At 71.6% G+C, this 206,389-nt stretch carries 205 protein-coding genes, 3 tRNA genes, 3 pseudogenes and 1 riboswitch (1 of these 212 only partly in view); of the genes and pseudogenes, 104 read left to right on the plus strand and 107 right to left on the minus strand.

Annotated elements, in window-relative coordinates; genetic code table 11:
- Positions 1-1,110 carry the 5' portion of a CynX/NimT family MFS transporter gene (locus tag ACZ6S0_RS18520; protein WP_465918771.1) on the minus strand. It extends 63 nt beyond the left edge of the window, so only the first 1,110 of its 1,173 coding nucleotides appear in the window; the start codon lies at positions 1,108-1,110; the stop codon falls past the left edge of the window.
- A gap of 69 nt (positions 1,111-1,179) precedes the next feature.
- Here ACZ6S0_RS18520 and ACZ6S0_RS18525 point away from each other — a divergent pair, with 69 nt between their 5' ends.
- Positions 1,180-2,172, plus strand: coding sequence for a LacI family DNA-binding transcriptional regulator (locus ACZ6S0_RS18525; protein WP_465918774.1), 993 nt, complete (start codon positions 1,180-1,182; stop codon positions 2,170-2,172).
- Positions 2,173-2,301: 129 nt separating this feature from the next.
- Here the strand turns inward: ACZ6S0_RS18525 and ACZ6S0_RS18530 are convergent, their stop codons facing one another.
- Both ACZ6S0_RS18530 and ACZ6S0_RS18535 read right to left on the minus strand, forming a co-directional pair.
- Positions 2,302-2,634: a hypothetical protein gene (locus ACZ6S0_RS18530; protein ID WP_465918775.1), complete on the minus strand. Its 333-nt coding sequence runs from the start codon at positions 2,632-2,634 to the stop codon at positions 2,302-2,304.
- A 107-nt stretch (positions 2,635-2,741) separates the two neighbouring features.
- Complete coding sequence (locus ACZ6S0_RS18535) at positions 2,742-3,608, minus strand: DUF4429 domain-containing protein (protein WP_465918776.1); 867 nt, start codon at positions 3,606-3,608, stop codon at positions 2,742-2,744.
- Between the two features lie 50 nt (positions 3,609-3,658).
- Here ACZ6S0_RS18535 and ACZ6S0_RS18540 point away from each other — a divergent pair, with 50 nt between their 5' ends.
- Complete coding sequence (locus ACZ6S0_RS18540) at positions 3,659-4,240, plus strand: HD domain-containing protein (protein WP_465918777.1); 582 nt, start codon at positions 3,659-3,661, stop codon at positions 4,238-4,240.
- A gap of 39 nt (positions 4,241-4,279) precedes the next feature.
- Here the strand turns inward: ACZ6S0_RS18540 and ACZ6S0_RS18545 are convergent, their stop codons facing one another.
- On the minus strand, positions 4,280-5,035 hold the full coding sequence (locus ACZ6S0_RS18545; RefSeq protein WP_465918778.1) for a FadR/GntR family transcriptional regulator: 756 nt from the start codon (positions 5,033-5,035) through the stop codon (positions 4,280-4,282).
- A 138-nt stretch (positions 5,036-5,173) separates the two neighbouring features.
- On the opposite strand from ACZ6S0_RS18545, the gene ACZ6S0_RS18550 reads away from it, so the two are divergent.
- Genes ACZ6S0_RS18550 through ACZ6S0_RS18570 form a run of 5 tightly spaced genes read left to right on the plus strand, consistent with a single transcriptional unit; the run spans position 5,174 to position 11,591 of the window.
- Entirely contained in the window at positions 5,174-6,781 is a 1,608-nt protein-coding gene (locus tag ACZ6S0_RS18550; RefSeq protein WP_465918779.1) for an ABC transporter substrate-binding protein, read from the plus strand.
- The gene (locus ACZ6S0_RS18555; protein WP_465918781.1) at positions 6,778-7,737 is read left to right on the plus strand and encodes an ABC transporter permease; all 960 of its coding nucleotides are present in this window, start codon (positions 6,778-6,780) and stop codon (positions 7,735-7,737) included. The genes ACZ6S0_RS18550 and ACZ6S0_RS18555 overlap by 4 nt, the downstream gene beginning before the upstream one ends.
- Positions 7,734-9,680, plus strand: a complete 1,947-nt coding sequence (locus ACZ6S0_RS18560) for a dipeptide/oligopeptide/nickel ABC transporter permease/ATP-binding protein (protein WP_465918782.1) — start codon at positions 7,734-7,736, stop codon at positions 9,678-9,680. The genes ACZ6S0_RS18555 and ACZ6S0_RS18560 overlap by 4 nt, the downstream gene beginning before the upstream one ends.
- Positions 9,673-10,662, plus strand: coding sequence for an oligopeptide/dipeptide ABC transporter ATP-binding protein (locus ACZ6S0_RS18565; RefSeq protein WP_465918786.1), 990 nt, complete (start codon positions 9,673-9,675; stop codon positions 10,660-10,662). The genes ACZ6S0_RS18560 and ACZ6S0_RS18565 overlap by 8 nt, the downstream gene beginning before the upstream one ends.
- Positions 10,659-11,591: a dihydrodipicolinate synthase family protein gene (locus tag ACZ6S0_RS18570; protein WP_465918789.1), complete on the plus strand. Its 933-nt coding sequence runs from the start codon at positions 10,659-10,661 to the stop codon at positions 11,589-11,591. The genes ACZ6S0_RS18565 and ACZ6S0_RS18570 overlap by 4 nt, the downstream gene beginning before the upstream one ends.
- Here ACZ6S0_RS18570 and ACZ6S0_RS18575 read toward each other — a convergent pair.
- The 3 genes from ACZ6S0_RS18575 to ACZ6S0_RS18585 form a co-directional block, all read right to left on the minus strand.
- A complete protein-coding gene (locus ACZ6S0_RS18575) occupies positions 11,583-11,849 on the minus strand; it encodes a DUF1876 domain-containing protein (RefSeq protein ID WP_465918791.1) in 267 nt (88 codons plus the stop codon). The genes ACZ6S0_RS18570 and ACZ6S0_RS18575 overlap by 9 nt on opposite strands.
- 97 nt (positions 11,850-11,946) lie before the next feature.
- Positions 11,947-12,891, minus strand: coding sequence for a sugar kinase (locus tag ACZ6S0_RS18580; protein ID WP_465918794.1), 945 nt, complete (start codon positions 12,889-12,891; stop codon positions 11,947-11,949).
- Positions 12,888-13,679 (minus strand): IclR family transcriptional regulator, encoded by a 792-nt coding sequence (locus tag ACZ6S0_RS18585; protein ID WP_465918796.1) that lies wholly within the window; start codon positions 13,677-13,679, stop codon positions 12,888-12,890. Before ACZ6S0_RS18585 ends, ACZ6S0_RS18580 begins: the two co-directional genes overlap by 4 nt.
- 82 nt (positions 13,680-13,761) lie before the next feature.
- Here ACZ6S0_RS18585 and ACZ6S0_RS18590 point away from each other — a divergent pair, with 82 nt between their 5' ends.
- The 3 genes from ACZ6S0_RS18590 to ACZ6S0_RS18600 are packed head-to-tail and all read left to right on the plus strand — an operon-like array spanning position 13,762 to position 16,762.
- Positions 13,762-15,012: an extracellular solute-binding protein gene (locus tag ACZ6S0_RS18590; RefSeq protein ID WP_465918797.1), complete on the plus strand. Its 1,251-nt coding sequence runs from the start codon at positions 13,762-13,764 to the stop codon at positions 15,010-15,012.
- Entirely contained in the window at positions 15,009-15,935 is a 927-nt protein-coding gene (locus tag ACZ6S0_RS18595; RefSeq protein WP_465918800.1) for a carbohydrate ABC transporter permease, read from the plus strand. The genes ACZ6S0_RS18590 and ACZ6S0_RS18595 overlap by 4 nt, the downstream gene beginning before the upstream one ends.
- Complete coding sequence (locus tag ACZ6S0_RS18600) at positions 15,932-16,762, plus strand: carbohydrate ABC transporter permease (protein ID WP_344881427.1); 831 nt, start codon at positions 15,932-15,934, stop codon at positions 16,760-16,762. Before ACZ6S0_RS18595 ends, ACZ6S0_RS18600 begins: the two co-directional genes overlap by 4 nt.
- Here the strand turns inward: ACZ6S0_RS18600 and ACZ6S0_RS18605 are convergent.
- Complete coding sequence (locus ACZ6S0_RS18605) at positions 16,733-17,836, minus strand: winged helix DNA-binding domain-containing protein (RefSeq protein WP_465918804.1); 1,104 nt, start codon at positions 17,834-17,836, stop codon at positions 16,733-16,735. The two genes, ACZ6S0_RS18600 and ACZ6S0_RS18605, sit on opposite strands and share 30 nt — an antisense overlap.
- A 251-nt stretch (positions 17,837-18,087) precedes the next feature.
- Between ACZ6S0_RS18605 and ACZ6S0_RS18610 the strand changes: the two genes are divergently transcribed.
- Together ACZ6S0_RS18610 and ACZ6S0_RS18615 are read left to right on the plus strand one after the other, a co-directional pair.
- Positions 18,088-19,089 carry a hydroxyacid dehydrogenase gene (locus ACZ6S0_RS18610; protein WP_465918807.1) on the plus strand — a complete coding sequence of 334 codons (1,002 nt, stop codon included), beginning with the start codon at positions 18,088-18,090 and terminating at the stop codon, positions 19,087-19,089.
- Between the two features lie 36 nt (positions 19,090-19,125).
- Positions 19,126-20,946, plus strand: a complete 1,821-nt coding sequence (locus ACZ6S0_RS18615) for a serine/threonine-protein kinase (RefSeq protein ID WP_465918810.1) — start codon at positions 19,126-19,128, stop codon at positions 20,944-20,946.
- 43 nt (positions 20,947-20,989) lie between these two features.
- Here ACZ6S0_RS18615 and ACZ6S0_RS18620 read toward each other — a convergent pair whose 3' ends face one another.
- The 3 genes from ACZ6S0_RS18620 to ACZ6S0_RS18630 all read right to left on the minus strand — a co-directional run bounded on the left by ACZ6S0_RS18620 (position 20,990) and on the right by ACZ6S0_RS18630 (position 25,825).
- The gene (locus ACZ6S0_RS18620; protein WP_465918812.1) at positions 20,990-24,655 is read right to left on the minus strand and encodes a protein kinase family protein; all 3,666 of its coding nucleotides are present in this window, start codon (positions 24,653-24,655) and stop codon (positions 20,990-20,992) included.
- Between the two features lie 96 nt (positions 24,656-24,751).
- Positions 24,752-25,303 carry a GNAT family N-acetyltransferase gene (locus ACZ6S0_RS18625; protein WP_465918815.1) on the minus strand — a complete coding sequence of 184 codons (552 nt, stop codon included), beginning with the start codon at positions 25,301-25,303 and terminating at the stop codon, positions 24,752-24,754.
- Positions 25,304-25,315: 12 nt separating this feature from the next.
- The gene (locus ACZ6S0_RS18630) at positions 25,316-25,825 is read right to left on the minus strand and encodes a shikimate kinase (protein WP_465918817.1); all 510 of its coding nucleotides are present in this window, start codon (positions 25,823-25,825) and stop codon (positions 25,316-25,318) included.
- A gap of 38 nt (positions 25,826-25,863) precedes the next feature.
- Here ACZ6S0_RS18630 and ACZ6S0_RS18635 point away from each other — a divergent pair, with 38 nt between their 5' ends.
- Together ACZ6S0_RS18635 and ACZ6S0_RS18640 are read left to right on the plus strand one after the other, a co-directional pair.
- Entirely contained in the window at positions 25,864-26,136 is a 273-nt protein-coding gene (locus ACZ6S0_RS18635) for a hypothetical protein (protein ID WP_465918820.1), read from the plus strand.
- Positions 26,137-26,149: 13 nt separating this feature from the next.
- Positions 26,150-26,821, plus strand: coding sequence for a ChaB family protein (locus ACZ6S0_RS18640; protein WP_465918822.1), 672 nt, complete (start codon positions 26,150-26,152; stop codon positions 26,819-26,821).
- An 84-nt stretch (positions 26,822-26,905) separates the two neighbouring features.
- Here the strand turns inward: ACZ6S0_RS18640 and ACZ6S0_RS18645 are convergent, their stop codons facing one another.
- Together ACZ6S0_RS18645 and ACZ6S0_RS18650 are read right to left on the minus strand one after the other, a co-directional pair.
- The gene (locus ACZ6S0_RS18645) at positions 26,906-28,732 is read right to left on the minus strand and encodes a transketolase (protein WP_465918825.1); all 1,827 of its coding nucleotides are present in this window, start codon (positions 28,730-28,732) and stop codon (positions 26,906-26,908) included.
- Positions 28,733-28,816: 84 nt separating this feature from the next.
- Complete coding sequence (locus tag ACZ6S0_RS18650) at positions 28,817-29,023, minus strand: hypothetical protein (protein ID WP_465918829.1); 207 nt, start codon at positions 29,021-29,023, stop codon at positions 28,817-28,819.
- Between the two features lie 197 nt (positions 29,024-29,220).
- Here ACZ6S0_RS18650 and ACZ6S0_RS18655 point away from each other — a divergent pair, with 197 nt between their 5' ends.
- The 3 genes from ACZ6S0_RS18655 (at position 29,221) to ACZ6S0_RS18665 (ending at position 30,932) form a co-directional block, all read left to right on the plus strand.
- On the plus strand, positions 29,221-29,469 hold the full coding sequence (locus ACZ6S0_RS18655) for a BON domain-containing protein (protein WP_465918832.1): 249 nt from the start codon (positions 29,221-29,223) through the stop codon (positions 29,467-29,469).
- Positions 29,453-30,205, plus strand: a complete 753-nt coding sequence (locus tag ACZ6S0_RS18660) for a metallophosphoesterase family protein (RefSeq protein WP_465918836.1) — start codon at positions 29,453-29,455, stop codon at positions 30,203-30,205. Before ACZ6S0_RS18655 ends, ACZ6S0_RS18660 begins: the two co-directional genes overlap by 17 nt.
- A 130-nt stretch (positions 30,206-30,335) precedes the next feature.
- Positions 30,336-30,932 (plus strand): nucleotidyltransferase, encoded by a 597-nt coding sequence (locus ACZ6S0_RS18665; RefSeq protein ID WP_465918837.1) that lies wholly within the window; start codon positions 30,336-30,338, stop codon positions 30,930-30,932.
- A gap of 33 nt (positions 30,933-30,965) precedes the next feature.
- Here ACZ6S0_RS18665 and secA2 read toward each other — a convergent pair whose 3' ends face one another.
- Both secA2 and ACZ6S0_RS18675 read right to left on the minus strand, forming a co-directional pair.
- Positions 30,966-33,167: an accessory Sec system translocase SecA2 gene (gene secA2, locus ACZ6S0_RS18670; protein ID WP_465918840.1), complete on the minus strand. Its 2,202-nt coding sequence runs from the start codon at positions 33,165-33,167 to the stop codon at positions 30,966-30,968.
- Between the two features lie 120 nt (positions 33,168-33,287).
- Positions 33,288-34,172 carry a DMT family transporter gene (locus tag ACZ6S0_RS18675; protein ID WP_465918842.1) on the minus strand — a complete coding sequence of 295 codons (885 nt, stop codon included), beginning with the start codon at positions 34,170-34,172 and terminating at the stop codon, positions 33,288-33,290.
- A gap of 255 nt (positions 34,173-34,427) precedes the next feature.
- Between ACZ6S0_RS18675 and ACZ6S0_RS18680 the strand changes: the two genes are divergently transcribed.
- Together ACZ6S0_RS18680 and ACZ6S0_RS18685 are read left to right on the plus strand one after the other, a co-directional pair.
- Positions 34,428-34,802 carry a VOC family protein gene (locus tag ACZ6S0_RS18680; protein ID WP_465918844.1) on the plus strand — a complete coding sequence of 125 codons (375 nt, stop codon included), beginning with the start codon at positions 34,428-34,430 and terminating at the stop codon, positions 34,800-34,802.
- 182 nt (positions 34,803-34,984) lie between these two features.
- Positions 34,985-35,938, plus strand: a complete 954-nt coding sequence (locus ACZ6S0_RS18685) for a DMT family protein (RefSeq protein ID WP_465918846.1) — start codon at positions 34,985-34,987, stop codon at positions 35,936-35,938.
- A 3-nt stretch (positions 35,939-35,941) separates the two neighbouring features.
- On the opposite strand, the gene ACZ6S0_RS18690 is transcribed toward ACZ6S0_RS18685, so the two are convergent.
- Together ACZ6S0_RS18690 and ACZ6S0_RS18695 are read right to left on the minus strand one after the other, a co-directional pair.
- Complete coding sequence (locus tag ACZ6S0_RS18690; protein ID WP_465918848.1) at positions 35,942-38,395, minus strand: nSTAND1 domain-containing NTPase; 2,454 nt, start codon at positions 38,393-38,395, stop codon at positions 35,942-35,944.
- A 53-nt stretch (positions 38,396-38,448) separates the two neighbouring features.
- Positions 38,449-39,039 (minus strand): GNAT family N-acetyltransferase, encoded by a 591-nt coding sequence (locus tag ACZ6S0_RS18695; RefSeq protein WP_465918850.1) that lies wholly within the window; start codon positions 39,037-39,039, stop codon positions 38,449-38,451.
- Positions 39,040-39,145: 106 nt separating this feature from the next.
- Between ACZ6S0_RS18695 and ACZ6S0_RS18700 the strand changes: the two genes are divergently transcribed.
- The 3 genes from ACZ6S0_RS18700 to ACZ6S0_RS18710 are packed head-to-tail and all read left to right on the plus strand — an operon-like array spanning position 39,146 to position 42,596.
- The gene (locus ACZ6S0_RS18700; RefSeq protein WP_465918851.1) at positions 39,146-40,348 is read left to right on the plus strand and encodes an acyl-CoA dehydrogenase family protein; all 1,203 of its coding nucleotides are present in this window, start codon (positions 39,146-39,148) and stop codon (positions 40,346-40,348) included.
- Positions 40,345-41,508, plus strand: a complete 1,164-nt coding sequence (locus ACZ6S0_RS18705; RefSeq protein WP_465918854.1) for an acyl-CoA dehydrogenase family protein — start codon at positions 40,345-40,347, stop codon at positions 41,506-41,508. The genes ACZ6S0_RS18700 and ACZ6S0_RS18705 overlap by 4 nt, the downstream gene beginning before the upstream one ends.
- Positions 41,505-42,596, plus strand: coding sequence for an acyl-CoA dehydrogenase family protein (locus ACZ6S0_RS18710; RefSeq protein ID WP_465918857.1), 1,092 nt, complete (start codon positions 41,505-41,507; stop codon positions 42,594-42,596). Before ACZ6S0_RS18705 ends, ACZ6S0_RS18710 begins: the two co-directional genes overlap by 4 nt.
- Here the strand turns inward: ACZ6S0_RS18710 and ACZ6S0_RS18715 are convergent.
- Positions 42,567-43,157 carry a TetR/AcrR family transcriptional regulator gene (locus tag ACZ6S0_RS18715; RefSeq protein ID WP_465918859.1) on the minus strand — a complete coding sequence of 197 codons (591 nt, stop codon included), beginning with the start codon at positions 43,155-43,157 and terminating at the stop codon, positions 42,567-42,569. The two genes, ACZ6S0_RS18710 and ACZ6S0_RS18715, sit on opposite strands and share 30 nt — an antisense overlap.
- A 170-nt stretch (positions 43,158-43,327) precedes the next feature.
- Here ACZ6S0_RS18715 and ACZ6S0_RS18720 point away from each other — a divergent pair, with 170 nt between their 5' ends.
- Entirely contained in the window at positions 43,328-44,095 is a 768-nt protein-coding gene (locus ACZ6S0_RS18720) for a nuclease-related domain-containing protein (protein WP_465918861.1), read from the plus strand.
- Between the two features lie 10 nt (positions 44,096-44,105).
- Here ACZ6S0_RS18720 and ACZ6S0_RS18725 read toward each other — a convergent pair whose 3' ends face one another.
- Both ACZ6S0_RS18725 and ACZ6S0_RS18730 read right to left on the minus strand, forming a co-directional pair.
- Positions 44,106-45,482 (minus strand): vWA domain-containing protein, encoded by a 1,377-nt coding sequence (locus ACZ6S0_RS18725; RefSeq protein WP_465918864.1) that lies wholly within the window; start codon positions 45,480-45,482, stop codon positions 44,106-44,108.
- Positions 45,475-46,314 (minus strand): AAA family ATPase, encoded by an 840-nt coding sequence (locus ACZ6S0_RS18730; protein WP_465918866.1) that lies wholly within the window; start codon positions 46,312-46,314, stop codon positions 45,475-45,477. The genes ACZ6S0_RS18725 and ACZ6S0_RS18730 overlap by 8 nt, the downstream gene beginning before the upstream one ends.
- Before the next feature lie 108 nt (positions 46,315-46,422).
- Between ACZ6S0_RS18730 and ACZ6S0_RS18735 the strand changes: the two genes are divergently transcribed.
- Both ACZ6S0_RS18735 and ACZ6S0_RS18740 read left to right on the plus strand, forming a co-directional pair.
- Positions 46,423-46,496: transfer RNA gene (locus ACZ6S0_RS18735), tRNA-Lys, on the plus strand.
- 232 nt (positions 46,497-46,728) lie between these two features.
- Positions 46,729-47,136 (plus strand): nuclear transport factor 2 family protein, encoded by a 408-nt coding sequence (locus ACZ6S0_RS18740; protein WP_465918870.1) that lies wholly within the window; start codon positions 46,729-46,731, stop codon positions 47,134-47,136.
- A 1,028-nt stretch (positions 47,137-48,164) separates the two neighbouring features.
- Here ACZ6S0_RS18740 and ACZ6S0_RS18745 read toward each other — a convergent pair.
- A pseudogene (locus tag ACZ6S0_RS18745) lies at positions 48,165-49,388 on the minus strand (RNA polymerase sigma factor); the annotation flags it as partial.
- Between the two features lie 56 nt (positions 49,389-49,444).
- Positions 49,445-49,768, minus strand: a complete 324-nt coding sequence (locus ACZ6S0_RS18750) for a YciI family protein (RefSeq protein ID WP_465918873.1) — start codon at positions 49,766-49,768, stop codon at positions 49,445-49,447.
- A gap of 171 nt (positions 49,769-49,939) precedes the next feature.
- Between ACZ6S0_RS18750 and ACZ6S0_RS18755 the strand changes: the two genes are divergently transcribed.
- From ACZ6S0_RS18755 to lepB, 8 genes are all read left to right on the plus strand, one after another.
- Entirely contained in the window at positions 49,940-50,608 is a 669-nt protein-coding gene (locus tag ACZ6S0_RS18755) for a DUF998 domain-containing protein (RefSeq protein ID WP_465918877.1), read from the plus strand.
- 39 nt (positions 50,609-50,647) lie between these two features.
- On the plus strand, positions 50,648-51,010 hold the full coding sequence (locus ACZ6S0_RS18760; RefSeq protein WP_465918880.1) for a DUF1801 domain-containing protein: 363 nt from the start codon (positions 50,648-50,650) through the stop codon (positions 51,008-51,010).
- Positions 51,011-51,116: 106 nt separating this feature from the next.
- Positions 51,117-51,377: a helix-turn-helix transcriptional regulator gene (locus ACZ6S0_RS18765; protein WP_465918882.1), complete on the plus strand. Its 261-nt coding sequence runs from the start codon at positions 51,117-51,119 to the stop codon at positions 51,375-51,377.
- A gap of 3 nt (positions 51,378-51,380) precedes the next feature.
- Positions 51,381-51,839, plus strand: a complete 459-nt coding sequence (locus ACZ6S0_RS18770; RefSeq protein ID WP_465918885.1) for a hypothetical protein — start codon at positions 51,381-51,383, stop codon at positions 51,837-51,839.
- A 511-nt stretch (positions 51,840-52,350) separates the two neighbouring features.
- Complete coding sequence (locus ACZ6S0_RS18775; RefSeq protein WP_465918887.1) at positions 52,351-52,515, plus strand: hypothetical protein; 165 nt, start codon at positions 52,351-52,353, stop codon at positions 52,513-52,515.
- A 101-nt stretch (positions 52,516-52,616) separates the two neighbouring features.
- Positions 52,617-53,156 carry a thioredoxin domain-containing protein gene (locus tag ACZ6S0_RS18780; RefSeq protein WP_465918889.1) on the plus strand — a complete coding sequence of 180 codons (540 nt, stop codon included), beginning with the start codon at positions 52,617-52,619 and terminating at the stop codon, positions 53,154-53,156.
- 3 nt (positions 53,157-53,159) lie between these two features.
- Positions 53,160-54,992: an ABC transporter ATP-binding protein gene (locus ACZ6S0_RS18785; protein WP_465918890.1), complete on the plus strand. Its 1,833-nt coding sequence runs from the start codon at positions 53,160-53,162 to the stop codon at positions 54,990-54,992.
- A complete protein-coding gene (gene lepB, locus ACZ6S0_RS18790) occupies positions 54,989-55,516 on the plus strand; it encodes a signal peptidase I (RefSeq protein WP_465918891.1) in 528 nt (175 codons plus the stop codon). Before ACZ6S0_RS18785 ends, lepB begins: the two co-directional genes overlap by 4 nt.
- A gap of 125 nt (positions 55,517-55,641) precedes the next feature.
- Here lepB and ACZ6S0_RS18795 read toward each other — a convergent pair whose 3' ends face one another.
- The 5 genes and pseudogenes from ACZ6S0_RS18795 to ACZ6S0_RS18815 form a co-directional block, all read right to left on the minus strand.
- Positions 55,642-57,156, minus strand: coding sequence for a GMC oxidoreductase (locus ACZ6S0_RS18795; protein ID WP_465918895.1), 1,515 nt, complete (start codon positions 57,154-57,156; stop codon positions 55,642-55,644).
- Positions 57,157-57,233: 77 nt separating this feature from the next.
- On the minus strand, positions 57,234-57,755 hold the full coding sequence (locus ACZ6S0_RS18800) for a hypothetical protein (protein WP_465919317.1): 522 nt from the start codon (positions 57,753-57,755) through the stop codon (positions 57,234-57,236).
- 58 nt (positions 57,756-57,813) lie between these two features.
- A pseudogene (locus tag ACZ6S0_RS18805) lies at positions 57,814-58,044 on the minus strand (Gfo/Idh/MocA family oxidoreductase); the annotation flags it as partial.
- A 1-nt stretch (position 58,045) separates the two neighbouring features.
- Positions 58,046-58,996 carry a sugar phosphate isomerase/epimerase family protein gene (locus tag ACZ6S0_RS18810; protein WP_465918897.1) on the minus strand — a complete coding sequence of 317 codons (951 nt, stop codon included), beginning with the start codon at positions 58,994-58,996 and terminating at the stop codon, positions 58,046-58,048.
- A 62-nt stretch (positions 58,997-59,058) separates the two neighbouring features.
- Positions 59,059-60,381: an MFS transporter gene (locus ACZ6S0_RS18815; RefSeq protein WP_465918900.1), complete on the minus strand. Its 1,323-nt coding sequence runs from the start codon at positions 60,379-60,381 to the stop codon at positions 59,059-59,061.
- A gap of 111 nt (positions 60,382-60,492) precedes the next feature.
- Between ACZ6S0_RS18815 and ACZ6S0_RS18820 the strand changes: the two genes are divergently transcribed.
- The 3 genes from ACZ6S0_RS18820 (at position 60,493) to ACZ6S0_RS18830 (ending at position 63,048) form a co-directional block, all read left to right on the plus strand.
- Complete coding sequence (locus ACZ6S0_RS18820) at positions 60,493-61,101, plus strand: TetR/AcrR family transcriptional regulator (protein ID WP_465918902.1); 609 nt, start codon at positions 60,493-60,495, stop codon at positions 61,099-61,101.
- Between the two features lie 97 nt (positions 61,102-61,198).
- On the plus strand, positions 61,199-62,212 hold the full coding sequence (locus tag ACZ6S0_RS18825; protein ID WP_465918905.1) for an ATP-binding cassette domain-containing protein: 1,014 nt from the start codon (positions 61,199-61,201) through the stop codon (positions 62,210-62,212).
- Entirely contained in the window at positions 62,209-63,048 is an 840-nt protein-coding gene (locus ACZ6S0_RS18830; RefSeq protein WP_465918908.1) for an ABC transporter permease, read from the plus strand. The genes ACZ6S0_RS18825 and ACZ6S0_RS18830 overlap by 4 nt, the downstream gene beginning before the upstream one ends.
- Here the strand turns inward: ACZ6S0_RS18830 and ACZ6S0_RS18835 are convergent.
- Positions 62,977-66,195: an ATP-binding protein gene (locus tag ACZ6S0_RS18835; RefSeq protein ID WP_465918911.1), complete on the minus strand. Its 3,219-nt coding sequence runs from the start codon at positions 66,193-66,195 to the stop codon at positions 62,977-62,979. The genes ACZ6S0_RS18830 and ACZ6S0_RS18835 overlap by 72 nt on opposite strands.
- 171 nt (positions 66,196-66,366) lie before the next feature.
- Between ACZ6S0_RS18835 and ACZ6S0_RS18840 the strand changes: the two genes are divergently transcribed.
- On the plus strand, positions 66,367-66,825 hold the full coding sequence (locus ACZ6S0_RS18840; protein WP_465918914.1) for an iron chaperone: 459 nt from the start codon (positions 66,367-66,369) through the stop codon (positions 66,823-66,825).
- Between the two features lie 103 nt (positions 66,826-66,928).
- Positions 66,929-67,834 (plus strand): hypothetical protein, encoded by a 906-nt coding sequence (locus tag ACZ6S0_RS18845; protein WP_465918918.1) that lies wholly within the window; start codon positions 66,929-66,931, stop codon positions 67,832-67,834.
- Between the two features lie 21 nt (positions 67,835-67,855).
- Here the strand turns inward: ACZ6S0_RS18845 and ACZ6S0_RS18850 are convergent, their stop codons facing one another.
- Entirely contained in the window at positions 67,856-68,212 is a 357-nt protein-coding gene (locus ACZ6S0_RS18850) for a YbaB/EbfC family nucleoid-associated protein (protein ID WP_465918920.1), read from the minus strand.
- Complete coding sequence (locus ACZ6S0_RS18855) at positions 68,212-68,592, minus strand: hypothetical protein (RefSeq protein ID WP_465918922.1); 381 nt, start codon at positions 68,590-68,592, stop codon at positions 68,212-68,214. Before ACZ6S0_RS18855 ends, ACZ6S0_RS18850 begins: the two co-directional genes overlap by 1 nt.
- Positions 68,593-68,794: 202 nt before the next feature.
- Here ACZ6S0_RS18855 and ACZ6S0_RS18860 point away from each other — a divergent pair, with 202 nt between their 5' ends.
- From ACZ6S0_RS18860 to ACZ6S0_RS18870, 3 genes are all read left to right on the plus strand, one after another.
- On the plus strand, positions 68,795-69,238 hold the full coding sequence (locus ACZ6S0_RS18860; protein ID WP_465918927.1) for a DUF6194 family protein: 444 nt from the start codon (positions 68,795-68,797) through the stop codon (positions 69,236-69,238).
- 66 nt (positions 69,239-69,304) lie between these two features.
- Positions 69,305-69,586: a hypothetical protein gene (locus tag ACZ6S0_RS18865; RefSeq protein WP_465919319.1), complete on the plus strand. Its 282-nt coding sequence runs from the start codon at positions 69,305-69,307 to the stop codon at positions 69,584-69,586.
- Positions 69,574-70,473, plus strand: a complete 900-nt coding sequence (locus tag ACZ6S0_RS18870; protein ID WP_465919306.1) for a nitrilase-related carbon-nitrogen hydrolase — start codon at positions 69,574-69,576, stop codon at positions 70,471-70,473. Before ACZ6S0_RS18865 ends, ACZ6S0_RS18870 begins: the two co-directional genes overlap by 13 nt.
- Here the strand turns inward: ACZ6S0_RS18870 and ACZ6S0_RS18875 are convergent.
- On the minus strand, positions 70,470-71,276 hold the full coding sequence (locus ACZ6S0_RS18875; RefSeq protein ID WP_465918929.1) for a hypothetical protein: 807 nt from the start codon (positions 71,274-71,276) through the stop codon (positions 70,470-70,472). The two genes, ACZ6S0_RS18870 and ACZ6S0_RS18875, sit on opposite strands and share 4 nt — an antisense overlap.
- Positions 71,277-71,414: 138 nt before the next feature.
- Here ACZ6S0_RS18875 and ACZ6S0_RS18880 point away from each other — a divergent pair, with 138 nt between their 5' ends.
- Both ACZ6S0_RS18880 and ACZ6S0_RS18885 read left to right on the plus strand, forming a co-directional pair.
- On the plus strand, positions 71,415-72,260 hold the full coding sequence (locus tag ACZ6S0_RS18880) for an SDR family oxidoreductase (protein WP_465918932.1): 846 nt from the start codon (positions 71,415-71,417) through the stop codon (positions 72,258-72,260).
- Between the two features lie 214 nt (positions 72,261-72,474).
- A complete protein-coding gene (locus ACZ6S0_RS18885) occupies positions 72,475-73,788 on the plus strand; it encodes an MFS transporter (RefSeq protein WP_465918934.1) in 1,314 nt (437 codons plus the stop codon).
- 22 nt (positions 73,789-73,810) lie between these two features.
- Here the strand turns inward: ACZ6S0_RS18885 and ACZ6S0_RS18890 are convergent, their stop codons facing one another.
- Entirely contained in the window at positions 73,811-75,031 is a 1,221-nt protein-coding gene (locus ACZ6S0_RS18890) for a sensor histidine kinase (RefSeq protein ID WP_465918938.1), read from the minus strand.
- Complete coding sequence (locus ACZ6S0_RS18895) at positions 75,028-75,684, minus strand: response regulator transcription factor (protein ID WP_465918940.1); 657 nt, start codon at positions 75,682-75,684, stop codon at positions 75,028-75,030. Before ACZ6S0_RS18895 ends, ACZ6S0_RS18890 begins: the two co-directional genes overlap by 4 nt.
- Before the next feature lie 170 nt (positions 75,685-75,854).
- Here ACZ6S0_RS18895 and ACZ6S0_RS18900 point away from each other — a divergent pair, with 170 nt between their 5' ends.
- Genes ACZ6S0_RS18900 through ACZ6S0_RS18915 form a run of 4 tightly spaced genes read left to right on the plus strand, consistent with a single transcriptional unit; the run spans position 75,855 to position 79,454 of the window.
- Complete coding sequence (locus ACZ6S0_RS18900; protein WP_465918944.1) at positions 75,855-76,382, plus strand: hypothetical protein; 528 nt, start codon at positions 75,855-75,857, stop codon at positions 76,380-76,382.
- Positions 76,382-77,515 carry an efflux RND transporter periplasmic adaptor subunit gene (locus ACZ6S0_RS18905; RefSeq protein ID WP_465918945.1) on the plus strand — a complete coding sequence of 378 codons (1,134 nt, stop codon included), beginning with the start codon at positions 76,382-76,384 and terminating at the stop codon, positions 77,513-77,515. The genes ACZ6S0_RS18900 and ACZ6S0_RS18905 overlap by 1 nt, the downstream gene beginning before the upstream one ends.
- A gap of 8 nt (positions 77,516-77,523) precedes the next feature.
- On the plus strand, positions 77,524-78,234 hold the full coding sequence (locus tag ACZ6S0_RS18910) for an ABC transporter ATP-binding protein (protein ID WP_465919309.1): 711 nt from the start codon (positions 77,524-77,526) through the stop codon (positions 78,232-78,234).
- Complete coding sequence (locus ACZ6S0_RS18915; protein WP_465918948.1) at positions 78,234-79,454, plus strand: ABC transporter permease; 1,221 nt, start codon at positions 78,234-78,236, stop codon at positions 79,452-79,454. The genes ACZ6S0_RS18910 and ACZ6S0_RS18915 overlap by 1 nt, the downstream gene beginning before the upstream one ends.
- A gap of 45 nt (positions 79,455-79,499) precedes the next feature.
- Here ACZ6S0_RS18915 and ACZ6S0_RS18920 read toward each other — a convergent pair whose 3' ends face one another.
- On the minus strand, positions 79,500-80,168 hold the full coding sequence (locus tag ACZ6S0_RS18920; protein ID WP_465918949.1) for a TetR/AcrR family transcriptional regulator: 669 nt from the start codon (positions 80,166-80,168) through the stop codon (positions 79,500-79,502).
- Between the two features lie 60 nt (positions 80,169-80,228).
- Between ACZ6S0_RS18920 and ACZ6S0_RS18925 the strand changes: the two genes are divergently transcribed.
- Positions 80,229-80,519 carry a hypothetical protein gene (locus ACZ6S0_RS18925; RefSeq protein WP_465918954.1) on the plus strand — a complete coding sequence of 97 codons (291 nt, stop codon included), beginning with the start codon at positions 80,229-80,231 and terminating at the stop codon, positions 80,517-80,519.
- 69 nt (positions 80,520-80,588) lie between these two features.
- On the opposite strand, the gene ACZ6S0_RS18930 is transcribed toward ACZ6S0_RS18925, so the two are convergent.
- From ACZ6S0_RS18930 to ACZ6S0_RS18945, 4 genes are all read right to left on the minus strand, one after another.
- A complete protein-coding gene (locus ACZ6S0_RS18930) occupies positions 80,589-81,230 on the minus strand; it encodes a VOC family protein (protein ID WP_465918957.1) in 642 nt (213 codons plus the stop codon).
- A 171-nt stretch (positions 81,231-81,401) separates the two neighbouring features.
- Positions 81,402-82,385 (minus strand): rod shape-determining protein, encoded by a 984-nt coding sequence (locus ACZ6S0_RS18935; RefSeq protein WP_465918960.1) that lies wholly within the window; start codon positions 82,383-82,385, stop codon positions 81,402-81,404.
- Between the two features lie 58 nt (positions 82,386-82,443).
- Positions 82,444-83,031 carry a GNAT family N-acetyltransferase gene (locus ACZ6S0_RS18940; RefSeq protein ID WP_465918964.1) on the minus strand — a complete coding sequence of 196 codons (588 nt, stop codon included), beginning with the start codon at positions 83,029-83,031 and terminating at the stop codon, positions 82,444-82,446.
- On the minus strand, positions 83,028-83,906 hold the full coding sequence (locus ACZ6S0_RS18945; RefSeq protein WP_465918967.1) for an SCO6745 family protein: 879 nt from the start codon (positions 83,904-83,906) through the stop codon (positions 83,028-83,030). Before ACZ6S0_RS18945 ends, ACZ6S0_RS18940 begins: the two co-directional genes overlap by 4 nt.
- Before the next feature lie 115 nt (positions 83,907-84,021).
- Between ACZ6S0_RS18945 and ACZ6S0_RS18950 the strand changes: the two genes are divergently transcribed.
- Positions 84,022-84,552, plus strand: coding sequence for a CGNR zinc finger domain-containing protein (locus tag ACZ6S0_RS18950; RefSeq protein WP_465918969.1), 531 nt, complete (start codon positions 84,022-84,024; stop codon positions 84,550-84,552).
- A gap of 74 nt (positions 84,553-84,626) precedes the next feature.
- On the opposite strand, the gene ACZ6S0_RS18955 is transcribed toward ACZ6S0_RS18950, so the two are convergent.
- Positions 84,627-85,124 carry a PadR family transcriptional regulator gene (locus ACZ6S0_RS18955; RefSeq protein WP_465918972.1) on the minus strand — a complete coding sequence of 166 codons (498 nt, stop codon included), beginning with the start codon at positions 85,122-85,124 and terminating at the stop codon, positions 84,627-84,629.
- Between the two features lie 219 nt (positions 85,125-85,343).
- Between ACZ6S0_RS18955 and ACZ6S0_RS18960 the strand changes: the two genes are divergently transcribed.
- From ACZ6S0_RS18960 to ACZ6S0_RS18975, 4 genes are all read left to right on the plus strand, one after another.
- Positions 85,344-85,472: a hypothetical protein gene (locus ACZ6S0_RS18960; protein WP_465918974.1), complete on the plus strand. Its 129-nt coding sequence runs from the start codon at positions 85,344-85,346 to the stop codon at positions 85,470-85,472.
- Positions 85,473-85,521: 49 nt separating this feature from the next.
- Positions 85,522-85,722: a DUF5302 domain-containing protein gene (locus ACZ6S0_RS18965; RefSeq protein ID WP_465918976.1), complete on the plus strand. Its 201-nt coding sequence runs from the start codon at positions 85,522-85,524 to the stop codon at positions 85,720-85,722.
- 161 nt (positions 85,723-85,883) lie between these two features.
- Positions 85,884-86,018: riboswitch (cyclic di-AMP (ydaO/yuaA leader) on the plus strand.
- 177 nt (positions 86,019-86,195) lie between these two features.
- The gene (locus ACZ6S0_RS18970; protein WP_465918979.1) at positions 86,196-86,900 is read left to right on the plus strand and encodes a hypothetical protein; all 705 of its coding nucleotides are present in this window, start codon (positions 86,196-86,198) and stop codon (positions 86,898-86,900) included.
- A gap of 67 nt (positions 86,901-86,967) precedes the next feature.
- Positions 86,968-87,813 (plus strand): alpha/beta fold hydrolase, encoded by an 846-nt coding sequence (locus tag ACZ6S0_RS18975; RefSeq protein ID WP_465918981.1) that lies wholly within the window; start codon positions 86,968-86,970, stop codon positions 87,811-87,813.
- A 22-nt stretch (positions 87,814-87,835) separates the two neighbouring features.
- On the opposite strand, the gene ACZ6S0_RS18980 is transcribed toward ACZ6S0_RS18975, so the two are convergent.
- Entirely contained in the window at positions 87,836-89,044 is a 1,209-nt protein-coding gene (locus ACZ6S0_RS18980) for a DUF4032 domain-containing protein (protein WP_465918984.1), read from the minus strand.
- A gap of 22 nt (positions 89,045-89,066) precedes the next feature.
- On the opposite strand from ACZ6S0_RS18980, the gene ACZ6S0_RS18985 reads away from it, so the two are divergent.
- Complete coding sequence (locus ACZ6S0_RS18985; protein ID WP_465918987.1) at positions 89,067-90,635, plus strand: DUF885 domain-containing protein; 1,569 nt, start codon at positions 89,067-89,069, stop codon at positions 90,633-90,635.
- Between the two features lie 6 nt (positions 90,636-90,641).
- Here ACZ6S0_RS18985 and ACZ6S0_RS18990 read toward each other — a convergent pair whose 3' ends face one another.
- Complete coding sequence (locus tag ACZ6S0_RS18990) at positions 90,642-91,274, minus strand: class II aldolase/adducin family protein (protein ID WP_465918989.1); 633 nt, start codon at positions 91,272-91,274, stop codon at positions 90,642-90,644.
- Between the two features lie 92 nt (positions 91,275-91,366).
- Positions 91,367-92,008 (minus strand): TetR/AcrR family transcriptional regulator, encoded by a 642-nt coding sequence (locus ACZ6S0_RS18995; protein WP_465918991.1) that lies wholly within the window; start codon positions 92,006-92,008, stop codon positions 91,367-91,369.
- A 55-nt stretch (positions 92,009-92,063) separates the two neighbouring features.
- Between ACZ6S0_RS18995 and ACZ6S0_RS19000 the strand changes: the two genes are divergently transcribed.
- From ACZ6S0_RS19000 to ACZ6S0_RS19015, 4 genes are all read left to right on the plus strand, one after another.
- Positions 92,064-92,978, plus strand: coding sequence for a carbohydrate kinase family protein (locus ACZ6S0_RS19000; protein WP_465918995.1), 915 nt, complete (start codon positions 92,064-92,066; stop codon positions 92,976-92,978).
- A 9-nt stretch (positions 92,979-92,987) separates the two neighbouring features.
- Positions 92,988-94,202 (plus strand): aminotransferase class III-fold pyridoxal phosphate-dependent enzyme, encoded by a 1,215-nt coding sequence (locus tag ACZ6S0_RS19005; RefSeq protein WP_465918997.1) that lies wholly within the window; start codon positions 92,988-92,990, stop codon positions 94,200-94,202.
- Between the two features lie 82 nt (positions 94,203-94,284).
- Positions 94,285-94,827, plus strand: coding sequence for an RNA polymerase sigma factor (locus tag ACZ6S0_RS19010; RefSeq protein ID WP_465919001.1), 543 nt, complete (start codon positions 94,285-94,287; stop codon positions 94,825-94,827).
- On the plus strand, positions 94,824-95,723 hold the full coding sequence (locus tag ACZ6S0_RS19015; protein WP_465919004.1) for a hypothetical protein: 900 nt from the start codon (positions 94,824-94,826) through the stop codon (positions 95,721-95,723). Before ACZ6S0_RS19010 ends, ACZ6S0_RS19015 begins: the two co-directional genes overlap by 4 nt.
- On the opposite strand, the gene ACZ6S0_RS19020 is transcribed toward ACZ6S0_RS19015, so the two are convergent.
- The gene (locus ACZ6S0_RS19020) at positions 95,644-95,898 is read right to left on the minus strand and encodes a hypothetical protein (protein WP_465919006.1); all 255 of its coding nucleotides are present in this window, start codon (positions 95,896-95,898) and stop codon (positions 95,644-95,646) included. The genes ACZ6S0_RS19015 and ACZ6S0_RS19020 overlap by 80 nt on opposite strands.
- Between ACZ6S0_RS19020 and ACZ6S0_RS19025 the strand changes: the two genes are divergently transcribed.
- The 6 genes from ACZ6S0_RS19025 (at position 95,849) to ACZ6S0_RS19050 (ending at position 100,514) form a co-directional block, all read left to right on the plus strand.
- Positions 95,849-96,154 (plus strand): hypothetical protein, encoded by a 306-nt coding sequence (locus tag ACZ6S0_RS19025; RefSeq protein WP_465919320.1) that lies wholly within the window; start codon positions 95,849-95,851, stop codon positions 96,152-96,154. The genes ACZ6S0_RS19020 and ACZ6S0_RS19025 overlap by 50 nt on opposite strands.
- Before the next feature lie 185 nt (positions 96,155-96,339).
- Positions 96,340-97,785, plus strand: a complete 1,446-nt coding sequence (gene ngcE / locus ACZ6S0_RS19030) for an N-acetylglucosamine/diacetylchitobiose ABC transporter substrate-binding protein (protein ID WP_465919008.1) — start codon at positions 96,340-96,342, stop codon at positions 97,783-97,785.
- Positions 97,786-97,788: 3 nt separating this feature from the next.
- Positions 97,789-98,703, plus strand: coding sequence for a carbohydrate ABC transporter permease (locus tag ACZ6S0_RS19035; RefSeq protein WP_465919009.1), 915 nt, complete (start codon positions 97,789-97,791; stop codon positions 98,701-98,703).
- A gap of 2 nt (positions 98,704-98,705) precedes the next feature.
- On the plus strand, positions 98,706-99,560 hold the full coding sequence (locus ACZ6S0_RS19040) for a carbohydrate ABC transporter permease (protein ID WP_465919013.1): 855 nt from the start codon (positions 98,706-98,708) through the stop codon (positions 99,558-99,560).
- Positions 99,561-99,593: 33 nt separating this feature from the next.
- On the plus strand, positions 99,594-99,878 hold the full coding sequence (locus ACZ6S0_RS19045; RefSeq protein ID WP_465919016.1) for a 4a-hydroxytetrahydrobiopterin dehydratase: 285 nt from the start codon (positions 99,594-99,596) through the stop codon (positions 99,876-99,878).
- 84 nt (positions 99,879-99,962) lie between these two features.
- A complete protein-coding gene (locus tag ACZ6S0_RS19050) occupies positions 99,963-100,514 on the plus strand; it encodes a superoxide dismutase family protein (protein WP_465919018.1) in 552 nt (183 codons plus the stop codon).
- A 58-nt stretch (positions 100,515-100,572) separates the two neighbouring features.
- Here the strand turns inward: ACZ6S0_RS19050 and ACZ6S0_RS19055 are convergent, their stop codons facing one another.
- Together ACZ6S0_RS19055 and ACZ6S0_RS19060 are read right to left on the minus strand one after the other, a co-directional pair.
- Entirely contained in the window at positions 100,573-101,247 is a 675-nt protein-coding gene (locus ACZ6S0_RS19055; RefSeq protein WP_465919022.1) for an RICIN domain-containing protein, read from the minus strand.
- Positions 101,248-101,444: 197 nt separating this feature from the next.
- Positions 101,445-101,762: an ArsR/SmtB family transcription factor gene (locus tag ACZ6S0_RS19060; protein WP_465919026.1), complete on the minus strand. Its 318-nt coding sequence runs from the start codon at positions 101,760-101,762 to the stop codon at positions 101,445-101,447.
- Positions 101,763-101,857: 95 nt separating this feature from the next.
- Here ACZ6S0_RS19060 and ACZ6S0_RS19065 point away from each other — a divergent pair, with 95 nt between their 5' ends.
- Positions 101,858-102,856 carry a zinc-dependent alcohol dehydrogenase family protein gene (locus ACZ6S0_RS19065; protein ID WP_465919028.1) on the plus strand — a complete coding sequence of 333 codons (999 nt, stop codon included), beginning with the start codon at positions 101,858-101,860 and terminating at the stop codon, positions 102,854-102,856.
- Positions 102,857-102,919: 63 nt separating this feature from the next.
- On the opposite strand, the gene ACZ6S0_RS19070 is transcribed toward ACZ6S0_RS19065, so the two are convergent.
- The 5 genes from ACZ6S0_RS19070 to ACZ6S0_RS19090 all read right to left on the minus strand — a co-directional run bounded on the left by ACZ6S0_RS19070 (position 102,920) and on the right by ACZ6S0_RS19090 (position 107,083).
- Positions 102,920-104,107 (minus strand): DUF418 domain-containing protein, encoded by a 1,188-nt coding sequence (locus ACZ6S0_RS19070; RefSeq protein ID WP_465919031.1) that lies wholly within the window; start codon positions 104,105-104,107, stop codon positions 102,920-102,922.
- Positions 104,108-104,134: 27 nt separating this feature from the next.
- Positions 104,135-104,794, minus strand: coding sequence for a GPP34 family phosphoprotein (locus ACZ6S0_RS19075; RefSeq protein ID WP_465919034.1), 660 nt, complete (start codon positions 104,792-104,794; stop codon positions 104,135-104,137).
- A gap of 8 nt (positions 104,795-104,802) precedes the next feature.
- A complete protein-coding gene (locus tag ACZ6S0_RS19080; protein WP_465919037.1) occupies positions 104,803-105,111 on the minus strand; it encodes a type II toxin-antitoxin system antitoxin in 309 nt (102 codons plus the stop codon).
- A gap of 5 nt (positions 105,112-105,116) precedes the next feature.
- A complete protein-coding gene (locus tag ACZ6S0_RS19085) occupies positions 105,117-106,067 on the minus strand; it encodes an SPFH domain-containing protein (RefSeq protein WP_465919039.1) in 951 nt (316 codons plus the stop codon).
- Between the two features lie 194 nt (positions 106,068-106,261).
- Positions 106,262-107,083 carry a spermidine synthase gene (locus ACZ6S0_RS19090; protein WP_465919310.1) on the minus strand — a complete coding sequence of 274 codons (822 nt, stop codon included), beginning with the start codon at positions 107,081-107,083 and terminating at the stop codon, positions 106,262-106,264.
- Positions 107,084-107,148: 65 nt separating this feature from the next.
- Here ACZ6S0_RS19090 and ACZ6S0_RS19095 point away from each other — a divergent pair, with 65 nt between their 5' ends.
- From ACZ6S0_RS19095 to lat, 5 genes are all read left to right on the plus strand, one after another.
- Positions 107,149-108,669 carry a penicillin-binding transpeptidase domain-containing protein gene (locus ACZ6S0_RS19095; RefSeq protein WP_465919040.1) on the plus strand — a complete coding sequence of 507 codons (1,521 nt, stop codon included), beginning with the start codon at positions 107,149-107,151 and terminating at the stop codon, positions 108,667-108,669.
- A gap of 118 nt (positions 108,670-108,787) precedes the next feature.
- Entirely contained in the window at positions 108,788-109,435 is a 648-nt protein-coding gene (gene trhA / locus ACZ6S0_RS19100) for a PAQR family membrane homeostasis protein TrhA (RefSeq protein WP_465919042.1), read from the plus strand.
- A complete protein-coding gene (locus ACZ6S0_RS19105; protein ID WP_465919045.1) occupies positions 109,432-109,797 on the plus strand; it encodes a PPOX class F420-dependent oxidoreductase in 366 nt (121 codons plus the stop codon). Before trhA ends, ACZ6S0_RS19105 begins: the two co-directional genes overlap by 4 nt.
- Positions 109,798-109,901: 104 nt before the next feature.
- On the plus strand, positions 109,902-110,444 hold the full coding sequence (locus ACZ6S0_RS19110) for an HdeD family acid-resistance protein (protein WP_465919047.1): 543 nt from the start codon (positions 109,902-109,904) through the stop codon (positions 110,442-110,444).
- A 58-nt stretch (positions 110,445-110,502) separates the two neighbouring features.
- Positions 110,503-111,771: an L-lysine 6-transaminase gene (gene lat / locus ACZ6S0_RS19115; protein ID WP_465919049.1), complete on the plus strand. Its 1,269-nt coding sequence runs from the start codon at positions 110,503-110,505 to the stop codon at positions 111,769-111,771.
- Between the two features lie 38 nt (positions 111,772-111,809).
- Here the strand turns inward: lat and ACZ6S0_RS19120 are convergent, their stop codons facing one another.
- The 9 genes from ACZ6S0_RS19120 to ACZ6S0_RS19160 form a co-directional block, all read right to left on the minus strand.
- Entirely contained in the window at positions 111,810-113,030 is a 1,221-nt protein-coding gene (locus tag ACZ6S0_RS19120; protein WP_465919051.1) for an NAD(P)/FAD-dependent oxidoreductase, read from the minus strand.
- A 179-nt stretch (positions 113,031-113,209) separates the two neighbouring features.
- Positions 113,210-113,434: a helix-turn-helix domain-containing protein gene (locus ACZ6S0_RS19125; protein WP_344877956.1), complete on the minus strand. Its 225-nt coding sequence runs from the start codon at positions 113,432-113,434 to the stop codon at positions 113,210-113,212.
- A gap of 156 nt (positions 113,435-113,590) precedes the next feature.
- Positions 113,591-113,666: transfer RNA gene (locus ACZ6S0_RS19130), tRNA-His, on the minus strand.
- 69 nt (positions 113,667-113,735) lie between these two features.
- Positions 113,736-114,329, minus strand: coding sequence for an oligoribonuclease (orn, locus tag ACZ6S0_RS19135; protein ID WP_465919057.1), 594 nt, complete (start codon positions 114,327-114,329; stop codon positions 113,736-113,738).
- 67 nt (positions 114,330-114,396) lie between these two features.
- A complete protein-coding gene (locus ACZ6S0_RS19140; RefSeq protein WP_465919060.1) occupies positions 114,397-115,623 on the minus strand; it encodes a DUF2510 domain-containing protein in 1,227 nt (408 codons plus the stop codon).
- Between the two features lie 49 nt (positions 115,624-115,672).
- Positions 115,673-117,079 (minus strand): hypothetical protein, encoded by a 1,407-nt coding sequence (locus tag ACZ6S0_RS19145; RefSeq protein ID WP_465919062.1) that lies wholly within the window; start codon positions 117,077-117,079, stop codon positions 115,673-115,675.
- 21 nt (positions 117,080-117,100) lie between these two features.
- A complete protein-coding gene (locus ACZ6S0_RS19150) occupies positions 117,101-118,756 on the minus strand; it encodes a serine/threonine-protein kinase (protein WP_465919063.1) in 1,656 nt (551 codons plus the stop codon).
- A 106-nt stretch (positions 118,757-118,862) separates the two neighbouring features.
- Complete coding sequence (locus tag ACZ6S0_RS19155) at positions 118,863-121,154, minus strand: serine/threonine-protein kinase (RefSeq protein ID WP_465919065.1); 2,292 nt, start codon at positions 121,152-121,154, stop codon at positions 118,863-118,865.
- An 85-nt stretch (positions 121,155-121,239) separates the two neighbouring features.
- Positions 121,240-121,878, minus strand: a complete 639-nt coding sequence (locus ACZ6S0_RS19160) for a pyridoxamine 5'-phosphate oxidase family protein (protein WP_465919068.1) — start codon at positions 121,876-121,878, stop codon at positions 121,240-121,242.
- A gap of 71 nt (positions 121,879-121,949) precedes the next feature.
- On the opposite strand from ACZ6S0_RS19160, the gene pdxR reads away from it, so the two are divergent.
- A complete protein-coding gene (pdxR, locus tag ACZ6S0_RS19165) occupies positions 121,950-123,338 on the plus strand; it encodes a MocR-like pyridoxine biosynthesis transcription factor PdxR (RefSeq protein WP_465919070.1) in 1,389 nt (462 codons plus the stop codon).
- Here the strand turns inward: pdxR and ACZ6S0_RS19170 are convergent.
- Complete coding sequence (locus ACZ6S0_RS19170) at positions 123,316-124,440, minus strand: DegT/DnrJ/EryC1/StrS family aminotransferase (RefSeq protein ID WP_465919073.1); 1,125 nt, start codon at positions 124,438-124,440, stop codon at positions 123,316-123,318. The two genes, pdxR and ACZ6S0_RS19170, sit on opposite strands and share 23 nt — an antisense overlap.
- Entirely contained in the window at positions 124,437-125,420 is a 984-nt protein-coding gene (locus ACZ6S0_RS19175; RefSeq protein ID WP_465919076.1) for a GNAT family N-acetyltransferase, read from the minus strand. Before ACZ6S0_RS19175 ends, ACZ6S0_RS19170 begins: the two co-directional genes overlap by 4 nt.
- Positions 125,421-125,673: 253 nt before the next feature.
- Here ACZ6S0_RS19175 and ACZ6S0_RS19180 point away from each other — a divergent pair, with 253 nt between their 5' ends.
- The 3 genes from ACZ6S0_RS19180 (at position 125,674) to ACZ6S0_RS19190 (ending at position 129,008) form a co-directional block, all read left to right on the plus strand.
- Positions 125,674-126,699: a phosphotransferase family protein gene (locus ACZ6S0_RS19180; protein WP_465919079.1), complete on the plus strand. Its 1,026-nt coding sequence runs from the start codon at positions 125,674-125,676 to the stop codon at positions 126,697-126,699.
- Positions 126,700-126,736: 37 nt separating this feature from the next.
- Positions 126,737-127,489 carry an SDR family oxidoreductase gene (locus ACZ6S0_RS19185; RefSeq protein WP_465919083.1) on the plus strand — a complete coding sequence of 251 codons (753 nt, stop codon included), beginning with the start codon at positions 126,737-126,739 and terminating at the stop codon, positions 127,487-127,489.
- A 130-nt stretch (positions 127,490-127,619) separates the two neighbouring features.
- A complete protein-coding gene (locus ACZ6S0_RS19190) occupies positions 127,620-129,008 on the plus strand; it encodes a GH39 family glycosyl hydrolase (protein ID WP_465919087.1) in 1,389 nt (462 codons plus the stop codon).
- On the opposite strand, the gene ACZ6S0_RS19195 is transcribed toward ACZ6S0_RS19190, so the two are convergent.
- The 12 genes from ACZ6S0_RS19195 to ACZ6S0_RS19250 form a co-directional block, all read right to left on the minus strand.
- Positions 128,980-130,203: an acyltransferase family protein gene (locus ACZ6S0_RS19195; RefSeq protein WP_465919091.1), complete on the minus strand. Its 1,224-nt coding sequence runs from the start codon at positions 130,201-130,203 to the stop codon at positions 128,980-128,982. The two genes, ACZ6S0_RS19190 and ACZ6S0_RS19195, sit on opposite strands and share 29 nt — an antisense overlap.
- The gene (locus tag ACZ6S0_RS19200; protein ID WP_465919095.1) at positions 130,196-131,104 is read right to left on the minus strand and encodes an alpha/beta hydrolase; all 909 of its coding nucleotides are present in this window, start codon (positions 131,102-131,104) and stop codon (positions 130,196-130,198) included. The genes ACZ6S0_RS19195 and ACZ6S0_RS19200 overlap by 8 nt, the downstream gene beginning before the upstream one ends.
- Positions 131,105-131,267: 163 nt before the next feature.
- Complete coding sequence (locus ACZ6S0_RS19205; RefSeq protein WP_465919097.1) at positions 131,268-133,838, minus strand: hypothetical protein; 2,571 nt, start codon at positions 133,836-133,838, stop codon at positions 131,268-131,270.
- Positions 133,839-133,900: 62 nt separating this feature from the next.
- Positions 133,901-135,217 carry a lipopolysaccharide biosynthesis protein gene (locus ACZ6S0_RS19210; protein ID WP_465919102.1) on the minus strand — a complete coding sequence of 439 codons (1,317 nt, stop codon included), beginning with the start codon at positions 135,215-135,217 and terminating at the stop codon, positions 133,901-133,903.
- On the minus strand, positions 135,210-136,013 hold the full coding sequence (locus ACZ6S0_RS19215; RefSeq protein WP_465919106.1) for a polysaccharide deacetylase family protein: 804 nt from the start codon (positions 136,011-136,013) through the stop codon (positions 135,210-135,212). The genes ACZ6S0_RS19210 and ACZ6S0_RS19215 overlap by 8 nt, the downstream gene beginning before the upstream one ends.
- Positions 136,010-136,951 carry a glycosyltransferase family 2 protein gene (locus tag ACZ6S0_RS19220; RefSeq protein WP_465919110.1) on the minus strand — a complete coding sequence of 314 codons (942 nt, stop codon included), beginning with the start codon at positions 136,949-136,951 and terminating at the stop codon, positions 136,010-136,012. Before ACZ6S0_RS19220 ends, ACZ6S0_RS19215 begins: the two co-directional genes overlap by 4 nt.
- Before the next feature lie 20 nt (positions 136,952-136,971).
- Positions 136,972-137,805, minus strand: a complete 834-nt coding sequence (locus tag ACZ6S0_RS19225; RefSeq protein ID WP_465919114.1) for a glycosyltransferase family 2 protein — start codon at positions 137,803-137,805, stop codon at positions 136,972-136,974.
- 151 nt (positions 137,806-137,956) lie between these two features.
- Positions 137,957-139,087: a GNAT family N-acetyltransferase gene (locus ACZ6S0_RS19230; protein ID WP_465919118.1), complete on the minus strand. Its 1,131-nt coding sequence runs from the start codon at positions 139,085-139,087 to the stop codon at positions 137,957-137,959.
- Positions 139,084-139,455: a hypothetical protein gene (locus ACZ6S0_RS19235; protein WP_465919120.1), complete on the minus strand. Its 372-nt coding sequence runs from the start codon at positions 139,453-139,455 to the stop codon at positions 139,084-139,086. The genes ACZ6S0_RS19230 and ACZ6S0_RS19235 overlap by 4 nt, the downstream gene beginning before the upstream one ends.
- A 286-nt stretch (positions 139,456-139,741) precedes the next feature.
- Positions 139,742-141,367, minus strand: a complete 1,626-nt coding sequence (locus ACZ6S0_RS19240) for an RNA polymerase sigma factor (RefSeq protein ID WP_465919123.1) — start codon at positions 141,365-141,367, stop codon at positions 139,742-139,744.
- 118 nt (positions 141,368-141,485) lie between these two features.
- Positions 141,486-143,258 carry a substrate-binding domain-containing protein gene (locus tag ACZ6S0_RS19245; RefSeq protein WP_465919126.1) on the minus strand — a complete coding sequence of 591 codons (1,773 nt, stop codon included), beginning with the start codon at positions 143,256-143,258 and terminating at the stop codon, positions 141,486-141,488.
- 263 nt (positions 143,259-143,521) lie between these two features.
- Entirely contained in the window at positions 143,522-144,160 is a 639-nt protein-coding gene (locus tag ACZ6S0_RS19250; RefSeq protein ID WP_465919129.1) for a cation diffusion facilitator family transporter, read from the minus strand.
- Between the two features lie 137 nt (positions 144,161-144,297).
- On the opposite strand from ACZ6S0_RS19250, the gene ACZ6S0_RS19255 reads away from it, so the two are divergent.
- Entirely contained in the window at positions 144,298-145,080 is a 783-nt protein-coding gene (locus tag ACZ6S0_RS19255) for a DUF4184 family protein (protein WP_465919132.1), read from the plus strand.
- Positions 145,073-145,885, plus strand: a complete 813-nt coding sequence (locus ACZ6S0_RS19260) for a TrmH family RNA methyltransferase (protein ID WP_465919133.1) — start codon at positions 145,073-145,075, stop codon at positions 145,883-145,885. The genes ACZ6S0_RS19255 and ACZ6S0_RS19260 overlap by 8 nt, the downstream gene beginning before the upstream one ends.
- Before the next feature lie 42 nt (positions 145,886-145,927).
- On the opposite strand, the gene ACZ6S0_RS19265 is transcribed toward ACZ6S0_RS19260, so the two are convergent.
- Together ACZ6S0_RS19265 and ACZ6S0_RS19270 are read right to left on the minus strand one after the other, a co-directional pair.
- The gene (locus ACZ6S0_RS19265) at positions 145,928-146,224 is read right to left on the minus strand and encodes a hypothetical protein (protein ID WP_465919135.1); all 297 of its coding nucleotides are present in this window, start codon (positions 146,222-146,224) and stop codon (positions 145,928-145,930) included.
- 118 nt (positions 146,225-146,342) lie between these two features.
- Positions 146,343-147,392 (minus strand): LacI family DNA-binding transcriptional regulator, encoded by a 1,050-nt coding sequence (locus ACZ6S0_RS19270; RefSeq protein ID WP_465919136.1) that lies wholly within the window; start codon positions 147,390-147,392, stop codon positions 146,343-146,345.
- An 89-nt stretch (positions 147,393-147,481) separates the two neighbouring features.
- On the opposite strand from ACZ6S0_RS19270, the gene ACZ6S0_RS19275 reads away from it, so the two are divergent.
- Positions 147,482-147,682: a hypothetical protein gene (locus tag ACZ6S0_RS19275; protein WP_465919137.1), complete on the plus strand. Its 201-nt coding sequence runs from the start codon at positions 147,482-147,484 to the stop codon at positions 147,680-147,682.
- A gap of 8 nt (positions 147,683-147,690) precedes the next feature.
- Positions 147,691-148,410 (plus strand): hypothetical protein, encoded by a 720-nt coding sequence (locus tag ACZ6S0_RS19280; RefSeq protein ID WP_465919139.1) that lies wholly within the window; start codon positions 147,691-147,693, stop codon positions 148,408-148,410.
- Between the two features lie 447 nt (positions 148,411-148,857).
- On the opposite strand, the gene ACZ6S0_RS19285 is transcribed toward ACZ6S0_RS19280, so the two are convergent.
- Complete coding sequence (locus ACZ6S0_RS19285; protein ID WP_465919143.1) at positions 148,858-149,628, minus strand: D-alanyl-D-alanine carboxypeptidase family protein; 771 nt, start codon at positions 149,626-149,628, stop codon at positions 148,858-148,860.
- Between the two features lie 176 nt (positions 149,629-149,804).
- On the opposite strand from ACZ6S0_RS19285, the gene ACZ6S0_RS19290 reads away from it, so the two are divergent.
- Positions 149,805-149,996 (plus strand): YegP family protein, encoded by a 192-nt coding sequence (locus ACZ6S0_RS19290; RefSeq protein WP_465919147.1) that lies wholly within the window; start codon positions 149,805-149,807, stop codon positions 149,994-149,996.
- Here ACZ6S0_RS19290 and ACZ6S0_RS19295 read toward each other — a convergent pair.
- Positions 149,993-150,520, minus strand: a complete 528-nt coding sequence (locus ACZ6S0_RS19295; protein WP_465919148.1) for a DedA family protein — start codon at positions 150,518-150,520, stop codon at positions 149,993-149,995. The genes ACZ6S0_RS19290 and ACZ6S0_RS19295 overlap by 4 nt on opposite strands.
- Positions 150,521-150,685: 165 nt before the next feature.
- On the opposite strand from ACZ6S0_RS19295, the gene ACZ6S0_RS19300 reads away from it, so the two are divergent.
- Positions 150,686-151,189, plus strand: a complete 504-nt coding sequence (locus tag ACZ6S0_RS19300) for a hypothetical protein (RefSeq protein ID WP_465919150.1) — start codon at positions 150,686-150,688, stop codon at positions 151,187-151,189.
- Here ACZ6S0_RS19300 and ACZ6S0_RS19305 read toward each other — a convergent pair.
- The 3 genes from ACZ6S0_RS19305 to ACZ6S0_RS19315 form a co-directional block, all read right to left on the minus strand.
- On the minus strand, positions 151,158-154,556 hold the full coding sequence (locus tag ACZ6S0_RS19305) for a BTAD domain-containing putative transcriptional regulator (RefSeq protein ID WP_465919152.1): 3,399 nt from the start codon (positions 154,554-154,556) through the stop codon (positions 151,158-151,160). The two genes, ACZ6S0_RS19300 and ACZ6S0_RS19305, sit on opposite strands and share 32 nt — an antisense overlap.
- Before the next feature lie 63 nt (positions 154,557-154,619).
- Positions 154,620-155,678, minus strand: a complete 1,059-nt coding sequence (locus tag ACZ6S0_RS19310) for a lysylphosphatidylglycerol synthase transmembrane domain-containing protein (protein WP_465919153.1) — start codon at positions 155,676-155,678, stop codon at positions 154,620-154,622.
- 49 nt (positions 155,679-155,727) lie between these two features.
- Positions 155,728-156,546, minus strand: coding sequence for a PIG-L deacetylase family protein (locus ACZ6S0_RS19315; RefSeq protein ID WP_465919156.1), 819 nt, complete (start codon positions 156,544-156,546; stop codon positions 155,728-155,730).
- Between the two features lie 38 nt (positions 156,547-156,584).
- Here ACZ6S0_RS19315 and ACZ6S0_RS19320 point away from each other — a divergent pair, with 38 nt between their 5' ends.
- Entirely contained in the window at positions 156,585-157,712 is a 1,128-nt protein-coding gene (locus ACZ6S0_RS19320; RefSeq protein WP_465919158.1) for a glycosyltransferase, read from the plus strand.
- A 213-nt stretch (positions 157,713-157,925) separates the two neighbouring features.
- On the opposite strand, the gene ACZ6S0_RS19325 is transcribed toward ACZ6S0_RS19320, so the two are convergent.
- Complete coding sequence (locus ACZ6S0_RS19325) at positions 157,926-158,288, minus strand: hypothetical protein (protein WP_465919161.1); 363 nt, start codon at positions 158,286-158,288, stop codon at positions 157,926-157,928.
- Between the two features lie 89 nt (positions 158,289-158,377).
- Positions 158,378-158,941 (minus strand): TetR-like C-terminal domain-containing protein, encoded by a 564-nt coding sequence (locus tag ACZ6S0_RS19330; protein WP_465919163.1) that lies wholly within the window; start codon positions 158,939-158,941, stop codon positions 158,378-158,380.
- A gap of 50 nt (positions 158,942-158,991) precedes the next feature.
- Here ACZ6S0_RS19330 and ACZ6S0_RS19335 point away from each other — a divergent pair, with 50 nt between their 5' ends.
- Both ACZ6S0_RS19335 and ACZ6S0_RS19340 read left to right on the plus strand, forming a co-directional pair.
- Positions 158,992-160,083, plus strand: a complete 1,092-nt coding sequence (locus ACZ6S0_RS19335) for an FAD-dependent oxidoreductase (protein ID WP_465919164.1) — start codon at positions 158,992-158,994, stop codon at positions 160,081-160,083.
- 62 nt (positions 160,084-160,145) lie between these two features.
- A complete protein-coding gene (locus ACZ6S0_RS19340) occupies positions 160,146-161,258 on the plus strand; it encodes an aromatic ring-hydroxylating oxygenase subunit alpha (protein WP_465919167.1) in 1,113 nt (370 codons plus the stop codon).
- Here the strand turns inward: ACZ6S0_RS19340 and ACZ6S0_RS19345 are convergent.
- On the minus strand, positions 161,228-161,782 hold the full coding sequence (locus tag ACZ6S0_RS19345) for a DUF1707 SHOCT-like domain-containing protein (protein ID WP_465919170.1): 555 nt from the start codon (positions 161,780-161,782) through the stop codon (positions 161,228-161,230). The genes ACZ6S0_RS19340 and ACZ6S0_RS19345 overlap by 31 nt on opposite strands.
- Positions 161,783-161,963: 181 nt before the next feature.
- On the opposite strand from ACZ6S0_RS19345, the gene ACZ6S0_RS19350 reads away from it, so the two are divergent.
- The gene (locus tag ACZ6S0_RS19350; protein ID WP_465919172.1) at positions 161,964-162,932 is read left to right on the plus strand and encodes an anti-sigma factor RsbA family regulatory protein; all 969 of its coding nucleotides are present in this window, start codon (positions 161,964-161,966) and stop codon (positions 162,930-162,932) included.
- Positions 162,933-162,936: 4 nt separating this feature from the next.
- On the opposite strand, the gene ACZ6S0_RS19355 is transcribed toward ACZ6S0_RS19350, so the two are convergent.
- Together ACZ6S0_RS19355 and ACZ6S0_RS19360 are read right to left on the minus strand one after the other, a co-directional pair.
- The gene (locus ACZ6S0_RS19355) at positions 162,937-163,914 is read right to left on the minus strand and encodes an aldo/keto reductase (protein WP_465919173.1); all 978 of its coding nucleotides are present in this window, start codon (positions 163,912-163,914) and stop codon (positions 162,937-162,939) included.
- Positions 163,911-164,261, minus strand: a complete 351-nt coding sequence (locus ACZ6S0_RS19360; RefSeq protein WP_465919176.1) for a MerR family transcriptional regulator — start codon at positions 164,259-164,261, stop codon at positions 163,911-163,913. The genes ACZ6S0_RS19355 and ACZ6S0_RS19360 overlap by 4 nt, the downstream gene beginning before the upstream one ends.
- 225 nt (positions 164,262-164,486) lie before the next feature.
- On the opposite strand from ACZ6S0_RS19360, the gene ACZ6S0_RS19365 reads away from it, so the two are divergent.
- The 5 genes from ACZ6S0_RS19365 to ACZ6S0_RS19385 all read left to right on the plus strand — a co-directional run bounded on the left by ACZ6S0_RS19365 (position 164,487) and on the right by ACZ6S0_RS19385 (position 168,483).
- Positions 164,487-165,107: a DUF998 domain-containing protein gene (locus tag ACZ6S0_RS19365; protein ID WP_465919178.1), complete on the plus strand. Its 621-nt coding sequence runs from the start codon at positions 164,487-164,489 to the stop codon at positions 165,105-165,107.
- Between the two features lie 69 nt (positions 165,108-165,176).
- Entirely contained in the window at positions 165,177-165,635 is a 459-nt protein-coding gene (locus ACZ6S0_RS19370; RefSeq protein ID WP_465919181.1) for a universal stress protein, read from the plus strand.
- Between the two features lie 49 nt (positions 165,636-165,684).
- Positions 165,685-166,974, plus strand: a complete 1,290-nt coding sequence (locus tag ACZ6S0_RS19375; protein ID WP_465919186.1) for an APC family permease — start codon at positions 165,685-165,687, stop codon at positions 166,972-166,974.
- Between the two features lie 105 nt (positions 166,975-167,079).
- Entirely contained in the window at positions 167,080-168,057 is a 978-nt protein-coding gene (locus ACZ6S0_RS19380; RefSeq protein WP_465919190.1) for a phosphotriesterase family protein, read from the plus strand.
- Positions 168,058-168,096: 39 nt separating this feature from the next.
- A complete protein-coding gene (locus tag ACZ6S0_RS19385; RefSeq protein ID WP_465919194.1) occupies positions 168,097-168,483 on the plus strand; it encodes an STAS domain-containing protein in 387 nt (128 codons plus the stop codon).
- 328 nt (positions 168,484-168,811) lie between these two features.
- Here the strand turns inward: ACZ6S0_RS19385 and ilvD are convergent, their stop codons facing one another.
- Positions 168,812-170,461 (minus strand): dihydroxy-acid dehydratase, encoded by a 1,650-nt coding sequence (gene ilvD, locus ACZ6S0_RS19390; protein ID WP_465919198.1) that lies wholly within the window; start codon positions 170,459-170,461, stop codon positions 168,812-168,814.
- A gap of 67 nt (positions 170,462-170,528) precedes the next feature.
- Positions 170,529-171,749, minus strand: a complete 1,221-nt coding sequence (locus ACZ6S0_RS19395) for a saccharopine dehydrogenase family protein (RefSeq protein ID WP_465919200.1) — start codon at positions 171,747-171,749, stop codon at positions 170,529-170,531.
- 97 nt (positions 171,750-171,846) lie between these two features.
- Here ACZ6S0_RS19395 and ACZ6S0_RS19400 point away from each other — a divergent pair, with 97 nt between their 5' ends.
- Entirely contained in the window at positions 171,847-172,545 is a 699-nt protein-coding gene (locus ACZ6S0_RS19400; protein WP_465919205.1) for a TetR/AcrR family transcriptional regulator, read from the plus strand.
- 200 nt (positions 172,546-172,745) lie between these two features.
- Here ACZ6S0_RS19400 and ACZ6S0_RS19405 read toward each other — a convergent pair whose 3' ends face one another.
- The 3 genes from ACZ6S0_RS19405 to ACZ6S0_RS19415 all read right to left on the minus strand — a co-directional run bounded on the left by ACZ6S0_RS19405 (position 172,746) and on the right by ACZ6S0_RS19415 (position 177,003).
- Positions 172,746-173,726, minus strand: coding sequence for a hypothetical protein (locus ACZ6S0_RS19405; RefSeq protein WP_465919208.1), 981 nt, complete (start codon positions 173,724-173,726; stop codon positions 172,746-172,748).
- 103 nt (positions 173,727-173,829) lie between these two features.
- Positions 173,830-176,328 (minus strand): Tex family protein, encoded by a 2,499-nt coding sequence (locus tag ACZ6S0_RS19410; RefSeq protein ID WP_465919211.1) that lies wholly within the window; start codon positions 176,326-176,328, stop codon positions 173,830-173,832.
- Positions 176,329-176,568: 240 nt separating this feature from the next.
- Entirely contained in the window at positions 176,569-177,003 is a 435-nt protein-coding gene (locus ACZ6S0_RS19415; protein WP_344878066.1) for an RpiB/LacA/LacB family sugar-phosphate isomerase, read from the minus strand.
- Positions 177,004-177,113: 110 nt separating this feature from the next.
- Here ACZ6S0_RS19415 and ACZ6S0_RS19420 point away from each other — a divergent pair, with 110 nt between their 5' ends.
- From ACZ6S0_RS19420 to ACZ6S0_RS19450, 7 genes are read left to right on the plus strand one after another with little or no spacing between them, the layout of a single operon-like run.
- Positions 177,114-178,193, plus strand: a complete 1,080-nt coding sequence (locus ACZ6S0_RS19420) for a DUF917 domain-containing protein (RefSeq protein WP_465919216.1) — start codon at positions 177,114-177,116, stop codon at positions 178,191-178,193.
- Positions 178,186-179,817, plus strand: coding sequence for a hydantoinase/oxoprolinase N-terminal domain-containing protein (locus ACZ6S0_RS19425; protein ID WP_465919219.1), 1,632 nt, complete (start codon positions 178,186-178,188; stop codon positions 179,815-179,817). Before ACZ6S0_RS19420 ends, ACZ6S0_RS19425 begins: the two co-directional genes overlap by 8 nt.
- A 22-nt stretch (positions 179,818-179,839) precedes the next feature.
- Entirely contained in the window at positions 179,840-181,444 is a 1,605-nt protein-coding gene (locus ACZ6S0_RS19430) for an ABC transporter substrate-binding protein (RefSeq protein ID WP_465919222.1), read from the plus strand.
- Positions 181,445-181,446: 2 nt separating this feature from the next.
- Positions 181,447-182,463 (plus strand): ABC transporter permease, encoded by a 1,017-nt coding sequence (locus ACZ6S0_RS19435; protein ID WP_465919224.1) that lies wholly within the window; start codon positions 181,447-181,449, stop codon positions 182,461-182,463.
- Complete coding sequence (locus tag ACZ6S0_RS19440) at positions 182,460-183,308, plus strand: ABC transporter permease (RefSeq protein WP_465919226.1); 849 nt, start codon at positions 182,460-182,462, stop codon at positions 183,306-183,308. Before ACZ6S0_RS19435 ends, ACZ6S0_RS19440 begins: the two co-directional genes overlap by 4 nt.
- A complete protein-coding gene (locus ACZ6S0_RS19445; protein ID WP_465919227.1) occupies positions 183,305-184,042 on the plus strand; it encodes an ATP-binding cassette domain-containing protein in 738 nt (245 codons plus the stop codon). The genes ACZ6S0_RS19440 and ACZ6S0_RS19445 overlap by 4 nt, the downstream gene beginning before the upstream one ends.
- Positions 184,039-184,941, plus strand: a complete 903-nt coding sequence (locus ACZ6S0_RS19450; RefSeq protein ID WP_465919229.1) for an ABC transporter ATP-binding protein — start codon at positions 184,039-184,041, stop codon at positions 184,939-184,941. Before ACZ6S0_RS19445 ends, ACZ6S0_RS19450 begins: the two co-directional genes overlap by 4 nt.
- Here ACZ6S0_RS19450 and ACZ6S0_RS19455 read toward each other — a convergent pair.
- Positions 184,934-185,401 carry a MarR family winged helix-turn-helix transcriptional regulator gene (locus ACZ6S0_RS19455; protein WP_465919231.1) on the minus strand — a complete coding sequence of 156 codons (468 nt, stop codon included), beginning with the start codon at positions 185,399-185,401 and terminating at the stop codon, positions 184,934-184,936. The genes ACZ6S0_RS19450 and ACZ6S0_RS19455 overlap by 8 nt on opposite strands.
- 72 nt (positions 185,402-185,473) lie before the next feature.
- On the opposite strand from ACZ6S0_RS19455, the gene ACZ6S0_RS19460 reads away from it, so the two are divergent.
- Entirely contained in the window at positions 185,474-186,877 is a 1,404-nt protein-coding gene (locus ACZ6S0_RS19460; RefSeq protein ID WP_465919233.1) for an MFS transporter, read from the plus strand.
- On the opposite strand, the gene ACZ6S0_RS19465 is transcribed toward ACZ6S0_RS19460, so the two are convergent.
- Entirely contained in the window at positions 186,855-187,211 is a 357-nt protein-coding gene (locus tag ACZ6S0_RS19465) for a DUF742 domain-containing protein (RefSeq protein ID WP_043630385.1), read from the minus strand. The two genes, ACZ6S0_RS19460 and ACZ6S0_RS19465, sit on opposite strands and share 23 nt — an antisense overlap.
- Positions 187,204-189,102: a sensor histidine kinase gene (locus tag ACZ6S0_RS19470; RefSeq protein WP_465919239.1), complete on the minus strand. Its 1,899-nt coding sequence runs from the start codon at positions 189,100-189,102 to the stop codon at positions 187,204-187,206. The genes ACZ6S0_RS19465 and ACZ6S0_RS19470 overlap by 8 nt, the downstream gene beginning before the upstream one ends.
- A gap of 173 nt (positions 189,103-189,275) precedes the next feature.
- Between ACZ6S0_RS19470 and ACZ6S0_RS19475 the strand changes: the two genes are divergently transcribed.
- Complete coding sequence (locus ACZ6S0_RS19475) at positions 189,276-190,835, plus strand: ABC transporter substrate-binding protein (protein WP_465919242.1); 1,560 nt, start codon at positions 189,276-189,278, stop codon at positions 190,833-190,835.
- 83 nt (positions 190,836-190,918) lie between these two features.
- On the opposite strand, the gene ACZ6S0_RS19480 is transcribed toward ACZ6S0_RS19475, so the two are convergent.
- Positions 190,919-191,098 (minus strand): hypothetical protein, encoded by a 180-nt coding sequence (locus ACZ6S0_RS19480; RefSeq protein ID WP_465919323.1) that lies wholly within the window; start codon positions 191,096-191,098, stop codon positions 190,919-190,921.
- A gap of 21 nt (positions 191,099-191,119) precedes the next feature.
- Between ACZ6S0_RS19480 and ACZ6S0_RS19485 the strand changes: the two genes are divergently transcribed.
- The 3 genes from ACZ6S0_RS19485 (at position 191,120) to ACZ6S0_RS19495 (ending at position 192,953) form a co-directional block, all read left to right on the plus strand.
- Positions 191,120-191,746 carry a hypothetical protein gene (locus ACZ6S0_RS19485; RefSeq protein WP_465919314.1) on the plus strand — a complete coding sequence of 209 codons (627 nt, stop codon included), beginning with the start codon at positions 191,120-191,122 and terminating at the stop codon, positions 191,744-191,746.
- Between the two features lie 82 nt (positions 191,747-191,828).
- Complete coding sequence (locus ACZ6S0_RS19490) at positions 191,829-192,626, plus strand: exodeoxyribonuclease III (RefSeq protein WP_465919244.1); 798 nt, start codon at positions 191,829-191,831, stop codon at positions 192,624-192,626.
- 93 nt (positions 192,627-192,719) lie between these two features.
- A complete protein-coding gene (locus ACZ6S0_RS19495) occupies positions 192,720-192,953 on the plus strand; it encodes a hypothetical protein (RefSeq protein WP_465919247.1) in 234 nt (77 codons plus the stop codon).
- A 134-nt stretch (positions 192,954-193,087) separates the two neighbouring features.
- Here the strand turns inward: ACZ6S0_RS19495 and ACZ6S0_RS19500 are convergent, their stop codons facing one another.
- Both ACZ6S0_RS19500 and ACZ6S0_RS19505 read right to left on the minus strand, forming a co-directional pair.
- Positions 193,088-194,026 (minus strand): cobalamin biosynthesis protein, encoded by a 939-nt coding sequence (locus ACZ6S0_RS19500; RefSeq protein ID WP_465919250.1) that lies wholly within the window; start codon positions 194,024-194,026, stop codon positions 193,088-193,090.
- On the minus strand, positions 194,010-194,756 hold the full coding sequence (locus tag ACZ6S0_RS19505) for an aminoglycoside phosphotransferase family protein (RefSeq protein ID WP_465919252.1): 747 nt from the start codon (positions 194,754-194,756) through the stop codon (positions 194,010-194,012). Before ACZ6S0_RS19505 ends, ACZ6S0_RS19500 begins: the two co-directional genes overlap by 17 nt.
- A gap of 477 nt (positions 194,757-195,233) precedes the next feature.
- On the opposite strand from ACZ6S0_RS19505, the gene ACZ6S0_RS19510 reads away from it, so the two are divergent.
- A complete protein-coding gene (locus ACZ6S0_RS19510; protein ID WP_465919253.1) occupies positions 195,234-195,422 on the plus strand; it encodes a hypothetical protein in 189 nt (62 codons plus the stop codon).
- Between the two features lie 54 nt (positions 195,423-195,476).
- Positions 195,477-195,550: transfer RNA gene (locus tag ACZ6S0_RS19515), tRNA-Arg, on the plus strand.
- Between the two features lie 6 nt (positions 195,551-195,556).
- On the opposite strand, the gene ACZ6S0_RS19520 is transcribed toward ACZ6S0_RS19515, so the two are convergent.
- The 11 genes and pseudogenes from ACZ6S0_RS19520 to ACZ6S0_RS19570 all read right to left on the minus strand — a co-directional run.
- A complete protein-coding gene (locus tag ACZ6S0_RS19520; RefSeq protein ID WP_465919255.1) occupies positions 195,557-196,087 on the minus strand; it encodes a tyrosine-type recombinase/integrase in 531 nt (176 codons plus the stop codon).
- Between the two features lie 245 nt (positions 196,088-196,332).
- Positions 196,333-196,485, minus strand: a complete 153-nt coding sequence (locus ACZ6S0_RS19525) for a hypothetical protein (protein ID WP_465919257.1) — start codon at positions 196,483-196,485, stop codon at positions 196,333-196,335.
- An 887-nt stretch (positions 196,486-197,372) separates the two neighbouring features.
- On the minus strand, positions 197,373-198,695 hold the full coding sequence (locus tag ACZ6S0_RS19530) for an MFS transporter (RefSeq protein ID WP_465919259.1): 1,323 nt from the start codon (positions 198,693-198,695) through the stop codon (positions 197,373-197,375).
- A 63-nt stretch (positions 198,696-198,758) separates the two neighbouring features.
- Complete coding sequence (locus ACZ6S0_RS19535) at positions 198,759-199,049, minus strand: ArsR/SmtB family transcription factor (RefSeq protein WP_465919315.1); 291 nt, start codon at positions 199,047-199,049, stop codon at positions 198,759-198,761.
- Positions 199,050-199,309: 260 nt separating this feature from the next.
- Positions 199,310-200,749 carry a SulP family inorganic anion transporter gene (locus ACZ6S0_RS19540; RefSeq protein WP_465919262.1) on the minus strand — a complete coding sequence of 480 codons (1,440 nt, stop codon included), beginning with the start codon at positions 200,747-200,749 and terminating at the stop codon, positions 199,310-199,312.
- Positions 200,750-200,790: 41 nt separating this feature from the next.
- Complete coding sequence (locus ACZ6S0_RS19545) at positions 200,791-201,381, minus strand: carbonic anhydrase (protein WP_465919263.1); 591 nt, start codon at positions 201,379-201,381, stop codon at positions 200,791-200,793.
- A gap of 192 nt (positions 201,382-201,573) precedes the next feature.
- Positions 201,574-201,936 carry a hypothetical protein gene (locus ACZ6S0_RS19550; protein WP_465919266.1) on the minus strand — a complete coding sequence of 121 codons (363 nt, stop codon included), beginning with the start codon at positions 201,934-201,936 and terminating at the stop codon, positions 201,574-201,576.
- Between the two features lie 202 nt (positions 201,937-202,138).
- The gene (locus ACZ6S0_RS19555; protein ID WP_465919269.1) at positions 202,139-202,369 is read right to left on the minus strand and encodes a hypothetical protein; all 231 of its coding nucleotides are present in this window, start codon (positions 202,367-202,369) and stop codon (positions 202,139-202,141) included.
- Between the two features lie 174 nt (positions 202,370-202,543).
- Positions 202,544-204,115 (minus strand): SMI1/KNR4 family protein, encoded by a 1,572-nt coding sequence (locus ACZ6S0_RS19560; RefSeq protein WP_465919271.1) that lies wholly within the window; start codon positions 204,113-204,115, stop codon positions 202,544-202,546.
- A 395-nt stretch (positions 204,116-204,510) separates the two neighbouring features.
- Complete coding sequence (locus ACZ6S0_RS19565; protein WP_465919274.1) at positions 204,511-205,068, minus strand: RICIN domain-containing protein; 558 nt, start codon at positions 205,066-205,068, stop codon at positions 204,511-204,513.
- 1,180 nt (positions 205,069-206,248) lie between these two features.
- A pseudogene (locus tag ACZ6S0_RS19570) lies at positions 206,249-206,389 on the minus strand (IS982 family transposase); the annotation flags it as partial.

A 206,389-nucleotide genomic window follows, 5' to 3' on the forward strand; every position in this document is an offset into this window, starting at 1 on the left:
GGCGAGCACGCCCAGACCGGTCACCAGCGGCGTCGTCCAGCCGCCCGACACCTGCCTGAGGAACCCGAACAGCAGCGGCCCGAGCGCCGCGACCACGTAACCGACGGACTGGGCGACGGCCGACAGCGCCGTCACGGCGGCGGGGTCGGCCGGGCGCAGGGCGATGATCAGCAGCGCCAGCGCGAACGAGGCCCCCTGCCCGACGCCGAGCACGATCATCCACAGCCAGGGCGCTGTCATGGGGGCCAGCAGCACGCCCAGGTACCCGAGCACGGTCAGCACGCCGGCCCCGACCACGTACGGGACCTGGGAGGCGCGGCGGCCGGCCAGGACGGGCACCGCCAGCGAGGTGCCGACCTGGACCAGGTTCGTCAGGCTGAGCAGGTAGCCCGCCTGGTCGGCGGGCAGCCCGGCCTCCTGGTAGATCGTGGGCAGCCAGGCCAGCACGACGTAGAAGGTGAGCGACTGCAGGCCCATGAGCGCGGTGACGTACCAGGTGACGCGGCTGCGGACCACGGCGCGGAACGGCCTGGGCGCGTTCTGGCCGTCGCCCCGCCCGCGCAGGGCCTGCGGCAGCCAGAGCAGCGCCGCCAGCAGCGCGGGGACGGCCAGCAGCGCGGACACGCCACGCCAGGTGAACCCGGTGGCGTGCTCGACCGGGACCACCAGCGCGGACGAGAGCGCCGCCCCGGCCACCACGCAGGAGACGTAGACGCCGGTCATGAGGTTGACCCGGGTGGGGAAGTGCTGCTTGACGACGGCCGGCATGGAGACGTTCATGACGGCGATGGCGGTGGCGGCCAGCGCGGAGCCGAGGTAGAGAATGGCGGCGCCGTCCGCGCCGCGCAGCGCGACGCCCGCCGCGATGACCAGCAGCCCCGCCAGCAGCGTGCGGTCGAGCCCGATCCGCCGCGCGAGCAGGGGGGTGAGCGGCCCGAAGACGCCCAGGCAGACCACCATGACCGTGGTGATCGCGCCGCCGCCCGCGGGCGAGAGGCCCACGTCGGTCATGATCTCGCCGAGGAGGGGGGAGACGCCCGCGATGGCCGGACGCAGGTTGAGCGCGGCCAAGGCGAACCCTGCCACGAGCAAGGCGGATCTGAACGACATGGATGACCACTCTCGCACAACCTCCTGACAACGTTGTCTACCTGGTCGGAAGTAGGAAATGATCCTGGCGTGAGACCGACGATGAAGGACGTCGCCTCGGCGGCGGGCGTGGCGCTCAAGACCGTCTCCCGCGTCGTGAACGGTGAGCCGGGCGTGCACCCGGCCACCGCCGAGCGCGTGCGCGCGGCCATCGACCAGTTGGGCTACAGCCGCAACGAGAGCGCGCGGGTGCTGCGCAGGGGCACGACCGCCACGATCGGGCTGGTCATCGAGGACGTGGCGGACCCGTTCTACTCGGGTCTGAGCCGGGCCGTGGAGGCCGTGGTGATCGACCACGGCTGCCTGCTGCTGAGCGGCTCGTCCGGGGAGGAGCCGGGGCGGGAGCGCGAGCTGGTCGAGACGTTCTGCGCGCGGCGGGTGGACGGGCTGATCGTGGTGCCCGCGGGCGACGACCACACGTACCTGAGGCCGGAGCTGGAGGCGGGCACGCCCGTGGTGTTCGCGGACCGGCCGCCGGGGGCGGGGCTCGACGTGGACACCGTGCTCGCCGACAACGCGGGCGGGGCCCGGCACGCCGTCCGGCATCTTCTCGGCCACGGGCACCGCAGGATCGCCTTCCTCGGGGACGACGCGGCGATCTTCACCGCCTCCGAGCGGCTGCGCGGCTACCGGGAGGAGCTGGGCGGGCTCTTCGACGCGCGGCTCGTGTCGATGCGGCCGCCGTCGGAGGAGGCGGTCCGCGGGGACCTGGGCCGCATGTTCGCCCTGGACGACCCGCCGACGGCGCTGTTCACCGGCAACGGGCGTTACACCGTGACCACCCTGCGGGCGCTGGCGGGGCGGCGGGTGGCGCTGGTCGGGTTCGACGACTTCGAGCTGGCCGACCTGCTGGAGCCGGGGGTGAGCGTGGTGGCGCAGGATCCGGCGTGGATGGGGCGGGTGGCGGCCGAGCTGCTGTTCCGCCGGTTGCGGGGGGACGGGGGGCCGCCGGAGCACATCGAGCTCCCGGTGCGGCTGATGGTGCGCGGCTCGGGCGAACTCCCACCAAGTCTCCCGACCTGAGCGTCCCCGGCCTGAGCGTCCCCGGCCTGAGCGTCCCCGGCCTGAGCGTCCCCGATCTGGGCGCTTTCCGATCTGGGTGCTTTCCGATCTGGGGGCCGGGGTCTGGGCCCCAGATCGGAGCGGCCGTGGTCAGGCCGGGCGCTCGTCCACGCCGACCGCGCCGACGCCGCTGGTGAAGATGCCGCCGCAGTAGCCCTGCGACTCGCCCGACCCGCCCGGCGGCAGCGTCACCCACTCGCCCACCACGTCGGGGGCCCGGCCGCAGACCACCACGGCACGGAAGATCCAGGTGCGGCCGGTCGGGTTGTGGCAGGCGGCGATGCCCAGGTCACGGTCTTGGGCGTGGACGAACGTGTCGCAGCGCAGGACCGTGGCCCGCGCCGAGGCGGACGACGGCAGCCCCGCGGACAGGAGCGCGAAGGCTCCGGCGGTCGCCGCCGCGATGCGCATTCCGGTGAACATTACCCCTCCTTGCGAAAAGATCGACCATCACTTTCCGCAGTCGATCGTACGCAAAGAGTGGCGGCATTCCCATCGATTAAACCGGCGCCCGGCCCGGGACGGGTGGGTCACGACTCCTGGAGGCGGCGGATCATGGCCTGCTTGGCCGTCGCGAACTCCTCGTCGGTCAGCACCCCCGACCTGTGCAACTGCCCCAGCTCCGTCAGGCGGCGCAGGACCGCGTCGTGCACGTCGTCGGAGACCGCGGACGGCTGGAGAGCCGCCGGCGACTCGGGCAGCTCGCGCGGCAGCCGGGCCAGGACGGCCGCGGCGACCAGGGCCGTCGTGCCGCCGAAGCGCTGAATGCCCCAGCACACGCAGCGCAGGTCCTTCTGCGGCGACTTGGTGGGGACCTCGCCCTTGATCCGGAGGCGCAGCGTGCCGTAGCTCATGCCGGACTGTGGCTTCCACTCCACGCCCGACACGTCGGACAGCGGGTATTCCTGCGGCCCCGCCTCCCCCTTCACCGTGCTGGCGAACCCGGTCCACTCCAGCCGCACGCGCTCGCCGTCGAAGATCGCCGTGCCGTCGCCGGCCGTGGCCGAGATCGGCACGTCGGGGACGGGCAGGAGGTAGTCGTCGCAGGGGCCGCTCGGCGGCTGGTAGACGAGCAGGGTGTCGCGGACCTCGTCGGCGAAGTATTCGGCGGCGCCCGCCCGCGTCTTCGGCACGGCCAGCCGGTACGGGTCGGCCGGCGGCTCCAGCGACCCGGCGACCACGTCGGACAGCGCGTCGGCGCCCTTGCGCAGCCGCAGCCGCAGGTGGCCGCCCTTGCGCGCGGGCTCGAACGTCACCCCGGCCACGGCCTCCAGCGGCACCGTCACCTCGCCGAGAGTCCGGCGCAACTCGTGGACGTCCTTCCCGCTGCCGGGGATGATCCGCAGCATTTCCCCATTGAACGTCCACGACCCGTCTGGGACGGCGATCTCGGCCATATTCTCAGCCTAGGACACGCTCGCGGCACGATCACAGACGAAGGAGCGGGATGGAGATCTTCACGAGCTGGCCGTCCTGGGCGCACGCGCAGGGTCCGCTCGGCGCGGCGCTGCCGGCCACCACCGTGGACGCTCTGCGCGACGCGGTCGCCTTCGCCCGGCGCAAGCACGGGGTGCAGCAGCGGCCGACCGGGCGGCCGTACCAGGAGCATCTGCTGGAGGCTCTGGAGGTGGCCGTTTCCGGGGCGAAGCTGAGCGACCGTGACGTGCTGGTCGCGATCGTGCTGCACGACGTCCTCGAGGACACCTCGTGCACCGAGGGGGACCTCGCGCGGCGGTTCGGTCCCGAGGTGGCGGCGCTCGTGCGGTGGGTCACCAAGCCCGCCGGCGGCGCGAAGGCCGACTACCTGGCCTCGCTGGTGAAGGCGCCGCCGCGGGCCGTGCTGGTGAAGCTCGCCGACCGGGTGAGCAACGTCCAGGAGCTGCAGCGGATGCCGTGGCGGTTCCAGCGGCGCTACTACCTGGAGACGGTCGCGTACATCATGCCGCTGGCCGGGACGCACCCGTGGTTCGCGCGGTGGTTCGGGGAGTGGCGGGCGCGGTGGCGGCGGGTGGAGCGCTGGCCCGCCTAGCCGGGCCCATCCCGGACGGGCCCGCCGAGCCCGGCCCGCTCAGCCGGGCTCGCCGGACGGGTGCGCCAGTGGGTCGGCGGGTTCGTGTCGTCCGATCCTGGCCGCCCGGTTGCGTACGCCCTCGAAGTGCGCGTGCACGGCGGCCACGGCGGCGGCGCGGTCGCCCTTGACCACGGCCGAGTGGATGTCGCGGTGCCGTTTGGCGACGTCGGCGGGCGGCTCGTCCGGCGCCCCCAGCGCGTCGCGGAGCTGGTAGTACACCTCCCAGAACGCGCCCAGGAGCCGGCTCACCACGGGGTTGCCGAGCGGGCGGTAGAGCAGGTCGTGGAAGAGGCGGTCGGTCTCGGGGGAGACCAGGCCGGCCTCCGCCTCGGCCTCCATCCTGGCCATGACGTCGGCGACCGCGGTCAGGTCGGCCTGGGGGCCCAGCTCGATGAGGCGTTCCATGAGGCCGCTCTCCAGGATCTCGCGGACCTCGACCAGGTGGGCGAGGTGGTTCGCGCCGTTCTGGAGGGTGATGCGGCTGTGGAAGGTCAGCTCGTTCACCAGGCCGGCCAGGGACATGCTGCCCACGAACATGCCGAAGCCGTGGCGGATGTCGACGATGCCGACCGCCTGCAGGGCCTTCAGCGCCTCCCGGATGGAGTTGCGGCTGACCTGAAGCTCCTCCATCAGCTCGGATTCGGTGGGAAGGGGGTCGCCCGCCATCAGCCCGCGTCTGAGGATGAGGTCTTTGACGCCCTCCTGGGCCTCGACGGCGCGACTGGGACGCGCCGGACGCGGGGCGGTGGCCATGAAGAATCCTTTCGTCCTAGGTAACAATCCGGAAATCTTCCGTTGACCTCAAGCAGGGGCTGCGTTTAGCGTCCACCTTACGCACAAGATAGGACATGGGATGTCCCACGTTCTATGTCTTACCTCCAGGAGGCATCCGTGAGCTCTGAGTTCAGTCGCCGCGACTTCCTGCGTTACAGCGGGGCGACGGGAGCGGCGGCGTTCATCGCGGCCACGATCTCCGCCTGTTCCGGTGGCCCCGCCTCGACCGGATCGGTCGGCGCGGGAACCAACAAGGACCTCATCACCGCCGTCATCGGGTACGGCAACGACCAGAGCTGGGACCCCACGCAGACCGCCTCGGCGTTCGCCGTGGCCGGGATCGGCCACGTCTACGAGGGCCTGCTCGACACCGACCCGATCACGCGCGAGCCGTACCCGGCGCTGGCCACCGCGGTGCCCGCCGACCTGAACGCGACCACGTGGAAGTTCACCCTCAGAGACGGCGCCAAGTGGCACGACGGGCAGCCGGTCACCGTCGACGACGTGCTGTTCACCTTCGAGCGGATCCTCGACCCCGAGGCGAACGTGCTGATCGGCAACTTCTTCAAGTCCTGGCTGCAGGAGGTGCGGAAGGTCGACGACAAGAGCGTGGAGCTGGTGTTCAAGTTCGCCTTCCCCGACGCGGCGCCCCGGCTGACGATCGCGAAGATCATGCCCAAGCACGTGTTCAGCCAGCCGGGCGCGTGGGACCAGGCCAAGAGCGGCAAGGCGGTGGGCTCGGGGCCGTACAAGCTGACGGCGCACAACCCCAAGTCCAACACCGCGTTCGAGGCGTTCGACGGCTACAACGGGCCGCGGCCGGCCACGGTCAAGAAGATGAACTGGCTGACGATCGTGGACGCCGCCGCCCGCGTGGCCAAGATCTCCGGCGGGTCCGCCGAGGCGCAGATCTCCGACAACATCCCGTACGCGAACGTCGACCAGCTCAAGCAGCAGGGCCTGACGGTCGAGGGCGGCAAGGGCATGAACCACATGTTCCTGATGTTCAACACGGGCGCGAAGCCGTTCGACGACATACGGGTGCGCCAGGCCCTGCACTACGCCATCGACAAGCAGAAGATGATCGACGTGGCGCTCAAGGGCCACGGCACGGCCTCCAGCTCCTTCCTCAACGAGGGCCACCCCGACCACAAGCGCGCCTCGGTCGTCTACGACTACGACCCGGAGAAGGCCAAGGCGCTGCTGAAGGAGGCTGGCGTCAGCGACCTGACGATCAACCTCATGGCCGTGAACGTGAGCTGGATCGTCGACTGCCTGCCGACCATCGCCGCCTCCTGGGAGGCCATCGGCGTCAAGACCACGCTGGAGCCGCAGGACACCGCCGCGCTGTTCACCAAGATGGACCAGTTCCAGGACTACCAGGTGGTCGCCGCCGCCTCGAACCCCAACCAGTTCGGCATGGACGCCGACCTGATCCTGCACTATAACTACGTGCCCGGCGGCCTGTGGATGAAGTACAGCCACTGGGACGGCAGCAAGGACGCCGACAAGCTCTTCGCCATGATGGACGAGGCCGGCAAGGAGACCGACAAGGCCAAGCGCACCACGCTGATCCACGCCTACCTCGACTTCGTCGCCGAGCAGGCCATCCTCTACCCGGTCGTGCACAATGAGCTGATGACGGCCTGGGACCCGAAGAAGCTCTCCGGCATCCGCGCCCAGCCGTACCCGGGCATCAACCTGCTGCAGGCCAAGAGGACATGACGCTCGTCGCCCGGATGCTGCTGCGGCGGCTCCTCATCCTGATCCCGCTGGTGCTCGGCGTGATCGCGTTCGTGTTCATCGTCATGCGCTTCTCCAACAGCAAGCCGGAGTACGCCTACTTCCAGGGCGCGAACCCGACCCCCGAGCAGATCCACCAGTTCCAGGTCGAGAACGGCCTGCTGGACCCGCTCCCCGTCCGGTACGTGCGCTTCGTCGCCGAGCTGGCACAGGGCGACATGGGCACCAGCGTGCTGACGAAGAAGCCGGTCATCGAGTCGGTCACGACCGCGCTGCCGCTGACGTTGCAGCTCACGTTCCTCGGCCTGGCCGTGGCGGTGGTGCTGTCGGTGGCGTTCGGGATCACCGCGGCGCTCTTCCGCGACCGCTGGCCCGACCAGGTGATCCGGGTGGTGTCGCTGGTGGGGGTGGCCGCGCCGCCGTTCTGGCTGGCGCTGCTGATGATCCAGTACCTGGCCGTCGGCGAGGGGCTCTTCCCGACCAGCGGCTACATCAACCCGGCCGACTCGACCGTGGGGTGGCTGCAGTCGATGACGCTGCCCGCACTGTCGTTGTCGCTGCCGATCGCCGCCCAGCTCACCCGCATCATCCGCACGTCGATGGTGGAGGAGCTGGACAAGGACTACGTACGCACCGCGATCGGCAGCGGCCTGCCGATGATCGTGGTCGTCGGCCGCAACGTGCTGCGCAACGCCCTCATCACCCCGCTGACCGTGCTGGGCCTGCGCATCGGCTACCTGATCGGCGGCACCGTGGTCATCGAGACGATCTACGGGCTGCCCGGCATGGGCCAGCTCATGATCAATGCGGTCCGCGACGGAGACCCGGCCGTCGTCCAGGGCGTGGTGCTGACCATCGCGGTCGGCTTCATGGTCGTCAACCTGGCCGTCGACATCCTCTACCTGCTGCTCAACCCCCGCCTCAGGAGCGCCGCATGAGACAGTTCCAGTGGCGGGGCGGGCTGGCGGAGCGCCTGTCGCGGCCCGGCGTCGGGTTCCGCCGGCTGACGCCGCTGTCGTGGGTGGCGGTGGGCGTCGTCGCCCTGGTCGTGCTGGCCGCGGTGCTGGCGCCGTGGATCGCGCCGCACTCGCCGTACTTCCAGCAGGCCACGGGCGGCGGCCCGTCGGCCGAGCACTGGATGGGGCTCGACAGCGCCAACCGCGACATCCTGTCCAGGCTCCTGTACGGCGCCCGCTGGTCGCTCATCATCGGCCTCGGCGCCACCGGGCTCGCCCTCGTGGCCGGCGCGGTCGTCGGCGCGATCGCGGCCACCTCGCGCCGGGCCGTGGACGAGGCCATCATGCGCCTGCTCGACGTCGTCATGGCCTTCCCCGGCATCGCGCTGGCCGCGGTGCTCGTGGCGGTGTTCGGCGGTAGCATCTCCGTGCTGGTCATGGCCATCGCCTTCCTCTACATGCCGTCCGTGGCCCGGGTGGTGCGGGCCAACGTCCTGGCCCAGTACGGCGAGGACTACGTCGCGGCCGAGCGCATCATCGGCGCCCGTACGACGCACATCATCGTCAAGCACGTCGCGATCAACTGCGCGGCGCCGGTTCTGGTGTTCTGCACGGTGATGGTGGCCGACGCGATCGTGTTCGAGGCGTCGCTGTCGTTCATCGGGGCCGGGGTGCGTCCGCCGAACCCGTCGTGGGGCAGCGTCATCGCCGACGGCAAGAACATGGTGCTGCTCGGCGGCTGGTGGGCCACGGTCTTCCCCGGCCTGCTGATCCTCCTCACGGTGCTCGCGCTCAACATCCTGTCCGAGAGCATCGCCGACGCCTGGGCCGCGCCCGCCGCCCGCAAGGCCGCCGTGCGCAAGGACGACGAGTTCGAGCAGGCCCGGCCCGGCTCCGGCGAGGTCGTCGAGCTGCCCGGCCTGGCCGAGGCCGCGCGCAGGCTGGCCGAGCGGGCCCGCCCGCTGCCGCAGGGCCCGCCGATCCTCGAGGTCGAGCGGCTGCGGATCGGGTTCGCCGAGGGCGTGGACATCGTGGACGGCATCGGCTTCGAGGTACGCCCCGGCGAGGTGCTCGGCCTGGTCGGCGAATCCGGCTGCGGCAAGTCGCTGACCGCGCTGACCATCATGGGCCTGCAACCCCGCAACGCCCGCGTCAGCGGCCACATCCGCTTCGACCGGCGCGAACTGCTCGCCGAGTCGCGCCGCGCCCGCCGCCGCCTGCTCGGGCACGAGATGGCGATGATCTACCAGGACGCCCTCTCCTCGCTGAACCCGGCCATGACCATCAGGGCCCAGCTCAAGCAGGTCACCCGGCGCGGCGGCCGGCGCAGCCCCACCGAGCTGCTCGAACTCGTCGGCCTCGACGCCCGCCGCACGCTGTCGTCCTACCCGCACGAGCTGTCGGGCGGGCAGCGGCAGCGCGTGCTGATCGCGATGGCGCTCTCGCGCGACCCCAAGCTGATCGTCGCCGACGAGCCCACCACCGCCCTCGACGTGACCGTGCAGGCCCAGGTCATCGAGCTGCTGCTGCGGCTGCGGGAGGAGCTGGGGTTCGCGCTGATCCTCGTCTCCCACGACCTGGCGCTGGTGGCCGACGTGACCGACCGCGTGGTCGTCATGTACGGCGGCCAGATCGTCGAGACCGGCGTCACGGCGACCCTGGTCGGCCAGCCCGCCCACCACTACGCCCGGGGCCTGCTGGGCTCGGTGCTGTCGCTGGAGTCGGGGGCCGAGCGGCTCACCCAGATCCCGGGCGTGGTGCCGGCGCCCGCCGACTTCCCGCCCGGCTGCCGGTTCGCCGACCGGTGCCCGATGGCCTCGGACGTGTGCCGTACCGACAGGCCCGCCCTGGAGGGGGACGACACCCACGCGGTGGCCTGCCACCATCCGGCGCAGGCGCTGGTGAGGAGTGAGCAGCGTGCTTGAGCTGAAAGACGTGCACGTCGTGCACAAGGCCCGCTCCGGGGGCGTGTTCTCGCGCGACCGCGTCCACGCGCTGACCGCCGCCGACCTCATGGTCGCGCCGGGCGAGACGGTCGGCGTCGTGGGGGAGTCGGGGTGCGGCAAGTCCACGCTGGCCAAGGTGCTGGTGGGGCTGCAGCGGCCGACCTCGGGCACGGTGAGCTTCCGCGGGCGCGACCTGTGGACGCTGAAGGAGCGCGAGCGGCGGGAGCTGATCGGGTCGAGCGTCGGGATGATCTTCCAGGACCCGTCCACGGCGCTCAACCGGCGCCTGCCCGTCCGGCAGGTGCTGCGCGACCCGCTCAACGTGCACAACCGCGGCACCGCAGCCCAGCGCGACGCCCGTGTACGTGAGCTGCTCGAACTGGTGGGCCTGCCCGCGAGCGCCGCGGACGCGCTGCCGAGCCAGCTCTCCGGCGGCCAGCGCCAGCGCGTCGCCGTGGCCAGGGCCCTCGCCCTGGAGCCCGAGCTGGTCGTGGCCGACGAGCCGACCAGCGCCCTCGACGTGTCGGTACGCGCCCAGATCCTCAACCTGCTGCTCGACCTGAAGTCCAGGCTCGGGCTGGCAGTGGTGTTCATCTCGCACGACATCCAGACCGTGCGCAGGATGAGCGACCGCGTGGTCACCATGTACCTCGGGCGGATCGTCGAGCAGACCCCGGCGCAGTCGGTGCCGCTGGGGGCGCGGCACCCGTACACGCGGGCGCTGTTCTCGGCCACTCCCGGGCTGATCTCGCCGATCAACCCGATCCCGCTGGTGGGCGTCGTGCCCTCGGCCACCAAACCGCCCAGCGGGTGCCCGTTCCGCACGCGGTGCTGGCGGGCAGATGACACCTGTGCCGCCGAATGGCCGCTCGCGCGGGCGGAGGCGGGGCACCTCTTCCACTGCCACCACCCGGTGGCGGCGGGAGCGACCGATCTCGAGCTGATCCAGGAGCGTGTATGACGAAATCCCACACCGCCGAGTCCGCGACGCTGACCGGTGTCATCCCCCCGGTGTGCACGCCCCTGAACCCTGACTTCTCGGTGGACGCGGCGTCTCTGGTGCGGCTGGTCGATCATCTGGTCGACGGCGGTGTGGACGGGCTGTTCGTGCTGGGCTCCACGTCGGAGGTGGCGTACCTGACCGACGGGCAGCGGCGGACGGTGCTGGACACCGTGGTCGGGCACGTGGCCGGGCAGGTGCCGGTGCTGGCCGGGGTGATCGACATGACCACGCCGCGGGTGCTGGAGCACGCGCGGGTCGCGATCGAGGCCGGGGCGACAGGGCTGGTGGCGACGGCGCCCTTCTACACGCGTACGCATCCGGAGGAGATCCGCACCCACTTCAGGACCCTCGCGGCGCGGACCGGGCTGCCCGTCTACGCCTACGACCTGCCGGTCTCCGTGCACGTCAAGCTGGACGCGGGCCTGGTGCTCGAGTTGGCCGCCGAGGGTGCGCTGGCCGGGGTGAAGGACTCCAGCGGCGACGAAAGCGGCCTGCGGCGGGTCATCATGGGGCGGCAGGCGCCGTTCAGCGTGCTCACCGGGTCGGAGGTGACCGTGGACTCGGCGCTCTGGATGGGCGCCGACGGCGTGGTGCCCGGGCTGGGCAACGTGGACCCGCAGGGCTACGCCGAGCTGTACCGCTGCGCCGCCAGGGGCGACTGGGAGGCGGCCAGGGCCGAGCAGGAGCGCCTGGCCAGGCTGTTCGAGATCGTCCGCGTCGGCGGCGCGCGCATGGGCGGCAGCTCGGCCGGTCTCGGGGCGTTCAAGGCCGCGCTGCACCTGCGCGGCGTCATCGACTGCCCGATCACCGCGCTCCCGCAGATCCCGCTGAACGACGACGAGGTCGGCCGGATCGGCAAGCTCCTGGCTGGTGCCGGCCTACTGTGAGCGGGCCGGACTGGCCAGTTGGGCCACGTCTTCCGCGCCGTCCTCGATCAGCTTCGACGCCAGGTCCGCCAGGACCCGTCCGACGGCCAGTTCGTCCCCGATGCCGGGTACGGGCCGGTCGTCCGGGTTGCGGCGGGCGTGCGCCACGCTCTCGTGGCGTTTGCCGTCCGGGGTGTACAGGACGGCCGTGGCCGTGGTCACGGCGTCGGTGTCGTCCTCGCTGATCCAGATCTGGACGTTCCACTGTTTGTACTCCACGACGACCACCTCCTCACCTCCAGGGTCTCTCCAGAAGGGCCAGAGGTAAAGCTGACCTGCGCAAACCCCGCAACGGCCGGGGTTCGCGGCAGTGCGGTCAGCGGTTGACGCCGTCGGCCGGGCGGCGCAGGAGATCGAGATCGGCGCGGCGCGGCAGGCTCTCCCAGTCGCCCTGGGAGGTGACCGCGAATGCCCCCGCCGCGCACGCCGTGGCCAGCCGCTCGGCCGGATCGGCCCCCGCCAGCCAGTCGGCCAGCCAACCGGCCGCGAAGGCGTCACCGGCCCCGACGGAGTCGACCTCGGTCACCCGGTACGGCTCCGCCCGCCGGATCTCACCGTCCGACAGCTCCATCGCCCCCTTGGCGCCGAACTTGATCAGCACGTGCCGCGGCCCCAGCGCCGCCAGCGACTTGGCCAGCTCTTCCGCCCCTCCGACGTCGGCGATCAGCCGGCCCTCGGCCTCGGTCGCGAACAGCACGTCGACCTCGCCGACGACCTGCCGCAGCCACGCCCCGGCCTCCTCTGGCGTCCACAGCGCCCGGCGGTAGTTGACGTCGAGCGAGACCGGCACCCCGGCGGCCCGCGCCTCGGCCATCGCGTGCCGCACGGCCTCGCGCGCCGACGCGGACAGCGCGGGCGTGATCGCGGAGACGTGCAGCACCCGGGCCGACCGGATGAGCCCGGGGTCGAGGTCGGCGGCGCACAGCCGGGAGCCCGCGCTGTCCTTGCGGTAGTAGCGCACGTCGATGAGGTCGGCCGTGCGCCTGCCCTTGATCATCAGCCCGGTGGGCGCGGCGGGGTCGGGGATCGCGCGCACGTCGACGCCCTCGCCCGCGAGCGTGGCCCTGATCAGGTCGCCGAACTCGTCGGCCCCCACCCGGCCCACCCAGGCCGCCTCTCGGCCGAGCCGGGTCACGCCGATCGCGACGTTGGACTCGGCCCCGCCCAGGCCCAGGTCGAAGTCTCGGGCGAAGCGCATCGGCCCCGTGCGGCGGGCGGCGAACAGCGCCATGGTCTCACCGAAGGTCACCAGCTCGGTCATCGGCTCGTGCTACCCAGCTTTCTTGAGATCCGCGCCGCCGCCCCGGCCACCAGCGGCCCCAGCTCGCGTACTCGCGCGGCGGTGATGCGCGAGGTGAGGCCGGAGACGGAGATGGCCGCGGCGACGGCGTCGTGGTGGTTGAAGATGGGCGCGGCGACGCAGCGCACCTCGGGTTCGTTCTCGCGGTCGTCGACCGCGTAGCCGCGGCGTCTGATGTGCGCCAGCTCCACGCGCAGCCGCTCGACGTCGGTGATCGTGTGCTTCGTCCGCGGCTCCAGGGCCAGGTCGGCCAGGGCCTCCTCGGGCTGCCAGGCCAGGATGGCCTTGCCCACGGCGGTGGAGTGGACGGGGCCGCGGCTGCCGATGCGCGAGGCCATGCGGACGTTGGCCTCGTTTTCCACCTTGTCGATGTAGACGACGTGCGGGGGGTCGTAGACGACCAGGTGGACGGTCTCGCGCACCTCGCTCATCAGCCGGTGCGACTCCTCGGCGGCGACGGCGCGCAGGTCGAGCGTGGCCAGGTATGCCTGCCCGAGCCGCAGCGTGCCGTGCCCCAGCCGGTAGACGCCGGTGCGGCGGTCGCGGTCGAGCAGCTTGGCCTCGACGAGCGGCACGGTCAGCCGCAGCACCGTGCTCTTGGACAGGCCCACTTCCTCGGAGAGCTGGGTGAGGGACAGGCCGGAGTGCTCGCGTACGTGGTCCAGCACGGCCAGGGCGCGTCTGAGCGAGGCGGACCTGTTGCGTTCTGGCACAGGGTCAAAGATACCCGCGAAATCGCGATGCAACATGTCGTTGTGCATTGCACAACAACCCGCCCGAAGGCTTCCCGGCTCGCCCGGTGGTTCCTAGTGTCGCGCTCGGGAGGTAATAGTGAAGTTTCTTAACTATGCTGCCGCCGGCGTCGCCCTGCTCGCGCTGGCCGCCTGCGCCCCCTCGACCGCCCCTGCCTCGGGCGGCGGTGACGAGAAGACCGGCACGCTGCGCGTCTGGCTCTACGACGAGCCCAACCGCGCACCCAAGGAGAAGGTCGTCAACGAGGCGATCAAGGAGTTCACCGCCGCGCACGCGGACGTCCAGGTCGAGATCACCTACATCCCGACCACCCCGGCCCGGCACGAGCGGTTCAAGGGCGCCTTCAACGACCCGGCCAGCTCCCCCGACGTCGCCGAGTACGGCAACACCGACCTCGCCGAGTACGCCGCCGCCGGCGGTTTCGCCGACCTGACGGCCGACCTGCGGGGCCAGGACATGACGCCTGACCTGCTCAAGTCGGCCGCCGTGGACGGCAAACAGTACGGCCTGCCCTGGTTCATCGGCATCCGCGCCCTGTACTACCGCACCGACGTCTTCGACGAGCTGAAGCTGGAGCCCCCGACGTCGATCGCCGAGCTGACCGAGAGCGCCCGCACGATCCGCGGCAAGAAGCCCGACCTGTACGGCATCGCCGTCGGCGGCGAGTACACCTTCGGCGCCCTGCCCTTCGTCTGGGACGCCGGCGGCGACATCACCGCGCTCGACTCGCCCGAGTCGCGCAAGGGCGTCAAGGCGTACACGGACCTGCTGTCGGACGACGTCTGCCCGCCGCAGGCGTGCGTGTCGCTCACCGGCGGCAAGACCGTCGAACTGTTCGCCGGCGGCAAGGCGGCCATGGGCATCCTGGGCAACTTCAGCCGCTCGGCCGTGGACGCGGGGGCGGCGGCCGGCAAGTACGCGGTCGTCCCGCTGCCAGGCTCGGCCAACGGCTCGATCGCGCCGGCCTTCGCCGGGGGCAACAACCTGGGCGTCATGAAGAACGCCAAGCACCGGACGCTGGCCGTGGAGTTCGTCAAGCTGCTGGGCGGCAAGGCGTACCAGACCAAGATGTACGAGGCCATGGGCAACCTGCCGACGCTGACCGGCGCGCGTGACGAGCTGGCCGCCAAGGACCCGTTCCTCAAGCCGTTCCTGGACACCGTCGCCAAGGGGACCAGGTTCGTGCCGATCGACCCCGCCTGGGTGAAGATCGACAACGGCAAGGTCATCCCCACGATGCTGCAGAAGATCGCCACCGGCCAGGCCACGGTGGACGTCGCCACCACCGAGGCGGCCGGCGCCGTCAAGTCGGCCTTCGGCCGCTCGTGACGGCTGAGGCGGTGGCCGTGGCCGGCCGCGGGGCGCGCGGGGGCTCCCGGCGCGGGCGGGCGCGGCCGTGGCTCTACCTGTTGCCGGCGGCGGCCGTGCTCGTGCCGATGTTCGGCTACCCCGTGTACATGCTGGGCCTGCTGTCGGTCTTCGACTACCGCCAGGCCCAGGTCAGCGGGGGACAGCCGAGCACGTTCGTGGGGTTCGCGAACTACGCCGCGCTGCTGGAGGACGGCAGGTTCTGGGAGGTGCTGGCCCAGACGGTCGGGTTCGCGGCGGCGCTCGTGCTGGCCACGCTGGCGGTCGGCGCGTCGCTGGCGGTGCTGCTGACCCGGGTCGGGCCCCTGCCCAGGACCGCGCTGTCGCTGGCCGCGATGGGGGCGTGGGCGGCGCCCGCGATGACCGGCTCGACCGTGTGGATGTTCCTGTTCGACGCCGATCTCGGGCTGGTGAACCAGGTGCTCGGGCTCGACGGGTTCAACTGGTTCTACGACCGGTGGGTCACCTTCGGCGTGGTCGGGGCGACCATCGTGTGGCACTCGTTCCCGCTGGTCATGCTGACGCTCTACGCGGGCATCCAGGCCGTCCCCGGCTCGGTGCTGGAGGCGGCGGCGCTCGACGGGGCCTCGGCCTGGCAGGCGTTCTGGAAGGTCGTCGTGCCGATGCTGCGGCCGCTGATCACGATCGTGGTCATCCAGTCGGTCATCTGGGACTTCAAGGTGTTCACGCAGATCTACGTGATGACCAACGGCGGCGGCGTGGCCGGGCAGAACACCGTGCTGAACGTGTACGCCTACCAGACCGCCTTCGGCTCCTCCGAGTACGGGCTCGGCTCGGCCATCGCCGTGGTCATGACGCTCGTGCTGCTGGTGTTCACCCTGTTCTACATCCGGGCGCTGCACCGGGGCGGGGAGCGGCTGTGAGACCTGTCACCCGACGTCGCCTGGTGCCCAACACCGTGGCCTGCGTGGTCGCGTTCCTGACCGCGTTCCCGCTCTACTGGATGGTGCTCTCGGCGCTCAAGCCGGACGGCGAGATCCAGTCGCTCGACGTCCGGCCGTGGACGGCGCACCCGACCCTGGACAACTTCGTCAGGGTGCTCACCGGAGAGGGGTTCGGGCGCTACCTGCTCAACAGCGCCGGTGTGGCGCTGGCGGTGGTCGTGCTGTCGGCGGCGGTGGCCTTCCTCGCCGCGGTGGCCGTGACCAGGTTCAGGTTCCGCTACCGGACGACCGTGCTGATCATGTTCCTGATCGCGCAGATGGTGCCGGTGGAGGCGCTGACGATCCCGCTGTTCTTCGTGGTCAGGGATCTGGGGCTGCTGAACACGCTGGCCTCGCTGGTGGTGGTGCAACTGGCGTTCACGCTGCCGTTCGCGATCTGGATGATGCGCGGGTTCGTGGCCGCCGTGCCGGAGGCGCTGGAGGAGGCGGCGATGATCGACGGGGCCGGGCGGGCGACCGTGCTGTGGCGGATCCTGTTCCCCCTGGTCGCCCCGGGACTGGTGGCGACCAGCGTGTTCTCCTTCATCACCGCGTGGAACGACTTCATCTTCGCCAGGACCTTCATCATCTCGGCCAAGGACAACCAGACCCTGCCCGCCGCGCTGCTCGTCTTCTTCAAGCCGGACGAGAACGACTGGGGCGGGATCATGGCGGCCTCGACGCTGATGACGATCCCCGTACTGATCTTCTTCGTGGCCGTGCAGCGGCGGCTGGTGTCAGGACTTGGAGGGGCCGTCAAGGACTGACACACGGTGCTCGTCGCCCGGGGCCAGGAACTCCAGCAGGCGCCCGGCCTCCGCCTCGACCTCGTCCAGGCACCCGATCGGCTCCCACTGGTGGAGGGTGAGGGTGGAGACCCCCTTGGTCCTGGCGACGGTCCAGTCGCCGGCCGTGACGCCGTCCACCAGGATGGCGCGCGGCACCACATTCGTGCCCGCGAAGCCCTTGAGCGCCGCCGCGCCGGTCTCCGAGATGACCCTGGAGCGGTCGGCGTGGGAGAGGAAGAGGTTGTCGAAGTCGTACATGAGGCGGGGCGGGGCTGGGGCGTCCTCACCGGGACGTACGGCCTGCGGCAGGTCGTACAGGGTCCTGCCGGTCTCGTCCCTGAACCTGACCAGGTCGAGCGACTCCACCACCTCGCCCAGCCGGGTCAGCCCCGACCACGTCTGCGCGTCCATGACCGACGCGGGGCCGAACGCCGCCAGGTACCGCCGTACCAGGTCGGCCGGGGTCATCGGCGTCGCGTCGAAGTCGTCCAGCCAGGACTCCGCGCTGGTGTGCGCGACCGGCCCGCTCCTGCCCCACACGCCGCGCGGCGGCACCTGCACCAGCGGCACCAGGCAGCGCACACCCTGGCCCAGCGCGTGCGGGTCGTTGCCCGGCCAGCGCTCGGCCAGTGCCCGGCCCAGCTCGGCGAACGTCATCGGCCGCGCCTCCAGCAGCGCCCTGCCGGTCGCCGCCAGCTCGTCCAGGTCGACCCCGGCCAGTCTCTTGCCGAACGTCGTACGCGTCATGCGCTCGGTGACCGGCTGCAGCAGCGGCCGCATGGCCAGGCAGTCGCGGGCCGAGACGAGGTGGATGGTCGAGCGTTGCAGCGCGACGCGGACGAGGTCGCGCGAGAGCAGCAGCTCGGCGGCGTCGGCGGCCTCGAAGCCCTCGATGCGGTTCCACAGGCCGGTGTACCAGGTGTGCGGGGTCTGCGCCTGCAACCCGCCCAGGTGCTCCACGACCTCGGCCACCGAGCGGTCGGTGCGGCACAGCAGGTGCTGCCTGTCCAGCGTGGCCCGGTTGAGCGCCCGGCGGCTGATGAGGGGGTCCATGGCAACAGAGGGTAGGGGCTATTGCGGCCGGTCCCGGGCCGCAATAGCCCCTGCGGCACCGGCTGATCGCCGGTATTTGGCCTCTAACGCCCGATGGTACGCGCGATTGCGCGATCTGTGAGGAATTCATGCCACTCGGTGTGCGGGCGGGCCGAAGAACTCGGGTACGTGCCACGCGGCGGGCACGGTTCGGGGCTACGGGCCCTTCGTTATGATCGAAATTGACCGGAATTGCCGTTCGGGGGAGTGAGATGTCCGAAGCCCGGCCGAAGACCCTGCTCGCGATGGGCCCTCAGGTCGCCCCCCGGCTCATCACCGGCCCGGTACGCGACCGCCTGCTCGCCGTCGCCGACGTGGACCCCGACCTGGTGGTGTCCGACTTCGCCGACCCCGCCGTGGCCGGGGCGCTGGCCGAGGCCGAGGTGCTCTACACGGGCTGGGGGTGCCCGCCCGTCACCGGCCAGGTGCTGGCCGCGGCCCCCCGGCTGCGCGCGATCGTGCACGCGGCCGGGTCCGTCAAGCACCACGTCACCGAGGCGTGCTGGGAACGCGGGCTGCTCGTCTCGTCCGCGGCGGCGGCCAACGCCGAGCCCGTCGCCGAGTACACGCTGGCCGCGATCCTGTTCGCGAACAAGCGGGTGCTCGACAGCGCCCGGCTCTACCGGCAGGAACGGACGCGGGTCGACCTCGACGCGCGCTTCCCCGGCTTCGGCAACTACCGGCGCACGGTCGGGATCATCGGCGCGTCCAAGATCGGGCGGCGGGTGGTCGAGCTGCTGCGGCCGTTCGAGCTGGACGTGCTCGTCGCGGACCCGTACCTGACGGACGACCTGGGCGTGCCGCACGTCGAGCTGGACGAGCTGTTCGAGCGCTGCGACGTGATCAGCGTGCACGCGCCCGCGCTGCCGGAGACCCGGCACCTCGTCGACGCCGCCCGCCTGGCGCGCATGCCCGACGGTGCCACCCTGATCAACACCGCCCGCGGCGCGCTCGTCGACCAGGAGGCGCTCATCGCCGAACTGGCCTCCGGGCGCCTGTACGCGGTGATCGACGTCACCGAGCCCGACCCGCTGCCGCCCGGCTCGCCCCTTTTCGACCTGCCCAACGTGCTGCTCACCCCGCACGTCGCCGGATCACTCGGCGGCGAGCTGGCCAGGCTCGCCGACCTGGCCGTGGACGAGCTGGCCAGATACGCCAGGGGCCTGCCGTTCGCGCACGGCGTGGCGGCCGGGGAGCTGGCCACGCTCGCCTGATGACGTGCGTGGCGCGCTGGCCCTACGCTGCTCTGCATGCACAGACGGGTGATCGACGGCCGCTTCGAGCTCGTGGAGCGGCTCGGCGGCGGGGGCATGGGCCTCGTGTGGCGGGCCTGGGACGTGGCCCTGCACCGCGAGGTCGCGCTCAAGGAAGTACGCCCGCCCGACCCCTCGATCGACGAGCACGACCCCACCCACGCCCGTGAGCTGCGGTCGCGGGTGCTGCGCGAGGCCCGCGCGCTGGCCAGGCTCAACCACCCCCACGTGGCCACGATCCACCACATCGTGGACCCGGGCGAGCAGGGCTACCCGTGGATCGTCATGGAGTTGGTCACCGGCGGCTCGCTGCAGGACCGCATCCAGCGCGGCCCCATGCCGTCCCTGGAGGTGGCCCGGCTCGGCCGCGAGGTCCTGTCGGCCCTGCGCGCGGCCCACGCGGTCGGCATCCAGCACCGCGACGTCAAACCCGCCAACGTGCTGCTGCGGGATGACGGCCGGTCGGTGCTGACCGACTTCGGCATCGCGGCCATGCGCGAGTCGACGAGCCTGACGGCCACCGGGTCGTTCATCGGCTCGCCTGAATACATGGCGCCCGAGCGCATCAACGGCGTCGAGGGCGACCCGGCCTCCGACCTGTGGTCGCTCGGCATGATGCTGTACGTCGCGGTGGAAGGACGGCACCCGCTGCGCCGCAGCACCACGCTGGCCACCCTGGCGGCGGTGCTCAATCAGGACGTGCCGCCGCCGGAGCGGGCGGGGACGCTCACGCCCGTGCTGGTCGCCCTGCTCACGCGCGACCCGGCGGGCAGGCCCGACGCGGAGACCCTCGACCGGATGCTGGCCGCCGCCGCCGACCCGCACGCCCCACCCCCGCCCCCCTGGCACTTCGCCCCCGGCCGCGCCCCTGCCCCCGGCCCCGGCCCTGGCCCCACCTCCGGCTCCGGTCCTGTGCCCGGCCCCGGCTCTGGTCCTGTGCCCGTCCCGGGTCCTGGCTTCGCCTCCGGGCCCGTTCCTGGTACGGGTCCTGGGGTCGGCCCTGTGCCCGGTCCTGGCCCCGGCCCGATGTCGCCGGGCGGAGGGCACACCGTGCCACCCGTCGCCGGTCACACGGTGCCGCCCGGGTACGGCGGACCGGCTGCGCAGCAGCCCCCGTGGGGCGCGGGGCCGGTCCCGCACTCGGGCACCCAGAACACCCGCCGCCCCCGGCGCGGCGGACGGGGAGCGGCGGTGGCGGTGTCGCTGTCGGCGGTCGTGGTGGTGGGCGTACTGGTGTGGCGGTTACTGCCCGGCACCTCCGCCGAGGACGCGGGGGAGGGCGGCACCCCGATCCCCAACGGCTTCACGCTGACGCGCCCCTCCATCGAGACGGGCACACCCCGCACCTCCGACACCACGCCGACCACCCCGGCCGCCAAGGAGAACCTGCTGACCCCGGCCGGGATGCGCGGGCTGATCAGCAAGCTGAAGCCGACCATCGGCGGCACCAAGGTCGTCAAGATGACGGTGTACCCGGAGTACGCCACCGTCGACGCGCCGCTGAAGCGGGACCCCGAGCTGTACGACACCTACTTCTACCGCGACGGCGCGGTGGGCGACCCGCGGACCGGCGGCGAGGTGGACACGCCGCTGGTGGACCTGTCCACGTTCGACTGGGACAAGCTGCCCGCCCTGCTCAGGAGGGCCGACAAGGACCTCGGCGTGCCCAAGCCCACCAGCCGCTACGTCATCGTGGACCCCGACTACGCCTTCGCCTCGACGCGGCAGGTGCTGCTGGTCTACGTCAGCGACGACTACCGCGGCGGGTACCTGGTGGCCAGCCCGCAGGGCAAGGTGCTCAAGCTCTACCCCAGCTAGCAGCCCCACAGGCCGCCCGCCGTCCGAGCGCGGGGCCGGTCGGTCAGCAGACGTCCTGGTAGGCGCTCTCCGGGATCAGGCGGGCCCACTCCGCCTTGCTCAGCGAGCCGCCCGCCCGCGCGCACACCGCGCGTGCCGTCAGCGCGGGATCGACCGCGACCTCGCGTACGGAGCCGTCGAACGCCACCCCGCGCAGCCGCGTGCCGTCCTCGCTGAAGGCCGGTCCCGCGGCCCACGAGCCGACGTTGCCGACCTCGCGCAGGGTCGCGGTGTCCCAGATCGACGTACGGGTCGCGTCGATGGCCAGCAGGTCGCCCTTGGGGGAGAAGCGCAGCTCGTCGACCGGGGCCGTGCCGGTCTCGACGGTGCCGAGGGGCTCGCGCTCAGGAACGTCCCAGACGAGCACCCGCCCGCCCTCCAGCCCGAACGCCAGCCGCCCCCCGTCGGGCGAGAACGCCAGCGCGGTCACCGCGGCCCCGTCACCGGCCTTGGCGGCCCGTTCGAGCGGGGTGATCCGGCCGGTGCGCAGGTCGAGCAGCCCGGTGCCGGCGGCCAGCGCCGAGCCGTCGGGGCTGAAGGCCAGCGCCAGGTCGCCCGCGCCCTCGTACGCCTTGATGCGGCGGCCCTCGCGTACGTCCCACGTCTCCAGGGTCCGGCCGCGCGCGGTGGCCAGCGTACGGCCGTCGGGGGAGAGCGCCACCGCCGGCACGTCGCCGCCCGCCTCGATCGCGGCGACCTGCCGCCCGGAGGCCACCTCCCACACGGTCACCGGGTCGCCCGCCACGGCCAGCAGCCGGCCGGCCGCGTCGAAGGCCAGGTCGCCGGCGGCGGCGATGCGGCCGAGCTTCCTGCGCTGCTCGGTGTCGGTCAGCTCGATCGTGTCGCCGACCTCCTTGGCGGCCACCCGCCCGTTGCCGGAGAAGGCGGCGACGTGGCCGTCGTCGGCCGGGGCGGGCAGGCCGGACACGTCGAGCGTGACGACGGAGCCGATGCCGCTGAGGTAGCGCAGCGCCCGGCCGTCGGCGGAGAAGGACAGGCCGTGACCGGGGTCGGAGAGGTGGTAGGAGCCGAGGAAGCGGCGCTCGGCCACGTTCCAGACCCGTACCTCGCCGTCGCCGGGCAGGGCCAGCAGCCGGCCGTCGGGGCTGAACGCGGGCGGGCCGGTCGACGAGGTCAGGGTGGTCTCCAGGCCGTTCATGACCTCGACCCCCCACCCCGGGTTCCGCCCGACCAGGGGGGTGCCGCCGTCGGCGCGCGCCGCCTTGTCGTCGCCGGTGCCCGGCCGCGCCTGCGCGGTCGTGTCCCGCTTCGTGTCCGCCGCGACGCCGGGGCTGCTGGAGGCGGCCGGGTCGCTGAACGTGCCGGGGGTGGCGCCCGCGCCGGGGGAGGCCACGGTACCGGGGACGCCGGACGCGGTCGGCGTCGGCAGGGCGGCCACGCCGGAGCCGGGGGAGGCGACGGGAGCCGGTGGCGGGGGCGTGTCGCGCGGGGCGGCGGGCGCCGCCTGAGCGCTGGACGTCTCCCCGTTCCGAGGGGTGGCAGGGGCGGCCAGCGTGCCGAGGTCCTCCGTGTTGTTGGGGACGGCGTCGTTGGGGACGGTGTCGTCGGGGACGGCTCTGGTGCCCAGCGGCTGCGCGGGCCCCGCCGGGGGGTTCACCGCGCCCTTCGGCCCGACGAGCGTGATCCCGTCGCGGCCCGCCACCGCCAGCGTGGCCCCGTCGGGGCTGAAGGACAGGGCAGGGGCCGCCGCGTCCGCGCCCGTGAGCGGCGCGACCTCCACGACCCCCGTACGGACCCGGCGCGGCGTCAGCTCCCACAGCTCCACCCGCCCGTTGAGCCCGGAGACGGCCGCCCGCGTCCCGTCGGGGGACAGCGCCACCTTCCTGTCGGTCACCTCGAACAACACCCGGGACCCACGGTAGACCCGCGTCTGGTTGCCCCGGCTGATGGCGTAGACCCCAGAGGCGGGCGCCCGCCCGGTGGTCACGTCGAACGGCAGCCCCGACGCCCCCTCCGCAAAACGCCCGTCGTCGCTCATCGCCATGCTCCCCGGCGGCAGCGCGTACGAGGCCACCCGCCGCCCCTCGGCCACGTCCCAGACGGTGACGGCGCCGGTGTCCCATCTGACCAGTTCGTCGCCGCGCAGCAGGTAGCGGGCCCGCGCGTCGGCGTCAGGATCGGTGAACACCCCCAGCTCCGGCTGCACCAGCGACGCCTGCAGCGCGGCCCGCGCCTCGAAGACCGGCGACAGCCGCCACGCGGCCACGCTCAGCCGCATCGCCGTGCGCGGATCGGACGTACGCAGCGCCTCGGCCCGCGCCGCCACCGCCCGCGCGTCGGCCTCGATGAGGCGCTCGCGCAGGTCGTTCTGCCCGTGCACGGAGACCACGGTCATCGTCACCGCGACCGCCAGCACCGCCGCCACCGTCGTCAGCACGGGCGTCAGGAGTTTCCTGCGCTGCTTCGACAGGGTCACGCTGTCGTTGATGAAGTCGCGTTCGAGCTGGTTGAGTCGTACGTGGCGGCGCTTGGTCGCGGCCCAGCCGAGCGCGGAGTCCAGCTCGTGGCCGCGCAGGAGGTGGCTCCTGCCGCGCCGGTGCTCCGACCAGTGCCTGGCCGCCTCGCGGATGCGCCGGTGCACCACCATGCCGTCGCGTTCGTCGGCCATCCAGCGGCGCAGCCGGGGCCAGGCCCGGTAGAGCGCCGCGCTCGCCGGTACCACCCGATCGTCGCTGACGGCCACCAGCTTGCCCACGGCGGTCTCGGCGGGCGGAACGCGTACGCTGCGGCGTACCAGCAGGCCGGCCTCCATGAGCGGGCCGAGCACGCCGCCCTCGTCGTGCGGGCTGTCGCCGTCGAGCAGGCGCAGCAGCAGCCCGGGCACCTCCTCCTGCTGACCGGGCGTGAGCGCCTGGTAGGCCCGCTCGGCCACCTCGCCGAGCGACGGCGTCCGTACGTACGCCTCCGGCGGGCGCAGCTCGACCTCGCCCGTGACAGGCAGCTCGGCCGCCGACGGCCGGTCGCCGGGCTCCTTGGCCAGCGCCCGCCCCACCGGCTCGCGCAGCGGCTCGGGCAGGCAGCTCAGGTCGGGGTCGAAGGTGAGCAGCCGGTGCATGACCGCGCCAGGACTCTCACCGTGGAACGGGTCGCGCCCCGTGGCCGCGAACAGCACGACCGCGCCCCACGCGAACACGTCGGCCGTGGGATCGGCCGCCTGCCCGGTCGTCAGGACCTCGGGCGCCTGGTACGTGCACGTGCCGCCCACCGGGCTCCTCGACGGCAGCCCGACCTCGATCACCTTGGGCCCGTCGTCGGCCAGCAGCACGCTCTCGGGGTTGAGCCCCGAATGCGTCAGCCCGGCCTCGTGCAGCGCGCCGAGCGCCACCGCCAGCGCCCCGGCCAGCGCGACCAGCTCGCCACCCGCGTAGGGGCCGTGCAGCTCGACGCACTGCCGCAGGTCGGGCCCGCCGACGAACTGGCTCACCACATAGGGGACGCCCTCGTCGGAGCCGACGGCCACCACCTCGGCCAGATGGCGACAGGTCACCCGCTCGAATCGGTGTGCGACCTCACCCCGTGGCACGGTGACCGCGAACCTGCGACCCTCGTCGTCGTAGGCGTCGTAGACGACGCCGCGTCCGCCCGCGCCGAGCCTGGCCGCCAGCCAATGGCCGCCAAGCCTCTCGGGGTCACCGGGCACCAAGCGCATCGTCACTGATGCTTAGATGCACGACACCGCCCAATGGTTGTCCGGAAGACGCCACAGGCCCCCCGCGCGCCTCGGGGGACCCATGCGTCATGATCATTATGCCAGGCTTCCGGCTCGCGCCTGCCACTCCGGCCGGAGTATCGCCATGAGCACCGCGTCGTGCCATTTTCCCTCCCACAGCAGGGCGTCGCGCTCGACGCCCTCCTCGATGAAGCCGACCTTCTCGTACACGTGTCGCGCCCGCCCGTTGAAGTCGAAGACGCCGAGCCTGATCCGGTGCAGCGGCGTCGTACGGAACGCGTGGCCGAGCACCAGCTCGATCGCCTCGGTGCCGTAGCCTCTGCCGACGGCGCGCGGGCCGAGCATGATGCGCAGATTGCAGGACAGGTTGGCGGCGTCCAGCTCGTTGAGCACGACCTCGCCGACGAACCCGCCGTCCGCCGTGATGGCCAGGTCGAGTCGGTCGGTCTGGGCGGCGCGGGTGGCGTACCACAGGCGCAGGCGCTCCTCGTCGAACTCGCCGTGCGAGCCCGTCAGCCGGCGCACCTCCGGGTCGGAGATTACCGGCAGCAGGTCTTCGACGTGCTCGAGGCCGACCGGGCACAGCGTCACCCGCTCGCCCTTCAGCGTGGGTTTCTCGGCGAACATCCCTTTTGGCTATCAGTCTCGACCGGTTTCGGGCAATCCCATTCCGCGCAAAACCTCGTCGCGCACCTGCTCAGGGCTCAGCGTACCGACGTCGCAGACCAGATCCGCGACCTCGCGGAAGAACCGCTCGCGACGGGCCCGCATGGCCGCCGGGTCGTAGTCGGGGCGGTGGTCGCTGGTGCGCATGCGCTCGGCCAGCACCTCGTCGGGGGCGTCCACCCAGACCACGAACGCCGCGCGCAGCGCCGCGCGCACCTCGGGGTGCTCCAGCGTGCTGGCCGCCGCCGCGACCACCTGGGGCGGTCCCGCGAGCGACTCCAGCACGTGCTCGGCCTCGTAGCGGTGCAGCGCCTCCTTTCCCTCGCGGGCCGCGATCGGCGCGGAGGTGGCGCCGTGCCGGTCACGGAGGTACTGGTCGCTGTCGGTGAAGGGCAGCCCGAGCGCCTCGGCGACCAAGCGGCCCGAGGTCGTCTTGCCCGAGCCCATGAGCCCGATCATCACGACGGGTTTGATTCTCGACATGGGGATAGAAGTTCTTTCGTGTCAAGGAGGTAAATCTGATGACCGTCGCCGGAAGCATCATCCTCATCATGCTCGGTGCGATCCTCACCTGGGCCGTCGAGGTCGACCTCGCCGGCCTCGACCTCAATGTGGTGGGCGTCATCCTCATGCTCGGCGGTCTGGCCGGACTCCTGTTCGGCATCTACAGGATCCGGGTCACCCGCAGGGCGGTCGGTCCCATCGGCGAACCGGTGCACGGCAGCGAGGAGCCCGTGGCCCGCCGGACCACCGTCCACGAGGAACGACGCCACTACGACGAACCACCGCTGTAGGAGGTGAATCGACATGCCAGCCGTTCAAGAGCTGCCGTCGACCATCAAACGTTCGCCGAAGAGGGCCCAGAACATGTGGATCAAGGCCCACGACTCGGCCGTCAAGGAGTACGGCGAGGGGCGGCGTGCGCACATGACCGCGTTCGCCGCGCTCAAGGGCTCCTTCGAGAAGGTCGGCGACCACTGGGAGCCGAAGACCCAGAAGGGCCCCACCGGCAGGGGCGCCACCGCCCGCACCGCCACCGCCCGCACCGCCACCGCCCGCACCGGCACTAGCCGGATGACCGCGGCCGTGGACGCCAGCGCCAGCAAGGAGCACCTGCAGAAGGTGGCCGCCAAGCTGGGCGTGGTCGGCCGCTCGAAGATGAGCAAGCAGGAGCTCCTGAGTGCCATCAAGAAGGCCGGCAAGAAGGTCATGCCGAAGGCCGGCATGGGCACCAAGGCCGGTATGGGCACCAAGGCCACCATGGGGACCACGAAGTCCCGCATGGGGACGAAGTCCGCTGTAGGGACCACGAAAACCCGCACGGGGACGAAGGCCGGCATGGGGACCACCAAGTCCCGAATGGCGTCCAAGACCGGCATGGGCACCAAAGCCGGTATGGGCACCAAGGCCGGTATGGGGACCACCAAGTCTCGCATGGGGACCACGAAGTCCCGCATGGGGACGAAGAAGTCCCGGTGACCCACGTGACCCACTCATGAACGCCAGGACCCGCTCATCGGGCCCTCGTTCATGAGTGGGTCACTTCATGCGTGCCCCGGGTGCTCACAGCAGGCTCTTGACGGCCCCGGCGATGGCGTGTCGGTCGATGCCGGCGTCGGCGAGCTGCTCCCGCGGCGTCGCCGACCCGGGCAGCCCCGTCACGGCCAGCTTCACCACCCGCGGCCCCAGTTCGCTCACCGCGTCCATCACCGCGTCGCCCAGGCCGCCCTCCAGCCGGTGGTCCTCGACCGTGATCAGGTTGCCGGTGGTGGTGGCCGCCTCGGTCAGCGCCGCCGCGTCGACCGGTTTGACCGAGTACAGGTCGATCACTCCCACGGGGATGCCCGACTCGCGCAGGTCGTCGGCCGCCGCCAGGGCCTCGTGCACGGTCACGCCCGCCGCCACGATCGTGGCCCGGTCGCCGGGCGTGTGCCGCAGCACCCGTGAGCCGCCCACCGGGAAGCGTTCGCCCGGCTCGTAGATCACCGGCGTGTCGCCCCGCGTGGTCCGCAGGTAGGACACGCCCTCCAGCCCGGCCATCTCGGCGACCAGGGCCGCCGCCTGGTTCGCGTCGCACGGGTAGAGCACGGTGCTGCCGTACACGGTGCGCAGCATGGCCAGGTCCTCCAGGCCCATCTGGGACGGGCCGTCCTCGCCGATCGCCACGCCCGCGTGCGAGCCCACCAGCCGGATCGAGGCCCGGCTCACCCCCGCCATCCTGATGAAGTCGTACGCCCTGGTCAGGAAGGCCGCGAACGTGGCCGCGTACGGCTTCCAGCCCCGCACCTGCAACCCCACCGCCGCCGCCACGAGCTGCTGCTCGGCGATGTACATCTCGAAGAACCGCTCGGGGAACTCCTTGGCGAACGCCTCGGTCCTGGTCGAGTCGGCCACCTCGCCGTCCAGCGCCACGACGTCCCCGTGGGCGGCGCCGAGCGCGGCCAGCGCCTGCCCGTACGCGGTCCGCGTCGCGACCCGCTCGCCCACCGCGTACGCGGGCAGCTCCAGCCCGTCGGACTCGAACCGGAACGGCGCCGCCTTCACCGCTGGCTCGTGCACCGCGACGCGTACGTTCCTGAGCCCGCCCAGCTCCTTCACGGCCTTGTCCGGGTCCTTGAGCGGCTTGCCGTGGGCCCCCTCGCGGTTCTCGACCTCGTGCGCGCCTTCGCCCTTGCGGGTCTTGGCCAGGATCGCGGTCGGGCGGCGGCGGGTGTTGCAGGCGTCGCCGAGCGCGTAGTCGATCTGTCCGGGGTCGTGGCCGTCGATCTCGATCGTGTGCCAGCCGAACGCCCCGAACCTGCGCGCGTACGCCCCGGTGTCCCACCCGTGCCTGGTCGGGCCGCGCTGTCCGAGCCGGTTGACGTCCACGATCGCGGTCAGGTTGGCCAGCCCCTCGCAGCCGGCGTGCTCGGCGGCCTCCCAGATGGAGCCCTCGGCCAGTTCGCTGTCGCCGCACAACACCCAGACCCGGTACGGCACCCGCTCCAGCCGTCCGGCCATCGCCACGCCCACCCCGACGGGCAGCCCTTGGCCGAGTGAGCCGGTGGCGACGTCCACCCAGGGCAGGCGGGGGGTCGGATGCCCCTCCATGCGGCTGCCCCGCCGCCGGAACGACAGCAGCTCCTCGTCGGTGATCGCGCCCGCCGCCTTGTAGAGGGAGTAGAGCAGCGGTGAGGCGTGGCCCTTGGAGAAGATCAAGTGGTCGTTGGCCGGGTTGTCCGGGTCGTCGAAGTCGTAGCGGAGGTAGCAGGCGAACAACACGGCCATCAGGTCGGCGGCGGACATGGACGAGGTCGGATGGCCGGAACCGGCTTCGGCCGCGGCGCGTACGGAGTCGACGCGGAGCTGCGCCGCCAGCTCGGCCAGGTACTGAAGATCGCGTTCAGGCATGAAGACCTCCTGGAGTACGGTTCCTGTGACGCGAGCCCCGACGTCACCACGTCCACCCGTCCGCGCGGTGGCGTCGTGCCGCGCTCAGCCCGCCTCTCCGTTGTGCCGCCGCTTCTGCTTCTTCACGGCCAGGATCATGTCGACCACCGTGGCGACGGCCACCAGGACCGCGATGCCCGCCAGGACCCACGCCCTGGTGAGGATCCCCAGCACCGTGAACGCGAACAGGAAGACCAGCAGGTACGAGCCCACCCTGATGTGCACCACGTCGCGGGGCGTGGCCGGGACCATGGCATGACCTCGTTGGTCCCGCTCTTCATGCCACTTTCCGTTGTCCGACATGCCGCTCACCTGCCCGCCCCGTTTGCGGCCTAACGTCCGGGGGTAGCCCCGCCCGGCGTACCAGTGGAAAGGGAGCTTTTTACCTGATTAATACAGTTTGAGGTGTTGATGCCTGGGCATGCGGCGACAGAAGAGGGAGGCGAGCGATGGAAGCTCCGCAGTACGTCGCGGCCCGTGTCCAGCAGGCGCTGGCCGAGGACGGACGCACGCACGAGCTCGGAATCCGCGTCGACATCAGAGGCGACCAGCTCTTCCTGCGCGGCCAGGTGAGCGGGGCCGCACAGCGCGAGAGGCTCGGCCAGGTGGCGCACGAGGCCGCGCCCGAGTTCCATCTGCACAACGAGATCAACGTCGTTGAGGCCACCGAGCCAGGGGAGGATGAGCGTCTTGACTGACCTGCGCATAGCCGCCGTGGGTGACATCCACCTGGGCGAGGACGGCAGAGGCCAGTACCGCAAGAGACTGGAGGGCATCGAGGACCGCGCCGACGTGTTCATGCTGGCGGGCGACCTGACCAGGCACGGCACGATGGAGGAGGGCCACGTGGTCGCCGACGAGCTGCGCGGGCTGCCCATCCCGGCCGTCGCGGTGCTCGGCAACCACGACTACCACTCCGACCTCCAGTACGAGATCGCCAACGAGCTGCGCGAGGCCGGGGTGATGGTGCTGGACGACGACGGCGCGGTGATCCAGTGCGGTGACAAGAAGGTGGGCGTGGTCGGCGGCAAGGGGTTCGGCGGCGGGTTCGCGGGAAAGTGCGCGAGCGAGTTCGGCGAGCGCGAGATCAAGAACTTCGTCTCCCACACCCGCAACATCGCCGAGGCGTGGAAGGTGGCGCTCAAGGAGATCGTGGCCGACCACCGCGTCGTGCTGTCGCACTACTCCCCGATCAAGGAGACGCTGGAGGGCGAACCGCACGAGATCTACCCCTTCCTCGGCAGCTACCTGCTGGCCGAGGCGGTCGACACGGCGGGCGCCGACCTCATCCTGCACGGTCACGCGCACAAGGGCAGCGAGAAGGGCATGACGCCGGGCGGGATCAGGGTGCGTAACGTGGCCCTGCCGGTGCTCAACCGGGCGTACGCCGTCTACTGCCTGAGCTGCGACGAGGGCCTGCAGCCCGTGGCCTGACCCCTCAACGGCCCGCCCCTGACGTCGAAGCCGCCGGCCCCGCCGGGAGCCCGCCGACGACGAGAACGATCCCCGGAGCAGGTCATGGCGCCCCACGCCTACTTGACGATCGTTTGGGTAGCCCGCTCACATGAGCAGCCACGGGCACGCGGTCACCGACGCCATCCTCGACACGCTCAAACGGGCCAGCTCGGGGTTGAAGGACGCCGGGGTGAAGTTCGCGCTGGCCGGTGGCTGTGCGGCGTACGCCCGTGGCGCGGCCCCCTCCCTGCACGACGTGGACTTCGTGCTCACCGAGCACGACGTGCCCGCCGCGCTGGAGGCGCTGCGCGGCCTGGGCTTCCAGACGGCCAAGCCGCCGGAGGACTGGCTGGTCAAGGCGTACGACGAGGGGCGGCTGGTGGACCTGATCTACCGGGTGTCCGACCTGCCGATCACCGACGAGCTGCTCGACCGAGCCGAGCCGTTGAAGGCGTCCGCGGTGATCGTGCCCGTGCTGGAGGCCACCGACCTGGTGATCACGTGGCTGCTGCCGCTGTCGGAGCACGCCTGCGACTACGGCGCGCTGCTGGCCCAGGTGCGCGCGCTGCGCGAGCAGGTGGACTGGCCGCGCGTGGCGGCGGTCGTGTCGGACTCGCCGTACGCGATCACGTTCGTCACCCTGCTGGAGCGGCTGGCCGTGCTCGACGGCCCGGTGGTGCCGTCGGGCGACTCGAAGTGGCCCTGACCGGCCGCTGACCAGCCGCTGACCAGCCGCTGATCAGCCGCGCCGCGTCGCGGCGGTGACCCGCTTGAGAATCCGGTCCCACTCGGTGCCGAACGGGTTGTCCTGCACGAGGTACGTCCACGTGGCCGTGGGCCGCTTCAGATCGGGCTCCGGCGCCTCGAACGACTCCAGCGACCGCTTCTCCACCTCCGCCAGCAGCGACTTGTACTCGGCCACCGCCTCCCGGTGGAACTCGTCGACCGGGCTCATCCGGCCCAGTGCCCGCAGGTGGATGCCCTCGCGCAGGTCGGTCAGGAACGCCAGGTGCTCGGTCCAGCAGCGGTCGATCGCGTGCAGCACGATCTGCCGGGCCTTCTCGTCGCGGGTTTCTTCCGGCAGGTCCTCCCACCGCCCGGAGTCGGCCTCGGCCAGCGCCTTGGCGGCGGCGTCGCCGTGCAGCACCTTGTCGCGCCATTCGAGGATCAGCTCGCGCTGGCGCTCGAGCAGCCGGGTGTAGCGCCACGTGTTGCGGTGGATCTCCAGGTTGACGCCCTCGGCGACGCGCTGCGCGTGCCCCACGAGGTACGCGCCGCGCCGGTGGCGCACCACCCCGTCGGCGTCGGCGGCGGGCGGACGCTCGTCGGGCACGAACTGGGTGATCAGATCATCCTTCATGCTGACGAAGAACACCGAGCCGCCCGGGTCGCCCTGCCGCCCGGCCCGCCCGCGAAGCTGGTCGTCGAGGCGGCTGCTGGCGTGCCGGCCCGAGCCGATCACGTAGAGGCCGCCCAGCTCGGCCACGCCCTCCCCGAGGCGGATGTCGGTGCCGCGCCCGGCCATCTGGGTGGAGACGGTGATGGCGTCGCGCTCGCCCGCCCTGGCGATGATCGCGGCCTCTTCCGCGTCGTTCTTGGCGTTGAGCACGACCGGCTCCAGGTCGCGCCGCTGCAGCAGCTTGGCGAGGTTTTCCGACTCGGCCACGTCGAGCGTGCCGATGAGGATGGGCCTGCCGGTCTCATGGACCGCCTGGATCTCCTCGACCAGCGCCGCGTCCTTGTCGGGAACGGTCGGGTAGATGCGGTCGAGCTCGTCGACCCGCACGCACGGCCGGTTGGGCGGGATCACCGCGACCTTGAGCCCGTAGAACTCGCCGAGCTGCTCGCTGACGGCCACGGCCGTGCCGGTCATGCCGCAGATCTGCGGATAGCGGCGGATCAGGCCCTGGACGGTGATCGAGTCGAGGATCTCGCCCTTCTCGCTCGGCGGCAGCGCCTCCTTGGCCTCCACGGCCGCCTGCAGGCCGTCGGGCCAGCGCTGCAACAGCGCCACCCGGCCGCGCGAGGGGTTGATGAGCTGCACCTTGCCGTCGCGCACGATGTAGTCGACGTCGCGCGCGAGCAGCGAGTGGGCGTGCAGGGCCAGGTTGAGCTCGATGAGCGTGCCTGGCTCGTGCTCGTCGTAGAGCTCGACGCCGAGGAGGTTCTCCACGCTGTCGGCGCCCTTGGGGGTGAGGTAGACGTTGCGGGCCTGCTCGTCGATCTCGTAGTGGTAGCCGCGTACGAGCTGCCTGACCAGCGCGGCCATCTCCGGTACCGCGCTGCCCGGGTCGGCCGCCCCGGCCATGACCAGCGGCACGCGGGCCTCGTCGACCAGCACGGAGTCGGCCTCGTCGATCAGGGCCACCTCGGGAGCGGGCACGATGATCTCGCCCGCGTCGGTACGCAGCCGGTCGCGCAGCACGTCGAACCCGATCTCGCTGACGGGCCCGTAGGTGACGCTCTTCGCGTACGCCTCGCGCCGCTCGGCGGGCGAGGAGTTTTGCCCGATCCAGCCCACCGTGACGCCGAGCGCCTCGTAGAAGGGGCCCATCCACTCGGCGTCGCGCCTGGCCAGGTAGTCGTTGACCGAGATGACGTGCACCCGCTTGCCCTGCAGGGCGTAGCCGGCCGCCGCCATGGCCCCCGAGAGGGTCTTGCCCTCACCGGTGGCCATCTCGGCGACCTTGCCGTCGAGCAGGGCCAGCGTCCCCAGGAGCTGCACGTCGTACGGGCGCAGCCCGAGCGTCCGGTCGGCGGCCTCGCGCGCGACCGCGCAGAACTCGGCCAGGTCCTTCATGTCGGGCACGGGAAGCTCGTCGAGCCCGCGCACCCGCTCGGCGCGCGCGTCGGCCGCCTTGACGGTCTTCTGGTAAGGCGTCAGGGGGACGCCTCCTGGACGATCCAGGAGGTTCCTCAGTATTCCCTTGATCGAGGCCACAGTTCCTCCAACGCGCGCTGCGCCGACACCGTTCCCCCGGCCGGGGCGGAGAGCGGAGCGACGATTCGGCAAGCGCCGCCGTACCGGACCTTAACTCATCCGAGGGCTGAGACCGTCACATCACGCCGTATCGGCCCGTGCGGTCAGCACCACGACGGCGGCCAGCAGCAACGCGCAGCCGCACCACGCCGCCGGCGTGAGCCGTTCGCCGAACACCACGACGCCCAGCAGCGCCGCGCCCACCGCCTCGCCGAGCGAGATGATCGACACGGTGGTGGCCCGCAGGGCGGTCAGCGCACGGAAGAACAGCCCGTACGCCAGCGCCGTCGGCACCGCCCCCAAGTAGACGAGCAGGGCGACCGTCTCCCAGGTCAGCACCGGCACCACCCCTTCGGCCAGCGCGAACGGCGCCAGGCACACCGCCCCGACCACGAACCCGCCGACCGCCACGGTCGCGGGGTCGTCGCCGTTGTGGCGCCTGGACAGGAGCGTGACCCCGGCGTACCCGGCGGCCGAGGTGAGGGCGAAGGCGACGCCGAGCGCCGAGGAGGCCCCGGCCTGCACCGCCGCCTCGCCCGTGAGCAGGACGAGCCCGGCCAGCGCGGCGGCCAGGGCGACGAGCCCGACCCGGCCGAGCCGCTCGCGCAGCAGGAAGCGGCTGCCCAGGGCGGTGAAGACGGGAGTGGCGCCCATCGTCACCACGGTCGCCACGGCGACGCCTGAGTGGGCGATCGCGGCGAAGTACGCGGTCTGGTAGACGGCCATCCCGGCGCCGACGACCAGGAGACGCCCGTTGAGAGGCCCGTTGAGCAGCCCGCCGACGCGGGCCCGGCGGGCCAGGACGAGGAGGAAGGCGGCGCCGAGCAGGTAGCGCCACAGGGAGACGCCGACGGGGCCGAGGCCGCCGGTCTCGAAGAGCAGGGATCCGGCGGCGCCGCCGGTGCCCCAGGCGGTCGCGGCCACGGACACGTAAAAGGTGCCCCGCCGGGCGGAGACATGGGTCATGACAGGGGTTCTCCGGGTGGAGTGGTCGGTATGGGCCCGGTGTGCGGGCAGCAACCACCCCCGGATCGGTCAGACCCGGAATGTCAGGAAACGCCGCCGCCCGCTAGCGGGCCGGCGGCGGGGAGCAGATGAGGCGCCGATGCATGGGCCCACCTTAGCCGGGCCACCCCGTGTCCTGCCGACCTGGGGCGAGCGGCGGGTGGGGATCGTCATACCTGACAGAAGATGGCAGGTACGGCTGGCAGGCTCCCCGGCATGACGACGAAAGCAAACCTCCTCGCCTTCTCCATCGACTGCGCCGATCCCCGGGCACTGGCCGCCTTCTACCACGAGGTCACCGGAATGGAGATCACGTACGCCGAGGACGAGTACGCCGCCCTCACCGACGGCACCGTCAGCATCTACTTCGGCCGCGTCGCCGACCGTGAGCCGGTCGTGTGGCCGAGCCCCGACAAGCAGTTCCACCTCGACTTCCGGGTGCCCGACATGGAGCGGGCGGCCGAGGAGTACGTCGCCCTGGGGGCCACCAGGCCCGAGTTCCAGCCGGGGATCACCGAGGAGGGCACCCGCTGGATCGTCCTGCAGGACCCGCAGGGCCACCTCTTCTGCCTCTGCCCCCTCCAGTCGTAGCCCGACGTTCGACAAGGACGACAAGGACGGCACAGGTGTGGGTTCGAGGATGGCCATATGTTCGTGCAGGTCGCGACTGATTTAGTCTGATGTTTCCGACCAAAGGATGACCCTCGGGCCTGCCCGGACTCTTAAGCTGGAGCAATGCTGCTGAACGTACCCCTGCTCCTGCGCGGGCCGCGATGACCTGGGTCGGCATGCTGATCGCGCTGGCAGGGGCGCTGGGCTACGCCCTCGGCGCCGCCCTGCAACAGTACGAGGTCGTCGCCGAGGGCGCCTCGCTGAGCCTGGTGAGACGCCCCCGCTGGTGGGTCGGCGGCATCATCTCCTTCACCGGCGCCTGCCTGCACGCCGTGGCGCTGAGCTTCGCGCCGCTGGTCGCCGTCCAGCCGATCAGCGTCGCCACGCTGGTGTTCGCCGTGCCGCTGGCCGCGTTCATGTACGGGCGCAGGCCGTACCGGGCCGAGATCCTGGGCTCGATCGCCGTGGCCGTGGGCCTGCTCTGGCTCATGCTGCTGGTGCCCACGCACAACGTGACGCCCAGGCTGGGCAATGCGGCGGCGCTCGGGTTCATCGCCGTGATCGGGGTGATCGCGCTGGTCACCCAGGTGGCCGCGGGCAGGGTGCACGGGGCGTCCAGGGCGTTGCTGCTGTCGGTGGGGGCCGGGGCCGTCACCGCGAGCGTGTCCACGTTCGTGCGGGTGGTGGGCGGCGGGATGCAGGGCGACTGGGGGCGGCTGGTCCACTGGTTCAGCCTGGCCGTGCCCGTGCTGCTGGTGTGCGCCGTGGTGCTGCTCCAGCGTTCGTACGCGGTGGGCTACTTCGGCATCGCCTACGCCGGGGTCCAGGTGGTCGATCCCATCACCTCGGTGCTGGCCGGGGCGATCCTCCTCGGTGAGCCGCTGCCCACCTCGCCCTCGACGGCCGTCCCCGCCCTGATGGCCGCCGCGCTGACCGTCGGCGGCACGATCACGCTGGGCCGGCTCACCCCTGACCATCACGGCAAACCCAGCACGTCGCCGCCCGTCGCCGTCCCAGGGCCCGTCGCGCCGCGACTCGAGCGCGCGGTCCCCGTCCACTCCGCGCCGGTGGACGCGACCTCCCGTCCCTCGCCCGCGACCTCCGAACTGGGCTGAGCGTCAGCACACCTCCCGGTACGCCACCTCCGGCAGGTGCCGCGCCCATTCCGCGGGCGTGAGCGGGCCGTACCGCCCGCACACCCACGCGCCCCGATCAGCCGGGACGCCCGGTGGCGCCAGGTCGATGGTGAGCACCGTGCCGCGTCCCGCCAGCACCCGCAGCCACCTGCCGTCGCCGGACAGCGCCGCCCGCGCGGGCCGGTCGGCCGAGGCCGGTAGTTGCCGCTCGGCCAGCAGGGTCCCGTCGGCGAGCCGCCACACCCGTACCCGGTCGCTGTCGGTGCTGACCAGGAGCCGCCCGTCCGGGCTGAAACGCAGGAGGCCGGGGGAGGGGCGCAGGCGGGTGTGCCGCGCGGGGACGCCGTCGAGCCCGTAGACCTGGATGCCGCTCTCCTCGGCGATGGCCACCCGCTCCCCGTCGGGCGCGAACGTCGTGTACTCCCACGGCATCCGCTCCAGCCACGGCGCGGGCGACGCCCGGCCCGCGCGCCTGACCTGCGACTCCCGCCCGTCGAACACCAGCGCCACCCCGTCCTGGGGGCCGACCACGGCGTACCGGCCCACGTACGCGGCCCGCTCCGCCCGCAGGTCCCACGCCCACCGCTCACCCGACTGCCGGGCCGCCGCGAACAGCAGCCCGCCTCCCGGGCTGAACCACGCCATCTGCTCACCGGGCGCGCCGAGCCCGCGGCCGAAGGGCGGGCCCACGGTCCCGGTACGCAGGTCGTACAGGTAGGAGCGGTCGACGCCGACGAGCGCCAGGGTGCGGCCGTCCGGGGCCCAGGCCATCGCGCGGACGCTCTGCGCCGGCCCCGCCGTCGTGGCGACCGTACGGCCCGAGGCCAGGTCGTACAGGCGCAGCAGGCCCTCCTCCAAGGCGGCCAGCGTGGCCCCGTCGTCGCTGATGGCGTGCAGCGTGCGCGGCCCCGCGTACGGGTCGGCGAACACCCCCACCGCCACGTCCCCGGCCTCCAGCGCCCGCCGCGCCTCCGGGATCGGGGCCAGCCGCCAGGCGGCCAGGCTCAGCTTGCGCGCGGTCACCGGATCGGCCACCCGCAGCGCCTCCGCCCGCGAGGCCGCCACCCTGGCCATGGCCTCGTCCAGCCGCTCGTCGGCGACGCCGCGCTGCCAGAGGGCGAGCAGCGCGGCCACCAGCGCCACCGTCACCAGCCCCGCCGTGGCCGCCCGCCGCCCGCGTCCGCGCCGCCGCAGCCGGGCGAGCCCCGCGTCGAGGAACGTCTGCTCGCCCGCGCTCAACGTCATCCGCCGCCGTCCACCGGCCGCCCAGGCCACCGCCCGGTCCAGCGGTTCCCCCCGGAAGAGCAGCGCCGCCCGCCGCCCGCCCGCCTCCCACTGCCGTGCGGCCTCCGCCAGCTCGCGGTGCACGGCCAGCCCCGCCCGTTCGCCGTCCAGCCATTCGCGCAGCCGCGGCCAGGCCCGCAGCAGCGCCGCGTGCGCGATCGCCACCGTCGCTGGGGGCGGCGAGGTCTCCAGGGGCTCCGGGGTCGCCGTCCGCGCCTCCCCGTACGCCCCGGCCTCGCGCTCGACCAGGCCCGCCGCCCCGTACGCCGCCAGCACTCCCTCGATCGCCGCGACCTCGTCCGCGTCGCGCCCGGCCACCAGCTCGTCCCTGGCGGCGGTGACGACGGTGTCGGCGCCGTCGGCGTCGAGCCCCACCAGCCGCAGGAGCACGTCGGGCACCAGCTCCTGCTCGGCCGGGCTGAGCTTGAGATAGACGGTCTCGGCGCGGGCCCCGAGCGGCGGGTCGTCGACGGGCTCGGGCGGCAGCAGGCGGCCCTGCTGGGACTGGGGCGCGTCGAGGAGGGACATCAGGAGCTGGCGGGCGCCGGGGCGGCGTTCCGGGTCGCGGTCGAGGGCGGCGGCCACGAGCCCGCGAAGGGGCCGGTCGAGGCGTTCGCCGCCGCGTAATCGTTCGCCGGGGCCGTAGGCGGCGTAGACCAGCAGCCGTCCCCAGGCCAGCACGTCGGCGGGCGGCCCGCCGCCGTCGGCCGCCAGGCCGAGCCCGACCAGCCGGGGACCGTCCGCGCCCAGGACGACCTTGGCGGGGGTGAGGGCCCCGTGGCACGCGCCCGCCTCGTGCACGGCGGCCAGCGCGGTGGCGGTGGCCGTGGCCAGCCGGTAGAGGTCGTCGCCCGCGTAGGGGCCGTGGCGGTCGACGACCTGGCGCAGGGTGGGGCCCGCGACGTACTCGCTGACCAGGTAGGGGTGCTCGCCGTCGAGCCGCGCCTCGGTCAGCTCGGCGACCGACAGCGAGCGCACCTGCCGGGCGGCCGCGGCCGAGGCGGCGAGCCCGGCCCTGGCCTCGTCGTCCGGCGGGCGGGGCAGGCCGAGGGCGTGGCGGGCGCCCGACTCGTCGTACGCCTCGTGCACGGCGACGTGCCCGCCGCCGTCGAGCCGGGCACCGAGCCAGTAGCCCCCAAACCGATCACTCATGCGGGATCAGAGCCGCCCTTCCGCGAAAGGTCCGAGCGGGCCCTGACGCGGTGCTACGAGAGGTGCAGGCGGGCCCTCAAGCGGTCGCGGTGCTGCGGCCACTCCTCTTCGAGGATGCCGAAACAGGCGGTGTCGCGCCAGGTGCCGTCCGGCCTCTTGCGGTGGCGGCGCAGGGTGCCCTCGTGCACGCCGCCGATGCGCCTGATGGCCTCCTGCGACCTGAGGTTGAGGTGGTCGGTCTTGAGCAGCACGCGGTTGTGGCCGAGCGCGAACGCGTGGTCGATGAGCAGCAGCTTGCAGCTCGTGTTCACGGCCGTGCGCCAGACCTCGCGGCCGTACCAGGTCCAGCCGATCTCCACGCTGGCGTCGAAGCCGGGCACGTCGCCGTACGTGGTCCAGCCCACGGCCCGCCCGTCCTCCTTGCGTACGACGGCGAGCGGGACGTGCCCGCCGTCCTCGATCAGCCCCAGGGCCGCCTTGCCCAGCTCCTCCTCCGAGCGCGGGGTGTCGATCGGCAGCCAGCGCCAGACGTCGTCGTCCCCGCCTCCGGCGGCGAACAGGTCGGGGATATGCCCCATGGTGAGGGGTTCGAGCCGGACGACGTCGTTCTCGAGCACCACCGGCGCGGGTAGCTTCGCGGTCATGGCGGCAACCTTACGAGTCCCGTCCCGTCACGCTCATGGCCACCTGGCGGCTTTTGCCGGGAACCACCTGTCGACACTCATACCGGCCGGTCGGTAGGCTCGCAGCATGGACTTCGCCTTCGACACCGTCACCGAGGACCTGCGCGAGCGACTGCTCCGCTTCATGGACGAGTGCGTCCATCCCGCCGAGCCCGCCTACGAGGAGCAGGCGCGGACCAGCGGCTGGGCCCCGCCGCCGCTGATCGAGGACCTGAAGGACGAGGCCAGGAAGCGCGGCCTGTGGAACCTGTTCCTGCCCGGCGAGCACGGCGCCGGCCTGACGAACCTCCAGTACGCGCCCCTGGCGGAGATCATGGGCCGCAGCCCCGTCCTCGCCCCCACGGCCACCAACTGCGCCGCGCCCGACACGGGCAACATGGAGGTGCTGTCGATGTTCGGCAGCGCCTGGCAGCGCGAGGAGTGGCTGCGCCCGCTGCTCGACGGTGAGATCCGCTCGGCGTTCGCGATGACCGAGCCCGACGTGGCCTCCTCCGACGCCACGAACATCGCCACGTCCATCGCCCGCGACGGCGACGAGTACGTCATCAACGGCCGCAAGTGGTTCATCTCCGGCGCGATGAACCCCAACTGCAGGATCTTCATTGTCATGGGCAAGACGAACCCCGACGCGCCCAAGCACCGGCAGCAGAGCATGATCCTGGTGCCCCGCGACACGCCCGGCGTGCGGATCGAACGCGGCATGCACGTCTTCGGCTACACCGACGCCGACCACGGCGGGCACGCCGAGATCGTGTTCGAGGACGTACGCGTCCCGGCCGCCAACCTCGTCGGCGAGGAGGGCGGCGGCTTCGCCATCGCCCAGGCCAGGCTGGGGCCCGGCCGCATCCACCACTGCATGCGCCTGATCGGCATGGCCGAGCGCGCGGTCGAGTTGATGTGCCGGCGGGCGCTGGCCAGGACCACGTTCGGCAAGCCGATCGCCCAGCAGGGCGTGGTCCAGGACTGGATCGCCGAGTCCCGCATCAGGATCGAGCAGGCCCGCCTGCTCGTGCTCAAGACGGCCTGGCTGATGGACACGGTGGGCAACCAGGGCGCCCACACCGAGATCCAGGCCATCAAGATCTCCACCCCCGTCACCGTGGAGTGGATCCTCGACAAGGCCGTCCAGGTGCACGGGGCGGGCGGCGTCTCCCAGGACTTCCCGCTGGCCGGGCTCTGGGCGGGGGCCCGCTCGCTGCGCCTGGCCGACGGCCCCGACGAGGTGCACAAGCGGTCGCTGGCCTATCGCGAGCTGAAGAGGTGGATGTGAACGAGGCGGAGATCAGGGAGCGCGTGGCGGCGTTCCTCGGCGAGCACGACCCGGGCGGCGACCGGCCGGCGTTCCTGCGGGCCAGGTTCGACGCCGGGCTGGCCTGGGTGTGGTTCCCTGAAGGGCTCGGCGGGCTGGGCGCCTCCCGGGAGCTGCAGCAGGTCGTGGAGGGTGAGCTGGCCGGCACGCCGCAGCTCAACAGCGGGCTCCAGGGCATCGGCCTGGGCATGGCGGCGCCGACGATCCTGGCGTTCGGGAACGAGGAGCAGCGGCGCCGCTTCCTGCGTCCGCTGTGGACGGGGGAGGAGATCTGGTGCCAGCTCTTCAGCGAGCCGGGCGCAGGCTCCGACCTGGCCACCCTGGCCACCAGGGCGGTCATGGACGGCGGCGAGTGGGTGGTGGACGGCCAGAAGGTCTGGACGTCCGGCGCCCACCACGCCCGGTGGGCCATCCTCGTCGCGCGTACCGACCCCGGCGTGCCCAAGCACCGCGGCCTGACGTACTTCGTCTGCGACATGCGCGCCCCCGGCGTCGAGGTCCGGCCGCTGCGGCAGATCACCGGGGAGGCCGAGTTCAACGAGGTGTTCCTGACCGGGGTGCGGCTCTCCGACGACCTGCGGCTGGGTGAGGTCGGCGACGGCTGGCGGGTCGCGCAGACCACGCTGATGAACGAGCGGGTGGCCATCGGCGGCGCCCCCACCCGGCGGGGTGGAGGGGCGATGGCCGCCGTGCTGGACGCCTGGCGCGAGCGGCCCGAGCTGCGTACCCACGAGCTGCACCAGCGGTTGCTGGCGCTGTGGGTGGAGGCCGAGGTCACCCGCCTGTCCGGGGCGCGGCTGCGCGAACAGCTCGCCGCCGGGCAGCCAGGGCCGGAGGGGTCGGGCATGAAGCTCTCGTTCGCCCGGCTCAACCAGGCGCTGACCGGGCTCGACCTGGAGTTCCGGCGCGACCTGGGCTACGACGACTGGACGTTCCGCCGCTCGGAGGACGTCGACTTCTACGGCCGCGGCCCCGGCTACCGCTATCTGCGGGCCAAGGGCAACTCCATCGAGGGCGGCACCTCCGAGATCCTGCGCAACATCATCTCCGAACGGGTGCTCGGCCTGCCCTCAGAACCCCGTGTCGACAAGGACGTGCCCTGGAAGGACCTGCCGCGATGACGCTGCTCTACTCCGAGGTCGAGGAGGAGCTGAGAGCCTCCGTACGCGGTCTGCTGGCCGACCGCTGCCCGCACTCGGCCGTGCTCGGGCGCGTCGAGTCCGAGCCGTACGACCTGGGCCTGTGGAAGACGCTGGCCGGCGAGATCGGGGTGGCCGGGCTGCTGGTGCCCGAGGAGCTGGGCGGGGCCGGGGCGTCGGCCAGGGAGGCGGCCGTGGTGCTGGAGGAGCTGGGCCGGGCCGTGGCGCCGGTGCCGTTCCTCACCAGCGCGGTGCTGGCCACGCGGGCGCTGCTGCCGACCCGTGACGCGCTGCTCGCGGAGCTGGCGGAGGGGCGTGCCACCGCCGCGCTCGCCGTGTCGTTCGTCGCGTCGCCGTACCGGCCCGAGCGGGGCTCGTCCGTGAGCGTGGACGGTGACGGGCGGCTGTCAGGGACGGTCACCGGCGTGGCCGGGGCCGACGTGGCGGACGTGCTGCTGGTGCCGGTGGACGGCGACCTGTACGCGGCCGAGGGCGTCCCGGTGGCGGCCGGGCCCTCGCTCGACCTGACCAGGCCGGTGGCCACCGTCACGTTCGACCGTGCCGAGGCCAGGCGCGTGGGCACGTGCGACCTCGCCGCGGTGCTGCGCTTCGGGGCCGGGCTGCTGGCCTCCGAGCAGCTCGGCGTGGCGGAGTGGTGCCTGGAGACGACGCTGGCCCACGTCAAGGAGCGTCACCAGTTCGCCCGGCCGGTCGGCTCCTTCCAGGCGATCAAGCACCGGCTGGCCGACCTGTGGCTCGACGTGGTCAGGGCCAGGGCCGCCGCCAGAGCCGCCGCCGTAGACGCTGCTGGAGCCGCCGCTGGAGACGCAGCCGGGGCGGCCGACGCGGAACTGCCGGTCTCCGCGGCCGTGGCGCAGGCGTGGAACGCGGTCGTGGCCGTGCGCGCGGCCGAGGAGGCACTCCAGCTCCACGGCGGCATCGGGATGACGTGGGAGCACCCCGTCCATCTCTATCTCAAGCGCGCCAAGGCCACGGAGATCGCGCTGGGCACGCCCGGCGACCACCGCGCGGCGCTGGCCTCACTCGTCGGGGTGCCCGGCCCCGAGTGAGGCGAGCAGCAGGTCGGCGAAGTGCCTGCCCACCTGGGCGCCGGTCAGCGGGCCTTCGGCATGGAACCACGTGCCCAGGTGGTGCACCGAGCCGAAGAAGTAGTCGACGACCAGCTCCGCCGGGACGCGGTCGCTGAAGAGGCCGGCGCGCTGGCCTTCGGCCACGAGCGCGCGGAAGCGTTCGTGGTAGCGGCGGCGCTCGGCGCGCACGGTCTTCTGCGTCTCGGGCGCGAGCAGGTGGTTGGACCGGAAGAAGATCTTCGAGTCGTCGAGGTTGGCGGCGGTGGTCTCCACGACGTCGGCGGCCGCCCTGTGCAGGCGCTCCCGCGCCGTGCCCGGTCCGTCGGCGATCTGCGTCAGCCGGTCCGTCTGCATGCGCAGCACCCGGGCGTAGATCTCGTGCAGCAGGTCGTCCTTGGAGTCGAAGTAGTGGTACATGGCGCCCTTGGTCACCCCCGCCGCCACCACGATCTCCTGCACCGAGGTGCTCTCGAACCCGCGCGCGGCGAACAGCCTGGTCGCCTCGGCGAGCAGGCGCTGTCTGACCGGTTCCTCTTTCACATGGCCCCCCTTGGTCACCGCCCCAGCATACCGACTGGTCGGTTGTTGGTCTTGCGGGTACTAATTACGTCACCTTAGGCTCGCCTTGGTCGCGAATTGGGTATCCCTTGACCGGCGAGGGATCTTCGGCGTGGCAGATCCTGCACAACTACTCATTCGGGGAGTTTGCCGTGCCCGGTGGCTCTATCTACGTGCAGCCCAACGAGAAGTACACAGGCTCTTCCCCGCAGTGGTGGTACGAGAAGTTCTGGCGTGAGGACGCCGCGAACCGGCGCAAGTACCGGTATGCCAAGGCCGCTGTGGGATTCGTCATCGGCGTGGCCCTGGGGCTGAGGTTCGGGCTCGAAGGCGCCTCCGCGCTGACCGGCCTGCTGCTGGCCGGGGCCGTGGCCGGCGGCGACTGGCTCGTCTACTGGTACTCATTCCACAAGACGGCGGTGTGGCGCGGGGCGCGACGCGGCGAGACGATCACGGGGCGCGCCCTGCGCCGATCGCTCGGCCGCTCCGGCTACCGCGTCCTCGACGGACGGGCGATCCGCGGCCAGGCGTCCATCGACCACCTCGTGATCGGGCCCGGCGGCGTGTGGATCGTCGACAACGAGTCCTGGAGCCCCGACACCGAGATCGCCTGCTACGCGGGGCGGCTCTTCTTCGGCGAGAAGTACGGCAGCAAGGTCGCCAAGGCCCTGGTCGAGCGGGCCGAGGCGTTCGCCGAGCTGCTGACGCGCGAGACCGGCGTCCCGGTGACCATCACGCCCGTGATGGCGGTGCACTGCGGCCTGATGCCCAAGGGCGGCGTGGTGATGGCCGAGGGTCTCACGCTGCTCCGGCCGAAGCTGGCGGCCAGGCTGATCAGGGCGGCCGACGGCGACGTGCTCGACGACGCCCAGATCGAGCTGCTGACCCGCACCGCGGCCCGCGAGCTGCAACGCGTCTGAGCCCAGGGGCTCAGGCCAGCGTCTCGATGAACGCGGTGAGCTGGGCGACGTTGCGGCACTCGTACATGGGGACGACGGCGCCGTAATCACCGGCCACCGAGTCGCCGGTGTCCCACTGGGGCCGCGGCTCGGGGTTGAGCCAGTACGCGTGGCGGGCCCTGGAGACGAGCGACGCGAGCACGTCCAGCGCGGGCGGCTGGTAGTTGGAGCGGGCGTCGCCCAGGATCAGCAGCGACGTCTTCGGGCCGATCGCGTCGCCGTACCGCTCGGCGAAGCGCTCCAGGGAGTGCCCGTAGTTCGTCCGCCCGAACCGGACCAGGTCGGCCTCGTTCGCCAGCCTGGCCATGGCCTCGACCACGTCGGAGCCCGGCAGGAAGAACCGGGTGATCTCGTCCACGGTGTCCACGAACCCGAACGCCCGCACCTTCGTGAACTGCTCGCGCAGCGCGTACGTGAGCAGCAGCGTGAAGTGGGCGAACGACGAGACCGAGTCGCTGGTGTCGCAGAGCACGACCAGCTCCGGCCGGTGCGGGCGCGGCGGCCTGAAGTGGGTGTCCAGCGGCACCCCGCCGCTCTGCAGCGAGGCTCGCATGGTCCGGCGGAAGTCGAGGCGGCCCCGCCTGCCCTTCCTGTGCCTGATGGTCAGGCGCGCGGCCAGCCGCCGGGCCAGCGGGTGCACCTCCCTGCGCAGCCTGGCCAGGTCGGCCCTGGTGGCGCGCAGGAAGTCGACCTGGTCGAGCGGGGGACGGACGGCCGAGCGGGCGATGCGTTCGATCCCGGAGTCCTCGGCGATGCGGCGGCGTACGTCGGTGGCCACGGCGTCCTCGAAGCGCCGCAGGTTGGCGTGGACGCGGCGGCGTACGTTCTGCTCCGCCAGCCCGCCGCGCTCACCGCCCCGCAGCACCTCGCGCAGGATGCCGGCCATCAGCGTCTCGGGCGAGAGGGCGCGCAGCACGCTGTAGGAGAACCAGTTCTGGCGGCCGGGCCCGGCCTCCTGCCTGCCGAACCGCGCCACCACGGCCTGGACGAACTCGCGCAGTTCCTGGTCGGTCGAGCCGATCAGCAGCCCCGCGAGGTGCTCGCGCAGCTCCTCGACCTCGGCCGTCGCCAGGTCCGTACGGGGTGACGCGGGCCGGAGGCCGCTCATGGCGGCCGGGAACCACAGGTCGAACAGCACGTCGAACCCCGGCCGGTAGGCCGGCTTCTTGACCAGCGTGGCCGCGTAGGCGGCGCGCAGCGACTCGCGGTCGGCCAGCTCGATCACCCGCAGCGCGTTGGCCGCGTCGAGCCCCTCGGCGACCGACACCGGCAGCCCGGCCGCGCGCAGCGCGTGCACGAAGCCGACGTGCCGGTCGACCAGCGACCCGCCCGTGGCCGTCTCAGGCATCGGGCAGCCCCAGTTCCTTGACCGCCCGGGTGTGGTCGGAGGCGTGCTTGAGCACCACGCCCAGCGTGCCGGCGACGGTCGCCTCGTCCAGCTCGTCCCGTCCGAGTGCCAGCAGGGTGTTGGCCCAGTCCACGGTCTCGGCCACGGAGGGGGCCTTCTTCAGCTCCAGCGCCCGCAGCGTCGCCACGGTCCTGACGAGCTGCTCGGCCAGGTCGGCACGGAAGCCCGGCACCTGGGCCAGCACGATGTCCCGTTCGCGCTCGGGGGTGGGGTATCCGAGGTGCAGGTAGAGGCAGCGCCGCTTGAGCGCCTCCGACAGCTCGCGGGTCGCGTTCGAGGTCAGCACCACGTACGGCCTGCGCGTGGCGACGATCGTGCCCAGCTCGGGGATGGTCACCTGGAAGTCGGACAGCAGCTCCAGCAGCAGCCCCTCGACCTCGACATCGGCCTTGTCGGTCTCGTCGATGAGCAGCACGGTCGGCCCCTCGGCCCTGATGGCCTTGAGCAGGGGCCGCTCCAGCAGGAACTCCTCGCCGAAGATGTCGTCGTCGGCGCTGGTGGCCTGGATCCGCAGGAGCTGCTTCTTGTAGTTCCACTCGTACAGGGCCCTGGCCTCGTCGAGGCCCTCGTAGCACTGGAGGCGGACGAGGCCGGCCCCGGTCGCCTGGGCCACGGCCTTGGCGAGCTGGGTCTTGCCCACCCCGGCCGGCCCTTCGACCAGCAGCGGCTTGCCCAGCGCGGCGGCCAGGAACACCGAGGTGGAGATGGCGTCGTCGGAGAGGTAGCCCACAGCGGCGAGCCGTTCCGTCACGTCGGCGGGCGAGTCGAACATCGCTGATCCTGTCTGCCGGTGGCGTGCCGAGCTTTATTCTAGCGGTTGGATGTCCGCCTGATTCCGATTCGACCAGGATCCTGATCGCCGGTATATTCCTTTGTGCCAGCGCCGCTAGCTCAGTTGGTTAGAGCAGCTGACTCTTAATCAGCGGGTCCGGGGTTCGAGTCCCTGGCGGCGCACCGCACAGAAACCCCAGGTCAGTTCGCTGATCTGGGGTTTTGTCGCTTCGCTGGTCCTAACCAGTGACGATCGCCCGATCGGTGTCGGCCAGGGACTGGTTCGGCGCGGTGATGACGGCTTGCCGGGCGAACGGCGGGAGTCCGTCCAGGCGCTCCCAAGCTGTACGAGACCCCCCGGGTAACATCTGTCGTGGCAGCCGCCGACATTCCTGCTGGTCATGGAGGGCTAACGGTGCACAGCGCAAGTGATCCCGAAGCCGACATCCGGGCTCGGCTCCAACAGCACTGGGAGGCCTCCGAACGCGGGGACGTCGACGCTGAGCACGCGATCTACGCTGCCGACGCGATCCTGGACTACCCGCAGTCGGGCGAGCGCTTCAGGGGCCGGTCAAGGATCCAGGCGCAACGCGGCAGGCACCCGGCCGAACGCCACTTCGCCATCCGCCGGATCCTGGGCGGCGGCGACCTTTGGGTGAGCGAGTGCGTGATCACCTATGACGGCGTGCCCACGTACTCGCTCAGCGTCATGGAGATCACCGACGGTCTCGTGACGCACGAGACCCAGTACTTCGCCGACCCCTTCCCCGCGCCTCCCGAGCGCGCTGCGCTGGCTGAGCCCATTCCAGCCCGCGACAGATAAGCCGATTGGGCTGTCCAGCCAGTGGACGCCATCGACCAGACCTTGCCCGAGACCGACGCAGCGAGTGGGGTGGACCTGTCCCGGATGGCCGGACAGCCCGTGGGCCGTGAGCGCGGCGGCGGGACGAGAACCGACCGGGGGAAGGCCGGCTGCTGCCTGCCGATCTCGCGGCGAGGGCTCTCCCGTACGTGGTCAAGAGAGCGTTGGGGGTCGGCGTAGGGGCCTCGAGCGACCGGAACTCCTACCCTCGCTCAATGCCGGTGGCGCCGTGGGTGAGGCGGTAGGCCGGGTTTCAGTTGGCGGAGGGTGTAGCCGTCGCCCGCCGGGTCCAGGGATCTGGTGGCCTGCTTGAAGAGGTACTGGGCCCGTTCGTAGGACAGGCGGCGACGGCCGGTCTCCGGGCACAGGTCGGCGGGAGCCGGCGTGCGGGCCGGGCCGGGACGGCGGTCGGCGAGGAACACCGGGCCCCGGGTACGGCCGGCCACGAGCCGGGGGAGGAGCCGGGCGGTCTCGGAACGCCAGCTCACCCAGGTGCCGCCGACGCGGGCCCGCCGGTCGTCCAGGTCCAGGTCCTCCACGTTCATTGACAGGACGGTGCTCACCCCGGCGGCGGACTCGTGCAGGAGCCGCCACAGGGTGCGTTCGCGCAGGGGCAGGCCGGGACGGTTCCACAGCGCGTCGAGCCGATCCGCACCGATCGTCTCCGTCCTGGGCCGGGTCTCGCCCCGCCGGTCGAGGCCCGCCGCGAGGTCGTCCAGGGCCGCCCACGCGCCGAAGGAGCGGACGGCGGCCCGATGCCGGTTCCACGTCGCGGGCGCCGCCCCGCCCCAGGTCGTCGCGAACACCTGCGTCACCTGGTCGGCGGTCAGAGAGGCCAGCGGCAGGTGACCGCCCAGGGACCGGCACAGGCGTCCCAGGGTCTGCCCGTACGAACGGACCGTTCCGGCGTCGAGGTCGTCGCGAGCGAGGAAGTCGCTGGCGGCCTGGGCGAGGGTGACCTCCGGCTGACCGGGGACGGCGATCTCGTCGGCGCGGCGGCGCAGGAAGTCGCGTTCCGCCGCATTCCTGGTCAGGGCCGCGGCCCGTGCGAACTCCAGCCGGGCCTCGTCGTGCCGTCCCAGCCGGGCGAGGAGATCGCCCCGGACACCGGGCAACAGGTGGTAGTCGCGCAGCGCGGGCTCGTCGGTCAACGTGTCGACCAGGGTGAGCCCCGCCTGCGGCCCCTGCGCCATCCCGACCGCCACCGCCCGGTTGAGCTGCACGATCGGCGTCGGCAGTAGCCGGACCAGCGCGGCGTACAGGGCCGCGATCCGCGCCCAGTCGGTGTCCTCGGGGGTCCGGGCCTGCGCGTGGCACACGGCGATCGCGGCCTGCAGCGCGTACGGGCCGGGCGAGCCGCCGCTCTCCCGCACCCGCAGCATGGCGGTGAAGCCGCGCCGGATGAGCAGTTGGTCCCAGCGCCCCCGGTTCTGCTCGTGCAGCGGGACGGGCTCGCCCGCCGACCCGATACGCGCGGCCGTACGGGACGCCTGAATCTCCATCAGCGCGACCAGCCCGTGCACCTCCGACTCGTGCGGTGCCAGCCCGGCCAGCAACCGGCCCAGCCGCAGCGCCTCCAGGCAGAGGCCCGGCCGCATCAGATCGTCCCCGGACGTGGCCGCGTACCCTTCGTTGAAGATCAGGTAGATGACCTCCAGCACCGACGACAGGCGCTCGGCCAGGGCGGACCCCTCCGGCAGTTCGAACGGGACCCGTTCCTCGGCCAGCCTCCGTTTCGCCGCGGCGATGCGCCGGGCGACGGTCGGCTCGTCGACCAGGAACGCCCGCGCGATCTCCGCGGCCGTCAGGCCGCCGAGCAGTCGGAGCGTCAGCGCGACCCGCGCCTCGGTGGGCAGCACCGGGTGGCAGGAGATGAACATCAGCCGCAGGACGTCGTCCTGCTCCGAGGAGTCCTGCTCCGAGGCGTCCTGGCGTTCGTCGAGTTCGCGGGCGAGCTGCTCGTGTCTGCGTTCCCTGCGCTGGGAGCGCCGGAGGTGGTCGATCGCCCGCCGTTTGGCGGTCGTCATGAGCCAAGCGCCGGGGTTGTCCGGGATGCCCGACTCGGGCCACTGTTCGAGTGCGGCGACGAGCGCGTCCTGGGCGAGTTCCTCGGCGAGGCCGACGTCGTGCACCATGCGGGTGAGCGCTGCGATGATCTTGGCAGACTCGAATTTCCAGACCGCGTCGACGGTGCGATGGGCGGCGGTCACGATGTCGATGACAGCACCAACCCCGGCCCGATCGCAAGCCGGGGCGGCGCCATCCGGGGTCAGGGGCCGAAGACCTGCTGGATGACGCTCTCCCCGTCGCCGACTATCTTGCGGAAGCGCCGGCCCAGCTCGATCGCCTCCTCCCTGGACCGGACCTCGACCAGCGCGAAGCCGACCACGGCCTCCTTGGCCTCGGCGAACGGGCCGTCCGTCACCGTGATCTCGTCGCCGGAGGACGTCATCCGGATCCCGCCCGGCTCAAGGCCGCCGGTGGCCAGCAGCACGCCCGCCGCGGTCATCTCCTCGACGAACTTGGCCATCTCCGCGTACAGGGTCTCGTCGGGGGCGGTGTCCGCGGACTTGGACATCATCAGGTAGCGCATGAGGGGTTCTCCTCGTCTTCCATGCCGTTGTCGTAGCTCTGCCAAGCGTCGAGCAACTGTATGTGACAGGGAATGTCGGCGTTCCCTGTCACATCGGTGGGTCGACGTGTGGGTGAGAACCACGTCGACGTGTGGGAGAGAACCACACAGACCAACCGAAAGGCACCGGCAATGACCGCCACCCAGACCCGCGCCGCCGACACCACCGCCTCCTCCGCCTCGGCCGCCACCCGGTCCCTGCTCACCTGCGCGGCCGTCGCGGCACCCCTGTGGGCCGTCGTCTCCCTGGCCCAGGCGGCCACCCGGGAGGGCTTCGACCTCACCCGCCACCCGCTGAGCCTGCTGAGCAACGGCTCTCTCGGCTGGCTGCAGATCGCCAACTTCGTGATCGCCGGCATCCTCACCATCGCCGGAGCGGCCGGGCTGCGCCGAGCGCTGCGAGGCACCCCCGGAGGCACGTGGGCGCCGCGACTGGTCCTCGTCAACGGCATCGGAATGATCGTCGCCGGAGTCCTCGTCATGGACCCGGGCAACGGCTTCCCCGCGGGCTTCGACGCGGTGCCCACGTCTCTGTCCTGGCACGGCTACGGCCACTTGGCCGCCGGGTCGATCTCGTTCGCCGCCCTGATCGCCGCCTGCTACGTGCTGGGCCGCCACTTCGGCCGGTCAGGCAACCGCGGCCACGCCGTCGCCTCCCGCGTCGCCGGCACCGCGCTGCTGATCGGCAACGGCTGGTCGATGGGCGGCGGTGCGGCCGGATCCCTGGTGCTGGCCGTGGGCACCCTCACCGCCATGCTCTGGGTCGCCCTCGTCGCCGCCCGTTACCGCCACAGCCTCTGAACCTCCGCCGCCGGCTCACCCACCAGGAAGGACACTGACATGACCAAGTTCGCGACGGTGCAGGACTACCTTGCCGTCCTGCCCGAGTCCCAGCGCCGGATCGCCGGCGAACTCCTGCCGATCATCGAGGCGGCGCTGCCCGGAGCCGGGGCCGTCTGGCACGGGCACCCGGTGTGGAGCCTCGGCGACAAGCCCGGCGTGTCCCCGGTCTGCTACCTCAAGGCGTACGCCGCGTACGTGAGCTTCGGATTCTGGCGAGGGCAGGAGCTGTCCGACCCGTCCGGCCGTCTCGAACCCGGCGCCAGGGCCATGGCCGGGGTGAAACTTCGCGAACCTGCCGACCTCGACCCCGACCTGTTCGCCGCCTGGCTCCACGAAGCCCGCGGTCTGGAAGGTGCCTGACCAGAGGCTGCCGGGCCAGGACGAATGCCTGGATGGGGCAGCAGATCAACCGGATGAAACAGTGTGAAGACTTGACATTATGTTGGGTTTTTACAATATTTTGTTCATGAGTCCGGTGAGGCGTGACAACGCGCTCCCCATCTACAACCGGCTGCAGGTGCTCCGCGCCGAGCGGAACATGAGCCGCGCGGCGTTGGCGGAGGCCGTCGAGGTCAACCCGCAGACGATCGGCGCGCTGGAGCGGGGCGACCACTACCCGAGCCTTGACCTGGCGTTCCGGATCTGCGCCGTGTTCGATCTGCCGGTGGAGACCGTCTTCAGCCGCAAGCCGTTCACCCCACTGTCCACACAGCTCTACCGGGAGTAAGAGATGCTCAGCAACGCACTGCCGCGAACCAGGGCCCGCCGCCGCCAGGTGGCGATGTCGGTGCTCGCCGGTTTCGCACTGCTGATCGCCGGGGCGGCGCTGTTCCGGGAGCCGACCCTGGAGGTGTCCGCCGTGCTGATGGTGGCGGGCCTGCTGCTGGGCGTCGGCGGGCTGTACGTTCTCCGGTCCCTCACGGGACGGCTGACGGGGGACGGCCGGGATCTGGACGAGCGCGAGACCGAACTTCGCAACAACGCGCACTACCGGAGCTACCAGATGTTCGCCTTGCTGATGCTGGTCGACCTCGCCTACGGCCTGGCGGTCGCCGGGCGGCCGGACGGAGGATCGCTGACCTCCAGCATGACCGCGGCATTGCTCCTTCTCGGCCTGGCCATGCCCACGCTGAAACTGGCGTGGTCGCTGCCCGACGACGATCCCGAGGACTTCGTCACGACCGCTTGAGCGCGATGACGCCGACGGGCGCATTTCGATCGCGCTGCTTTTGTGGATGCCTGTTCGCGCCGGATTTATCGGCCGTTCATTGCCGCATGGCGGGATTCGGAACTCGTGGTGAACGCATTGGCGATTGCCGCCGTCATTAGGAGCGGGGATCGCCCAACAACCGGTCACCGTTCAACTCCGGAGAGTATGACGGGCAGCCTGACGCGCGGAAGCCGTCGAGGTAAATGCGGTTCGGCGTACGACGCCCTGTGGTCGGGCGGAGCGGTTCGATCAAGGTCAACGGCCGTGTCCGTCGCCGAAACACAAAGAGCAAGTGATCTTCGTCACAGATCAACATCTTTTCGGATTTACGGTCACCCTATACAGTGCTGGATTGTTGCCCCATTTTCTGGGGGCGGGACGCGGTATGCGAAAGGTTGTGAGGCCGCGGGTCATTGAAGAAGGCTTGGTAATGGCAGTCGATCCTATCCGGCATATTTTCTGGCAGTGAATATTCGAAAAGGAGAAAGTCATGAGCCGTCTCATTGATCGAATGATCGAGCGGATCGCCCCCAAGGCGACCGCGTCCGCCTGCAGCGGCAGCTACTTCTGCAACGCCGCCGGCCACCCGGGCTACTGGTACCGCTTCTGCTGCCCGCAGACCGGCTGCCAGTGGACCAAGGTCGGCAACTGCTGACCTGACCGTCAGGCGCCGGGCGGTGGCGCACGCCGCCGTCCGGCGCTGACCCCGATCGCCTCCTTCGACGACATCATCGACCTGTTCGCGAGGACTTCCTGATGCCCTATCTTGTCGCCGCCGTGGTGCTGCTCGGTGTGCTGTGCCTGCTGAACCTGCTGCTCACGTTCGGAATCCTGCGCCGGATGAGGGCGCAGGCCGACCAGGCGGGATGGCATCCCGGGCCCGTGTTTGCGCTCGGTCCCGGCTCCGCCGTCGGGGAGTTCGCCGTCGTGACGACCACCGGCGAGCCGGTGTCCCACGACAGCCTGACCGGCCTGGTCGGATTCTTCTCCGCAGGCTGCGTGGCCTGCCACGAGCTGCTTCCGCGTTTCGTCGAGCACGCGCGGGAGTCGGGTCGTGAGGACGTGCTGGCGGTGGTCGGCGGCGATGACGCCGAGCTGGTCCAGGCGCTCACTCCGGTCGCCCGGGTCGTCGTGGCCGACCTCGACGGCGGACCGGTGGCTCGGGCGTTGCGGAACACCTGGACCCCGGCGCTGTACCTGGTCGGGGATGATCACAGGATCGTCGCCACGGGATCCAAGATCGAGGAACTGCCGCCTCCGAAGCTCGGGCACGACCGCGTCGCCGGCAAGGGGTGAGCGGTGAGCGCTGCCCCGAAGGGGGACCTGCGGATCCGCGCGCGGGATCTGCGCGCCTCCGCAGCCGAGGCGGTCTCACTCATCTGGCGGGCGGCCTCAGCGAACGTGACGGTGTTCCTGCTGGCGACTCTGGCCGGGGCCGCGGCGCCGATCGCGACCGCGTGGGCGACCAAACTGGTGATCGATCGGTTGACGACTCCGCACGGCGCGGTCGGCGGGCTGGCGCTCGCACTGGTCGCCACCGGACTGGGCGCCGCCGTCCTGCCCGTCCTGGTCCACTACCTGAGGGCCCAGATCGGGCGGTCGGCGGGCCTGACCGCGACCGAACGGCTGTTCGCCGCGGCCGAGCGCCAGGTGGGCCTGCGTAACTTCGAGGATCCGACCTTCCAGGACCGGCTTCGACTCGCGCAGGAGGGCATCGGCCGCATCTCCGAGATCGTGGACGGCATCGGCAGCGCTCTCGGTGGCGCGCTTGCCCTCACCGGCTTCATCGCGTCCCTGCTGATCCTCAGCCCGGCCATGACGGTCATGGTGCTCGTGGCCGCCATCCCGGCGCTCGTCGCCGAGATCCTCCTCTCCCGGCGCCGGTCGGCCATGGAGTGGAGCATCGAACAGTTCCACCGGCGCGAGTTCTTCTACAGCCAGTTGCTCACCGGAGTCGCCGCGGCCACGGAGATCCGCCTGTTCGGCATCGGGGCGTTCCTGCGTGCCCGGATGATGGACGAACGGCGAAGCTCCGATGCGGCCGGTCGGCGGATGGACCTCCGTGAACTCCGCGTGCAGGGCGGACTGACGGTGTTGAGCGCGACGGTGGCAGGCGTCGGCCTGTGGTGGGCGATCACGGCGGCGCGGGGCGGCGCGCTCAGCGTCGGAGACGTCGCCATGTTCCTCGCGGCCGTCATCGGCGTGCAGTCCGCCCTTGCGACCCTGACCGCGGCGATCTCCGGCGGGCAGGCGCGGCTGCTGGCCTTCACCCACTATGTCGCCGTGGTCCGGGCCGAACCCGATCTCCCACGGGCGCAGCACGGGAACGCCCCGCGGTTGCGGCGGAGCATCGAACTGCGGGACGTGTGGTTCCGCTACAGCGACGACCATCCCTGGGTCCTGCGCGGGGTGAACCTGACGATCCCGTACGGATGCGCCGTCGCGCTCGTCGGCCTGAACGGCGCGGGAAAGAGCACGCTCGTCAAGCTGCTGTGCCGGATGTACGACCCGACCCGAGGACAGATCCTCTGGGACGGAGTGGATCTACGTGACATCCCTCCGGCGAGGCTGCGTGAGCGGATCAGCGCCGTTTTCCAGGACCATATGAACTACGACATGACGGCCGGGGAGAACATCGCCCTCGGTGACCTGAGCACACTGGCTGAGCCAGGGCGGATCCGGGAGGCGGCCGGCCGCGCGGGCATCCACGACAAGCTCGCCGCGCTGCCGCGAGGTTACGACACACCACTGACCCGCATCTTCGTGGTCGGAACGGACAAGGACGACCCGGTGACCGGCGTCGTCCTGTCCGGCGGGCAGTGGCAACGCCTCGCGCTGGCCCGAGCCTTCGTGCGCGACGACAGCGACCTGATGATCCTCGACGAGCCCAGCTCCGGCCTGGACCCCGAGGCGGAGCACGAGATCCACACCGTGATGCGGGAGCACCGCGAGGGCCGGACGAGCCTGCTGATCTCCCATCGGCTCAGCGCCGTCCGCGACGCCGACCACATCGCGGTCCTGGACGACGGCCGGATCACCGAGCACGGGTCGCACGACACGCTGCTGGCCGCCGACGGCAGCTATGCCAGACTCTTTCGGCTCCAGGCCGCCGGATACCAGGAGGCTCTGTGACACTCGCTCTTCCGGCCGCCGTGGTGCTGCTGGCCGCCGGTCTGCTGGTGCTGTCGGTCCGCCGTGGTTTCCTGGTCACCGTCGTCGACGGCACGAGCATGGAACCGGCGCTGCGATCCGGCGACCGCCTGCTGGTACGCAGGACCAGACGGATCCGCGTGGGGCAGATCGTCGTCGTGGAGTTCCCCGACCTCCCGGGCGTCCCGGGCGTCCCGGGCGGGAGGGCGTCGGCGACCAAGCGCGGCCGGCAACTGCTCGTCAAGCGGGCCGTGGCCGTGCAGGGCGATCGGCTGCCCACCGAGTGGGAGTACCCGGACGTCGACGGGATAGCCGGCACGGTCGTGCCGCCCGGGTCCGTCGTGGTGCTCGGCGACAACCGCGCGACGAGCTGGGACTCCCGCCACTACGGCTTCGTGCGCCGCGAGCGGTTGGTGGGCGTAATGCTCCGGCACCTGCCCGGATCGGGCGAGCCCGAGGCCGAGGACGCCCGACAAGCCCGCTCCCATGATCGCGAACCGACCTGACCTCGGGGCGACCCTCGAATGTTGGCGAAGAGCAACCACATGAGGCCAAGAAGTCGAGCCGTTGTGGGCGCTGGGGCTTCTTCGATCTCGGGTGACTTCGGCGCCGCGGGCGTGGGGAGCAGGCCCTAGGAACGGTCGAGCAGGCGGGCCGCGATCCTGTTCGCCGCCCGCCACGCGAGCGCGACGGTGGTGAGCGTCGGGTTGGCGGCGGTCGAGGTGGGGATGACGCCGTTGCCGCCGACGTACAGGTTGTCGACGCCCCAGACCTTCAGGTACTGGTCGCAGACCGAGGTCCCGTCGTCGGCGGCGCCCATGCGGACCGTGCCCTGGTAGTGGAGCGACGACCCGCCCGCGGCCAGCTCGGGCTCCTCGGCCAGGGCGCCGATGCGGTCGGCGCCGCGGCGGGCGTTCTCCTTCAACCGCTGGATGGTGAGCAGGTCCTGGTCCGTGTGGGAGTAGTGGACGGTCATCTTCGGCATGCCGTAGAAGTCGGTCTCGGTCTCGCTGAACTCCACCCGGTCGCGGAACTGGATGTCCTTGGCGCCGTACCACGCGAACGCCACGAGCCGGGACGCGAGGGCCTCGTCGTCGATGCCCAGGCTGTAGGGGGAGTTCAGCAACGCGATGATCCCGCCCTGCATCGGGCGGGCGTCGGAGAAGGGGACGAGCACGTAGCCGAGGCGCTCGGGGTCGCTGTCGTGGCGGGCCGGGTCGAAGGCGTCGTTCAGGTGGCCGAAGGCGCCGACCTGGAAGTGCTCGTTCAGGTGGTGCCCGAGCGCGGCGGGGCGGACGCCGGACGCGAACAGCACCTGGGGCGTACGCAGCCCGTCGGCGCACACCACGACGTGCCGGGCGCGTACCTCGCGGAGATCGCCCGTCCCGCGATCCTCCAGAAGGGCGCCGACGGCGACGCCGTTCTCGACGACGACCCGCTTGGCGAGGGTCCCGGCGCGCAGCTCGAATCCGGGGACGGTGGCCTCCAGGTCGCCCAGGATGACGCCGGTGCCGGAGAAGTGCGCCTGACCGTCCTTCCACTGGATGGCGCTGGGCATGAAACCGACCGGGGTCAGGCCGGGGCCGTCGAACTCGTCCGCCATCTCCCGCCGGATGGCCTCCGCCAGCCCCGTCCCCGGCACGTCCCACTTGGTGACGCCGAGGAGCTGTTCGGCGTGGTCGAGGGCGGCGTCCAGCTCGTCGGCGGGGATGAACGGGATCCGCTCCGACTGGTGCGGCCGTGGCGAGGAGGTGCCCCAGTGGATGCCCATTCCGCCGACCCCGCTGGCCATGCTGGCCGCCGAGAGCCCGACCTCGCCCTCGGCGAGCTTCGGACGGGGGTCGAGGAAGAACAGTCCGGGCAGGATCGTCTGCCGGAACTCGAGGCTCGGGTCGAGCCCGTCCGCGATGTCGGCGAGGGCCTTGGCGCGCTCGACGCCGGTCTCGGGCCCCTGGGTGAGCAACTGCGCGGCGACGCGGGCCTCTTCGCCCATGTTCTGGGTGTGCGCGCCGCGGACGCCGGGGATGTGCGGCCCGACCTCGACCATGAGGATGCGCGCCGTGGGCACGGCGTCGCCGATGGTACGGGCGTAGGTCGAACCGGCGGGGCCTGAGCCGATGATGAGAACGTCGACCTGCTCGGTCATGTTTCGTCTCCCTGAGGGTGGGGTGGTCGGGGATCAGCGGTTCCGGAGATCCGGGGCGATGGGCGGGCGGGCGGCGGTCATTCGGTCGGCCCGTCGACGGCGGTCCAGGCTCCCGACGCCGCCGAGTCGAGGACGGCCTCGACGATCCCGACGGAACGCACTCCGTCCGCCAGGGTCGGCAGCCCGTCCGGCGGGTCACCGGCGATCGCGGCGTAGGTGCCGGCGACGAAGGCGTGGAAGCAGTCCTGGTAGCCCTGGGCGTGGCCGCCGGGCAGGTAGGACAGGCGGCGCTGGCCGCCGGAGGCCCGGCCCGCGCCGCGGGCGATCACGGTCGCGCCGTCCGGCGTGCCGATCCAGGCGGTCTCCGGGCTCTCCTGGTCGAACACGGCCGAGGCGACCGCGCCGTCCAGCTCGAACCAGAGCCGGTTGCGCCGCCCGGCGGCGACCTGGGACACGACGACGTTCGCCGGGACGCCGGAGGCGGTGGTGAGGGTGACGATCGCGAGGTCGTCGGTCGTCACCGTCCCGGCCGGGGCGCCCCCGGCGGCCAGCCCCTCGGCCTCGGAGACGGAGGTCGCGACCGGCTTCTCGCAGACCATGCCTGCCCGCCCTGAGCACGGCGGTCGCGTAGGAGGCGTGGGTCGAGTTGGGCGTGCACACGTGGACGACGTCGATCTCGGCGGCGAGGAGGGCGTCGAGATCGGGGAACGCGGCGACGTCCCAGTCGGCGGCGATCTGGGCGGAGCGTTCCCGCCTCGATCCGAGCACGCCGACGACCACGCCACCGGCCGCGTGGACGGCGCGGCGGTGGATGGCCGCGACCATGCCCCCGCCCACGATCGCCGCGCGCACGGGGCCGCCGCGGGTGGATCCGGTCATGTCGGTCATGTCAGGGCGCTTCCGTGGCCGGGGCGCCGGACCGGTCGAGAACGGATCGGGTGAGGTCGAGGACGCGGGCGCTCTTGGCCCAGGGGTCGCCGCCGTTGCCCTCGTACTCGACCGAGAGGGGGCCGGTGTAGCCGTGGGCGGTGAGGATCCGGAGCGCGCGTTCGAGGTCGACCGGGCCGACGACGCCGTCCTCGGAGACGTGGTGGGCCTTGAGGCTGACCAGTTCGGCGTGGCCGGCCAGGGCCTCGACGCCGTCGTAGAGCGGGGTCAGGTCGAGGCCCGCGAACACCTCGTCCGGGTCGCTCTCGCCGCCGAAGAGGACGGCCATCGCGGGGGCCATCAGCACGTCGAAGTTGCCCAGGTCGAGCAGCAGGCCGCAGGCGTCGCGCCCGACGGCGTCCAGCAGGTGCCGCATCCACGCCGGGTCGCTGCTCGGCCCGCCGTGGTTCTCCACGAGCAGCCGGGCGCCCCGCTCCTCCGCGTACGAGCCGAGCCCGCCCAGGGCGTCGACCAGGTGGGCGGGCGGCGTGGCACCGTGGTGCGGGCTGAACGGCGAGCCGGGGTTGACCCGGACGAACCGCGTCCCCATCGCGGTGAACCGGTCGATCCACTGCTTGATGAGCGCGACGTCGGCGGCGCGCCTGTCGTCGTCGGCCTCCAGCAGGTCGCCGACGTCGATCGCGACGTTGAGCAGCCGCACGCCGGACGAGCCGAGCGCGGCGGCGAACAGGTCGAGCTCCGGGTCCGCCAGCCCGTCGAACTGGAAGGCCACCGTCTCGACGGCGTCGACGCCGAAGGCGTCCCTGGCGCGCGCGGGGAACTCCGACAGGCGCAGCAGCTTCGGGTAGGGCAGGTCGATGTGCACGTCGTTGCCCTGGGGGTCGACGAAGTCGAAGACGACCGGGCCGAGCTGCTCGCGGACGCTGTAGGAGGACACGGACAGGGCGTTCATGGGATCTCTCTTCCGGTCGGACGGGTCGGGCAAGTCGGAGGGGTTCGAGGGGGTTCGAGGGGTCAACTGACGGTGGCGGGGGCCTGCGCGGCGTCCGGGCGGGTGATGGGGGCCCAGCGCGGGTCGCCCTCGCGGCCGATCTCCGGCAGCCGGAGCACGGCGAGGGCTCCGAGTACGCCGCAGACGGCGAGCGTGAGGTAGAGCGCGGGGAAGCCGCCGAGGCCGAGCAGGAACGGGGCGGCGAACGGCACGATCGACTGCGGGAGCGTGTTGGCCAGGTTGATGATCGCGAAGTCCTTGCCGGCGTTCTCGCTGCTGGGCAGCACCCGGACGCACAGCGCGCCGTCGATCGAGAGGAACAGGCCGACGCCGAGGCCGAGCAGGGTCACGGCGACGTACACGACCCCGAGGGTCGGGGCGGTCGCCTGGAGCACCAGCGCGGCGGCGGCTATGACGCCTCCGGCGATGACGAAGGGCTTCTGCCGCCGCATCCGGTCGGAGACCAGGCCGGAGACCGCGCTGGTGATCGCGAGCACCGCGACGTTCAGCAGCGACATCACCAGGACGACGCCGCTGACCGACTCCGGGGTGATGTCGAAGCGTTCCATGACGAAGATGGCGTTGTAGGTGCCGCTCGCGAAGCCACAGGTGATCAGGAAGCGCACCAGCCACGCCCAGCCGAAGGCGGGGTGCCGCCACGGATTCAGCCAGTACGACTTCAGCAGCTCCACCAGGCCCAGGCCCGGCTGCCCGGCGGCCCGCGGGTGCTGCGGGTCGCGCAGCAGGACGACGGCGAGGACGCCGAGGAGCGCCGCGACGACGGCGACGACGCCCCACTGCACGACCAGTTGGGAACTGGCGCTGACGGCCGCGATGCCGATGAGCGGCCCGACCGCGGCGGCGAGCCCGATGAATCCGGAGACCGTTCCGCGCCGGCCCGCCGGAACCTGGTCGGCGAGCAGCGCGCTGGTGGCGGCGAGCTGGAAGTTGAAGATCGTCTGCGTGGCGCACCAGACGACCGCGACCTGCCACACCTCGGTCGTGAACGCGTGCGCGAACACGACCAGCGCCCCGGCGAGAGCGCCGCTGAGCATCCAGGTGCGACGGCGGCCGAACCGGGCCGCGGTGCGGTCGCTGATGCGGCCCGCGAGCGGGTTGGCCACGAGCGCGAACAGCGCGCCGAAGCCGGTGATCACGCCGAACGCGCCGGCGGTCCCGTCGCCGGCGATCCGGGTGACCTGGAGGGTCAGCAGGAGTTGGAGGGGAGTGAGGAGCGCGACGAGTGCTCCGACGTTCGAGCTGGTCATGGCCAGGATCAGCCGGGGAAGTGGGGTGGCGGGGGCGGCGGGTTCGTTCGCCGCGGCGGCGTCGGAGCGACTGGACATCTGACACGTTCCTTCTTGCGTAACGCCCCCGAAACGGTAGTGACACCCATTATGTACATTCACCCGAACGGGTTTCAATACCAATCCGGAGTGACCGATATGATCCAGACCATGGGATTGCGCGAGCTCAAGGCCACCCGGACCCGGCGGCAGATCGTCGACGTGGCGCTCGACCTGTTCATCGAGCAGGGATACGACGCGACGACCATGGAGCAGATCGCCGAGCGGGCCGAGGTCGGCAGCACGACGCTGTACCGCTACTTTCCGAGCAAGGATCTGCTGATCCTCGACGGGTTCACCCGGTCGATGGACCTAGGGGCGCGGCTGCGCGAGCGTCCGGCAGAGGAGCCGCTGAACGTCGCGCTCGGAGCCGCGATCCATGAGTCGTTCGCGGCCTTCGACATCGGCGACGGACGCCTCGCGGCGGTGCGCCGCATCGTCGACAACGCGCCGGTGCCCAGGGCTCGGCTCTGGGACCTGGTCGCCCGGTCGCAGAGCGACCTGGAGTCCGCGATCGCCGACCGCGCCCGCCGCCCCGCCGGCGACCTGCTGGTCGCGATGACCGCGCACCTCACGTTCGCCGTCTACCAGATCGCCGCGGAGACCTGGTGGGCAGGCGACCACCAGGTCTCACCCACCGGGGTCGTCGACGACCTCCTCCACACCCTCAGCACGCTCGACCTGGTGATCCCCACCCCGCCCCCCAGCCAACGATCCTGAGGGTCGGTGGCCGTCGGCGCCTGCGTCACGTGACGGCCTTCTTGGGTGAAACCGGGGCGAGGGTGCCGTGAAACCCGGGGCGGCGACAGTGAAGGCCATGAGCATCACTGAACTCGACAACGCGGGGGTCACGCCGGCCGCCCCACGTGATACGGACCTGGCCGTCCAGGCGGAAGGGCTGGTCAAGGTCTTCGGCGAGCACCGGGCCGTCGACGAGATCGACCTGGCGGTACGCCCCGGCGAGATCTTCGGCGTCCTCGGGCCCAACGGCGCGGGCAAGACCACCACCTTGCGGATGCTGGCCACCCTGCTGCGGATCGACGTAGGACGCGCCTCGATCTTCGGCGTCGACGTCGCCGGCAACCCGCACGTGATCAGGCAACTGGTCGGCGTCACCGGGCAGTACGCGTCCGTCGACGAGAACCTGACCGCCAGGGAGAACCTCTGGCTGTTCGGCCGGTTGCAGGGGGTCGCCTCGTCGCGCGCGCGGCGGATCGCCGTCGACCTGCTCGACCGGTTCGGCCTGGAGGAGGCCGCCGACAGGCCGATCGCACAGTTCTCCGGCGGGATGCGGCGGCGGCTCGACCTGGCCGCCAGCCTGATCACCAGACCCCCGCTGATCTTCCTCGACGAGCCGACCACCGGCCTGGACCCGCGTACCAGGGGCCAGATGTGGGACACCATCCGCGGCCTGGTCGCCGGGGGCTGCACCGTGTTGCTGACCACGCAGTACCTGGACGAGGCCGACCAGCTCGCCGACCGGATCGCGGTGATCGACCACGGTCGCAAGGTGGCCGAGGGCACCCCCGACGAGCTGAAGACCATGGTCGGCAACTCGACCCTGCAACTGCTGCTGGACGAGCCGGGCGAGGTGCCCGTCGCCGCGGAGGTCGTACGGCGGGTGCTCGGGGCCGAGCCGGTGCTCAGCCCGGAGCGCGGGCGGCTCAACGTCGCGCTGGAGCAGGCCGACCAGGCCGCCGACGTGCTGATCGCGCTGCGTACCGCGGGGGTGTCGATCTCCTCGGTGAGCGTCGCCAAACCCAGCCTCGACGAGGTGTTCCTCGCCCTGACCGGCCACGGGACGGACGAGAAGGAAACGGAGGACCGATGAGCGCCACCATGGTCGAACCCGTCCACGAGACCGTCAGGGCCGCCGAACGGGTGGCCGCCGCCCGGCGGCACGTCACCGTGGGCGAGACCCTGGCCCAGACGCTGACGATGGCCTGGCGGGCGCTCAAGAAGATGCGCCGCAACCCCGAGCAGTTCTTCGACGTGGCGCTGCAGCCGATCCTGTTCACCGCGATGTTCGCGTACATCTTCGGCGGCGCCATCGCCGGCGACGTGAACAGCTACCTGCCGCTGATGATCCCCGGCATCCTCGCCCAGACCGTGCTGACCACGTGCATGGCCACGGGGACGCAACTGCGGGAGGACATGGAGAAGGGGGTGTTCGACAGGTTCAAGTCGCTGCCGATCGCCAGGATCGCGCCGCTCGCCGGGCCGATGGTGGCCGACCTGCTGCGTTACACGATCGCGGCGACGCTGACCTTCGGGAGCGGCCTGCTGATGGGTTACCGGCCGGGCGGCGGGGTGTTCGGGGTGCTGGCCGCGATCCTGCTGGCGATCTTCACCGGCTGGTCGCTGGCGTGGGTCTTCACCTGGGTCGGCACGATCGCCCGGAGCGCCCAGGCCGTGCAGGGCATCTCGATGATGATCCTCTTCCCGCTGACCTTCCTGTCGAACGCGTTCGTCCCGGTTGAGACGCTGCCCGGGTGGCTCGCCGCGTTCGTCCGGTTCAACCCGGTGTCGCACCTGGTCACGGCCGCCCGCGACCTGGCCAACAGCGCCGTGCTCAGCGGCGCGGTGGCCTGGACGCTAGTGGCCGGCGTGGTGGTCATCGCGGTCTTCGCCCCGTTGTCGGTACGCAGTTACCGCCGGCACATGTGACCGCGGGCCGAAGACCCTCTCGACGAGGTTCCTGGCCTCGTCGAGAAGCTCCGGGCCGTGCTGCCCGCCGTAGTCCGCGCGCAGCTCGGCGATGGCCCCGGGCACGGCGGCCTCGGCGTGCGGCTCGATGCGCGCGAAGGCCGTACTGGGCATGGTGCGGTTGTAGGAGAACCGCTCGGCCAGCACCAGGAAGCCGACCGCGTCCCGCGGCGCCATGGCCGCGCGGAGCAGCCCCCACGTGCCGAGCGCGAAGAGCGTCAATCCGTACGCCGGGTAGTCGAGGTGCGGAGCACTCTCGGACAGCGCCCGGTGCAGTCGGGTGACGGACCAGTCGTGGAACAGCCCTTCGCCGTAACCCAGGTCTTCTGGCCCGGCGTGGTGGGCGTGCGCGATCAGGGCGATCGACTCGGTCGTGACCACCCAGGGCTCAAGGCCGCTCTGCGACAGGCCGGGGAAGCGCAGGTCGCGGGCCAGGCGTACGCTCTGCCGGTAGTGGGCCAGGGCGGCGGCCACCTCGCCGCGGGCCATGGACAGCTCGGCGGCGGACAGGGGGAGCACCATGTGCCCGCCGATGGTCGCCCCGAGGTCGCCGAACCTGGCGATCTCCGCGAACTCCGCCTCCGCGGCCGCCAGGTCGCCCTCGCCGAGCGCGGCGCACAGCAGCAGCGAGCGAATCTGCGCCGCGTCGCCGATGGCGCCGAGCCGGACCAGGATCGGCAGGGCCGCCCGCGCGTGACCGATCGCCTTCCCCCGCTGGCCCAACTGCATGCGCAGTTGAGCCATCACGGTGTGCAGGACCGCCGTGAGCCACGGCCCGTCGTCCTCGGTGACCAGCTTCAGGGCGCGTTCGCCCGCCGTGATGGCCCCCGCGAGGTCGCCGGCGTTCTCCAGGACGTGGCTGCACATTTGCGAGGCCATCAGCGCCACGTCGCGATCGTCGCTCCGGCTCAGCTCCGTGAGGCGGCCCGCGGCGCGTTCCGGCGGATCGGACGCGAGCAGGACCGTGGTCATCGCCACCAGCCGGGGATCGCTCGTTTCCCGGACGGGCAGCCGGCCGAGCAGGTCGGCCAGGCCCGCGCTGCTGCTGTCGGTGGTGATCACGATGTTCATCAGCGTGATCAACGCGGCGGACCGGGTGGTGTCCTCGAGCTCGCGCGGCGGGTCCCAGCCGGTGAGTGCCTGCGCGATCGCGTCGCCGAGCACGATGAGCCGTGGATGGTCGCCTCGTACGGACCACAGCCCGCCGATCCCGACCAGCAACCGCACCACCGCCGCGCGGTCGGGCTCGGCCACGGCCTGACGGAGCAGCTCGGACAGGTTGCCCTCCTCGGCGCTCAGCGCGTCGACCGCCGCGAACTGGGTGCGGCCGAGCAGCACGGAAGAGTGCGCCATGGTGTAGTCGGTCGCCCACGCCCGCTGCGCCGCCCGAGCCTCGGGCTCCTCACCGGCCTCCGCCAGCCGCATCAGGCCGAACTCGCGTACGGTCTCCAGCATCCGGTAGCGAAGCCCGTGATCGGTCTCCCGTACGCTCAGCAGCGACTGCTCGGCCAGCGCCTGCACGGCGGGCAGCGCATCGGGCCCGAGCACGTGCTCGGCCGCGGCCAGCGTGAAGCCGTCACCGAAGAGCGCCAACCGGCGCAGGGCCCGGCGCTGCGGCTCGTCCAGCAGGTTCCACGACCAGTCGATGACCGAGAGCAGCGTCTGGTGCCGGTCGGGGGCGCTGCGGTCGCCGCCGCGCAGCAACGCGAACCGGTCCGCCAGGCGACGCCCGATCTCCTCCACCGACATCACCCGGACCTTGGCCGCCGCCAGCTCGATCGCGAGAGGCAGCCCGTCGAGCCGGGTGACGATCTCGGCGACCGGACGTTCGGCGGCCCTGACCCCGGGGCGGGCGGCCCTGGCCCGTTGCAGGAACAGCGCCACCGCGTCGGTCGTGTCCAGCTCGGCGAGCGGGTAGACCTGCTCGGCGGCGATCGCCAGCGGGGCGCGGGAGGTGGTGAGCACCCGCAGGTCCCTGGTGGTCGCGGTGAGGAACGCGACCAGATCGGCGACGGCGCCGATCACGTGCTCGCAGTTGTCCAGGATCAGCAGGGACGGGGCCTGGCCGAGGTGCTGGGCGATCCGGGCGCGGATGTCGGTGCGCTGCTCGGGGGCGAGCGCCCGGCGCCCGCTGACGGAGTCGCGGACCCCGAGCGCCGACCCCACCTCGCCGACGACGCCGTCGGGTGAGGAGACGCCCACGAGTTCGACGAAGTGCGCGACGGGCTGCGTGGCGTCGCGGCCGACGACGTGCGCCAGCCGGGTCTTGCCCAGCCCGCCGGGACCGATGATCGAGACCACCCGGCTCGTCTCCAGCAGCGCGCGGACCGCGCGGATGTCGTCGTCGCGGCCGAGCAGCGAGGAACCGTCGAAGAGGAGGCCCTCGCGCACCGGCCGGTCGGCCGCCAGCAGCCCGGCGTGCACCCGGGCCAGCTCTGGGCCGGGGTCGGCGCCGAGGTGATCGGCCAGGTCGGCGCGGTAGCGCTCGTATCGTTCGAGCGCTGCGCCGACCCCGCGTACGGCGGCCTCGCTGCGCAGCAGGCACGCGAGCAGCTCCTCGTCGTGCGCCCGCGCGGCGGCGGCCTCCTCCAGCAGCGGCAGCGCGCTCTCGTGATCGCCGCCCAGGCTGCGCGCCATGGCCAGCACGCGACGCGCCACGGCCAGTCGCCCGGCCGCCTCGGCGCGCAGCGCGGCCAGCGGGCCGACGGCCGTGGCCAGGCCGTTCGCCGCGAGGCCGAGCGCGTCGTCCGCGTGCCGCCGGGCCTCGGCGATCTCTCCCTCGCCCAGCGCCGCCCGCGCCCGCTCCACCAGGGTGGCGAGCCGGAGCGCGTCGACCTCCTCGGCGGGCAGGCCCAGGCGGTAGCCGCGCGGCGTGCGTACGAGCGCGTCGGGGTAGGTCGCCGCGCGGGTCCTGGAGACGACCACCTGCAGCGCCTTCGTGGGGTTGGCCGGTGGCCGCGCCTCCCACAGCCCTTCGACGAGCTGCTCGTCGGTCGCGCCTGACCGGCCGTGCATCGCGAGCAGCGCCAGCAGGGACTGCGCGCGTTCACCGATCACGCGCGCGCCCCGCCAGCGTACGTCGTCGAGCAGAGTCAACACGAGAGGCACACCGCCAGCCTACGGTGACCGGCCAAGCCCGCAGCCGCCGTCTTTCACCGGGACCGGGCCGGCCGCGGCGGGCGCGATGCGGTTCGCATCGCCGGCGCATAGCGAATGTATCGATCCGGACCCGCATTCTGGTTCTCGTCAGCACGACAACGCCTCAAAGGGAGCGGAACGATGGCCACGAAGACCACCAGGAGCAGCGCCGCGAAGACGTTCGAGGGCTTCTCCGACGAGGAGCGCGCCGCGATGAAGGAGCACGCGAAGGAGCTGAAGACGGCCGCGCGGCGCGGGCCCAAGGCGGACGGGGAGAGTGACGTGCTCGCGAAGATCGCCGAGCTGGAGGAGGCGGACCGCGTCCTCGCCGAACGGGTCCACGCCGTCGTCAGGGCGGCCGCGCCGAGCCTGAAGCCGAAGCTCTGGTACGGCATGCCCGCCTACGCCAACGCCGACGGCAAGATCGTCTGCTTCTTCCAGCCCGCGCCGAAGTTCAAGGCCAGGTACGCCACGCTCGGCTTCAACGACGTCGCCAACCTCGATGAGGGCACCATGTGGCCGACCGCGTACGCGCTGACCACCCTGACCGCCGCCGACGAGGCGCGGATCGCCGCCCTGCTGAAGCAGGCGGTGAGCTGACCGCCACCGATCCGGGGCTGGCGTGGCGTGGGCGAGAGATGGGATGATCGGGTGACTTGACCTTTATGGTGGAAATTGTCCGACGGTGGAGAGGGTCTGCTACGTGAGTCCATCCCCCAAGTACCTGCCGACGATGGGGTTCTCGCTCGCCGCGCTCGGCGTCGCCGGCGTGGTCATGCGGATGCTGTCCGTCGTGTACCCCGACGGCGACCCGGCCAAGGCGCGTGAGGCCGCCCGGTTGCTGCGCCAACTGGCCGACCGGGTGGACGTCAGCCTGGCCGACGTGGAGGAGATCGCGGGCGGGGTGTGGCGACCGCCCAACTCCGGCGCGGGCGTCGACGCCTTCAGGACGTACTTCACCGAGGACCTCGCGCCCTATCCGCCGCTGGTGTCGGCGTACGTCCGGGGGCTGGCCGACGCGGTGGAGGACTACGCCGAGTTGCTGGAGCAGGTGCAGCACTCCCTCAAGACGATGGCCATCATCCAGTGGCTCGAGCTGATGGCGTTCTTCTGCTGGCCGGCGATCGACAAGAAGGTCCAGACGCTGATCAACTGGCAGATGCGCCGGCAGCAGGCGGGGCTGCTGCTCAGGATGTTCAACCACGCCGTGGGCAAGCGGTTCATCTACGCCGTCGGGGGCAGCCTCGCCTACACCCTCGCCGATCAGGCGATCATCGACGGGGTCAAGCTCGCGAGGGGCGAGGACATGGGGTCGTGGGGCGACCGGGCCGAGTACGCGGCGAAGAACTTCGCGGCGGCCCTGGTCTTCTACCACGTCGATCCCGCCAACTTCGGAAAGGCCGCGAACGTGCTGCCGAAGAACGAGGCGGCCTCGAACGCCATCGTGTTCCTGACCGGGTCCACCGTCTTCACCACGACGGCGAACGTGCTCAACCGGCCGGGCGACGTGGTCGACGATCCGGTCAGCCTGCTGCCCACCTGGGACCAGATGCTCGCCAAGCTGGGTGTCGCCGCGGGCCAGGACCAGTTCCGGCGCATGACCCGATAGCGGCTGCCGGTGGGCATGCGGTCAGCGGTCTCGGGTGAAGCGCCCGGTCACGTCGGTGACCGGGGGCAGGCCGTCCGCGAGCATCCCGGCCATCCGCGCGGCCACGTCCGCGGCGGCCTCGCCGGCGGCGGCGAGCACCGCCTCGGCCAGCGCCTCCACGCCGAGCCGCTGGGCCCGCGGGTCGATGCGCAGGCCGCTGAGCGCGCCGTTCGGCAACGTCTCGGCCCGCACCAGGCCGCCGGCCGCCTCGCCGTGGCCGCGGAGGGCGTTCAGGCTCTCCTGCAGCTCCTCCAGCGGCTCGGTCTCGGCCTGGAACTCGGTGAAGAGGCGGCGCATCTCCGCGTCGAGAAAGGAGGCGTCGTCGTCGGGTGCGGGCATCAGGTCTCCTGGGATTCGGGGATGAACTTTCGGTCCGACTTCGAGTACTCGGGCGGGTCGGAGACTCTCGGCAGGGATGCGATGCTCGCCCAGTTCGCGACGTCGAAGCTGGTCCTCATGCCGGCCAGCCGGTCGGCGATCGCGGGGTAGGCGTCGCACTGCGCGGTGACGTACGTCTCGGTCTTCGCCAGCGCGCCGGTGTAGCCCTGGCGGAACGTGTTCCCGGTCTCGTCCGTGCCGGCGAAGTCGCCCAGGGCGGCGATGGCGTCGAGGATCCGGCGGGTGCCCCCGGCCAGGTCCTCGTGCTCGACGATGAGCTCGTCGGCCGCCCTTGTGAAGATGCTCCCGTGGACCTCGGTGATCGGATTCATCGCGGGCATGACGCCTCCTCACTAATTCATGCAATACCTACTCTACCTATAGGATTAATTTACTTTATGGTCGGGGGAAGGGCGTACGGCGGCTCGGGTGCGATGGCCTGCGGTTGAGGCTTTTCGTCCGTTCGATCAGGTGAACGCGGTGAAACCTTCACTGGGCACGTCAATGACACCATTGACATGACCAAGTGAGGGGAGCAGCCGCGTGGACGCCACCGCCATGACCCGCTACATCAGCGAGACCTTCGACCAGGCCCGCAGCACCGAGAGCGCCGGGGACACGTTCTTCACCTATGGCCCGCAGGGCGACCAGTGGCTGCTGTTCGCCACGGTCGTGACCGGCGACACCTACGACTCGGTCTCGGACCTGAGCCGGGAGGGCGCGTACCGGCTCAACCTCGGCCTGACCAAGGCCACCTACACCGCCAGGTTCGGCCGTCCCCCGACGGGGCGGGACGAGCACGGTGTGCTGGAGACGGGCCACGACCACGCCCGCCGCGACACGGTGATGCCGCATCCGCACTACGCCTCCCAGCACTGGGTGTGCGTGGTCGAGCCCTCCGGCACCCTCGACGACGTGCGGGAGCTGCTGGGGGAGGCGTACCGGTTCGCCGAGCGCAAGCACGCCAACCGGGCCTTGCGGGGGTGACCACCCTCGGCGGTTCGGGAGCGTACGGGATGGGGCCGGGAGAACGGCTCTTCCTACCGTGACCGTATGACTCCACGGACTCGCCTGCTCCTGCTCGCCTCCGGCGCCCTCCTCTCCCCCATGGCCGTGCACGGCCGGTGGGAGGTGGCCGGGGCCGCCTGGATCAACCTCATCCTGCTGTTACGGTTCGCCCGGGTCAGCCGGGCCCTGCCCGGCCTGGCCGGAGTGACGCTCGTCACCATGGCGGCCACCACGTACTGGCTCCACGAGAGCGGGCCGGCAACATCGTCAGCTCGCTGGCCGCCACCCAGCACGACAACCTCCCGCTGCTCCAGATCGCCTCCGTGACCGGCGGGTACGGCGTCAGCTTCCTCATCGCCTGGTTCGCCGCCGTCTGCAACCACCTCTGGCAGGACGGGCTCGCCTGGCGGCGGGTGGCGCCCTTCGGGACCGCGCTGGCACTGGTGCTCGTCTTCGGCAGCGTGCGGCTGGCGGTCGCGCCCGTCAACGACTCCCTGCCGGCGGCCACGGAACGGGAGGCGGCCGCCGGGGCCGAGCTGGTGGTGTGGCCGGAGGCGGGCGGCGCGGCGCGGGAGGCGGACAGGCAGCGGCTGATCGACGGGGTCGCCGCCGTCGTGAACGCCGGGATGGTGGTGATCACGAGCGCGCCGCCGTACCTGCGCAACGAGACCGTGCTCGTGGATCCCCGGGGAAAGGCGCTCTGGACGTACGAGAAGGCGCGGCCGGTGCCGGGCATGGACCAGCTCGATCCGGGGGACGGGCGGGTGCCGACCGCCGACACGCCGCTCGGCCGCCTGGCCAACGTCATCTGCTTCGACGCCGACTTCCCCGTCCTCATGCGTCAGGCCGCCGACGTGGACGTGATGACGGACTGGTACGGCTTCGGCGCCGCCCACACCGAGAAGGCCGCCCTGCGCGCCGTGGAGAACGGCTACTCGCTGGTCCGCCAGGCCACCAACGGCCTGTCCGCCGTCTTCGACCCGCAGGGCCGCTCGCTCGCCTCGGCCGGCTACTTCACCACCGGGCAGCAGACCGTGACCGCGTACGTGCCGGTCGCCGGTTCCCCGACCCCGTACGCGCGGGCCGGCGACGTCTTCGCCTGGCTCTGCCTCGGCGGGCCGGCCGCCCTCGCGGCCCTGGCCGGGCGCTCCGGGCGGCGGACGGGCGACCCCTCGACCACCCCGGCCAGGCCCGCCCACCGGGTCGCGATCTAGGCCCTGGGCCGGGGGCGGCGGAGTCCGCGCAGGCGCAGGCGCAGGCCGGTGACCGCGGCGAGCGCGATGACCAGGCCGGTCGCCATCACCGCCCGGCCGTCGGGGCCGGCCAGCCCGCCGGCCCCCGTGTCGACCCCGCCGGACGGCGTCTCCGTGGTGGTGGTCGTGACCGTGGAAGCGGGGTCGTCCGTGGTGCCGGCGTCCTGCGTGCTGTCGTCCGCGTCCTCGGTGGTGTCGTCCGAGGAGTCGTCGGGGGAGGGGCTGGACGAGCCGCCGTCGCCGACGGTGAGGGGGTAGCGGGTCAGGCCGCTCTCGTCCTTGATCTCGCACTCGATCAGCGGTTCCTGGGGACGCAGGCCGAAGTTGACGGCGGCGGCGCGCACCGTGCCGGTGCCGTCCTTCGTGGGCGTGGTCTTCAGGTCGACGGTCGTCTCGGGGATGGGGATGGGCTCGCCGGGGATGACCGTGCCGATGGGGGCGACCCCCGTGGCGGAGGTCAGGCCGGTGATGCCGCTGATGCCCGCGTAGGCGTACATGGTGATGTCGCCCTCCATGCCCGTGGCCGGGGCGATCAGCTCGGCTCCCGTCGAGTACGAGCCGCGCCACCCGATCGTCATCTGCGTCCCCACCGCCGCCTGGCTCGGCACGGTGAGTTCGACGTCGATGCTGACGTCCTGCCTCTCGTTCGTCTCCTTGACCGTGCACTCGTACGCGACGACGGCGGCGGAGACGGCGTGCGCCACGGGGATGGGCACGCACGACAGGACGACAGCGGAGGCTAAGACTGCCAGCGGGACACGCACGACGGCTCTCCTTGGGACGGACGGGGCACAAGAGGAGACGGGGGAGAGGGGTCGCCGGTTGACACCTTCGTCCGGACGATTCGATCAACCCCCGCGGTTCTCGGGGACATGGGCGGCGGTCGAAAATAAGGTATCGGTATGTCCTTCATCGTCACCACGGGCGCGACCGGGCGGCTCGGCGGCCGGATCGCCGCGTTGCTCGACGCCGCAGGAGTGGAGCAGCGGCTCGTCTCACGGCGTGCCGCCGAGCACGCTCCACGGCTCGCCCACGCGGTCGCGGTCAGCGCCGACTACGGAGACCACGCGGCGATGTGCGGGGCACTTCACGGGGCCTCGACCGTGTTGTTCGTGTCGGCCGCCGAGAGCCCCGACCGCCTCGACCGGCACCGCGCCTTCGTCGACGCGGCCCGCGAGGCAGGCGTCACGCACCTCGTGTACGTCTCCTTCCACGGCGCCGCCCCCATGGCCACGTTCACGCTGGCCCGCGACCACTGGGCGACCGAGCAGCACATCCGCGACAGCGGCCTGCCCTTCACGTTCCTGCGCGACAACCTGTACGCCGACTTCCTGCCCGCGCTGGCCGGCGACGACGGCGTGATCCGCGGCCCGGCCGGTCAGGGGAGGGTGGCGGCCGTCGCCCAGGACGACATCGCCGAGGCGGCGGTGGCCGTGCTGCTGCGGCCGGAGGAGCACGTGGGGGCGACGTACGACCTGACCGGGCCGCAGGCGCTGACGCTCGACCAGGTCGCCGCCACGCTGAGCGCGGCGACGGGACGCACGATCACCTACCACCCCGAGACCCTCCAGGAGGCGTACGCGTCCCGCGAACGGTACGGCGCGCCGGAGTGGCAGGTGGAGGCGTGGGTGTCGACCTATCTCGCGATCGCGGCGGGGGAGCTGGAAAAGGTCAGCGACGACATCCCCCGTCTCACCGGGCACCCGGCCACCAGCCTGGCGGAGCTGATCGCGAAAGAGCGGGGATGACGGGCCGGGTGGCCCGGCGGGGTTGAGTCCACGGCGGCGTCACCGGCCCGCGCCGGAGCCGCCGCTCGTCCGGCTCTCGCCGGGGCGGTTCTGTCGGTGAGGTCTGGCAGGGTGGTCGACCTGACCTCTCCGGCTCGCCCACAGCCTCTTGAGCCCGAGCGGCACAGGGTCCACCGAGACCGGGGCAGCGGGCAGGAAAGGGGGTCGGGCCGCCGTGTTCGCGCCGCTCGCCATCCGCGACTTCCGTCGCTACTACCTGGGCCAGACGGCCTCGGCGTTCGGTGACGCGATGACGCCGGTGGCGATGGCGTTCGCGGTCCTGCAGCTCACCGGGTCGGCGGTGGATCTCGGCATCGTCGTGCTCAGCACCCGCCTGCCCATCATCGTGCTCACGCTGGTGGGCGGCGCGGTGGGCGACCTCTTCTCGCGACGCACGGTCATGATCGTGGCCGACCTGGCCCGCTTCTGCGCCCACGGCGCCACGGCGGTGCTGCTGCTCACGGGCACCGCGCAGATCTGGACGCTGGTCGTGCTGCAACTGGTGGCCGGCGCCGGGTCGGCGTTCTTCAACCCGGCGGCCACCGGGCTGGTCCAGTCGCTGGCGGGCAGGCGGCACCTGCAGGAGGCCAACTCGCTGATCTCGCTCTCCAGGAGCGCCGCCTCGATCGTGGCGCTGGGCGCGGCCGGTGCGCTGGTGGCGCTGGTCGGCTCCGGCTGGGCCGTGCTGATCGACGCGCTGACGTTCCTGGTGAGCGCGGCCTGCCTCCGCCTCCTGCCCCGGGGCGTCGCCGACGAGCGGTCACGGGCGAGCGGCGGCCTGCTGGCGAGCATCGGCGGCGGCATCGCCGAGGTGCGCAGACGTTCGTGGCTGTGGGTGTGGATCATCCAGGTGGCCCTCACCAACCTGATCGTGATCTCCCCGATGCTGGTCCTCGGGCCCTACGTGGCCGAACGCCGGCTCGGCGGGGCGCCGGCCTGGGCGGCGATCGGCATCGCGTACGCGGTCGGCGGCCTGGCCGGAGGTCTGCTCGGGGCCCGGTGGCGGCCGAGGCGGCCGATGGTCGCGGCCCTGCTGTTCTTCCTCCTGATGGCGCCGCTGCCCGCGCTGCTCGCCGTGCCCGCCGCGCTGTGGCTGCTGGTGCTCGCGGGGGCGGCGGCGGGCATGCAGCTCGTCGTCCACAACGTCCTCCAGACCACCGTCATCCAGCAGCACGTGCCCGAGCGGTTCGTGGCACGGGTGACGTCGGTGATGATGCTGGGCTCGCTGGTGGCCGCGCCGCTCGGAATGGGGCTTGCCGGTCCGGCGGCGGCGGTGTTCGGGCCGGGGCCCGTCCTGGTCGGGTGTGCCGCCTTCACGGTGCTGTCAACCCTGGTGACGCTGCTGGCGCCGCCGGTGTGGCGCGTCCGCGCCCCCCTCGCCGGGCACGACGCGAGCCCCGCGCAGGACGACACCACCCCGCCGGATCCCGGGCCCACGTCGACCGCCCCGGGTGAGCCGCCCCGCGTGAGTCGGCCCGACCACCACTGAGCACCCCTCTATATACGTGCCCTCACTGGAGGGGAGCGCGCGGTAGCGCCACGGCCACGATGAGGCCGCCGCCCTCACGGGGCCGCGCCCTGACGTCCCCGCCGTGCGCCACCGCCACCGACCGTACGATCGACAGCCCCAGCCCGGCGCTCGTCCCCGTGACCGTCCGCGCGCTCGCCTGCCGGTGGAACGGCTTGAACAGCAGCGGCACGTCGTACGGCGGCACGGGCGGCCCGGTGTTGCTGACCTCCACCTCGACCGTCTCCCCTGACACGATCCGGCTGACGATCCGCACCCATCCGCCGCCGTCGTCGACGTTGTAGCGGATGCCGTTCTCCACCAGGTTGTGCACGAGCCGTTCGAGCAGCAGTGCGTCCCCGGTGGTCGGGGCGGGGCCGGCGACCTCGTACACGGTGACCTTGGCGGCCTCGGCGGGGTCGGCGGACTGCGCGGCCACGTGCGTCACCACGTCGGCCAGGTCGACCGGCGAGCGGTCCGCGATCTCCTGCTCGGACCTGGCCAGCAGCAGCAGGCCGCCGATGAGGCGTTCGTGGCGGGTGTTGATCTCCAGCAGGCTCTCGCCCAGCTCTTTGACGTCGGACGAGGCCGTACGGCGGTGCATGGCCAGCTCGACCAGCGCCCGGTTGAGCGTCAGCGGCGTACGCAGCTCGTGGGAGGCGTTGGCCACGAACCGGCGCTGGCCGTCGAAGGAGTGGTCGAGCCGTTCGACCATGGTGTCGAAGGTGTCGGCCAGGACCTTGACCTCGTCGGCCGGCCCGTTCAGCGCGATGCGTTCGTGCAGCCCGCGCTCGGCCATGGGGGCGGCGGCGATCCTGCGCGCGGTCTCGGTGACCCGGTGCAGCGGCGTCAGCACCCGTCCGGCCACCACCCAGCCCAGCGCCACGGCCCCGCCGCCGACCATGACCAGCGCGATCGCGCCCTGCGTGAGCAGCGAGGTGGTGGCGGCGCCGCGCAGCTCCATCTCCTGCTGCCGCACCCACTCGACGGCCTCTTTCCCGTAGACCGTGACGCCGTCCCGCTGCAGGAAGATCTGCTTGGTCATGCCGGGCTCCGAGCCGAACCGGTCCTCGAAGGTCCGGTTGAGCTGCTGGTTGAACAGCACGTACGTGACCCCGAGCAGCGTCAGGCCCGCGACGAAGAACAGCGCGCCGTACACGAGGGTGAGCCGTAGCCGCAGCGTGGGCCGCGGCCGTCGGAGGAGCGACGGCGACGGGAGTCTCATGTGATCCGGTATCCCACGCCCGCCACGGTCTCCACAACCGGCGGGTCGGCGAGCTTGCGGCGCAGCTTGAGGATGGTGAGCCGGACCACGCCCGTGAACGGGTCCGCGTGCTCGTCCCACGCCTTCTCCAGGAGCTGCTCGGCCGAGACGACGTTGCCGTCCGCCCGCATCAGCTCCGTCAGCACCGCGAACTCCTTCTTCGACAGCGGTACGAACCGCCCGTTCCTGAACACCTCCCTGCGCGCCGGGTCGAGCGTGATCCCGGCCCGCCGCAGCACGGGCGGCACAGCCGGACGTGAGCGCCGGCCCAGCGCCAGCACCCGGGCGGCCAGCTCGGGGAAGTGGAACGGCTTCGGCAGGTAGTCGTCGGCCCCCAGCGACAGGCCGGTCACCCGGTCGTCGGGCTGGGCGGCGGCCGTGAGCATCAGCACCCGCGCGTCGCACGCCGAGGCGACCAGCTCGCGGCACACCTCGTCGCCGTGTACGCGCGGCAGGTCCCGGTCCAGGACGACCACGTCGTAGTCGTTCACCGCGATCCGTTCCAGCGCGGCCGCCCCGTCGTGCGCCAGGTCGACCGCGTGGGTCTCCTCGCGCAGCCACTCGGCGATCGCGCCGGCGAGCATCGGCTCGTCCTCAACCACCAGCACCCGCATGGCGTATCTCAGGCCCTTCCATCCGCTTGTAGAGCCGAGTCTGACCGAGAAGACATTCGCTCCGAATAAACCGCGGACGGAAACGCTGAGGAAACACCCGGCCCTATTGCATCTCACCTCGAACGACCCGAACGGCTCGAACGACGTTCATTCGACGGAGGAGAACACCCATGCGAGGACGAGTCCTCAGCGCGCTGGTCACGACACCGATCGCGCTCACTCTGTTCCTGACCGGCTGCGGCGCGGACGGCGGGGGCGGGGCAGACGTCGCCTCGGTCAGCGGCGGCGGCACCCAGGCCGCGGCCAGCGCCAAGCCGAGCGTGGACCCGAAGGAGCAGTCACTCAAGTTCGCCCAGTGCATGCGCGAGAACGGGGTGGAGGTGCCCGACCCCGACCCGAACGGCAGGGTGATGATGAAGTTCGACGGCAGCGTGCCGCGGGAGAAGGTCGAGGCGGCCCAGGCCGCGTGCAAGGAGTTCGCCCCGAGCGGCCAGATGCAGGGCGGGGGCGACCCCAAGATGGCCGAGAACATGCGCAAGCTCGCCCAGTGCATGCGTGACAACGGCGTCGAGAGCTACCCCGACCCCGAGGGCGGCGTGATGCGCATCACCGGCGACGTCGGCAACGACCCCGACTTCGAGGCCGCGCAGGCGAAGTGCCAGAAGGAGTCCGCTGAGGCCGGTATGGGAGGTTCTTGATGGGGATGGCCACCCTCGACGGAAAGGCGGAGCCGGGGGCCACACCGCCCCGGCAGCGCCGCCGCCGTGGCCGGGGGAAGCTGGTGGCCGGGCTTCTGGTCGTGGTGGCCGCGGCGGGTGGCGCGCTGGTCGCGGTGAACAGCGCGGGCCTGCTCGACGGGAGCGCCGGGCCGACCCAGTCGGCCAGCGCCCTGCCCCCGGCCACGACGCCAGTGACCAGGCAGACACTGAACGAGACCAGGGACGCCGACGGCGAGCTGGGCTACGGCCCGGTGACCACGGCCACGAGCCGGCAGCCCGGCACGATCACCTGGCTGCCCGAGAGCGGCGCGAAGATCACGCGTGGCAAGTCGCTGTACCGGCTGGACAACAAGCCGGTCATGCTCCTGTACGGCGACACGCCCGCCTACCGTGACCTCAAGGTCGGGGTGGAGGGCAAGGACGTCGAGAACCTGGAGCGGAACCTCAGCAAGCTCGGCTACGACGGTTTCACGGTGGACGAGGAGTTCACCTATGACACCGCCGAGGCCGTCATGGAATGGCAGGAGGACCGTGGCCTGGACGAGACCGGTGTGGTCGAGCTGGGCCGGGTGGTCTTCGCCTCGGGTGAGGTCCGGGTGGAGAGCCTCGACTCCGAGAAGGGCCAGCCGGCGCAGCCGGGCCAGAAGGTGCTGACCTACACGGGCACGGCCAAGGTCGTCACCGTGCAGTTGGCGGCCGAGGACCAGCGGGTGGCCAAGAAGGGCGCGAAGGTCGACGTCACGCTGCCGGACGGCAAGAGCGTGAAGGGCAAGGTCACCGAGGTGGCCACGGTCATCGTGCCGGGCGAGGCCCAGAACGCCGACCCGGAGACGCGGGTCGAGGCGCTGGTCTCGATCGGCGACGCCAAGGCGGCCCGTGGGCTGGACAAGGCGTCGGTGGACGTGACGTTCACGGCCTCGCAGCGCAAGGACGTGCTGACCGTGCCGGTCGCGGCGCTGGTGGCGCTGCAGGAGGGCGGGTTCGGCCTGGAGGTCATCGAGGGCGGCAGGTCCCGGTACGTCGCCGTCGAGACGGGGATGTTCTCCGGAGGGCGGGTCGAGGTCTCGGGGGACGGGCTCAGCGAGGGCATGACCGTGGGGATGCCGAAGTGACGTATCCCATGATCGCTCTGTCGGGCGTGTCCAGGACGTACCCGGGTGGGGTGGCGGCGCTGAAGTCGGTGTCGCTGCGCATCGCCCACGGTGAGCTGGTCGCCATCGTGGGCCCGTCCGGGTCGGGCAAGTCGACCATGCTCAACGTGGTCGGCACTCTCGACCGGCCGTCCACCGGCAGCATCCACATCGACGGGTACGACGTCTCGAAGTTGTCCGACAACCAGCTCTCGGCGCTGCGCGCGACCACGATCGGGTTCGTCTTCCAGTCCTTCCATCTCGCGGCGAAGGTCCCGGCGCTGGACAACGTGGCCGACGGCCTCGTCTACACGGGTCTGAGCAGGGCCGAGCGCCGTCGCCGCGCCGCCGCCGCGCTCGAACGGGTGGGCCTGGGGCACCGCATGGACCATGAGCCGCACGAGCTGTCCGGTGGAGAGCGGCAGCGGGTGGCCATCGCCAGGGCGGTGGCGGGCGACCCGCCGCTGCTGCTGGCCGACGAGCCCACCGGCGCCCTCGACTCGGTCTCGGGCACCGGTGTGATGGAGCTGCTGCACGAGCTGAACGCGGCGGGCACGACCATCGTGATCATCACGCACGACCGGGAGATCGCCGCCAGCCTGCCCCGGCAGGTACGCATGCGCGACGGCCAGATCATCTCCGACTCCGCCCTCAGCGAGGAGCCCGAACCCGCGGAGCCCGTGGAATCCGGGGTGGCCTGATGGCGGCCATCGAGGTGCGGCGGCCGAAGCTGTCCCCGGCCAGGATGCGTGCGGGCGACGTGATGCGGGTCGGCGCGGTCGGCCTGCGTACCCGGCCGCTGCGGGCGTTCCTGTCGGCGCTGGGCATCGCCATCGGCATCGCGGCCATGGTCGGCGTGGTCGGGCTCTCGTCGTCCTCGGGCGCCGAGCTGGACCGCCAGCTCTCCGCGCTGGGCACGAACCTGCTCACCGTCGGCTCGGGCACGACGATCCTGGGCGAGGCGGCCAAGATGCCGGTGGACGCCGAGTCGATGATCGAGCGGATCGGGCCCGTCGAGTCGGTCTCGTCGATCGGGAGGGTGGCCGACGCGAAGGTCTACCGCTCCGAGCAGATCCCCGAGGCGCAGACCGGCGGCCTCGTCGCCTACGCCGCCCGCGTCGACCTGCCGGCCACGGTCGGGGCGACCCTCAGCAGCGGCACGTGGCTCAACGCGGCCACCGAACGCTATCCCGCCGCCGTGCTCGGCTGGGCCGCCGCCCAGAGGCTGGGCATCGGGTCGGCGAGCCCCGACACCCAGGTCGTCATCGGCGGCCTCCGTTTCACGGTCGTCGGCGTGCTGAACCCGGTGGCGCTGGCCACGGACCTGGACAGCGGGGTCATGGTGGGCTGGCCGGTGGCTGAGGAACGACTGGGCTTCGACGGGCATCCGACCACGCTGTACACGCGCTCGGAGGAGGCCAAGCTGGAGTCGGTACGCCAGGTGCTGGCCGGCACGGCCAACCCCGAGGCCCCGAACGAGGTGGACGTCTCCCGTCCGTCCGACGCCCTGGCCGCCAAGCAGGCGAGCAGCCAGGCGTTCGCCGGCCTGCTCCTGGGCGTGGGCGCGGTGGCCCTGCTCGTGGGCGGGGTCGGCGTGGCCAACACGATGGTCATCTCGGTCCTGGAACGCCGGGCGGAGATCGGCCTGCGCCGTTCGCTGGGGGCCACCAGGGGGCAGGTCAGGACGCAGTTCCTGGCGGAGTCGCTGCTGCTGTCGGCGATCGGCGGGACCGGCGGCATCCTGCTCGGGTCGGGGGTCACGATGGGGTACGCGTTCTACAGCGGCTGGCCCTCGGTCGTCCCGGTCTGGGCCACGGCGGGCGGCCTGGCGGCGACCCTGGCCATCGGCGCCATCGCCGGACTCTACCCGGCTGTCCGCGCCTCGCGCCTGTCACCGACGGAAGCCCTCTCCACGCCGTGACCGCGAGGCCGGGGGGCGGGCCCGGCCTCACCGGCCTCACCGGCCTCACCCGGAGGCGGCCTCACCGGCGGCCTCACTGGGGGACTCGCCGAGGAGCTGGGCGGCCAGCGTGCGGCCCGCCCACTCCTCGAACCGTTCCTGCGACCACCCCCGCTCCCGCACCAGCAGCAGGTACAGCTCGGGGCTGAGCAGTCCGTAGAGCACGTCGGCGGCCAGCTCCGGCGAGACGTCCCGCCGCGCTCCCGGCTTGGCCATGAGGGAGCCGGCCGCCGCGCTCTGCACCACGTGGCGCGGGTCGGTGTCGCTCGGCCAGAGCGCCGCCACCTCGGGGTCCATGGCCACGGCCGTGTCGAGCACCTTGGCGATCGGGGCGACCCGGGCGAGCACGGCCCGGGTGCCGCGTACGTGCGCCCGCAGGTGCTCTGCGGCCGTCCGCGCCGCCATCGCCTCCTTGAACCAGTCTCGTTCCATGGTCGCCACCGGCTCGTCGTCGCCCGCGACCGTGACGTCGACCAGCTCCTTCAGCAGCGTGCGCTTGTTGCCGAAGACGAAGTAGATCGTCTGCACGGCCACGCCCGCCAGCTCGGCGACGTCCTGCAGGTTCGTGGCGCCGTAGCCGTCGCGGACGAACAGCTCCCCGGCCGCCTTCAGGATCTTCGCCCGGGTCTCCCTGGCCTTCAGCGCGCGCTTGCCCGCCCTCTTGACGTCGCTCATGGTTGTAGTTTAACTCTAGTTAAGGAAGCTAGAAGTCAACTCTAGAGAAGGACTCCAGTCATGGCCTTTCTCCGTGTCGTCCGCTTCACCGCCGACCCCGCCGACGCCGAGCAGGTGCTCGTCCGGCGCGCGGCGCTCATCGACGCCGTACGCGGCCGGTTCCCCGGTCTCACGCAGACCCGGCTGGCCAGGGTCGACGAGAGCACCTGGGTGGACTCCTGGTGCTGGGACTCGCCGGACACCCTGGCGGCCGCCGTCGCCGTCGCGCACGACCTGCCCGAGTCGGGGCCGGCGTTCGCGCTGGTCAAGGACGCGACGAGCGAGGAGGGAGAGATCGTGGACGAGCGCTGAGCCCGGCGGGCGCACAGGCCCTGGAGCGGCCCGCCCCTCCCAGGGCCGCCCCTCCTACGGCCGCCCCTCCTAGGGACGCCAGCGGCGCAGGTTCGTCTCCCGCTCGTACGCCTGCGGGTCCGGATACGTCACCAGCTCCACCGTCGCGCCCCAGGGCGTGCGGCAGTAGACGTACCTGTTGCGCCCGCCCGCTGTGTCGGCCCCTGGGCCCGCCTCCGGTCCCGGCGCGGACACCGGCTCCGACAGCGACGTCCCGCCCGCCTCGATCACCCTCCGCAGCGCCTCGTCCAGGTCGTCCACGTACACGGCGACGTGCTGCCAGCCCAGATCGCACGGCACCACCGCCGGGGCCTGCCGCGGGCCGCCGAACTCGAACAGCTCGATCCCCGGGCCGTTCGGCAGTCGCAGCATGCGTACGGCCACCTCCACCGTCCCCTGCGGCACCCCGAGCCGCCGCTCGGTCGCCCAGCCGCCCTTGGGCCCGTGCTCGCGGGGCAGGGTGTCGTAGAGCACCTCGGCCCCGAAGGCACGGGCGAAGAACTCGGTGGCCGCGTCGAGATCGGGAACGGTCACCCCGACATGGTCGATGCCACGGACGTTCGCGGGCACAGTCGGGGGCACGGCCGGGCGCACACGCCTGGGGCCGGTCGTGGGCAGGGGAGTGAGAGGGGCGGTGGGCGCGGTCATGGGAACGGTGATGGGCGCGGTCATGGGTCGCCTCCTGTTCTGGCCGACGGGGTCGAGCCGGTCACGGGCGGACCGTCGAACGGCAGGTCGCCGGGGCCGACGGTCAGCCTGGCCGATGGTCAGAGGTCACGCGCGTGGTGTCGGTCCCGATGGCCAGGTCCGCGTGCCGGTCCCTGGTGCGGAACGGGTCGTCGCTCATGTACGCCCGCCCCGGATCCTCCCGATCAGTCCAAGTTCGTCCACGCACCGGCCGAGCCCGAGCGCCACGGCCTCCAACGGGCGTTCCGCGCGGCGTACGGGCATGCAGAGGGCCTCGCGCAGCCGGTGCCCGAGCCCGCGCAGCAGGGCCCCGCCGCCGACCAGCACCGCGCCCCGCTCGCCGAGGTCGGCGGCCAGCTCGGCCGGGCAGCGTTCGACCGTCTCCATGGCCGTCCGCGCGATCGAGTCCACCGGTTGCCGGGCCGCCTCGAAGATCCGTCCCACGGGCAGGACCAGCTCGTGTTCGCCGCCGGTGTCGGGGTCGCGGGCCGTGACCACGATCTCCGCGTCGTCACCGCCCGCGCGCCGCTTGGCCGACTCCGCCTCCGCGTCGTCGAGCAGCAGCCCGTGCTCGTGCTCGACGTAGCGGGCGATGGCCCTGTTCACCGCGCGCCCGCCGTACGGGACGGAGCCCGTCGCCACCACCGACTCGCCGGAGAGCACGGCGATGCGGGCGGCGTCGGTGCCGATGTCGATGACCATGTAACCGGTGCGGTCCGTGAGCGTCAGGCCCGACCCGAGGCCCGCGGCGAGCGCGTGCGGGACGAGGTGCACCGTCCTGGCATCCGACTCGTACGCGATGTCGCGCAGCGCCGCGCGGTCGATCGGGGTGGAGTCGCCGGGCAGCGCCATGACCACGCGCGGCCGGGCGTACGGGTGCCAGTGCACCTTGCGCAGGAAGTGGCGGATCATGCGCCGGGCCAGCTCGGCGTCGGCCGGCAGCCCCTCACGGACCGGCCAGCACGTGCGGCCGCCCGCCTCGGGGGCGGCGGCCTCCGAGCCGTACCGGATGACCTTGCCTGTGCGATCATCGCACATGACTGCGGAGGGTTCGTCGAGCACGATGCCCTTGCGCTTGAGATAGATGCGCGTGCTCGCCGCCCCCAGATCCATCGCCAGGTCGCGACCGAGAATACTCATCGCGGGGTTCATTTCCTGACGTGCTCCAACACAACACCACGAACTGAACCGCTCCCCTTTACCCGCCCTCTGCCGCCCGGTCGCCCGGCGACTTCGTCCGCGAGGGCGGGTGGGGCTGCTCCGGACCTCGCCGCGTGCCAGGTGACACGAACACCACGACGTCCGAGTCCTCGCCGGCTCGCAGCCAGCCGGACCGCTCGTACAGCCGGACGGCGTCCTGGGCGCTCGGTGCGGTCAGCAGCCAGCTACGCCGCTGTCCGCACAGCAGGTCGAGAATCCGCCCCGCCAGCCCCTGCCCGCGCGCGTGCGGGGCGACCGCCAGTTCGTCCACCTCCAGCGCGCCGACGAGAAGCTCGGCCGTCCGGCCGGGGCCGAGTGCCGCGAGCACCTTGCCGTAGGCGCGCCCGGTGGGGAACGGCGAGGCGGTCGGCCACGCCGTACCGAAGCCGCAGGGTTGACCGCCCTCGGTGGCCAGGATCGCCCGGAACCCCGGCCTTGCTGTGTCGGCGGTGAGCCGGTCGCGGAAGGCGACGACCGCGTCCTCGCTCTCATGCCACGGCGGGCCGGTGAACGCCGCACGGTAGACGCTCACCAGCTCGGCCCGTCGTGCGAGCGTCTGCGGGCCGGTCAGCGGATCGAGTCTCATGCCGGCGCCGGCACCTTCCCGATGCCCAGCGTGCTGGTCATCGGCAGCAGGCCGGACTCGAAGACGGCGCCCAGCAACGGGAGGTTGAGCTGGGCCAGCCGTTCGGCGCGCTCGGCGCCCAGCGCCCGCCACGGACCGGCGGCGAGGTGGTCGGTCATCCGCTCCACCTGGTCGCGCAGGTCCCGCCCGCGCTCGGTGGCCTGCCCGTCGGCATCGACCAGCCCGCGGCGAGCCAGCCGGTCGTGCGCCGCGGCCCACTCCTGCTCGTCCCAGCCGCGTCCGGCGAAGTTCGCCACGGGAGCCGCGCCGATCGCGGCGAAGGAGACCAGCGCCTCGCAGCCGTCGAGGTCGGCGGCCCTCAGCGCCGTCAGGTGCCCGTCGCCTCGATGCTCGCGCAGCACCGTGTACGCCTGCCAGAGCACGAGATGCGGCTCGTCGGGCCAGGGCAGGTCGAGGTTGGCGGCGGCCAGCGGCCGGTGCTCCACGCTCACGCTCTCCGCCGCCCGCCTGGCCAGCTCCGCCGCCTCGGCGACGTCAGGACCGTCGAGCCGGTCGCCGAGCAGGGCGCGACAGGTACGGTCGACCGCGCGCATCCGGGCGTCCAGGACCTTCTCGGGGGCGGCCGTCGCCCAGATCGCCGGAACGTACCCGGCGACCATGGCCGGGCTGAAGCTGTAGGCGGTGGCGGTGACCAGCCGCGGACCGGCGGCCCCCAGTGTCGCCCAGCGCCAGGCGAAGTAGCTCGGCCACCTCGACCCGACGTCGTGACCGAGTCGCGCCGCCTCCTCGAACGCCTGGGGCGAGAAGTACAGCATCGCGTGCACCGGCTCGATCTGGTGCCACATCCTACGAGAGAGGCCCGCGTGTTCCGACATCAATACCTCACTGTCTAGATAAACTACGCCAGTGACGGTAGACCCATGGCGCATCACTGGTCAATCGCAAATAGACAGTTATGTCGAGCGGCATGTGCAGCGCGCCGTCCTTCTGGTGAACGAGTTGGCCGTCGACCGGGCGTACGGGCGGCGGGTCGCGCCGCCGACCACGGGGCCCGACCGCCGGGCGGCGATCCAGGAGGCGCTCGCGGCGGCCGGGTCGGCACGGAGCGAGTCGCTCACCCCCGCCGACGCCGAGGTGCTCGCGGCCGTCGCGGCTCAGCTACGACCCGCCTTCGGCGCGGGAGAGCGGGCCGAGTCCGTGATCGAAGGTCTCAATCGGCTGCTCGTGCGGCATGCGGCCGTCCCCAACCTGCACGGCCGACCGGACGGGCCCCCCGTCCTGGCCTTCCATCGCGCGGACGCGAGCCTGGTCGACGCCTGGGTCGCGGACGCGGCCACCGCCCTGGCCATGGTGATCGGAGTCGGTCAGGGGGCGAGACTCCGGTCCTGCGAGGCCGCGAACTGCGAGCGGGTCTTCCTCGACAGCACGCGCAACGCCTCCCGCAGGTTCTGTGGCCTGTCGTGCCAGAATCGCGCCAAGGCGAGCGCCTACCGCCTTCGCCGCGCGGCGAAGGCCGACTGAGTCGCGACTGCCCTGACCCCCGTCCGCACAGGCGCCGCGCGGCAAAGGTGTGGAGTAAGGCGCCGTCGGCGGGGCTACTGGTGGTCTTTGAGGTCGGCCAGGGTTTCCTCGGCCCACCGGATGCCGGTGCGGGCCTGGGCGAGGCCCAGGTCGAGGGCGTACCGGCCGAAGCGGTCGCGCGGCTCGCAGTCCAGCGTCTCCAGCCGCGCCTCGAACTCCGCCTTGATCCGCTCGACCACCCCGACCGCCTGGTCCCGCGCCATCAGCGGCAGCAGGAACGCCTGAAGCGCGATCTCGCTGCGGACCGCCCTCGCGGGCGCGTGCTCGACCATCCACGTACGCAACTCGTGCTCACCCTCGGCGGTGACCGTGTAGATCTTGCGCCCTCTCGCCCCCTCCGCCTCGACCGCCACGAGCCCGTCGGCGGCCATCTTCACCAGCTCCGGATAGATCTGCGTGTGCCCGGCCTGCCAGACGTGGTTGAGCGAGCGCTCGAACTTCTTGGCCAGGTCATAGCCGCTCGCGGGGCCGACGGCCGAGAGCAGCCCGAGCAGGGCGATCCGTAGGGACATGCCCGCCAGCATATCGAAAAGTTGACATGTCAAGACTTACCTATCACTCTTCACAGGTGAAAACTGACAGCAAGGGCAATGGCCTCATCTTGCTCGCCGTGCTCGGCGGGATGTTCCTGGCGATGCTGGACCAGACGATCGTGGGCACGGCGCTGCCGCGCATCACGTCCGAACTGGCCCGTCCACGGTCTGGCGGCCGCGCACGCCTCCGCGGCCGCGGTGGTCATCCCCGCGCTCGGGGTGGCGGGCGCGGTGATCGCCCTGGTGGCGCTGGTGGCGCTGCCGAACAACCGGCTGCGTACGCCCGCCACGCCACACTCCAAGGTCGAGGCCGGTTTCGCGTCGTGAGCGGTGCCGTGCGAAGCTGTGACTTGTCCCCAATACCTTGGAGGTCCTCATGGCGGATACACCGGAGCCGGAAGTCAGCGAAACTCCCGAGGACGAGATGAAGCGCAAGTTCCGCGAGGCGCTGGAGCGCAAGCGCGGCCAGCACGCGGGCTCGGGCGCGGGTGGCAGGGGCGGCGACCCATCGAAGATCCACGGGGCGCACGGTCCGGCTGCGAGTAAAAGATCATTCAGGCGCAAGAGCGGCGGCTGAGGCTGGAGTTCTCCGGGGGTACGGGATGCCGTGCCCCCTTTTTCTTCCCGGTCAAAGGTAGATCTTTTGTCCGATTCATGATGAAACGTTGGCAATGTCCGGTTCCGTCATTACAGTAATCGCCATTACCAGCCGGTGACCTAGTCCTTACCCAGAAGGGCAGCCGGCCGGCGCCGAATCCCGAACCCCCTCGGGAGCCGGGGAACCACCTCTTGGGGCGAATCCGGCCTGTGCCGGTAGGGCATCTCCACGCCCGAACCCGTCAGCTAACCCGGTAGGCGTGATGGAGAGGACATACCCCATGCACCAGCGCGTCGTACCCCCAGACCGCTTGCTGACGGCCGCCAACTGAACGGCCCCCTTCCTCAGGTACGCATCGTGCGCTCCGCGTAGTCAACGCCCAGCGCTGTGCCCCGCTGTGCCGTTTTGCGGGCGCAACCTCCCTGTCCCCCCGTGAAGGGTGTTGCTGTTCCATGATTGCCTGTTTTGGTCTGCGTTCCCTCGCCATCCTCACCGCCATCGCAGTCGGCGCGCTCGTCCTGGTCGGCACCGCCGCCCACGCCGACTCGGCCGACAACGAGAAGATCCTGCTCAAAGGGTCGACCACGGCCTCGTACTTCTGGGACGACTCCTCCGGCCGCGCCGGCGACACGGGCCTGCCCGCCAGCGGCAAACCCATGCAGAAGGGCCTGGCCGCGAGCCCGAGCTGGCCGCTCCTGACCGAGGGCTACGTGGTCTACAAGGGCAAGAAGGCGCCCTTCTTCGTGGGCGACCGCGGGCCGGGCGAACCGTCGAACCGCGGGATCATGCTGGACCTCGACGCCAAGACGTTCGCCGACCTGACCGGCGGCAGCTTCAACGCCGACACCCTCGGCGTGGACGGCGTCGGCGGCCAGGGCCACATCGAGCTCGACTACGTGATCACCAAGTGGGGCGACGGGGTGGGCAAGAAGAACCACCCGGTGCCGTTCTCGACCGGCGCCTGGTCCGAGCGCGACAACAACCCGGCCACCCCTCCGGCCGACCAGGAGCCCCCGGCGGTCGACGGCGACGCGGCCGGTGACGGGGTGGAGAACCAGGGCGGTTCCGTGAGCACCGTGCTGGTGGCCGGCACCCTGACCGCCGCGGGCGCCGCGCTGCTCGGCAGCGACCGCCTCCGTCCCCTCCTCGTGCGCTGAGACTCCTCCCATCGTGAGCGCGGGCCCTGCTTTACGCCGCCCGAACCAGAATGACATTCTGGTCTCCGTGACGAACCGCGTAGCCGCGAACGGCATCGACCTCGCCTACGAGAGCTTCGGCTCTCCAGAAGGACGCCCGCTGCTCCTGATCATGGGCCTCGGCGCCCAGCTCATCCAGTGGGACGAAGCGCTCTGCGAACTCCTGGTGGAGCAGGGACACCACGTCGTGCGGTTCGACAACCGCGACGCGGGCCTGTCCACGCACCTCCACGACCTGGGCGTCCCCTCGGCGGGGGCGCCCGCGCCGTACCTGCTGGACGACCTGGCCGACGACACCGCCGCGCTCATGGACGCCCTCGGCCTGCCCGCCGCCCACGTGGTCGGGGCCTCGATGGGCGGCATGGTCGCCCAGACGCTGGCCATCCGGCACCCCGGGCGGGTGCTGACCCTGACCTCGATCATGTCCACGCCCGGCCCCTCCGTGGCCCCGCCCACCGAGGCCGCGGCGGCCGTCCTGATGAGCCGGCCGCCCGCCGATCGCGCGGCGGTGCTGGAGCAGGCCGTACGCACCTGGTCGACGATCGGCTCACCCGGCTACGAGCTGGACCGGGAGAAGATCGTCGCGCGGGCCGGGCTGGCCTACGACCGTTGCTTCGACCCGGCGGGGACGGCGCGGCAACTGGCCGCCATCATGGCCTCGGGCGACCGTACGGAGCTGCTGGCCGGGGTACGGGTGCCCACGCTCGTGCTGCACGGGGAGGCCGACCCGCTCGTCCCGCCGGCCGGCGGCCGGGCCACGGCGGCGGCGATCCCGGGGGCGCGGCTGGTGACGTACCCGGGGATGGGGCACGACCTGCCGCCGGCCCTGTGGCCCGCCATCGTCGCCGAGATCACCAAGCTGACCTCCGCCTGACCCGGCGCCCTCCCCAGCCGGGCTACGGGGCGGGCTCGTCGGGCAGCAGCGCCTGCTCGTCGCGCTTGTGCACCAGGATGTTGCCCACGTACGACGTCACCGCCGTGGTCAGCCCGACGTCGGAGCCCGCCTGCTCCGACAGGTACCAGCGGTGGTCGAGGATCTCGTGGAAGAGCTGCGCGGGCTCCAGCTTGCCGCGCAGCTCGACGGGGATGGCCTCGACCGTCGGCTGGAACACCTCCGCCAGCCACCGGTGCGCCACGATGGCCTCGTCCTCGTGGCGCAGCCCCTTGGCCACCCGGAACCCGTCGAGATCGTTGAGCAGCCGCCGGGCCTGGTTCTCCTCGACGTCGAGACCGGTCAGCCGGAGCAGCCGCCGCTGGTGGTGGCCGGCGTCCACGACCTTGGGCCGGACGATCAGCCGTCCGGTGCCGACCTTGCGCCGGACCATCATCTCGGCCACGTCGAAGCCCAGCAGGTTGAGCCGCCGGATGCGGTGCTCGACGCGGTGCCAGTCGACCTCGTCGATGATCTCGCTCTCGTTGATCTCGTTCCACAGGCGGTGGTAGCGGGCGACGACGTCCTCGGCCGTCTCCATGGGGTCGATCGACGGGTGCAGCAGCCCGCCGGCCTCCAGGTCGAGCATCTCGCCGAAGATGTTCGTGTGCGCGGTGTCGATGTCGCCCAGCCGCTGCCCCTCGCTGATCATCGGGTGCATCTCACCGGTCTCCGCGTCCACCAGGTACGCCGCGAACGCTCCCGCGTCACGCCGGAACAACGTGTTGGACAACGAGCAGTCGCCCCAGAAGAAGCCGTTCAGGTGCAGCCGCACCAGCAGCACGGCCAGCGCGTCGAGCAGCCGGGTGAGCGTGTCGGGGCGCAGGGTGCCCGACATGACCGCGCGGTAGGGGAGCGAGAACTGCAGGTGCCTGGTGATCAGCGCGGCGTCGAGCCCGTCCTCGCGGCCGGTGACGTACGCGACCGGCTCCACGGCGGGCGCGTCGAGCCTGGCCAGGTCCCACAGGAGCTGATACTCCCGCCTGGCGTACCGCTCGCTGATCTCCTTGATCGCGTAGACCTTGCCCGACAGCCGGGCGAAGCGCACCACGTGCCGGGAGATGCCGCGTGGCAGGTCCACCAGATGGTGCTGTGGCCAGTCTTGCAGGGGGACCTCCCAGGGGAGGCGGATAAGGTCAGGATCGCCTAGCGCTCCGGTCATCTGCAGGGGCATTGGCCCAGGATATTGTGCATCGGTGGACGAGTTTCTTAAGTGGTACTTTTCTTCCCGTCCCGTCGTCGCCGCCTCGCTGGGCGCCGACGGCTACGATCACACACTCGGCGATCTCACCGCCTCCGGATGGCAGGCCCAGGAGCGCGAACAGGTGCTCTGGCTCGAACGCCTCTCGGCCACCGAGGCCCCCACGCCGGACGACGCGATCGACAGAGACCTCGTTCTGTCGGAGCTGAGGGGCTCGATCGCGCTCGCGTCCTGGCCCCACTGGCGGCGCGACCCGGCCGCCTACCTCTCCGCGATCTTCACCTCGATGTACGCCCCCTTCCAGCGCCGCCTCAAGCCCGAGCACGAACTGGTGGCCTCGGCCCTGTCGCGCCTGGCCGAGGTGCCCGGCGTGCTCGCGGCCTGCCGGGAGAACCTCGACCCCGACCTCGCCGCCCCGCTGCTGGTGAAGCGGGGCCTGGGCCAGGCGCGCACCGGCCGCAACCTGCTGACCCGCACCATCCCCGGCATGGTCGAGGACGAGGCCCTGCGCGCGAAGCTGGCCGAGGCCGCCGAGCCGGCCGCGCAGGCGTTCGACTCGCTCGTGACGTTCCTCGAAGGCTTCGAGTGCGGCGGCACCTGGCGGATGGGGGAGCGGCTCTACTCCACGCTGCTGCGCGAGCGCGAGCTGCTCGGCTACGGCGCCGCCGAGCTGCATCAGAAGGGCCGGGCCGCCTGGGCGGAGCTGGACGCCCGCATGCGCGAGGTGGCACTCCAGGTCAACGGCACCCAGGACTGGCGGGCGGCCATGGAGTCGCTCATGGACGACCACCCGCCCACCCTGGCCGACATGCGGGCCGAGTACGAGGCGGAGACCCGGCGGGCCCGCGACTTCGTCCGCGAGCGCGACCTCGTCACCTTCGCCGAGGGCGAGGAGTGCCTGGTGCTGCCGTCGGCCGAGTACACCCGGCCGGTCCTGTCCGTGGCCCACTACCTGGCCCCGCCGCCGCTCACGGTCTCGCGGACCGGCATCTTCTTCGTGCCGTACACGCCCGACGACTTCACCCCCGAGCAGGTGCGCCAGCGCCTGCGGACGAACTCGCGGGCCCAGATGCCCTCGATCGCCGTGCACGAGGCGTACCCCGGGCACCACTGGCACCTGTCGTACATGGCGGGCAACCCCCGTACGGTCAGGAAGGTCTTCAGGACGCCGTACTTCACCGAGGGCTGGGCCCTGTACGTCGAGAAGCTCCTGCACGAGCAGGGCTACTTCGACACCCCCGCCACCGAGCTGGCGCACCTCGACTGCCGGATCTTCCGCGCCGCCCGGATGGTCGTGGACACCGCGCTGCACTGCGAGGACCTGCCGATCGAGGAGGCCGAGACGTTCATGGCCACCAAGGCGTCGCTGTCGCCGGGCACGGCGCAGGGCGAGGTGAACCGCTACTGCGCCTGGCCCACGCAGGCGCCCTCCTATCTCACGGGGGCCATCGAGATCGACCGCATCAGGGAGTCGTTCCGCGGCTCGCCGAAGGAGTTCCACGACCGCATCGCCGGGTCGGGCGGGCTGCCGCTCGGTCTGGCCGAGCAGGTCGCGCTCGGGTAGGGCCGCTCACCGGCGGGGGAAGTCGGGAGGGTTCAGCGCGCGCTCGACCACGGCGGCGAGCTGCTCGTCCGTCAGGATGGCCGGTCTGCCGACGCCGAGGCCGCGGACGTAGACCTCGCAGAGCCACTCCAGCAGCCGGGTGGCCTCGAACGCCTCCTCCAGCGTCGCCCCGATGGTCACCCCGCCGTGGTTGGCCATCAGGGCGGCGCGCTTGCCCTCCAGCGCGCGGCGGACGTTCGCGGCCAGCTCCGGTGTCCCGTACGTGGCGTATCCGGCGACCTCGATCACGCCGCCGAGCAGCAGCGCGTTGTAGTGCACGGGCGGCAGCTCGGTCATCGTGGTGGCCACCACCGTGCCGAAGACCGAGTGGGTGTGCACGACGGCCAGGGCGTCGGTGGACTCGTAGATCGCCAGGTGCATGGGCGTCTCGCTGGACGGGCGCAGGTCGCCCTCCACCAGGTGGCCCGACATGTCCACGATCGGGCACATCTCCGGTGTCAGCCGGTCGAGCGCGACGCCCGACGGCGTGACCGCGACCCTGTCGCCCTCGCGCGCGCTGAGGTTGCCGGAGGTGCCGATGACCAGGCCCAGCTCGACGGCCCGGCGGCCGTAGTCGCACAACTGCTCGCGGAGGCTCATGCGGTGGGAATCTAGCCTCTCGCCCGGTGCGCGGCAATCGACCGGTCCGTCGCGTCCCTCCCCGGCGTGCAGAGCGCGTCCTTCCCCGGCGTTCAGAGGCGGTCGAGGGCTCGCAGCATCAGCCGCTCGGCGTCGGCGCGGGTCAGCCTGCCGGGGTAGAGGAGCAGGTGCAGGCTGAGGCCGTCCACCAGGGCGAGCAGGTGCTCGGTGAGGTCGTCGAGGTCGTCGAGGTCGGCCCCCGTCTGTGACTCGTCCTGTGGCTTCGTCCGGGGCTCCTTCTGTGGCTCCGTTCGCAGCTCGCCGTCCGCCCGCGCCTGCTCCAGCAGCCCGCGTACGGCCGCGCGCAGCTCGCCCGCCTCCGCCTCCTGCACCTCCGCCAGCCGCTCCGAGGCCAGGCTGCGGCTCCAGAAGCTGACCTCCAACCGCGTCTCCTGCGAGCGCTCGGCGTCCAGCGGCAGATTGTCCAGCAGCAGCTCCCGCAGCGCCGCCAGCCCCGTCGCGTCCCCCACCTTGCGCGTCAGCCGGGCCCGGATGCGCTCGTGCGACTGGCGCAGCGCCGACAGCAGGATCTCGTCCTTGTCGGCGAAGTAGTGCGCCAGCACCCCGTTCGAGTAGCCGGCCTCCTTGGCGATGGCGCGGGTGGTGGCGGCGTCGATGCCGTCCCTGACGATCACCCGGCGGGCCGCTGACATGACCTCGCGCCTGCGCTCGTCGTGATCGACGATCTTCGGCATCGGCCGCCTCCCCAGACACGTTGACTTTTTATTCGGACGTCTGTCTATTTAGACTATGACCGTCGCCACCGTCGGCGTCCACATCGTCGACATCCTCGCCCGGCCCGTCGAACACATCCCCGAGGGCCAGGACACCGTGCTGGTCGACCAGATCCGCCTCACCGCCGCGGGCGCCGCCGCGGGCACGGCGGTCGACCTGGTCAAACTGGGCAACGACGTGGTCACCATGGGCGCCATCGGCGACGACGAGCTGGGCGACCTCCTGCTGCTCGTGCTGGCCAAGCGCGGCGTCGACGCCTCCCGCCTGGTGCGCAGGTCGGGGGAGCAGACGGCCGCCTCGATCCTGCCCATCAGGCCCGACGGTGGGCGGCCCAGCTTCCACGTGCCCGGGGCGAACCTCGGCGTGACCCCGGCCGACGTGGAGGCCGACGTGCTGCGCGGCGCGCGGGCGATCCACCTCGGCGGGATGGACGTCACGTTCGGTCTGGGCGATCCGGCCTTCTTCGCCCTCCTGGACGAGGCGCGCGCGGCCGGGGCCGTCGTCACGATGGACCTGCTGTCCGAGATGGCCGACCTCCTGGTCATGGCCCGCGCCTTCCTCCCGCACGTGGACTACGTGCTGCCGAACGAGACGCAGGCCCTGCTCATGACCGGCGCCCCCGACGTCGAATCCGCCGCAGGGGCGCTGCTCGCCGACGGCCCCCGGGGCGTGCTGGTCACGCTGGGGGCGGCGGGCAGCCTCGTCGTGACGGCCGGCGGCACGCAGCACGTCCCGGCGCTCAAGACGGAGGTGTCCGACACCACGGGGTGCGGCGACGCGTACTGCGCGGGTTTCCTCACCGGGCTCCTGCACGGCCAGGACGTGCCCACCGCCGCCCGCTGGGGCACGGCCGCCGCCGCCAGGGTGGCCACCGGTCTCGGCTCCGACGCCGGTCTCACCGACCTCGACTCCCTCCTCAGCCTGCTCTAAGGACCCCAGATGAAAGACGCCGATCTGCGCCGGCGCGCCGCGAAAGTCGTCCCGGGCGGCATGTACGGCCACCTCAACGCCGCCCTCTTCGCCCCCGGCTACCCCCAGTTCTTCGAGCGCGGCGAGGGCTGCCGCCAGTGGGACGTGGACGGCCGCGCCTACCTCGACTTCATGTGCAGTTGGGGGCCCGTCGTGCTCGGGCACCGGCACCCGCGCGTGGAGGAGGCCGCCGCCCGCCAGGCCGCGCTCGGCGACTGCCTCAACGGCCCCGGGCCGATCATGGTGGAGCTGGCGGAGCTGCTGGTGGACACCGTGCCGAGCGCCGACTGGGCGATGTTCTCCAAGAACGGCACCGACGCCACCACCCAGGCGCTCATGGTCGCCAGGGCCGCGACAGGCCGGACCAAGGTGCTGATGGCGCACGGGGCGTACCACGGTGCGGACCCGTGGTGCACGCCGTCCCTCGCCGGCACGACGCCCAATGAGCGGGCCGACCTCGTGGAGTTCACCTACAACTCCCTGGAGTCGCTGGAGGCCGCCGCGGCCACCGTCGAGGGTGACGTGGCGGCGATCATCGTCACGCCCTTCAAGCACGACTCGTTCGAGGACCAGGAGCTGGTGGAGCCGGTCTTCGCGCGGGGCGCCAGGGCGCTGGCCGACCGGCTCGGCGCGGCGCTGGTGATCGACGACGTGCGGGCGGGGTTCCGGATCGACCTGCGGGGGTCGTGGGAGCCGTACGGCGTGCGTCCCGACCTGACGGCCTGGTCGAAGGCGATGGCCAACGGCTACCCGATCGCCGCGGTGACCGGCGCCGACGCGCTGCGCGGGCCCGCGCAGACGCTCTACTCGACCGGGTCGTTCTGGTTCTCCGCGGTGGCGATGGCGGCGGCCAAGGCGACCATCGAGACCCTGCGCGACACCGACGGCATCGCGGCCATGGGACGAGCCGGCGCCCAGCTCAGGGAGGGGCTCTACGCGCAGGCCAAGTCGCACGGGTTCGCCGTGAACCAGACCGGGCCGGTGACGATCCCGTGGCTCAGCTTCGACGGGGACGCCGACCTGTCGGTGGCGATGTACTGGAGCGACGCCTGCCTGCGGCACGGCGTGTACGTGCACCCGTGGCACAACTGGTTCATGTCGGCCGCCCACACGGAGGACGACGTGGCGCTCGCCCTGGAGGGCACCGACCAGGCGTTCGCGGAGACCCGCGCCCACTTCGGCTGAACGTCAACGGGATCCTCCCCGTAATGCTCGGAAATTTCCGGACATGGGGTTGGGTGTTGACACGCCCAAGTGAGGAGCCCCAGTGGGAGTCGATCCCGAAAGCCGGTTCGAGGAGATCTACGGATCCTCGTACCGGCCGCTGCTCGGGTACGCGCTGCGCCGCTGCCCGGACCCGGACGACGCGGCCGACGTCGTGGCCGAGACCTTCCTGACCGCCTGGCGCCGCATCGAGGAGGTCCCCCACGGGGACGAGGCCAGGCTGTGGCTCTACGGCGTGGCCAGGAACGTGCTGGCCAACCACCGGCGCGGCGAGCGGCGGCACGAACGCCGCACCGAGGCCCTGCGCGCGCAACTGGCCGCCTCGCCGACGGCCGCGGAACGGCCCGCCGAGGACCTCTCCCGGATCGGACAGGTCTTCCGCGCCCTGCCCGAGGACGACAGGGAACTGCTCGCGCTGGTCGCGTGGGAGCGGCTGAACCCCGGCCAGATCGCCAAGATCGTCGGTGTGTCCGCCAACACCGTACGGGTCAGGCTCTACCGCGCCCGCAGGCGCTTCGCCCGTGGCCTGGCCGCCGCGGGAATCGACCACTCGCGCGCCGTCGCGATCGAAGGGAGCGCAGGATGAACATCGCCGATCTCGCCCGCGTGCGTGACGAGGACCTGGCAGGAGAGCCGGTGGGACAGGCGTCCGGCGCGGGGGCGCGGGCGCTGAAGGAGTCGATCATGGCCGAGGGGCGCGAGCCCGCGGGCGATGTTCTCCCGGCGCGGCCCAGGCGCTTCACCGTGCGACGCGGCCTGGGGCGCGGTCTGGGGCTCGGCGTGCCGGTCGCCGCGCTGACCGCCGCCCTCGTGCTCTGGGCACCCTTCGGCGGCCCCGCCACCGAGTACGCCAACGCCGCCGTCTCACTCGAGAGCCGCGCCAACGTCCTCATCATCGCCGTCAACGACCCGGAGGCCGACGCCGCCACGTTCACCCAGGCGTTCCAGGCCGTGGGACTCGCCGCCGAGGTGCGCAAGGCCCCGGTGGCGCCCGAGGACGTCGGCAAGCTCATCAGCCCGGTCGCCGACGGAAACTTCCCCCAGGGTGCAGTCGTCACCGTCAGCACCTGGACAGAGGGCTGCCGTTCGGCCTGGTGCGGCGAGATCTCCCTGCCCACCGGCCTCACCGGCAGGATCGTCTTCGGCATCGGCCGGCCCGCCGAGCCCGGCGAGCCTTACGCCACCCCCGTCCAGATGGACGAGTACTCCTCCCGCGACCTGCCGGTCAAGGAGGTCAGGGCCGAGCTGGAACGGGCCGGGACCAAGATCAGCTACAACGTGATCCGGCCCGATCCGTCCACCGGAGTCGCCGAGAGCTACGCCGTCGCGGCCGAGCACGTCGGGGCCGACTGGACCGTGGAGACCGTCTCCAGGACCGCGTCCGACGCCGCTGCCATCAGCGTCACGCCCCCGGCGGACGTGCCCGCGAGCTCACTGCCGCGGTCCACCCCGCCGCCCGGATCCGACTGGTGGAGGAACTGACGGGCTCATGAGCGCCGCCCAGGTCCGGCGGACGTATGCGGTGCACGGCCGCGTCGTCCGGGGCCGCCAGGGCGGCCATTTCCGCGAGCTGCCCCGCCAGCCGCCCGTCACCCTCGGAAAGGGCCTTGAGCGCGGCGTCGGCGAGCACCGACGGGCCGCCCGCGAGTTCCGCCACCGATTTCGCCGGAACGGCGTCGGGCGCGGGTTTGAGATGGGCCGGATTGCCGTCGTACCGGGCGCGCAGACTGGTTGTCGCGTACGTCCGCGTGCAGCCGGGCGGCGGAGAACGGGCTGCCGGTGTCGAAGAGCGCCAGTTCGCCCCCGCTCTCGAAGGTGACGACGTTGCCGAATCCCGGCTACCAGCCCAGCCCGTCGGCGACCGTCAGAACGCCTTTGCCTTCCATGCCGGCGTCCACGATGCTGTCGTCTGATTGTCCGTGCCACACACGGTCCGCGTACTCCGCAATCATGTGACCCACCTTGCTTCTAGAACCTCATTCTAGGCGTGGCGTCACGGCATGGTCACGTCTCGATTGCGGCCTCTTGACGCGCGTCGTGGGCCGTTCATACGTTGCGGGCAATCGTTTAGGAAACTTTCCTAATTGAGGAGCCCCCCATGACCCACCCGGGCGAGATCTCCCGGCGTCAGCTCATCCGCCGGATCGGCATGACCGCGTTCGTCGCCGGCCCAGGCGCGGGCCTGCTGAGCGCGTGCGCCACCGCAGGCACGGGAGGCGAGCCCGCGGCCGCCCCCTCCACCTCGATCCCCGTCTCCGCGGACCCGAAGAACCCCTTCGGCGTGGACGCCAAGACGCCGCTCGAAGTCGTCATCTTCAGCGGCGGCTACGGCGACGCGTACGCCAAGGAACTGCACGAGGAGCTGTACAAGAAGGCGTTCCCCGGCGTCACCATCAAGCACACCGCCACCCAGCAGATCGGCACCCAGCTCCGCCCCCGCTTCGTCGCCGGCGACGCGCCCGACGTGCTCAACAACTCGGGCCCCGAGTCGATGGACCTGGCCGCGCTGGCCGCCGAGGGACACCTCGCCGACCTGGCCCCGCTGTTCGACGCGCCCTCGATCGACGACCCGGCCAAGAAGGTGCGCGACACGCTCACCCCGGCCGTGGTCGACAACGCCAAGATCAACGGCAGGGACCTGGTGCTCAACTACACGGTGTCCCACCGCAGCCTGTGGTACAACGCCAAGCTGTTCCAGTCGAAGGGCTGGTCGCTGCCGACGACCTGGGCGGAGTTCGCGGCACTGGGGGAGGAGGCCAAGGGGGAGGGCATCCTGCTCTTCGCGTACCCGGGGCAGAAGGGGCCGTACTACCAGCTCTGGAACGTCCTCTACACCGCCGCCAAGATCGGCGGCAACCAGGCCATCATCGACATCGACAACCTCGTGGACAACGCCTGGAACTCCGAGGCGATGCGGCAGGCCATCACCGCGTGGGTGGACATCCAGACGAAGTACGGCGACAAGGCGTACTTCGGCCTCGACCACACCCAGACCCAGATCAAGCAACTGCAGAACGAGGTGCTCTTCTACCCCACCGGCTCGTGGGTCGAGAACGAGATGGCCAAGGACAAGCCGGACAACTTCGAGTACGCCATCGCCCCCATCCCCGACGTCACCGCCGCCGACGCGATGCCGTACGGCGCCATCCAGGTCGGCGTGGGCGAGAACTTCGTGGTCGGCGCCAAGGGCAAGAACCCGCAGGGCGGCCTCGCGTACCTGCGCCTGATGCTCTCCAAGGAAGGCGCGCGCGGCTTCACGGAGAAGACGCAGAACCTCACGGTCGTGAACGGCGCCGCCGAGGGCGTCAACCTGCCCGCCGGCCTCATGAGCGCCGCCCGAGCCCAGGACAAGGCCGGCCAGAACATCATCACCGAGGCCCGCTTCGAAGGCTGGTACAAGGAGCTGTTCGACTACGGCAGCGAGCAGATCAACGTGGTCATGGCCGGCCGGATCACGCCGGCGAAGTTCCTGGCCAACATGCAGAAGAAGGCCGACGACGTCAAGAAGGACGACGCGGTCACCAAGCAGACCCGGAGCCAGTGACCCATGGAGCGGTTGCGCTCGTACGGATTCGCGGCCGGGTTCCTCGCCGTGCCCCTCGTGCTCTACACGGTCTTCGTCATCAGCCCGTACGTCCAGGCGTTCCAGCTCTCCCTGACGAGCTGGAACGGATACAGCTCGGTCGTGCGTTACGTGGGGCTGGACAACTTCGGCCGGCTGCTGGCGGACGAGGTGTTCTGGCGGGCCCTGCGCAACCACGGGATTCTGCTGCTGGTGCTGCCGCTCACCACGATCGTCATCGCGCTCTTCCTGGCCTTCCTGCTGAACCTGGGCGGCGGCACTCGCGGGGCCGGCATGAAAGGGGTCTGGGGGTCGAGGTTCTACCGGGTGGTGTTCTTCTTCCCCCAGGTGCTGGCCGTGGCCGTGGTCGGGGTGCTGTTCCAGGCCGTCTACCGGCCCGACGAGGACGGCGTCGCCAACGGCGTGCTGGCCCGCTTCGGGGTCGAGCCCGTCGGCTGGCTCATCGAGCCGGACCTGGCCCTGTGGTCGGTGCTCGCGGTGATGGTCTGGCAGGCGGTCGGCTTCTACGTGGTGCTGTTCTCGGCGGGCATGGCCGCCATCCCGAAGGACTACTTCGAGGCGGCGGCGCTCGACGGGGCCAACCGGATCAGGCTGTTCTTCTCGATCACGCTGCCGCTGCTGCGCGACACCGTCCAGGTCGGCTGGATCTACCTGGGCATCGCGGCCTTCGACGGGTTCGCGCTGATCCAGGTGCTGGCCGGCAGCAAGGGCGAGCCCGACGGGGCCACCACGATCCTGCCGATCACCATCTACAACACCGCCTTCTCCTACCAGAAGGTCGGCTACGCGTCCGCGATGGGCGTGGCGCTGTTCTTCCTCACCGTGACGTTCGCGGTGCTGACGTTGCGTACGACCCGGCGCGAGGAGGTTGAGCTGTAGTCATGGCCACGCGGACAACGGACAGGTTCAGGCCCGGCGTGCTGGGCGCGCTCTCCCACGTGGCGCTGGCCGTCTGGGCACTGCTGATCATCGCGCCGCTGCTGTGGACGTTCCTGGCCTCGTTCAAGAACAACACCGAGATCTTCGGCGACCCGCTGCAACTGCCGGGCGCGCTGCGGCTGGACGCGTGGGGGCGGGCCTGGGACACGGCGCACATCGGGCAGTACATGCTCAACACCGTCCTCGTCGTGCTCTTCGGCACGGCGGGCACGATGGTGTTCGGCTCGATGGCGGCGTACGTGCTGGCGCGCTTCCGCTTCCCCGGCAGCCGGCTGATCTACTACTACTTCGTGGCCGGGCTGGCCTTCCCGGTCTTCCTGGCGCTCGGGCCGCTGTTCTTCGTGGTCAGGCAGTTCGGGCTGCTCAACTCGCACGTCGGGCTCGTGCTGGTGTACATCGCCTACTCGCTGCCGTTCACGGTGTTCTTCCTGGCGGCGTTCTTCCGTACGCTGCCGACGGCCGTCGCCGAGGCCGCGCTGATCGACGGCGCGTCGCACACTCGTACGTTCTTCCAGATCATGGTCCCGATGGCCCGGCCGGGCCTGGTCAGCATCACGATCTTCAACGTGCTCGGGCAGTGGAACCAGTACCTCCTGCCCCTCGTGCTGCTGGCCGGCGACCCGGACAAATGGGTGCTCACCCAGGGCATCGCCGGGATCTCCACGCTGGCCGGGTACGAAGCCGACTGGCCGGGGCTGTTCGCCGCCCTGTCCATCACCATCCTTCCGGTAATGATCGTCTACATCATCTTCCAGCGGCAGATCCAGTCCGGGCTCGGCTCGGGGGCGCTGAAGTAGCGTGAGGTCAGGGCACCGTACACGGGAGGTCTCATGGACATCGAGAGCAGGCTCGACGACCTGCCCGCCTGGCGGCGGGAGGGCGGCGCGATCAGGCGCACGGTCACCGCGCCCGACTTCCCCGCCGCCATCCGCATCGTCGACGAGATCGCGGTCCGGGCCGAGGAGCTGAACCACCACCCCGACATCGACATCCGCTGGCGCACGCTCCACCTGACCCTCACCACCCACGACCGGGGCGGCCTGACCGACCTCGACTTCACGCTCGCTGCAATGATCGACGACATCGCGGCAAAACACGGCGCCCAAGGAGGATGACCGTACGTATCGGGCCGATCACTCGTTAGAGTGGTGGCCTCTCGGAGCCCTCATGCCGGAGGGGCTCCAACCGTGGGGGGTCTCATGCGCGTGCCCGCATTCCTGCTCATCCTGCTGACGGCGGCCTCGGCGACGGCCTGTTCCGCCCCGCCGGTCCCGCTCCAGAACGCCAAGACGGCGCCCGAGGCGGTCACCAACCTCAACTCCTCCGGGGAGTTCTTCGCCGACGACACCGCCGCCATCGCCTACGACCGCAAGCTCGCTCCCGAGGGGGCGCAGGCCAGCCTCAGCATCGAGTCGTCGGCCGGTCAGACCCGCACCTCGCTCGTCGTCGAAGGGCTGCTGCCCGACCGCGCGTACGGCGCGCACCTGCACACCAAGCCGTGCGGCAAGAAGCCCGACGAGGCCGGCCCCCACTTCCAGCACGATCAGGGCGTGATCAGCCCCGAGAGCGAGGTCTGGCTCGACTTCACCACCGACGCCGAGGGCGCCGCGCGGTCGAGCGTCCGCAACGACTGGGCGTTCGACGGCGCCCAACTGCCCGGCTCGCTCGTCATCCACGCCCTGCCGACCGAGACCTCGGGCCCGCAGGTCGGCCAGGCCGGCTCCCGCGTCGCCTGCCTCACTCTTCGCTGACGCCGCACACACAGTAGGCCCCTGGACTCCTCCAGGGGCCACGACCGGATTCAACCGGTCAACCGCGCCCGTCGCCGATCCAGTCGAACAGCCACCGTTGACGGTCGTGGCCGGAGTACGGCCCGTTGAGGACCGGGGTGAGGTTGCCGGACTGTGTCCCGTAGGCGTCCATCATGTTCAGGGCGCCGCCGAGTTCCACCGAGATCTCCCAGGTGCCCGTCTCGCTGCGGAGGTACGGCCAGAATCTCTGGCCACGACTGTCGACGTAGTCGTATATCCCGTACTGCCAGAGGTTGGCGCCGTTCGACCTGGCCGGGTAGTCGAGCGAACGGTTCCACTGGTAGTTGATGAATCTGTAGCGGTAGAGGCTCGAACCGCCCACGTCGTAGACGTTCCACGCCAGTGTCGGACCGCCGTTGCACTGCCACAACCCGACCGGGGAATTGGGGGCGCCTTGGCCCCCAGCGTGGGCGTCAAGGCAGTAGGCGTGGCCGTCGTGGGTGTAGGAGTTGACGATGTAGGCGGTGCCGACGTACGTCATTCCGTTGAGCACCGCGGGCGGCTCCTTGAAGGCGAAGCTCGGTGGGGAGACCTTCCCGGGAAGAGTTCCCCGGAAGTCTCTGATGTCGTACTCGGGCTGCGGTCTCTTGTCCCCTGCCGGCGGTTCGCGATCCGCCGCCGCCGTGCTCGCCAGGCTGCCCAGCATCGCCGTCACGAGGAGTGCGACGACCACCGACCGTCTTGACGCAGACCTTTTTCGCATCTCACACCATTCTTGAGGGGAATACTCCTGGGTGGATCGACCGAAGAGGGGCTTGCTCTCCGGTCCACGCCGTGAGTTGCGCGCTCGTCGCCGAGCTTAGGAAGGCTGCCTGTCGTTCTCGTGTCGTCCGCCTGTCGAGGTCGCTCGCCGGCGCTCGGGGTGTGTCGTCAGCGTGCCGCGCGTCGGGGCGCGGTGAGGGCGTCGAGGAGGCCGGGGAACGCCTCGTCCATCTCGGCGCGGCGCAGGGTGTTCATGCGCGAGGTGCCGGCGTAGTGCTGCCGGATCAGGCCCGCCTCGCGCAGCACCTTGAAGTGGTGGGTGGCGGTCGACTTGCTGACGGACAGGTCGAACGCGCCGCAGGCGATGTCCGCGCCGGCGGCGTCGAGTTGCGTGACGATGCTCCGGCGCACCGGATCGACGAGGGCCTCCAGCACCTTCTGGAGGTCGAACTCGGAGACCTCCGGGTGGGACGGTGTGCGTTCCATGCCCGCCATAGTACGACCCTCATCAAAGTTTGACCGCGATCGTACTTTCCTGGCACAGTGGGGGCGGCGTCACCCCGCGAGCGAAAGACGGTGCCATGGCGAGGACAGTGCGGTTCCACGAGATCGGCGGGCCCGAGGTGCTGCGCCTGGAGGACCTGGAGACCGGCGAGCCGGGGCCGGGCGAGGTACGCATCCGGGTGGACGCGATCGGGCTCAACAGGGCGGAGGCGCTGTTCCGCAGCGGCCGGTACATCGAGCAGGTCAAGCGGTTGCCCTCAGGGCTCGGCAACGAGGCGGCCGGTGTGATCGAGGCCGTCGGCCCCGGCGTGGCCGGGTTCGAGGAGGGCCAGGCGGTCAGCGTCGTGCCGAGCTTCTCGCACAACGACTACGGCGTGTACGCCGAGCGGGCGATCGTGCCGGCGGGCGCGCTCCTGCTGCGTCCCGACGGGGTGGACGCCGTGAGCGGCGCCGCGGTCTGGATGCCCCACCTCACGGCCTTCGGCGCGATGGTCGAGGTGGGCGGGATGCGGGCGGGCGACGTGGCGGTGGTGACCGCGGCCTCCAGCAGCGTCGGCCTGGCCGCGATCCAGACCGCCAACCGGGTGGGCGCCACGCCGGTGGCCGTGACCCGCACCCGGGACAAGCGGCGGCGGCTGCTGGAGGAGGGGGCGGCCGAGGTGATCGTCTCCGACGAGGAGGACGTGCCTGGCCGCCTGCTGGAGCTGACCGGCGGCCGAGGCGCCGAGTTCGTCTTCGACGCCGTCGCCGGGCCCGGCGTGCTCGGCCTGGCCCGCGCGGTGGCCGCCGGCGGCACCGTCTTCCTGTGGGGGGCGCAGAGCGGGCAGCCCACGCCCTATCCCGGGTTCGACCTGGGCATGCCCGCGCTGAACCTGCGCACGTACACGATGCTGGAGATCACCAGGGATCCCGGGCGGATGCGCCGCGCCACGGCGTTCGTCACCTCGGGCCTGCGCGCCGGGTTCCTGCGGCCGGTGGTGGACCGCCTCTTCCCGCTGGACGAGATCGTACGGGCCCACCGGCACATGGAGTCCAACACCCAGTTCGGCAAGATCGTGGTCACCGTGGCGCACTGACCAGGAGGTCAGGAGCCCCCGGCCCGCCCGCGCCCGGCACCGGAGGGTGGCCGCCGTGCTGGCCTACCTCGGCCCCGACGCGTCCTGACCGGAGCGCCGCCGCCGGACCAGACGGCGCAGCAGGATCTCGGCCGGGCCCCGGTACCCCACCCGCCGCATGGCGTCGGCGAGGAACAGCGACACCACCCACGTGCCCGCCGCCACGGCCGTGGCGCCCGCGAGGCCGAGGTCGTCCTGCAGCGCGAGCCCGTACGGGTAGAAGAGCACGACGAACGCGAGGGACTGGAAGAGGTACAGGCTCAGCGAACGCTGCCCGAGAGCCTCGACCATCGTGGTGAGCCGGCCACGCCGCCGGGCCGCCCGGATGGCGACCAGGGCCACGATGCCCGCCAGGCCGATGCCGCCGGCGTACCCGGTGAGCGGCTGCGCCGCCGCCACCGCCCAGAGTGCCGCGGGTGAGGGATCGTGCCACACCCCGGCCTGGACCAGCCCGGCGGGGACGGCCCCGGCGACCGACAGGACCGTGGTGATCACGGCGGCGCGGACCAGGAAGCGGCGGTGCCGTACGGGCTCCTCCAGGAAGCCCCGCCGCGCCGCCCACATGCCCAGCGCCACCGCAGGGAGCACGATGATCGCGAACAGGAGCAGCCCGATCGGCCAGGCGGTGACCCGATCGACGAGCAGCGCACCGAAGCCCCGGTCGCCCGCGGCCATGCTGCCCGCCGTGAACGTGGAGGTGCCCTCCGACAGCGGATACCACATCCCGAACGCGACCGCCGCGGTGGCGGGCCCCAGGGAGATCCCCGCCGTCCACAGCAGGGCCGCGTCCCGCCGTCGCAGCAGGCCGACCAGCACCAGGGCGGTCAGCCCGTAGACGCTCAGGATGTCGATCGGGGCGAACACCACGGTGTGCGCGAACCCGAGCACCACCAGCCACCAGCCCCGGCGGCGCAGCAGCTTGCGGGCGCTCACCCAGTCGGAGCCCCGGTCGATCTCCCGGTTGAGCAGTTGCACCAGCGCGTAGCCGAACAGGAAGGCGAACATCGGGCGCGCGTGGTTGCTGACGAAGACGAGATGGAAGAATTCGGTGATCGTGTTGAGCACGGCCGGGCCGCGGTCGACGGCGGTCACGAACAGCGGCGCGTGCGCGAACGCGATGGCCAGCAGCATCGCGCCCCGGGCCAGGTCGGGGGCGAGCGCCCGCTCGCCGGTCCGCGAAGGGGCGGGCGTCGCCCGCGTTAACGTGGTCATGATGATCTTCCCCATGGGTGTCGTCGGTCAGCCGCCCCCGTCGGCGGCCGCGTGGCGGTCCGCGTCCACGGCCTTGCGCAGCGCGGTGGCGATCGGCTCGACGGGTGCCGCGAGCCGCTCGATGCGTTCCTTGTACTGGCGGGCGTCGCGTCCCGACACGACCGTCCTGAGGCGGGCCGCCGCGGCCAGGCCCGCCAGCACGCGCAGGTCCGGCTCGACGCGCCCGACCGGCCGCCCGCCGCGCACGACCTGCCCGATGCGCTCCACGAGCCTGCGCGACAGGTACGCCTTGCGCGGCACGATCCGCTCGACCGGGAACACCAGCACCCGGTGCCGCTCCACCCGCACCAGCCGGTCGGCGGCCAGCTCGTCGCGGACGACGCGAACCGCCCGCGCCTGGTCCTTACGGATCCACCGCCGCCAGGAACGCGGCGGCGAGCCGGAGACCTGCTCCCAGACGAGCGCCCGCAGCGACCCGCGAGGGGCGTCGGCGGGGGCGGTGACGGCCCGGGCCTTGCCCGACTCGTCGGCCAGGTTGCCCGCCAGCAGCAACTCGGCCAGGGCCGCCGCGCGCAGCAGGTAGCCCAGCTCGCCCCGGTTGGCCAGCCGCTGCTTACGCAGGTCGAAGGCCAGCAGGAAGGCCGACCGCGTCAGCGACTCGCCGCCCCCCGGGGACTCGCCCTTCATCACCGGACTCACCCTCCTCCGTCTGTGTCCTCATCCGCTCGCTCCTCGTCCTTCCTCCGGTCGGCGGCCGGGTCGTCCTCTCCGCCGTCCTCCTCGGCGCCGTCCTCTTCTGCGCCGTCCTCTTCCGGGGCCTTCCTGGGCCGTCCGCGCGGTCGCATGCGCCCCACTCCGTCGGGCAGGCGTCCGGCCTCGGACAGGGCCCGGCGCAGGAGGAACTCGATCTGGGAGTTCGTACTGCGCAACTCGTCGGACGCCCACCTGGACAGCGCGTCGTGCACCACCGGGTCGAGCCGCAGAAGGATCTTCTTCCGTTCCACGGTTGTTACTGGTAGAGCGTGCCGGTGTTGACCACGGGCTGCGTGTCGCGGTCACCGACCAGCACCACGAGCAGGTTGCTCACCATGGCCGCCTTGCGCTCCTCGTCCAGCTCGACCACATCGTGCTCGGCGAGCTTGGCCAGCGCCATCTCCACCATGCCGACCGCCCCCTCGACGATCCGCTGCCGGGCCGCCACCACCGCGCCGGCCTGCTGGCGGCGCAGCATCGCGTGGGCGATCTCGGGCGCGTACGCCAGGTGCACGATGCGCGACTCGATGATCTTCACTCCGGCGGAGAGCACCCGGGCCGCGATCTCGGTGGACAGTTGCTCGTTGATCTCGTCGGCGTTGTCGCGCAGGGAGAGCCGCGGCTCGCCGTGGGCGTCGTACGGGTAGCTGCCCGCGATGTGCCGCACGGCCGTCTCCGCCTGGATGGCCACGAACTCCACGAAGTCGTCCACCTCGAACACCGCCTGCGCGGTGTCCTCGACCTGCCAGACCACCACGGTCGCGATCTGGATCGGGTTGCCGTCGGCGTCGTTGACCTTGGTCACGTCGGTCTCGTGGTTGCGGATCCGGGTGGACACCCGCCGCCGCGAGGTGAACGGGTTGACCCACTGGAAGCCGGGGGTGCGCAGGGTGCCGACGTACCGGCCGAGCAACTGCACCACCCTGGCCTCGCCGGGCGCCACGGCGGTGAGCCCGAAGCTCATCGTGAACCCGGCCAGGATCGCCAGGCTGCTCACGATGACCAGCCAGAGACCGCCCTGCCCGGCCCCCGAGGCGAGCAGCGCGATCCCCACGATCAGCAGCACGATCCCGGCCAGGACCAGCACCGTCGCCACGGCCGCCATCCCGAACCCGTTGGCCGCCCGCACGGAACGCTCGCTGGTGTGCGGCGCGGGCATCTCCACCACGCTCCCCTGGGGCGCGATCGCGCCCGATGTGTCCGCCATCGTCTGTGCCCTTCCCTGTGTGACTTCACCTTGCTAGCAAAGTGATATCACTTTTTCCGTGCGTGGGGAAGCCCGCGGCGGACTTCTCCCGGCCGCGCGGCCGTTCCCACGCAGAAAAGGGAAGCGGGAAAGGGAAGCAGGAAAGGGAAACGGGCGGCCCGAGAAGTGGACCGCCCGTGGTGTGGACTCGGCTCTTAGCCGAAGACGGCAGGCGGGGGGACGGGGGCGAGGACCGGGTCGCCGTCCCTGATCACGGCGGCTCCCGCGATGAAGTTGGTCAGCCCCTCGCCGTACACGCACCGCGCCTGCGTGAGCCCTCCGGCCGCCCGCCGCGTCAGCAGGTCCACCGGCAGGCCGGTACGCGACGCGGCCACGATGAGGTTGCCGAACCGGCGACCGCGCATGATGCCCGGCTCCGCCATCAGCGCCACGTGCCGGAACGTGCTCGTCACCGTGGCCAGCAGCCGCCGGGCGAAGGCCAGGCCCTTGCCGTCGGCCAGGTTGATCAGGAGGGTGCCGTCGGAGCCGAGGATCCGCGCGATGTCGCCCATGTACTCGGCCGTCGCGAGCTCCACCGGCATCGTCGCCGCCGTGAACGCGTCGAGGACCACCAGGTCGGCCGAGGCGTCCCAGACCTTGGCCGTGCCCTCTCGGCCGCCCGCGACGATGACCTTGAGCCGGGGCACCGACCGGAGGTCGAGCTGCTCGCGGACGAGGTTGACGAGCAGTCCGTCGGGCTCGATCACGATGTGCCGGGAGCCGGGACGGGTGGCGGAGACGTAGCGGGGGATCGTGCACGCGCCGCCGCCCACGTGTACGCAGCTCAGCGGCCCGTCCGCGAGAAGGTCGATCACATCCGCCATGAGCCGTACATACTCAAATTCCAGAAATGTCGGGTCTTGTAGATCTACATACGACTGAGGTACGCCATCCTTGGACAGCATCCAGCCGTCCTGCCTGTCCAGGTCCCGGAGAAGCTCGATCTCACCGAACGTCACCGGGTACCGGCCGGGCATCGGCTCCCGCTGTCCTCGTGCCACGTCTGATTCCCTCCTGGGAGAACCGTATGCGACGACGAAGGATGATTGTGCTCGTTATCGCGCTTGTGGCGTTGGTCGGGGCGGGAGGTTTCGCCTTCTGGTCGTCGAACCAGGTCAAGGGCAGCGCCGCCCAGGCGGCCGACGCGTACTTCGAAGCCTGGCGCGAGGGTGACGTCATGGCCATGGAACGGCTGGTGCACCTGCCGCCGGCCGACTTCGTCGTACGGCATCGGACGCTGAGCGAGGAGCTCCACGTCGAGTCGCTGCAGCTCACGCCCGGCGCCCTGCGGAGCACGGGGGAGGAGAGCGCCGAGGTGGCGTTCGCGGGGGTGCGGCAGCTCGCCGAGTTCGGGGCCTGGCCGTTCGACAGCACCTTACGCCTGGCCGTGTTCGATCGCTCCTGGAAGGTGCTGTGGGCCCCCGAGACCCTGCACCCGCTGCTCAAGGACGGCGGCACGCTGGAACTGGGCGAGATCGACGCCGCCGCCGCCGAACTGGTCACCAGCGAGGGCGACAAGATCCCGAACGACAGTTACGCCGAGGCGTACCTCGATCCGCTCAAGCCCGAGTTCGTCCGGGCCGGCAAGGGATGGGCGCTGGTGTCCAAGGCGCCGGGCCGTCCCGACCGGCAGTTGATGACCCGCGTCCCCGAGCCGGACGTCGAGCGGACCACCCTCTCGCGCCCCGTCCAGGCGGCGGCCGCGCGGGCGCTGGACGGCGTGGAGGACTCCACGATCATCGTCATCCGCCCGAGCACCGGCGAGATCCTCGCCCTGGCCGACCGGCTCAAGGACAACTACAGCGCCGTACGGGACTTCTTCCCGCCCGGCTCCATCTTCAAGACGATCACCACGGCGGCCCTGCTCGAGAAGGGCCTCGACCCGGCGGCCCAGGTCGCCTGCCCCGGCACGTACCAGATCCCCCTGCACCGGTCCTTCCAGAACGACGACGAGACGCTGGACCGCGGCCTGATCACCTTCACCGACGCGTTCGCCCACTCCTGCAACACCACCTTCGTCGAACAGGCCACCACCCGGCTCACCGCGCAGGACCTGCGCGAGACGGCGGACGAGTGGGGCTTCGGCCGGGCCATCGCGACCGGCATCGGCGGCGCCTGCGGCGACGTGCCGGACACCGCGGACCTCGACATGCTCGCCGCCGACGCCATCGGACAGGGCCAGGTCATCACCACCCCGCTGTGCATGGCCGCGCTCGCCGCGGCCGTCGAGAGCGGCACCTGGCGCTCGCCCCGGCTGCTGTCGGAGGAGCAGGTACGCCGCATCGACGGCACCCCGCACGAGGACGTCCGGATGGACGAGGGGACCGTGGCGGTGCTCAGGAACATGATGACGGCCGTGGTCGACTACGGGACGGCCAGCGGCGCGGGCCTGCCCGGCGACGTCTCGGGCAAGACCGGCACGGCCGAGGCCGGCGACGGGACCTCGCACGCGTGGTTCATCGGTTACCGGGACGACCTGGCCTTCTGCGTCTTCGTCCGGCACGGGGGGTCGGGCGGGGCGACCGCGGCCCCCATCGCGGCCCGCTTCCTCAACGGCCTCTGACGTCACCGGCGTCACGGGCGCGACGCCACCGGCGTCACGGGCGCGGCCGAAGGAGGGTGGCCCGCTTTCACAGGCACCGATATGTAGGAGATTCCCAACCTACGGTACCGTAGGTTACATGACGACCATCACCGTTAAGCCCAGGCTGCGAGGCTGGTTGCACGCCGGAGCGCTGCCCGTGACGCTGGTCGCCGGGTTCGTGCTTGTGGCACTCGGCCCGACCCTGCAGGCGCGTCTGGCCTCCGCCGTCTACGCGATCACCTCGGCGTTGTTGTTCGGCATCTCCGCCACCTACCACCGCAGCACGCTCGGCCCCCGGCTGGCGGAGTTCCTGCGCAGGATCGATCATGCCAACATCTATTTGATCATCGCCGGGACCTACACCCCGTTCGCCCTGCTGGCCCTGGAGGGGGCGGCACGGCTGGCGGTGGTCTCCGTCATCTGGGGCGGGGCCCTGGCCGGGGTGTTGTTCCGGATGTTCTGGATGAACGCGCCCCGCTGGCTCTACACGGTCCTCTACCTGGCGCTGGGCTGGACCGCGATCTTCGTCATGCCGCAGCTCCTCGAGGGCGCGGGCGTGGCCGCCGTGGTGCTGGTGGCCGTCGGGGGCGTGTTCTACTCGGCCGGAGCCGTCGTGTACGGCCTGCGCCGCCCCGACCCCTCGCCCCGCTGGTTCGGTTTCCACGAGGTCTTCCACGCGTGCACGGTCGCCGCGTACCTGGTGCAGTACATCGCGGTGTCGATCGTGGTCTACTCCCATGTGTGAACCTCGGCGCGGAGCAGTACATCTCGGTGACCACCTACCGCAGGGACGGCACCCCCGTCGCGACCCCGCTCTGGGTGGCGCAGGACGGTGACGCGGTGGTCGTCTGGACCGTCGCCGACTCGGGGAAGGTCAAGCGGATCCGGAACAACCCCGAGGTCAGCGTGGCCGGGTGCGGCCTGCGCGGCGACCTCACCACAGAGCCGGTCGGGGGCCGCGCCGAGCTTCTCGACGCGGCCGGCACCGAGCGCGTACGCGACCTGCTGCGCCGCAAATACGGCCTGATCGGCCGCGTCACGCTGTTCGGCAGCCGCCTGCGCCGGGGCAGCGCGGGCACGATCGGCATCCGGATCACCGACCTCTGACCGTCGCGAGCCCGGCGTTCTCACCGGGCCGGCCGGGCGCCGGATCAACGACATTTGACCTCCCGCTGGTCTCTTTCCGGGGACGTACTGGAAAACAGACCAACATGGGGGATATTTCGCAATCGTGGTGGCTGCTGCTTATTCGCGGCATCGCAGCGGTCATCTTCGGTATCCTGGCACTCATCTGGCCCGGGATCACTCTGCTCGTCCTGGTGATCTTCTTCGGCGCGTACGCCCTCGTCAGCGGCGTGTCCGCGCTGTTCGCCGGGTTCCGGCACGGCGAACGGTCGCGGGCCTGGCTGATCATCTCCGGAATCCTCGGCATTCTGGCCGGCATCGTGGCGTTTGTCTGGCCGGGGATCACCTCGCTCGCCCTCCTTTACGTCGTGGCGTTCTGGGCGATCCTGACGGGGATCGCGGAGATCGTGGCCGGCGTCCACCTCCGCAAGGTCATCGACAACGAGTGGATGTTCATCGTCGGCGGCGTCCTGTCGGTGATCTTCGGTCTCCTGCTCCTCATCTGGCCCGCTGCGGGCCTGCTGAGCCTCGTCTGGCTCGTCGGCGTCTTCGCGATCCTGTACGGCATCGCCATGATCTCTCTGGCACTACGGGTGAAGAACTTCACTTCGAGGGCAGGTATGCCGTAAATTTTACGTACATACCCGTGTCCTTCGAGAGGAATATCCAATCCGCTGTGGAGGCGCCATGGACGTACACGCCCGCCTTGCCCGCCACCTGCTCATCGACGGATACCGTCTCGTGCTCGACCTCGAACTCAGCCGGGGCTCCTGGCTGGTCGACGCCCGCAACGGCCGCCGTTACCTGGACTTCTACACCTTCTTCGCCTCGGCCCCGCTGGGCGTGAACCCGCCCTTCGACCCCGACTTCGCCCAGCTCCTCGGCCAGGTGGCCCGTAACAAGCCGGCCAACCCCGACATCTACACCGAGCATCTGGCCGACTTCGTCGACACGTTCGCCCGGGTGCTCGGCGACCCCGAACTGCCGCACCTGTTCTTCGTCGAGGGCGGCGCCCTGGCCGTCGAGAACGCGCTCAAGACCGCGTTCGACTGGAAGAGCCGCCGCAACGAGGCCGCGGGCCGCCCGCGCGATCTCGGCACCAAGGTCATGCACCTGACCAGGGCCTTCCACGGCCGCAGCGGCTACACGCTGAGCCTGACCAACACCGAGCCGGCCAAGACCGACCGCTTCCCCACCTTCGACTGGCCGCGCATCGACGTGCCCGCCATCCACTTCGGCGACGTCGAGGCCGCCGAGCAGCGGGCGCTGGCGCAGGCCCGCGCGGCGTTCGAGCGCGACCCGCACGACATCGCCTGCTTCATCGCCGAGCCCATCCAGGGGGAGGGCGGCGACAACCACATGCGTCCCGAGTTCCTGCGCGCCATGCAGGACCTGTGCCACGAGCACGACGCCCTGTTCGTCCTCGACGAGGTGCAGACCGGCGGCGGCACCACCGGTACGGCGTGGGCCTACCAGCAGCTCGGGCTCGAACCCGACGTCGTGGCCTTCGCCAAGAAGGTCCAGGTGGGCGGGATCATGGCGGGCCGCAGGGTGGACCTGGTGCCCGACAACGTGTTCCAGCAGAGCGGCCGCATCAACTCGACGTGGGGCGGCGGCCTGGTGGACATGGTGCGCAGCCGCGGCATCCTGGAGATCATCGAGCGCGACGGGCTGATCGAGCGCGCCGCCGTCGTGGGCAGGGACCTGCTCGAACGCCTCACCAAGCTGGAGGCCGAGCGCCCCGAGTCGATGTCGAGCGTACGGGGCCGCGGCCTGATGTGCGCCTTCGACCTGCCCGACCAGGCCGCCCGCGACGCCCTGGTGACCCGGCTCAGGGAGGAGCACGGCGTGCTGGTGCTGCCCTGCGGACCCAGGTCCGTACGCCTGCGCCCGGCGCTCAACATCCCCGAGCCCGACCTCGACCTCGGCCTCGCCGCGCTGAAGGCCGCCCTGTAGAGCCGCCCTGTAGAGCGGCCCTGGAAGACACTGGAGGACTACTGCGTGACGCTGGCCCTGCTGCGGTGGGGCCCGGCGTAACGCCAGAAGAAGTTGAGCAGCACGCTCATCCGGTTGCGCCCGCCCAGCAGGTGCGCCACGTGCACGAAGATCCACAGCAGCCAGGCGGGCAGCCCGCGCATCGTCAGCCCGTTGGCGAGCTGCAACACGGCCTCGGCCCGGCCGACGCTCGCCATGATCCCCGGATCACGGTAGGAGAAGGGCCGCGCCGCCCGCCCCCGTGCCGCCGCGGCGATCTGCCGGGCGGCGTGCTCGCCCATCTGGATCGCCGGCTGCGCGAGCTGCGGCAGCGGACGGGGCGGCCCGGCCAGGTCGCCGACCACGAAGATCTCGGGATGCTCGGGCACGTTCAGCGCCTCGGTGAGCGTGATCCGCCCGCCCTTGCCCTGCGGCAGGCCCCAGGCACTCGCCTCCGGGGGAGCGGTGACGCCCAGCGCCCACACGGTCAGGTCGCTCGGCACCCGAGTCCCGTCCGCCAGCAGCACCGCGTCGGGCTCCACGGCGGCCACGGTGGCGCCCAGCCGCAGCTCCACCCCGCGCCTGCGGAGCGCGTCGGCCGCCGAGTCCCGCAGCCGCGGCCGGTACGGCGCCAGCACGAAGCCGAACCGCTCAACCAGCGTCACGCTCGTCTGGTCGGGCCGCACCTCGGGATGGGTCAGCGGGATCGTGTACCGGCGCAGCTCGGCCAGCGTGCCGGCCATCTCCACCCCGGTCGCCCCGCCGCCCACCACCACGACGTGCATGCTCCGGCGCCGCCCGGCGGCGGTGTCCTCCAGGTAGTCCTGCATCCGCCGCCGCAGCCTGGCGGCGTCGCCGAGCGAGTAGATCGGCAGCGCGTTCTCCCGTGCGCCCGTCACGTTCAGCCAGTTGGTGGTGACGCCGGTGGCCAGCACCAGGTAGTCGTAGCCGAGCGCGGTGCCGTCCTCGAACTCCACCCGGCGCTCGCCGGCGTGCACCTTGCTCAGCGCGGCCCGCCGCGCCCGTACGCTGGGCCACCGGGCGGCGAAGGCCCTGACCGGGTAGGAGACGTCCGACGAGCCCATCCCGGCCGTGGCCACCTGGTAGAGGAGGGGTTGGAAGGTCGCGTACGCGTTGCGGTCGACGAGCGTCACCAGCGCGCCGTGCCTGGCCAGCTCCCGCGTCGCGGCCAGCCCGGCGAACCCCGCACCCACGACCACGACCCGCGGCTTCCTGCCCATGACCTGGTCCTCCGTCCTCCCCCTCAGGTCCTTTCCCCTTCGCGCACGTCATGGATGCCAACACCGCATCCAACGTCTGCCAAACCATTCGACCGGGAGTGCGCCGGGGCCCTGCCTGGCGGCATGCCGAAGGGCCTTCCCGCCGCTGGGGGAGACGAGAAGGCCGCTGTCCGAGGCGCCTACTCCTGGCGTGACTGCCACAGCCCGATGGCCGTGACCCGGGAGTCGACGCCGAGCTTGGCGTAGATGCGGTTGACGTGGTTCTTGACCGTTTTCTCGCTGAGGAACAGCCGCTGGGCGATCTGCCCGTTGGACTGGCCTGTCGCGATCAGGTCCATGACCTCGGCCTCGCGTTTGCTCAAGGAGGTGAACACGCTCTCGAACGCTGCGTCGTCGACTCTCATCCGGCCTCCGGGGGCGCGCAGACGGTCAGATCGTCGCCGATGGCCCCCGTGCTTCCGGCGTTAGCGGTAGACAGCGAGCATAACCCGCATTGTCATGTTTTGGGGCCGTTGCCGGAAAAAACGCCAACGGCCGGTCCCGAAGGACCGGCCGTGCACTGGGGTGAGTGAAGGGACTTGAACCCTCGACATCCAGGACCACAACCTGGCGCTCTGCCAACTGAGCTACACCCACCATGGCCACCCGTTATCGTGGCGGCACAGGAAAAGTGTAGCGGGGATCGGGAGTCTTTTCGCCACTCTTTTAGCCGCTGACACGCTCCGCGAGTGCTCGCGCGGTCGTCGAGTCGGGCCCGGGCTGGCCCACGAAGACGGCCGCGCGGTAGTAGCGCAACTCCCTGATGCTCTCCGTGATGTCCGCCAGAGCACGGTGTCCGCCCTGCTTTTCCGGCGCGGCGAAGTAGACCCGGGGATACCACCGGCGCACCAGTTCCTTGATCGACGAAACGTCGATCATCCGGTAGTGCAAATAGCCATCGACCCCGGGCATGTCGCGCGCGATGAACGTGCGGTCGGTGCCGATCGAGTTGCCGCACAGCGGCGCCTTCTTCGGCTCGGGCACGTGCCGCCGGATGTAGTCGAACACGAGCGACTCCGCCTCCGCCAGCGTCACCCCGCCCGCCAACTCCGGCAACAGGCCGGAGGCGGTGTGCATCTCGCGTACGACCTGCGACATCTGCTCCAGCGACTCGGGGGGCGGCTTGATGACCACGTCGACACCCTCGTCCAGTTGGTTGAGCTCGCTGTCGGTGATGACGCACGCCACCTCGACCAGCGCGTCGCGACTCAGGTCGAGCCCGGTCATCTCGCAGTCGATCCAGACCATCAAGTCACTCATACGATCTCCTCGCCCAGCGGCTCGGAGCGATCCGCCCGCTTGTACCCCACCAGCCTAGTGCCACCGATCAGGCGGGCTTGAGCGAGTCGATGACCTGGCTCACCACGTCGGTCCCCAGATTGTCGGGAACGGAGACGTAGACGATGGCCGGGCTCTGGCCCGCACCGCGGTCCATGAGCACGATCGCCCCGTTCTCCTTCTTCCACTTGAAGCCCTGCTCCTCGGAGATCTTGGTGAAGTCGAGCTCGAACTGCAACACCCACGCGTCCCGGTCGCCGATCTTCATGGCCTTGTCCGCCACGACCTTGCTCTCGTGGGCCAGCGCGTAGTAGCGGGTGGTGAAGTCCACGAAGACGGCCTTGGCGGTGTCACCCAGGCCCGAGGCGCCGGAGTAGGGGTAGAGCTCGTTGAGCTGCCCCGTGAAGACGTTGCCGATCCAGTCGGACTCGCCGTCGTACTTCTCCTGCGAGACGGCCGTCACCCCGGCCGTCCACTGCTGCGTGGTCGGGTTGCCGTTGTTGACCTCGTTGAACGGCGGCACCTTCCAGTCCTCCGGCACCTGGAACGAGACGCCGGCCCGCTCGTCGCTCACCCGCTCGCCCGACGGCTGCGGGAGTTCGCCGCCCTGGTTGGGCAGCGGCTGCTGGGGCGGCGGCTCCTCGGTGGGCGGCTGCCGCGGCTCGTACCTGTCGGACGGCGTCGGCGGCGCGGCGGTCGGCGTGCTGTCGCGGTTGATGAGGAAGATCCCGGCCACCACGATCAGCGCGACCACGACCAGCGCCGCCAGCCCGCCGAACACCCACGGCATCGGGTTGCCCTGCTTGCGCGGCGGCGGTCCGTAGCCGGGGCCCACGGGACCGCCAGGGCCGCCGGGTCCGGGCAACGGCGTGCCGCCCCACTGCGGTGACTGCTGGGGCGACTGCTGGGTGGGCGGGGTGGCCGTGGGGGCGCCGTACGCGCCCTGCCCGGCCGTGGGCGAGCCGAACTGGAGGGTGGGGTTGGCGGGCGTCGCCGACCAGCCGGGGCCCGGCTGCGACTGCGGCTGCGGCTGCTGGGGGTCGGGCTGGAGGTTCGGCTGCGACGGGGGCTGTTGGGGCGAGGGCTGGAACTGGGGCTGGGAGTTCGGCTGCGCGGAGAACGGGGGCTGAGGCTGGGGTCCGGAGGACGGCTGGGGCTGGGCCGGCCCCGGCTCCTGGGCGTGAGTGGCGTCGGTCCACTGGTTGCCGTCCCACCAGCGGAGCTGCGGCTCGCCGTAGGGGTCCGGATACCAGCCCGCGGGGGTCTGCGTGGTCATGTTCGCCAGATTAGTAAGAAGAGCTGAGAGATGCATGGGCGCGTGATGATCAACACCTGTACGTGAACGTCGCCTTGTCGGCGCGCTCCGGCCCCGGGGAGAGGATCCGGAGCGTGGCGGTGGCCTTGACGTCGCTCTTCCCGCGCAGGGTCCACCGCAGCGGCACGGCGTACGACGTCTGGCCGGACGTCGTGCGCAACGCGCCCCGCACGATTTCCTTGTCCAAGTTTTTACGCCATTCGTAGGTGATCTCGCCCGGTGCCCCGTTGGTGATGACCGTGGCCGTGATCACGACCGCGCTGTCGCAGCCCTGGGTCTTCTTCGGCGCGACCACGTCGATCGACCTGACCTCCAGGTCCGGCACGTCGCCCAGCGTGAACCAGGCCAGCACCGCCCCCGCCATGATCACCGCGAAGACGGCCGTGGACAGGATCGTCCGCCGTCGCGCGGCCCGGGTCGCGCGCCCGCCGGACCGGTGCGGCGCGGACGTCTGGTCGCGTCCGGCCCGCCAGATCTGCTCGGCCGGGGTCTCGGGCCGCTGCGCCCGCGTGCCGAGGTCCTGTCCTGGACGGGTTCCGGCAGGGGCGTCCGGGTGGGTGCCGACCCCGGGCCCGAAGTGGACGGGACCCGCCGTGCCGCCGGGCACGTGCAGGAGCGTGACGATGTCGCCCTCGTCGCCGGCCCCGTCGTCGGCCCCGCCCTGCGGCCCCGCGTACGGCGGCGGCTGCGCGAAGGCCGACCGGCCGCGCGCCGCCCTGGCCAGCCCCTCCCTGGTGATCCGGCCGCCGGGCAGCCTGCCCCGCTCGTTGACCAGCAGGTCCCTGGCCGGGCCCAGGCCCAGCGTGGTGGCGGCGGAGGCGACCCGTTCGAACAGTTCGGCCACCTCGGGAGCGCTCCGCCCGAAGGAGGCGGCCAGGCCGCGGGCCAGCGACGCCCACCCGGCCGCGTCCCGCTCGCGCGGCGACACCTGGGCGCGGATGGCGTCGGCCAGGCCGCGTTCCGACAGCAGCGAGACGCCCTCCGCCGTGATCACCACCGTGCCCGGGTGCACCGAGCCGTGCGTGACCCCGGCGGCGTGCAGCGCCTGCAGGGTCTGGGCGGTCTCCACCAGGGAGGAGGCGGCCCCGTTCGGGTCGATCGGCCCGGCCGCGAGCAGGTCGGCCAGGGTGGGGCTGACCGCCTGCGCGGTGAGCAGCCACACCTGGTCGCCCGCGGCGACCACGTCCGCCACCGGGATCAGCCCGGTCAGCCCGCCCAGCACCAGCCGCTGGTCGGTCATGACGGCCTGCACGACCCGGTCGCGGACGCCGGGTAAGCCGATGATCTTGGGATCGAACAGCAGCGCCCCGGCCCTGCGGCCGTCGGGCGAGATGGCGTCGATCCAGTTGCCGAGTTCGGTCATCCAGGTGTGTTCGGTGAGCCGGAATCCGGCGACACCGCTCGCAGGGTTGTTCATCGCCGTCGCCCCCCGGCGCGTCTAGCGCTTTCTTCTGTGGCGTCCCGCCGTACGGCGTTTCACCGCAAGTGTGACCGGAATCGCGCCCGTCGTCACCAGGCCCAGCCCGAGCAGCGCGGTCACCGTCCGTTCGGCGGGCTCCACCCGGGGCTGCTGCGGCGACGGGTCCCCGCTCCCGCCGGTCGGCTGCTCGGCGGTGGGGCTCTGCGGGGGCGTGCTGGTGGACTGCGTCGGGGACGGCTCCGGCGGCCGGGACGTGCGCGTGGGCGACGGGGCGGGGGTGGACGGCGGCCGGTCGCCATCGGGCCGGTCGACGTTGCCGCTCAGCGTGGGCTCGGTGGACGGCGACGGGGTCGGCGTCCTGGTCGGCGCGGGCTTCCTGGTCCTGGGCGGTGTCCGTGCCGGGGTGGGCGTGGGCGTGCCGGTGGCGCTCGGGGTCGCGGTCGGCCGGACCGGCGGGAGCGTGTCGCCCGCCGTGGCCGTCGGGGTGGGCGTCGGGGTGTTCTCCTGGGGGCCCGTCTCCTCCGGCGTCGCCTCGTCCAGCGTGGGCGGCGGTTCGTCGGTGTCGGCGGGCTCGGGGGTGGCGGCCTCCGCCGTGGTCGGCGTGACCTGGCTCGTCTGCGCCTGCAGGACGGGCTCGGCCGAGCCCGCGCTGACCAGGATCGCCACGGTCGCGACCAGCACGCAGGCGCCGACCACACCGACGGCGATCTTGGCGGGCAGCCTGCTCAGGATGCTGCGCGACGGCACGCGGAAGCGGGTCTCGGCGAGCGAGGTCTCGGTCTCCGCCGGTTCGTCGAGCGTGGTCGGGAACAGCAGCACCAGCATGCCCGCGAGCGCGGCCAGGCGGCGACGGCCGCGCTGCTCCCAGTCCGGCCCGTAAGCACGGGCCGCGATGGCCTCCAGTTCGGTCAGGAACGCCTCCGCCGACGGCGGGCGTACGGCGGGGTTCTTGGCCAGGCCGCGCTCGACCAGGCTCCGCAGCGGCTCCGGGATCTCCTCGAGCGGCGGGGGCGCGCTCTGGTGCTGGTGGGCCAGGGCCGCGAGGTTCGTCGCCCGGTAGGGCCGGCTGCCCGTCAGGCACTCGAAGAACACGACGGTGGCCGCGTACACGTCGGTCGCGGGGCCCGCCGCCCTGCCCGACCACTGCTCGGGCGCCATGTACGGCGGCGTCCCCGCGCCGCTCGCGCCCTCGCCGGTCCTGACCGCGATGCCGAAGTCCACGAGCTTGCTGGTGCCGTCGCCCTGGACCATGACGTTCTCGGGCTTGAAGTCGCGGTGCACGACGCCGATCGCGTGGGCCGAGGCCAGGCCCTTGAGCGAGCCCTTGAGCACGGTCAGCGCCGCCTCCGGGCCGGTGGGCCCCTTGGAGCGCAGCAGCTCGCGCAGCGAGACCCCGTTGATCAGCTCCATGATGATCGCCGCGCCCGGCCCGGACTCGACGTAGTCGATCAGCCGGGCGTGGTACGCGCTCTGCAACGTGGCCAGCAACCGCGCCTCGTGCCGGAACCGGGCCACGAACCCGACGTCGGACCTCAGCTCGTCGCTGAGGTATTTGATGGCCACCTCGACGCCGTCGTAGTCGCGCCTGGCCAGGACCACCCTACCGGCCGCACCCGAGCCCAGCTCGCGTATCTCGGTGTAGCCGGGGACCCCCCATGGCCCATCACCGTACATAACGGTTTCCTCCGGAGTTTGTTGGGCCCCACCCGCATCAACCGGCCGTAGCTTAACCGGAAGGCACCGCTTTCCCGCTACCGATATCCACACAAGCGGTTAAATGTCACTCTGCGGGGCTTGGCGAGTCGTCGGTCCTCGAGGCCGGGCGCGGGGTCTCCGTGGGCGGTTCCTCCTCCCCGGGCTCCTCGGGGCAGGCCGGAGTGACGCCGCCGCGGCTGTCGCTCCCGCCGTCCGCCGCCGGGTCGGTCGCGGCCGTCACCGACCACCTCGTACCGCACGGCACCTTCCCCTGGTAGGTGAAGCTCCGGCTGTAGGAGGTCCGGCCCGACAGGGTGACCGTCTGCGTGTCCCCGCCCTCGCCGGCGGCGAACCTGACGGTGAGGCGTACCGGCTGGGTGTTCGCCGTGGTGACCCGTACCTGCGCGTTGATCGCGGCGCCCGCGCCCGCCTCGACGATCGCCACCTGCCGCACCTGCGGCGGGCAGGGCACCGAGGTGCGCGCGGTGTCGGTCCTGTCACCCGCGCGCACCCGCACCGACAGCGTCGCGCCGCACGGCCGGGACCTGAAGGCGTGGGTGAACGTCTCGCTGTAGGAGGTCCGGCCCGACAGGCTCGCGGTACGCGTGCCGACCGCCTCACCGTCGACCGAGAACGTGGCCTGCACCGGGATCTCCCCGGTGCCGCTCGCGGTGAGCTCGACCCGGGCCGTGGCGGTGCGGCCGGGCGCCTCGGCCAGGCCGAGGTCCACGCTCAGTCCGCGCACCGTGACCGGGCAGGGCGGCACGGACAGCGAGGCCGTCCTGGGGCCGCCGGCGGGCGCGGGGGAGGTGGTGACGGTCAGCGTGACCGTCCTGCCGCACGGGCGTTCGCCCATCGGCCAGGTGAGCGTGCGGGTGTAGCTCCTGGCGCCGCTCAGGTGTACGCGCTGGGTGCGGCCGTCCTCGCCGGAGGCCGTCCAGGCGGCGGTGGCGGTCACGGCGCCGGTGCCGTTCGCCCGGAGGGTGAGCGGGGCGGAGGCGACCGCGTCCGCGTCGATCGTGATCTCGCCCACGCTCACCGCCAGCACCGAGGTGACCGGTGGCGGCGGCTCGTCCGTGACGGCCCGCGTGGGCGTCGGGGTGGGCGTGCGGGTAAGGGCGGGCGTGCGGGTCGAGGAGACGGTGGCCGACGGGGACGGAGGCCGCGAGTCCGTGAGGCTCGGTTCGGGCGTCTCGGGCGTGTCCTGCGGCACGACCTGCGGCGTGGGATCCGGATCTGGCGCGTCCTCCGTCGAGTCGTCCGTGGGCTCGGGGGTGACGGACGTGTCCGGCGGGCCGGAGACCGGCGCCGTGGTGACCTCGCTCGGCGGTACGGCCGCCGCCGCGCCCACCGCCTGCTCCTGCGGCGGCTGCCTGCTGACCAGCACGACCGCCACCGCCACGGTCGCCGCCGCGGCCACCGCGCCGCCCATCGCCAGCCGCCGCACGTTGGCGCGCATGCTCCTGAAGACCGTCCTGGCCAGTGACGTGGCCGCCTCGGGAGGCGGCTGCTGGGCCCGCGGCAGCAGCAGGGCGAGCAGGGCCACGAGCGCGGCCAGCCGCCGCTTGCCCCGCTCCTCCCAGTCGTCCCCGTACGCCGCCCGCGCCACGGCCTCCAGCTCCGCCACGAACTCCAGCGCCCCGGCCGGCCGCAGCCCCGGCTCCTTGGCCAGCCCGCGCCGCACCAGCTCGCGGACGGGCTCGGGCGCGTCGTGGACGGGCACCGGTGCGTGCACGTGCTGGTAGCCCAGGACGCCCGGCTCGGTCGACCGGTAGGGCCGGTGCCCGGTCAGGCACTCGAAGAACACGGCCGTGGCCGCGTACACGTCGGTGGCGGGCGAGGCGGGCCGCCCCTCCCACAGCTCCGGCGCCATGTACGGCGGCGTGCCCTCCGGATGGGCGGCCGTGCCCTGGCGCACCGCGATGCCGAAGTCGACCAGCTTGCTGACCCCGTCGTCGCGGACGAGCACGTTCTCCGGCTTGTAGTCACGGTGCACCAGCCCGAGCGCGTGGGCCTTGGCCAGGCCCAGCAGCGAGCCCTTCAGCACGACCAGCGCCGCCTCCGGCTCGGTCGTGCCGTTCTCGCGTAACAGCGCGCGTAACGAGACGCCGTTGACCAGCTCCATCACGATGGCGGCGCCGCCGACGTCCTGGATGTACTCCCACATCGTGGCGATGTTGGGGTCGCGCAGCGTGGTCAGCAGCCGGGCCTCCGACCGGAACCGCGCCAGGGCCGCGGGGTCGCGCAGCAGGTGCGCGGACAGGTACTTGATCGCGACCTCGAGCCCGGTCTCGTCGTGCACGGCCAGCGCGACGCGCCCGCCGCCGCCCGCGCCGAGCTGCTTGATCTCTGTGTAACCGGGAGCGCTCCACTCCATATGCCTCTCCCATCAGGAGCCGGCCCACCTGATGAGACGCGTGATCTAGGAGCCGGGTTTGCCAGGTGGTTCCGGATTCATGGAACTACTCCCGATGGAGGATGTGAACAGGTGCGCCGATACCTTCTGGGAGTACCGAATCCGGCTCGGGTTCGCCCCACGACGTGACCAGGGGCAGCACCCCGGCCCATACCGGAAGGTCATAGTCCGCCGGCTCGTCCTTCGGCCCGCCGCGCCGGATCTTGACCGACGCCTCCTCCAGCGACAGCGCCAGCACGGCCGTGGCGGCCAACTCCTTGCGGGAGGGATGGCGCGCGTAGTCCCACTGGCCCGGCGCGAGCCGCTCCGACAGGGCCCGCAGCCCCTCCAGGTGCTCGTCCGGGTCCGTGACCAGCCGGGCCGTGCCGTAGACGATGGCCGAGCGGTAGTTGACGGAGTGGTTGAAGATCGAGCGGGCCAGCACGACGCCGTCCAGATGCGTGACCGTGACGCAGACCTCAGCGCCGTCACTCGCCCGCAGCGACTTCGCGCCGGTGGAGCCGTGCAGGTAGAGGGTCTCGCCGATGCGCCCGTAGCCGGTGGGCACGACCATCGGGTGGCCGTTCACGACCACGCCGAGGTGGCAGATCAGACCGGTGTCGAGCACCTCGTGGAGGTCGTTCCTGTCGGTGCTGCCGCGCTGCTTCTCGCGGCCCAGCGTGGTGCGGGGAGTGGTGGAGAGCATGATTCGACCGTAACGACGTAGTGGACCTACGCTGTAGGGCCACTATCAGCGCCTTCGTAGAGACCACTTGCATGAGAACCCACGTTGACCTGCCCATCTCCCTGTCGCGTGAGTCGGCCGAGCCGCTCACCGCCCAGCTCGCCCACTGGCTGCGCCGCGCCATGATGGACGGCGCGCTGGCCTCTGGGGAGCGGTTGCCGTCCACGCGGGCCCTGGCCGTCCAGCTCGCGGTGAGCAGGACCGTGGTGACGGAGGCGTACCAGCAGCTCTACGCGGAGGGCTGGCTGGACGGGCGGCACGGCTCAGGGACGTTCGTGGCCGACATGGAGGCGCGCATCGAGCACGTGCCCGCGCCCGCGTCCGGGGAGAGCGCCCACGTGCCTGGCCCGCCCCCGGCCGACCGGATCGACCTCACGCCCGGCGCGCCCTGGGTGCGCGACTACGACCGCGCCGCCTGGAAGCGCGCGTGGCGCAAGGCGGCCGACCTGCCGCCCGGGGCCTCGCCCGACCCGTACGGCCTGCCGCGCCTGCGCGCGCTGCTCGCCGACCATCTCAGACGCGCCAGAGGCATGGCCGTCGGCCCGGAGAACATCCTGGTCACCCGAGGCACCGGCAACGGGCTCGACCTGTGCGCGCTGGCCCTGCTCGGCCCCGGCGTCAGGGCGGGGGTGGAGGACCCCGGCTACCACGTGGCGCGTACGGTGCTCGCGGCCAGGGGCGCCGAGGTGGTGCCGTGCCCCGTGGACGAGGACGGCGTGATCGTCGACGGCCTCCCCGGCGACCTGCGCCTGCTCTACACCACGCCCGCCCACCAGTACCCGCTGGGCGGCCGGCTGCCGATCCCGCGCCGCGAGCGGCTGCTGGCCTGGGCCAGGCGCACGGGGGCGATGGTCGTGGAGGACGACTACGACGCCGAGTTCCGCTACGACGTCGCCCCGCTGCCCGCGCTCTACGGCCTCGACCCCTCGCGGGTCGTGCTGCTCGGCACGCTGTCCAAGACCCTCGCCCCCGACGTGGGCGTCGGCTGGCTGGTGGGCGCGCCCGAGCTGGTCGCCAGGATCGCCGGGCTGCGCGGGTCGGTGGCCGACCGCACCAGCGGCCCCGTCCAGCAGGCCGTGGCGACGCTGCTGGAACGGGGCGACCTCGACCGGCACCTGCGCCGCATGCGCCTGGAGTACGCCAGACGCCGCGCCGCCGTCGTGGAGATCCTCGGTCCCGTCTGCCGCCTGCGCGGTGACACGGCCGGGCTGCACGTCCTGGCCGAGCTGCCAGCGGCCGTGGTGCCCGCGGTGGTCGCGCGGGCCGGGGAGTGCGGGATCCTGCTCGACTCCACCGAGCGCCACCACCACGGCGGCCCGCGCCTGCACGGCCTGGTCATCGGGTACGGCTCCGCCTCGCTGGCCGACGTCCGGCGCGGCTGCCGCATCCTGGCCGGGCTCATCCGCGCGGGCCGCTCGTAGGGGGCTCCAGGCGGCGCAGGACGGGCAGCGAACGGGCGGCGTACATCGGGTCGACGGGCAGGACGTGTCTGGCCCACCAGCGCGCCGGGCCCGGGTCGGGGGAGGGCGTGGTGAGGCCGGGGGCGTAGTCGTCGTACGGGGGGTCGTACAGGTAGCCGGTGGAGACGCCGCGCCGCTCCAGCTCGGCGATGGCCGCGTCACGGTCGCGCACCAGCAGCGGCACCCGGAAGAGCGGCCGCGACAGGTCGTCGAGCACGGCCGGCGCGACCGTGGGCAACTCGGCCAGGCTGCGCACGCCCGCCAGCCGCCGCGCCCGGCCGCCGGGCACCTTGGCCAGGCGCCTGCCCTGGTACCAGCGGACCAGGCGGCCCCGGCGGGCGCGGTAGTCGTGCAGGTCGGCGCGTACCCAGGGGTCGAAGGGCGGCAGCGCGGGCGCCTGGCCGAGCGCCCGGCCCAGGTGCTCGGCGGCGAGCGCGATGCGGAAGCCCTCGCGCGGCTCCTCCAGGCCGAGGCCGCGGGCGAGCGCGAGCGCGGGACGGACGAGGCCGAGCGCGAGCGCCGCGTGGCGGGCCATGGAGGTGGCCACGCTCATCACGTCGGACCGCGGGGAGCCGGGGGTCAGCAGCTCGTCGCGCGCGCGGGTCAGCGCTCTGAGGTCTGATTCGTCCGCGACGGCCAGGACGCCGCCCGAGCCCGCGCCCGGGTGCTTGGACAGGCTGAACACCCCCGCCCGGCCGAAGGTGCCCAGCGGGCGACCGCTGACGTCGGTCTCCATCGCGTGGGCCACGTCCTCGACGAGCACCTTCCCGGTGAACGCGGTGACGTCGTCGGGCAGGCCGTACAGGTTGGTCGTCAGGACGGCGTCGACCGCGCCGAGGTCCACCCGCGAGGCGTCGATGTTGCCGTCACGGGGCGACAGCGGGGCCATCACCGGGCGCAACCCGGCCGCCAGCACGAGGAAGAGGATCTCGTCGGCGGAGACCGGCGACATGAGCAGCCGCTGGCCAGGCGCGCACCAGTGCCGCAGCGCCAGGTAGAGGCCGAGCCGGTTGGAGGGGAGCGGCAGGCAGTGACGGCCCGTGCGCTCCGCGATGTGCTTCACCCTGGTAGGACAGTACGCAGTCGCCCGTAGGTTTTCAACGCCTTGTCGGCCGTCCTGAGGAGGATCGGGTTGGCCATCACCGTGGCGCGCGTCTTGCGCACCGGCACCCGCATCAGCCAGTGGAGGCCCGCCGCCGGGCCGAGCCTGGCCACCCGGCCCTCGGCCACCTCCAGCTCGCCGGTCTTGAGCTTGTCCTTGTACTCCTTCTGGCCCCGGCCCATGTCGATGACCTCGATGCCGGAGCCCGCGGCCTGCTCGGCCATCGCGAGGTGGTGGATGAGGCCGGGGGAGTATTTCGCGAAATGGGGATCGTAGGCGGGAAACCAGCCCACCAACGTCTTCCGCGTACGCAGCCCGAAATGTCCGGCCATCGGGCGGCCGTCCACGTAGACCATGTCGAGGACCCCGGCGAAGCTCTCTGACTGGGTGGCCAGCAGCCGCTCGACCAGCTCGACGATCCACTTGTGCGCGAACCTGTCGGTCCGGCCGGTACGGCGGTACTGGTCGGTCTTCCAGCCCAGCAGCGTGCGCAGGGGCTCCAGGTCGGTGGTGGCGTAGTCGTGGCGGATCGGCCCGGCGTCGCGCTGGAGCTTGCGCGACTTGGCCAGCGTCGACTTGTACGTCTTGCCCGACTGCAGCTTGAGCGCGTCGGTGTAGTGCGCCCAGCCGTCGCGCAGGTCGATGATCGGCGACGGGTGCCGCTCGTGCCGCCCGCTGAGCAGCGGCTGGCCGGACACCAGATGGTCGAACTCGTACACCGACAGCCCGCAGTCCTTGATCAGCCGTAGCGGGTCGATCTCCACGCCCTGGGCGTGCACCAGCCCCTGCGCGTCGGTGAGACCCGCGGCGACCGGCTTGCCGATGCCCAGGGGGTATCGCTCGAAGGGGAAGAAACCCACGATCTCCGGGCCGTCGTGGATGACGGCGACTCGTACGACATCGCGTAGCTCACCCACCGTCAGGGTGAATTCTGGTGACAAGAAGGGATTGTCGAAGCAGGGGGCGGCCTCTTGCAGGGCACGCCAACGACTCAGCTCTGGTCGGCCCAGCTCGCGGGGTAGGGCAAGGGTGACGCGCATGAGCTCCCACTGTCGGCACGCACTCGCTGTCCAGCATGCTGCGAGGGGTATTCCCAGGATAAGAGATCTCACCGCATCTATCCCGCCCGGCTTCGGAACGTTACACAACTGCCAGCTAGCGCCCGGCCACCGAGTGACGTTCTAATGTGGGTCCATGACCGTACCTGGCATCGACCACCCCCGCCTGGTCGCGTGGATGGGCCGGAACGTGCCCGACGCCGGCGAGCCCCGGTCCGTCTCGCTGATCTCGGGCGGCAGGTCCAACCTGACCTACCTGGTCGAGGCCGGGGAGCGCCGGCTGGTGCTGCGCCGGCCGCCGCTCGGTCACGTGCTGCCCACCGCCCACGACATGCGCAGGGAGTGGCGGGTCATCTCGGCGCTCGCGCCGACGCCCGTGCCGGTGCCCGAGCCGGTCGCCTTCTGCGACGACGAGGACGTGATCGGGGCGCCGTTCTACCTCATGGGGTACGTGGCGGGCGCGGCCGTACGGACGAGGGAGCAACTCGGCGACCCGGCGCCCGAGCGGACCCGGCGGCTGTCAGAACGGCTGGCCGAGGTGCTGGCCGAGATCCACGCCGTAGACTACCGGGAGGTGGGGCTGGCCGACTTCGGGCGACCCGAGGGGTACCTGGCCAGGCAGCTCGACCGGTGGTGCCAGCAGTGGGAGCGCTCGAAGACGGCCGACCTGCCGGACTACGACCGGCTGGTCCGGCGGCTGCGCGAACGCCTGCCCGCCGAGGCCGCGGGGACGCTGGTGCACGGGGACTACCGGCTCGACAACACGCTGCTGCGGCTCGGTGACCTGGAGATCGCGGCGGTGGTGGACTGGGAGATGTCCACGCTCGGCGACCCGCTGGCCGATCTGGGGCTCACGCTGACGTACTGGCACGATCGCGGTGACGAGGAGCGGGCGCGGATCCCGGTGGCGGGTGACGTGACGGTGGCGCCCGGGTTCATGAGCGCCGCCGAGTTCGCCGGCCACTACGCGAAGGTGTCGGGTCGCGAAATTTCCGACCTTGGGTTCTATGTGGCTTTCGGGAACTTCAAGCTCGCGGTCATCGTGGAGGGTATCCACGCCCGCTTTCGGCAGGGTAAGACCGTTGGAGAGGGGTTCGATCGCATCGGCGCGGCCGTGCCCACGCTGATCTCCCGCGCGCACCGCATGCTCGACCAGCACTGACCGCCTCGACCGCGGGCCCGGCCCCGCTAGGAGCGCCATGAGCACTGTTGCACTGATCACCGGAGCGGCGAGCGGCATCGGGGCCGCCGTGGCCCGGCGCCTGTCGGCGGGCGGCGTCAAATGCGTTCTCGTCGACCTCGACGGCGAGGGCGCCGAGCGGCTGGCCAAGGAGGTGGACGGCGTCTGGCTGGCCGCCGACGTCAGCGCCGAGGAGTCCTCGCTGGAGGCCGTGGCGCTGGCCGAGCGCCGCTACGGCCGGCTCGACCTGGTCCATCTCAACGCCGGCATCGCCGGCCGGGTCGACCTCGCGAACTTCGACCTCGACCGCTACCGCGAGGTCGTCGGGGTCAACGTGGACGGCGTGGTCTTCGGCGTACGCGCGAGCCTGCCGCTGCTCAAGCGCTCGGGCGGCGGCGCGATCGTGGTGACGGCGTCGCTGGCCGGGCTCGTCGGGTTCGCCGGCGACCCCGTCTACACGATGACCAAGCACGCCGTCGTGGGGCTGGTCAGGGCGCTGGCCGAGCCGCTGGCGGCCGACAACATCCGCATCGGCGCGGTCTGCCCGGGGTTCACCGACACGCCGCTCGTGGCCGAGGCGCGGGAGATGTTCGTCAACGCGGGCTTCCCCCTGCTCACCGCCCAGGACGTGGCCGCCGCCGTCGAGACCGCCTTCTACGCCGAGACGCCCGGCACTCTTCTCATCGTCCAGCCGGGACGGCAGCCGGTGCCGTACCGTTATGCCGGAGTGCCCGGTCCAGCGGGCGGTCAGCGGCCGCCGCACGCACAATGACGGCAAGTGGCTCGCAAGCCGGACGCCTACCGTCATGAAAGGGCTGGGCTGTCGCCCGGCCCTCGCACGTTGGCGAGCCTTGTAGCTTCGTGATCCCCCGTTCACGACCCGCGAGGATGAGGAGCGTTCAGTGATTCCGACCGACGGCCGGCACTCGCGCCGACGACCGCCCTGGCCGATCGCACTGGGAGCGGGCATCCTCGCGGTCGTGCTGGTGGCGGGCATCATGTTCTACGCCGCGGGCCGCACCAGGGAACGCGGCGCGTTCCAGGGCAGCGAGCCGGCCACGCCCGTGGCCACCACGCCCGCGCCCGCGCTCGCCGCGCCGCCCGCCCTGGAGGACTGGCCGCGCTGGGGCGTCACGCACACCCAGTACAGCGCGGACAACGAGTCGTACGGCGTCGTCGACCAGGCCAAGGGCCTCCTCGGCCGGGTGCCGATGGTGCAGAACCAGCACATCATGGGGTGGGGCGTGGGCAACCCCGAGCCGAGCCCCGGGCAGTACAACTTCCGCGATCTCGACCGGCGGCTGACGTTGATGGCGTCGTCGCGGGCGGTGCCGGTGATCACCCTGTGCTGCGCGCCCGACTGGATGAAGGGCGGGCCGGCCGGGCGTACCGACTGGAGCAAGAACCACACCGTCGCGCCCGAGAAGGAGCACTTCGACGACTACGCCAAGCTCGCCGCGCGGGTGGCCAGGCAGTACCCGACGGTCAAGCACTACATGGTGTGGAACGAGTTCAAGGGCTTCTGGGACCCGACCACCAACCGGTGGGACGCGGAGGGCTACACCGAGCTGTACAACAAGGTCTACACGGCGCTGAAGGACGTCAACGAGGACATCCAGGTCGGCGGGCCGTACATGTCGATGGAGAGCAACTCCGGCGGAGGGCCGTCGGAGTTGAGCGGGCCCTGGGGGACGGTCGACCAGCGGGCCCTCGACGCCGTGCGCTACTGGATCGACAACAAGAAGGGCGCCGACTTCATCGTCATCGACGGGGCCTCGATGACCAAGGACAAGGGCAACGTGCCCGACGACTTCGGCGCCCTGGCCAAGTTCGGCGCGGTCACGACCTGGGTGCGCCAGCAGAGCGGCGACCTGCCGGTGTGGTGGGCCGAGTGGTACGTCGAGCCGGAGAACTCCCAGTGGAGCGAGGACCGGCGGACGGCCGTGCAGGCGGTGGCGCTGATGGAGTTCGCCATGAGCGGGGTGACCACCGCCCTGTACTGGAACCCCCAGGCGAAGGACGAGGGCGAGTGCCCCGGCTGCCTGTGGGCGCCCAAGGCCGGCGCCGAGATGCCGATGGCGGGGCTGCTGAGCGGCTTCAGCCGGTGGTTCCCGTCGGGGGCGCGGGTCCAGGCGGTGCCGTCGTCCGATCCGAAGGTGCGGGCGCTGGGGCAGGAGCGGCAGGTCGTGATGGTCAACACCTCCGACCGTGACGTCACTGCCACCGTGGACGGGCGGCAGGTCTCCCTGCGGCCGTACGAGATCAGGTGGTCGGGCCGTGGCGGCGCCTGACCCGCCCGGTCGTGGGGCGTCCTGACGGGAAGGCCGTGCAGCAGAGCGCCAGGGCCGCGCCGAACACCGGCAGCCAGGCGAGCCGGGCCAGGACCCACGCGGCCGAGTCCGGCGTGGTGTGCAGGCCCGGCAGGGGACGGTCGGCGAGCAGGCCCAGGGCCGTGACGGCGATCATGGCGGTCTGGTGCCAGAGGAAGATCGTGATCGCGGAGAGGTTGGCCACCGCCACGGCGGCCCACGCAGCGGGCCGCCGCAGTGCCCGGCGCAGCGGCTCGAGCAGCAGCCGGGCCGCGCCGCACTGGGCCAGGCCGAAGGTGACGGCGGCGAGTGTGGGCGGGTCGAGGTTGGAGACCGCGGCCCCCGGCACGCCCACCATGGCCGCCGGGTAACCGGCCCACAGCACGAGCCCCGCCGTGGCCGCGGCGCCGCCCAGCAGCAACGCCCACCCGGTACGCCTGCCGGGCAACCCACGGGCCCAGGAAAGACCCACACAGTACGGCACCAGCCACCCGGCCACGACGTTCACCCAGCCGAGCCAGGAGGGGCCGTCCAGGCCGTACCGGACGAGGTCGACGAGCGCGACGACCGCCACCGGCCACGCCGGGGCCAGTCGGGCGGCCAGCGGGGTCGCCGCCGTCAGCACGGCGAGGACCGCCAGGAACCACAGGGGCGACCACACGAGCTTGGCCAGCGTGCGCACGGTGTCCAGGCCGACCCCCGAGGCGAGCGTCGCGCCCGCGACCACCGTCCACACGAGGACGACGGTGACCACCGGCCGGGACAGCCGCGCCATCCGCCCCCGCAACCACACCCCATAGGGCTCGCGCGCGTCCCAGCCACGGCCCACCGTCTCGCCGCCACCGCCACCGCCACCGCCACCGCCACCGCCACCGCCACCGCCACCGCCACCGCCACCGCCACCGCCACCACCGCCGCCGCCGCCGACTGACCGGCTGCGGCCCGCCACCATTCCTCCCGCCAGGAAGAACACCGCCAGCGTCTGGAACAGCCACGACACCGGGGCGAGCTGTGGGAACGCCCGCAGCGGGCTGGCGCCGTGAACCGTGCCGCTGTCGGCCACCAGCGCCGTCACCAGCCAGTGACCGAGCACCACGCCGAGGATGGCCAGCGCGCGCAGCCCGTCGATCCCGCGGTCCCTGGCGCCGGGCGTGGCCGACTCGATGCGCTCACGCACGGCCGGTCACGGTCCCGGCCACGATCCCGGCGACGGTGTGCAGCGACGGGGAGCCCGGCCGCAGGTAGTCGCTGTGACGGCCGCCGCCCGCCGGGAAGACCCGGGTCCCCGCCCCGGGCGACATCGGGTCGAGGCCGAGCCCCAGCGTGCCGAAGGGCAGGCTGAACTGCGCGTGGGGCACGGCGGCGATCCAGTCGCCGGTGGCGCGGGCGGCCCAGACGGGGGCGGACGTACGCAGGGGAGCGGTGCTGCCGGTGCCGGGCGCGCCGTACAGGACGATGTTCGCCACGCCGCCCAGCCCGGGGGCGGCCCGGCCGCACACGACGGCCCCGTACGAGTGGCACAGGAGGGACACCCGGGCGGGGCCCAGCTCCCGTACGAGGGCCTGGAGGGCGGGGGCGGCCTCGTCGGCCCGGTCCGTGGTGAGCAGGGCGGTGCTGAGCGTGCCGGGCGTCCGGTAGCCCAGCCAGGCGATCACCGCGGCTCGGTCGCCCAGCTCCCGCTGGAGGGCCAGCGCGTCGGCGCGGAGCCGGCCGTACCTGTCGAGGCTGGTGTCGGTGCCGGGCACGAGTACGGCGACGCGCCCGGCGGCGGTCAGGTCGCCGAACACCTCCGCGCTCCGGCCCCCGTCGCGCCCGTCGAAGAACAGGAACCGCCGCGCGGGGTCCGCCATCGCGCGCAGCGCCTCCGAGCGGCGCGTGTGGCCGTGTTCGGCGGCCGTGCGCCCGGCGGCCAGGAGGTTCTGCCGGGCGACGGCGTACCGGGCCTCGGGCGGCCCGGCGGGCGGCCGGACCGGTACGGGGGCGGGCACCTCCGAGCCGGCCAGCGGCGCGGCCACGGAGGTGGCCAGGGCGGCGACCGCGGTCGCGGACAGCAGGGGGCGGAGCAGGCGGGAGAGCATGCGCAGAACGTACGAATCACCCCGTGTCGTCCGCGTCCCACCGGAGAGTGGATCTGCGGCCTACCCCTGGAGTACTACGGGGTCTCCCCGAGCGGGCGCGCTCGGCCGCTCGGGGACGTCCGCCCGGCCCGCGCCGGACACCCGGACGGTGTTTCTGGGGGATTTAGCTGTTTTGCGCGATGTGGATGAATCGCTCGATGATCACCACCAGGGCCACCGTGAACGCCGGTATCGCCAGGAACAGCAGGCGTCTGCGGGCCCGCGGGGCCCGGTTCGGGCCGTTCAGGCGGATGATCTCGTACGCGAAGAACGCGGCCCACGTCACCCCCAGCGCCCCGATGCCCACCGGAGTCCACGGGGAGGTGGGGTCGCCGCGGCCCTGGTAGGGGTTCGGTTCGGGGATCTCGGTGCCCCTGACGAACTTCTTCCAGGTGTAGAGCGCCGCGTCCTCGTTGGAGAACACCCGCTTGAGGTCGGGCGACTTGTCGAGCGCCGCGCGGAAGCGCTCGCCCCAGTCCGCGGGGAAGCCCTCGTTCAGCTCCAGGTAGCTCACCTGGCCGCGGCTCACCAGCAGGTACGAGTTCCGTGGTTGCGCCTTGAGCTTCTGGACGGCCTCCGCGATCCGCGTCGGGTCCTTGAACACCCGCGCCTGCGTGCCGAAGCTCACCCGCTCGACGTCGCGCTCACCCCACGGCAGCGTCGGGGTGACCTCGGGGCCCTCCTTGGGCACCAGGTAGAGCACCCGCGCGCTCGGCTCGTCGTGGTCGTAGACGTAGTGCAGGGCGGCCACCTCGCCGCTGGTGACCCGCTCGAACTTCTCGTTGCCGTACCTGGCCAGCAGGAACGCCATCGCGAACAGGACCGCGAAGCACGCGGCGAGCACCAGCGAGACCCTCTTCGTCACTTCGGGGTTGAAGCGCACCTTCCGCCCGCGCAGCGGCACGGTCTCCTCGCGCACGTCGGCGCTGTCGGCCGGCAGGTTGGGGAAGAACGCGTACGCGGCCAGCAGGCAGGCCCCGGGCAGCGCGAACATGTAGATCCGCAGCCCGATCTCGCCGCCGTAGCTCTGCAGCGCCAGCGCCAGCACCGGCACGCACAGCAGGATCAGCGCCGAGCGGTCGAAGACGCCGCGCCGCAGCCGCCGGAACAGCCCGGTCGCCGCGCAGCAAAGGATCACCGCGAGGATGCCCAGCCGGGACTGCAGCACCAGCGCGTGCGCGGGATCGGCACCCTCGATGCGGTCACCGGTGTTGGTGCGGAGGTTCTGTAGGATGTTGCCCAGGCTGCCGAAGATCGTGTCGATCTGGCTGGCCCAGAAGCCCACCGTCATGTAGCTGATCCAGGCCAGCACCACCATCCCGAGGAAGAACGGCAGCGCCCAGGTCAGCGTGGTCCGCTTGAAGATCAGGAACGCCGTCACCACGCCGAGCATCATGAACGGCGTGATCTGGTGCGAGGCCACCGACGCCACGAACAGCGCCACCAGCAGGACCAGCATGAGCAGCTTGTCGGCACGGAACGTGCCGGTGTTGGCCAGCTCGCCCGGCGTCATCGCGTCCAGCCTGCCGATCAGCCTGCGCAGGCCCTTGGCCGGGATCGGCTTCGTCCGCGGCTCCACCCGTCCGAACCAGCGCAGCAGGATCGCCACGAACGCCAGATAGAGGGCGAAGGTGAAGCCCTGGGGCGAGAAGTAGTCCTGCCCGATCCACTGCACCAGCACGAACAGCAGAGCCGCGAACCACCGCGCCCGCGTGGTCGCCACGACCTGGCGCAGGATCAGCACGAACGGCAGCAGGTAGAGCAGGTTGGACAGCAGCGGCGTCCACTGCAGGATCGTCGTCAGGTCGGTGATGCCCGCGGCCCTCGTCACGAACGCGAACAACGCGAAGAAGCCCGGCCAGCCCATGCGGGCGTCGATGTTGATCGCGCTCTCGCCGGTCCTGCCGATGAACTCCACGAACCCGGCGTGGATGTACGCGGTCGGGAAGCGCGGCTCGTCGGCCACCAGCGCGCCCGCGCCGTGCAGGGCGAAGGTGATGGCGGCGATCTGGAACAGCAGCAGGAACTTGCGGTCGGTGCTCTGCGTGACCGTGATGAAGAACGACACGATCATGATCAGGATGGCGGCGAACGCGGTGGCGGGCAGCGCCGAGATCAGCCCGAGGCCGTCCACGTCGGCCGGGTCCACGCCGCGCAGCGGCCCGGGGGGCACCTTGAGGGCCAGGACGTACATGACCAGGCCCTCGACGACCAGGAGCACGGGGAGCCACTGGGGCGCGCTCGCGACGAGCGCACCCAGCCGCGCCCGCACCCCGCCCCGGGGCTCGGCCCCGCCCGCCTCTCGTGGCAGGGGCCGGGGGGCGTCGGCCGGGGCGGGCTGCACGAGGCTCGCGAGGCTCTGCGCCTTTGGCCCCGGCTTGGCGAGGGTCGCGGCGGGCTTCGTGTCAGCGGTGTCGGGGTGGGACTCGGGACGGGCGTCGGGCTGGGCGTCGGGGTGGGCTGCCGCGGGCCGGGCCACGGTGGGCCGCTGGGGACGCAGGGCGGGGTTCGTGGCGGCGGTGTCCGGATAGTCGTCCTCGTCGGGCGATCCGGCCTTTTCATCCGCGTCTTCGTCCGCGTCCGGGTCCACGTCCTCACCCGCGGGCGAGGTCGCGGGCTCGAACGTCAGCTTCGGGATGACCCCCGTGGCGTCCGGGTCGAAGGGCGTGTCGGACTCCTCCTCGTCCGCACGCACGTCCGAAGAATCGGTGGTCCCCTTTGTCATGCCATTGCCGTCCCGTTGGCTCACGTTGACCATCATGAAGCCCCGGCCGGCCCCTGGATGACAGCCGACTGAGGGGTTTCGTGGAAGTTGAGAATTTTGCGGAGATTTCCAAGGATCAAAAGTGCGACGAGTACTTCGCTGAGAAGCAGTCCGTACCCCACCGCGTTCACCCCGAGGGCGGGAAAGAGCGCCAGGGTCGACATCAGGACGAGCACCGCCAGCCCGATCTGGACGACCGCCAGCGCCCGCGCCCTGCTCTGCGCCCGCAACGCGCTCAGATAGACCTCGATCAGCACCCGCGGCAGCACCGCCAGCGCCATCAGCCGCAGCAGCAGCGTGCCCTCCTCGGCGAACTGGGCGCCGAAGACGCGCAGGATCAGCGGCGCCCCGAGGATCGCCACCGTGATGATCGGGGTGACGATGACGAACGCCCGCCGCAGCGCGTGCCTGCAGTTCTCGGCCAGCCTGGCACGGTCGAAGGAGCCCTCGACGGTCAGCGACACCGCCATGTTCATCGCCAGCAGCTCGATCATGCTGGCCAGCGTGTGCGCCATCGAGAAGCGTCCGAACGTGGCCTCGCCCACCTGCGTGGCGATCACCACGGGCACCAGGTAGACGATCGCCAGGATCGACAGCGTCCCGGGGAAGTCGCCGGCCAGGAACCTGCCGATCTCGCGCACCCTGGGCGGCTCCTGGGCGGGGTCGGCCTGCCTGACGTGCCGGGGCACGACGAGGCCGAAGATCAGCCAGTTGACCGGGATCAGCGCCAGCGCGGTCGGGATCACCCACGAGACGAAGATCCCGCCCGCGGGCAGCGCTCCCGCCAGCGCCACCAGCAGGCCCATCTTGACCAGGCCGAAGACGAGGTTGTTCAGCGGCACGAACGCGGCCTGGCGCAGCCCGGTCAGCACGACGTCCTGGAGCGTGAAGACGGCCCACACCACCACGGACGCCAGGAAGAACAGCCCCGGCCCGAACCCGGCCAGCACCGAGTACGTCTGCCCCCACATCGGCAGCGTCAGCAGGAAGCCGAGCGCGGCGACCCCGCCCGTGGCGGCGGCCAGCCCGTAGCCGCGCAGGATGACGTCGGGCGTGCGCCGGCCCGCCACCGGCAGGAAGCGGGCCAGGGCGCCCACGAACGCCAGCGCGGTCAGCGACGCGAACAGCCGCATCGCCGTGATCACCGCCTGCCCGCGGCCGAACTCCTCCTCGGTGTAGAAGTGGGCGGCCAGCAGCCAGTAGCCCATGCCGAGCACGCCGGTGACGACGGTGTTCGCCATGAGCGCGTAACCCTGGCGGAAAAGCGGGTTGTTCAGATCGGTACGGACCTTCGCCCAGACCCTAGACATTGCCGCGCACCCGCCGCAGCCCGTACCTCGTCCTGCGCACGACCGCGTACCCCTTGGTGAGGATGCGTTCGCGCAGGTAGATGAGGGGTACGGCGGTGCCTTCGACGGCGCGCCTGAACATGTTGATGGTCGTGCCCCTGCCGACCGTCAGCCGGGGGATGGCGAGCAGGTCGTGACGGTCGGCGGCGATCGTGTTGCTCACGGCGCAGGCGGCGAAGTATCCGGCCTTGCGCACTTCGCGGCGTACGCGGGCGCTGGAGTACCCGTAGGGGTAGGCCATGGTGGCGACCGGGGAGCCGATCCTCTCCTCCAGCAGGCCCTTGTTCCTGCGCAGCTCCTGCCGGAGGTCCTCGGTGCCGAGCTGGTCGAGCTGGGGATGGCTGTGGCTGTGGCCGCCGATCTCGATGCCGGTACGGGCCGCCTCGCGGGCCTGGCCCCACGACAGCATCGCGTCGAGCGGCCGGCCCGCGGCGTCCTTGCCCGCGTCGGACACCCAGCCGCTGGTCAGGAAGACCGTGGCGGGGAAGTCGTAGCGTTCGAGCAGCGGCAGCGCCTGGCTGTGGAAGTCGGCGTACCCGTCGTCGAACGTCACCACGACCGGCTTGTCGGGCAGGGAGCGGCCGTAGTTGTGGTTGAGCGAGGCCACCAGGTCGCCGAGCGTGAGCGGGGTGAACCCGCTCTCCGACAGGTAGGCGAGCTGCTCGGCCAGGTCGGACGGCCGCACAGAGTGGGGCCTGGTGTCGTCGTTGGGCCGGTCGGTGACCGAGTGGTACATCAGGATCGGTACGCGGATCATGACCGGGCCACCTTCAACCGTACGGAACCGACGACGTAACCCCAGCTCGTCCAGGTCAGCCCGACGACGATGGCGGCGGCCCGGCCGAGCCCGCCCAGGTCGCCCCGCAGGGCCTCGCCGACCCCGCGGAGCGCGCCGAGCGGCAGCGTCTTCAGCGCGTGCGCCCGCTCGCTGGACAGCCCGTCCTGGGCGCCGACCTCCTGCGTGACCAGGGCCTTCGACAGCCCTTCCGCATAGCATCTCGACCTGAAGTAGGCGAACCGCTCGCGCTGCCCGGACACCTTGTGCCCGATCACCGCGCGCGGTTCGAACAGCATGACCGAGCCCGGCCTGCGCTGGCTCAGCCTGATGCAGAACTCGGTCTCCTCGCACCCCAGCGGGCGCGACCTGCGGCCTTGCACGCTGCGCCCGATGCCGCTGTGGAAACCGCCCACCTCGGACACGACGTCGCGCAGGAAGGCGGCGTTGCCGCCCATGACGTTGCGGATCGGCGACCTGACCGCGGGCATGCCGCGGTAGGAGCAGCCGACCGTCCAGTCGAACTCGTACGGGAACCACCGCGGCCGGCCGCCCGACGCCCACAGCGGGTCGGTACGGCCCCCCACGCCCACCACGCCGGATTCCTGGAAGCCCTCCTCCAAAGCCTCCAGCCATCCGGGCTCGGCCACGGCGTCGTCGTCGAGGAACGCGACGATCTCGCCGCCGGCCGTTTCCACGCCGGTGTTCTTGCCGCCGGACAGCCCCTGCTCGTGCGTGTTCTCCACCACGATGGCCCGCGGGTACTCGCGCTTGAGCTTGAGGTGCAGGCCGGGGTTGTGGTCGACCACCAGGATCAGCTCGTGTGCCGGGCGGGTCTGGTTCTCGACCGACGCGACTGCCTGCCTGATGTCCTCCCACCGCTCTTCGGTGTAGACGCAGATGACGACAGACGTGTTCACAACGGTCCCTCTTGTGCGAGTTATGCGACGCCTCGGTCAGCGGCGGGGGTGGCGGTGGGCTCGGGCTGCGGCGGAGCGGGCCGGCGACGCCATTCCCTCAGGATGGTCCTGAGCACGCGCAGGCCGTCGCGGACGACGTGCAGGTTGCTCTCGCCGTGGATGCGGTTGCGCTCGTGGCTCGGCACCTCGTGCACCTTCAGCCCCGCCCTGGCGGCGCGTACGTTCATCAGCGTCTCCACCTCGAAGCCGTCGCAGTCAAGGGCGAGCGCGTCGAGGTGGCGGGCCCAGAAGGCGTTGTAGCCGTAACACAGGTCGGTGTACTGGGTGCGGTACATGACGTTGACGATCCCGGTGAGGATCTTGTTGCCCAGACGCCGGTTGAGCGTCAGGTCGTCGCTGCGGCCACCGGCGGCGTAGCGCGAGCCCTTGACGAAGTCGGCCCCCGTCACCAGCGCGCCCACGAAGTTGACGATCTCGCGGCCGTCGGTGGAGCCGTCAGCGTCGATCATCACGATGATGTCGCTGGTGCACGCGGCGAATCCGGCGGCCAGGGCGTCGCCCTTGCCCTTGCCCGTCTGCGTCACCACCTTGAGGCTGGGCCGCAGCCTCCTGGCGACGGCCACCGTGTCGTCGACGGAGTTGCCGTCGACGAGCACGATCTCGTCGATCCACTGCGGGATGGTGGCGAAGACGTGCGGCAGGTTCTCCGCCTCGTTCATCGCCGGCACGACCACGCTGACCGTCGGGGAGATGGCCAGGTGCGGGGTGATCGGGGTGAAGTGCGACGGCGGCGGCATCGGCCGCAGGGGTGAGGGGTGAACCTTGCCGTTGTGCTGGCTTGTGTCGGGACTCATGGCCAGGGAGATCCTTCCGGGACCCAGCTCCGCGCGCCGGGCGACACCACCCCCGGGTGCTGTGGGAATGGCGAAACCGGCGAACCGAGCATTGAAGGGTCCTGTGGAGTGTGAGGGTGTTGATGCCGAGCGGGGTATTGCCCGAGAGCGTCTAACGTGCTCCCGTTGGTTCCTGACTTACCGCATTGGGTGGCTCTTGCTGCTGCATCGAGGTGCGCACTCGACCGAAGCCCTTGAGCACACGGTCGGCCGCTCTATAGAGAGACGGCCGATCCATGACAATTGTTCGGGCCTTGTTGAAAGGAGTTCGGCCCATCCAGTGAACCGCCGCCGCCGCGGACGGACGCGAGATGCGGCCTTCGGCGACGTACAGGACCCCGCTCTTGAGCCAGTCCTTGTACTCTTTGCCGCCTTTGCCCATGTCCACCATGTGCAGCCCCGCGTTCGCGGCGGCCTCGGCCATCTGGAGATGGTGCACGATGCCCGGCGAATAGCGGCCGAACTCGGTGTCATAAGCGGGGAACCACCCTACAAGCGTCGTCGCCGTACGGAGGCCGAAATGCCCCGCGATTGGCACGTCACCGGCATAAAGCATGGTCAGGACACCCGCGAAGTCCGATGAGTTTTCGGCATGCATCATGTCCGTCAATTCCACGATCCACGGCTGCGCGAATCTGTCCACGCGGCCAGTTCTCCGATACTGATCCGATTTCCAGGCCAGCAGCACGCGCAGCACCCCTGGATCGGCCGAGGCCCACTCGAAACGCAGCCCGCCCTGCTCGCGCCCGAGCTTGCGCTCCTTGTAGCGGACGGTCTTGAGGTTCTTCGGCGAGTTGGCCTTGATCTGTTCGAGCCAGGCGCCGAAGCCCGCCGTGAAGTCCATGACCGGCGCCGGCCGGACGTCGCTCTCGTACGGGGCGAACGTCGGCTGCCCCGCGACCAGGTGATCGAAGTCGAACACGCTGAGCCGGCAGGCCCGCAGCAGCGCCTTCGCGTCGAGCCGCAGCTCAGGGGAGGCGATCAGGCCGTGGCACGTGGTGAGGAAGCCACCGAGCGGCTTGCCGATGCCGAAGCTGTGCCGTTCGTAGGGGAAGAATCCCGCGATGCCGCTTGCGTCGGAGATGACCGCCACCCTCACGTAGTCGCGCAAGCGGTCCATCGCCACGGCGAATTCCACCGACAGGAACGGGTTGTCCAGACCCGGGTCGGCCCGCTGCAACTCCCGCCATCGGGCCCGCTCGGCCTCTTCCAGCTCTCCCGGCCGGACTACCTGGATGTTCACCTTGCCCTGGCCCCCTGTTCGGTCTGCATGCTCTTCCCCCGATACAAGACCCGGAGCACGTACATGAACCCGCCGAGCACGGCGACCGTCGCCACGCCGGCCCGGGGCGACCACGCGTTGAAGAGCAGCATGGCCTCGGCGAGAAGCACGTTGAGTACGAGGCTCGCCGCGGCTCCCACCGACAGCGCGGCGAGGGGGTCACGATCACGCAACAGTCCCACCACCGCCGCCCCAGGAACGACCAGAAGAAACAAAGAGATCAAAAACGGGCGCAGCGGAGTTTCGATATCGAACAGCGCGACGACCGCCCCCGCTATGCAGGCGAGCCCGATCAACCAGGCCAGCGCTCTGCGGTGCTGCTTGAGCATTCCTGCCTCTCCCGCTCCTCGCTGGTTCACAGCGCGATCGACCGCAATTCATGGGACCAATCGGAGCCCGGACACGTCAATGCCGACGCTTGACGAAGCGCCCCGGTTTACCGGCAGACGGAAAAATTCTCGTGCGACCTTCGACGAACGGTCAAGTGATCGCCGTTTCTGCCGCAGTCCCCAGCACATCAGAATGCCCTATGGGGCCAGAGTTTTTCGAGTCGAAGTCCGGTTTATGCCCGCTTGTCGGCCAATTCTGTAGATCTACTGGGAGTTGACCTTGGATTCAGCTCAGCGGACCGGTTTCCGTCCCGTGCGCGGACGACGTGGCCACCCCGGAAGTGGGCGTCGCGGCCGGCTCCTCGGTGGGCCGCGGCTCCTCGGTCGGGTTCCCCGACGGGCTCTCCGCGTGCCAGGTCAGCGAGCAGGACGCGGTGCCGCCGTTCGAGGTGAACGAGACCCGGCCGCTGCCCGAGCCGCTCGGGTCGACGACCGTCACCCAGACGAACGACGAGGCTCCGGCCTTGACGGAACCGCTCGCCGGATAGACGTCGAGCCCCTGCGAGGCCGTCGCCACCCAGGAGACCGCCGCGTTGCGGGCGCGCAGCCCGATCTTCCCCAGGCCGTCGACCGACTGCGGGCACGAGACGCTGAACCGGGCGCCGGGCGCGGCGCTGCTGCGGGTGGGCTTGGGAGCGGTGCTCCGCCCGGTGGCGGGGCGGGTCCGCGGGCGCGAGGCGCGGGGTCGCGCGCTCGGCGTGGTCGTGGCCGACGGCGTACGGCTCGGGCTCGGGGACGTGGTCGGCTCGTCGGTCTCGCCCGTCTCGTCGGCCGCGTCGGTCTCGTCCTCCTCGACCACCTGTTCCGGCGTGGCGCTCTCCTCCTCGGCCGGCGGCGTCGGGGAGGTGACCGGCCGCAGCGTCGTGGTGTTGGCGGCGTCCCGTCCGTTGAGCACGACCATCGCGCCCGTCGCGGTCAGCAGGCACGCGACGGCCAGCACCAACGGCGTCAGCCGGCGCGGACGGCGACGGCGCGAGCGGCGCTCGACCGCCACCGGGAACCCGCTGCGGTCGAAGCTGTCGCCGCGATCGGTGATCAGCACGCGGGTCTGGTCCAGCTCGGGGTTGACGCACGTGTCGATCACCCGGCGGCGCAGCGAGATCCCCGGGTACGCCACCGGCACCAGGTCCAGCAGCCGCCCGGCCGAGACCTGCCGGTGCCGCCCCTCGGTGCACACCTCGCACCCGCTGATGTGCCCCGACAACCGCCGCCGCAGCAACGGGGTGAGCGGACCCTCCCAGGAGTCGACCATCGCCGACAGGTCGGGGCAGTGCGCCCGGCCGGTCCTGGCCAGCACCACCGCCGCGGCTGCGTTCTCCAGGTGGTCGCGGGCCCGGCCGAGCCTGGCCGCCGCCTGCCGGGAGGTCAGCCCGAGCACCGCGCCGACCTCGGCGGGGGTCAGGCGGTGGCGCAGCGACAGCTCCAGCACCTCTCGCTCGCCCTTGCTCAGCTCGCCCAGCGTCTCGTGGACGAGGTCGGCCAGCTCGGGGTCGTCGTAGGTGTCGAGGTCGGGCAGCGGCAGGCCGCCCGCGGGGGTGCCGGAGCGGCGGGACAGGCGGGCGCGTACCTGGAACCTGGTCAGCGCGTACAGCCAGGCGCGCAGCCGCAGCGGCTCCTTGAGCCTGTCCACGCAGCCCTGGGCGGTGACCAGCGCGTCGTGTACGGAGTCGGCGGCCACGTCCCCGTTGTCGTCCCCGCCGCCCGGCAGGGAGGCCGCCAGGGAGAAGGCGTAGTCGTGCAGCCGTTCGCCGTAGGAGTCGTAGAGCTTGGCGGGAGCATCGGTGTCCGCCCGACGCAGAGCCTCGACCAGCTCCTGATCGTCGGCTCGATCGATGGTCGGCCATCCAGGCACGGATTCCCTCCCCGCAGGTGGAACGGGCACAAGCCCCACGCGGAGAGGACGCGGTCTCGTTTGACCAGGTTCGCCCGTCATGCCCAATAGGCATGACGCCCGGCGTGTCCGCCGGCGGTCACCCGTCGCAGTCGGGCATGCAGAGGCGGCGTTCCATGCCCTGCAGGAAGAAGTCGCGGACCTGGAGGATGTTCTCGGCGATGTACGCCTCGCCGCCCGTGGCCTTGGCCAGGGCCTGCATCCGCTGCCTGCCCTTCTCCGCGTCCGGCCCGAACGCGATGAGCAGGATGCTGACCGGCCGCTTCGGGTCGTAGGTCTCCTTCAGGAACCGCAGCAGCTCGGCGTTGCCGACGCCGCCGTCCGGGTCGTCGTTGCCCGCGCCGTCGGTCAGGATCAGCAGGGTGTTGACCTTGTCCTGCTTGAAGTCCTCGGTGAGCTGGGTGTAGGCCGCCTTGACCGTGTCGTTCAGCCCGGTGTCGCCCGTGGCCTTGGCCTGGATCTGGGTGAACGTTTTGACCAGCAGTTCCTTGCGCAGGATCCCGTCGGTCGACTCGGTGAGCGGGCCGAGGGAGACGAGCTCCTTCCAGTCCTTGCCCTGTCCGTCCAGATGCGTGGAGAACGTCCACAGGCCCATCTCGGAGCCGGCCGGGAAGAGTTCGAGTCCCTCGGTGGCGATCTTGTTGATGGCCTGCATGCGGGTCATGCCCGTGCCGGGCACCGGCAGCGCCATCGTGCCGGAGACGTCGAGCAGGGTGAGCAGGCGGGTGCCCAGGTTCAGCCTGGTCCAGGTCTGCACCATGCGCGTCACGGTGGCGGCGTCCGGCGGGTCCAGCGCCGCGGGAGTCTCGGCGGCGAAGCCCTTCTCCTCCGACAGCGCGTCGCCCGCCAGGCCGTCCGTGCCGCGGAACCCGGCGTCCCGCAGGATCCTCTTGGCCGACTCGGAGGTGAGGTCCTGCTTGAAGTCCGTCGCCGCCTTCAGCACCTCGGGGTCCTTGGTCAGGATCGTCACCGGGTAGTCGAGGCTGAGCGTGCCCTCCTTGGGGTAGAGGGCGACGACCGGAGCCTCCGGCTTCCTGGTGTTGTGGGCGTAGATGGCCTGCTCGGAGGTGACGCCCACGGGCACCTTGGTGCCCGACTTGACGGTGAGGCTGGCCAGCAGCGCCGCCGAGTCGGACGCGAGCTGGCCCGACAGCTCCTTGAGCGCGCCGACCAGCGCCTTGTCCTCGCCCGACTCCTTGGCCGTGCCGGCCGCGGCCAGCAGCGCCGCCAGGCCGGCGGAGTTCTTCTGCGGGTCGAGGGCGAGGACGCGCACCTTCTTGCCCGGCCCGTCCACGTTGGCCACGTTCGCGGCCGAGATCATGGCCTGCCAGCTCGGCTGCAGCGCCCCGGACAGCTTCGACGCCGACGCCTTGGCCGCCGCCAGCACGACGGGGGAGGTCGCGATCGAGCCCTCCACCTGCGGCAGCGTCGGTCCCGACGGGTTGTCGCGCATGCTCTCCATGAGCAGGCTGGAGTCGGCCACCCAGAAGTCGGCGGCTGCCTTGCCGGCCGCCAGCGCGTTCGCGGTCCTGGCCGCGCTCTCCCCGGCCACCGTCACCTCGACGCACTTGCCGTCGATCGAGTGCATGGCCTTGTTGTAGTTGCCGGCGATCTTGTTGAGGGCGGGCTGGATGTCGGGGGTGGCGACGACGCGCAGGGGGAGCTTCCCGCCGGAGCAGTCGTGGTCGCGGTTGAAGATCACGAATGCGGCGACACCGAGGAGCACGGCCAGCGCGACGGCCCCGGCCAGCGGTACGAGCACCCGGCCGCGGCTGTTCCTGGACCGCCTGCGCGCCGGGGGTTCGCCGGCTCTGTACGCGCCGTCGAGATCGTCTGTGCGGTGTCGCCCCACGATGTCCTCTTGGTGTCCTCTTGAGTGTCGTCCTCTTGGTGTCCTCAGGACCTTCCGGAGACCCTAGCGGGAGAAGCTCCGCGATACTCCGGGAACGATACTCGGTGGGGTCTGTGTGGCAAAACACCTCTTTTGGTGCAACAACTACGCTGTGTCACGGCCATTTGTGGCCTGCGTGACCGGCGTTCCGCCTGTCAACGGCGGACGGCGGCAGCCGTCAACGTCACGGTCAACGTCACCTTCGGCCGCAGCCATCAGCGGCGTCAGTGGCAGCAGATGTGACCGCGCCAGGCGCGCGTGCCCTCCCGTACGGCGACCGCCGCCAGCGCCACCGCCATGACCGGATCCACCCACCACCAGCCCACGGTGTTGAGCCACAGCCCGGCCAGCACGCCCGCCGCCATGGCCGCGCAGATCAGGTTCTGCGTGCCCTCGCCCGACGTGGCCGCCGAGGCCAGCCGCGCCCCGAGCCGCCGCTTGGCCACGCCCAGCACCGGCATGCTGACCAGGCTGAACGTCGTCACCACGATCCCCAGCACGCTCGGCGTCGCCCGGTGCCCGGCATCCAGGTCGTGCGCGACGTGGATCACGAGGTAGGGCGCCAGCAGCCAGAAGCTCACCGCCACCGCCCGCCGGGCCGTGGTCTCGGCGCTGGGGGACGACGTGCGCGTACCGGTGAACCGCCACACCACGATCAGGCTGGCCGCCGCCTCCACCACCGCCGACAGCCCCCAGCCGATGAGCGCGACCGAATGCGCGGCCAGGCCCGCGGCCAGGCCGAGCGTGCTCTCCACGCCCAGCCAGACCAGCGTGACCACGGAGAGCGAACGCGCGGCGCGCGCGGCGCGCAGCCATTCGGCTGACGCGGCCGGATGCTCAAGAATCCGCTGATCAGGCACCATGAACCCCCGAACTCCCGGCTATCCGGCCGTCGACAGCGTTACGTACCGTACCCATCACGGACCGTGATCTGGTTGTGTGGCGACAAAGGCCGGCCAATCTTCGGTCGCATAATGAGCCTTGATCACGAGGGGGTCCCATGCCGTTCACGCCCAGCCACATCGCCGCCGTACTGCCACTGATCGGGTCGTCGTCCCGATTACGCCGGCATCTCGACCCTTGGGCGCTCGCGATGGGCGCGATGGTGCCCGACCTGGCGGTGTTCCTGCCGTTCCTGCCGTTTTTGCCGGACTACACCGTGTGGCACTCCTGGCTGGGCGTGGTCACGATCGACCCGCTGGCGGTGCTGATCCTGCTGCCGCTCTTCCACCTCGTCCTGCGTGACCCGTTGATCGCCCTGCTCCCGCCCTCGCTGGCCGGGCGGGCGGCCCTGCTGGCCCCCGAGCGGCTGCGCCTGCTCCCGATGGCCGCGGGAGCGGTCGTCGGGGCCGCCACCCACGTCCTGTGGGACTCCTTCACCCACTCCACCGGCCCGGCGGAGTGGGGGGCCTGGCTGTCCGTCTCCGTCTTCGGGGTGATCAGGCTGTTCCGCCTGCTGCAGTACGTCTCGTCCGCGATCGGGCTGGTCGTGGTGGTCTGGTGGGGGTGGCGGGCTTTGTCAGGGATGGCGGCGGCGACCGTGCCGTCGCGGCTGCGCATGTCCGTGCGCGCCCGCGGGGCGGTCCTGTCGGCCGCCGCCGTCGGCGTCGTGGCCGGCGCCCACCTGTGGCCCCTCGTGGACCGGCCGAACCCGAAGTTCGGCCTGGCGAGCGTGATCACCAAGACGGGCGCGGGCACGGTGATCGGCCTGTGCCTGGTCCTGGTCTGCTACGCGCTGGTCTGGCAGGTCAGGCGGCGCATGGCAGTATCGGAAGGTGCTTGAGTACCTGACCGACGCCGACGACCCCCGCCTGTCCGACTACACCCGGTTGAGGGACGTCGAGCTGCGCAAGAGCCTCGAGGCCGAGCGCGGCCTGTTCCTGGCCGAGGGGGAGAAGGTGATCAGGCGGGCCATCGGCGCCGGCCACCCGATCCGCTCGGTCCTGACCACCCGCCGCTGGCTGGCCTCACTGGAAGACGTGCTCGGCGACGCGACGGTCTACGTGGTGAGCGACGAGACCATGTCGGGCATCGCGGGCTTCCAGGTGCACCGGGGCGCCCTGGCCTCGATGGAGCGCCTCCCCCTGCCCGCCGTGGACACCCTGGTCAAAGGCGCTACCCGCCTGCTGGTGCTGGAGGACCTGGTCGACCACTCCAACGTCGGGGCGATCTTCCGGTCGGCCGCCGCGCTCGGCGTGGACGGCGTCGTGCTCTCACCCCGCTGCGCCGATCCGCTGTATCGGCGGGCGGTAAAGGTGTCGATGGGGGCGGTGTTCTCGATCCCGTACGCGCGGATGGACGACTGGTTCGAGGGCCTGGCCCGGCTGCGCGACGCGGGTTTCCAGACCCTGGCCCTGACCCCCGACCAGACGGTCACCCCGCTCGACCGGGTCCCGCCGACCGACCGGGTGGCGCTGCTGCTGGGCGCGGAGGGCGACGGGCTGTCGTCGCACTGGCTGGCGGAGGCCGACCTCGCGGTGTGCATCCCCATGAGCGCGACGGCCATGGCCACCGGGGTCGACTCGCTGAACGTGGTGGCCGCCGCGGCGATCGCCTGCCACGGGCTCATGCGCACGGCGGCCGGTTGATCGCCGGGCGCGCGTCGAGGTGCCTCGCGCCCGAGGGCGAGATCAGGGCTGTTCACCGGCGAGCCAGTCGGGATAGCCGTCGCCGTCGTGGACGACCGGCTCGCGGTCGATGGCCCGCTCGCCGCCGGTCTCCCTGATGTGCCTTTCCAGCGTGCGCACCTGCCGCTCCGTCGTGATCAGCGTGAGCTGCCAGGCGGTGCCGTCGGGGGTGGGGGCCGGGTGGGGGACTTCGGCGATGTCGATCGACGTGGCGAGGCCGGCGAGGAGGATGCCGTGCGCCAGCTCGGCCGCTCTCTCCTGACCCTCGATCGTCGCGCGGACCTCGAAGAATTCCGCCATGACGTTGTCCTTCGGGGAGGGGGGTGGCGCCTACCCTACCTGCGGCGATGAGAGCCGGGTGGATTTCGCGAGGAATTCACGGATTGTTGCGGATTACCTGGTCACGGGACGCCGGTGATCAGCCGTGCGGCACGGCCGTGGAGGCGCGTACGATCAGCTCGTACGGGAACAGCCGGCGCTCGGGAGCCGCCCCGGCCCCCGACAGGAGCAGCCGGCCCGCCGCCTCGCCCATCTCCTGCTTGGCCTGCCGGATCGTGGTGAGCCCCGCCTCCTCGGCCGCGCTGTCGGAGAACCCGACCACCGACAGGTCTCCCGGCACCTCCAGCCCCAGGTCGGCGGCGGCGTCGAGGACCCCGAGCGCCAGCACGTCGGTGTTGGTGAGGATCGCGGTCGGCCGTGGGTCGAGGCCGAGCAGCGCGTGCCCGGCCCGCCGCCCGGCCTCGCGCGAGTTGCGCGCCACCTCGTAGAACGGCACCCGCCCCCAGTCGAGGCCCGCCTCCTCGCAGGCCCGCTGGTAGCCGCTGCGCCGCCCCCGCATGGCCTCGAAGACCGCGCCCTCCTGCCGTTCGCCGTCGGCCCAGCCGGTGTGGCCGTCTTCGTGCAGCCCGGCCATGGCCACGCCCAGCCGCCGATGGCCGAGCTCCAGCACGTGCCGCGCCGCCGCCGCGGCCGCCGCCGGCTCGTCGATGCCGAGGAACGGGTGCCCCGGCACGTACGGCTCGTCGACCACCACCACCGGCAGCCGCCTGGCCAGCACCTCGGCCAGCGCCGGATGCCCATCGGGCAGCGACATCACGCAGAACGCGTCGACGACCGCGTCTCTCACCGTGTCGGTGCGCCGGTCGCCGTGGGGGAGGGGCAGGATCAGCAGGCCCACGCCGGCGTCCTCGGCCGCCGTGGCCAGGCCCTGGAAGAACCCGATCGCGTACGGGTCGGCGAACGCGTACGCCAGCGTCTCGCTGAACAGCAGCCCGAGCGCGCCCGCCCGCCCGAGCCGCAGTGAGCGCGCCGTCGGGTTGGGGCCGGCGTAGCCCAGTTCGTCGGCCACCTCCAGGATCCGCCGCCGCAGCCCGTCGCTGAGCTGGTCGGGGCGGGAGAAGGCGTAGGACACGGTGGCCCGCGACACGCCGAGGCGGTCGGCGATCGTCTGGAGCGTGACCTTGGCCATTCCCCAACCGTATCGGAGGACCTTGCCGCACCCTTCTTAATCAATTAAGCTCTTAATCAATTAAGCTCACTGGTGAAGGAGGGTCGACGATGGACGCCATGCAGGTCCTCGCCCACATGACGGCGATGGGGCATCGGGGGTCGCTGGGGGAGGCGCTGCCGGACGCGCCGCGGCGGCCGGACCGGGCGGAGGGTTCGGCGGGGGCGGTGGGGAGGGCGCGGGTGCGGCTGGCGTACTCGCTGCGGTGGACCGCCGACCGGCTCGACCCGGCCTGTCGCGCCGCCGGATGATGCACAATGTGAGCGGCCGATCGCTGACCGTCAGTGTGTCGTGCGGCCGGGAGGTGCCTGTGGACGTGACCTGGATCATCGCACTCGCCGCCACGGTCTCCCTGAGCCCGGCCCTGGCGCTGACACCGTCACTGACGCCGGCCCCGGCACTGACGCCTGCGTCCCACGACGCGACGACTCCCGGCTCCACGCCGGGCTCGGCCAGGATGGCTTCCACCTTGACGCCTGGCCCGGCGTGGGCGGCTCCCGGCGCGTCGCGGGCCGAACCCGCCGCGCTGACCTGTGCCGTCTCCACGCCCGCCGGGCGGCCGATGACGTTCGCGCCGAAGGTGGGCCTGACCCCGCGGCGGGTCGCGGCGCGGGCCAACCTGGAGCTCACCGGGTGCACCTCGCCCGACGGCTCGGCCGCGTTCCTGCGGTCGGGGTGGGCGGGGGTGCGCGCCACCGCGCAGGCGTCCTGCGCGGGTGCCCGTCACGTGCGCGGGACTGCCGTGATCACCTGGTTCGACGCGACGGCCCGCCCGGTCGGCACCTCCAGGCTGCGGGTACGTGCCGACCGCCTCGTGGCCCAGCACCCGGCCGACACGCTGCTCACCGGCACCGTCAGCGCCGGATGGCTGGTGGGCGAGCGGGTACGGGGCGGCATCACGCCCGCCACGGCCATCCTCGGCTGCGCCACCCGAGGCATGGCCGCCCTACCCGGCACCGGCCGCATCACCTTCGGCTGACCCACCCTGCAGGCACGACCCACCCTGCAGGCACGACCCACCCTGCGGGAACGACCCACCCTGCGGGAACGACCCACCCTGCGGGAACGACCCACCCTGCGGGAACGACCCACCCTGCGGGCACGACCCGCTCTCCGGCCGATGAACGCGCTCACTCACGCCTGGCCACCAGGCACGGGCCAACCCGACCACCAGGCCCGCCTCACAACCAGGCCCGCCTCACAACCAGGCCCGCCTCACAACCAGGCCCGCCTCGCAACCAGGCCCGCCTCGCAACCAGGCCCGCCTCGCAACCAGGCTCGCCTCGCAACCAGGCCCGCCCGGCCACCGGGCAGGCCCGCCGCCGGGCCCGCTCGACCGCCGGGCCCGCTTGACCGCCGGGCTCGCGCGACCACCGGGCCTGTCTACCGCTGGGCCTGCCCGGTCGGTGGGTCCGGGTGGCTGCTGTCAGCCGAGGGAGATCTGGTCGCCCGCGTAGTTCAGCAGCCGTTCGGCCGTGGTGAAGCGCCGCTCGTTCTGGTCGTCCAGCAGCACCCCCACGATCTGCACGCCGTTGCGCTCGCCCGCGAACAACAGGCAGTAGCCCGCCGCGCTCGTGAAGCCGGTCTTGACGCCCAGCACGTCGTCCGCCGACGTGAGCAGTTTGTTGGTGTTGCGCCAGGTGTGCGCCCGGTGCACGGCGGTCTTGGACACCTTGTGCACCGTGCTCCCCACCACGTCGGTGAAGACGCTGCTCTTCAGCGCCTCCTGCGCCAGCTTGGCCTGGTCGAAGGCCGTGGAGTAGCCGCCGTTGGCGGGCGTGGGCATGCCGTCGGCGTTGGTGTAGCGGGTGTCGGCGAGGCCGAGTTCGCGGGCGGTGCGGTTCATCTTGGCCACGAAGGCCGTCTTGCCGGGCCCGTAGTGCCTGGCCAGGGCGTTGGCGGCGTCGGCCCCCGAGGGCAGCATGAGGGCGTACAGCAGGTCCTTGACCGTGAAGCGTTCGCCCTTGCGCAGCCCGGCCGTGGCGGCGCCGCCGCGTGCGGCGTACTTGACGTCGGCCGCGCTGATCGTGATCACGTCGCTGGGCCGGGCCTCGCCCAGCACCACGTACGCCGTCATGATCTTGACCAGGCTGGCCACCGGCACCCGCCGGGTTTCCCGTTTGCCGTAGTGGACCGTGCCGTTCGAGTCGACGACGTACGCCTCCTTGGCCCCGACGCTCGGAGCGTCGGCGGCCATCGCCGGGGACGAGAACCCCACAACCAGCGCGACAACGGCAGAGCTAATCAAACCCCCAATTCGCATGCCAAACATGTTGGCAGGAGATCAAGGGTTCGTTTGCCTAACTCGGCCATGCGTCACCATCAGATAGGGGTAAATCATTGATAGATCCGATATGGCGGGGGGTGATGGGCATGGCCGGACGGTTCATCATCAGCGAGGACGGTCAGGGCGGATACCGTTTCGCGCTGGTGGCGAACAACGGGCAGACGCTGGCGGTGGGGGAGGGGTTCCCGTCCAAGGTGGCCTGTGTGAACGGCATCGAGACCGTACGCAGGAACGCTCCAGAGGCCGCCATCGACGACCAGTGCGCGCGTGAGCCCTAGGAGACCAGGGCCTCGTCCTCGGCGGCCCGCCGCCGGCGCCTGCGCCTGACCACGAGCGCGGCCACGACCGCCACGGCGAGCACGGCCACGGCCCCCGCCGTGACGGGCGAACGCGCGGCCAGCTCCAGCCAGCCCCACACGAGCGCCGTGAGCCCGAACCACCACATCGGCGCCCAGGTCAGGCAGCCCAGCGCGCTGGCGACCACGTACCAGGGATAGGACACGCGCAGTGCTCCGGCCACCCAGGGCAGCGTGTGACGCAGCACGGGCACCCAGAAGCAGCCGTAGACCGCCAGCGCCCCCCATCGCTCGACGACCTGCTCGATCTTGGCGATGCGCGCGCGGCCGAGCTTGACGCCGACGCGCGACTCGTAGAGCCTCTCGCCCAGCCTGCGCCCGACCCAGTAGTAGACCTGGAACGCCCCGAACAGGGCCAGGATCAGCACGGCCCCGACCAGCCAGTACGGCAGCCCCAGCCAGGACGACGACGTCGGAGCGGGAACGGCGACCATCGCATGCCGCATTCCGGCCCACCCCTCCACGATCCTTAGGACAGCCTTACCTTAGGTCAAGTCGTGCCCCAGTGCCATACCCGATTGCAAGCGAAGCCACAAAAGGTGCAACCAGCCGACAACCAGGACTCAACCACCCGGTCTCACTCTATGGGGGAACCGAAAGAGGTGGTGAAGGTGCCGACCAGAAGCGCAGCCGTCCTGACCAGTGGAACCGCCAACGCCGCCAAGCTGCTGGTCGCCGCGCTGGCGTTCACCGGCGCGTACGCCGGCTTCACCGCCTACGGCAACGCCACCTCCACGGCCCACCCCGCGACGCCCATCACGCTGTCGGCCCAGAAACTGCCCGTGACCGCCCCCGCCGAGCAGCGCGTCGCCCCGGCCACGGCCGGCCGGCTCACCCTGAGCGCCATGACCGGCGGCGGCCCCGGCTGCGCCAAGACCTACGCCGCCCGCACCCTGATCACCGACCCGGGCTTCTACCGCTGGCGGCTCGTCCGCTGGAGCCCCGCGGACAAGACCTGGCGCACGTACCTGTCCGTCCACGACGGTTTCGCCACCGGAGGGCGGACCGCCGAGTGGCGCCCCCGCGTCTCGGGCAACCCCGGGTGGTACCGCGTCGAGCTGACGGCCGACGGCGGCAGGACGGTCAGGAGCGACCGTTTCCAGGTGAGCTGCTGACCGACTGCCGGGCCGCCTCCACCCAGCGCGGCACGCCCACCCGTTCGGCCACCTCCAGGGCCTTCTCGTAGTGGGCGCGCGCGGCCTCGGGCTGCCCCAGCCGGACGGCCAGGTCGCCGAGCGTCAGCGCCACCGGCCACAGCGCGACCACGCCGGTGCCCGCCCCTGCCACCCGGTCGGCGAACGGCTTGAGCTTGTCGTAGCAGTCGACCATGCGCTCGCGGTCGTCGAGCAGCATCCCGGCCAGCGCCCGCCAGGTCATCGCCAGCTCGTACAGGAAGTCGGGGCGCACCGGCGGCCGGGCGGCGGCCACGGCCTTGGCGTCGTTGAGGTGCCCGGCCGAGGCCAGGGCCAGCGCGTAGGCGTCGAGGGTCCACTTGGCGCCGCGCAGGTGCTTCTCGGCGAGCAGGTCGACCATCTCGGACGCCCGGCCCGCCACCAGGTGCAGGCAGAACGTGGTGATCAACGGCAGGTCCTGGCGGCCCTCCAGCATGCCCGCCCGCGCGGTCATCCTGGCCGCCTCGCGGTAGGCCCGCTCGGCGCCCTCGTAGTCACCGGCGATCATCAGCCGCTGCCCGGAATACCAGACGACGACCGCGGCGGGCGCCGACAGGTCGTACTGCCTGGCCAGGAGGTCGGCCGCGGCCGCGTGCTCGTCGGCCGCGGTGAACTCGCCCCTCGCCGCCGCGCACTCCAGCAGCACCAGGTGGGCCAGCGCCTGCGTGGCCATCTGCCCGGAGCGCTGGGCCACCTCCAGCAGCTCTCTGCCGATGCTCTCGCGCGTGTCGACCGCCGGGATGTCGTACGACTGCCGCAGCCGCCCGCTCAGCGCCGCCGCGATCAGCGCCGGGTCGCCGCTCTCCCTGGCCAGCTCCAGCGCCTCCAGCGACGCCTGGCGACCGCGTTCGGGGGAGGAGGAGCCCTCCAGCTCCAGCGCCAGCGTGGTCAGCAGGCTCGCCCGCAGCCGCTGCTCACCCGCGGGCAGCTCAATGAGCGCCTTCTCGGTGACGTCGACGATCTCCCAGGCGGTGCGGGTGAAGTCGCGGGCCATGCCCTTGTGCGGGACGGCCAGCGACGCCGCCACCTTCGCGGTCAGCTCCAGGTCGCCCAGCGGCAGCGCGGCGTCCATGGCCTGGCGGCGCAGCACCCGGGCGGCCGACATGTCGCCGCACAGCGCCAGCGCCCTGATCAGGCGCAGCGTCAGCCGCAGCCGCTCCTTGGCCCGCTCGGGACGCTGCTCGCCGCTCTGCTCGTCGCCCCGCGAGCGGTCGAACGCGGCGATGGCCTGCTCCCACAGCGTGGCCGCCTCGCGGTGGGCGAAGCGCCGCTCGGCCTGCTCGGCCGCCAGCCCCGCGTAGTGGACCGCCTTGCCGGCGGCGTCGGCGAGGTAGTAGTGGTGGGCCAGCGCCGCCACGTCGGACGGCGTGCGCTGCTCGATGACCGCCGCCACGGCCGCGTGCAGCCGGGTGCGGCGCAGCCGGGAGGCGTCGGAGTAGATCGTGTCGCGCACCAGGTCGTGGTCGAACCTGAGCAGCCCGGGGCCCGGCTCGGTCACCAGCCCGGCCAGCAGCGCCGCCTCGACGGCCTCGATCACCGACTCCTCGTCGACCGCCACCGCGACCAGTACGTCGAGGTCGACGTCGCGGCCGATCACGGCGGCCTGCAGGAGGATCTGCTGCGCGCCCGCGGGCAGCCGCGAGATGCGCCGCCGCAGCACGTCGCGTACGCCGGAGGGCACCTGCGAGAGCACCTCGGTGGCGCTGGCGCGGTCGGCCGCGCCCTCGGAGTCGAGCAGGCGCACGGTCTCGCGGACGAAGAACGGGTTGCCCCCGGTGCGTTCGACGATCGACTCGACCGCGTCGTCGTCGATCTCGCGTACGCAGGTGGCCTTGACCAGCTCGGCCACGGCCTTCGGGTCGAGCCCCGACAGGCCCACGCGCACCGGGCCGAGCCGGGCCAGCGCGGCCAGCACGTCGGACTGGCGGTCGTCCAGCTCGCTCTCCCTGCAGGTCACCACGAGCAGCACCCGGCTGGTGGCCAGCAGGCTGGGCAGTGCGCGCAGCAGAGCCAGCGTCTGGTCGTCGGCCCAGTGCAGGTCTTCCAGCGTCAGCAGCACGGGGCCGCGCCGCGCCACCCCGGCCAGGTAGCCGCCGACCGCCCGGTGCAGCCGGAACCCGCCCGACACCTCGTCCTCTTCCGGGTCGGGGGCCGCGTCGTCGATCAGCGGCGCGAGGAGCTGCCCGTATTCGCCCGCGCCGGTCACGCCGATGAGCGTGCGCAGGATCTCCACCCAGGCCCAGCCGGGCGGGGTGGCGCTGGAGTCGGGGCAGGCTCCCGAGGCGGTGGTCCAGCCGTCGGCGCCGAGCCTGCCTTCGAGCTGGCGCAGCAGGGTGGTCTTGCCCGCGCCGGCCACCCCGGTCACGATCGCGACCTGGAACCGGCCCGTGCGCGAGGCGGCCGTGGTGAGCCTGGCCAGCTCGGCGTCGCGGCCCACGAACGGCTCTGGTTCGAGCGGGGGCGGCTCGACCGGGGTGGCCGGGCGCGGCGGCCAGGTGTCGGTGACCGGCGGGGCGGGTCTGGACGCGCGGGCGGGCGGCTCCAGCTCCAGCCCGGGCGCCTGGGCCAGGATGTCGGACTCCAGCTTGCGCAGCGCGGGCCCGGGGTCGATGCCCAGCTCGTCGGCGAGGATGTTGCGGGCCCGGCGCAGCGCGGCCAGCGCGTCGCCCTGCCGGCCGCAGCGGTAGAGGCCGAGCGCCAGCAGCCGCCAGCCTTCCTCGCGCAGCGGGTGCTCGGTGGTGAGCGCCTCGAGGTCGGGCACGGTCTCGGCGTGCAGGCCCAGTCGCAGCCCGGTGTCGGAGTGCCGCTCGCGCGAGACCAGGCGCAGCTCGGTCAGCCGGTTGACCTCGGCCTCGGCCCACGACTGGTCGGCGAAGTCGGAGTAGGGGGTGCCGCGCCACAGCCCGAGCGCCTTCTCCAGGCGGCCGCGGGCGGACTGCGGGTCGCCCTCCTCCAGGTGCTCCCCCGCGGCGCGGACGAGTTGCTCGAACCTGAGCGCGTCGACCTGCTCGGAGGCCACCCGCAGGGCGTAGCCGGAGGCGACCGTCACCAGCAGCCGGTTGGGGCCGCCGCGCGGGCGGCCGGGCTCCAGCACCCTGCGCAGGCGCGAGATGTAGACCTGGAGACCCGACTGGGCGCCCTTGGCCGCGTCGTCGTCCCACAGATCGTAAAGAAGCGTGTCAACAGGCACGACCTGGCCTCTGGCCACGAGAAGCCGGGCGAGGACGGCCCGCTGACGCAAGCCGCCGAGGTCGAGTTCGTCGTCGTGTTCGTACGCCTCGACTGGCCCCAGAACTCGGAAAGCCACCATGTCAGCCGCCACGCTATGCGGGCCTGGGAATCACGCACAAGGTCTTTGATGGGTTTGGGATTGTCACTGGGCGGCCTTCGAGATCGCGGACGGGGGCTCCGCGCCGGCGTTCCGGCCGTTGCGCCTGCGCAGCAGTGCCCACGCGCCCAGTGCCAGGCCGCCGAACGGGATCTCGATAGTGTAAGTCCAGAAGCCGAAGAGCAGTGCGGTGGCTATGGCCGGAGTGGCCGGCACACCGAACGCGATGAGCAGCGCGGCCACGCCGCTCTCCATGATGCCGGCGCCGCTGGGCGTGATCACGGCGCTGGTCAGCACCCGCGACAGGGCGAAGACGGCGATCGACTCGGCCAGGCCGGGCCAGGCGCCGGTGGCCCGCATGCAGACCGCCATGATCGCCCACTGGAGACCGAGGAAGAACAGCATGCCGAGCGACAACCCCGGCCACCGGCGGCGGACGACCCCCGCGGTGTCGGCGCGCAGCCGGTGGAAGGCGTCGGAGGCGTGGAAGCGCAGCCGCAGCAGCCGGGTGACCGCGTCGATCGCCCGGCCCAGCCAGCCGGCGGCCCGCTCCCAGTAGAGGGCAGCGGCCACGACCAGGCACAGCAGGAGGATGGAGACCGCGCCCGTCCAGCCCGCGTTGGCCACGGTCGCGTTGGGCGCCTTGCCCGCGATGAGCAGGGCGATGATGCCGACGGCCGGCAGGATGAACCTGAACAACGTGTTCCAGATGCCGCTGACCAGCGTCATGACCACGAACGCCCGGCTGCCGAACCCCCAGCCCCTGGTCATCGCGAACGACAGCGCCACCCCCACGGCCCCGCCGAACGGCAGCAGGTTGCTGACCGCGCTGCCCGCCGCGTTGAGCGTCAGGCCCTGCAGGTTGTTGAGCCCGGGCAGGGAGTTGGTCAGCACGAACGTGTACGCCAGCAGGCTGAGCAGCCACAGCCCGGTCATCAGCGCGATCTCGCCCCCGCCGAGCGTGCCGAACACCGCGCCGATCTCGCTCCAGGACACCGGCTTGCCGGTGAGCGCCCGCACGACCTGCGGCAGGTAGACCACGAGCAGCACGGCCAGCCCGAGCGACACCACCGAGAGGGAGATCTGCAGCCACTTGTTCTTCATCGCGTCCAGTCTGCCGGGTGGCGGTGGGCGGCGGCGTCAGACCTGAGTACTACTTGGGCCACCGCTCGAAGGGATGAGTGAGCCGGGTGCCGGGGGGCACGTCGCGGCGGACGTACCACTCGGTGCCGAAGACGAAGCGGTAGATCGGGCGGGGGACCTTGAGCATGACGGCGAGCGTGCGGTCGCTGTCGCCGCCGCTGGCCTGGGAGGCGTGCGCGGCCATGGAGGCCCGCTTCTGCCTGGTGAACCTCCGTACGTTGACCCGGTGGGTGATCGCCTCACCCGGCGAGTACGCGCTCTCGAACGTCCGCACGTCGAACTCCGGCGGGAACTTGTAGAACCTGCCCGCCACCCGCAGCAGCCGGAGCAGCGGGTCGCGGTTGACCGTCGCCTCCAGGACGATCTCCGTGCCCGCGATCTTGGCCGCCCGCTTGCCCACCCGGTGTACCTGCACGTGGTCGGGATGCCCGTAGCCGCCCGCCGGGTCGTAGATCGCCAGCAGGTCGGCCTGCTCCTCCTGCAGGATCGCGGCCAGCGCCTTGGCCGCCGCTTCCGTGTCGGCGTCGATGAAGGCGTTGTCGGGACGCTCTTCCGCGATGCCGCCCTTGGGGCTCAGCCCCGAGTCGCCGTAGCCGAGGCACTCGACGCGGGCGCAGCCCAGCAGCGCGGCCGAGGCGTACAGCTCTTCGAGCCGCGCCTGGCCCAGCTCCTCGCCGGGGGCCATCTCGGCCAGGCCGCGCTCGCCCGCGGTGGCGACCACGAGCACGACGCGGTGTCCCTCGGCCGCGAGCATCGCCATGGTGCCCGCCGTCAGCAGGGCCTCGTCGTCGGGGTGGGCATGGAAGAACACAGCGGTACGTGGAGGCACAGGCCCAGATTAGTCTGGGAGGGGTGCGGATCTTTCACGTGAGTGACTGTTACCTGCCGCGACTCGGGGGGATCGAGGTCCAGGTCGCCGATCTCGTACGCATGCAGCGGGCGGCCGGGCACGAGGTGTCCGTGGGCACGGCGACCAAGGGGGAGCCGCTGCCCGGCGTGCACCGGATCGTCGCCAGGATGCCGTTCGACCTGCCCGTGCACCCGTTCGGGGTGGGGCATCTCACGCGGCGCATCACCGCGGCGCGTCCCGACGTCGTGCACGTGCACGCGGGGGCGGTCTCGCCGTTCGCCTGGATGGGGGTGCGCGCCGCCTTCCGCGCGGGGGTGCCGTGCGTGGTGACTGTCCACAGCATGTGGGATCCGGTCACGCGGTGGGTCTACCGGCTGCTGCGGCTGGCGTACGGGTGGCAGCGCTGGCGGCTGGTGGCCACCACGGTCAGCAATGCCGCCGCGGTGCCTATCCGTGCCGTGGCCGGGCCGCTGGTGCCGGTGCGCGTGGTGTCCAACGGCCTCGACCTGTCGGGCTGGGCGCCGCCTCCCGGCACGCCGGAGCGCCGCCTCGACGGGCGGGCCGAGGTGCACATCGTGGCCGTGGGCCGGTTGGCCCCGCGCAAGCAGCCCGTACGCCTGCTGAGGCTGCTCCAGGCCGCCCGTGCCCGGGTGCCCGCGCGGATCCCCATGCGGGCCACGATCGTCGGCGACGGGCCGGCCAGGGGCCAGATGGAGCGGTTCCTGGCCAGGCACGGCATGAGCGAGTGGGTCTCCCTGCCGGGCCGCCACACCCGCGAGCAGATCGCCAAGGTGCTGGAGTCGGCCGACGTGTTCGTGGCGCCCGCGCCGCGCGAGTCGTTCGGCATCGCGGCGCTGGAGGCGCGGGCGGCGGGGGTGCCGGTGGTGGCCAGGGCGCAGAGCGGCGTGGCCGACTTCGTCGCGGACGGCACCGAGGGGCTGCTCGGTCGTACGCTGGGCGATCTGGCCAGGGCGGTGGCGCGCCTGTGCACCGACGCGGCGCTGCGCGGGTCGATCGCCGCCCACAACCGGGCCACGCCGCCCGCGGCGGGCTCGTGGGACACGGTGCTCGCGGGGTTCGACCGGGCCTACGAACAGGCCGGTGAACAGCGGCGGGCCGCCCGTCCCAGGCGCGGCACCGCGTAGTTCGGTACGGACGCGTAGTTCGGGACGGAGCGGCTGTGGCGCTCACCCCCTGTTCGCGCCACAGCCGTCTCTACTTGTCACGATCGGCAGACCCCGGAAACGGCCTGGTCAGTGTGCGACCGCCGATCCGCCCGCCGTCGGTCCGCCATCATTCGACGCGGTCGCCGCCGCCGGCCTGCCCCCCACAGGTGGCGGCGGCGACCGCGGGCCCGGTCAGGCGCAGGCGGCCGTGATCTTGGTGGTGAAGCCGTTGACCTTGGTGCCGAACTCGGTCGCGGCGGTCAGGTCGCCGCCCTTCATGGTGTCGAAGCCGTCGGCGAGGTCGTTCAGCGCGGCGGCGACGTCGCCGTCGTACTTGCCGGCCAGTTCCTTCGTCTTGGTGGCCGCGGTCTCCGAGGCCGTGCCGATGGCATCCGGGTTACTGATCGCTGAGCTCCACTCGGTGACGATCTTGGTGGCCTCGCCGGCCGCGGTGTTGCAGTCAACGGCCTGCCCGATCGCACCACAGGCGGTGGTGAGGCCGGCAAGAGTCAGCGTCGCGGCCACGACGGCCAGACGACGACGAGGGGGTTTCATGTTCCGTGCCCTTCGTAGGTTTAGCGAACGAAGGGAACATTATGGGCCCAAACTTGACTGTCACTTGCACCCCACTAGCACCAGAGGCATCAAGTGGGCGTAAAGCCGTGCAGCAGGACCTGCACGATCTCCGCCGGTTCCGGCAGCGGAAGATCCAGGAGCCCCCGGTAGGACACGAGTCCGGTGAACAGGTCCGTGAGCATCCACAGGTCGGCGTTCGGCGGCAGTTCGCCGCGCTCGATCGCGCGCTCGTACACGACCCATGAGCGCTCCATGCGGGTGCGCATCCCCGTACGGATGATCTCGGCCACCGCGGGGTCGCGGCCGGCCTCGCCGTAGATCTGCTTGGCCATGCGGGCGACGCCGGGTTGGTGCCAGAAGGTGAGCGTGTCGGAGACCACCACGCCCAGGTCGCCGGCGAGCGAGCCGGTGTCGGGGATGGCGACGTGCGTGTTCATCAGGCCGGTGATGGTTTCGAGCAGCATGTCGCGCTTGGTGGCGTAGCGCCGGAACACGCTCGCCCGGCCCACGCCCGCCGCCGCGGCGACGTCGTCCATGGTGAAGTCGAACCCCCGGGAGAGCACCAGCTCGGTCGCGGCCTGCCGGATGCGGTGGTCCACGGTCGGGTCGGGCTTGCGGCCGCGCGCAGACATTGTGATACTCCTAGTATCCGATATCGAGAGTCTCAGTCTCAGGGAACGTTATGAGAGTAATCATCGTCGGTGCGGGCGTCGCGGGGCTCGCCCTGGCCCGTGCCGTGCTCGCCGCGGGCCACGACGCCGAGGTGTACGAGGAGTCCCCCGAGCTGCGTACGGCCGGCGGCTCCGTCACGCTCTGGCCCGGCAGCACGGCGATCCTCCAGGAGCTCAGGGTCGACTACACCGGCATCGGGCGGCGGCTGGAGACCATGGAGTCGTGGGCCACGGACGGGCGGCGCCTGCTGACCGTGGACCTGACGGTGGCCGAGCGCCGCTTCGGCCATCCGGTCGTGCACGTGGCCCGCAGCGAGCTGGTCGGGCTGCTCGCCGAGGGCGTGCCGGTGACGTACGGCGCGCGGGCCGAGCGGGTGGTGCCGGAGCGGGCCGAGGTGCACCTGGCCGACGGCCGTACGGTGCGCGGCGACGTGCTGGTGGGCGCCGACGGCCGCCGTTCCGTGGTGCGCGCGGCGCTGTGGGGCGACGACCGGGCGCGGTTGAGGCCCTGGGTCACCTGGCAGGGGTTCACCACCGAGCCCACCGCGCTGACCGAGGCGCGCAGGGCGGTGATGATCGCCGGTGGGCGGGGCCTGTGCGGGCTGATGCCGGCGGGCGAGGGGCGGCTGCTCTGGTGGTTCGACGTCAAGGCGGCCCCTGGCGGGCCGTTCTGGGCCGACGACCCGCGGGTGGCCGAGCGGCTGCGCGAGCGGTTCGGCGGCTGGGCGGACCCGGTGCCCGCCGTCCTCGGCTCGCTCTCCGACCTCGACTTCTTCCCCCACCATCGCCAGCCCATCCCCGGCGTCTGGGGCAAGGGGCCGACCACGCTGGCCGGCGACGCCGCGCACACCATGCCGCCCACCATGGCCCAGGGCGCCAACCAAGCCTTGGAGGACGCCTGGCTGCTCGGCCGCTCGCTCGGCGACCTGCGCGCGTACGAGCGGGCCAGGTCGAAGGTGGTGCGCAGGCCCGCCAGGCTGGCCGGCACGGCGCTCACCGACATGCAGCGGTCATTCGTCGGGCTGCTGCCCGACGGGCCGGTGACCAGGATGTACACGTCCATGCTGCGCAGGTACAGCAGCTACCTCTTGACAGCCCACTGAGCCCGCCCGACGATGTCGCATATAGAGCAACTCGCTGCGTAATACGCAACAAGGGGTGTCGGTTGACCACCACGTCGAGCCTGATCTCCACGCTTCCCGGCCGCGCCTACACCGACCCCGAGATCTTCGCCGAGGAGCAGGCCAAGATCTTCGAGAACCTCTGGTTCTGCGCCGTCAGGGCCGGGGACCTGCCGAAGCCGGGCGCGTTCAGGACCGTGCAGGTGGGCAGGGAGAACGTGATCGTGGTGCGCGGGCGCGACGACCGGCTGCGGGCCTTCCTCAACGTCTGCCGGCACCGCGGCGCCCGCCTGTGCGCCGAGGAGTCGGGCGAGGTCAGGCGGACGATCAGGTGCGCCTACCACGCCTGGTCGTACGATCTCGACGGCCGCCTGGCCGCCGCCCCCAACCTGGCCAGGATGCCCGACGTCGACCGCGTCGAGTACGGGCTGGTGCCCGTGCACCTGCGCGAATGGCTCGGGTACGCCTGGGTGTGCCTGGCCGCCGAGCCGCCCTCGTTCGAGGAGCACGTCACGTACGCGGCCACCGAGCGGCTCGGCGACCCCGCCGCCATCGAGCGCTACCACGTCGAGGACCTGGCACTCGGCCGCCGCGTCGTCTACGACGTCAAGGCCAACTGGAAGCTCCTGGTCGAGAACTTCATGGAGTGCTACCACTGCGCCACCATCCACCCGGAGCTGACGGCGGTGCTGCCGGAGTTCGCCGGGGGTTACGCGGCGCAGTACTACGTCGGCCACGGCGCGGAGTTCGCCGAGCGGGCCGAGGGGTTCACGGTGGACGGCAGTCCCGGCTTCGGCAGGCTGCCCGACGTGTCACAGGACCAGGACCGCCGCTACTACGCGATCACGGTCAAGCCCCAGGTGTTCGTCAACCTGGTGCCCGACCACGTGATCCTGCACCGGATGTTCCCGATGGCCGCGGACCGGACCGTGGTGGAGTGCGACTGGCTCTACCACCCCGGCGTGGTGGAGTCGGGGGCCGACCTGTCGCTGTCGGTCGAGTTGTTCCACCGGGTCAACGAGCAGGACTTCGACGCCTGTGAGCGCGCCCAGCCCGGAATGTCGTCACGGGCGTACCGGGAGGGCGGCGTGCTGGTGCCCAGCGAGCACCACATCGCGCTCTTCCATCAGTGGGTGAACCAGCGCTTGCGCGGGTAGCGCACGGTGAGCCCGCCGTACTTCGCCCGGCCGCTGATCACCAGGTGGAGGGCGCCCGGCCGGGGTCTGCTCGGCACGTCCGAGGTCTTCGTGGCGCCCCAGTCGCTGTGGAAGCCGTCCACGTTCGCCACCGCGCCCTCGGGCAGGATGATCTTGGCGGAGCCGTAGGCGAGGTCCAGCTCGACGTCGACGACCGGGTGGGTGACGACGGCCTCGGAGAAGTCGAGCTCGACGCTGCCGTACTTGGAGGACACCCGCAGGCGGCGGGGGACCGCCCAGTCGCCTGAGCGCTTGAGGTTGCCGTTCTTCGGCTCCAGCTCGACCAGCTCGCCCACCCGTGGCTCGTCCGCGGGCAGGTCGCTGATCAGCTCCAGCAGGTCGCCGTACGTCTTCGCGGTGAAGGCCAGCTCGAGCCGGTCCTCGAGTTCCGGCTGCGTGAGGCGGCCCTCGGCGAAGGCGCGCTGCAACTGCTGCGCGGTGCGCTCCCGGTCCTCGTCGGAGACCCGCATCTGCAATTCCGACATGTCATGAGCATAGGTTCACGGCGCTCAGAACGGGAGCCGTCGGCCGGAAGGGGTGCGCAGATCGAGGGGGAGCTGCCGGGGGCCCGGCAAGGGACGGCGGATGACCTGGACTCTTTTCACAATCCTTTACATACCCAGAAGATTGCCCGTGAATTCATCGGCCTTGGGTACCGTGAGTGCTGTGTCGGCGGACCCGTTCGCGCATCCGGCGCTCTTCTACCGGGGTGACCGGGAATACACGGCTGCCACCACGGCCTTCGTCCGCGACGGGCTGGCCGCCGGCGACCCGGTCGCGGTCGCCGTCCCCGGCCCGCGTCTCGCGCTGATCGCCGCCGCGCTCGGCGCCGACGCCGGCGACGTGCTCATGCTCGACATGATCGAGGCCGGGCGCAATCCCGGGCGTCTCATCCCCGCCGTGCTGCGGGCCTTCGCCGACCGGCATCCCGACCGCCACGTGCGCATCGTGGGCGAGCCGGTCTGGCCGGGGCGCACGGCCGCGGAACACGCGGCGTGCGCCCAGCACGAGGCGCTGATCAACCTGGCGTTCACGGGGCGGCGGGCCACGATCCTGTGCCCGTACGACGTGGCCGGGCTGGACGCCGGCGTCATCGCCGACGCGGTGCGCACCCACCCCGTGCTGCGCGACGCCTCGGGGGAGTGGCGAAGCGCCGACTATGCGCCTGGGCAGGTGGTCGACGGGCACAACCGGCCGTTCTGCGAGCCGTGGAAGTACGTGTCCCTGTCCTTCGACCACACCAACCTGCCCGCGGCGCGGGAGCTGGCCGCCCAGGAGGCCGCCGCGGTGGGGGTCGCGAGCGACCGGCTCGACGACATCCGGCTGGTGGTGGCCGAGCTGGGCGCCAACAGCCTCGACCACGGCGGCGGCGGGGGCAGGCTCAGGGTGTGGACCGAGGACGGCCGGTTGGTGTGCGAGGTCAGCGACGCGGGCCACATCACCGATCCGCTGGCGGGCCGCAGGCCGGCCGACCCGCGCCACCCGGGCTCGCGCGGCCTGCTGATCGTCAACCTGCTGAGCGACCTCGTACGCGTGCACACCCGGGCCGGCGCGACCTCGACCCGCGTCTACTTCGACCCCGCCGTCGGCCCTGCCGCCGATCCCGCAGGCCCCGCTTCCTGGCCCGCCGTCTGAGCGGTCAGCGCTCGATGTCGGCCATGACGGCGTAGCGGTCGCCGCGTACGGCGTCCGCGGGCACGGCCTTCACCAGCGCGTCGAGCTGCTCGGGCGTCAGCGTGACGTCCGCCGCGGCGGCGTTCTCCTCCAGGTACGCCAGCCGCTTGGTGCCCGGGATGGGCACGACGTCCTCGCCCTGGGCCAGCAGCCAGGCCAGGGAGATCTGGGCCGCGGTCAGCCCGGCCGCGTCGGCGATCTTCTTCACCTCGGCCGCCAGCGCCCTGTTGTGCTCGGCGTTCTCGCCGGTGTTGCGCGGCATGCGCCGCCGGAAGTCGTCGGCGGACAGCTCGTCGGCGCCGGGCATCGCGGCCGACAGCAGGCCGCGGCTGATCGGCGAGTACGCCACCAGCCCGACCCCCAGCTCCCACGCCGTGGGCCGGATCTCCGTCTCCAGACCCCTGGTGAACAGCGAGTATTCGCTCTGCAGGGCCGCGATCGGGTGCACGGCGACGGCCCTTCGCAGGGTGTCGGCGCTCACCTCCGACAGCCCCAGGTGGCCCACCTTGCCCTGCTCGACCAGCTCGGCCATGGCCCCGACCGACTCCTCGACGGGCACGTCGGGGTTGCGGCGGTGCATGTAGTAGAGGTCGATGTGGTCGACGCCGAGGCGGCGCAGCGAGGCGTCGCACGCCGCCCTGATGTACTCGGGACTGTTGTCGATCGAGCGGCCGCCGCTCTCGTCGCGCCTGATGCCGAACTTGGTGGCCAGCACCACCTCGCCGCGCCGGTCCTTGATGGCCCGGCCGACCAGCTCCTCGTTGGCCCCGCTGCCGTACATGTCGGCGGTGTCCAGGAAGTTCAGGCCGAGGTCGAGCGCGCGGTGGATGACGGCGACGGACTCCCGTTCGTCGCCCCGGCCGTAGAACTCGGACATGCCCATGCAGCCGAGCCCGAGTGCCGAGACCCGCAGGCCGTCGCGGCCGAGGGTGCGCCTGTTCATTCCATCCCCCCATAAGAGTCGATCTTGTGATCCAGCACCTTCAGGTCCTGGGTCAGCTCCGCGATCCTGGCCCGAACGCGCTCCCTGTGCAGCTCCAGCATCTCCTTGCGCTCGCCGGAGGTGTTGCGGCCCATGCGCCGCAGCTCGGCGTACCGGCACATGTCGGAGATCGGCATGCCCGTCGTGCGCAGTTTGGTGAGGAAGTCCAGCCAGACGAGGTCGGCCTCCGCGTAGTCGCGGTGCCCGCTGCTGTTGCGGCCGACCGAGTGGATGAGCCCGATACGCTCGTAATAGCGCAGCGTGTGAGCGCTCAGCCCCGAGCGCGCCGCGGCCTCCTGGATCGTCATGCCTTCCAGGGTGGCCCTTGGAGCGCACTCGAAGTCAAATCGGGTGTCGCCGGGTACGGCCCACTGCCCCCACCCTGAGGGGGCAGGCCCTACCCAGGGTCACGTATGAGCAGGTCGGCGGCCCTCCTCAGGGGTCGATCCGACCAAGGTATTAAGGGATCGTTCAGGGCCGCTTCGGGCCGATCTCCGATGTCCGCGAAGCCCGCGTTCCACGAGCTTTGAGGCATGAAGGGATTGCTCGTCAGCGGGTTCGCGGCCATCGGCGCGGGAAGCGGCGCCATGCTCACCCTGCACGCGGGGTCGGACCTCGACCCGATGCACAGCGTGATCAGCGAGTACGTCTGGCAGTCGGCCGGCTGGCTGCTGCCCGCCTCGCTCACCCTGTTCGCCGTGGGCTCCGCGCTCATCGCCGAGGCGCTGCGCCGTGCCGGGATGAGCCGCTGGGTCGTCGCGCTGCTGGTGGCGTGGGGGGCGAGCATGTTCATGATCGGGGCCTTCCCGACCGACCGGCCGGGGGTGCCGCTGTCGCTGTCGGGAGGCATCCACCGCTACGCCGCCTTCGCCGCGTTCCTGGCGATGCCGGTGGCGGGGCTGCTGCTGGCCAGGGCCAGGATCCGGTACGCCAGGGCCGTGCGCGTGCTGAGCGGAGTGGCCCTGGGGGCGCTGCTGCTGGTCGTGATCCCGTACGTGGTGCGCATGTTCGGCATCCCGCTGTCCAACGACGACATCCCGGCGGGCCTGACCCAGCGGGTCGTGGTGGTCACCGAGCTGGGCGTGCTGGCGCTGGCCGGGCTGTCGATGCTCAGACCGGCGGCCAGGCGGGGCGTGTCGCCCATCATGGCCTGACGGCCGTCAGGCGTGAAGTCCGCCGAGAGGGAAAGAGGGAGGGCCCCGAACTCTTGAGGAAGTGGCGACATGACGATTCTGATCGCGTACGACGGGTCCGACGACGCCAAGGCCGCCATCGCCTTCGCGGGCGAGATGTTCCGCGGTGAGGAGGCGGTCGTGCTGACGGTGTGGGAACGGCTGGCGATGACCTCGGCCAGGGCCTCGGCGGGATTCCTGGTGGCGCTCGACCAGACCGGCGCCGAGGACGAGGCACTCGCGGAGGCGATGCGGGAGCTGGCCCGGCGCGGCGCCGAGCTGGCCCGCACGGCCGGACTGGACGCGAGCCCGCGCTGCGACGTGGACTCCGTGGCCGTCTGGTCGACCATCGTGGACGTGGCCGACGAACTGGACGCCAAGCTCATCGTGACCGGCACCAGAGGGCTGGGCGGGGTGCGTTCGCTGCTGCTCGGCAGCACGTCGGACCGGGTGCTGCACCACGCCCGCCGCCCGGTGCTGGTGGTCCCCGGGCCGGACAGGCACGGCTGAACGTTCACCCCCCGTTGCCGCGACCTGTCGGTGGGATACGGCAGAGTGGGTGCCCCCCGATGAGGACGTGAAGGAGGCGGGCACCTTGCCGGAAGCGCTGGCGCGGCGGCTCGGCACCGGCGACGCGGTCGTCGTTGGCCTGAGCGCGATGATCGGCGCGGGCGTGTTCGCCGCGTTCGCGCCCGCCGCCGCGGTCGCCGGCCCGTGGCTGCTGGTCTCGCTCGCCCTCGCCGCCGTGGTGGCCTACTGCAACGCCACCTCCTCGGCCCGGCTGGCGGCCCTCTACCCCGAGTCCGGCGGCACCTACGTCTACGGCAGGCGGCGCCTCGGCCCGCTGTGGGGCTATCTGGCGGGCTGGGGCTTCACGGTCGGCAAGACCGCGTCCTGCGCGGCCATGGCGCTCACGTTCGGCGCGTACGCGCTGCCCGGTCTCGAACGCCCGCTGGCCGTCCTCGCGGTGGCCGCGCTGACCGTGCTCAACCTGTTCGGCGTACAGCGCTCGGCGGGCGTGGCCCGGGTGCTCGTGGCGTTCGTCCTGGCCGTGCTCGTCGCCGTCATCGCGGCCGGGCTGTTCGGCGACGACGTGGCCACGTTCGGCTGGTTCGCCGACGTGCCCGCCCCCACGATCGACGTCTGGGGCGTGTCGCAGGGGGCCGGGCTGCTCTTCTTCGCCTTCGCCGGATACGCCAGGATCGCCACCCTCGGCGAGGAGGTGCGCGATCCCGCCCGCACCATCCCCCGCGCGGTCGGGATCGCGCTCGGCATCACGCTGGCCGTCTACGCGCTGGTCGCGGTGGCCGCGCTGCGCACGCTGAAGCCGGAGCTGCTCGCCGCCTCCCAGGCGCCGCTGGCCGACCTGGTGCGGGAGGCGGGGTTCGGCTGGCTGGCGCCCGTGGTGGGCGTGGGGGCCGCCGTGGCGGCGCTCGGCGCGCTGCTGGCGCTGTTGCTGGGCGTCTCGCGTACGGTGCTGGCCATGGCCCGCGAGCGCGACCTGCCGGGCGCCCTGGCCGCCGTCGACCCGGTGCGCCAGGTGCCGAGACGGGCGGAGCTGGCGGTGGGCGCCGCGGTGATCGTGCTGCTGCTGGTGGCCGACCTGCGCGGGGCGATCGGGTTCTCCTCGTTCGGCGTGCTGGTCTACTACGCGATCGCCAACGCGAGCGCGCTCACGCTCGGCCGCGACGAGGGCGCGCCGCCCCGCGTCGTCCCGGTGGTGGGGCTGGTGCTGTGCCTGGTGCTGGCGGCGACGCTGCCGCTGGTGTCGGTGCTGGCGGGGCTGGCGGTGCTCGCGGCCGGGCTGGTGATCTACCTGGCGCGGCGGGGGCGCACGACGCGCGCGTGACGGCGTGGTGGTCGACGGCGTAGTGGCTGACGGGGTGGTGGTTGACGGTGGTCGCGGGGCGGCCTACGGTGGCGCCACACCGACCAGCCGGTATGGAGGCGCCGCATGCCCACCGTCGAGACCCTTCGCGGCCCCGTGGACGTCGGAGAGCTGGGGCAGACGTTGATGCACGAGCACGTGTTCGTCGTGGCCACCGAGCACCTGGACAACTACGGCAAGGGCGCCTGGTGGGACGAGGAGTACCGGGTGGCGGACGCCGTCACCAAGCTCAACGCGGTGGCCACGAAGGGCGTGCGGACGATCGTCGACCCGACGGTGTGGGGGCTGGGCCGCTACATCCCGCGCGTCCAGCGCGTCGCCGAGCAGGTGCCCGGCCTGCACATCATCGCCGCCACCGGCATCTACTCCTACGAGGAACTGCCCCACCAGTACGAGCACCGCGGCCCCGGCCTGCTCTTCGACTGCCCGGACCCGATGATCGACGACTTCGTCCGCGACCTGACCGAGGGCATCGCCGACACCGGTGTGAAGGCGGCCTTCCTCAAGTGCGTGGTCGAGGCCAAAGGGCTCACGCCCGGCGTCGAGCGCATCTGCCGGGCCGTGGCACAGGCGCACGTACGCACCGGGGCGCCGATCACCGTCCACACCAACCCGTTCGCCCAGAGCGGGCTGATCGCGCTCGACCTGTTCGCCAAGGAAGGAGTCGACCTGCGGAAGGTGGTCGTCGGGCACTCGGGCGACAGCAACGACCTCGACTACCTCATGCGCCTGGCCGACACCGGCGCGATACTCGGGATGGACCGGTTCGGTCTCGACGTCTACAACCCGACCGCGCAGCGCGTGGCCACGATCGCGGCGCTCTGCCGGCGGGGATACGCCGACCGCATGGTCCTCAGCCACGACGCCGCGTGCTTCATGGACTATTTCGGCGGCGCCTGGGACGACACTCTCGGTACGCTGGCGCCGAACTGGCGCTACGATCACATTCACGACGACGTCTTGGCCGCGCTGCTTGGCTCGGGTGTGACCGATGACCAGATCGAGCAGATGCTGGTGTTCAACCCGATGCGCTACTTCTCGTAAAGTGGGGATCGGGAAAGCGACGCGGGTAGGTGGAGCTGGGTGACTTCGGAGCAGGCCTTGTCGATCAGCCTCGGACTCCAGGGACCCTGCGTCATCGCACGGCTCATGGGGGATTTCGACTTCGGCTCCGCGGCGGAGGTCCGCGACCGCGTCACCAAGGCACTCGATCTCGCTCAACCCCCGCTGCTCGTCATCGACATGGAGGCCGTCAGCGTCTGCGACTCCTCCGGCCTGTCGGTGCTGGTCTACCTGCACAAGGCGGTCACCGCCTCGGGCGGGCGGCTGTTGCTGTCGGGGCTCAACGGCAGGTGCAAGCACCTGTTCGCGATCACCGCGCTGGACAAGTTCTTCGACATCCGCAGCACGGCCGAGCTGGCCATCGCCGAACTCAACGACGCGGGCGACGCGCCGCCCTTCAACGAATAGTCCTGCGCGGGTGGTCCTGTGCGGGCAGGACTTTACGAGCGGGACTGTGCGGGTGCTCTCGCGCGGGCAGCGGAAAGGGGCCGGCCGGTGGTCGGCTCGGCCCCCTCGGGCTCACGCGGTGACGAGGAGTGCCACCCCGATCAGCACCACGACCGGGACGACCCACATCACGGCCTCCACGGCGAACTCCTTGAGCATCGCGTCAGTCTCCTTCGAAGTGAGGGCGGTGCCATGTCACTGCGCAGTGTAGCCGTCCGCACGGATTGTTCGATCCCTGGTCCCGGACCGTGACCGCCGCCTACAGACCGTGACCGTCAGGCCGTGACCGTCAGATCGTGACCGCGCCGTCGGAGGCGGAGGCGACCGTGGCCGCGTACTTGGTCAGCACCCCTCGTTCGACCACCCGTTCATGACGCCGCCAGGAGGCCCGGCGCGCGGCCAGTTCGGCCTCCGGCACCAGCAGGTCCAGGGTTCCGGCCGCGCTGTCGATCACCACCGGGTCGCCGTCGCGTACGAGGGCGATGGGCCCGCCCCGGTACGCCTCCGGCGCCACGTGCCCGATCACCAGCCCGTGCGAGACCCCGCTGAACCGGCCGTCGGTGACCAGCGTCACCGAGGTGCCCAGGCCGCGCCCGACCAGGGGCCCGGTGATCGAGAGCATCTCGCGCATGCCGGGGCCGCCCGCCGGGCCCTCGTACCGGACCACGACGACGTCGCCGGGTACGATCCGGCCCTCCTGGATGGCGGCGTAGCAGGCGTCCTCCGAGTCGAAGACCCGGGCGGGGCCCTCGTGGCGGAAGTCGTCCTTGCCGCCCAGTTTGAGCACGCAGCCGTCCGGCGCGAGCGAGCCGCGCAGGACGGCCAGCGCGCCGCGCCGCTTGAACGGCGCCGCCGCGCTCGCCACGACCCGCTGGCCCGGCGTCTCCCTGGCCTGCGCCGCGACCTCGGCCAGGGTGCGGCCGTCCACCAGCGTGACGTTCTCGCGCAGCAGGCCCGCCTCCAGCAGGCGGCGCACCACCAGCGAGGTGCCGCCCGCCCGCCACAGGTCGAGCGCCGTGTGCTCGCCGCCGCTGGGCTTGAGCCCCGTGATGATCGGGACCTCGCGGCAGACCTCGCCGATCCGGTCGATCGCCAGCGGCAGCCCCGCCTCGCGGGCGATGGCCAGCAGGTGCAGGACGGCGTTCGTGGAGCCGCCCATGGCGGCCACCGACACGATCGCGTTGTGCAGCGCGTCCGGGGTGAGCACGCGCGAGGGGCGGGCATCGCGCGCCAGCGCCTCCATGGCGATCTCCCCGACCCGGCGGGCCGCCGCGCCCTTCTCTTCGGCCACCGCCGGGATGTCGCCTGTCCCGAACGGCGCCAGGCCGAGGAAGTCGGCGACGGCGGCCATGGTGTTGGCGGTGTACTGGGCGGCGCAGGTGCCCGCCCCTGGACAGGCGTGCCTGGCCAGGTCGTCGAGGTCGGCCTGGTCCATCCGGCCGACCTCGCGCTCGCCGAGCGCCTCCCACAGGTCCTGGATGGTCACGTCGCGCCCCCGCCAGCGGCCGGGCATCATGCTGCCGCTGTAGAGGACGACCGACGGCACGTTCAGGCGGGCCAGCGCCATGATCGCGGCGGGAACGGTCTTGTCGCAGCCCACGATGGCCACCAGCGCGTCGAACCCGTGAGCCCGCCCCATCAGCTCGATCGAGTCGGCGATGACCTCCCGGCTGACCAGCGACGCGCGCATGCCCGGGGTGTGCATGGTGAGGTTGTCGGAGACCGCGACGGTGTTGAACTCCATCGGCAGGCCGCCCGCCGCGCGCACCCCGTCGGCCACCTGGGCGGCCAACTCGCGGTGGGTCAGGTTGCACGGCATGGTGCCGGTCCAGGTGGAGGCGATGCCCACCACGGGGCGGCGCAGTTCCTCGTCCGACACGCCCATGGCGTACAGGTGGGAGCGGGCCGGTGCGCGGTCGGGATCGTCGGCGATGCTCACGGGGCTACCTCCGAGGTACGGTTCGCGGCGCCTCAATGATCCCTCGCCCGGTTCCGCGAGGCTCTCCCTACTGCTCGCGCAGGCCCCACGGCGAGCCGTACTCGACGAGGAGGTCCAGGAACGGGCGCGGCTCGAACGCCTCGGGCCCCAGCACGCCCGCGCCCCGCCAGACCCCGCCCGCCAGCAGCTCCAGGGCGACCACCGGGTTGACCGCGGTCTGCCAGACGACGGCCTGGGAGCCGTACTCGCGCATCGACCACTGGTTGTCCACCACGTGGTAGAGGTACACCTCGCGCGCCCGTCCGTCCTTGACGCCCTTCACCCAGGTGCCGGCGCAGGTCTTGCCGTGCATGCGCTCGCCCAGTTCGGCCGGGTCGGGCAGCACGGCGGCGACCACGTCGCGCGGCGACACCCTGGCCGTGCCCTGGTCGGTCCTGACCGCGACCGGCTCGGTACGGTCCACGCCCAGCGCGTGCAGCGTCTTGAGGGTGCCGATGAACTCCTCGCCCAGGCCGTACTTGAACGTCACCCGCTGGGCCGGGATCCACCGGGGCACCAGGACGACCTCCTCGTGCTCGACGTTCACGCACTCCACGGGGCCGATCCCGTCGGGGAAGTCGAAGATCTCGGGCTCGCTGAACGGCTCGGTGGTGAACCAGCCGCGGTCCTTCTCGTAGATCAGCGGCGGGTTGAGGCACTCCTCGATCGTGGTCCAGATGGAGAAGGAGGGGGCGAAGTCGTAGCCCTCGACGGTCAGGTTGCCGCCGTCCCTGATGCCGATCTCCTCGATCTCGTCGAACAGCTCGTCGGCGGCGTAGCGGGCGAAGACGTCGGCCAGGCCGGGCTCGACGCCCATCCCGACCAGCGCCAGCCTGCCCTTCGCGGCCCACTCGGGCGCGCGGGCGAACTGCTCGTCGCCCAGCATGACCCCCACCTCCTCGTACGGGCGGTCGGGGTGCGGCCTGGACATCGACATGGCCATGTCGAGGTAGTCCGCCCCGGCGGCCAGCGCCGCCTCGAACAGCGGCAGCACGAAGCGCGGGTCGGTGGCGTTGAGCAGGACGTCGCAGCGGTGCTCGGTCAGCAGCGCGGTGACGGCGTTCACGTCGGCGGCGTCGATCCTGGCCGGGGTGAACCTGGTGGCGTCCTGGCCCAGGGCGGCGACGGCCGCCTTGGCGCGGGGGAGGTCGAAGTCGGCGACCACCATGTGGTCGAAGAACGGGCGGCGGGCGGCGATCCGGGTGATGGCGGTTCCCACGCCGCCGGCTCCCACAAGAAGGATACGCATGACGATAAATCCCCTTTTGAAATCTTTTGGGGGGTGTGTCGTTCATCCAACGCTTGTAGGGTCGTCAACGTCAATGGTGTTGGCGTAAGGAGCGCTGATGGCCAAGCGGGTGGTGCCGGAGGCGGGGCGCAGGCGGCGGCGTCCCACCAAGCAGGGGCAGGTGCTGTCGCACGGGCTCATCGTGGAGACGGCGCTGCGGATGCTGCGCGAGCACGGGGCCGCCGGGCTGACCGCCCGCCGCCTGGGCCTGGCGCTCGGGGCCGACGCCAGCACGATCTACCGCTACTTCCGTGGCATGGACGACCTCATCCTCGCGATCGCCGACGAACTGGTCGGCCACGCGATGGCCGACTGGCGGCCCACCGGCGACTGGCGGGCCGACCTGCGTGAGCTGGGGCTGCGCATCCATCACGCGTACCAGGCCCATCCGCAGGCCGCGGTGCTGACCGCCAGCCGGGTCACGGGGCGGCCCAACGAGGTGGCCAGCGACGAGACGATCCTCGGCATCCTGCGCGGGGCCGGGTTCGCGAACGGGGACGCGGTGCGGATCTATCACGCGTTCATCGACCAGAGCCTCGGCTTCGCCATCCTCGACGCCGCCACGCTGGCCCTGCCGACGGCGGCGCGGGAGGCGGACGAGGAGGTGTGGCGCGACACGTACGCGCGGCTGCCGGCGGGCACCCATCCCAACATCGCCGCCACGGCGCCGCTGCTGGTGGCGCGGATGAACGACAGCGCGTACCCGGCGGCCCTCGACATGCTCCTGTCGAGCGCGGCTGCCCAACTCGAAAAGTAACCACCCCGCCTTCGGCCCACCCCGCCTTCGGCCCACCCCGCCTTCGGCCCGGCCCGGCTGTCCCAGGGCGCGCCCGGTTGTCCCAGGGCGCGCCCGGTTGTCCCTCTCCGTCTCCTGGTCATTCCCGGCCTTGGGCTCTGCCTTGGGGAGGGGCCTGGGCGGAGGGCTGGCGAGGAGAACTTCGGGTCAGGGCTCCGGGGTCAGGGCTGGTTCTTCGCGAGGCGTTTGCCGAGTCCGGCCAGCGAGTCGTCGGCCATGAGCGCGGGCAGGCGGGGCGCGTCCGCGTCGATCTGGCGCAGTACGGCGGGCTGGTCGCCGCAGTGGCGGGTCCACGCCCGGACGACCTCCGGCATGGCCGCGACCGCCTCGTCCGACAGGAGCGCCTCGCGGGGCAGCCACGAGGTCAGGAACTGCGACACCCGCCCCGGGCTCCACCACAGCGGCCGGTCACCGACGAACTCGGCCAGCTTCCCGAACGCCTCCCGCGCCCCCGGCAGGTCGGGGACCGCCTGGAAGACCGCCACGGTGTCGTCGGAGGCGCCGCGTACGGGACCGGGCACGGACAGCGCACGGGCGACCGCCAGCGGGCGGACCGCGGCCAGCGTGTCGGCCACGGCCGCCCCCATGATCCGGTCACCCAGCTCGAACGCGTCGAGGACCCGGCCCGCGACCACCCCTGGGTCCGCCTCGCGCAGGCCCAGGTCGTCGAGGAACTTCCGCTCCTCGACCAGCGCGTCCACGGCGAGGCCGCCCTGGGGCTGGTCGATGCCGGTGACGACGATGTGGGGCTCCTTGCCGTTGTCGTACCGGAAGGCCAGGACCGCCAGGACCTGCTCGCCGTAGGGGTCGGCCTTGCCGTACCAGGCGCCGTCGCCGGTCACCCGGCCCATCCGCCGTGCCCAGCCGGGCAGGCCCTCGGCCACTGCGCCGCCGGCGGCCGTGAACGGCCTGTCGTCGCCCGCCGCCTCCGCAGGGCCGTTGACCGCCGCCAAGGCCGCCAGGGCCAGACGCGCCTCCTGGCCGCCGTCGTCCGCCGCGCGCCGCAGGAACTCCTCCGCCTGCCCCGCCGCCTCCAACTCGGACGTGAGCCGGGCGGCCCACAGCTCCGTACGCAGCGGGGAACGCCACCGGAGCAGGTCGCGGGCCTGGGTGATCGCCGTGTCGAACGCAGTGCTGCTCACCCTCAGACCGTATCGCCACACCCGCCCCACAGCGAAGGAACGGCTCCACGGGACCGGCCGCCCTTCCCCCGGAAGACGGCGGCCGTGGCGCGGGAGCCCGCGGTCAGCGGTTGTCGCCGCCCAGGCCCGCCTTTCGCAGAGCCTCGGCCATGGCGCCCGTGGGAGCCGGGCGGTCCTGGCGGCGCTGACCGCCCCGCTGGCCGTCTCCGCGCCCGCGCTGGCCACCGTCACCGTTGCCCCGGCCGCGCCCACCATCGCCACGCCCGTCACCGCGTCCATCGCGCCCGTCGCCGCGCCCGTCGCCACGGCCACTGCCGCCGCGCCCGCCGTCGCCGCGCCCGTCACTCCGTGCGCCGTCGCCGCGGCCGCCCTGGCCACGGGACTGCTGGCCGTCGCGGCGGGCGGTGTCCTGCGGACGGCCGGGGCCCTTGCGGGAGCTGTCGCCCTGCTGCTGGGCCGCGGTCTCGTCCTCCAGGCGCAGGGTCAGCGAGATGCGCTTGCGCGGGATGTCGACGTCGAGGACCTTCACCCGCACGATGTCACCGGGCTTGACCACGTCGCGCGGATCCTTGACGTAGGTGCGCGACATGGCCGACACGTGCACCAGGCCGTCCTGGTGCACGCCGATGTCGATGAACGCGCCGAACGCCGCCACGTTGGTGACCACGCCCTCCAGGATCATGCCGGACGTGAGGTCGGAGATCTTCTCCACGCCCTCCTTGAAGGTGGCCGTCTTGAAGGCGGGACGCGGGTCGCGCCCGGGCTTCTCCAGCTCGCGCAGGATGTCGGTGACCGTCGGCAGGCCGAACGACTCGTCGGTGAAGTCGTTCGGCTGGAGCGAGCGCAGCGCCGCCGTGTTGCCGATCAGCGTCTTGAGATCGGTCTGGGCGGAGGTCAGGATGCGCCGCACCACCGGATAGGACTCCGGGTGCACGCTGGACACATCGAGCGGGTCGTCGCCGCCCGGGATGCGCAGGAAGCCCGCACACTGCTCGAACGCCTTGGGCCCGAGCCGGGGCACGCTCTTCAGCGCCGAGCGGGTGCGGAACGGGCCGTTGGCGTCGCGGTGGCGCACGATGCCCTCGGCCAGCGTGGCGCCGATGCCCGACACGCGGGTGAGCAGCGGGGCGGAGGCCGTGTTGACGTCGACGCCCACGGCGTTGACGCAGTCTTCGACGACCGCGTCGAGCGAGCGGGAGAGCTTCGACTCGGCGAGGTCGTGCTGGTATTGGCCGACGCCGATCGACTTCGGGTCGATCTTGACCAGCTCGGCCAGCGGGTCCTGCAACCGGCGGGCGATGGAGACCGCGCCGCGCAGCGACACGTCGAGCTCGGGCAGCTCCTGCGACGCGTAGGGAGAGGCGGAGTAGACCGAGGCGCCCGCCTCCGAGACCACGATCTTGGTGATCGACGGCATGTGCTGCACCAGCTCGGTGGCCAGCTTGTCGGTCTCGCGGGAGGCCGTGCCGTTGCCGATGGCGATCAGCTCGACCCCGTGCCGCTGCGCGAGCGCGCCCAGCGCCGCCAGCGACTGCGCCCACTGCCGCTTGGGCTCGTGGGGGTAGATGGTCGTGGTGTCGACCACCTTGCCGGTGGTGTCGACCACGGCGACCTTCACCCCCGTACGCAGGCCGGGGTCGAGCCCCATCGTCGGCCGCGCCCCGGCCGGAGCGGCGAGCAGCAGGTCGCGCAGGTTGGTCGCGAACACCCGCACCGCCTCGTCCTCGGCCGCCTGCCACAGCCGCATGCGCAGGTCGATGCCCAGGTGCACGAGGATGCGGGTGCGCCAGGCCCAGCGGACGGTCTCGCCCAGCCACTTGTCGGCCGGGCGGCCCTGGTCGGAGACGCCGAACCGGGAGGCGATGCGCAGCTCGTAGTCGGGGCTGTCGTCGGGCTCGAGGGTGACGGAGAGCACCTCCTCCTTCTCGCCCCTGAACATGGCCAGGATCCGGTGGGAGGGCAGCTTCGGGAACGGCTCGCCGAACTCGAAGTAGTCGGAGAACTTGGCCCCCTCCTCTTCTTTGCCCTCGCGTACCTGCGACACCAGCCGGCCATGGCTCCAGAGCTGCTCGCGCAGGCCGCCGATGAGGTCGGCGTCTTCTGCGAAGCGCTCGATGAGGATCGCCCTGGCCCCTTCGAGCGCCGCGCCCGCGTCGGCCACGCCCTCGGTGACGAAGCCCTCGGCGGTGGCGGACGGGTCGAGCGTGGGGTCGGCGAGCAGCCGGTCGGCCAGCGGCTCGAGGCCCAGCTCGCGGGCGATCTGCGCCTTGGTGCGCCGCTTGGGCTTGTAGGGCAGGTAGATGTCCTCGAGCCTGGCCTTGGTCTCGGCGGCCATGATCTGCTCGCGCAGCTCGTCGTCGAGCTTGCCCTGGGACTCGATGGACTCCAGGATCGCCGCCCTGCGCTCCTCCAGCTCGCGCAGGTAGCGCAGCCGCTCCTCCAGCGTGCGCAACTGCACGTCGTCGAGGGCGCCGGTGGCCTCTTTGCGGTATCGCGCGATGAACGGCACGGTCGCGCCGCCGTCGAGCAGATCGACGGCCGCCTGCACCTGCCCGTCGCGTACGCCGAGCTCTGCCGCGATCCGCTGGTGAATAGAGAGCACTTGCCTGCCTTTCGATGGTCCCGCCGGTCAATTGTGCAGGACTACGCCGTCTTTCATGACCAGAGTGCGCGCAGGGTGAACGACCACCGCACTCCGCCGGGGCGGTGTGTCGGTCATGCCCAGCACCCTAAACGGCGGCGCCGACGATTTCCGTCGCTCCGCGGCGCCTGTTCCGAACCGAGGCGGGAAGTGAACTCAGACCGTACCCGGAACCCGGCCGGGGAAGAAGCAGGACCGCGGTCAGATCTCGGCGAGGTGGGAGACGTTGGCCACGTCGGCGGCGTCGGCGCTGGGCCGTCCGGCGAACCAGGCGTCGAGGATCTCGTCGAGCACCACGTCGGAGGTCAGGCGGAGGCTGAGGGCCAGGACGTTGGCGTCGTTCCACTTGCGGGCCCCGTCGGCGGTGTAGGCGTCGAGGCACAGGGCGGCGCGCACGCCGGGCACCTTGTTGGCCGCGATCGACGCGCCCGTGCCGGTCCAGCAGCACACGACCGCCTGGTCGGCGCGGCCCTCGGCGACGTCTTTGGCGGCCAGCTCGGAGGCCCACGCCCAGTCGTCGCGTTCGCCGTCGTTGAGCGCGCCGTGGGTGACGACCTCGTGGCCGCGCCCGCGCAGCTCCGACACGACCCGCTCGGCCACCCCGTCCTTGCTGTCGGCGGCCACCGAAATCCGCATGCGCCCTCCCGGTCTGCTCGGTCCACCCCACATCTACCACCGCGTACGGCCGACCGCAGCGGCGTGTGGGGTGGCGTAATGGGCTGGTATGTGCTTGGTTGTGGCGCCATATGAGTCATACGAGTATTGACGAGAACGACATCCCGCCCCTGGCACGGGGATGCGCCGTCCTGGGCACCGGCGGCGGGGGAGACGTGCGTACCGGCTCGCTCGCCGCGATCAGGGCCATCAGGACGTACGGCCCGGTGCCCCTGATCGCCCTCGGCGACCTGCCGGAGGACGCCCTGGTCGTGCCGCTGTCCGGGATCGGGGCCCCGACCGTCAGCCACGAGATGATCCACGGCGAGGACGAGCCCAAGCGCATCGTCGAGCAGGTCGAACGGATCTTCGGCCGCCCGCCTGCCGCGATCATGTCCTCCGAGATCGGCGGCTCGAACGGGATCGCCCCCGTCGCCTGGGCCGCCCAGCTCGGGGTGCCGCTGCTCGACGCCGACGGCATGGGACGGGCCTTCCCCGAGGTCCAGATGGTCTCCATGTACGTGGCGGGGCTCCCCACCGAACTCGTGATCATGTCCGACGTCGCGGGAAACGTGGTCACCATCCGCCCGGTCGACGGGCTGTGGTCCGAGCGCCTGGCCCGCGCGGTCTGCGTGGCCGCGGGCTCGCACGCGCTCATGGCCGACTACGTCCTCACCGCCGGACGGGCCAGGGGCGCGGTCATCGAGGGCACGGTCACGCGCGCCCTGGAGGTCGGCCGGGCCACGGAGGGCGCCGCCGACCCGCTCCGCGCACTCCAGGACCGCCTCGGGGCCGCCAGGCTGGTCACCGGCAAGCTGACCGACGTGGAACGGCGGACGACGGGCGGGTTCGTCCGCGGCACGGCCACGATCGAGGGCACCGGCGCCGACCGCGGCCGCCGCCTCACGCTGGAGCTGCAGAACGAGAACCTGGTCGCGATCGAGGACGGCCGGGTCCGCGCCATGGTCCCCGACCTCATCACCGTCGTGGACACCGAGACCGCCGCCGCGATCCAGACCGAGGCGCTCAGGTACGGCCGGCGCGTCACGGTGCTCGCCTGGCCCTGCGACCCGCTCTGGCGCACCCCCAAGGGCCTGGAGACGGCCGGGCCGAGGGCGTTCGGATACGACCTGGACTACGTCCGTGTGGAGGACCTGGTGACGCATGCCTGACAAGGGCCCTGACCAGCCGACCGCTCACGACTCCGGCCGCGACCTGCGCGTCGGGATCGACGTGGGCGGCACCAACACCGACGCCGTGGTCCTCGACGCGGACGGCCGGGTGATCGCCAAGGCCAAGCGTCCGACCACCCCCGAGGTGACCGACGGCCTGCGGGCCGCCCTGGACGCCGTGCTCGCCCAGGTGGAGCGGCGCGGCGACGTCACCCGCGTCATGCTCGGCACCACGCACGCCACGAACGCCATCCTGGAGCGGCGCGGCCTCGGCCGGGTGGCCGTGCTGCGGCTCGGCGCCCCCGCCACCACCGCCGTGCCCCCGCTGTCCGACTGGCCCGACGACCTGCGCAAGGCCGTCTCGGCGGGTGAGGCGATCGTGCCCGGCGGCCATTACGTGGACGGCCGCGAGATCAGCCCGCTCGACCTGGACGCCGTCCGCCGCTTCCTCGACGGCGTACGAGCCGACGCCGTGGCGGTGACCAGCGTGTTCAGCCCGGCGGACGACGGCCACGAGCGCCGGGTCGCGGAACTGATCGGCGCCGAGTACGGCCTGCCCGTCTCGCTGAGCCACGAGCTGGGCTCGCTCGGCCTGCTCGAACGCGAGAACGCGACGGTGCTGAACGCCGCACTGTACGGCGTCGCCGCCCACGTCACCGACGCCCTCGTCACGGCGCTGGCAGAACGCGGCATGAGCGCCCGCCCCTACCTCGCGCAGAACGACGGCACGCTCATGACCCTGGAGCACGCGGCCCGGCTGCCGGTCTCCACGATCGGGTCGGGCCCGGCCAACTCGCTGCGCGGGGCCGCGTACCTGTCGGGGGTGGCGGACGCGATCGTGGTGGACGTGGGCGGCACCTCCACCGACCTGGGCGTGCTGGCCGGGGGCTTCCCGAGGGAGTCGGCGGCGGCGGTGGAGATCGGCGGCGTCCTGACCAACTTCCGGATGCCCGACATCCTGGCCATCGCGCTGGGCGGCGGCACCGTGGTGCGCGGCGACGGGGTCGGCCCGGACTCGGTCGGCTACCGGATCACCGAGCGGGCCCTGGTCTTCGGCGGGCCGACGGCGACGATGACGGACGCGGCGGTGGCGGCGGGCCGGGTCCCGCGCGAGGCCGAGGGCTGGCGCGAGCGGCTGCGAGCGGCCATCCTGGCGCACGACTGGCCCACTCCGCAGGAAGCGGGTGACATGTCGGAAAGAATCGACGACATTCTGGAAAGCGCGGTCGCCCGAGCCGACGAGAAGGTCGTCGACGCCGTGGACCGCATGGCGCTCGGCCGGACCGATCGGCCCCTGGTGGCGGTGGGGGGCGGGGCGTTCCTGCTGCCCGACGTCATCCCCGGCGTGAGCCGGGTGATCCGCCCCGAGCACGCCGAGGTGGCCAACGCCGTGGGGGCCGCCATCGCACTCGCGAGCGGCAGAGTCGATACGATCTTGCCAGCGGGAGAAAGCCGGTCACGGGCGATCGAAGGCGCCAAGGAGGAGGCGCGGGCGCGAGCCGTGGCGGCGGGGGCCGACCCCTCCGCGGTCGACATCGTGGACCTCATCGAGGTGCCGCTGAGCTATCTCTCCGAGCCCGCCGTGCGGGTGCACGTCAAAGCAGCCGGACCCCTCGCCCGGTGAACATCGAAAGGATCCCCCCACCATGCGCTGGCACAAGCGTCTGCTCGTCGCCGGGGTAGCCGGTGTCCTCGTCCTGACCGCCTCCGCGTGCGCGGGCGGCCAGGTGCGCGGCGCCGGCGGCACACCCGGCCCTCAGGCGAGCGGCGGCACTCCGGCCGCGCAGGCCAACGACCGCACGTTCGTCTACGCGCCGAACCAGGACGTGGTCACCGACTGGGACCCGGCGACCTCCTACTCCAACGAGATCATCGCCCTTTCCAACATCTACGAGGGCCTGACCAGGTACGACTCCGCGACCAAGGAGGCCACGCCACGCCTGGCCACCGAGTGGACGTCGTCCGACGACGGCAAGGAGTGGACGTTCAAGCTGCGGCAGGGCGTGAAGTTCCACTCCGGCGCCACCATGGACGCCGAGGCCGTCAAGAAGGCCGTCGAGCGCACGATCGAGAAGAAGGGCGGCGCGGCCTACATCTGGGACCCGGTCGACGGGATCGAGGCCGTCGACGCGGGCACGGTGAAGTTCACCCTCAAGTACGCCGCCCCGCTCGACCTGGTCGCCTCCTCCGGCTACGCCGCCTGGATCTACGACGTTGACGCCGTCGACACCGAAGGGAAGAAGACCGCGGGCACCGGGCCGTACACCGTCGACTCCTGGCAGAAGGGCAAGGAGACCGAGCTGACGCTGAAGGCGTTCGAGGGTTACTGGGGCGGCTGGAAGCCGGAGCAGTACAAGAAGGTCGCCTTCCGCGTCACGCCCGAGATCACCACCGCCTGGCAGCTCCTGCAGAGCGGCGAGGTGAGCTTCGTCGACCGCCTCAACCCGCAGCTCTTCGCCCAGGCCGGCACCACGGAGACCGTGCAGACCGCGCAGTCGCCGTCGTTCCAGAACCTGCTGGTGCTCTTCAACACCGCCGACGGCCCGACGAAGGACGTCAAGGTGCGGCAGGCGCTGCAGGCCGCGATCGACTACGACGGCCTGGCGGCGTCGCTGGACGGCGCGGGCAGCAAGGGCAGCGGGCTGGTGCCGCAGGGCCTGCTCGGCCACGCCGCGGGCATGGAGCCCAAGCAGGACCTGGCCAGGGCGCAGGCACTGCTCACCGAGGCCGGGTACGGCCCCGACAATCCCGAGCTGAAGCTCAGCCTCACCTACGGCATCGGCGACGAGGACCAGAAGCTGCTGGTCACGTTGCTCAGCTCGGCGCTGAAGCAGCTCAACGTGACGCTCGAGGCCAAGCCCATGAACTGGAGCGCCCAGTGGGACCTGGGCAAGAAGGGGGGCCAGGACATCTTCGTCATGTACTGGTACCCGGACTATCCGGACGCCTACTCCTGGTTCCTCAACGTGTTCAAGAGCGCCGACCAGCCGCAGTTCAACCTCTCCTACCTCGACGACGGCGAGATCGACGCGGCCATCGACAAGCTGCCCGAGCTGACGGCCACCGACAAGCTGGCCGCCAGTCAGCAGTACGCGGAGCTGCAGAACAAGATCATCCAGGAGCAGGCGGCGGTGGCGGTGCCGTACGTGCAGACGTACCAGCGCGCGCTGTCCTCCGAGGTCCAGGGATACGCGGACAATCCCGCCTATCCCAACGTGGTCTTCTTCTACGACCTCACGCGCGCCGGCTGACCATGCTGCGCCATCTGGCCCGCCGGCTCGGCCAGGCCCTCCTGGTCGTGGCCGGCGTGGTCGTGCTCACGTTCGCGGTCATGCGGCTGGTGCCCGGCGACCCGGCGGTGGCCTTCGCCGGGCCGAAGGCCACGCCCGAGCAGCTCGCCGAGGCCCGCGCGCGGTTCGGGCTGGACGACCCGCTGCCCGTGCAGCTCCTGACCTACGTGCGCGACCTGGTCACCGGCGACTGGGGCGTCAGCCTGCGGACCAGGCAGCCCGTCCGCGACGACCTCTACCTCGCCTTCCCCGCCTCGCTCGAGCTGGTCGGGGCGGCCCTGCTGCTCGCGGTCGTCGCGGGCATCCCGCTCGGCGTGCTCGCCGCCCGCCACAAGACCCGGCTCCCCGACTTCGGGGTACGGCTCGGCAGCATGCTGGCCGTCTCCGTACCGGTCTTCTGGCTGGCCCTGGCCCTGCAGACGGTCTTCGCCGGCAACCTCGGCTGGTTCCCCATCGCCGGCGAGTACGACTCCTCCCTCGACACCACCAGCCCCCTCACCCTCTGGACGAACATCACCGTCGTCGACGCCCTCATCACCGGCAACTGGCCCATCTTCACCAGCACCCTCCATCACCTGGTGCTGCCCGCGCTCGTCGTGGCCGCCTACCCCACGGGCGTCATCGCCCAGATGACCAGGGCCGCGCTCATCGAGGAGTCGGGCCAGGACCACACCAGGCTGGAGCGCGCGCTGGGCTTCGGCGAGACCTCCATCCTGACCAGGTTCGCGCTCAGACCGGCGCTCAACCCGGTGCTGTCGCTGATCGCCCTGGTCTTCGCGTACGCGATCGTCAACGGCTTCCTCGTCGAGGCCGTCTTCAACTGGCCGGGGCTGGGCCGCTACGCCGCCGAGTCGATCCGCTCGCTGGACACCCCGGCCATCGCGGGCGTCACCCTCCTGGTCGCCCTGGTGTACGTGCTGGCCAACCTGGTCGTGGACGTGCTCCAGGGCTTCGTCGACCCCCGGACGAGGACGCGATGACCGACGTTCAACCGCTGCGCAGGACGCTGCCGCGCGTCCCCGACCGGTTCGCCGCGTTCGGGGCGGTGCTCCTGGCGGCCGTCGTGCTGGCCGCGCTGCTCGCGCCGTGGCTGGCGCCGTACCCGATGGACGAGCCCCGGCCGCTGGAACGCCTCCTGCCGCCGAGCGGCGCCCACTGGTTCGGCACCGACCAGGTCGGGCGCGACGTGCTCACCAGGATCCTGTACGGCGGGCGCACCTCGCTGTTCATCGCCGTGGCCGTGCTGGGCGTCTCGGCGGCGGTGGGGGTCGCCCTGGGCGTCGTGGCCGGGTACGCGGGCGGCTGGGTCAGAGACGTGATCATGCGGGTCACGGACGTGTTCCTGGCCTTCCCTGCGCTGCTGCTCTCGCTGGCCCTGGCCGTCGTGCTGCAGCCCAGCGTGAACACCGTGATCCTGGCCATCGCGGTGACGTGGTGGCCGTGGTACACGCGGCTGTCCGCGTCCGTGGCCGCCTCGATCGCCACCCGGAGCTACGTGGACGCCGCCCGGTGCCTGGGCGTGCCCGCCCCGCTGATCATCGTGCGGCACGTGCTGCCGAACTCGCTCACGCCCGTCCTGGTGCAGATCTCGCTGGACGCGGGCGGGGTGATCCTGACCTCGGCGGCGCTGTCGTACCTGGGGCTGGGGGCGCAGGAGCCGACGGCGGAGTGGGGGCTGATGGTGCAGCAGGGGCAGACGCTCTTCACCACGAACTGGTGGGTGGTCACCTTCCCCGGGCTGGCGATCCTGGTGACGGCGTTCGCGTTCAACGTGCTGGGCGAGGGGCTGCGCAACGCGCTCGACCCCCGAAGGGTGGTCAGGTGATCGAGGTGCGTGAGCTGCGGGTGCGCTACGGCGGGCGGCTGGTCGCCGACGTGCCCGAGCTGGACGTGGGGCCCGGCGAGTGCGTGGCGATCGTGGGGGAGAGCGGCTCAGGCAAGTCCACGACGCTGCTGTCGCTGCTCGGTCTCACCGAGAACGCGGAGGTCTCGGGCGAGATCAGGGTGTGCGGGGTCGACGTACGTACGGCCTCCCCGCGTGCGCTCCGTGAGCTGCGGGGCGCGCGGGCGGCGCTGGTGATGCAGTCGCCGCAGGCCGCGCTCAGCCCGGCCACCCGCCTCGGCGTCCTGATGCGCCGCGCGCTCAAACTGCACGGCAGGGACGCCGGCGAGCAGGCCATGGCGCGGGCCGTGGAGGCCGTCATGCTCGACCCGGAGATCCTGCGCCGCTACCCGCACGAGGTCTCCGGCGGCCAGGCCCAGCGCTTCGCCATCGCGCTGGCCCTCTCCCTGGGCGCGGAGGTGATCCTGGCCGACGAGCCCACCAGCGCGCTCGACGTCACCGTGCAGGCCGAAGTGGTCGCCCTGCTGTGCCGGCTGCGCGCGGAGCGCGGCCTGGCGCTGCTGCTCGTCTCGCACGACCTGGCGCTGGTCTCGACGATCGCCGATCGGGTGCTGGTCATGAAGGACGGCGCGGTGGTGGAGTCGGGCCCGGCCGCCACCGTGCTGGCCGAGCCCGCCCACCCCTACACCCGCGAGCTGCTGGAGGCGCTCCCGTGACCCTGCTCAGAGCCGAACGGGTGACGCTCGGGTACGGCCGCCGCCCCGTCGTGCACGACGTGAGCCTGGACGTCACCGAGGGCGGCGTGGGCCTGATCGGGGAGAGCGGCTCGGGCAAGACCACGCTGGCCCGCGCGTTCCTGGGCCTCCTGGCCCCCATGTCGGGAAACATCTGGTACGGCGACCGGACACTCGCGAAGGCGGACCCGCGGCAGTTCCGCAGGGACGTCCAGCCCGTCTTCCAGGCCGAGGCGCTCGACCCCAGGATGCGCATCGGCCGCTCGGTGGCCGAGGCCCTGCCGCGCGCCGCCCGCTCCCGCGTGCCCGAACTGCTCCGGCAGGTCGGCCTCGACCCCGAGCTGGCCGGCCGCCGCCCGCACGAGCTGTCCGGCGGCCAGCGGCAGCGCGTGGTGATCGCCCGCGCGCTGGCCGTCGGCCCCCGCCTGCTCATCCTGGACGAGCCCACCAGCGCGCTCGACGTCACCGTCCAGGCCAGGATCCTCGGCCTGCTGGAGTCGCTGGACACCGAGCGCCTGCTCATCACCCACAACCTGGCCGTCGTGGAGCGGCTGTGCCGCACCTCGTACGTGCTCTTCGCGGGCCGGGTGGTCGAGTCAGGGCCGACGGCCGACCTCCTGGCCGCCCCCGCCCACCCCTACACCCGGGCCCTGCGCGACGCCGTGCCGAGGCTCGGCGGTCCCCCGCCCGTGGCCGGGTCGGCGAAGGGGGGCGGAACGGAGGCCGTCCCGGCGGCGACCGGGTGCGCGTACCGGCTGCGCTGCCCGCTGGCAGGGCCGGAGTGCGAGCGCCCGCCCGAGCTGAGGGACGTGCGCCCGGGGGACGCGCGGGGACGTCGGGTGGCCTGTCACCGGGCGGAGGACGTCCTCCCGGTCACTTGACCACTTTGAGTGTCCTCAGGTGGTCGTGGACGTCGTCGGAGAGCTTGCCCAGCAGCCGGGACAGCTCGGCCCTGTCGGCGTCGGACCAGCCCTCCAGGGCGCCCTCTATCCACGCGCCGGTGACCCGGCGGCACCTGCCCGCCACCTCGGCCCCCTCCTCGGTGAGCGCGATGCGCCAGGCCCGGCCGTCGTCGGGGTCGCGTACGCGCTCGACCAGGCCGCGCTGCTCCAGCGCGGCCACGTGCCGCGTCACGTGAGGGCTCTCCACCTGCAGGGTCTCGGCGATCGAGCCGATCCTGCGGGGCTCGCCCGCGTCGAGCAGGGTGACGAGGACCTCGACGTCGGGCCGGTGCAGGCGGACGCCCGCGGCCTCGGTCAGCCGCTCGTGGGTCTTGCCGCGGTTGAGCGTGGTCACCAGCCGCCGGAACGCGGCCACCGTCACCTGAAGGTCGTCGTCCATCCGCTTGCTTACCTAACTTAGGTATGTAATATCTGTACTCGTTACTTACCTAAGTTACCTAAAGGAGCCGACATGGCGACACTCGTCGCGCCCGCGTCGCGGGAGACGTCGATCAGGAATCCCTGGCCGGCGGTGATCTCGCTGGCCTTCGCCGCGTCCATCGCCGCCTTGCAGAACACCGCCGTCGTGCCGTTGCTCCCGGTGCTGCAACGGGAGCTGAACGCCTCGCTGGCCGCCGTGACCTGGACCCTGACGTTGAGCCTCCTGGTGGGCGCGGTGTCCACGCCGTTGTTGTCGCGCTTCGGCGACATGTACGGCAGACGCCGCATGATCCTCGGCGCCCTGGGCCTGCTGGTGATCGGCTCGGTCATGGCCGCGCTGGCGACCTCGCTGACCTGGCTGATCGTGGCACGGGTGCTCCAGGGTCTCGTGACCGCGCTGGTCCCCTTGTCGATCGGGGTCGTCCGTGACCTGCTGCCCAGGAACCAGCTCGCGACCGGCATCGGCGTGCTGAGCGCGACGATGGGCTTCGGCAGCGGCGGCGGCATGATCCTGGCCGGGCTCGCGTCCGGGGACTTCCACCTGGTCTTCTGGATCACCGGCGGTGTCTCGCTGGTGGCCGCGATCATCGTGGCGTTCCTCGTACGCGACGTGGCCCCGCCGCTCAGAGGGCGTCCCGACCTGCTCGGGGCCGCGCTGCTGGCCGCGTGGCTGGTCGCGCTCCTGCTGGCCGTCAGCGAGGGCGGCTCCTGGGGCTGGACCTCGCCGGGCGTGCTCGGGCTCTTCGCGGCAGCCGTGGTGCTGGCGGGCCTGTGGGTGCTGGTCGAGCGCAGGGTGGCCGAGCCGCTGGTGGACATGGCGATGCTGGTGCACAGGGGCACGGTGGGCGCCACGGTGTCCTCGGCCCTGCTCGGGTTCTCGTTCTTCACGCTGATGACCGGCATGTCCAGCTTTGCCCAGGCGCCCGAACAGGCCGGCGGTTTCGCCGCCACGACCCTGGAGGTCGGGTTCTACCTGCTGCCGAGCACCCTGTTCATGCTCGTGATCTCACTCTTCGCGGGCCGGATCATGCGCCGCCTGCCGGCGTCGACCATGGTGGCGGCGGGTGCGGCGGTCACCGCCCTGGCCGCGCTCTGGCTGGTGGTCGCGAACGAGTCCTCCGCGCACCTGTACGTGGCGTCCTCGCTCATGGGGGTCGGCCTGGGCATCGGCTACGCGGCGCTGGGCACCATGGCCGTCGAGCACGTCGCCCCGGAGAGGACCGCCGTGGCGGCGGGGGTGAACGCGCTCGTCCGCATCGTGGGGGGCAGCGTGTCCGGCGCCGCGATCGCGGCGATCCTGGCGGCCCTGCCGGGCGCCGGCGGCTACCAGTGGGTCTTCGGGGCAGCCGCCGGGGCGGGCGTCGTCGCGGCGCTGTTCGCGGCCGGGTACGGATACCTCAACCGCGCGGCGGTCACAGGGCCTTCAGCCCACTGATCACCTCGAGCAGCACCTTGGCGTCCGGGGCGGGCGGCGGCAGCTCGACCTGCACGAGTTGCTGGGCGTGCAGGTCGCCGACCAGCACCCGGACCACGCCGATGGGCAGGTTCAGCTCGGCCGCCACGTCCACCAGGCGGGTGGGCTGGGTGCACTTCTGCAGGATGATCAGGTGCTCGGGGTCCAGGCCGCGCGGCGGCGTCAGGCCGCCGGCCGTGATGATCACCGCGATGAGGTCGATGGCCTCGCTCGCGGGCACCGTCCGGCCCCTGGTCAGCAGGTAGGCGGGGACGATCGGACCGGCGTCCTCGTCCAGCCAGCGCTCTTCAGTCACTTCGCACCACCCGCATGGGACGGGCGGGCTCCTTCTCAGGAGCCGTCTGGGGAGCTTCGGGCTCGGGTTCGGCCACGTGCTCTTCCGGGATCAACACGATCGCGGTGGTCCCTCCATATGGTGAACCGCGCAATGTCACGCGGATGTCGTGCCTGGCGGCCAGGCGTGAGACGACGAAGAGGCCGAGCCTGTCGCTGTCGGCCAGGTCGAACTCCGGCGGGCTGGCCAGCCGCTCGTTGTACTCGGCCAGCTCCTCTGCGCTCATCCCGAACCCCCGGTCCTCGACCTCGAAGGCGAATCCCCTGGCCGCCGCCTCGCCACGCACGATGACCGAGGTGTGCGGGGGGGAGTAGACGGTGGAGTTCTCGATCAGTTCGGCGATGAGGTGGATCACGTCACCGACGACCGGTCCGGCCAGGCGCTGGCCGGACATCGGCTCGATGACCACCCGCTGGTAGTCCTCCACCTCGGCCGCCGCGCCGCGGGCCACGTCCAGCAGCGGCACCGGACGGCTCCAGCCGCGCCCCGGTGTGGCGCCCGACAGGATGATCAGGCCCTCGGCGTGGCGGCGCATGCGGGTGGTGAGGTGGTCGAGCTTGAACAGGTCGTCGAGCTGCTCCGGGTCGGTGGTCCGGTGCTGCATGTCGGCGAGCTGGATGCGCTGGCGGTGCAGCAGTCGCTGGCTGCGCCTGGCCAGGTTGCGGAAGACATGGCCGACGCCCTCGCTGAGCTGCGCCTGCCCGACCGCCGCCTCGACCGCGGTCTGCTGGACGGTGGAGAACGCCTGGCCCACGTCGTCGATCTCGACCGTGGTGCCGGCCACCGACAGCTCCGGCATCTCCACCGTCTCGCCCTTGCGCAGCTTGGCCACCACGTGCGGCAGCCGTTCCTGGGCCACCTCCAGCGCGGCCAGGCGCAGCGTGCCGAGCTCCTTGGACAGCCGGTTGCCCATCCGCAACGAGAACGCGATCGACACGATCACCAGCGCCAGTGCCGTGCCCGCCAGCAGGAACGCCCGCCACAGCACCTGGTCGGCGATCGGTTCGGCCCGCTCGTTCAACGTGGTGCTGGCCCGCATCAGGGCCGTCTGGAACGACTGGGCCAGCCCTTCGGTGGTGGCGAGCCAGGTCACCGGGGTGCCGCCGGCGATGATCTGGTCCTCCATCATCCGCATCCGCTGGTAGGCGGCGGAGGTGATGAGCGCGACCTGGGGATCGCGCAGGACCGGGTCGAGCTCGGCCAGGGACTGGTCCATCAGGAAGCGCCGGTTGCCGGCGATCTGCGTGAACAGCCTGCGCTCGTCGCGGTTGACCACGCCGAGCCCGATGGCCTGCTCCCTGGTCAGCAACTCCTTGGCGTAGCTCATCTCGATGACCACGCGCGACTGCTCGTAGATCGGGATGTCGTCGATCAGCGCGACCCGGCGGTGCAGGCCGAACAGCGCGTCGATGATCGAGTTGTACGCCTCCACGGTGTTCAGCCGGTCGGACAGGCCCGTGTCGATCTCACCTCGGATCGCATCGAGCCTGTCGGTCGCCTTGTACACCGCGTCCACCTGTGTGCTGATATCTGCGGATCTGTCCTTGGAGTCGCCGGAGAGCTGCCGGAACGTGTCACTGGCGGCGTTGGTGCGGTTCCGCTGCGCGGTCACCGTGGTCTTGGTCGTCGAGTTCCTCAGGAGCTGGGCCGAGACCAGCCGCTCACGCTGGAGCTCGTCGATCAGTTCGTACGCGGGAAGACGGAGGTTCGTCCAGACTGTCTTGTATTGGCGCAGCTCCAAGCTCTCGCTCGCGGTGACGGCGGTGATGACCCCCCACAACACCACCATGGAGGTCAGCGGCACCAGCAGTAGGCCGATGATCTTCATGCGGATCGTTCGGCTACGACCCATGGCACCTCACTCCGGTCGGTCCCCTGCTGGCAACCCCGGACGGGACAAGCCCCGAGAATAGCAATTCGATCACCAGAATGCCCAATTTTTCGGGACTTTTGGACACGATGGACACCCGGATCGTGATCTTGGAGTAGGTTTCCCCGAGTACATCGGTCACAGAGGGAGATGCGTTGCGCCGTCGACTCGCAGCGGCCGCCGCGCTGGTCCTCCTCGCGGCCTGCTCGGCACCTCCGGAGCCACCGCGGGCACCGTCGGGGGAGGCGCCGTTCGTCTACGTCAAGAACACCGACGTCATCACCGAGTGGGACCCCAGCCGCTCCTACTCCAACGAGATCATCGCCTTCCAGAACGTCTACGAGACCCTCACCCTCTGGAACCCCGTCACCAAGAAGTCGGCGCCCCGGCTGGCCACGTCGTGGCGGTCGTCGGCCGACGGCCGGACGTGGACCTTCACGCTGCGCTCCGGCGTCACCTTCCACACCGGCAGGACGCTGGACGCCGAGGCGGTCAAGGCGTCGATCGAACGCACCATGAAGGCCAAGACCGGGGCCTCCTACATCTGGGACGCCGTCTCCGCCATCAGGGTCGAGGGGCCGCTCGCGGTGACGTTCGCGCTGAAGTACCCGGTGCCGCTGGACCTGGTGGCCTCCGCCGGGTACGCGGCCTACATCTACGACACCAAGGCCGCGCCCGACCTCGCCAAATGGTTCCAGCAGGGCCGTGACGCGGGCTCGGGGCCGTACACGGTGGCGAAGTGGAACAAGGGCAAGGAGGACGAACTCACCCTGTCGGCGTACGAAGGGTACTGGGACGGGTGGGAACGGCCGCACTACAACACGATCAAGTACCGGGCCGTGCCCGACCCCGAGCGGGCGTACCGGATGTTGCAGCGCGGCGAGGCGACCTTCGTGGACCGGCTCGACCCCGAGCTGTTCGCGCAGGCCGAGGCCGCGCCGGGGCTGCGCACGTCCGACCGGCCCTCGTTCACCACGGCGATGATGCTGTTCAACACCGCAGAAGGCCCGATGAAGGACATTCGGGTACGCAAGGCGGTGCAGAAGGCCCTCGACTACCAGGGCGTCGTGCAGGCGCTCAAGGGCTCGGTCATGCCGGCCAGCGGCGTCATCCCCGAGGGACTCCTGGGCCACGTGCCCGCCCGCATGCCCGAGCAGGACGTGGCCACCGCCACCCGCCTGCTCCAACAGGCCGGGTACGGCCCCGGCGGCACGCCGCTGCGGCTGCGACTGACCTACGGCGAGGGCGAGGCCGACGAGCAGGTGCTCGTCAGACGGCTACGCGCCGCGCTGCAGCCGCTCAACATCACCCTCGAAGCCCGGGGCATGAACTGGAACGCGCAGTGGGAGCTGGGCAAACAGCGAGGCCAGGACATCTTCGTCATGTACTGGTGGCCCGATTACGCCGACGGCTACTCCTACTTCGGGCAGGTCTTCCGCAGTGCCAATCCGCCGGTCATGAACCTGTCGTACCTGAACGACCCGCGGCTCGACGCCATGCTCGACACCGTGCCCGAACTGACGGTGACCGACAAGCTCGCGGCGCAGCGGGTGTACGAGCAGGCCACGACCTGGGTGCTCGACCAGCGGGCGGCCGCGGCGATGCCGTGGGTGGTCAGGTCGCGGCGGGCGTACCTGGGCGGGGTGCAGGGCTACGACGAGAACCCGGCCTACCCCGACGTGGTCTTCGTCTACGACCTGCGCCCCTCCGGCTGAGCTTCGCCCGGTCACGGTCGCCGGTCCTCCGGCTGAGCTTCACCTGGTCACGGTCGCCGGTCCTCTGGCTGAGCTTCACCTGGTCACGGTCGCAGGTCCTCGGGTTGATGAGGCCCGGGGCGGGCCTCCGCCCGCTCGCGCAGCCGCGCCCTGATCTCCTCGGGCGTGTAGGCGCGCCGCCGCCGCTCGGCACGGGCGATCACCACTCCCGTGGCCGCGACACCCATGATCCCGGCCAGGCCCAGCATCTTCCACCACCGCATGATGCCTAGGCTAGCCCTGTGCTGACTCTCGACGAGGCCGTCAGGGTGACGCGGACCGGCGACCTGTGGATCTTCCGCGGGCGGTCCGTGCCCGACCGCGCCATCCAGACGATGACCAACAGCCCGGTCAACCACGTCGGCATGGCCGTCGTCATCGAGGACCTGCCACCCATGATGTGGCACGCCGAACTGGGCAAGTCACTGCTCGACCTGTGGTCGGGCACCCATCACCGCGGCGTGCAACTGCACGACCTGCGCGACGCGGTGACCGTATGGGCCGACAGGTACGACCAGCGCGCCTGGCTGCGCCAACTCGACCCCGAGGTCACGCCCGAGATGGAGGACGCCGCCCTGCGCACGGTCGCCAGGCTCGACGGCACCCCGTTCCCCTCCACCGCCAGGCTGGCCGCCCGCTGGGCCAAGGGCCGCGTCCCGCGCCGCCGCCCTACGGACCAGACGCTGGAGAGCGCCTACTGCGCCGAGGTCGTGGCCGTCACCTACGAGGCGATGGGGCTCCTGCCCGCCGGACGCCGGCCGAACTGGTACGACCCCGGCAGGTTCTGGAGCGGCGACGACCTCGAACTGCTCCTGGGGCACAGGCTCGGCAACGAGATCACGGTGGGGGTCGAGCGCACCCGGCGGTCCTGACGGCGCCGGTCGGCTCGGTCCTGCCGCTCCGCGGCTGGGGCGCCGCCCTCCTCGATGGCGTACGAGGTGGCAGGCTGGTGAGATGCGCCTGGCTACCTGGAACGTGAACTCGGTCAAGGCACGGCTGCCCCGCCTGCTCGAGTGGCTGGCGGAGGTCGAGCCCGACGTCGTCTGCCTGCAGGAGACGAAGTGCCCGGCGCAGGCGTTCCCGGTGGCGGAGGTGGGCGCGCTCGGATACGCCGTCGCGGCCCACGGCGACGGCCGCTGGAACGGCGTGGCGCTGCTGTCCAAGGCCGGGCTGTCCGACGCGACCCTGGGCTTCCCCGGCGAGCCGGGCTTCGACGAGATCGACGGCGTCGGCACGGCCCGGCCCGAGGCCCGCGCCGTCGGCGCCACCTGCGGCGGGATCCGGGTGTGGTCCCTCTACGCGCCCAACGGCCGCGCGGTCGGCTCACCTCACTACGCGTACAAGCTGGCCTGGTTCGCCGCGCTCAAGGACGCGCTCGGCGCGGAGCTGGCGACCGGGCCGCTGGTGGCCTGCGGCGACTTCAACGTGGCGCCCACCGACGCCGACGTGTGGGACCCCGCCGTGTTCGTCGGCGCGACCCACGTCACGCCCGCCGAACGGCAGGCCCTGGCCGGCCTGCGCGAACTGGGACTGGTGGACGTGGTGCCGACGCCGATGAAGGGGCCGCATCCGTTCACGTACTGGGATTATCGGGCCGGGATGTTCCACCAGGACAAGGGCATGCGCATCGACCTGGTCTACGCCGGGGCGGACGTGGCCGGGCGGGTGCGGTCGGCGTACGTGGATCGTGAGGCCCGCAAGGGGAAGGGGCCGTCCGACCACGCGCCGATCGTGGTCGATCTGGAGCAGTGATTTGCGTCACAAAACCGCTGTCACATGAGTATTCTGTGTTCTCAAATGTTTTCGGGGGGATCAGGGAGCTTCAAGGACCACAGGGGGATCTCCGTGGAACCTGCAGACGGTCGCGTCATTCTCTTCATCCTCATCGGGATCGCCGTGTTCTTCCTCGGCCGCCGCTTCCAGGCCATGATCATCATGCGTCAGGTGTGGAAGCAGAGTGCCCGGCAGGTCACGGCCAGGAAGGAAGTCGCGCACAGCGCGGCGAAGGCGCTGATCTCCATCACGTTGATCGCGGTGTTCGTGATCTGGCTCGTCCTCAACCTCAACCGAATGATGTGAGAACCTCGGCGTCATCAACCGCCGATCCCGACCTGAGCCGGGCCGTGGGCGACCGCTTGGGCGCCGGGGGCTCCCAAGCGCCAAACGGGTGAGCCCGGCGCGGTTCGTTTGGGCGGTCCCCGTCGTCACTCTCGTCATCTGGTGAGCAGGCGGCGCAGGGCCCAGGCCGTGGCCACCGCCGCGCCCGCGGCTGCCAGGCTCACCGCCCGCGTCAGACGTACGGCGCGGCGGATGTCCCCGACCTCCGGGCTGGGCCCGTCGCCCATCGTGGGCCGCTCCTCGGTCCTGCCCTCGTACACGTTCTCGCCGCCTAGCGTCACGCCCAGCGCACCGGCGAACGCGGCTTCGCACCGGCCGGAGTTCGGGCTGGGGTGGCGGTGCCCGTCCCTGCTCAGCATGGCCCGAGCCCTGGCCGGGTCCGGCGCGGTCAGCACGGTGAGCACGCCGGTGAGCCGCGCGGGCACGTAGTTGGCCACGTCGTCCAGTCGGGCGGCGGCCCAGCCGAACCGCTCGTAGCGGGGGGAGCGGTGCCCGATCATGGCGTCCAACGTGTTGACCGCCCGGTACGCCAGCAGCCCAGGCACCCCCGCCACCGCCCCCCAGAACAGCGGCGCCACGACGGCGTCGGAGGTGTTCTCGGCCAGCGACTCGACCGTGGCCCGCGCCAGTTCGGGGGCGTCCAGATGACGCGGATCGCGTCCGCAGAGGTGGGGGAGCCGGGCCCTGGCCCGCGGAACGTCGTCGCCCTCCAGCGCGTCGGCCATGTGGATTCCCTCGCGGGCGAGCGTCGTACCCCCGAGCACGGCCCAGGTGGCCACGGCGGTGACCCCCGTACGGAGGACGGGGTGCGGGGCCAGGCGCACGGCCAGGACGCCCAGCGCCGTCGCGCCGCCGACGCACACGGCGACGTGCAGCGCGCCACGCGCCCGGTCGTCGGCGTACAGGGACTTCTCCAGCCGTCCCGCGACACGCCCGAACAGCGCGACGGGATGAGCGGGGCTCTGCGGGTCGGCGAGGAGCCGGTCGAGGGCCACGCCGAGCGCGAGCCCCAGAGGATCACACCAAATGGGCATGAAGCTCATCTTCGTGTACATCCAGCCAGGCCGTGGCACGGCGGATGCGCTCACCGGCGCCGCCCGCCCACATCTTCGCCCAGTTGCCACCGGTGGCGGCGCGGGTGCGCATGACGGCGTAGGAGCGGTGGAAGCGGAGCCGAGCCAGATCGAGGAGGCGACGGCGCTCGCGGGGCTCGACCCCGTACGCGTCGCAGAACAGGCGCAGCCGGGCACCGACGTCCACGGTGCGCAGGAGCGGGGCACGGTCGACGGGGTCGGCGAGAGGAGCCCAGTGGCGAAGCGTCGTGACGACGTCGAACAGCCTGGTGGTGGGCCGGGCGAGGTCGAAGTCGATCAGCGCGTACGGGGTCGCCGGGCCGCCCTCGCGGAACACCACGTTCTCCAGGGTCACGTCACAATGCCCGATCACTTCGGGGGCTCTGTCGTCGTTCGACCCGCCGTCCCAACCTCTGCCCGACAGCGGGAAACCGGTGGTCGCGTCGTGAAACCGCCGCACCAACCCCGCCAGCCCGGCCAGCGCCTCATCGGTCACGCTTTCGAGCCGCAGGCCCGTCCTGCCGGGGAGGTAGGTGAGCATCTCGCGACCCAGCCCGTCCATGCCCACCACCCTGGGCGCCCCGTCGAACCCGACGGTCTCCAGGTGTCTCAGCAGGGCATGCACGGCGGGCGTCGACGTACTGACCGGTCTGCGCACGGTGTCTCCGACGCGCACCACTCCGTCTGTCACGTCCCCGCCCTGCAGGGGAACTTCATGCAGGAGCGTCGCGACCATGCCAAGACAGCTTAGACCCCTTCCACCCCACCCCGCGCCGCCTTTCCCACCCCCTCGGACCCTGTTCGGATATCCGGCCGCAGGGGCTCCCAGCCGCCTGAGTATGCCCGGCGCCCAATCCCGGACCAAGCCCCTCCAACCACACGGGCCAAGACCGCCACCGGGCGCGCCCACCGCAGAGCGAGGGCCCAGCCCGCTACCGTGCTCCTAGCCGACCGACCTGGAGCCGCGCACCGATGCAGACGGCGATCCCCGTGCCCGTCCCGCTGCCGGCGTCCCCTCATGACGCTCCTCGGCGAACTGGTCGCGCATCGCATCAGTTCGCTGGGCGACGCCCATGGCGTCCGGATCTCCGCAGCCGGTGCGACGCTCCGGCCGGCCTGCCCCCGCCCAGCTCCACCTGCACGGCGTACCGGTGCCCCTGGGGTCTACGTGGCGGAGCGTTCAGCGCCGGCACACGACGCCCACGAGGCCGACTGCGCTGCCTCGCTGGACCTGTACCTGGCCACCTCCGGCACCCTCCCAGAAGCCCACACCCCCCGCCACACCGCTGGCTGGACGCTCACGACCGGCGTGCCGGAAGCCCTGTTCATGTGGGGTGTGATCGGGTTGACAGACTGACACGGCGAAAACGTGTGCGTGACATGTCGCCGGATCATGCACAATAAGGCGGGAGCGCCCTTAGCTCAGCTGGATAGAGCACCGGACTTCTAATCCGACGGTCGCAGGTTCGAATCCTGCAGGGCGCGCTTTGATCATAGCTTTGACCTGCGGTTCCGGGAAAGCCCAGAATCCGATGACCCTTTAGAGCGGGCCGGGGGGACCGAAGGGAGACCTTCAGTTTGGGACGGTTCGCCCACCGCGACCGCGCGAGGTACCAAGGAGACGCTCGCTTCGGCTGCTGCGCGCGCCAGCTCCGGTAGCACGTTCGTGTGGGTGTCCGACGTGATTGCCAGAGATGAGTGCCGCAGCATCTCCGACGTCGTCTTCATGTCATTGCCCGCCGCGAGGCTCAGTGTGGCGGCGCCGTGACGGAGGTCGTGCAGCCGGATCGGCGGCAGCCCGGCCGCGAACGCCAGCCGCTCGAAGTGCTCGCTCACCCAGTCCGGTTTCAGCTCGGCGCCGTCCGCTCGGGTGAAGATGCGGCCTGTCTCCGTCCACGAGCCGCCCCACGCCGACCGCTCTTCCTCCTGGCTCTTACGGTGCAGTTCCAGCACGTCCAGCGTGGCCCTGCCGAGCGCGACCGACGCGTCGCTCGACTCCGTCTTCGGCTGAGCCTCCTTCACCCTGCGATCCACGATCGCTTGGCCACCGACAGCACGCCGTCGTCGAAGTCGAGATCGACCGGCCCGACCGCAAGACCCGCCGCTTCCAGGGCAAGTCCGACCGATCGACGCCATCGCCGCCGCCAAGGCCGCTCTGGCCGGCGACCGGACCGGCCAGGAGCTGTTCGCCGACGACGAGTACGGCGAGGAGGCCGCCAAGTACGCCACCGCGATCATCAAGCGCGGTCCCGCCCTGGGCATCATCCTCATCCTGGCCACCAGCGCCCGGACAAGGACACCCTGACCAAGGCCATCTCGGCGGACGCGGGCATCAGGATCTTCCTGCGGGTGATGGGCCGATAGGAGAACGACATGATCCTCGGCACCGGCATGCACCAGACCGGGGTCAAGGCCACCATGTTCACCCTCATTCCGGCCGGACGCGTACGGCCAGTGGGCGGACCTGGAGGAACCGCTACCTTGACCGCCCGCCTGAAGGAGTACGGAGTCAAGACAGACGACACCTGGGGCCGCGACAGCGCCGGTACGGCCGCAATCGAAAGGGCTTCAACCGCGCCGACTGGCCACGCCGCTCTCACCGGCCACCACGCCCAAGGCCGGGTGCATGTGCGGACGGCTGGCTCGTATCCGGCCGCCCGGCTGGAGCCTGTCGTGGAGGAGGCGCTGGCCGAGATCGGGCTGGACACCTCGGACGACACCCGGACGAGTTCCCCAAGCCGCTCACCGATGACGTGGTCCGGGCCACCGACGTCATCACCATGGGCTGTGGCGACGCCTGCCTGGTCTACGTGGGCAAGCGCTACTTGGACTGGGATCTGCCTGACCCGGCCGGAAAGAGCCTGGCTGAGGTGCGCGGGATTCGCGAGGTGGTTGACGCCCGCGTGCGTGATCTTTTGGATGAGCTCACCCCGCGGCACCAGCGCGCAGTCCCCGGGGATGCTCGCGTTGATCACCGTGCTGCAGTAGGTGGAGAACCTGACCGACCGGGCGGCGGGCGACCGCGCCGAGTTGGCGGCTGCAGACGGTGGTGGTGGTTGCGGACGGCCGCTCTTGGGCCCGGCGGCATCAACGCTGAGCGCAGTCAGCCATCCCCGCTTGCCGACGACGATGAGAGGGTGGACCGACGACGCTGAGGAGTCGCGGGTGGTCGACCGGATTCAGCGCTCCGGCCCTGCTGGGCGGCTCAGGATTCGCGCGGGGGCATCGCGCCCTTGACTCTGCGGTTCGACCCTCTCTACCGACACTGCGTCCCGTGACGGCGCTGGGCATGGCACCGCTGTTCAGGTCAGTCCCGCAGCGCCGGCCACCGGGTGTGGAGTTCGTCGATCACGTAGTCGTGGCGGTGGCTCCACCCGTTCGCGTCGACCAGGTGCGGGTGGTCCGTGGGCAGGCCGTCGTGCGTGTGAGCGAGGACCGTTTCGTCGCGCGTCGGCCACAGCCGGACGGCCGCCATGGCGGCGAGGAGTGCTATCGCGCCCATCACGATCGCGGTCACCGTGAGCCCGGCGCCTGCGGCGAGCCAGCCCACGAGGGGGTAGGTGAGCAGCCAGCAGCCGTGTGACAGGGAGAACTGGGCCGCGAAGACCGCGGTCCTGTCGGCGGAGCCCGTGGACCGGCGGATGATCCGGCCGGTCGGGGTGAGGATGACGGAGCCGGCCGCACCGAAGGCGAACCACAGGGTGAGCAGCAGCGGCCAGGACAACGCACCGGGTACGGCCAGCAACGCGAACACGGCCACCGACGCGAAGGCCGCCGTCACCATCGCGGTCCGGTCCTGCACTCGGGCGAGCAGCCGGGGCAGCAGCATCGCGACCACGATCGAGCCGGCCCCGTAGGCGCCCAGCGCCAGCGACATCTGTGCCACCGGAAGCCGTAGGTACTCGCGGACCAGGACGACGGTGGTGACGATCACGGTTGCGCTTGACGCGGCAGCCGCCAGGTCCAGGGCCAGGACGGCACGCAGGCGCGGGGTGGCCAGAAACAGGCGGGTGCCGTGCAGTGCCTTGGCGTAGATTCCGCCCTCCCTCTCGACCGGGGCCGGTTTCGGCAAGATCACCGAGACGACCAGGGCGGCCGATGCGAGGAATCCCACCGCTGTTCCCGTGAACAGCCAGTTGTAGCTGATCAGCGTGAGTAGCGCGGCGGCCAGCGTGGGGCTGAACAGGCTCTCCAGGTCGTAGGCCAGGCGGGACAGTGACAGGGCTTGGGTGTAGTCCCGTTCGTCGGGCAGCACGTCGGGGATGGTCGCCTGGAAGGTCGGTGTGAACGCGGCGGAGGCGGACTGCAGGACGAAGATGAGCAGGTAGACCTGCCATACCTCGGTGACGAAGGGGAGGGCCAGCGCGACCACCGCCCGCGCGACGTCCATGGCCACCATGAGGATGCGCCGCGGGATGCGGTCGGCGAAGGCACTCGCCAAGGGGGCTACGACGACATAGGCGATCATCTTGATCGCGAGCGCGGTTCCCAGCACGGCCGTGGCGTCGGATTTGGCCAGGTCATAAGCGAGCAGGCTGAGCGCGATGGTCGCCAGACCGGTGCCGATCAGGGCGACAACCTGAGCGGTGAACAGGTGGCGGTAGGCGCGGTTGCGCAAGACGGCAAGCATGGCGACGTCCCTCGGGGCCGGGTACGTCGTCAATATATAAGCATATGTGCATGCGTTAAAGGGTCAGTCGTGCCAGGGCATCCCCGAGATCTGGTGGTCGGCGTGGCTGAGACCTTCGAGGACAAGGCGACGCAGGTGCCCGTCACGCAGCGCGTAGATGGCTCGCCTGCCCTCTTTTCGCGGCTCGACAAGCCCGGCCAGCCGCAGTTTCGCCAGGTGCTGACTCACTGTCGGCTGAGAGGCGCCGGTGGCGTGCGCCAGGCTCGTCACGTCCGCTTCGGCGCGGGCGAGCAGCCAGATGAGATGGAGCCGCGTCGGGTCCGCCAGCAGTGCGAAGAGCCGGGCCGCTATCACCAACTGTGACTCTCCAGGAGTCAGCGACTGCGTGTCAGTCGCAGGTGCATGTTTACCGCTTGACTCCATACGCACATCCTAGGAGCAGCCTGCGATGGGAACGAGAGCCGATCCACTCGACGCACCTTGTTCGCGCAGGCCGGCCGACGCGGCTCAGCTCCGGTCTGATGCCGGGTTCTTCGACGGGAGGCCGCCAGTCCAAGCCGTCACCGCGTTCGATTTCGTTGGGACGCGAGCGGCGACGGCTGGGATCGGACGGCTCAGGCCGTGACGAGGATGCGGACCGGTTCGACGCCCTCGCTGTTGTGGCGTTGCGCCCAGGCGGTCAGGGCGGTGCGGCAGGCGTGGTCGAGGTGGCGCAGCTCGGCGAGGTCGAGTTCGATGGGCCTGTCCTTGGGCAACGCCTCCAGCGCGTCGAGCATTTTCGGCAGGCGCAGGAAGGTCGCGTTGCCGCTGATCGCCACCCGGATCGGTCCGCTGTCGCCGGAGGTGACCTGCATCTGCGTGTGAGAGGTCTCCCACGCGGACTTGACGATGGACAAGGCCAGCCCGATGAGCACGCCCTCGAACATGTTCACCGACACGATGGCCAACGCCGTGACGACCAGGATCACCGCCTCCCCGCGGTGCTCCCGCCACAGCTTGGCCAGGTGCCTGATGGGGAGAAGCTTCCAGCCCGCGTGGATGAGAACCCCGGCGAGCGTCGCGACCGGGATAGCGGCCAACGCGAACGGCAGGAACGCCGCGAACAGCAGAAGCCAGATCCCATGCAGCACGCGCGAAGCCTTGGTCCGTGCCCCCGCTTGGACGTTGGCCGAACTCCGTACGATGACCGCGGTCAGCGGCAGGGCGCCGAGCAGGCCTGAGACGGCATTGCCCACGCCCTGGGCCATCAGTTCCTTGTCATAGTCGGTACGCGGCCCGTCGTGCAGGCGATCCACCGCCGCCGCGCTGAACAGGCTCTCGGCCGAGGCGATGAGCAGGAACGCCAGCACGGTGCCCAGCACACCCACCTCGGCCAGCCGGCCGAGGTCGTCCAGCCCGGGCAGCCGGATCGCGTCAAGCAGCCCGGCGACCTCGATCTTCTTGACGGGCAGGCTCAGCAGGGCGGACGCGGCCGTGGCGAGCAGTACGGCGGCCAGCGCACCGGGCAGCATGCGGAGCTTGGCGGGCAGGCGCCGCCACAGCACCATGACCATGATCGTGCCAACCCCGACCCCGAGCGCCGACAGCGCCTGAGCGGAGCCGAGCACGTCCACGAAAAGGCCGGGAAGGCTCGCGATCTTGGCGAGTCCCGCCGCGGGCGCAGGCAGGTCGGCCATCGCGTACAGTTGCCCGGCGATGATGATCAGGCCGATGCCGGCCAGCATGCCCTCCACGACCGCTACGGAGATCGCGCGGAACCACCGTCCCAGCCGCAGTGCGCCCAGTGTGACCTGGAGCAGGCCCGCGGCCAGGACGATCGCGCCGAGGGTGGCCACCCCGTACATCTGGACGGCCTCGTAGACGAGCACGGTCAGCCCCGCGGCCGGACCGCTGACCTGCAGGCTGCTGCCCGGCAACAGCCCGGTGACGATGCCGCCGACGATTCCGGTGATCAGTCCGAGTTCGGCGGGCACCCCCGAGGCGACCGCGACGCCCGCACACAAGGGCAGGGCGATGAGGAAGACCACGAGGGAGGCGGCGAAGTCCTTACGCATCGAAAACCTCATGCGCTTGTCGTTCATGCGACGGGCCGCGCTCACAACGGGAGGAAGTCGCCGAGGTCCGGCCGGTGAGCGAGCACGGAGCCGGTGTGGACCTCATAGAACCAGGCCCGGAGCGACAGTCGCCCATCGGCGAGCCGGGCGGCGACGGCCGGATACTCCCGCAGCCGTTCCAACTGGGCGAGGACATGGGCCTGCACGGCCTGGGCGACGTCCGGCCCGTGGTCGACGGCGGGCGGAGCTTCGGCGTTGCGCAGCAGCCAGTCGCGGACGGAGGGAACGGCGGCCAGGTCCTCTCCCCGCGCCAGCGCCCCCACGGCGCCGCAGTGCGAGTGTCCGCACACCACGATGTCGGACACGCCGAGCACCTGCACCGCGTACTCGATGGTGGCGGCCTCGCCGGACGAGCGGTGCGGCAGGTAGCGGGGGATGATGTTGCCGGCCGTACGCAGCTCGAACAGCTCCCCCGGCCGGGCTCCGGTGAACAGCGAAGGGATCACGCGGGAATCCGAGCAGGTGATGAACAGCGCCTGCGGGGACTGCCCCGCGGCCAGCCGGTCGAACTCAACTCCGCGCTCGGCGGCGCGAGCGTAGAAGGCACGTGCGTGATCGATGAGTGACTGCATGTGAGATGTCTCCTGTGCGCCGTGGTGGCGCGTTCAATGCCTGTGGGGTCTACGGTCTGGGACCGGGCGACTACGGCCTGGGACCAGGTGACGGCAGCAGCGAGCGACCCGGATGGCAGGAACACCAGACGGGTTGAATGGGGCGCTCAGAGTGCCCTCAACCGGTCGCCGATTCGCTCGGCCGACCCCACCTCAGCAGCGAAACACCTGAAGCACCGCAGGCAGCGCCCCGCTGCGTTGCCTGCGCAGCCCGTACGGCGGGCCTTCGGCTTCATTCGCGACGGTGAGCGACTCCACCACGGGCATGATCACTGTGAGCCCGGTGGAACTCTTCACCTCGTGGCACCCGTCACCATGCTGGCGGTCACGGACCCAGACGTGGCTGAACGTCTCCTCCGGCTGCGGGAAGTGCTCGTAATGACCCGTGGCGTTCGCGGCCATCGCAGCCGCGGAGGCGTACGGCTCTCCCGTCGAGGGAGTTCCGTGGGAGAGGAGGAGGACGGCGAGCATGGCCATGGCCAGCGCGACCAGCGCACCCTTGGCCGACCTCGTCACTGCCGCATTCCCCCGATCATCACGGCCCACGTCGTAACCACAGCGGTACGCAACCAGATGGTCACACAATAGTCGACACGACATAAGTCGAAGGGAAAATTGACTAACGGGAGTCAAGTCCCATTGAGGTCATCACACACGACAGTTCGGTGGTTCGCCGTCTTTCATCTGCCCTCCCCTGAGCTGGGCGTTTGCCGGGTGATCAGGCTGCTCTGCGGTACTCGTTGATCAGTCCTTTGACGGTCCTTCGACGGTGGATCCGGGAAGTCATGTCGATCACCATGCTGGGATCGTGCACGGGCGGGCGAAGCGAACGCTCCTGATGCGGGCGATGATGGTTGAAATGGCGCTCGTGCTCGGTCAGGACCTTGCGCAGGTGCCGCTCACCATGGATGAGCAGGTGGTCGGGGCACTCGCGGCGTGGCGTTCCCACGAATCGTTCGGCGAACGCGTTCGCTCGTGGTGACCGGACGGGCGTCTTGATGCCCGCACGCCAGCGGCGGCGAACACCTCATCGGATTCGTCCGTACGCCGACACTCCTCACCTAGCGGCCGACGACGGCTCCCCGGTCCCGGACGCCACGGTCGGGGACGGCGGGGTGAGTGGCTAGTCCTCGTAGCGCCAGTCCAGGCGGCTTTTCTCCACGCCGGGCCGCCAGCCGCGCACTGGCTCCCCCCGTTCCAGGGCGCGGGCGGTGACCTTGAGCAGGGCCAGGTAGGAGGGCCAGATGTCGCTGTCGTCCGTGTGCAGGCCGTTTTCGTTGTGAAAGCTGCCGGTGCGGCCAGTGCGCGGGTCGACGAACATGCTGCCGCCGGTGCCGTCGTAGCCGAAGGGGATCAGGCGGCCGTGCCACCAGTACGGGCTCAGCTCCGGGTCGTCGAGTGTGATGTCGCAGTTCGCCTGCCAGTCGCGCCGCATATCGCGTACCGACATGGAGTTGTAGATCGGTGGGAAGGAGAAGCCCGCGTCGCTCGCCCCGTCGTGGCGCAGCAGCGAGGCCCGCAGGTCGTCGGGGAAGCGCGCGCCCATGGCGGCCTCCGCCCGCGCGATCGCCAGGGGCGTGGCCGGCGGGCGCAGTCCCTTGTACGTGGCAGGCGCGTGCCGGGCGAGCCAGCGCTCGATGCGCCGCCAGGTGGCGTTCACCTCGGCCGTGACGGCGGCCCGCGGGGTGCGCACGACGGGGGCGCGGCGGGCGGGCAGGCAGCCGGTGGCGCGTTTCTCGGCGTCGGTGGGCGGCTGCGGGGTTGGTGTGGGGGTGGGTGTGGGGGTCGGACGCGGTCCGCCCGCGCACCCGCCCGGCAGCGGGGCGGGCTCCGCGGCCCAGCGCAGCTCGCAGCTCCCGGTCACCGTCGGGTACGAGCCGCCCATCGCGCCGCCACCTTCCAGCGCGGCGGCCAGTGCCTCCAGCATCGCCGCGTGGGATGGGAAGCCCATCGGGCCGTCGTAGCGGAGCCGCTCATCGAAGGCGGCCTCGCCCACCCGGCCGGTACGGGGCTCGACGAACAGTTCGTGTCCTGAGGCGTCGGTGCCGGTGGGCAGCAGGCTGCCGTGCCAGGTGCCGTGCTCGGGGTCGGCGTCCGCCAGTTCGCCGGTGATGACGAGGTCGTGGCACTTGCTCGCGTTGATGGAGTCGATGTCGTTGACCCCCAGGAGGCCGTACCCGCCAGGGAGCGGGAAGCCGTCGCCCAGGTTGCCGTCCGCGCCGTCGTGGCGCAGGTAGGAGGCGTACAGGTCGTCGGGCAGGCGGCGGCCCGCGTAGTGCTCCCACTCGGCCAGGCGCTCCGGCTCGGCGCCGAAGCGCAGCTTGCGCAAGGTGGCTGAGGCGTGCGCGCCGAGCCGGCGCTGGATGCGGCTCCACGCCGCGTTGACGCGGGCGGCCACTGCCGGGTCAGGGGTGCGGACGGCGAAGGTGGGCTCGGGGGTCGGCAGTACCTCGCCGAACGTCGGCTCCTGCTGCTCTCCCACGTAGAGCGGCGGGCAGCCGATGGAGCGGGCCTCGGCGGGCGTGAGCATGGCGGCCGCGATGGTGGCGTCGCGCTCGGGGGAGCCGCAGGAGATCGTGTTGCCGACGAAACCGCAGAAGTAACCCTCGTCTTCGAGCAGCGCGTCGGAGGTGAGGCAGCCCAGCAGCAGTACGGCCGCGAGTCCGAGGGTGAGGGGCCGAGGTAAGCCGATCATGGACGCGTACGATACGGCAGCGCGCCGACAGATCGCCTGGGCGCGGCCTCTGGTCTTGGCCCACGTTCTTCGTCGTGGCTCGGGGGCGTCACGGCAAGCTTGGCGGGCGGGTCCATCCTCCTGGCGAGCCGGGTCGTTTTGACATTCGCGGCGGGACTCAGGAGGCTTGCCATGCCTGGTCTGACCGGTGATGCCGTGCCCCTGACCACTCCGGAGCTCACCGCTCTGCTGGAGCGGGCTCCGGGGGTATGGACGGCAATGGCCTGCCTCCTCGCGTGAGGGGGCAGGCCGGGCACGTCAGGGGTGGCTGGAAGGCGGTAGATCGGGCCGGCGGCCGGGGCAGCCCGGATCAGGAGTACGGCGTCTGGGTGCTCAAGGCAGAGCGCGGGGACGTTTCATTGCGTCGCCGGGACGAGGGTCCAACGCTGGGTGTCGGATCCGTTCGCGTGGCGCAGGCGCACGTCGCCCCGCGGCACCACTGGGGGCTCGACGTTCCAGAGCAGGTCATGGCCGGGGACCTTGATGACGTAGGTGCCCTCGCCGGCCGGGGAGATAGACCAGGTGCTGGCGTCGCGGTTGGTGACGACCGGCTCGTTCACCAGTGTCTGCCGTACTGCGGCGTAGCTGTCGAGCATTCTGATCAGGTTGAGGCCGACGTTCTGGATGGTGTACCCGCTGCCGCTCCGTTCGATCTGCCAGAGCTCGAACGGGCCCGGGTTCTCGCGGGTGCTGGAGACGAAGAGTTCCCCGCCGGCGTTGAAGTCCCGCACCGAGCTGTGCGAGGCCACGTTGATGATCTTGTAGGTGCCCGGCTCGAAAGCCGCGGCCGGGGCGCTGTGGGCGGTGGCTGCGGCGGTCAGGCCGGTCATCGCCCAGGAGGCGAGCAGCAGGGTCGTCGCCAGGGTGGTCCTGATGAGACCACGTGTGCCGCGGCCTCGGTGTGTCTTCGACAACACATTCTCCTTGTGCAACTGATCGACTACGGAACGTCAACGTGATGTTCTCAACGCCACCACGATCAGTCACTCTCCGTAAGGACAATGTGACTTTGGGGTATTGAATTCTTATTCGGCAGCCGAGCAGCTTCCCCTGCGGCACTCCGGCTCAGCGCCTGTTCAGCGGGGTGACGTTGGCCCTGGCGCCTTCCAGGCTTTCGCGGAGGATGCTGTTCTCCTCCTCCAACTGGGCATTACGCAGGGTGAGCGACCTGGATGTGGTCGGCGTAGGTGTTCACTGTGTCGGTCGGCTCGCGGATCTCGGGTCGTGCGACGGCAAGGGGCCGCCGGCAGTTCCTTGACCGCAGTGGCAACCGGCGAGCGGTAGTAGGAAGCGCGGGTCGCGTCGGCCTCGACGCAGATGTTGGTGATGTTGACGGTGCCGTCGGTGATCTCGGGCCGGCCGAGCAAGCGCCGTTCGACGCCGGTCATGATCTGCCGGTCGACTTCGGTGAGAGCGTTCGCGGGCCAGGCGCGCGAACGCGGCCTGACGGCAGAATGATCCAGTGCCGCACGTCGATGAACCTGTAGGGCGTCAGAACTCGCGCGCGTGGGTTGATCTGGGGTTTCGCCAGTCGGGTCAGGCGGCTCGGCGGTACTGGTTGATCGCTCCTCCGAGTATCTTGCGGCACTCGGCTCGCGCCGTCCGGATCCAGCGCTCGGCGCAGCAGCAAGCTGGAAGCCAGGCCGCATCAGTTTCCGGTGCACCCGTCGATGGCCCCATCCGGTTTCTCCCGTGCCAAGCGAATGATCAGCTCCCGGATCTCCCGGCTCGTTCCTGGACGCTCCGGCCGGACGCCCGGAGCGCGAGGACACGGTACAGGTCGCGGTCGCCGCCCTGATCACGAAGCGAACCCCCGGTTCACAAGACGGAACCGGGGTTCGAGCGGGACAGGGCTCCAGCAGGTGCCGCGCCCGCCGCAGCCGTTACCGGGTCAGCCAGTGGCCGGGGCTCAGACAGGTCTCCTTCCGCAAGCGCCGGGCGAAGGTATGAGGGCTCGGTGAGGTGCCCCTCGGAATCGGAGATGGTGGCATGCGGCCGGTGCGCGGCTCGGCGTCGGTGCCGGCCTTGGGTGCGATCGCCCTGACCCCGCCCGCCCGCACGCTAGATGATTGATGCCAAGGGGGATGGCTACGGTTAGTGGTCGTAGGCGATCAGGGATCGCTTGATCGGCTGGCCGGTGTTGTCGTTGAGCCAGATCACAGCGGTCAGCGCGAGGATGCGGGTCAGCACTCGGATGATCACGCCGGCATGGGTCCGGCCGCCGTGGCGTTCCAG

The organism is Nonomuraea sp. NPDC051298, from assembly GCF_055586305.1.

Bases quoted from the DNA above. Each gene is read 5' to 3' on its own strand.
- ACZ6S0_RS18530 (WP_465918775.1), bottom strand. From the start codon at position 2,634: ATGTTCACCGGAATGCGCATCGCGGCGGCGACCGCCGGAGCCTTCGCG.
- ACZ6S0_RS18535 (WP_465918776.1), bottom strand. From the start codon at position 3,608: ATGGCCGAGATCGCCGTCCCAGACGGGTCGTGGACGTTCAATGGGGAA.
- ACZ6S0_RS18540 (WP_465918777.1), top strand. From the start codon at position 3,659: ATGGAGATCTTCACGAGCTGGCCGTCCTGGGCGCACGCGCAGGGTCCG.
- ACZ6S0_RS18545 (WP_465918778.1), bottom strand. From the start codon at position 5,035: ATGGCCACCGCCCCGCGTCCGGCGCGTCCCAGTCGCGCCGTCGAGGCC.
- ACZ6S0_RS18555 (WP_465918781.1), top strand. From the start codon at position 6,778: ATGACGCTCGTCGCCCGGATGCTGCTGCGGCGGCTCCTCATCCTGATC.
- ACZ6S0_RS18560 (WP_465918782.1), top strand. From the start codon at position 7,734: ATGAGACAGTTCCAGTGGCGGGGCGGGCTGGCGGAGCGCCTGTCGCGG.
- ACZ6S0_RS18570 (WP_465918789.1), top strand. From the start codon at position 10,659: ATGACGAAATCCCACACCGCCGAGTCCGCGACGCTGACCGGTGTCATC.
- ACZ6S0_RS18580 (WP_465918794.1), bottom strand. From the start codon at position 12,891: ATGACCGAGCTGGTGACCTTCGGTGAGACCATGGCGCTGTTCGCCGCC.
- ACZ6S0_RS18585 (WP_465918796.1), bottom strand. From the start codon at position 13,679: ATGTTGCATCGCGATTTCGCGGGTATCTTTGACCCTGTGCCAGAACGC.
- ACZ6S0_RS18605 (WP_465918804.1), bottom strand. From the start codon at position 17,836: ATGGACCCCCTCATCAGCCGCCGGGCGCTCAACCGGGCCACGCTGGAC.
- ACZ6S0_RS18610 (WP_465918807.1), top strand. From the start codon at position 18,088: ATGTCCGAAGCCCGGCCGAAGACCCTGCTCGCGATGGGCCCTCAGGTC.
- ACZ6S0_RS18615 (WP_465918810.1), top strand. From the start codon at position 19,126: ATGCACAGACGGGTGATCGACGGCCGCTTCGAGCTCGTGGAGCGGCTC.
- ACZ6S0_RS18620 (WP_465918812.1), bottom strand. From the start codon at position 24,655: ATGCGCTTGGTGCCCGGTGACCCCGAGAGGCTTGGCGGCCATTGGCTG.
- ACZ6S0_RS18625 (WP_465918815.1), bottom strand. From the start codon at position 25,303: ATGTTCGCCGAGAAACCCACGCTGAAGGGCGAGCGGGTGACGCTGTGC.
- ACZ6S0_RS18630 (WP_465918817.1), bottom strand. From the start codon at position 25,825: ATGTCGAGAATCAAACCCGTCGTGATGATCGGGCTCATGGGCTCGGGC.
- ACZ6S0_RS18635 (WP_465918820.1), top strand. From the start codon at position 25,864: ATGACCGTCGCCGGAAGCATCATCCTCATCATGCTCGGTGCGATCCTC.
- ACZ6S0_RS18640 (WP_465918822.1), top strand. From the start codon at position 26,150: ATGCCAGCCGTTCAAGAGCTGCCGTCGACCATCAAACGTTCGCCGAAG.
- ACZ6S0_RS18645 (WP_465918825.1), bottom strand. From the start codon at position 28,732: ATGCCTGAACGCGATCTTCAGTACCTGGCCGAGCTGGCGGCGCAGCTC.
- ACZ6S0_RS18650 (WP_465918829.1), bottom strand. From the start codon at position 29,023: ATGGTCCCGGCCACGCCCCGCGACGTGGTGCACATCAGGGTGGGCTCG.
- ACZ6S0_RS18655 (WP_465918832.1), top strand. From the start codon at position 29,221: ATGGAAGCTCCGCAGTACGTCGCGGCCCGTGTCCAGCAGGCGCTGGCC.
- ACZ6S0_RS18660 (WP_465918836.1), top strand. From the start codon at position 29,453: ATGAGCGTCTTGACTGACCTGCGCATAGCCGCCGTGGGTGACATCCAC.
- ACZ6S0_RS18665 (WP_465918837.1), top strand. From the start codon at position 30,336: ATGAGCAGCCACGGGCACGCGGTCACCGACGCCATCCTCGACACGCTC.
- ACZ6S0_RS18675 (WP_465918842.1), bottom strand. From the start codon at position 34,172: ATGACCCATGTCTCCGCCCGGCGGGGCACCTTTTACGTGTCCGTGGCC.
- ACZ6S0_RS18680 (WP_465918844.1), top strand. From the start codon at position 34,428: ATGACGACGAAAGCAAACCTCCTCGCCTTCTCCATCGACTGCGCCGAT.
- ACZ6S0_RS18685 (WP_465918846.1), top strand. From the start codon at position 34,985: ATGACCTGGGTCGGCATGCTGATCGCGCTGGCAGGGGCGCTGGGCTAC.
- ACZ6S0_RS18690 (WP_465918848.1), bottom strand. From the start codon at position 38,395: ATGAGTGATCGGTTTGGGGGCTACTGGCTCGGTGCCCGGCTCGACGGC.
- ACZ6S0_RS18695 (WP_465918850.1), bottom strand. From the start codon at position 39,039: ATGACCGCGAAGCTACCCGCGCCGGTGGTGCTCGAGAACGACGTCGTC.
- ACZ6S0_RS18700 (WP_465918851.1), top strand. From the start codon at position 39,146: ATGGACTTCGCCTTCGACACCGTCACCGAGGACCTGCGCGAGCGACTG.
- ACZ6S0_RS18710 (WP_465918857.1), top strand. From the start codon at position 41,505: ATGACGCTGCTCTACTCCGAGGTCGAGGAGGAGCTGAGAGCCTCCGTA.
- ACZ6S0_RS18725 (WP_465918864.1), bottom strand. From the start codon at position 45,482: ATGCCTGAGACGGCCACGGGCGGGTCGCTGGTCGACCGGCACGTCGGC.
- ACZ6S0_RS18730 (WP_465918866.1), bottom strand. From the start codon at position 46,314: ATGTTCGACTCGCCCGCCGACGTGACGGAACGGCTCGCCGCTGTGGGC.
- ACZ6S0_RS18750 (WP_465918873.1), bottom strand. From the start codon at position 49,768: ATGCGCTACCTGATGATGTCCAAGTCCGCGGACACCGCCCCCGACGAG.
- ACZ6S0_RS18755 (WP_465918877.1), top strand. From the start codon at position 49,940: ATGACCGCCACCCAGACCCGCGCCGCCGACACCACCGCCTCCTCCGCC.
- ACZ6S0_RS18760 (WP_465918880.1), top strand. From the start codon at position 50,648: ATGACCAAGTTCGCGACGGTGCAGGACTACCTTGCCGTCCTGCCCGAG.
- ACZ6S0_RS18765 (WP_465918882.1), top strand. From the start codon at position 51,117: ATGAGTCCGGTGAGGCGTGACAACGCGCTCCCCATCTACAACCGGCTG.
- ACZ6S0_RS18770 (WP_465918885.1), top strand. From the start codon at position 51,381: ATGCTCAGCAACGCACTGCCGCGAACCAGGGCCCGCCGCCGCCAGGTG.
- ACZ6S0_RS18775 (WP_465918887.1), top strand. From the start codon at position 52,351: ATGAGCCGTCTCATTGATCGAATGATCGAGCGGATCGCCCCCAAGGCG.
- ACZ6S0_RS18780 (WP_465918889.1), top strand. From the start codon at position 52,617: ATGCCCTATCTTGTCGCCGCCGTGGTGCTGCTCGGTGTGCTGTGCCTG.
- ACZ6S0_RS18795 (WP_465918895.1), bottom strand. From the start codon at position 57,156: ATGACCGAGCAGGTCGACGTTCTCATCATCGGCTCAGGCCCCGCCGGT.
- ACZ6S0_RS18800 (WP_465919317.1), bottom strand. From the start codon at position 57,755: ATGGTCTGCGAGAAGCCGGTCGCGACCTCCGTCTCCGAGGCCGAGGGG.
- ACZ6S0_RS18810 (WP_465918897.1), bottom strand. From the start codon at position 58,996: ATGAACGCCCTGTCCGTGTCCTCCTACAGCGTCCGCGAGCAGCTCGGC.
- ACZ6S0_RS18815 (WP_465918900.1), bottom strand. From the start codon at position 60,381: ATGTCCAGTCGCTCCGACGCCGCCGCGGCGAACGAACCCGCCGCCCCC.
- ACZ6S0_RS18820 (WP_465918902.1), top strand. From the start codon at position 60,493: ATGGGATTGCGCGAGCTCAAGGCCACCCGGACCCGGCGGCAGATCGTC.
- ACZ6S0_RS18825 (WP_465918905.1), top strand. From the start codon at position 61,199: ATGAGCATCACTGAACTCGACAACGCGGGGGTCACGCCGGCCGCCCCA.
- ACZ6S0_RS18830 (WP_465918908.1), top strand. From the start codon at position 62,209: ATGAGCGCCACCATGGTCGAACCCGTCCACGAGACCGTCAGGGCCGCC.
- ACZ6S0_RS18840 (WP_465918914.1), top strand. From the start codon at position 66,367: ATGGCCACGAAGACCACCAGGAGCAGCGCCGCGAAGACGTTCGAGGGC.
- ACZ6S0_RS18850 (WP_465918920.1), bottom strand. From the start codon at position 68,212: ATGCCCGCACCCGACGACGACGCCTCCTTTCTCGACGCGGAGATGCGC.
- ACZ6S0_RS18855 (WP_465918922.1), bottom strand. From the start codon at position 68,592: ATGCCCGCGATGAATCCGATCACCGAGGTCCACGGGAGCATCTTCACA.
- ACZ6S0_RS18865 (WP_465919319.1), top strand. From the start codon at position 69,305: ATGACTCCACGGACTCGCCTGCTCCTGCTCGCCTCCGGCGCCCTCCTC.
- ACZ6S0_RS18880 (WP_465918932.1), top strand. From the start codon at position 71,415: ATGTCCTTCATCGTCACCACGGGCGCGACCGGGCGGCTCGGCGGCCGG.
- ACZ6S0_RS18890 (WP_465918938.1), bottom strand. From the start codon at position 75,031: ATGAGACTCCCGTCGCCGTCGCTCCTCCGACGGCCGCGGCCCACGCTG.
- ACZ6S0_RS18895 (WP_465918940.1), bottom strand. From the start codon at position 75,684: ATGCGGGTGCTGGTGGTTGAGGACGAGCCGATGCTCGCCGGCGCGATC.
- ACZ6S0_RS18900 (WP_465918944.1), top strand. From the start codon at position 75,855: ATGCGAGGACGAGTCCTCAGCGCGCTGGTCACGACACCGATCGCGCTC.
- ACZ6S0_RS18905 (WP_465918945.1), top strand. From the start codon at position 76,382: ATGGGGATGGCCACCCTCGACGGAAAGGCGGAGCCGGGGGCCACACCG.
- ACZ6S0_RS18910 (WP_465919309.1), top strand. From the start codon at position 77,524: ATGATCGCTCTGTCGGGCGTGTCCAGGACGTACCCGGGTGGGGTGGCG.
- ACZ6S0_RS18915 (WP_465918948.1), top strand. From the start codon at position 78,234: ATGGCGGCCATCGAGGTGCGGCGGCCGAAGCTGTCCCCGGCCAGGATG.
- ACZ6S0_RS18920 (WP_465918949.1), bottom strand. From the start codon at position 80,168: ATGAGCGACGTCAAGAGGGCGGGCAAGCGCGCGCTGAAGGCCAGGGAG.
- ACZ6S0_RS18925 (WP_465918954.1), top strand. From the start codon at position 80,229: ATGGCCTTTCTCCGTGTCGTCCGCTTCACCGCCGACCCCGCCGACGCC.
- ACZ6S0_RS18930 (WP_465918957.1), bottom strand. From the start codon at position 81,230: ATGACCGCGCCCATCACCGTTCCCATGACCGCGCCCACCGCCCCTCTC.
- ACZ6S0_RS18935 (WP_465918960.1), bottom strand. From the start codon at position 82,385: ATGAGTATTCTCGGTCGCGACCTGGCGATGGATCTGGGGGCGGCGAGC.
- ACZ6S0_RS18940 (WP_465918964.1), bottom strand. From the start codon at position 83,031: ATGAGACTCGATCCGCTGACCGGCCCGCAGACGCTCGCACGACGGGCC.
- ACZ6S0_RS18945 (WP_465918967.1), bottom strand. From the start codon at position 83,906: ATGTCGGAACACGCGGGCCTCTCTCGTAGGATGTGGCACCAGATCGAG.
- ACZ6S0_RS18955 (WP_465918972.1), bottom strand. From the start codon at position 85,124: ATGTCCCTACGGATCGCCCTGCTCGGGCTGCTCTCGGCCGTCGGCCCC.
- ACZ6S0_RS18965 (WP_465918976.1), top strand. From the start codon at position 85,522: ATGGCGGATACACCGGAGCCGGAAGTCAGCGAAACTCCCGAGGACGAG.
- ACZ6S0_RS18970 (WP_465918979.1), top strand. From the start codon at position 86,196: ATGATTGCCTGTTTTGGTCTGCGTTCCCTCGCCATCCTCACCGCCATC.
- ACZ6S0_RS18980 (WP_465918984.1), bottom strand. From the start codon at position 89,044: ATGCCCCTGCAGATGACCGGAGCGCTAGGCGATCCTGACCTTATCCGC.
- ACZ6S0_RS18990 (WP_465918989.1), bottom strand. From the start codon at position 91,274: ATGAGCCTCCGCGAGCAGTTGTGCGACTACGGCCGCCGGGCCGTCGAG.
- ACZ6S0_RS18995 (WP_465918991.1), bottom strand. From the start codon at position 92,008: ATGCCGAAGATCGTCGATCACGACGAGCGCAGGCGCGAGGTCATGTCA.
- ACZ6S0_RS19000 (WP_465918995.1), top strand. From the start codon at position 92,064: ATGACCGTCGCCACCGTCGGCGTCCACATCGTCGACATCCTCGCCCGG.
- ACZ6S0_RS19005 (WP_465918997.1), top strand. From the start codon at position 92,988: ATGAAAGACGCCGATCTGCGCCGGCGCGCCGCGAAAGTCGTCCCGGGC.
- ACZ6S0_RS19015 (WP_465919004.1), top strand. From the start codon at position 94,824: ATGAACATCGCCGATCTCGCCCGCGTGCGTGACGAGGACCTGGCAGGA.
- ngcE (WP_465919008.1), top strand. From the start codon at position 96,340: ATGACCCACCCGGGCGAGATCTCCCGGCGTCAGCTCATCCGCCGGATC.
- ACZ6S0_RS19035 (WP_465919009.1), top strand. From the start codon at position 97,789: ATGGAGCGGTTGCGCTCGTACGGATTCGCGGCCGGGTTCCTCGCCGTG.
- ACZ6S0_RS19040 (WP_465919013.1), top strand. From the start codon at position 98,706: ATGGCCACGCGGACAACGGACAGGTTCAGGCCCGGCGTGCTGGGCGCG.
- ACZ6S0_RS19045 (WP_465919016.1), top strand. From the start codon at position 99,594: ATGGACATCGAGAGCAGGCTCGACGACCTGCCCGCCTGGCGGCGGGAG.
- ACZ6S0_RS19050 (WP_465919018.1), top strand. From the start codon at position 99,963: ATGCGCGTGCCCGCATTCCTGCTCATCCTGCTGACGGCGGCCTCGGCG.
- ACZ6S0_RS19060 (WP_465919026.1), bottom strand. From the start codon at position 101,762: ATGGAACGCACACCGTCCCACCCGGAGGTCTCCGAGTTCGACCTCCAG.
- ACZ6S0_RS19065 (WP_465919028.1), top strand. From the start codon at position 101,858: ATGGCGAGGACAGTGCGGTTCCACGAGATCGGCGGGCCCGAGGTGCTG.
- ACZ6S0_RS19070 (WP_465919031.1), bottom strand. From the start codon at position 104,107: ATGACCACGTTAACGCGGGCGACGCCCGCCCCTTCGCGGACCGGCGAG.
- ACZ6S0_RS19075 (WP_465919034.1), bottom strand. From the start codon at position 104,794: ATGAAGGGCGAGTCCCCGGGGGGCGGCGAGTCGCTGACGCGGTCGGCC.
- ACZ6S0_RS19085 (WP_465919039.1), bottom strand. From the start codon at position 106,067: ATGGCGGACACATCGGGCGCGATCGCGCCCCAGGGGAGCGTGGTGGAG.
- ACZ6S0_RS19090 (WP_465919310.1), bottom strand. From the start codon at position 107,083: ATGCCCGGCCGGTACCCGGTGACGTTCGGTGAGATCGAGCTTCTCCGG.
- ACZ6S0_RS19095 (WP_465919040.1), top strand. From the start codon at position 107,149: ATGATTGTGCTCGTTATCGCGCTTGTGGCGTTGGTCGGGGCGGGAGGT.
- trhA (WP_465919042.1), top strand. From the start codon at position 108,788: ATGACGACCATCACCGTTAAGCCCAGGCTGCGAGGCTGGTTGCACGCC.
- ACZ6S0_RS19110 (WP_465919047.1), top strand. From the start codon at position 109,902: ATGGGGGATATTTCGCAATCGTGGTGGCTGCTGCTTATTCGCGGCATC.
- lat (WP_465919049.1), top strand. From the start codon at position 110,503: ATGGACGTACACGCCCGCCTTGCCCGCCACCTGCTCATCGACGGATAC.
- ACZ6S0_RS19120 (WP_465919051.1), bottom strand. From the start codon at position 113,030: ATGGGCAGGAAGCCGCGGGTCGTGGTCGTGGGTGCGGGGTTCGCCGGG.
- ACZ6S0_RS19125 (WP_344877956.1), bottom strand. From the start codon at position 113,434: ATGAGAGTCGACGACGCAGCGTTCGAGAGCGTGTTCACCTCCTTGAGC.
- orn (WP_465919057.1), bottom strand. From the start codon at position 114,329: ATGAGTGACTTGATGGTCTGGATCGACTGCGAGATGACCGGGCTCGAC.
- ACZ6S0_RS19140 (WP_465919060.1), bottom strand. From the start codon at position 115,623: ATGACCACGCAGACCCCCGCGGGCTGGTATCCGGACCCCTACGGCGAG.
- ACZ6S0_RS19145 (WP_465919062.1), bottom strand. From the start codon at position 117,079: ATGAACAACCCTGCGAGCGGTGTCGCCGGATTCCGGCTCACCGAACAC.
- ACZ6S0_RS19150 (WP_465919063.1), bottom strand. From the start codon at position 118,756: ATGTACGGTGATGGGCCATGGGGGGTCCCCGGCTACACCGAGATACGC.
- ACZ6S0_RS19155 (WP_465919065.1), bottom strand. From the start codon at position 121,154: ATGGAGTGGAGCGCTCCCGGTTACACAGAGATCAAGCAGCTCGGCGCG.
- ACZ6S0_RS19160 (WP_465919068.1), bottom strand. From the start codon at position 121,878: ATGCTCTCCACCACTCCCCGCACCACGCTGGGCCGCGAGAAGCAGCGC.
- pdxR (WP_465919070.1), top strand. From the start codon at position 121,950: ATGAGAACCCACGTTGACCTGCCCATCTCCCTGTCGCGTGAGTCGGCC.
- ACZ6S0_RS19180 (WP_465919079.1), top strand. From the start codon at position 125,674: ATGACCGTACCTGGCATCGACCACCCCCGCCTGGTCGCGTGGATGGGC.
- ACZ6S0_RS19185 (WP_465919083.1), top strand. From the start codon at position 126,737: ATGAGCACTGTTGCACTGATCACCGGAGCGGCGAGCGGCATCGGGGCC.
- ACZ6S0_RS19200 (WP_465919095.1), bottom strand. From the start codon at position 131,104: ATGCTCTCCCGCCTGCTCCGCCCCCTGCTGTCCGCGACCGCGGTCGCC.
- ACZ6S0_RS19210 (WP_465919102.1), bottom strand. From the start codon at position 135,217: ATGTCTAGGGTCTGGGCGAAGGTCCGTACCGATCTGAACAACCCGCTT.
- ACZ6S0_RS19215 (WP_465919106.1), bottom strand. From the start codon at position 136,013: ATGATCCGCGTACCGATCCTGATGTACCACTCGGTCACCGACCGGCCC.
- ACZ6S0_RS19225 (WP_465919114.1), bottom strand. From the start codon at position 137,805: ATGAGTCCCGACACAAGCCAGCACAACGGCAAGGTTCACCCCTCACCC.
- ACZ6S0_RS19235 (WP_465919120.1), bottom strand. From the start codon at position 139,455: ATGCTCAAGCAGCACCGCAGAGCGCTGGCCTGGTTGATCGGGCTCGCC.
- ACZ6S0_RS19250 (WP_465919129.1), bottom strand. From the start codon at position 144,160: ATGGTGCCTGATCAGCGGATTCTTGAGCATCCGGCCGCGTCAGCCGAA.
- ACZ6S0_RS19255 (WP_465919132.1), top strand. From the start codon at position 144,298: ATGCCGTTCACGCCCAGCCACATCGCCGCCGTACTGCCACTGATCGGG.
- ACZ6S0_RS19265 (WP_465919135.1), bottom strand. From the start codon at position 146,224: ATGGCGGAATTCTTCGAGGTCCGCGCGACGATCGAGGGTCAGGAGAGA.
- ACZ6S0_RS19270 (WP_465919136.1), bottom strand. From the start codon at position 147,392: ATGGCCAAGGTCACGCTCCAGACGATCGCCGACCGCCTCGGCGTGTCG.
- ACZ6S0_RS19275 (WP_465919137.1), top strand. From the start codon at position 147,482: ATGGACGCCATGCAGGTCCTCGCCCACATGACGGCGATGGGGCATCGG.
- ACZ6S0_RS19285 (WP_465919143.1), bottom strand. From the start codon at position 149,628: ATGGCCGCCGACGCTCCGAGCGTCGGGGCCAAGGAGGCGTACGTCGTC.
- ACZ6S0_RS19290 (WP_465919147.1), top strand. From the start codon at position 149,805: ATGGCCGGACGGTTCATCATCAGCGAGGACGGTCAGGGCGGATACCGT.
- ACZ6S0_RS19295 (WP_465919148.1), bottom strand. From the start codon at position 150,520: ATGCGGCATGCGATGGTCGCCGTTCCCGCTCCGACGTCGTCGTCCTGG.
- ACZ6S0_RS19305 (WP_465919152.1), bottom strand. From the start codon at position 154,556: ATGGTGGCTTTCCGAGTTCTGGGGCCAGTCGAGGCGTACGAACACGAC.
- ACZ6S0_RS19310 (WP_465919153.1), bottom strand. From the start codon at position 155,678: ATGAAGAACAAGTGGCTGCAGATCTCCCTCTCGGTGGTGTCGCTCGGG.
- ACZ6S0_RS19325 (WP_465919161.1), bottom strand. From the start codon at position 158,288: ATGAAACCCCCTCGTCGTCGTCTGGCCGTCGTGGCCGCGACGCTGACT.
- ACZ6S0_RS19330 (WP_465919163.1), bottom strand. From the start codon at position 158,941: ATGTCTGCGCGCGGCCGCAAGCCCGACCCGACCGTGGACCACCGCATC.
- ACZ6S0_RS19335 (WP_465919164.1), top strand. From the start codon at position 158,992: ATGAGAGTAATCATCGTCGGTGCGGGCGTCGCGGGGCTCGCCCTGGCC.
- ACZ6S0_RS19345 (WP_465919170.1), bottom strand. From the start codon at position 161,782: ATGTCGGAATTGCAGATGCGGGTCTCCGACGAGGACCGGGAGCGCACC.
- ACZ6S0_RS19355 (WP_465919173.1), bottom strand. From the start codon at position 163,914: ATGAACAGGCGCACCCTCGGCCGCGACGGCCTGCGGGTCTCGGCACTC.
- ACZ6S0_RS19360 (WP_465919176.1), bottom strand. From the start codon at position 164,261: ATGACGATCCAGGAGGCCGCGGCGCGCTCGGGGCTGAGCGCTCACACG.
- ACZ6S0_RS19365 (WP_465919178.1), top strand. From the start codon at position 164,487: ATGAAGGGATTGCTCGTCAGCGGGTTCGCGGCCATCGGCGCGGGAAGC.
- ACZ6S0_RS19370 (WP_465919181.1), top strand. From the start codon at position 165,177: ATGACGATTCTGATCGCGTACGACGGGTCCGACGACGCCAAGGCCGCC.
- ACZ6S0_RS19380 (WP_465919190.1), top strand. From the start codon at position 167,080: ATGCCCACCGTCGAGACCCTTCGCGGCCCCGTGGACGTCGGAGAGCTG.
- ACZ6S0_RS19395 (WP_465919200.1), bottom strand. From the start codon at position 171,749: ATGCGTATCCTTCTTGTGGGAGCCGGCGGCGTGGGAACCGCCATCACC.
- ACZ6S0_RS19400 (WP_465919205.1), top strand. From the start codon at position 171,847: ATGGCCAAGCGGGTGGTGCCGGAGGCGGGGCGCAGGCGGCGGCGTCCC.
- ACZ6S0_RS19415 (WP_344878066.1), bottom strand. From the start codon at position 177,003: ATGCGGATTTCGGTGGCCGCCGACAGCAAGGACGGGGTGGCCGAGCGG.
- ACZ6S0_RS19420 (WP_465919216.1), top strand. From the start codon at position 177,114: ATGAGTCATACGAGTATTGACGAGAACGACATCCCGCCCCTGGCACGG.
- ACZ6S0_RS19425 (WP_465919219.1), top strand. From the start codon at position 178,186: ATGCCTGACAAGGGCCCTGACCAGCCGACCGCTCACGACTCCGGCCGC.
- ACZ6S0_RS19430 (WP_465919222.1), top strand. From the start codon at position 179,840: ATGCGCTGGCACAAGCGTCTGCTCGTCGCCGGGGTAGCCGGTGTCCTC.
- ACZ6S0_RS19435 (WP_465919224.1), top strand. From the start codon at position 181,447: ATGCTGCGCCATCTGGCCCGCCGGCTCGGCCAGGCCCTCCTGGTCGTG.
- ACZ6S0_RS19440 (WP_465919226.1), top strand. From the start codon at position 182,460: ATGACCGACGTTCAACCGCTGCGCAGGACGCTGCCGCGCGTCCCCGAC.
- ACZ6S0_RS19455 (WP_465919231.1), bottom strand. From the start codon at position 185,401: ATGGACGACGACCTTCAGGTGACGGTGGCCGCGTTCCGGCGGCTGGTG.
- ACZ6S0_RS19460 (WP_465919233.1), top strand. From the start codon at position 185,474: ATGGCGACACTCGTCGCGCCCGCGTCGCGGGAGACGTCGATCAGGAAT.
- ACZ6S0_RS19470 (WP_465919239.1), bottom strand. From the start codon at position 189,102: ATGGGTCGTAGCCGAACGATCCGCATGAAGATCATCGGCCTACTGCTG.
- ACZ6S0_RS19480 (WP_465919323.1), bottom strand. From the start codon at position 191,098: ATGCGGTGGTGGAAGATGCTGGGCCTGGCCGGGATCATGGGTGTCGCG.
- ACZ6S0_RS19490 (WP_465919244.1), top strand. From the start codon at position 191,829: ATGCGCCTGGCTACCTGGAACGTGAACTCGGTCAAGGCACGGCTGCCC.
- ACZ6S0_RS19500 (WP_465919250.1), bottom strand. From the start codon at position 194,026: ATGCCCATTTGGTGTGATCCTCTGGGGCTCGCGCTCGGCGTGGCCCTC.
- ACZ6S0_RS19525 (WP_465919257.1), bottom strand. From the start codon at position 196,485: ATGGTGGCCTTGACCCCGGTCTGGTGCATGCCGGTGCCGAGGATCATG.
- ACZ6S0_RS19530 (WP_465919259.1), bottom strand. From the start codon at position 198,695: ATGCTTGCCGTCTTGCGCAACCGCGCCTACCGCCACCTGTTCACCGCT.
- ACZ6S0_RS19540 (WP_465919262.1), bottom strand. From the start codon at position 200,749: ATGCGTAAGGACTTCGCCGCCTCCCTCGTGGTCTTCCTCATCGCCCTG.
- ACZ6S0_RS19545 (WP_465919263.1), bottom strand. From the start codon at position 201,381: ATGCAGTCACTCATCGATCACGCACGTGCCTTCTACGCTCGCGCCGCC.
- ACZ6S0_RS19560 (WP_465919271.1), bottom strand. From the start codon at position 204,115: ATGATCGGCTTACCTCGGCCCCTCACCCTCGGACTCGCGGCCGTACTG.